Source organism: Sphingopyxis sp. USTB-05, assembly GCF_023822045.1.
Taxonomy (GTDB): Bacteria; Pseudomonadota; Alphaproteobacteria; order Sphingomonadales; family Sphingomonadaceae; genus Sphingopyxis.
Window position 1 is genome coordinate 2,497,598 of the sequence record NZ_CP084712.1, and the last position, 228,687, is coordinate 2,726,284.

207 protein-coding genes, 5 tRNA genes, 1 pseudogene and 1 riboswitch (2 of these 214 only partly in view) are annotated in these 228,687 nt (G+C 64.1%); of the genes and pseudogenes, 105 read left to right on the plus strand and 108 right to left on the minus strand.

What is annotated here, in order from left to right:
* The 9 genes from KEC45_RS11560 to KEC45_RS11600 all read right to left on the minus strand — a co-directional run.
* Positions 1-651, minus strand: the 5' portion of a protein-coding gene (locus KEC45_RS11560; protein WP_252171064.1) for a DUF2493 domain-containing protein. It extends 282 nt beyond the left edge of the window; only the first 651 of its 933 coding nucleotides appear in the window; the start codon lies at positions 649-651; its stop codon lies off the left edge, out of view.
* Between the two features lie 308 nt (positions 652-959).
* Positions 960-1,994 (minus strand): toprim domain-containing protein, encoded by a 1,035-nt coding sequence (locus tag KEC45_RS11565; protein ID WP_252171065.1) that lies wholly within the window; start codon positions 1,992-1,994, stop codon positions 960-962.
* An 11-nt stretch (positions 1,995-2,005) separates the two neighbouring features.
* Positions 2,006-6,358, minus strand: a complete 4,353-nt coding sequence (locus KEC45_RS11570; protein ID WP_252171066.1) for a strawberry notch-like NTP hydrolase domain-containing protein — start codon at positions 6,356-6,358, stop codon at positions 2,006-2,008.
* A 92-nt stretch (positions 6,359-6,450) separates the two neighbouring features.
* Positions 6,451-7,095 carry an antitoxin of toxin-antitoxin stability system gene (locus KEC45_RS11575; RefSeq protein WP_252171067.1) on the minus strand — a complete coding sequence of 215 codons (645 nt, stop codon included), beginning with the start codon at positions 7,093-7,095 and terminating at the stop codon, positions 6,451-6,453.
* Between the two features lie 64 nt (positions 7,096-7,159).
* Positions 7,160-7,669: a hypothetical protein gene (locus tag KEC45_RS11580; RefSeq protein WP_252171068.1), complete on the minus strand. Its 510-nt coding sequence runs from the start codon at positions 7,667-7,669 to the stop codon at positions 7,160-7,162.
* A complete protein-coding gene (locus tag KEC45_RS11585; RefSeq protein WP_054729079.1) occupies positions 7,662-8,153 on the minus strand; it encodes a hypothetical protein in 492 nt (163 codons plus the stop codon). The genes KEC45_RS11580 and KEC45_RS11585 overlap by 8 nt, the downstream gene beginning before the upstream one ends.
* Before the next feature lie 150 nt (positions 8,154-8,303).
* A complete protein-coding gene (locus KEC45_RS11590) occupies positions 8,304-10,430 on the minus strand; it encodes a ParB/RepB/Spo0J family partition protein (protein ID WP_252171069.1) in 2,127 nt (708 codons plus the stop codon).
* A gap of 198 nt (positions 10,431-10,628) precedes the next feature.
* The gene (locus KEC45_RS11595; RefSeq protein ID WP_252171070.1) at positions 10,629-11,855 is read right to left on the minus strand and encodes a site-specific integrase; all 1,227 of its coding nucleotides are present in this window, start codon (positions 11,853-11,855) and stop codon (positions 10,629-10,631) included.
* Positions 11,856-12,053: 198 nt separating this feature from the next.
* Positions 12,054-12,139 (minus strand) — tRNA-Tyr (locus KEC45_RS11600).
* 81 nt (positions 12,140-12,220) lie between these two features.
* On the opposite strand from KEC45_RS11600, the gene rlmB reads away from it, so the two are divergent.
* Positions 12,221-12,988: a 23S rRNA (guanosine(2251)-2'-O)-methyltransferase RlmB gene (rlmB, locus tag KEC45_RS11605; RefSeq protein ID WP_062179230.1), complete on the plus strand. Its 768-nt coding sequence runs from the start codon at positions 12,221-12,223 to the stop codon at positions 12,986-12,988.
* Positions 12,989-12,991: 3 nt separating this feature from the next.
* On the opposite strand, the gene KEC45_RS11610 is transcribed toward rlmB, so the two are convergent.
* The gene (locus KEC45_RS11610) at positions 12,992-13,309 is read right to left on the minus strand and encodes a 2Fe-2S iron-sulfur cluster-binding protein (protein ID WP_062179227.1); all 318 of its coding nucleotides are present in this window, start codon (positions 13,307-13,309) and stop codon (positions 12,992-12,994) included.
* Between the two features lie 101 nt (positions 13,310-13,410).
* On the opposite strand from KEC45_RS11610, the gene KEC45_RS11615 reads away from it, so the two are divergent.
* The 4 genes from KEC45_RS11615 to KEC45_RS11630 all read left to right on the plus strand — a co-directional run bounded on the left by KEC45_RS11615 (position 13,411) and on the right by KEC45_RS11630 (position 16,004).
* The gene (locus KEC45_RS11615) at positions 13,411-14,028 is read left to right on the plus strand and encodes a DNA-3-methyladenine glycosylase (RefSeq protein WP_062179223.1); all 618 of its coding nucleotides are present in this window, start codon (positions 13,411-13,413) and stop codon (positions 14,026-14,028) included.
* Positions 14,029-14,140: 112 nt separating this feature from the next.
* Positions 14,141-14,539: a ketosteroid isomerase-related protein gene (locus KEC45_RS11620; protein WP_062183719.1), complete on the plus strand. Its 399-nt coding sequence runs from the start codon at positions 14,141-14,143 to the stop codon at positions 14,537-14,539.
* Positions 14,536-15,123, plus strand: coding sequence for a GNAT family N-acetyltransferase (locus KEC45_RS11625; protein WP_062179220.1), 588 nt, complete (start codon positions 14,536-14,538; stop codon positions 15,121-15,123). The genes KEC45_RS11620 and KEC45_RS11625 overlap by 4 nt, the downstream gene beginning before the upstream one ends.
* On the plus strand, positions 15,120-16,004 hold the full coding sequence (locus KEC45_RS11630; RefSeq protein WP_202966787.1) for a carbon-nitrogen hydrolase family protein: 885 nt from the start codon (positions 15,120-15,122) through the stop codon (positions 16,002-16,004). The genes KEC45_RS11625 and KEC45_RS11630 overlap by 4 nt, the downstream gene beginning before the upstream one ends.
* Before the next feature lie 87 nt (positions 16,005-16,091).
* On the opposite strand, the gene tig is transcribed toward KEC45_RS11630, so the two are convergent.
* Together tig and KEC45_RS11640 are read right to left on the minus strand one after the other, a co-directional pair.
* Entirely contained in the window at positions 16,092-17,699 is a 1,608-nt protein-coding gene (gene tig, locus KEC45_RS11635) for a trigger factor (RefSeq protein WP_062179217.1), read from the minus strand.
* 87 nt (positions 17,700-17,786) lie between these two features.
* Positions 17,787-17,871, minus strand: a tRNA-Leu gene (locus KEC45_RS11640).
* 191 nt (positions 17,872-18,062) lie between these two features.
* Between KEC45_RS11640 and KEC45_RS11645 the strand changes: the two genes are divergently transcribed.
* From KEC45_RS11645 to KEC45_RS11655, 3 genes are all read left to right on the plus strand, one after another.
* Complete coding sequence (locus tag KEC45_RS11645) at positions 18,063-18,260, plus strand: hypothetical protein (RefSeq protein WP_062179215.1); 198 nt, start codon at positions 18,063-18,065, stop codon at positions 18,258-18,260.
* A gap of 153 nt (positions 18,261-18,413) precedes the next feature.
* A complete protein-coding gene (locus tag KEC45_RS11650) occupies positions 18,414-20,096 on the plus strand; it encodes an amidohydrolase (RefSeq protein ID WP_062179212.1) in 1,683 nt (560 codons plus the stop codon).
* 53 nt (positions 20,097-20,149) lie between these two features.
* Positions 20,150-20,917, plus strand: coding sequence for a hypothetical protein (locus KEC45_RS11655; protein ID WP_062179209.1), 768 nt, complete (start codon positions 20,150-20,152; stop codon positions 20,915-20,917).
* Here KEC45_RS11655 and KEC45_RS11660 read toward each other — a convergent pair.
* The 5 genes from KEC45_RS11660 to KEC45_RS11680 form a co-directional block, all read right to left on the minus strand.
* A complete protein-coding gene (locus tag KEC45_RS11660; RefSeq protein ID WP_062179206.1) occupies positions 20,914-22,254 on the minus strand; it encodes an amidohydrolase family protein in 1,341 nt (446 codons plus the stop codon). The genes KEC45_RS11655 and KEC45_RS11660 overlap by 4 nt on opposite strands.
* A 2-nt stretch (positions 22,255-22,256) precedes the next feature.
* The gene (gatB, locus tag KEC45_RS11665) at positions 22,257-23,723 is read right to left on the minus strand and encodes an Asp-tRNA(Asn)/Glu-tRNA(Gln) amidotransferase subunit GatB (protein WP_062179202.1); all 1,467 of its coding nucleotides are present in this window, start codon (positions 23,721-23,723) and stop codon (positions 22,257-22,259) included.
* Position 23,724: 1 nt separating this feature from the next.
* Positions 23,725-25,206, minus strand: coding sequence for an Asp-tRNA(Asn)/Glu-tRNA(Gln) amidotransferase subunit GatA (gatA, locus tag KEC45_RS11670; protein ID WP_062179199.1), 1,482 nt, complete (start codon positions 25,204-25,206; stop codon positions 23,725-23,727).
* Positions 25,206-25,508 carry an Asp-tRNA(Asn)/Glu-tRNA(Gln) amidotransferase subunit GatC gene (gene gatC / locus KEC45_RS11675; protein ID WP_062179196.1) on the minus strand — a complete coding sequence of 101 codons (303 nt, stop codon included), beginning with the start codon at positions 25,506-25,508 and terminating at the stop codon, positions 25,206-25,208. Before gatC ends, gatA begins: the two co-directional genes overlap by 1 nt.
* A gap of 182 nt (positions 25,509-25,690) precedes the next feature.
* Positions 25,691-27,463, minus strand: coding sequence for a DUF4153 domain-containing protein (locus tag KEC45_RS11680; protein WP_062183713.1), 1,773 nt, complete (start codon positions 27,461-27,463; stop codon positions 25,691-25,693).
* A gap of 200 nt (positions 27,464-27,663) precedes the next feature.
* On the opposite strand from KEC45_RS11680, the gene KEC45_RS11685 reads away from it, so the two are divergent.
* The 7 genes from KEC45_RS11685 (at position 27,664) to KEC45_RS11715 (ending at position 33,995) form a co-directional block, all read left to right on the plus strand.
* A complete protein-coding gene (locus tag KEC45_RS11685; RefSeq protein WP_062179194.1) occupies positions 27,664-28,941 on the plus strand; it encodes a DUF3089 domain-containing protein in 1,278 nt (425 codons plus the stop codon).
* A 16-nt stretch (positions 28,942-28,957) separates the two neighbouring features.
* Entirely contained in the window at positions 28,958-29,419 is a 462-nt protein-coding gene (gene ruvX / locus KEC45_RS11690; RefSeq protein WP_062179191.1) for a Holliday junction resolvase RuvX, read from the plus strand.
* Positions 29,416-29,733 carry a DUF1294 domain-containing protein gene (locus tag KEC45_RS11695; RefSeq protein WP_238586597.1) on the plus strand — a complete coding sequence of 106 codons (318 nt, stop codon included), beginning with the start codon at positions 29,416-29,418 and terminating at the stop codon, positions 29,731-29,733. The genes ruvX and KEC45_RS11695 overlap by 4 nt, the downstream gene beginning before the upstream one ends.
* Positions 29,734-29,746: 13 nt before the next feature.
* Positions 29,747-30,742, plus strand: a complete 996-nt coding sequence (locus KEC45_RS11700; RefSeq protein WP_062179188.1) for an aspartate carbamoyltransferase catalytic subunit — start codon at positions 29,747-29,749, stop codon at positions 30,740-30,742.
* Complete coding sequence (locus tag KEC45_RS11705; RefSeq protein ID WP_062179185.1) at positions 30,733-31,956, plus strand: dihydroorotase family protein; 1,224 nt, start codon at positions 30,733-30,735, stop codon at positions 31,954-31,956. Before KEC45_RS11700 ends, KEC45_RS11705 begins: the two co-directional genes overlap by 10 nt.
* 71 nt (positions 31,957-32,027) lie before the next feature.
* Complete coding sequence (locus KEC45_RS11710) at positions 32,028-32,585, plus strand: DUF4189 domain-containing protein (RefSeq protein ID WP_252171071.1); 558 nt, start codon at positions 32,028-32,030, stop codon at positions 32,583-32,585.
* A 243-nt stretch (positions 32,586-32,828) separates the two neighbouring features.
* Complete coding sequence (locus tag KEC45_RS11715) at positions 32,829-33,995, plus strand: helix-turn-helix transcriptional regulator (protein ID WP_062179179.1); 1,167 nt, start codon at positions 32,829-32,831, stop codon at positions 33,993-33,995.
* On the opposite strand, the gene KEC45_RS11720 is transcribed toward KEC45_RS11715, so the two are convergent.
* The 5 genes from KEC45_RS11720 to KEC45_RS11740 form a co-directional block, all read right to left on the minus strand.
* Positions 33,992-35,191, minus strand: a complete 1,200-nt coding sequence (locus tag KEC45_RS11720; protein ID WP_193749119.1) for a cation:proton antiporter — start codon at positions 35,189-35,191, stop codon at positions 33,992-33,994. The two genes, KEC45_RS11715 and KEC45_RS11720, sit on opposite strands and share 4 nt — an antisense overlap.
* Before the next feature lie 537 nt (positions 35,192-35,728).
* Positions 35,729-37,042, minus strand: coding sequence for an amidohydrolase (locus KEC45_RS11725; RefSeq protein ID WP_062179173.1), 1,314 nt, complete (start codon positions 37,040-37,042; stop codon positions 35,729-35,731).
* Positions 37,043-37,065: 23 nt separating this feature from the next.
* Positions 37,066-37,710 (minus strand): DUF4893 domain-containing protein, encoded by a 645-nt coding sequence (locus KEC45_RS11730; protein ID WP_252171072.1) that lies wholly within the window; start codon positions 37,708-37,710, stop codon positions 37,066-37,068.
* A gap of 78 nt (positions 37,711-37,788) precedes the next feature.
* Positions 37,789-38,574, minus strand: a complete 786-nt coding sequence (locus KEC45_RS11735) for a 3-hydroxybutyrate dehydrogenase (RefSeq protein WP_062179166.1) — start codon at positions 38,572-38,574, stop codon at positions 37,789-37,791.
* A gap of 54 nt (positions 38,575-38,628) precedes the next feature.
* Positions 38,629-39,774: a patatin-like phospholipase family protein gene (locus tag KEC45_RS11740; RefSeq protein WP_252171073.1), complete on the minus strand. Its 1,146-nt coding sequence runs from the start codon at positions 39,772-39,774 to the stop codon at positions 38,629-38,631.
* A 150-nt stretch (positions 39,775-39,924) separates the two neighbouring features.
* Here KEC45_RS11740 and KEC45_RS11745 point away from each other — a divergent pair, with 150 nt between their 5' ends.
* Positions 39,925-40,833: a neutral zinc metallopeptidase gene (locus KEC45_RS11745; protein WP_062179160.1), complete on the plus strand. Its 909-nt coding sequence runs from the start codon at positions 39,925-39,927 to the stop codon at positions 40,831-40,833.
* Positions 40,806-42,092 (plus strand): amidohydrolase family protein, encoded by a 1,287-nt coding sequence (locus tag KEC45_RS11750; RefSeq protein ID WP_238586596.1) that lies wholly within the window; start codon positions 40,806-40,808, stop codon positions 42,090-42,092. The genes KEC45_RS11745 and KEC45_RS11750 overlap by 28 nt, the downstream gene beginning before the upstream one ends.
* A gap of 113 nt (positions 42,093-42,205) precedes the next feature.
* Here the strand turns inward: KEC45_RS11750 and KEC45_RS11755 are convergent, their stop codons facing one another.
* A complete protein-coding gene (locus KEC45_RS11755; protein WP_062183706.1) occupies positions 42,206-42,889 on the minus strand; it encodes an HPP family protein in 684 nt (227 codons plus the stop codon).
* A gap of 170 nt (positions 42,890-43,059) precedes the next feature.
* On the opposite strand from KEC45_RS11755, the gene KEC45_RS11760 reads away from it, so the two are divergent.
* On the plus strand, positions 43,060-45,126 hold the full coding sequence (locus KEC45_RS11760) for a S9 family peptidase (protein ID WP_062179157.1): 2,067 nt from the start codon (positions 43,060-43,062) through the stop codon (positions 45,124-45,126).
* Positions 45,127-45,248: 122 nt separating this feature from the next.
* Here KEC45_RS11760 and KEC45_RS11765 read toward each other — a convergent pair whose 3' ends face one another.
* Positions 45,249-45,599: a cupin domain-containing protein gene (locus KEC45_RS11765; RefSeq protein ID WP_202966786.1), complete on the minus strand. Its 351-nt coding sequence runs from the start codon at positions 45,597-45,599 to the stop codon at positions 45,249-45,251.
* 86 nt (positions 45,600-45,685) lie between these two features.
* Here KEC45_RS11765 and KEC45_RS11770 point away from each other — a divergent pair, with 86 nt between their 5' ends.
* From KEC45_RS11770 to KEC45_RS11790, 5 genes are all read left to right on the plus strand, one after another.
* Positions 45,686-48,439, plus strand: a complete 2,754-nt coding sequence (locus KEC45_RS11770; RefSeq protein ID WP_062179154.1) for a valine--tRNA ligase — start codon at positions 45,686-45,688, stop codon at positions 48,437-48,439.
* Positions 48,436-48,924: a hypothetical protein gene (locus tag KEC45_RS11775; RefSeq protein WP_152682314.1), complete on the plus strand. Its 489-nt coding sequence runs from the start codon at positions 48,436-48,438 to the stop codon at positions 48,922-48,924. Before KEC45_RS11770 ends, KEC45_RS11775 begins: the two co-directional genes overlap by 4 nt.
* Positions 48,921-50,381, plus strand: a complete 1,461-nt coding sequence (locus tag KEC45_RS11780) for an MATE family efflux transporter (RefSeq protein WP_238586595.1) — start codon at positions 48,921-48,923, stop codon at positions 50,379-50,381. The genes KEC45_RS11775 and KEC45_RS11780 overlap by 4 nt, the downstream gene beginning before the upstream one ends.
* A 95-nt stretch (positions 50,382-50,476) precedes the next feature.
* The gene (locus KEC45_RS11785) at positions 50,477-51,649 is read left to right on the plus strand and encodes a sensor histidine kinase (protein WP_062179148.1); all 1,173 of its coding nucleotides are present in this window, start codon (positions 50,477-50,479) and stop codon (positions 51,647-51,649) included.
* Between the two features lie 3 nt (positions 51,650-51,652).
* Positions 51,653-52,384, plus strand: a complete 732-nt coding sequence (locus KEC45_RS11790; protein WP_062179146.1) for a LytTR family DNA-binding domain-containing protein — start codon at positions 51,653-51,655, stop codon at positions 52,382-52,384.
* Positions 52,385-52,446: 62 nt separating this feature from the next.
* On the opposite strand, the gene KEC45_RS11795 is transcribed toward KEC45_RS11790, so the two are convergent.
* Positions 52,447-52,794 carry a UrcA family protein gene (locus KEC45_RS11795; RefSeq protein ID WP_062179143.1) on the minus strand — a complete coding sequence of 116 codons (348 nt, stop codon included), beginning with the start codon at positions 52,792-52,794 and terminating at the stop codon, positions 52,447-52,449.
* Between the two features lie 279 nt (positions 52,795-53,073).
* Between KEC45_RS11795 and KEC45_RS11800 the strand changes: the two genes are divergently transcribed.
* Positions 53,074-53,517: a hypothetical protein gene (locus KEC45_RS11800; protein ID WP_062179140.1), complete on the plus strand. Its 444-nt coding sequence runs from the start codon at positions 53,074-53,076 to the stop codon at positions 53,515-53,517.
* 4 nt (positions 53,518-53,521) lie between these two features.
* Here KEC45_RS11800 and KEC45_RS11805 read toward each other — a convergent pair whose 3' ends face one another.
* A complete protein-coding gene (locus KEC45_RS11805) occupies positions 53,522-53,920 on the minus strand; it encodes a hypothetical protein (RefSeq protein WP_062179137.1) in 399 nt (132 codons plus the stop codon).
* Between the two features lie 190 nt (positions 53,921-54,110).
* On the opposite strand from KEC45_RS11805, the gene KEC45_RS11810 reads away from it, so the two are divergent.
* Positions 54,111-55,586 (plus strand): BCCT family transporter, encoded by a 1,476-nt coding sequence (locus tag KEC45_RS11810; RefSeq protein WP_252171074.1) that lies wholly within the window; start codon positions 54,111-54,113, stop codon positions 55,584-55,586.
* Between the two features lie 16 nt (positions 55,587-55,602).
* On the opposite strand, the gene KEC45_RS11815 is transcribed toward KEC45_RS11810, so the two are convergent.
* Positions 55,603-57,675, minus strand: a complete 2,073-nt coding sequence (locus KEC45_RS11815) for a M13 family metallopeptidase (RefSeq protein WP_062179131.1) — start codon at positions 57,673-57,675, stop codon at positions 55,603-55,605.
* Positions 57,676-57,893: 218 nt separating this feature from the next.
* On the opposite strand from KEC45_RS11815, the gene uvrA reads away from it, so the two are divergent.
* The 6 genes from uvrA to KEC45_RS11845 all read left to right on the plus strand — a co-directional run bounded on the left by uvrA (position 57,894) and on the right by KEC45_RS11845 (position 65,822).
* Positions 57,894-60,788, plus strand: coding sequence for an excinuclease ABC subunit UvrA (gene uvrA, locus KEC45_RS11820; RefSeq protein WP_062179128.1), 2,895 nt, complete (start codon positions 57,894-57,896; stop codon positions 60,786-60,788).
* A gap of 49 nt (positions 60,789-60,837) precedes the next feature.
* Positions 60,838-61,260 carry a nuclear transport factor 2 family protein gene (locus KEC45_RS11825; RefSeq protein WP_152682313.1) on the plus strand — a complete coding sequence of 141 codons (423 nt, stop codon included), beginning with the start codon at positions 60,838-60,840 and terminating at the stop codon, positions 61,258-61,260.
* A 205-nt stretch (positions 61,261-61,465) separates the two neighbouring features.
* On the plus strand, positions 61,466-63,187 hold the full coding sequence (locus KEC45_RS11830; protein WP_062179123.1) for a cellulase family glycosylhydrolase: 1,722 nt from the start codon (positions 61,466-61,468) through the stop codon (positions 63,185-63,187).
* A gap of 75 nt (positions 63,188-63,262) precedes the next feature.
* Positions 63,263-63,775 carry a DoxX family protein gene (locus tag KEC45_RS11835; RefSeq protein WP_083435709.1) on the plus strand — a complete coding sequence of 171 codons (513 nt, stop codon included), beginning with the start codon at positions 63,263-63,265 and terminating at the stop codon, positions 63,773-63,775.
* Between the two features lie 72 nt (positions 63,776-63,847).
* Positions 63,848-65,014, plus strand: coding sequence for a trans-acting enoyl reductase family protein (locus tag KEC45_RS11840; RefSeq protein ID WP_062179116.1), 1,167 nt, complete (start codon positions 63,848-63,850; stop codon positions 65,012-65,014).
* Between the two features lie 7 nt (positions 65,015-65,021).
* Complete coding sequence (locus tag KEC45_RS11845; RefSeq protein ID WP_062179112.1) at positions 65,022-65,822, plus strand: acyl-CoA thioesterase II; 801 nt, start codon at positions 65,022-65,024, stop codon at positions 65,820-65,822.
* A 167-nt stretch (positions 65,823-65,989) separates the two neighbouring features.
* Here the strand turns inward: KEC45_RS11845 and KEC45_RS11850 are convergent, their stop codons facing one another.
* From KEC45_RS11850 to KEC45_RS11870, 5 genes are all read right to left on the minus strand, one after another.
* Positions 65,990-67,336, minus strand: coding sequence for a HAMP domain-containing sensor histidine kinase (locus tag KEC45_RS11850; RefSeq protein WP_062179109.1), 1,347 nt, complete (start codon positions 67,334-67,336; stop codon positions 65,990-65,992).
* Positions 67,333-68,067: a response regulator gene (locus tag KEC45_RS11855; RefSeq protein ID WP_062179106.1), complete on the minus strand. Its 735-nt coding sequence runs from the start codon at positions 68,065-68,067 to the stop codon at positions 67,333-67,335. The genes KEC45_RS11850 and KEC45_RS11855 overlap by 4 nt, the downstream gene beginning before the upstream one ends.
* A gap of 154 nt (positions 68,068-68,221) precedes the next feature.
* Entirely contained in the window at positions 68,222-68,809 is a 588-nt protein-coding gene (locus KEC45_RS11860) for an EF-hand domain-containing protein (protein WP_062179102.1), read from the minus strand.
* A 133-nt stretch (positions 68,810-68,942) separates the two neighbouring features.
* Complete coding sequence (locus tag KEC45_RS11865) at positions 68,943-69,890, minus strand: alpha/beta hydrolase (protein WP_083435708.1); 948 nt, start codon at positions 69,888-69,890, stop codon at positions 68,943-68,945.
* A 329-nt stretch (positions 69,891-70,219) separates the two neighbouring features.
* The gene (locus KEC45_RS11870) at positions 70,220-70,393 is read right to left on the minus strand and encodes a DUF1328 domain-containing protein (protein WP_083435707.1); all 174 of its coding nucleotides are present in this window, start codon (positions 70,391-70,393) and stop codon (positions 70,220-70,222) included.
* A gap of 210 nt (positions 70,394-70,603) precedes the next feature.
* Between KEC45_RS11870 and KEC45_RS11875 the strand changes: the two genes are divergently transcribed.
* Positions 70,604-71,107: an FKBP-type peptidyl-prolyl cis-trans isomerase gene (locus KEC45_RS11875; RefSeq protein ID WP_062183702.1), complete on the plus strand. Its 504-nt coding sequence runs from the start codon at positions 70,604-70,606 to the stop codon at positions 71,105-71,107.
* Between the two features lie 60 nt (positions 71,108-71,167).
* On the opposite strand, the gene KEC45_RS11880 is transcribed toward KEC45_RS11875, so the two are convergent.
* The 3 genes from KEC45_RS11880 to KEC45_RS11890 all read right to left on the minus strand — a co-directional run bounded on the left by KEC45_RS11880 (position 71,168) and on the right by KEC45_RS11890 (position 73,969).
* Positions 71,168-71,584: a Rap1a/Tai family immunity protein gene (locus KEC45_RS11880; RefSeq protein ID WP_062179098.1), complete on the minus strand. Its 417-nt coding sequence runs from the start codon at positions 71,582-71,584 to the stop codon at positions 71,168-71,170.
* A 409-nt stretch (positions 71,585-71,993) separates the two neighbouring features.
* Positions 71,994-73,715 carry an integrase arm-type DNA-binding domain-containing protein gene (locus KEC45_RS11885; protein ID WP_252171075.1) on the minus strand — a complete coding sequence of 574 codons (1,722 nt, stop codon included), beginning with the start codon at positions 73,713-73,715 and terminating at the stop codon, positions 71,994-71,996.
* A 180-nt stretch (positions 73,716-73,895) separates the two neighbouring features.
* Positions 73,896-73,969 (minus strand) — tRNA-Gly (locus KEC45_RS11890).
* Between the two features lie 161 nt (positions 73,970-74,130).
* Between KEC45_RS11890 and dinB the strand changes: the two genes are divergently transcribed.
* Complete coding sequence (gene dinB, locus KEC45_RS11895; RefSeq protein ID WP_238586719.1) at positions 74,131-75,186, plus strand: DNA polymerase IV; 1,056 nt, start codon at positions 74,131-74,133, stop codon at positions 75,184-75,186.
* Here the strand turns inward: dinB and KEC45_RS11900 are convergent.
* Both KEC45_RS11900 and KEC45_RS11905 read right to left on the minus strand, forming a co-directional pair.
* On the minus strand, positions 75,179-75,637 hold the full coding sequence (locus KEC45_RS11900; protein WP_152682312.1) for a hypothetical protein: 459 nt from the start codon (positions 75,635-75,637) through the stop codon (positions 75,179-75,181). The two genes, dinB and KEC45_RS11900, sit on opposite strands and share 8 nt — an antisense overlap.
* Positions 75,638-75,692: 55 nt before the next feature.
* Positions 75,693-77,288 carry a peptide chain release factor 3 gene (locus tag KEC45_RS11905; protein WP_062179088.1) on the minus strand — a complete coding sequence of 532 codons (1,596 nt, stop codon included), beginning with the start codon at positions 77,286-77,288 and terminating at the stop codon, positions 75,693-75,695.
* A 66-nt stretch (positions 77,289-77,354) separates the two neighbouring features.
* On the opposite strand from KEC45_RS11905, the gene KEC45_RS11910 reads away from it, so the two are divergent.
* Positions 77,355-78,005, plus strand: a complete 651-nt coding sequence (locus KEC45_RS11910) for a hypothetical protein (RefSeq protein WP_062179085.1) — start codon at positions 77,355-77,357, stop codon at positions 78,003-78,005.
* A 114-nt stretch (positions 78,006-78,119) separates the two neighbouring features.
* Positions 78,120-78,323, plus strand: a complete 204-nt coding sequence (locus tag KEC45_RS11915; RefSeq protein WP_152682311.1) for a hypothetical protein — start codon at positions 78,120-78,122, stop codon at positions 78,321-78,323.
* Positions 78,324-78,770: 447 nt separating this feature from the next.
* On the opposite strand, the gene KEC45_RS11920 is transcribed toward KEC45_RS11915, so the two are convergent.
* The 3 genes from KEC45_RS11920 to KEC45_RS11930 are packed head-to-tail and all read right to left on the minus strand — an operon-like array spanning position 78,771 to position 81,615.
* Complete coding sequence (locus tag KEC45_RS11920; RefSeq protein ID WP_062179081.1) at positions 78,771-80,162, minus strand: SPOR domain-containing protein; 1,392 nt, start codon at positions 80,160-80,162, stop codon at positions 78,771-78,773.
* Between the two features lie 20 nt (positions 80,163-80,182).
* Complete coding sequence (locus KEC45_RS11925; protein WP_062179078.1) at positions 80,183-80,875, minus strand: hypothetical protein; 693 nt, start codon at positions 80,873-80,875, stop codon at positions 80,183-80,185.
* A 17-nt stretch (positions 80,876-80,892) separates the two neighbouring features.
* Positions 80,893-81,615: a ParA family protein gene (locus KEC45_RS11930; RefSeq protein WP_062179075.1), complete on the minus strand. Its 723-nt coding sequence runs from the start codon at positions 81,613-81,615 to the stop codon at positions 80,893-80,895.
* 259 nt (positions 81,616-81,874) lie between these two features.
* Between KEC45_RS11930 and KEC45_RS11935 the strand changes: the two genes are divergently transcribed.
* Positions 81,875-83,143 carry an SPOR domain-containing protein gene (locus tag KEC45_RS11935; RefSeq protein ID WP_062179072.1) on the plus strand — a complete coding sequence of 423 codons (1,269 nt, stop codon included), beginning with the start codon at positions 81,875-81,877 and terminating at the stop codon, positions 83,141-83,143.
* Positions 83,144-83,210: 67 nt separating this feature from the next.
* Here the strand turns inward: KEC45_RS11935 and bla are convergent, their stop codons facing one another.
* The gene (gene bla / locus KEC45_RS11940; RefSeq protein ID WP_062179070.1) at positions 83,211-84,128 is read right to left on the minus strand and encodes a subclass B3 metallo-beta-lactamase; all 918 of its coding nucleotides are present in this window, start codon (positions 84,126-84,128) and stop codon (positions 83,211-83,213) included.
* A 150-nt stretch (positions 84,129-84,278) separates the two neighbouring features.
* On the opposite strand from bla, the gene KEC45_RS11945 reads away from it, so the two are divergent.
* Positions 84,279-85,151: a LysR family transcriptional regulator gene (locus tag KEC45_RS11945; protein WP_062179068.1), complete on the plus strand. Its 873-nt coding sequence runs from the start codon at positions 84,279-84,281 to the stop codon at positions 85,149-85,151.
* 149 nt (positions 85,152-85,300) lie between these two features.
* Positions 85,301-85,756, plus strand: coding sequence for a nuclear transport factor 2 family protein (locus KEC45_RS11950; protein WP_062179065.1), 456 nt, complete (start codon positions 85,301-85,303; stop codon positions 85,754-85,756).
* Between the two features lie 172 nt (positions 85,757-85,928).
* Here KEC45_RS11950 and KEC45_RS11955 read toward each other — a convergent pair whose 3' ends face one another.
* From KEC45_RS11955 to serB, 3 genes are read right to left on the minus strand one after another with little or no spacing between them, the layout of a single operon-like run.
* On the minus strand, positions 85,929-86,279 hold the full coding sequence (locus tag KEC45_RS11955) for a DUF2200 domain-containing protein (RefSeq protein WP_062179062.1): 351 nt from the start codon (positions 86,277-86,279) through the stop codon (positions 85,929-85,931).
* A 43-nt stretch (positions 86,280-86,322) separates the two neighbouring features.
* Positions 86,323-86,658 (minus strand): low molecular weight protein tyrosine phosphatase family protein, encoded by a 336-nt coding sequence (locus KEC45_RS11960; RefSeq protein ID WP_062183701.1) that lies wholly within the window; start codon positions 86,656-86,658, stop codon positions 86,323-86,325.
* An 11-nt stretch (positions 86,659-86,669) separates the two neighbouring features.
* A complete protein-coding gene (gene serB, locus KEC45_RS11965; protein ID WP_062179060.1) occupies positions 86,670-87,554 on the minus strand; it encodes a phosphoserine phosphatase SerB in 885 nt (294 codons plus the stop codon).
* On the opposite strand from serB, the gene miaA reads away from it, so the two are divergent.
* The 8 genes from miaA to KEC45_RS12005 all read left to right on the plus strand — a co-directional run bounded on the left by miaA (position 87,553) and on the right by KEC45_RS12005 (position 95,906).
* Positions 87,553-88,527 (plus strand): tRNA (adenosine(37)-N6)-dimethylallyltransferase MiaA, encoded by a 975-nt coding sequence (gene miaA / locus KEC45_RS11970; RefSeq protein ID WP_062179057.1) that lies wholly within the window; start codon positions 87,553-87,555, stop codon positions 88,525-88,527. The two genes, serB and miaA, sit on opposite strands and share 2 nt — an antisense overlap.
* A 74-nt stretch (positions 88,528-88,601) precedes the next feature.
* Positions 88,602-90,356 (plus strand): biosynthetic-type acetolactate synthase large subunit, encoded by a 1,755-nt coding sequence (gene ilvB / locus KEC45_RS11975; protein ID WP_062179054.1) that lies wholly within the window; start codon positions 88,602-88,604, stop codon positions 90,354-90,356.
* Positions 90,357-90,360: 4 nt separating this feature from the next.
* Positions 90,361-90,879 carry an acetolactate synthase small subunit gene (ilvN, locus tag KEC45_RS11980; RefSeq protein WP_062179052.1) on the plus strand — a complete coding sequence of 173 codons (519 nt, stop codon included), beginning with the start codon at positions 90,361-90,363 and terminating at the stop codon, positions 90,877-90,879.
* Positions 90,880-91,005: 126 nt separating this feature from the next.
* On the plus strand, positions 91,006-92,040 hold the full coding sequence (gene ilvC, locus KEC45_RS11985) for a ketol-acid reductoisomerase (RefSeq protein ID WP_062179049.1): 1,035 nt from the start codon (positions 91,006-91,008) through the stop codon (positions 92,038-92,040).
* Positions 92,041-92,080: 40 nt separating this feature from the next.
* The gene (locus KEC45_RS11990; protein WP_062179046.1) at positions 92,081-92,692 is read left to right on the plus strand and encodes a DUF6151 family protein; all 612 of its coding nucleotides are present in this window, start codon (positions 92,081-92,083) and stop codon (positions 92,690-92,692) included.
* A 114-nt stretch (positions 92,693-92,806) separates the two neighbouring features.
* On the plus strand, positions 92,807-93,943 hold the full coding sequence (locus KEC45_RS11995) for an 8-amino-7-oxononanoate synthase (protein ID WP_152682310.1): 1,137 nt from the start codon (positions 92,807-92,809) through the stop codon (positions 93,941-93,943).
* The gene (gene bioD, locus KEC45_RS12000; protein WP_062179040.1) at positions 93,940-94,548 is read left to right on the plus strand and encodes a dethiobiotin synthase; all 609 of its coding nucleotides are present in this window, start codon (positions 93,940-93,942) and stop codon (positions 94,546-94,548) included. Before KEC45_RS11995 ends, bioD begins: the two co-directional genes overlap by 4 nt.
* 104 nt (positions 94,549-94,652) lie before the next feature.
* Entirely contained in the window at positions 94,653-95,906 is a 1,254-nt protein-coding gene (locus KEC45_RS12005; RefSeq protein WP_062179037.1) for an adenosylmethionine--8-amino-7-oxononanoate transaminase, read from the plus strand.
* Between the two features lie 164 nt (positions 95,907-96,070).
* Here KEC45_RS12005 and KEC45_RS12010 read toward each other — a convergent pair whose 3' ends face one another.
* The gene (locus KEC45_RS12010; protein ID WP_062179034.1) at positions 96,071-96,871 is read right to left on the minus strand and encodes a transporter; all 801 of its coding nucleotides are present in this window, start codon (positions 96,869-96,871) and stop codon (positions 96,071-96,073) included.
* A 116-nt stretch (positions 96,872-96,987) separates the two neighbouring features.
* On the opposite strand from KEC45_RS12010, the gene mtgA reads away from it, so the two are divergent.
* Positions 96,988-97,668, plus strand: a complete 681-nt coding sequence (gene mtgA / locus KEC45_RS12015; protein ID WP_062179031.1) for a monofunctional biosynthetic peptidoglycan transglycosylase — start codon at positions 96,988-96,990, stop codon at positions 97,666-97,668.
* Between the two features lie 572 nt (positions 97,669-98,240).
* Here the strand turns inward: mtgA and KEC45_RS12020 are convergent.
* From KEC45_RS12020 to KEC45_RS12050, 7 genes are all read right to left on the minus strand, one after another.
* Positions 98,241-98,777 carry a J domain-containing protein gene (locus tag KEC45_RS12020; RefSeq protein WP_062183700.1) on the minus strand — a complete coding sequence of 179 codons (537 nt, stop codon included), beginning with the start codon at positions 98,775-98,777 and terminating at the stop codon, positions 98,241-98,243.
* Between the two features lie 225 nt (positions 98,778-99,002).
* Positions 99,003-99,788, minus strand: a complete 786-nt coding sequence (locus KEC45_RS12025) for a polyphosphate kinase 2 family protein (protein WP_062183698.1) — start codon at positions 99,786-99,788, stop codon at positions 99,003-99,005.
* Positions 99,789-99,871: 83 nt separating this feature from the next.
* A complete protein-coding gene (locus tag KEC45_RS12030) occupies positions 99,872-100,810 on the minus strand; it encodes a hypothetical protein (protein ID WP_062179028.1) in 939 nt (312 codons plus the stop codon).
* Positions 100,811-100,876: 66 nt separating this feature from the next.
* Positions 100,877-101,749, minus strand: coding sequence for an alpha/beta fold hydrolase (locus KEC45_RS12035; RefSeq protein WP_062179026.1), 873 nt, complete (start codon positions 101,747-101,749; stop codon positions 100,877-100,879).
* A 3-nt stretch (positions 101,750-101,752) separates the two neighbouring features.
* Complete coding sequence (gene aspS, locus KEC45_RS12040) at positions 101,753-103,543, minus strand: aspartate--tRNA ligase (protein WP_062179023.1); 1,791 nt, start codon at positions 103,541-103,543, stop codon at positions 101,753-101,755.
* Between the two features lie 105 nt (positions 103,544-103,648).
* Positions 103,649-105,160 carry an FAD-binding protein gene (locus tag KEC45_RS12045; protein ID WP_252171076.1) on the minus strand — a complete coding sequence of 504 codons (1,512 nt, stop codon included), beginning with the start codon at positions 105,158-105,160 and terminating at the stop codon, positions 103,649-103,651.
* Complete coding sequence (locus tag KEC45_RS12050; RefSeq protein WP_062179017.1) at positions 105,160-105,489, minus strand: hypothetical protein; 330 nt, start codon at positions 105,487-105,489, stop codon at positions 105,160-105,162. Before KEC45_RS12050 ends, KEC45_RS12045 begins: the two co-directional genes overlap by 1 nt.
* A 109-nt stretch (positions 105,490-105,598) precedes the next feature.
* Here KEC45_RS12050 and rnd point away from each other — a divergent pair, with 109 nt between their 5' ends.
* A complete protein-coding gene (gene rnd / locus KEC45_RS12055) occupies positions 105,599-106,786 on the plus strand; it encodes a ribonuclease D (RefSeq protein WP_062179014.1) in 1,188 nt (395 codons plus the stop codon).
* Here the strand turns inward: rnd and KEC45_RS12060 are convergent.
* From KEC45_RS12060 to KEC45_RS12075, 4 genes are read right to left on the minus strand one after another with little or no spacing between them, the layout of a single operon-like run.
* Positions 106,783-108,261 (minus strand): Ppx/GppA family phosphatase, encoded by a 1,479-nt coding sequence (locus tag KEC45_RS12060; protein ID WP_368389944.1) that lies wholly within the window; start codon positions 108,259-108,261, stop codon positions 106,783-106,785. The genes rnd and KEC45_RS12060 overlap by 4 nt on opposite strands.
* Before the next feature lie 16 nt (positions 108,262-108,277).
* Positions 108,278-110,452: an RNA degradosome polyphosphate kinase gene (locus KEC45_RS12065; protein ID WP_062179008.1), complete on the minus strand. Its 2,175-nt coding sequence runs from the start codon at positions 110,450-110,452 to the stop codon at positions 108,278-108,280.
* Positions 110,443-111,096 (minus strand): chromosomal replication initiator DnaA, encoded by a 654-nt coding sequence (locus KEC45_RS12070; RefSeq protein ID WP_062179005.1) that lies wholly within the window; start codon positions 111,094-111,096, stop codon positions 110,443-110,445. The genes KEC45_RS12065 and KEC45_RS12070 overlap by 10 nt, the downstream gene beginning before the upstream one ends.
* On the minus strand, positions 111,096-112,367 hold the full coding sequence (locus tag KEC45_RS12075) for a hypothetical protein (protein WP_062179002.1): 1,272 nt from the start codon (positions 112,365-112,367) through the stop codon (positions 111,096-111,098). Before KEC45_RS12075 ends, KEC45_RS12070 begins: the two co-directional genes overlap by 1 nt.
* A gap of 85 nt (positions 112,368-112,452) precedes the next feature.
* On the opposite strand from KEC45_RS12075, the gene purM reads away from it, so the two are divergent.
* From purM to KEC45_RS12090, 3 genes are all read left to right on the plus strand, one after another.
* Complete coding sequence (gene purM / locus KEC45_RS12080; protein ID WP_062178999.1) at positions 112,453-113,559, plus strand: phosphoribosylformylglycinamidine cyclo-ligase; 1,107 nt, start codon at positions 112,453-112,455, stop codon at positions 113,557-113,559.
* Between the two features lie 112 nt (positions 113,560-113,671).
* Positions 113,672-114,622: a phosphoribosylglycinamide formyltransferase gene (gene purN, locus KEC45_RS12085; protein ID WP_062178997.1), complete on the plus strand. Its 951-nt coding sequence runs from the start codon at positions 113,672-113,674 to the stop codon at positions 114,620-114,622.
* A gap of 18 nt (positions 114,623-114,640) precedes the next feature.
* Positions 114,641-115,453, plus strand: a complete 813-nt coding sequence (locus KEC45_RS12090) for a hypothetical protein (RefSeq protein WP_062178994.1) — start codon at positions 114,641-114,643, stop codon at positions 115,451-115,453.
* A gap of 70 nt (positions 115,454-115,523) precedes the next feature.
* On the opposite strand, the gene ndk is transcribed toward KEC45_RS12090, so the two are convergent.
* From ndk to KEC45_RS12105, 3 genes are all read right to left on the minus strand, one after another.
* Positions 115,524-115,946: a nucleoside-diphosphate kinase gene (gene ndk / locus KEC45_RS12095; RefSeq protein ID WP_062178991.1), complete on the minus strand. Its 423-nt coding sequence runs from the start codon at positions 115,944-115,946 to the stop codon at positions 115,524-115,526.
* Positions 115,947-116,033: 87 nt separating this feature from the next.
* Positions 116,034-116,483, minus strand: a complete 450-nt coding sequence (locus KEC45_RS12100; protein ID WP_062178988.1) for a DNA polymerase III subunit chi — start codon at positions 116,481-116,483, stop codon at positions 116,034-116,036.
* Between the two features lie 34 nt (positions 116,484-116,517).
* A complete protein-coding gene (locus tag KEC45_RS12105; protein ID WP_062178984.1) occupies positions 116,518-117,963 on the minus strand; it encodes a leucyl aminopeptidase in 1,446 nt (481 codons plus the stop codon).
* Positions 117,964-118,095: 132 nt separating this feature from the next.
* On the opposite strand from KEC45_RS12105, the gene lptD reads away from it, so the two are divergent.
* Positions 118,096-120,399, plus strand: coding sequence for an LPS-assembly protein LptD (gene lptD / locus KEC45_RS12110; protein ID WP_252171077.1), 2,304 nt, complete (start codon positions 118,096-118,098; stop codon positions 120,397-120,399).
* 356 nt (positions 120,400-120,755) lie between these two features.
* Here lptD and KEC45_RS12115 read toward each other — a convergent pair whose 3' ends face one another.
* Complete coding sequence (locus KEC45_RS12115) at positions 120,756-122,867, minus strand: TonB-dependent siderophore receptor (RefSeq protein WP_062178979.1); 2,112 nt, start codon at positions 122,865-122,867, stop codon at positions 120,756-120,758.
* A gap of 305 nt (positions 122,868-123,172) precedes the next feature.
* Here KEC45_RS12115 and leuA point away from each other — a divergent pair, with 305 nt between their 5' ends.
* From leuA to KEC45_RS12130, 3 genes are all read left to right on the plus strand, one after another.
* Positions 123,173-124,837, plus strand: a complete 1,665-nt coding sequence (gene leuA / locus KEC45_RS12120; protein ID WP_062178973.1) for a 2-isopropylmalate synthase — start codon at positions 123,173-123,175, stop codon at positions 124,835-124,837.
* A 469-nt stretch (positions 124,838-125,306) separates the two neighbouring features.
* Positions 125,307-125,606, plus strand: coding sequence for a helix-turn-helix domain-containing protein (locus KEC45_RS12125; protein WP_238586593.1), 300 nt, complete (start codon positions 125,307-125,309; stop codon positions 125,604-125,606).
* Positions 125,587-126,627 (plus strand): reverse transcriptase family protein, encoded by a 1,041-nt coding sequence (locus KEC45_RS12130; protein WP_252171078.1) that lies wholly within the window; start codon positions 125,587-125,589, stop codon positions 126,625-126,627. Before KEC45_RS12125 ends, KEC45_RS12130 begins: the two co-directional genes overlap by 20 nt.
* Here the strand turns inward: KEC45_RS12130 and KEC45_RS12135 are convergent.
* Positions 126,558-127,115, minus strand: coding sequence for an N-carbamoyl-L-amino acid amidohydrolase (locus KEC45_RS12135; protein WP_152682309.1), 558 nt, complete (start codon positions 127,113-127,115; stop codon positions 126,558-126,560). The genes KEC45_RS12130 and KEC45_RS12135 overlap by 70 nt on opposite strands.
* A gap of 118 nt (positions 127,116-127,233) precedes the next feature.
* Between KEC45_RS12135 and KEC45_RS12140 the strand changes: the two genes are divergently transcribed.
* The 8 genes from KEC45_RS12140 (at position 127,234) to KEC45_RS12175 (ending at position 130,544) form a co-directional block, all read left to right on the plus strand.
* Positions 127,234-128,220 (plus strand): hypothetical protein, encoded by a 987-nt coding sequence (locus KEC45_RS12140; RefSeq protein ID WP_062178965.1) that lies wholly within the window; start codon positions 127,234-127,236, stop codon positions 128,218-128,220.
* Between the two features lie 317 nt (positions 128,221-128,537).
* Positions 128,538-128,843 carry a hypothetical protein gene (locus KEC45_RS12145; protein WP_062178963.1) on the plus strand — a complete coding sequence of 102 codons (306 nt, stop codon included), beginning with the start codon at positions 128,538-128,540 and terminating at the stop codon, positions 128,841-128,843.
* Positions 128,840-129,058 carry a hypothetical protein gene (locus KEC45_RS12150; protein WP_062178960.1) on the plus strand — a complete coding sequence of 73 codons (219 nt, stop codon included), beginning with the start codon at positions 128,840-128,842 and terminating at the stop codon, positions 129,056-129,058. The genes KEC45_RS12145 and KEC45_RS12150 overlap by 4 nt, the downstream gene beginning before the upstream one ends.
* A gap of 303 nt (positions 129,059-129,361) precedes the next feature.
* A complete protein-coding gene (locus tag KEC45_RS12155) occupies positions 129,362-129,568 on the plus strand; it encodes a cold-shock protein (RefSeq protein WP_062178958.1) in 207 nt (68 codons plus the stop codon).
* Between the two features lie 3 nt (positions 129,569-129,571).
* Positions 129,572-129,829, plus strand: coding sequence for a translation initiation factor IF-1 (gene infA / locus KEC45_RS12160; protein ID WP_062178955.1), 258 nt, complete (start codon positions 129,572-129,574; stop codon positions 129,827-129,829).
* Positions 129,830-129,900: 71 nt separating this feature from the next.
* On the plus strand, positions 129,901-130,053 hold the full coding sequence (locus KEC45_RS12165) for a hypothetical protein (RefSeq protein ID WP_193749116.1): 153 nt from the start codon (positions 129,901-129,903) through the stop codon (positions 130,051-130,053).
* 22 nt (positions 130,054-130,075) lie between these two features.
* Complete coding sequence (locus KEC45_RS12170; RefSeq protein WP_062183695.1) at positions 130,076-130,297, plus strand: hypothetical protein; 222 nt, start codon at positions 130,076-130,078, stop codon at positions 130,295-130,297.
* 58 nt (positions 130,298-130,355) lie between these two features.
* Positions 130,356-130,544 carry a hypothetical protein gene (locus tag KEC45_RS12175; RefSeq protein ID WP_062178953.1) on the plus strand — a complete coding sequence of 63 codons (189 nt, stop codon included), beginning with the start codon at positions 130,356-130,358 and terminating at the stop codon, positions 130,542-130,544.
* Between the two features lie 13 nt (positions 130,545-130,557).
* Here the strand turns inward: KEC45_RS12175 and KEC45_RS12180 are convergent, their stop codons facing one another.
* The gene (locus KEC45_RS12180) at positions 130,558-131,463 is read right to left on the minus strand and encodes an AraC family transcriptional regulator (RefSeq protein WP_062183692.1); all 906 of its coding nucleotides are present in this window, start codon (positions 131,461-131,463) and stop codon (positions 130,558-130,560) included.
* A 176-nt stretch (positions 131,464-131,639) separates the two neighbouring features.
* Between KEC45_RS12180 and KEC45_RS12185 the strand changes: the two genes are divergently transcribed.
* Positions 131,640-132,602 carry an SDR family NAD(P)-dependent oxidoreductase gene (locus KEC45_RS12185; RefSeq protein WP_062178950.1) on the plus strand — a complete coding sequence of 321 codons (963 nt, stop codon included), beginning with the start codon at positions 131,640-131,642 and terminating at the stop codon, positions 132,600-132,602.
* A 35-nt stretch (positions 132,603-132,637) separates the two neighbouring features.
* On the opposite strand, the gene KEC45_RS12190 is transcribed toward KEC45_RS12185, so the two are convergent.
* The 5 genes and pseudogenes from KEC45_RS12190 to KEC45_RS12210 form a co-directional block, all read right to left on the minus strand.
* Complete coding sequence (locus tag KEC45_RS12190) at positions 132,638-133,675, minus strand: choice-of-anchor A family protein (RefSeq protein WP_238586718.1); 1,038 nt, start codon at positions 133,673-133,675, stop codon at positions 132,638-132,640.
* 189 nt (positions 133,676-133,864) lie between these two features.
* Positions 133,865-134,536 carry a DUF6445 family protein gene (locus KEC45_RS12195; protein ID WP_062178935.1) on the minus strand — a complete coding sequence of 224 codons (672 nt, stop codon included), beginning with the start codon at positions 134,534-134,536 and terminating at the stop codon, positions 133,865-133,867.
* Positions 134,533-135,795: an RNA polymerase sigma factor gene (locus KEC45_RS12200; RefSeq protein WP_062183686.1), complete on the minus strand. Its 1,263-nt coding sequence runs from the start codon at positions 135,793-135,795 to the stop codon at positions 134,533-134,535. Before KEC45_RS12200 ends, KEC45_RS12195 begins: the two co-directional genes overlap by 4 nt.
* 135 nt (positions 135,796-135,930) lie before the next feature.
* Positions 135,931-136,281, minus strand: a pseudogene (locus KEC45_RS12205) (YciI family protein); the annotation flags it as partial.
* Positions 136,282-136,371: 90 nt separating this feature from the next.
* A complete protein-coding gene (locus KEC45_RS12210) occupies positions 136,372-137,385 on the minus strand; it encodes a GlxA family transcriptional regulator (protein ID WP_062183684.1) in 1,014 nt (337 codons plus the stop codon).
* Between the two features lie 126 nt (positions 137,386-137,511).
* Between KEC45_RS12210 and KEC45_RS12215 the strand changes: the two genes are divergently transcribed.
* On the plus strand, positions 137,512-138,339 hold the full coding sequence (locus KEC45_RS12215; protein ID WP_252171079.1) for an alpha/beta fold hydrolase: 828 nt from the start codon (positions 137,512-137,514) through the stop codon (positions 138,337-138,339).
* Positions 138,340-138,395: 56 nt separating this feature from the next.
* Positions 138,396-138,890, plus strand: coding sequence for a hypothetical protein (locus KEC45_RS12220; RefSeq protein WP_252171080.1), 495 nt, complete (start codon positions 138,396-138,398; stop codon positions 138,888-138,890).
* Positions 138,891-138,940: 50 nt separating this feature from the next.
* Here the strand turns inward: KEC45_RS12220 and KEC45_RS12225 are convergent, their stop codons facing one another.
* Both KEC45_RS12225 and KEC45_RS12230 read right to left on the minus strand, forming a co-directional pair.
* A complete protein-coding gene (locus tag KEC45_RS12225; protein ID WP_252171081.1) occupies positions 138,941-139,717 on the minus strand; it encodes a CPBP family intramembrane glutamic endopeptidase in 777 nt (258 codons plus the stop codon).
* Between the two features lie 530 nt (positions 139,718-140,247).
* Positions 140,248-140,946, minus strand: coding sequence for an AraC family transcriptional regulator (locus tag KEC45_RS12230; protein ID WP_252171082.1), 699 nt, complete (start codon positions 140,944-140,946; stop codon positions 140,248-140,250).
* Between the two features lie 155 nt (positions 140,947-141,101).
* Between KEC45_RS12230 and KEC45_RS12235 the strand changes: the two genes are divergently transcribed.
* Together KEC45_RS12235 and KEC45_RS12240 are read left to right on the plus strand one after the other, a co-directional pair.
* Positions 141,102-141,518 (plus strand): VOC family protein, encoded by a 417-nt coding sequence (locus KEC45_RS12235; protein WP_062178914.1) that lies wholly within the window; start codon positions 141,102-141,104, stop codon positions 141,516-141,518.
* A 65-nt stretch (positions 141,519-141,583) separates the two neighbouring features.
* Positions 141,584-142,555, plus strand: coding sequence for a nitronate monooxygenase family protein (locus tag KEC45_RS12240; RefSeq protein ID WP_062178911.1), 972 nt, complete (start codon positions 141,584-141,586; stop codon positions 142,553-142,555).
* A 215-nt stretch (positions 142,556-142,770) separates the two neighbouring features.
* On the opposite strand, the gene KEC45_RS12245 is transcribed toward KEC45_RS12240, so the two are convergent.
* From KEC45_RS12245 to KEC45_RS12295, 11 genes are all read right to left on the minus strand, one after another.
* A complete protein-coding gene (locus KEC45_RS12245) occupies positions 142,771-144,732 on the minus strand; it encodes a potassium transporter Kup (protein ID WP_062178909.1) in 1,962 nt (653 codons plus the stop codon).
* Between the two features lie 39 nt (positions 144,733-144,771).
* A complete protein-coding gene (locus KEC45_RS12250) occupies positions 144,772-145,440 on the minus strand; it encodes a cytochrome c biogenesis factor (RefSeq protein ID WP_252171083.1) in 669 nt (222 codons plus the stop codon).
* Positions 145,437-145,871 carry a cytochrome c-type biogenesis protein gene (locus tag KEC45_RS12255; RefSeq protein ID WP_062178904.1) on the minus strand — a complete coding sequence of 145 codons (435 nt, stop codon included), beginning with the start codon at positions 145,869-145,871 and terminating at the stop codon, positions 145,437-145,439. Before KEC45_RS12255 ends, KEC45_RS12250 begins: the two co-directional genes overlap by 4 nt.
* Positions 145,868-146,398 carry a DsbE family thiol:disulfide interchange protein gene (locus KEC45_RS12260; protein WP_083435703.1) on the minus strand — a complete coding sequence of 177 codons (531 nt, stop codon included), beginning with the start codon at positions 146,396-146,398 and terminating at the stop codon, positions 145,868-145,870. Before KEC45_RS12260 ends, KEC45_RS12255 begins: the two co-directional genes overlap by 4 nt.
* Complete coding sequence (locus KEC45_RS12265) at positions 146,395-148,362, minus strand: heme lyase CcmF/NrfE family subunit (RefSeq protein ID WP_062178901.1); 1,968 nt, start codon at positions 148,360-148,362, stop codon at positions 146,395-146,397. Before KEC45_RS12265 ends, KEC45_RS12260 begins: the two co-directional genes overlap by 4 nt.
* Positions 148,359-148,796 (minus strand): cytochrome c maturation protein CcmE, encoded by a 438-nt coding sequence (ccmE, locus tag KEC45_RS12270; RefSeq protein ID WP_062178898.1) that lies wholly within the window; start codon positions 148,794-148,796, stop codon positions 148,359-148,361. Before ccmE ends, KEC45_RS12265 begins: the two co-directional genes overlap by 4 nt.
* Positions 148,793-148,978, minus strand: coding sequence for a hypothetical protein (locus KEC45_RS12275; RefSeq protein ID WP_062178895.1), 186 nt, complete (start codon positions 148,976-148,978; stop codon positions 148,793-148,795). The genes ccmE and KEC45_RS12275 overlap by 4 nt, the downstream gene beginning before the upstream one ends.
* A gap of 3 nt (positions 148,979-148,981) precedes the next feature.
* Positions 148,982-149,716: a heme ABC transporter permease CcmC gene (ccmC, locus tag KEC45_RS12280; protein ID WP_062178892.1), complete on the minus strand. Its 735-nt coding sequence runs from the start codon at positions 149,714-149,716 to the stop codon at positions 148,982-148,984.
* A gap of 322 nt (positions 149,717-150,038) precedes the next feature.
* The gene (locus KEC45_RS12285) at positions 150,039-150,392 is read right to left on the minus strand and encodes a YbaN family protein (protein ID WP_062178889.1); all 354 of its coding nucleotides are present in this window, start codon (positions 150,390-150,392) and stop codon (positions 150,039-150,041) included.
* Positions 150,393-150,530: 138 nt separating this feature from the next.
* Positions 150,531-151,583, minus strand: a complete 1,053-nt coding sequence (locus tag KEC45_RS12290) for a Glu/Leu/Phe/Val dehydrogenase (RefSeq protein ID WP_062178886.1) — start codon at positions 151,581-151,583, stop codon at positions 150,531-150,533.
* Positions 151,584-151,695: 112 nt separating this feature from the next.
* Positions 151,696-151,772: transfer RNA gene (locus KEC45_RS12295), tRNA-His, on the minus strand.
* A gap of 114 nt (positions 151,773-151,886) precedes the next feature.
* Between KEC45_RS12295 and KEC45_RS12300 the strand changes: the two genes are divergently transcribed.
* Positions 151,887-152,567 (plus strand): 2OG-Fe(II) oxygenase, encoded by a 681-nt coding sequence (locus KEC45_RS12300; protein WP_238586592.1) that lies wholly within the window; start codon positions 151,887-151,889, stop codon positions 152,565-152,567.
* A 108-nt stretch (positions 152,568-152,675) separates the two neighbouring features.
* Here the strand turns inward: KEC45_RS12300 and KEC45_RS12305 are convergent, their stop codons facing one another.
* Positions 152,676-153,422 carry an SIMPL domain-containing protein gene (locus KEC45_RS12305; protein WP_252171084.1) on the minus strand — a complete coding sequence of 249 codons (747 nt, stop codon included), beginning with the start codon at positions 153,420-153,422 and terminating at the stop codon, positions 152,676-152,678.
* Between the two features lie 134 nt (positions 153,423-153,556).
* On the opposite strand from KEC45_RS12305, the gene KEC45_RS12310 reads away from it, so the two are divergent.
* Positions 153,557-155,332: an ABC-F family ATP-binding cassette domain-containing protein gene (locus tag KEC45_RS12310; protein ID WP_062183675.1), complete on the plus strand. Its 1,776-nt coding sequence runs from the start codon at positions 153,557-153,559 to the stop codon at positions 155,330-155,332.
* 220 nt (positions 155,333-155,552) lie between these two features.
* Here the strand turns inward: KEC45_RS12310 and KEC45_RS12315 are convergent, their stop codons facing one another.
* The gene (locus KEC45_RS12315; RefSeq protein WP_202966807.1) at positions 155,553-155,963 is read right to left on the minus strand and encodes a DUF6456 domain-containing protein; all 411 of its coding nucleotides are present in this window, start codon (positions 155,961-155,963) and stop codon (positions 155,553-155,555) included.
* 159 nt (positions 155,964-156,122) lie between these two features.
* Between KEC45_RS12315 and KEC45_RS12320 the strand changes: the two genes are divergently transcribed.
* Positions 156,123-156,683, plus strand: coding sequence for a helix-turn-helix domain-containing protein (locus tag KEC45_RS12320; RefSeq protein ID WP_062183669.1), 561 nt, complete (start codon positions 156,123-156,125; stop codon positions 156,681-156,683).
* A gap of 105 nt (positions 156,684-156,788) precedes the next feature.
* Positions 156,789-157,958: a glycosyltransferase gene (locus KEC45_RS12325; RefSeq protein WP_062178881.1), complete on the plus strand. Its 1,170-nt coding sequence runs from the start codon at positions 156,789-156,791 to the stop codon at positions 157,956-157,958.
* Between the two features lie 66 nt (positions 157,959-158,024).
* On the opposite strand, the gene secF is transcribed toward KEC45_RS12325, so the two are convergent.
* The 3 genes from secF to yajC are packed head-to-tail and all read right to left on the minus strand — an operon-like array spanning position 158,025 to position 161,016.
* Entirely contained in the window at positions 158,025-159,005 is a 981-nt protein-coding gene (gene secF / locus KEC45_RS12330) for a protein translocase subunit SecF (protein WP_062178878.1), read from the minus strand.
* Between the two features lie 12 nt (positions 159,006-159,017).
* Entirely contained in the window at positions 159,018-160,631 is a 1,614-nt protein-coding gene (secD, locus tag KEC45_RS12335) for a protein translocase subunit SecD (RefSeq protein ID WP_062178876.1), read from the minus strand.
* A gap of 55 nt (positions 160,632-160,686) precedes the next feature.
* A complete protein-coding gene (gene yajC, locus KEC45_RS12340; protein WP_052182143.1) occupies positions 160,687-161,016 on the minus strand; it encodes a preprotein translocase subunit YajC in 330 nt (109 codons plus the stop codon).
* Between the two features lie 259 nt (positions 161,017-161,275).
* Here yajC and KEC45_RS12345 point away from each other — a divergent pair.
* The 4 genes from KEC45_RS12345 to KEC45_RS12360 all read left to right on the plus strand — a co-directional run bounded on the left by KEC45_RS12345 (position 161,276) and on the right by KEC45_RS12360 (position 164,148).
* Positions 161,276-161,352 (plus strand) — tRNA-Pro (locus tag KEC45_RS12345).
* A 117-nt stretch (positions 161,353-161,469) separates the two neighbouring features.
* Positions 161,470-162,213 (plus strand): sulfite exporter TauE/SafE family protein, encoded by a 744-nt coding sequence (locus KEC45_RS12350; RefSeq protein ID WP_252171085.1) that lies wholly within the window; start codon positions 161,470-161,472, stop codon positions 162,211-162,213.
* Between the two features lie 27 nt (positions 162,214-162,240).
* A complete protein-coding gene (locus tag KEC45_RS12355) occupies positions 162,241-163,296 on the plus strand; it encodes a proline racemase family protein (RefSeq protein WP_062178870.1) in 1,056 nt (351 codons plus the stop codon).
* Between the two features lie 78 nt (positions 163,297-163,374).
* A complete protein-coding gene (locus tag KEC45_RS12360) occupies positions 163,375-164,148 on the plus strand; it encodes a TSUP family transporter (protein WP_252171086.1) in 774 nt (257 codons plus the stop codon).
* Here KEC45_RS12360 and KEC45_RS12365 read toward each other — a convergent pair.
* Together KEC45_RS12365 and KEC45_RS12370 are read right to left on the minus strand one after the other, a co-directional pair.
* Complete coding sequence (locus KEC45_RS12365; RefSeq protein ID WP_062178864.1) at positions 164,145-164,471, minus strand: EF-hand domain-containing protein; 327 nt, start codon at positions 164,469-164,471, stop codon at positions 164,145-164,147. The two genes, KEC45_RS12360 and KEC45_RS12365, sit on opposite strands and share 4 nt — an antisense overlap.
* Positions 164,472-164,568: 97 nt before the next feature.
* A complete protein-coding gene (locus tag KEC45_RS12370; protein ID WP_062178861.1) occupies positions 164,569-165,546 on the minus strand; it encodes an NADPH:quinone oxidoreductase family protein in 978 nt (325 codons plus the stop codon).
* Between the two features lie 73 nt (positions 165,547-165,619).
* On the opposite strand from KEC45_RS12370, the gene KEC45_RS12375 reads away from it, so the two are divergent.
* Together KEC45_RS12375 and KEC45_RS12380 are read left to right on the plus strand one after the other, a co-directional pair.
* Positions 165,620-166,189, plus strand: coding sequence for a glycoside hydrolase family 108 protein (locus KEC45_RS12375; protein ID WP_062183664.1), 570 nt, complete (start codon positions 165,620-165,622; stop codon positions 166,187-166,189).
* 61 nt (positions 166,190-166,250) lie between these two features.
* Positions 166,251-166,664 carry a holin family protein gene (locus KEC45_RS12380; RefSeq protein WP_062178858.1) on the plus strand — a complete coding sequence of 138 codons (414 nt, stop codon included), beginning with the start codon at positions 166,251-166,253 and terminating at the stop codon, positions 166,662-166,664.
* 277 nt (positions 166,665-166,941) lie between these two features.
* Here KEC45_RS12380 and KEC45_RS12385 read toward each other — a convergent pair whose 3' ends face one another.
* The 13 genes from KEC45_RS12385 to dapA all read right to left on the minus strand — a co-directional run bounded on the left by KEC45_RS12385 (position 166,942) and on the right by dapA (position 181,392).
* Positions 166,942-167,415, minus strand: a complete 474-nt coding sequence (locus tag KEC45_RS12385) for an SRPBCC family protein (protein ID WP_062178855.1) — start codon at positions 167,413-167,415, stop codon at positions 166,942-166,944.
* Positions 167,412-170,069 (minus strand): alanine--tRNA ligase, encoded by a 2,658-nt coding sequence (alaS, locus tag KEC45_RS12390; protein ID WP_062178852.1) that lies wholly within the window; start codon positions 170,067-170,069, stop codon positions 167,412-167,414. Before alaS ends, KEC45_RS12385 begins: the two co-directional genes overlap by 4 nt.
* 63 nt (positions 170,070-170,132) lie before the next feature.
* Positions 170,133-170,873, minus strand: coding sequence for a hypothetical protein (locus KEC45_RS12395; protein WP_062178849.1), 741 nt, complete (start codon positions 170,871-170,873; stop codon positions 170,133-170,135).
* A 128-nt stretch (positions 170,874-171,001) separates the two neighbouring features.
* Entirely contained in the window at positions 171,002-171,595 is a 594-nt protein-coding gene (locus KEC45_RS12400) for a hypothetical protein (protein ID WP_062178846.1), read from the minus strand.
* The gene (locus KEC45_RS12405; RefSeq protein ID WP_062178843.1) at positions 171,585-172,211 is read right to left on the minus strand and encodes a glutathione S-transferase family protein; all 627 of its coding nucleotides are present in this window, start codon (positions 172,209-172,211) and stop codon (positions 171,585-171,587) included. Before KEC45_RS12405 ends, KEC45_RS12400 begins: the two co-directional genes overlap by 11 nt.
* 18 nt (positions 172,212-172,229) lie before the next feature.
* Positions 172,230-173,075 carry an agmatinase gene (gene speB, locus KEC45_RS12410; protein ID WP_252171088.1) on the minus strand — a complete coding sequence of 282 codons (846 nt, stop codon included), beginning with the start codon at positions 173,073-173,075 and terminating at the stop codon, positions 172,230-172,232.
* 152 nt (positions 173,076-173,227) lie between these two features.
* Positions 173,228-174,307: a recombinase RecA gene (gene recA / locus KEC45_RS12415; RefSeq protein WP_062178841.1), complete on the minus strand. Its 1,080-nt coding sequence runs from the start codon at positions 174,305-174,307 to the stop codon at positions 173,228-173,230.
* 121 nt (positions 174,308-174,428) lie between these two features.
* Entirely contained in the window at positions 174,429-174,782 is a 354-nt protein-coding gene (locus KEC45_RS12420) for a response regulator (RefSeq protein ID WP_062178838.1), read from the minus strand.
* A complete protein-coding gene (locus KEC45_RS12425) occupies positions 174,772-177,117 on the minus strand; it encodes a response regulator (protein WP_238586717.1) in 2,346 nt (781 codons plus the stop codon). Before KEC45_RS12425 ends, KEC45_RS12420 begins: the two co-directional genes overlap by 11 nt.
* A 128-nt stretch (positions 177,118-177,245) precedes the next feature.
* Positions 177,246-179,300 (minus strand): M13 family metallopeptidase, encoded by a 2,055-nt coding sequence (locus tag KEC45_RS12430; protein WP_062178832.1) that lies wholly within the window; start codon positions 179,298-179,300, stop codon positions 177,246-177,248.
* Between the two features lie 96 nt (positions 179,301-179,396).
* Positions 179,397-179,975 carry a DUF2062 domain-containing protein gene (locus tag KEC45_RS12435; RefSeq protein WP_062183658.1) on the minus strand — a complete coding sequence of 193 codons (579 nt, stop codon included), beginning with the start codon at positions 179,973-179,975 and terminating at the stop codon, positions 179,397-179,399.
* 47 nt (positions 179,976-180,022) lie between these two features.
* The gene (smpB, locus tag KEC45_RS12440) at positions 180,023-180,508 is read right to left on the minus strand and encodes an SsrA-binding protein SmpB (RefSeq protein ID WP_062178829.1); all 486 of its coding nucleotides are present in this window, start codon (positions 180,506-180,508) and stop codon (positions 180,023-180,025) included.
* Positions 180,509-180,516: 8 nt separating this feature from the next.
* A complete protein-coding gene (gene dapA, locus KEC45_RS12445) occupies positions 180,517-181,392 on the minus strand; it encodes a 4-hydroxy-tetrahydrodipicolinate synthase (protein WP_062178826.1) in 876 nt (291 codons plus the stop codon).
* A gap of 100 nt (positions 181,393-181,492) precedes the next feature.
* Between dapA and KEC45_RS12450 the strand changes: the two genes are divergently transcribed.
* The 5 genes from KEC45_RS12450 (at position 181,493) to rsmA (ending at position 187,729) form a co-directional block, all read left to right on the plus strand.
* Complete coding sequence (locus tag KEC45_RS12450; protein ID WP_062178823.1) at positions 181,493-183,523, plus strand: lytic transglycosylase domain-containing protein; 2,031 nt, start codon at positions 181,493-181,495, stop codon at positions 183,521-183,523.
* 6 nt (positions 183,524-183,529) lie between these two features.
* Positions 183,530-184,018 carry a transcription elongation factor GreB gene (greB, locus tag KEC45_RS12455; protein WP_062178820.1) on the plus strand — a complete coding sequence of 163 codons (489 nt, stop codon included), beginning with the start codon at positions 183,530-183,532 and terminating at the stop codon, positions 184,016-184,018.
* A gap of 515 nt (positions 184,019-184,533) precedes the next feature.
* Positions 184,534-185,874: a peptidylprolyl isomerase gene (locus KEC45_RS12460; RefSeq protein WP_062178817.1), complete on the plus strand. Its 1,341-nt coding sequence runs from the start codon at positions 184,534-184,536 to the stop codon at positions 185,872-185,874.
* Positions 185,874-186,893, plus strand: a complete 1,020-nt coding sequence (gene pdxA, locus KEC45_RS12465; protein WP_062178814.1) for a 4-hydroxythreonine-4-phosphate dehydrogenase PdxA — start codon at positions 185,874-185,876, stop codon at positions 186,891-186,893. Before KEC45_RS12460 ends, pdxA begins: the two co-directional genes overlap by 1 nt.
* Positions 186,890-187,729, plus strand: a complete 840-nt coding sequence (gene rsmA / locus KEC45_RS12470) for a 16S rRNA (adenine(1518)-N(6)/adenine(1519)-N(6))-dimethyltransferase RsmA (protein WP_238586589.1) — start codon at positions 186,890-186,892, stop codon at positions 187,727-187,729. The genes pdxA and rsmA overlap by 4 nt, the downstream gene beginning before the upstream one ends.
* Positions 187,730-188,338: 609 nt before the next feature.
* Here the strand turns inward: rsmA and KEC45_RS12475 are convergent.
* The 3 genes from KEC45_RS12475 to guaB all read right to left on the minus strand — a co-directional run bounded on the left by KEC45_RS12475 (position 188,339) and on the right by guaB (position 191,661).
* Positions 188,339-188,890 (minus strand): tetratricopeptide repeat protein, encoded by a 552-nt coding sequence (locus KEC45_RS12475; protein ID WP_238586588.1) that lies wholly within the window; start codon positions 188,888-188,890, stop codon positions 188,339-188,341.
* Positions 188,891-188,901: 11 nt separating this feature from the next.
* Complete coding sequence (locus KEC45_RS12480) at positions 188,902-190,092, minus strand: RsmB/NOP family class I SAM-dependent RNA methyltransferase (protein WP_062178812.1); 1,191 nt, start codon at positions 190,090-190,092, stop codon at positions 188,902-188,904.
* Positions 190,093-190,203: 111 nt separating this feature from the next.
* The gene (gene guaB, locus KEC45_RS12485) at positions 190,204-191,661 is read right to left on the minus strand and encodes an IMP dehydrogenase (RefSeq protein WP_062178809.1); all 1,458 of its coding nucleotides are present in this window, start codon (positions 191,659-191,661) and stop codon (positions 190,204-190,206) included.
* 259 nt (positions 191,662-191,920) lie between these two features.
* On the opposite strand from guaB, the gene KEC45_RS12490 reads away from it, so the two are divergent.
* From KEC45_RS12490 to KEC45_RS12530, 9 genes are all read left to right on the plus strand, one after another.
* A complete protein-coding gene (locus KEC45_RS12490) occupies positions 191,921-193,285 on the plus strand; it encodes an MFS transporter (protein WP_238586587.1) in 1,365 nt (454 codons plus the stop codon).
* A gap of 22 nt (positions 193,286-193,307) precedes the next feature.
* Positions 193,308-194,390: an ABC transporter ATP-binding protein gene (locus KEC45_RS12495; RefSeq protein WP_062178806.1), complete on the plus strand. Its 1,083-nt coding sequence runs from the start codon at positions 193,308-193,310 to the stop codon at positions 194,388-194,390.
* A gap of 117 nt (positions 194,391-194,507) precedes the next feature.
* Positions 194,508-195,527 (plus strand): LacI family DNA-binding transcriptional regulator, encoded by a 1,020-nt coding sequence (locus KEC45_RS12500; RefSeq protein WP_062178803.1) that lies wholly within the window; start codon positions 194,508-194,510, stop codon positions 195,525-195,527.
* Between the two features lie 37 nt (positions 195,528-195,564).
* A complete protein-coding gene (locus KEC45_RS12505; protein ID WP_238586586.1) occupies positions 195,565-196,812 on the plus strand; it encodes an extracellular solute-binding protein in 1,248 nt (415 codons plus the stop codon).
* Positions 196,809-197,705 carry a carbohydrate ABC transporter permease gene (locus KEC45_RS12510; protein ID WP_062178797.1) on the plus strand — a complete coding sequence of 299 codons (897 nt, stop codon included), beginning with the start codon at positions 196,809-196,811 and terminating at the stop codon, positions 197,703-197,705. The genes KEC45_RS12505 and KEC45_RS12510 overlap by 4 nt, the downstream gene beginning before the upstream one ends.
* The gene (locus KEC45_RS12515) at positions 197,702-198,517 is read left to right on the plus strand and encodes a carbohydrate ABC transporter permease (RefSeq protein WP_062178794.1); all 816 of its coding nucleotides are present in this window, start codon (positions 197,702-197,704) and stop codon (positions 198,515-198,517) included. Before KEC45_RS12510 ends, KEC45_RS12515 begins: the two co-directional genes overlap by 4 nt.
* Before the next feature lie 23 nt (positions 198,518-198,540).
* On the plus strand, positions 198,541-199,296 hold the full coding sequence (locus KEC45_RS12520; RefSeq protein WP_062178791.1) for an alpha/beta hydrolase-fold protein: 756 nt from the start codon (positions 198,541-198,543) through the stop codon (positions 199,294-199,296).
* Positions 199,293-200,639, plus strand: a complete 1,347-nt coding sequence (locus tag KEC45_RS12525; RefSeq protein WP_062178789.1) for a GH1 family beta-glucosidase — start codon at positions 199,293-199,295, stop codon at positions 200,637-200,639. The genes KEC45_RS12520 and KEC45_RS12525 overlap by 4 nt, the downstream gene beginning before the upstream one ends.
* Positions 200,636-201,502 carry an endonuclease/exonuclease/phosphatase family protein gene (locus tag KEC45_RS12530; RefSeq protein ID WP_062178787.1) on the plus strand — a complete coding sequence of 289 codons (867 nt, stop codon included), beginning with the start codon at positions 200,636-200,638 and terminating at the stop codon, positions 201,500-201,502. Before KEC45_RS12525 ends, KEC45_RS12530 begins: the two co-directional genes overlap by 4 nt.
* Positions 201,503-201,546: 44 nt before the next feature.
* Here KEC45_RS12530 and KEC45_RS12535 read toward each other — a convergent pair whose 3' ends face one another.
* Together KEC45_RS12535 and KEC45_RS12540 are read right to left on the minus strand one after the other, a co-directional pair.
* Positions 201,547-203,040, minus strand: coding sequence for a glucoamylase family protein (locus KEC45_RS12535; protein ID WP_062178786.1), 1,494 nt, complete (start codon positions 203,038-203,040; stop codon positions 201,547-201,549).
* Between the two features lie 68 nt (positions 203,041-203,108).
* A complete protein-coding gene (locus tag KEC45_RS12540) occupies positions 203,109-206,174 on the minus strand; it encodes a TonB-dependent receptor (protein ID WP_252171090.1) in 3,066 nt (1,021 codons plus the stop codon).
* A gap of 250 nt (positions 206,175-206,424) precedes the next feature.
* On the opposite strand from KEC45_RS12540, the gene bglX reads away from it, so the two are divergent.
* Positions 206,425-208,743 (plus strand): beta-glucosidase BglX, encoded by a 2,319-nt coding sequence (gene bglX / locus KEC45_RS12545; RefSeq protein WP_062178782.1) that lies wholly within the window; start codon positions 206,425-206,427, stop codon positions 208,741-208,743.
* A 42-nt stretch (positions 208,744-208,785) separates the two neighbouring features.
* A complete protein-coding gene (locus tag KEC45_RS12550) occupies positions 208,786-210,024 on the plus strand; it encodes an MFS transporter (RefSeq protein WP_062178779.1) in 1,239 nt (412 codons plus the stop codon).
* Between the two features lie 3 nt (positions 210,025-210,027).
* Here the strand turns inward: KEC45_RS12550 and KEC45_RS12555 are convergent, their stop codons facing one another.
* Both KEC45_RS12555 and KEC45_RS12560 read right to left on the minus strand, forming a co-directional pair.
* A complete protein-coding gene (locus KEC45_RS12555; protein ID WP_062178776.1) occupies positions 210,028-210,960 on the minus strand; it encodes a helix-turn-helix domain-containing protein in 933 nt (310 codons plus the stop codon).
* 101 nt (positions 210,961-211,061) lie between these two features.
* Positions 211,062-213,350, minus strand: coding sequence for a TonB-dependent receptor (locus KEC45_RS12560; RefSeq protein ID WP_252171091.1), 2,289 nt, complete (start codon positions 213,348-213,350; stop codon positions 211,062-211,064).
* A gap of 120 nt (positions 213,351-213,470) precedes the next feature.
* On the opposite strand from KEC45_RS12560, the gene KEC45_RS12565 reads away from it, so the two are divergent.
* From KEC45_RS12565 to KEC45_RS12615, 11 genes are all read left to right on the plus strand, one after another.
* Complete coding sequence (locus tag KEC45_RS12565; RefSeq protein ID WP_083435699.1) at positions 213,471-214,439, plus strand: nitronate monooxygenase family protein; 969 nt, start codon at positions 213,471-213,473, stop codon at positions 214,437-214,439.
* Positions 214,436-215,932: a carotenoid oxygenase family protein gene (locus KEC45_RS12570; protein WP_062178768.1), complete on the plus strand. Its 1,497-nt coding sequence runs from the start codon at positions 214,436-214,438 to the stop codon at positions 215,930-215,932. The genes KEC45_RS12565 and KEC45_RS12570 overlap by 4 nt, the downstream gene beginning before the upstream one ends.
* A 1-nt stretch (position 215,933) precedes the next feature.
* Entirely contained in the window at positions 215,934-217,625 is a 1,692-nt protein-coding gene (locus tag KEC45_RS12575) for a class I adenylate-forming enzyme family protein (protein ID WP_062178765.1), read from the plus strand.
* 1 nt (position 217,626) lies between these two features.
* Complete coding sequence (locus KEC45_RS12580; protein WP_062178762.1) at positions 217,627-218,856, plus strand: acetyl-CoA acetyltransferase; 1,230 nt, start codon at positions 217,627-217,629, stop codon at positions 218,854-218,856.
* Between the two features lie 4 nt (positions 218,857-218,860).
* A complete protein-coding gene (locus KEC45_RS12585; RefSeq protein ID WP_062178759.1) occupies positions 218,861-220,015 on the plus strand; it encodes an acetyl-CoA C-acyltransferase in 1,155 nt (384 codons plus the stop codon).
* 50 nt (positions 220,016-220,065) lie between these two features.
* Positions 220,066-220,288, plus strand: a riboswitch (cobalamin riboswitch).
* A 176-nt stretch (positions 220,289-220,464) separates the two neighbouring features.
* The gene (locus tag KEC45_RS12590) at positions 220,465-222,327 is read left to right on the plus strand and encodes a TonB-dependent siderophore receptor (RefSeq protein ID WP_062178756.1); all 1,863 of its coding nucleotides are present in this window, start codon (positions 220,465-220,467) and stop codon (positions 222,325-222,327) included.
* Positions 222,327-222,935, plus strand: coding sequence for a cob(I)yrinic acid a,c-diamide adenosyltransferase (cobO, locus tag KEC45_RS12595; protein WP_062178753.1), 609 nt, complete (start codon positions 222,327-222,329; stop codon positions 222,933-222,935). Before KEC45_RS12590 ends, cobO begins: the two co-directional genes overlap by 1 nt.
* Before the next feature lie 81 nt (positions 222,936-223,016).
* Positions 223,017-223,871, plus strand: a complete 855-nt coding sequence (locus KEC45_RS12600) for an ABC transporter substrate-binding protein (RefSeq protein ID WP_062178750.1) — start codon at positions 223,017-223,019, stop codon at positions 223,869-223,871.
* Entirely contained in the window at positions 223,868-224,869 is a 1,002-nt protein-coding gene (locus tag KEC45_RS12605) for an iron ABC transporter permease (protein WP_062178747.1), read from the plus strand. The genes KEC45_RS12600 and KEC45_RS12605 overlap by 4 nt, the downstream gene beginning before the upstream one ends.
* A complete protein-coding gene (locus KEC45_RS12610) occupies positions 224,863-225,636 on the plus strand; it encodes an ABC transporter ATP-binding protein (protein WP_062178744.1) in 774 nt (257 codons plus the stop codon). The genes KEC45_RS12605 and KEC45_RS12610 overlap by 7 nt, the downstream gene beginning before the upstream one ends.
* On the plus strand, positions 225,600-226,325 hold the full coding sequence (locus tag KEC45_RS12615) for a hypothetical protein (RefSeq protein WP_062178741.1): 726 nt from the start codon (positions 225,600-225,602) through the stop codon (positions 226,323-226,325). Before KEC45_RS12610 ends, KEC45_RS12615 begins: the two co-directional genes overlap by 37 nt.
* On the opposite strand, the gene KEC45_RS12620 is transcribed toward KEC45_RS12615, so the two are convergent.
* On the minus strand, positions 226,322-228,687 hold the 3' portion of the coding sequence (locus tag KEC45_RS12620) for a family 20 glycosylhydrolase (RefSeq protein WP_238586585.1). It continues 187 nt past the right edge of the window; 2,366 of the gene's 2,553 nt are visible here — the last part of the coding sequence; its start codon lies off the right edge, out of view; the stop codon is at positions 226,322-226,324. The genes KEC45_RS12615 and KEC45_RS12620 overlap by 4 nt on opposite strands.

Here is a 228,687-nt window from a genome sequence, read left to right on the forward strand (position 1 = left end):
CCGGACCTTGTCGAGTGCGCTCCAGATGGCGTTGTGATCATCGCAGTCGCTCCCGCCGGTAAAGGCGATGCGGGTTCCTTCGGGCAGCAAGGCCGCAGCCTTCTCGCGAAGCCGCGCGTCGAGAAAGTCGCGGCTGTCGATCATCGATGCCGTCAGGTTGCGATGGTGCGCTCGCGATCCGGTACGAGGCGCCCAAGCCTTGCGGAGCAGAAGCCGGAATTGGTCGGCGGCGGCCTCGCGGAAAAATTCCATCGCGTCGCGCCGCTCGATCAGGGAGATGCCCTCGCGCGTTGCCCGCTCGAGTTCGACCGAGCGGATCTCGCTGCCATCCTGCTCGCGTTGGAGCCGTCGCTGGGTCTGCTCATTGTCGTCGAGCTGCCGCTCGACCCGCTCGCCGGCACGGTGGAAGATGTTGACGAGATTCCAGAGAAGGTCGTCGAGATCGGGCTCGATCCGGGTCTCCACGAGACACCCCGCTAGCGCATCGAACATGTCGGCGATGGCACCACCGGCAAGATGCGCATCGGGGAGCGGTCTCGGGTCGGGTTCACCCTCGAAGGGCCGATGACCGAAGAGCTGCATTTCCTGAAGCAGATAGGCCGTCGTTCCGGGTTCGGCTGGATGGTCGTGAGGGGTGGCGTCGCCGTGCATGATGGATCTCCGTCTGATTGTGCCGCGCCTCGCGCGGCCTTCGTGGCGACGGCCCGCGGCATGCGGGGTGGGTCCGCATCGCGGCGCGCCGCGACCGGAGCGCAGCGGAGGATGGGGGACGCGCGGCTATTTTGTTTCGCGATGCAAAGGGGCCGCGAGGCCCCGGCGGAAAATAGCCGCGCGTCCCCCATTGCGGCCCCCGCCCCGTCTGCCGCAGTCGCCCTCTCGCGAAGGCCGGGCGCGCACGTCGCAGCGGAAAGCCTACGCGCCCATCCGCTGCCCTGCCCCTTCCGGCGAACCCGATGCGTTCAAAGAAACTTCAAGCGATCGGCAGGCAAGAGCTGGCTGCGAAGCGAGGCCGCCATCGCAGCGCGGCCGACCGCCCTGAGGTCGCCGTTGAAATCGCCATGCCGGGGTTCGAGCGGGAGGACGTCGATGCCACATTGTGACGCGCGCTCGCTGAGCGTCGCCAGCGCAGCGTCCCCGGCGGGATCATCGTCGCGCGCGACGTAGAGCCTCTTCAACATGTCGGGAAACGCGATTGCGGCAAGATGTGCGCCCGAGAGCCCGGAGATCATCGGCAGGGTTGGCATGACCTGCCGCAAGGACAGGATGGTCTCGATCCCTTCGCCCGCCGCCATGACCCTTCCCGATGCTCCGAACCGCACGCCATTACCGAGCAGATGCCCCATGGCGCGGCGCGGATAGGCGATCGGCGCCTTGTCGTTCGTTTCGGGATCGAGCCAGGTCCGATGCACACCCGTGACGGTCCCGGCGAGGTCGGTCACCACCGCGATCATCGCCGGCCACGCCGGTCGACCTCCGCGCGCATCGTCGCTGGATGCCCTGTAGTAGCAGTGCGGATGAAAGCGTAGCGGGTAGTCCGGAAGAATGTCGGTGATCGATCGGCCAACCAGATAGGCCTCACCGAGACTCGCCTTCAAGGGCTTGGTCGCAGCCAGCAGCCGACGCGCCGACTCCGGGGACCCGGTGGGAGCCTTTGCGGGTGCAGGATTTCGCGGTGCCTCGGGCGGCGGCGGCATGCTTAGAAACCGCCGTGCTTCCTCGAGGGTTTCACGAAATGCCGTATGGCCGCAGCTCGCGGCGATGACGTCGAGGAGATCGCCATGATCGCCGCTCGCAGCGTCGGTCCATTTCCCGGGGGCGCCGCCGCCATTGGCACTGGAAGCAAGCCGCACATAGAGGCTTCGCCCCGGAGAATTGCTGATGTCGCCGACCATCCAGTAATGGCCTTCGCGGCGCCCGTTGGAGAGATAACGACGGCACACCGCCTCGGCATTCTCCCCGAGACGGCGCGCAACTTCGGATGCTGGACTGGACATGCGGGGCTCCTTCAGGCGGCCTTGCGATCGGCGACCCGCACAATCGGAAACCGATCGACGAGCGCAGCGAACACATCGGCGCCAGCAGCCCCTGCCGGCACGTAGAGCCTCAGTTTCCACGAGACGATCTCGGAGATCAAGCCCATAGCCTTCAGCCGCTCGACGCCGAGATCGTTGAAGCCCGTAAGCTCGACGCGCCAGTCGTTCATCGCCCGCACCCGACGGACTATTTGCCCCTCCGCGAGCGACAGCACGACGTCGCCCGACTGCACCATGCGCCAGGCGTCGGCGACCGGCAGCTTTGCCGGCGTCTCGCCTGTCACGGCTGCGGCCCATGCCGGAGAGACCTTGCGACCGATCAGCCGCTCGCCCGCATCGGTCTGCAGCCGGTAGACTCGCGTGGACTCCTTCGGCAGCCGCTTCCAGATCGGCAGCAACAGGCCCGCGACCATGTGCAGCGTCGAATGCTCAAACTCGGGAAGCTCGCCGAGTTCCTTCGTCCACGCCGCAGCGAAACTGTCCTCGGAACACTTCTCCCAATTCGTGCCCTCATAATCGTCGGCGAGCATATGCAGTCGCTCGAGCGGCCGCTGCAGACGGATGCGCCGATGCACCGCGCCATCGTCATCGATGATGCTGCGCGCTCGCGACTTCACTGCTGCCCGGCAAGATCGGCTGTTCAAGACGAGAACGCCCATGCCCGTGGCCGCGACCTCTAGGGCATCGGCAAGGCTGATCGGAGACACCCGGTCCTTGCGCTGGATCGTGAGGAGCTGGGTCACCGCGCCGGTTCCGGGATGGGTGTAAATCGTCTCGCGTGCGGCGACCGTGAAGCTTTCGGCACGCAGCGTTTCGAGACCCATCTCATATGTCCCAGACGCGATTGCCCCCTCGATCCGCTGCGACAACAGACCCTCGAACACCTCGAACAGGATGTTCTGCAGGTCGATCGTCAGCGCGAGCATGCGGTTAAGGAAGGTGGTGATCGGCGGAAGCTCATCTTTGAGACCGCCATCGTCGAGGAGCGAGAGTCCCGTCGCCGCTTCGAATGTGAGCAGCGAGCAGCCATCGACCTTGCCGTCGGCGAGCAGGCCGTAGAGCTGACGGAGCGCATCGCGGGCATAGGGCGATTCCAGATTGTCGAGCGGACGGAACATATTCTGCCCGCCGGTCTGCCGCTGCCCGCGCGTGATTGCACCCAGCGTGTCGAGCCGCCGCGCGATCGTCGAGATGAACCTCTTTTGCGCCTTCACATCGGTCGAGACGGGACGGAAGAGCGGGGGCTGCTTCTGGTTGGTGCGATTGGTGCGCCCGAAGCCCTGGATCGCGGTGTCGGCCTTCCAGCCCGCCTCGAGCAGATAATGGATGCGCCGCCGCTGGTTCTTCACGCCAAGATCGGCATGATAGGATCGCCCGGTCCCGCCGGCTTCAGAGAAGATGAGGATGCGCTTCTCGTCATCCATGAAAGCATGGGTCTCGCCGAGGTTCGCGCTGCCCGGACGGTTCTGCACCGCGAAGCGCACCGGCTCCCCTTCCCCGCCGACGGGCACGATCCGCCGCGATCGCCCCGTGACCTCAGCAACCTGTTCGGTCCCGAAATGCTGCACGATCTGGTCGAGCGCACCCGGAACTGGGGGCAGCGATGCGAGCTTTTCGATCATGGCGTCGCGGTGGCGAGCGGCCTCGCGGTTGACGACCGGGTTGCCATCGCCGTCGAACACCGGCCGCGACGACAGATTGCCGTCGCTGTCCTCGCAAGGCTCATAGAGCTGCACGGGAAAGCTGTGCGCCAGATAGTCGAGGACATATTCGCGCGGCGTGATGTCGACCGACACGTCGCCCCACTCCTCGGTCGGGATCTCGGCGAGCCGCCGCTCCTGCAAGGCCTCGCCGGTCGAGACGATCTGCACCACCGCCGCATTGCCGGCATCGAGGTCGGCAGTGATGCTCGCGATCGTCGCCGGCGTCTGCATCGCGGTGATGAGATGGTTGAAGAAGCGCTGCTTCGTGCTCTCGAACGCCGAACGCGCCGCCGATTTCGCCTGCGTGTTGAGCGTGCCGTGGAGACTGCTCGTCACCCCGGACGCCTCCATCGCGGCATCCAAATTGTTGTGGATGACCTGGAAAGCGCCGGCATAGCTGTCGTAGATCCGGCGCTGCTCATCGGTCAGCGCATGTTCGAGCAGCTCATATTCGACGCCGTCGAATGAGAGCGAGCGGGCCGCGTAGAGACCGAGCGCCTTCAAGTCGCGCGCGAGCACTTCCATCGCGGCGACCCCGCCGTCCTCGATCGCCGCGACGAACTCGCTCCGCGTCGCGAACGGGAAATCGCTGCCGCCCCAAAGACCGAGCCGCTGCGCATACGCGAGGTTCTGCACGGTGGTCGCGCCGGTTGCCGAGACATAAACGATGCGCGCATCGGGGAGTGCGTGCTGCAGCCTCAGTCCGGCACGCCCCTGCTGCGATGGCTTCTGGTCGCCCCGATCGCCCTTCCCGCCGGCGGCATTCGCCATCGCATGGGCTTCATCGAAGATAATCACCCCGTCGAAGTCGGGTCCCAGCCATTCGACGATCTGGTCGACGCGGCTGGCCTTGCCTTCACGCCCCTGGCTCCGCAGCGTTGCATAGGTGGTGAAGAGAATGCCCTCGGGGAGCTTGATAGGATTTCCCTGCCGATAGCGCGACAGCGGCGTCACGAGGAGTCGCTCTTGCCCCAGCGCCGACCAGTCGCGCTGTGCGTCTTCGAGCAGGCGGTCGGAAATCGACAGCCACACGGCGCGCTTCCGACCCTTGAGCATATTGTCGAGGATGATCCCAGCAACCTGCCGACCTTTGCCCGCACCGGTGCCGTCACCGAGGAACCAGCCGCGGCGGAAGCGGACGGCGGCCTCATTGTCCTCACTCGCGGCAGTGACCATGTCCCACGTCTCGTCGACCGTCCACGCGCCCGAGAGATGCCCGGCATGGGCTTCGCCCGCATAAATGATCGATTCCAGCTGCGCGTCTGACAGCACGCCGTCGGCGATCAGATGCTCGGGAAGATGCGGTCGATAGGATGGCTTCGGCGGCGCGACCGACGCCATCGCGGCCGATTGCACGAGCGCGGTCGGATGCGGTTTCGACGACGGAATTGCGAGCGACTGCAGCGCGTAGGGCTCGTAGATCGCCTCGGCGAGTTGGCCTTCGGGCGCCTGCCAGTCGCGAGATTCATAACCGAGTTCGGGCGCCGCGACCGGGGCCGCAGACGACGAAAGCGTCCGGGCCGCGCCGTTCCCGGCCTGCACCAGAGCTCCGGTAGTAGCCGCGACACCCTCACGGGCCGGCGCCTCCGGAGGTGCCGGAGGCGTCCGGGGCGGCACATCCGCACGGACCCATTGGAGCAAGGCCCCAAGGTCGCCCGCCTCACCGCGCGACGGCGCGATCGCCGAAGCATCTGCGGCAGGCATCTTATCGATCACGAGGAGGCGCGTGCTCGTCGTCGTGCCATGCTTCGCATAGACTTTGCCGGCGATCGCCGCCGAGAACAGGATCGTCCCCAGCGCCTGCAGCCGCACGAACGCATCGCGCCATGCGGGCGCGTCGGGCGAGCAGTTCGCGCTAACGATCGCGACCAGGCGGCCGCCGTCCTGCAGCCGCGACAGTGCCGAGCCAATATGCCGGAGAGCGGCATCGCGCATCGTCCGCTCGACCTTGGCAACCGCCGAAAAGGGCGGGTTCATGAGGATGACGCTCGGACGAACGGCAGGAGGCAGCCTGTCGTCGATCGACGCGGCGTCGTGACGTGTCACGGCCGAGGGCGCGAACAGCAGATCGAGAAGATCGGCGCGGCACTCGCCCAGCTCGTTGAGCGCGAGGCGCGCGCCAGCGAGCTCGGCGTGAATGGCGAGCATGCCGGTCCCGGCCGACGGCTCGAGGACGGTGTCGTCCGGCTGGATCGAGGCGGCGTGGGCGGCAACGAAGGCTAATGGCAGGGGCGTCGAGAATTGCTGCATCGCCTGACTCTCGGAGGAGCGGCGCGTGTGCGTCGGAATGCGGCCCGCGAGACGCTGCCACATCGCGAGCTGTGCGATCGCGGAGAGCTTGCGAACCGCGGGCGTGGCGCCGTAGCGCCGGAGCAGGAGGATCTGTGCGACCTCGCACGCGTCATAGGCGGCTTTCCAGTCCCACGCGCCCTCGGCGTCGCTTGCGCCGAAGGCACCGGCCATAGCCGCGCGCAGCGCGGCCGTGTCGAAGGGATGGCCCGCTTCGAGCAGAGGAAGGATGGCCTCACCCGCCGCAAGCAGCTGCGCTGCAAAGGGGCTGGAGGGAACGGGCGCGGAATGAAGCGCCGCGGCTGACGCCGCGCGCGAAGGGAGGCTTTGCATGTCGGGAATTCCTCGGGAGAGCGGGCAGGAACAAGCCGCCGGCCGCTCTCTCTCGGACCCGGTGGCTCATCCCTTCCCGGCCCGTCTCTCCTCTATCCGAACCGCTCCCCTTGTTCGGTGAAGCTGTAGCCGTTGGCGATAATCGCCTCGTCGACCACCGCGTCGGAGCTCAGATAGTCGCTCTCGTCCTCGAGCTTGCCGTAGAGCCAGCGGGCGAGGTCGCGCAGCGCCTCGCTGAGGTCGTCCTCCGCGGTCGCGGTCATATCCTGATACCCGAGGCTGTCCCGCTGGACGCCGATTTCCATACTATACTCATGATAGTAGCGGCCGCGGTGACTGATGCGTGCTCTGAGCTGGAAAAAGTTGGGCCACTGAATCGCCGCCAGTGCATCGGCAATCCGATGGAGTTCAGTATCCTTTGGCGCATACGCGCGGATCAATGAGTCGGAACGCTTCGCGTAGCTATAGTCGCCCTCGAAGCAGGCACCGTCCCCCTGGCTCGCGAAGCCCGAGAACCAGATGCAGGGCTTTCGCCGCGTACCGCCCCCGTGGAGGCGAACAGGCACGGTCGCGAGGTCGACGCCCAGAATCTCGCATATCCGTTCGAAATCCTCATAGACGGCCCAATACCAGTCGTGGTCAAACGCGCCCTGAAGATACCACGCCCGCGCATTCTCCTTTGCCTCCTCCGACAGTTCCTTGAGGCTGTAGACCGTCGTCTCGATAATCTCGGCCATGACAATCTCCTGAAAAAGAAAAGGCCCGGCGCTGCGTCCGGGCCAGGTCGGGACGATGGACGGGTCAGGCGTTGGCCAGCTCCTCGGGCCGCAGTCGGTTCCGAACCTCGTCGAGGAATGAAGCGGTCGACATCGTCTTGATCGCATCGGCGGTGATCAGCGTCGCCATCCCGCCGAAGCCGTCGGGCCGCATCTTGGTGCAGGTCCAGGCAGCAACGACCTCCACATCATCGAGCGCATCGCAGCGTTTGACGATGTCCTGGAAGATGCCCTCATAGCCGATCACCGACATGTCGAGGGCCAGCTCGCCCTCCGCCGGATCGAGCTTGCGCAGGTGATCCCGGATCGCCGTGACGGCATAGCTGTCTGGGAAGGGATCGACCTCGAGCAGCTGATGCACCTCGGCAAGGTCGAGATGGAGAAGGTCGTTCACATAGTCCTCCGCGAAGAAATAGACTTCGTCCTCGCCTCCCTCGTGGCTGAACATCCCGATCAGGAGACGATGCTCGAGCAAGGTCATCGCGGCGCGCGGGATATCCGGGCGCACGATCGTTGGCGAATGATAGTCAGCCATGCGCCGTCTCCTGCCCGTCCGCCTCGGCGGGTATGTCGGGATCGCCTTCGATGACGAGAGGCGGCACGGTGAACTCGGCCTCGTCGAAATAGCCGAGAATGCCCTCGACGCTGCCGCGCCGGACCACTTCGTGCCGATCGATCAGGACGCGATCGGATTCGTCGACGATGAAGCTGTCGGGCGTGCCTTCGCCGCGGAAGACGATCCGCTCTGCGCTCCATTCGGCGAAGAATCCGCCCGCCCAGAATCGGTAAGGCAGTCCATGATCCTGGCAGAAGGTTTCGAGCGGCTCGACCTTTCCCCAGGCGACTTCGTTCGCAAACAGTTCGAGCGGTTCGCCGACGGTACGGTGCGAAGACTCGAAGGCGGGGCCGTCCCATTCGATGGAAAGGCTCTCGCCCGCGATGACCGCCGCGAGTGCGAGCCAGGTCTCGGGCGTGAGATGGCCGCCGAGCTTGAACGATATAGAGACGCGGTCAGCCATGATGACCTCCCGCGACGAGGACCGGCATCGCCGGCGCGTTTGCTTGAATTTCATTTCGCATCTTCAATCTCCGTGAAAAAGCGAAAGCCCGGCGCGATGGCCGGGCTTTCGAGGTGGAAGTTCGCAGGTGCCGCTATGCGCGGCGGAGATTCATTCGGCGCCGATCGCTTCGGGATCGCCCGCATCCTCACCTCCTTCCTCCGCGAGAAAGGCGGGAAGCTCGCCATCCGCCTCGTCGTTGGCCGGCGCCGTTGCCTCCGGCGCCGGGATGGCAGCGCTCTCGAGTTCGGGCGTCCGCATCGGCTCGGGGAGCCAGCCAGCGTCTTCGAGCAGGCGCTCGGCCTCGCGTGCCATGTCGCCCTTCTTCAAATGGTCGATCATTCCGGCAAAATTCTCGCCGCGTGCCTCGGCAACGTCGGCAAGAATCCGCAGCTTCGGAACGCTGCTCAGATAGCCGTCGGCGGTCGGGCGCCAGCCGGCCTCCACGACATCCAGCCCCACGGCCCGCGCGAGCACATGGCTGTGCGCCAGCCGCCGGGCGATCCCGTGCGCCGAGACGCGGCCGTCATAGCCCCGGACGATCTCCGCCTGTGCATTGACGCCGAGCGAGGCGCAATGCGCAAGAAGGCTCGCGCGGTCCTCGTCGCCGAGTTCAAGCAGCCAGTCCCAGACCTCCTTGTCGCTTTTCGGCAGGCGACCACGCCATTCGTCGATGCGTTCCGCGATCGCCTGCCCCGGGGCGCAGTGACGCAGACCTGCCGGAGCGTTGGAAAAATGGACCGAGTTGATCGACGTCTGCAGACAGCTTTCGCGGCTGTAACCGTAAAAGCAGGACAGGACGAACGCATGGAGCACAGCGATATAGGCCGTCTCCGGGCACTTCGCGAAGGCGTCCTGTAGCGCGAGCGTTCTCCACGCCGTGAGGTCGGACACGAGGCGCTCTGACATCGGCTTCAAGGCACCTTCATCGTCCTCGGGCTCGGCCGCAGATTGGCCGGGAGCCGAAGGCGCGGACTTGGAACTGCCGTCGCCGCCGCCTGCGTCGTTCGCGCCCTCGCCCGTGCCCTGATCGCCCTCCTCCGGCTCGGCTTCGGGTTCATCCTCCGGCTTCACATAGCCGCGCTCGACGCTCAGCCTCCCGTCGATCCCGATCGAGACGAACGCGCCGGCGATGGCGATCTCGGCGGCATCGAAGACGATCGGGCGGTCGTTGATGCGGCTGATCTCGGCGTCGATCTCCTCGAGCCGGGTGTGGACCTCGTCGGGAACCTCGTCCGCATCGCTCCATTCGTTGCTCAGCGCTTCGCCCTCCGCTTCGAGGTCCGCGCCGAGCTTCTCCTCCTCTGCGCTCATCGGCACTTCGTCGCCGGCAAGGACGCGCATGCCGCGCCCCGGATTGAAGACATGCTCGATCGCGGCGTCGATCCATTTCCAGCCTTCCTCGCCGATCCGCGCCGCTTCGGCTTCGAACTTCTCGGCGACGAGCCGGTCGAGCAGGCCGACGTCGGTGAGCCAGCCGCCGTGATCGACTTCGAACAGGTCGCGAACGACACTGCCACCCGCCTCGACATAGGCGTCGAGCCCGGCGAAGCGGACACGCTTGTCGGATACGCGGACGCTGTTCTCGGTCAGCCTCTGGCGGATGAACGAAGCGGACGGCTGGAAGTCGTGCTCGACCATCTCCCAGACCTGAATCTGGCGCTCTTCATCGTCCGTCACCGTGAAGGCCATCAGGGTCTCGAGCGACATGCCGTCGTCACCATAGATGTCGAGCAGCTTTGGCGAGACGCTCGCCAGCTTGAGGCGCTGCCTGACCACCGCCGGTGTCACGAAAAAATGTGCCGCAATGTCCTCGACGGCATTCCCCTTGGCGGCGAGCGCCTGCATGCCGCGAAACTGGTCGAGCGGGTGCAGACTTACGCGCTCTGAATTCTCGGCGAGACTGTCCTCTTCGGCCAGGATATCGTCGTTCGCAGCCCGTATCCTGCACGGGATCGGCGCATTGTTGGCGAGCCGCTTCTGCTTCACCAGCAGTTGGAGAGCGCGGTAGCGTCGCCCGCCCGCCGGCACCTCAAAGTCACCGGTAGGGTTGCCTTCGCTATCGAGGATCGGGCGGACATTCAGGTTATGCAGCAACCCGCGCCGTGCGATGCTGTCGGCCAGTTCGGCAACTGACTGGCCGGGCTTGATCCGCCGAACATTTGCGTCCGAAAGCCTCAACCGGTCAAGCGGGATGGCCTGCGGTTGATCGAGCGTGATTTTTTGCTTGGAAGCCATGACTTATCTCCGCGACGGCCGACCAAGAGACTCTCTCTCGGCCTTCGAACCGTCGCGAAGCGCCCCTTCCCTCTTGCTCTCACCCGCGCGGTTGGGGGGAGGCAGGGAAGTGAGCTACCGTTCACAACAAGGATGCGAAGTGCTTTTTGGCCCGCGATGATAACCACGTTTCGATGCTTGATAGGGAAAACGGCTCGTCTACTCCGCGTCTCCGCCTCCTGTCTGTTCCCCGTCGTCCTCAACAACTTTGCGGCCGAGGCAATAACTGCCCCACGCACCCATGAGCCTGACACGCTCGCCAGGCTTTTCCGCGGTCCCGAGGTAGGTCGTCCGACGGTAAGCGGCCTGCACTGCATCCGGCGTCTTGTGCGCAAGCGCCGCTTCCACAACGGCATCGGGGAAACCCTCGTTCGCCGCCCAATCGGTGAATGTCGACCGGAAGCCGTGGACATGAAAAGGCTCAGCCATGTCACGAAGGACTTTGAGCAGCGTCATATCGGACATATTCTTCCCACTCGCACCGGGGAAAATCACGTCTGTGTCCGGGAGCCTGAAAGCATGCGCTTTTGCAATCACTTCCAGCGCGGCATCGGACAGCGGCACGATATGCGACTTGCCACGCTTCATATGATCGGCGGGCACAGTCCATAGCCGCGCTTCAATGTCGAGTTCGTCCCAGGTCGCCAGACGCACCTCCTGGCTGCGCGCACCGGTCAGGATGAGTAGTTCCAGGGCAAGCCTGCTGTAGGATGGCTTTCGCTGCAGTGCAGTGATGAAACCGGGCAAAGCCGCATATGGCATAGCCTTGCGATTCTCGGTCTTCTTGAGTTGCCGCGGCAAGCCACGCCCCGCTTTCAGGCTGCTATTACCTGAGGGAGCCTCGCGTGAACGCCAGCCCTTTGCATGCGCATAATCAAGCACGGTGCAGATCCGGTTGCGCACCTGACGGGCGGTCTCGGGTATGTCCTGCCAGATCGGCGTGAGCACGTTTATGATGTCAGCCGCGACAATCGCACCGGTCTGCTCGTCGCCCAGTTTAGGGAAGGCATAATTCTCAAGGCTGGAAAGCCATTGGCGGGCGTAGATCTCGCTCTTCCATCCCGCCTCGTTCTCGGCGTGATATTGCCTCGCCGCCTCGCGAAACGTCACCTTGGCAGATGTCTCGTCCTTCCGCTCAGCCAATATGTCGCGCCGGTCGACCTTGACCGCCTTGCGAAGCTCGCCGGCCTTCTCGCGGACCTGCGCCAAAGTGAACAACTTCGCACTGCCAAGCCCGATGTCCTGACGCTTGCCGTCGCGCTGCAGGCGAAGGGTCCAGGACGCCCCTCCCCGCTTGTCGACCTTCAAAAACAAGCCGTCACCATCCTGGTACGTGCCCGGATTCGCGAGAGCGGCCTTGACTGCAACCGCCGTGAGTTTGCCCATGGGAATCTTCCCCCACACTTTCTCCCCACATTCTGGGGAACACGAGTGTGGGGGAAAGACAATCTTCCCCCACACTTCCCCCACACTACGCTCCGGCTGCAGGCAAATTGCCCCGGACGCATGCGGACGATGCGTGGATGATACGCTAGGTTTTCTGGGATTTCTAGGGGGTTCGGCGGACACCCTCGGATGGGAGGGTGGTGGACAGGGCTGGATTCGAACCAGCGTACGGAAACCCGGGCAGATTTACAGTCTGCTGCCTTTAACCACTCGGCCACCTGTCCATTGGGGCCCGCTTTGGGAAGTGGCCCAATGGCGAAACGAGGCTTGCCTGTCAATGCCAGTCATGGGAAAGGCGCGCCATCATGCGTCAATTTTCTCGTCATCGTCGTCCGGCCGGTCAAAATCAGCGCGGACAAGCCATTCGTTTCTGGGGCCGCCACGCCGTATTGGCCGCGCTCGCCAACCCTGAACGCACCGTAAAACGCATCTGGGGCACCCGTGAGGCGCTGGGCCAGCTCGACCTGCCGCCGGTGATTCCGATCAGCTACGCCGACGTCACCGACCTGGCGCGACTCGTCGCGCGCGATGCGCCGCATCAGGGACTGGTGGTCGAGGTCGACCCGCTCGAGGACATCTATCTCAGCGACCTTCTGCAGGAAGAAAGCGATACGGACAGCAAGCGTCCGCTGATCATCCTCGATCAGGTCACCGATCCGCACAATATCGGGGCCGTGCTGCGCTCGGCGGCGGCGTTCGATGCTGCCGCGATCATCACGCAGGATCGCCACAGCCCGCCCGAAAGCGGCGTCATCGCGCGTTCGGCATCGGGCGCGCTCGAAACCGTGCCATGGGTGCGCGTCGTCAATCTGTCGCGCGCGCTCGAAGAAATCGCCGAGGCGCAATATTGGCGCATCGGGCTGATGGGCGACACCGAAACCACGCTGGGCGAGACGCTCGACGGCAGCAAGGTCGCGCTGGTGCTGGGGTCCGAAGGCGACGGCATGCGCCACAATGTCATGGAACATTGCGACGTGCTGGCCAAGCTCCCCATCTCGCCGCGGATGGAGAGCCTCAACATCTCGAACGCCGCGGCGATCGCGCTCTACGCGGTCGCGACGGCCGGCCAGTAAGGCTCAATCCTCGGCGGCGATCCGCACGCGGAGGCCGTCGAGCGCATCGCTGAACGGAATCTGGCACGACAGGCGCGAACTGTCGTCGCGGTCGGTCGTCGAATCGAGCAGATCGTTCTCGTCTTCGCTCATCGCGGGCATCGCGGCGCTGTCGCCCGCCTCGACATGGACATGGCACGTCGCGCACGAACAGCAACCGCCGCACAGCGCGAGCAGTTCGTCAAAGCCGGCGTCGCGGATATTTTCCATGACCGTCAGGCTGGTGTCGCCCTCGATCTCATGCTCGGTCCCGTCACGCGTCACGACAATCAGCTTGGCCATGCTAGTCCCCATAGGTTTCTTGTTGCTGGCGCTATGTCGCGCGTTGCGCGGCAAATCAAGCGTTGCTAGTGATAGCCTCCGGAACAAAAGGAGAATATGCGATGGGGCTCAGCCAGCAGCAGCTGAACGCGGGAATCGACGCGCTTGCCGCGCGCGATGCCAATTTCGCACGCGCGCTCGGCAATGCCGGCTATCCCGAGCCGCGCATCCGCGCCCCCGGCTACACCACATTGCTCCGCACCATCGTTGGCCAGCAGGTAAGCGTCGCCGCGGCGAACTCGATCTGGAACAAGCTGGAGGCGCAGTTTGGCGAGGGTTGCCCGGCGGAAACGGTTGCCGCCGCCGACTTCGACACACTGCGCGCGTGCGGGTTGTCGGGCCAGAAACAGGGTTATGCCAAAAGCCTTGCGCAGTTGATCCTCGACGGCGAACTGAAATTCGACGCCCTCCCTGCCGACGACGAGGAAGCGATCGCGCTGCTCACCAAAGTCAAGGGAATCGGCCGCTGGTCGGCCGAAATCTACCTCCTCTTTGCCGAAGGGCGCCCTGACATCTGGCCCGCGGGCGATCTCGCGGTGCAGGAAGCCGTCGGCCGCATCCTCCAACTTGGCGCGCGCCCCGGCGAGAAGCAGGCGCGCGAACTGGCGGAGGCGTGGCGCCCGCACCGCGGCGCGGCTGCGATCTTCAGTTGGCACTGTTACAATATGGATGTGATCTGAGGATCAGCCCTCCCTCCGCGTCATTGCGGGCGTAGCGAAGCAATCCAGAGTTAGGTAAACCGCGCTGGATTGCTTCGCTACGCTCGCAATGACGCACTTGAAGGACGCAGAAATGACCACCCGCGATATCGTCACCGCCTATTACGCCGCGTTCAACGCGGGCGACACCGACGCCATGCTTGCGCTCGTCGCCGACGATATGCGGCATGACGTCAACCAGGGCGAACCGCGGCACGGCAAGGCGCTGTTCGCCGAGTTCAACGCGCATATGACGCGCTGCTACCGCGAGCAGCTAACCGACATGGTGATCTTTGCCGAGGGCAATCGCGCCGCCGCCGAGTTTGTCGTCAACGGCACCTATCTCGCGACCGACGAGGGCCTTCCCGAAGCCAATGGCCAGACCTATCGCCTCCCCGGCGGCGCTTTCCTCTCGGTAAATAACGCCGGGCTGATCGACCGGGTGACGACCTATTACAATCTGCAGGACTGGCTGAAGCAGGTCGGCGCATGACCGTAACCGTCGCGCCGGTAACGGGCAGCGGGTTGGCGGAGGTCATCCCCGCCCTCGCCCGCCTGCGCACCACCGTTTTCCGCGACTTTCCCTATCTCTACGATGGCGATGCCGCCTATGAGTCCGGCTATCTCGCCACCTTCGCGGCGGCCGACGGCGCGGTGATCGTCGTCGCGCGCGATGGCGACGACATTGTCGGCGCCGCCACCGCTGCGCCGCTCGCCACGCAGGACGCGGCGTGGCAATCGCCGCTCGCCGCCGCCGGTTTCGACGTCGCGCGCACCTTCTATTTCGGCGAATCGGTGCTGCTCGCCAGCCATCGCGGTCGGGGCATCGGCCACGCCTTCTTCGACCATCGCGAAGCGCAGGCGCGCGCACGCGGCGCCTCGCACGCCGTCTTCTGCAGCGTGATCCGCGCCGACGATCACCCCGTCCGCCCCGCCGATTATCGCCCCCTCGACAGTTTCTGGCACGCGCGCGGCTATGCTCCGCTCGCCGGGGTCATCGCGTCCTTCGACTGGAAATGCGTCGGCGAGGATGCCGAACGCGCGCACAGTCTCCAATATTGGACCCGCACGCTATGATCCGCGTCGCAAGCGCCGCCTGGCCGATCGATCGGCACCCCGACTGGGCAAGCTATGCCGCCAAGCTCGAAGCCTGGGTGACCGAAGCGGCGGGCAATGGCGCGCGCCTGCTCGTCTTCCCCGAATATGGCAATATGGAGCTCGCGTCGCTGCTCGATCCCGCGGTCGCGCTCGATGCCGCAGCGCAGGTCGCGCCGCTTGCCGCCATGGCGGACGAGACCGCGCGTCTCCACGCCTTTCTCGCGCAGCGCCACGGCGTCCACATCCTCGCCGGGTCGATGGTCGAACGCGACGAGCGCGGCCTGATCGTCAATCGCGCGCGCCTCTTCGGGCCGGAGGGCGGCGCGGGCTTTCAGGACAAGCTGATCCTGACGATGTGGGAACGCACCCACTGGACAATCGCCCCCGGCGAGCCGCAAGTGACGCTGTTCGATCTCGGCATTGCAAAGGTCGGCGTGATCATCTGTTACGATTGTGAGTTTCCTGCGGCCGCGCAGGCGCTCTCGGCCGCAGGCGCCGACATTCTGCTGATCCCGAGCTGCACCGACAGCCTCGCTGGCTATTGGCGTGTCCGCGTCGGCGCGATGGCGCGCGCTCTCGAAACGCAATGCTTCACCATCCAGTCGCCGACGGTCGGCGCCGCCCCCTGGTCGGCGGTGGTCGACATCAACGTCGGGGCGGCGGGCGTCTTTGCGCCGCCCGACCTTGGCATGCCCGCCGACGGCATCATCGCGCTCGGCGAACTCGACGCGCCCGGCTGGACCTATGCCGACATCGACCTTGAGGCGCTGGCCGAGTTGCGGCGCAATGGCGCGGTGCGTGGGCCAGCACATTGGAGCGAGCAGCCGCAAGCTCCGCCCCTAATGCTTCAGATTCGCTAACGGCCCCACAGTCGCCCCCCGCGATGGAAAACAAAAAGGCCGGGTGGATCGCTCCGCCCGGCCTTTTGTTTCAGCCCTGAAGTGGGCTTATTTCTTGGCGGCTGCCTTCTTGGCCGGAGCCTTCTTTTCGGCGGGCTTGTCTTCGGCGGCCTTCGCCGGAGCAGCCTTCTTCGCCGCAGCCGGCTTTTCTTCCGCCTTGGCTTCAGCCTTCTTGGCCGGCGCCTTCTTGGCGGGAGCTTCCTCGGCCTTGGCCTCTTCCTTCACCGCGTCCTTCTTGGCAGCCGGCTTCTTTGCGGCGGCCTTTTTGGCGGGCTTGTGGTCGTGATCATGGTCGTGGCCGCAACCCGGGCCATGGACATGGCCGTCGTCATCGGCTTCGATCGCGGCTTCGATCTCTTCGCGCGTCACTTCGCGGTCGCTGATCTCGGCCTTTTCGAACAGGAAGTCGACGACCTTGTCTTCATACAGCGGGGCGCGGATCTGCGCTGCGGCGAGCGCGTCCTGCTGGACATATTCGACGAAGCGCTGACGATCTTCGGGGCGATATTGCTGCGCCGCCTGCATGACGAGGCGCTGCATTTCCTGCTGCGAGACCTGCACGCCGTGCGCCTGACCGATTTCCGACAGGAGCAGGCCAAGGCGGACGCGGCGGACCGCGATCGAGCGATAATCGTCGCGGTCGTTCTCGAGTTCGGCCTTCGCCGCTTCGGGATCTTCCTCGTGGCTCGCTTCATGCTCGAGCTGCTGCCAGATCTGGTTGAACTCGGCCTCGACCATCGTCGGCGGCACGTCGAAATCGTGGCTGGCTGCGAGCTGGTCGAGCAGCTTACGCTTCATATAGGTGCGCGTCAGGCCGTTCAGTTCCTGCTCGACCTGATCCTTCATCAGCTCTTTCAGCTTGTCGAGACTTTCAAGGCCGAGCGTCTTCGCGAATTCGTCGTCGATCTTCGACGCCGCCGGAACCTTCACTTCCTTGACCGTCACGGCGAATTCGGCGGGCTGGCCCTTGAGGTCCGCGACCGGATATTCGTCCGGGAACGTCACCTTCAGCACCTTTTCGTCGCCGACCTTGACGCCAACGAGCTGGTCTTCAAAGCCCGGGATGAGCTGGCCCGAACCGATTTCGACCGCCATGTCCTCACCCGTGCCGCCGTCGAAGGCGACGCCGTCGACGCTGCCGGCGAAGTCGATGATAACCTGGTCGCCCTGGGCGGCCTTCTTGGTCTTCGGCGCTTCTTCGAAGCGCTTCATCTGCGCGGCGAATTCCTCGATCTTGGCCATCACGGCCTTGTCGTCGGCGGGAACTGTCAGGCGTTCGAGCTTCAGGCCTTCGATCGACGGCGCCTTGATTTCCGGCAGCACTTCGAGGCTGACGGTCAGTTCGGCGTCCTTGCCGGCTTCATAGCCTTCGTCGAGCGACACGGCGGGCTGCAGCGCGGGGCGAAGCTTTTCCTTCGTCATCAGGTCGCGCACGCCGGCGTCGATCGCCTTGTTCAGCGCGTCGGCCGACAGCGCCGGGCCGTGCATCTTGCGGATCAGGTTCGGCGGAACCTTGCCGGGGCGAAAGCCGGGCATGCGGACGGTCGGGGCGATGCTCTTCACCTCGTCGTCGACGCGCGCGTCGATATCCTTGGCGGTGATGGTCACGCGATATTCGCGCTTCAGGCCTTCGTTCAGCGTTTCGACGGTCTTCATTGCCTTGGTCTTATCCTTGCTCAAAATCTCGTATCGAACCCCGCCAGCGCGGCGGAGTTCCCTGTAATCCCGGCCTGCATTGCAGATTGGTGCGGGCGAAGGGACTCGAACCCCCACATCTTGCGATACTGGTACCTAAAACCAGCGCGTCTACCAATTCCGCCACGCCCGCAGGTGCTTTTGGCCGGGTGCACGAAGTCGCGCGCTGCCGCGCACGCCCGTGCGGGCCGCGCGGGGCTATAGCAGACGCGTCGCCGAGGGCAAGGGCGGAAAGCCGCCCCGTTCCGCTGGCGGAACATGCTTGGTACCCGCTGGCGGAACATGCACCGCGCCCGTTCGTTGGTTAACTCAAGGAGAGTGACAATGACCAACGCAGCCGACCCGCTTCCCAAGCCGAAGCCCGACACGATCGAACCTCAAGCGCCGCCCGAACAGCCGGTGCAGCCGACCCCGGTCGAGGACCCGGCCGGCCAGCCGACCGAAATCCCCGGCCGCCCCGGCGGCGGCGACATCGACCAACCCGGCCGCGGGCCCGACGAAGTCCCACCGCAAGAGATTTGACCTTATCCGTCATTGCGAGCGTAGCGAAGCAATCCACAGCAGGCGCCAACCGCACTGGATTGCTTCGCTACGCTCGCAATGACGATGGGTTGCATATGCAGACTTGACCTCACCCCGCCGAAATCGCCACGATGTGCCGCAGGGGAGAGAAATATGAAAATCGCCGCCGCCATCGCGCTGCTCTTGGCAACCACCACAGCCGCCATGGCGCAAGAGACAACTCTTTACCGCGGCGGCCCCATTATCACGATGGATGGCGACGCGCCGCAGACAGTCGAGGCGGTCGTCACCACCGGCGACCGCATTACCTTCGCCGGCCCGGAGAAACAGGCGCGCAAAGCCGCGGGTAAAGACGCGGCGATCCGCGATCTCAAGGGCGCAACCCTGCTCCCCGGCTTCATCGATGCCCATTCGCACTTCACCGTCGCCACGATGAGCGCGGGCGGTCTGGACCTCCGCGACAAATCGCTGGGCCCGATTCCTGACATCGCTGGCGTTTCGGCAGCGATCCGCAATCATCTCGCCCGCACCCCAGCCGCCCCCGGCCGCTGGGCCACCGTGTGGCAGTTCGATCACGAGACGCTCGCCGAAAAACGCTACATCACGCGCGCCGAACTCGACGCGCTGGCGCCCGACCGCCCGCTCGTCGTGCTCCACGTCTCGCTTCACGGCGCCGTCGCGAACAGCGCGGCGCTGAAAGCCGCCGGGATCGACGAAAGCACGCCCGTCCCGCCCGGCGGCATGATCCTGCGCGACGACGCCGGCAAGCTCAACGGCGTCCTCCTCGAAAAGGCGATGTTCCTGATGCTCGCCAAGATGCCGCAGCCGACGGCGGAGCAAAAGCTTGCCGCCCTCGACGCGGCACAGAATGCCTATTTTGCCGAGGGCTATACGCATGCGCAGGACGGCGCGACCCTGCCCCCCGACGTCGCGTTCCTCACCTCTGCGGCCGCACGCGAAAGGCTCAAGATCGACCTTGCTTTGCTCCCCTTCTCGACCGGGCTCGACGGCCTGCTCGCCCAGCCCGAGCTTAAATTCGGCAGCTACCAGGGCCATGTCAAACTACAGGGGATCAAATTCGTCCTCGACGGGTCGGTGCAGTCGCGCACCGGATTTTTCACCCGCGACTACAAGCGCGGCAGCCCCGAAGGGCATCACCCCTGGCACGGCGAACCCGTCCTCTCCGAAGCCGAGTTCATCGCGCAGGCAAGGAAAGTCCATGACCGCGGTTGGCAACTGTTCGTCCACGCCAATGGCGACGCCGCGATCGACATGGCGATCAAGGGCTTCGACGCGCTCGGGATCAAGGCGGCGGACGACCGCCGCCCGATCGTCATCCATTCGCAATTCCAGCGCCGCGACCAACTCGCCGCCTATAAACGGATCGGCGTCGGCCCCGCCTATTTCTCGAACCACACATGGTATTGGGCCGATGTCCACCGCACCAACTTCCCCGCGGAAGTCGTCGATTTCATCAGCCCCTTTCGCTCGGCCCGCGCCGCGGGCCTGATACCTTCGAACCACAGTGACTACAGCGTCACCCCGCTCGACACGCGTTTCATGCTCTGGACCTCGATGGCACGCACCTCGCCCACCGGCGTCGTGAGCGGCCCCAGCGAACGCCTTACCGCCTATCAGGCACTACAGGCGCTCACCACCGGCCCCGCTTGGCAGGCGTTCGAGGAAGATCGCAAGGGCCGCATCAAGCCCGGCCTGCTCGCCGATTTCGTCATTCTCGACCGCAATCCGCTGACAACGCCGGTCGACGGGATCAAGGACATCCAGGTCCGCGAAACGATCAAGGAAGGCCGCAGCGTCTGGCGCGCAAACTTCTGACACGATATCATCACATTGGCGGGGTTATCTCGGCAGCAACAGGAGTCTTCGTCATGCGTCATGGTTTCGCTCTTCTCCTCTTCACCGCCGCGCTCCCCGCGCCGGCCTTCGCCCAACCGGCGGCCGATGTCGCAGACCTCGCCGGCGCTCGCGCGGCAGGCGACGAAACGCAACTGCTCGCGCGGGGTTATGTTTCGCGCCGCTCCACCACCGTCGGCGAACAAAGATATAGCTTCTGGTGGAACCAGCGCCTTGGCCGCTGCCTCTCGGTCTCCACGGTCGACGGCCGCTATGGCGCGCTGATCTCCGTGCCCACCGAAAATTGCGACAATGGCCCGGCACGTGACGCCTATCCGACGGAACAGCATTCCTATGACCGCCCGGCAGAATCCGGTTACGCCGATCCCGGCTCGCTTGTCCTTGTTTGCTATGGCGCGGGCACCCGCCCGACCGTCACCACCAAGCCGACCTATAAATGGAACCCGTGGAACCATAAGTGGGAATGGAGCAACGAGGTCGGCAACAGCGCGCAGGGCTTCAACAGCGACGTCCAGATCGAACTTTACGGCGATCAGGGCCGCATCCATCTGGGCCCAAAGCTCGTCGCGCCGATACATAGCGGCGACGATCATGGCTGGTGGGATCTCGACAATCTGGTCGTCACTGCCGACCGCATCACCGCCAGCTATCGGATCAACGGGCTGAACAAGCCGAAACTGACGGTCGATCGCCGTTCGGGCCGCATCACGATCGACGCGATCACCAATTTCTCGGGCCAGTGCGACGCTGGCGACTGGGCCGCCGGGCAGCGGCGCTTCTAGGGGGCGGCGCGCGCCGCCGCGACGCTGTCGAGCATCGCTTTCAGCGCCGGCGCATCATACCAACGCCCGCCCGCCATCACCCCCAGCGGCGCCCGTAAGGTCGCGGGCTTTTCGAGCGGGTTCTCCGCCACCAGCAACAGGGCGGCGCGATAGCCCGGCGCGATCACGCCGAACTTCGCGGCACCCGGCACCGTCTTCGCGATAAACTCGCCGGGCGTGCGCGTCGCCGCCGACAGCGCCTGCCACGGTGTCAGCCCCGCCGTCAGCATCGCGTCGATCTCGTCATGCAGCGCGAACCCCGGCACCAGTCCGGGAATCGACGGCGCATCGCCCCCGGCGATCAGCGGCACGCCCGCGTTGGCCATCGCCTTCACGAAACGCCCCTCGAACGCCACTCGTCTGGACAGGTCGACCGTCTTTTTCTGATAACCCGACCGGGCCCAATCGATACGGTCGCCCGGCGACAGATAGCGCGCCTCGGGCGCGGCGAGATACGCCTTCACCACCTCAGGCTTGCCGAATTGCGCCGCGATCGTGCGATAGGTGAAGAGGTCGGACGTCACGAACGTCCCGCGCGCCTTCACCAAGGCGATCGCATCGGCGATCCGCGCATCGGCGGGCGGTGCCTGCTGGTCGTCGGCGGGCGGCTGGGGAAAGAAGCCGTAAAAAAACTCCTCGACATGCGCGACCATCGCCTGCCCTGCCGAAAGCTGCTTCGCCAGACCGACCGCGGCGACATTATGCCCGACGATTCCGATGCCCTGCGCCTTGGCTTCCTTTGCCAGTGCTGCAAACGCCTCGGCCGACAAATTGGTATAGACTTTCAAGAAGCTATAGCCGTTCGACTTGGCAATCCCGACGATCGCGCGCGCATCGGTCGGCGTCTTGATCACCAGATGCCCATATTGCGGGTCGCCATCGACCGCGAGCGCGGTAAATATCTGCGGCCCCGGCACCTCGCCCTTGTTCACCGCGATCCGCGTCCGCCCGGCAAACGCGTTGGTCGCCTCGCCCATGTTTAGCATCGTCGTCACGCCATTGGCGAGCAGCAGCGACAGATCGTCGCGGCTCGTCACATGATTGTGCATGTCGGCAAGCCCGGGCACCAGCCAGGCGCCCTTGCCGTCCACCACCGGCGTTCCGGCGGGCAGCTTCGCCATGATCCCGATGCTCGCGATCACGCCGTCGGTGACGATCACCGTCGTCCGCGGGATCACGCGTTCGCGGTCCATCGGCACGACGTTGACGTCGGTAAAGACAATCGTCTCCGCCCGCGCGAGCCCCGCGCAGGCGATTAGCAGCCAGAAGGTCAGGAGCGCGCGAAGAGCCGCGCGCATCCTCAGCCCAGCGCCTTCTTCAGAAGCTCGTTCACGACCTGCGGGTTCGCCTTGCCCTGCATTGCCTTCATCGTCTGGCCGACGAAGAAGCCGAACAACGCCTCTTTGCCGCCCTTATACTGCTCGACCTTGTCGGCATTGGCGGCCAGGATTTTGGCGATTTCAGCCTCGATCGCGCCGGTGTCGCTCGTCTGCTTCAGGCCGTCGCGCTCGACGATCACGCCTGCGGCGTCACCGCTTTCCAGCATCTTCTCGAACACCTGCTTGGCGATCGTGCCCGAAATCGTACCATCAGCGACAAGGCCAAGCAGTTCGGCGGCATGCTCGGGCGAAACCGGCGAGTCCGAAATGTCGCGGCCCAAACGGTTGAGGGCGCCGAACAATTCGCTCGTCACCCAATTTGCCGCCGCCACGGGCTTCACGCCCGCTTCGAGCAGCGTGTCGAACCAGCGCGCCGCCTCGACCTCGGCGGTCAGCACGTCGGCGTTATAGGCCGAAATGCCTTCGCTCAGATAACGCGTACGCTTGGCGTCGGGCAGCTCGGGCAGGCTCGCTCGGCATTCGTCGAGGAATGCATCGTCCAGCTCAAGCGGCAGCAGGTCGGGATCGGGGAAATAGCGGTAATCATGCGCATCTTCCTTCGACCGCATCGAACGCGTCTCGTTGCGGTCGGGGTCGTAAAGCCGCGTTTCCTGCACCACCGTGCCGCCGCCTTCGATCAGTTCGACCTGACGCTTCGCCTCGCCCTCGATCACCGCCATGACGAAGCGCACCGAATTGACATTCTTCGTCTCGGTGCGCGTCCCGAACTCATCGCCCGGCTTGCGGACCGACACGTTCACGTCGGCGCGCATCGAGCCTTCTTCCATATTGCCGTCGCACGATCCGACATAGCGCAGGATCGAACGCAGCTTGCGCACATAGGCCCCCGCTTCGGCCGGCGAGCGCATGTCGGGGCGCGAGACGATCTCCATCAGCGCGACACCCGAACGGTTGAGGTCGACGTAGGACATCGTTGGATGCTGGTCGTGCATCAGCTTGCCCGCGTCCTGCTCGACATGGATTCGCTCGATCCCGATGCGCTTGGGCTCCGGAATGCCCGCCTTCTCATCTTCCTCGATCATCAGCGAGCCTTCGCCGACAAGCGGATGATAAAGCTGTGAAATCTGGTAACCCTGCGGCAGATCGGCATAGAAATAATTCTTGCGGTCGAACCGCGACCATTTGTTGATCTGTGCCTCGATCGCCATGCCCGTGCGCACCGCCTGGCGGATGCACTCACGGTTCGGCACCGGCAGCATGCCGGGCATCGCGGCGTCGACCAGCGACACCTGCGTATTGGGTTCCGCCCCGAACGCCGTAGCGGCGCCAGAGAACAGCTTGGCGTTGGAGGTGACCTGCGCATGGACCTCTAGGCCGATCACGACCTCCCACTCGCCGGTTTCGCCCTTGATGCGATAATCGCTCATCTTACCACCACTTCTCGGCGCGCGCCGTAAAGCCCGCGCGCTCTTCAATAGCCAGCCCGGCGTTCAGCACGCCCTGCTCGTCAAATGCCTTGCCGATGATCTGCAGTCCCAGCGGCAGCCCTTCGCGGTTCAGCGCGGCGGGGACCGACATGGCAGGTAGACCCGCGAGGCTCGCGGGCACGGCGAACACGTCGTTCAGATACATCGCCAGCGGATCGGCCATCTTTTCGCCCAACCCGAACGCCGCCGACGGCGCGGTCGGCGCCAGGATCACGTCGCACACGCCGAACGCCTGTTCGAAATCGCGTGCGATCAGCGTCCTAACCTTCTGTGCCTGCGTGTAATATGCATCGTAGAAGCCGGCCGACAGCACATAGGTGCCGATCATGATACGGCGCTTGACCTCGGGCCCGAAACCGTCGGCACGCGTCGCGGCGTACATATCCTGCAATCCCGCCCCTTCGGGCAAGTCACGCAGGCCATAACGCACGCCGTCATAGCGCGCGAGGTTCGACGACGCTTCGGCGGGCGCGATGATATAATAGGCCGGCAGCGCATATTTGGTGTGCGGCAGGCTGATCTCGACCACCTCGGCGCCCGCATCCTTCAGCATGGCGATGCCCGCGTCCCACATCGCGTCGATGTCGGGATCGATGCCTTCCAAACGATATTCCTTGGGAATACCGACCTTCTTGCCCTTGAGATCGCTCGACAAAGCCGCTTCCCAATTGGGCACAGCCAGGTTCAGGCTTGTCGCATCCTTGGGATCGAAGCCCGCCATATTCTCGAGCATGATCGCGCAATCCTTGACGTCGCGCGCCATCGGCCCTGCCTGATCGAGAGAGCTGGCGAACGCCACAATGCCCCAGCGCGAGCAGCGGCCATAGGTTGGCTTGATCCCCGAAATGCCGACAAAGGCCGCCGGCTGGCGGATCGAGCCGCCAGTGTCGGTGCCCGTCGCCGCGGGGCACAGCCGCGCCGCGATCGCGGTCGACGAACCGCCCGACGATCCGCCCGGTGCGAGCGCGGCATTGCCGCCGTCCTTGCGCCGCCACGGCGAAATCACATTGCCGAAATAGCTCGTCTCGTTCGACGACCCCATCGCGAACTGGTCGAGGTTCAGCTTGCCCAGCATCCCCGCGCCCGCGTCCCACAGCTTCGCCGACACCGTCGATTCATAACGCGGAACAAAGCCTTCGAGCATGTGGCTCGCCGCCGTCGTCTGGACGCCATTCGTCGCGAACAGGTCCTTCATCCCGATGGGAACGCCCGACAGGGGTTTCAGCGTGCCCGCGGCGCGATCGGCGTCGGCCTGTTTCGCCGCGCTCAGTGCATGTTCGGGCGTCTCGACGATGAAGGCGTTGAGCGCCTTTGCTCCAGCAACATTGGCGTTGAACGCCTCGGCAACCTCGACGGCGCTGAAATCGCCCGCGCGGTGACCGTCGCGGATCTCGGCGACGGTCAGATTGGTAAACTCGGTCATTATTCGATCACCTTGGGAACGCCGAAAAAGCCATGCTGCGGCGCAGGGGCGTTCGCGAGAATATCGTCGCGGCGGTTGCCGCCGGTCAGCGGGTCGGCGTCGATCACGTCGTCGCGCAGCCGCAGCACATTCGGGATCACCGCCGTCATCGGCTCGACCCCGGTCACATCGACCTCGCCGAGTTGCTCGACCCAGCCCAATATGCCGTTCAATTCGCCTTCCATCGCGGCGGCTTCGGCATCGCTGATGGCGATGCGCGCCAGCGACGCGATTTTCCTTACTGTTGCCTGATCGATTGCCATGATCGCCCTAACTTTAACGAAGCCGCGCCGCTAGCATCCCGCCCCGCGCGCTTCAAGGTGCGGCTAGTAGAACTGCCCCAAAAACCTTCGTCATTGCCGCGAAAGCGGGAACCCAGAGCGTGGCAAACTGGGTTCCCGCTTTCGCGGCAATGACGAGGTGAAGAATTGCTCGCGCGGGCTAACTATTCAAAAGCCCCCGATTCCGGCACCCCATCTACCAATATGCGACGTTGCGACACCGTTTCGACCTCGATGCGCGCCTTCGACAGGTCGACCGGCGACTTTTTAGCGGGCGCCGCCTTCGCCCAATCGCCCTGCACCCATTGGCCAGCGTCATTCTGCGTGACAAAATCGAAATTGAGCGACTCGCCCGGCTCATCCTGCCCCAGCACCCCGATGCGTTTGTCATCGAGCCAGATCGCGATGCAGGCCTTTGCGCGGCTGCACATATAACTTCCCGCGATCCGGTCGAGCGCCGCCGCAGGCAAGGCACGTCCCTCGGGAAGCACACGCAGCCGCTCGGCCAGCGGGCGCAACAGCAGCACGCCGCGCGGCCCGTTCAAATCCCAGCGATTCTTCGCCGCCAGCGCCGACTTGGCCGCATCGGCGCGCGCCTTTTGCGGCGAACGCTCCATTTCCTTGAGTGCCGCCCGCCCGCTCGGTCCGAAATCGAACGCCATCGCCGCCCAATCGAACTTCTCCACCGGCGTCGTCCCCGATTTCAGCCGCGCCACCTGGTCGCGCGTCGAAATCGCCCCGAAATCGAGGATCGGCAGCGCCAGCAACAGCGCGAGCAACGCCAGCCCGATCGCGAGCTTCTGTTGCAGCGGCCGCAGCCAATCGTCGAAATCGCGCCGCCCCTTCACGACGGCCCACACGCCCGCGATGCCATAGGCCAGCGCGATCATCGCCGCGATCACGCCCCAGATGCGCTCCGGCGTCCAACCGTACTGGATCACGCGCAAATGCATCGAGTAGAAAGCGATCCCCGCCAGCGGCAGCACCGCGACGACCAGCGCCGGCGCCGCCCAGCGCAGCATCGGACTCGTCGCGCGATCGTCGCTGCCGTTGCCGATCACCGCGTTGGCGAGCAGCACCGCGAACGCCGCAACCGCCATCATCACCGCCGCGGTGGAAAAGCCCGAATCCCAAAGCTTCTGCAGCCCCGTCCCCGCCAGCGACAGCAGGAACAGTATCAATGCGACCGCCAGCACGGGCGCCAGCACCGCGAGCACCATCATCACCAGCCGCTGCAGGGTCGCGACCAGCTTGTCGCGCTCACGCAGCAGGCCCACCGCGCCGCCAAATGCCGCGCCCGCGAGCATCCAGCCGAACCATTCGTCGTTCAGCAGGTCGAAGATCAGGTTGATCCCGATCAGCTTGAACATCTGCCCGATCAGCACGGTGAGCAGGAAGGTGATCCCGACAAAGGCCAGCGCCGCCGCCCCGATCACCGCATCGGTCCACGCGTGGCTGTGAAGCCGCGCGTACGGCATCTGCCACAGTTTCCAGAACCGCCAGTCGGGCGCGACATCGCGCCGCGTCTGGAACAGCGGCGTCGCGACCAGCACCGCCAGTATCCCCGACCAGAACGGCCATTCGACCGGATTGCCCTGAATATTATACGCCGCGGTTTGCCACGCGATCAGCCCGAGGATCACGCCCCAGCCGAGCGCGAACCCCAGCGCCCAATACCAGCGCCGCAATTCGACCCCCAGCACGAACACCACCGCCGACGCCGCGACGCCGGTCGCCAGCGCGCTGCGCCAATCGGCCAGGGCATCGTCATAATGATGGTCGATCAACAGGTGAAAGACGAGCCCGGCGACGGCGCAGATCGCCGCCATGATCCACGGCCGCAGCGGCCAGGGCGGATCATTGTCGTCGAGGCGCGCCGAAACATGGAGCGGACGAAGGGGCGAATCGGGGGCGGCGGGTGCGCTCGTGTCGGTCATGATCGCAATCTGGGCTTGTTTCGCGGGCGCGGGCAAGCCAAAGCTGCGCGCGATTTACTGGAACCAACCCCCGGTGCCGTTCGTGGCGAGCGAAGTCGAGACACCCATCGGGACAACCAAGGCCGGCGGGCATCTCGACTTCGCTCGATGCGAACGGGTAAAGATGCCCAAACGACCTCCCCCTCCCATGGAGCCCCCATTTGGCCCGCAAATTTCTCTACATCATCGCTGCCATCATCCTGCTGATCGTCGCCGCCGGGGTCGTGTACCAACTATTCCCGGGCTGGATCGCACGCACCGCCTTCGTCCCGAGCACCGAATTCAAGCCGCAGGCCGCCGTCGCGCCGAACGCCTATGACGATCCGAAAATGTGGTTTGCGCGCCCCGGAATGGCAAAGGACCCATCCGCCTGGCGCCCGGCCGCCGATGGCAGCGAAACGCCGGGGACGGAGAATGCCCCGACCGGCGACCAGCTCATTCCGCCCGCCAATGCCGCAACGCCCGCGACGCCAAAGGGCGACGCCGCGGTCTTCTTCGTCCACCCGACCAGCTATTACAGCCGGTCGAGCTGGAACGCCCCGCTAGAGGATCGCGATTCCGACCACCGCGCCAACCTGTTCGTTCAGGGCATGGCCAGCGCCTTTGCCGATGCGGGCGAAATCTGGGCGCCGCGCTACCGCCAGGCGACGCTCGGCGCTTTCCTGGCCGAAGATCGCGTCACCGCGGGCAAGGCGATCGATTCCGCCTATCGCGACGTCGAGGAAGCCTTTGACGCCTTCCTTGCCGCGCAGCCCAAGAACAAGCCGATCATCCTCGCGGGCCACAGCCAGGGCGCGCTCCACCTCACCACCCTGCTCAAGACCCGGATCGCGGGCACCCCGCTCGCGAAGCGCATTGTCGCGGCCTATGTGATCGGCTGGCCGATCAGCCTCGACACCGACATCGCCGGGCTCGGCCTGCCCGCGTGCCAGACGCCCGAGCAAAAGGGCTGCATCCTCGGCTGGGCGAGTTTCGCCGATCCCGCCGATCCGATCATGGTCACCGACGCCTATGACGGCACGATCGGTTTCGACGGCCGCCCGCGCGCGGGCACGCGGATGCTCTGCACGAACCCGCTGACCGGCATTCCCGACACCGAAGCCGCGCCCGCCGCCAATATCGGCACGCTGAAGCCGACCGAAGGGTTCAAATCGGGCTCGCTGATCGCCGGGAAGATCGGCGCCAAATGCGACGATACGCGCGGTTTCCTGATGATCGGCGATGCCGAGATCGCGAAAAATTACGTCGTCGCGGGCTATGTCCTGCCGGGCAACAATTATCACGTTTACGACATCACCCTCTTCTGGGCCAACGTCCGCGCCGATGCGCTCCGCCGCCTCGCGACGTACGAAGGCAAGCCCTCGCCGGTGCCGCCGCCCACGGCGCCGACGCCTCCTCCGGCCGCCCCCGCCGCCCCGCCTTCGTCACCCCGGACTTGATCCGGGGTCCCGCTCGATGATCACCACCGCCGTCCCCGACTTCGCCGCCAATTTCCCCAACGGCGGCCGCCTCGTTGGCCTCGACGTCGGGACCAAGACGATCGGCGTCGCCTTCTGCGACGTGAACTGGAGCTTCGCGACCCCCGACAAGACGATCATCCGCAAGAAATTCTCGGTCGATCTCGAAACGCTGAAGGCCCTGATCGCGCAGCATGATGTCGTCGGTCTCGTCGTCGGCTTGCCCCTCAACATGGACGGTACCGACAGCCCGCGCACGCAAAGCACCCGCGCCTTCGCGCGCAACCTCGCGCCGCTGGGACTTCCCCTGTTGCTTTGGGACGAACGCTGGTCGACAGCAGCGGTCGAACGCGCGATGATCGCCGCCGACGTCAGCCGCGCCAAACGTGCCGAGCGCGTCGACAGCGCCGCCGCGGCGTTCATCCTGCAGGGCGCGATCGACGCGATGACGCGCGGTTGAACGAATATATCCTGATCTGGCTGGGCGTTGCGAACGGCATCGCTTTCGGCCTGATGGTCGCCGACAAGCGCCGCGCCGAGGCGGGCACGCGCCGCATATCCGAAGGCACTTTGCTCGGCTGGGCGTGGCTCGGCGGCGCCATCGGCACCTATGCGGCCTCGCGCCTCGTCAGGCACAAAACGCGCAAACAGCCCTTTGCAGCAAAAATGGTCATGCTCTGCGCCGCCGAAATCGTCCTGCTCGGGCTTTGGGCGCTCGATTTGCTCGATCCGATCGTCGCCGCGGCACTTGCTTATTTACCCCCGTCTGCGTAGACGCTCGGCTTTAATGACAAGCTCCACACTCCGACCCGCCAGCGACTATCCGCCCGGCGGCGATGCCTTTCGCCATCGCCACCTGATCGGCATCGCCCAGCTCACTCCATGGGAGATCAGCTACGTTCTCGACGCGGCCGAAGAGTGGGTTGACCTCAACCGCTCGGGCGCTGCCAAGCATGACGACCGGCTCGCGGGCCTCACGATCATCAACGCCTTTTTCGAAAATTCGACGCGCACCCTGCTGTCTTTCGAAATCGCCGGAAAACGCCTTGGCGCCGATGTCGTCAACATGCACGCGGCGCAATCGAGCGTGAAGAAGGGCGAGACGCTGATCGACACCGCGATGACGCTGAACGCGATGCGCGCCGACGCGATGGTGATACGTCACGGCAGCTCGGGCGCGGTCCAACTCATCGCCGACAAGGTCGACTGCCCCGTTCTCAACGCCGGCGACGGCCGCCACGAACATCCGACGCAGGCCTTGCTCGACGCACTCACCATCCGCCGCCGCCTCGGCCGCGTCGAGGGTCTGACCATTGCGATCTGTGGCGACGTCCTCCACAGCCGCGTGGCGCGCTCGAACATTCTCGCGCTCACCCTGCTCGGCAACGAGGTCCGCATCGTCGCCCCGCCGACGCTCACCCCGCCCGCGATGGAGCGGATGCATGTGACGACCTTCACCGACATGGACGAAGGCATCAAGGACGCCGACGTCGTGATGATGCTGCGCCTCCAGAACGAGCGTATGGACGGCGCCTATCTGCCGTCGGCACGCGAATATCACGCCCTCTACGGCCTCACCCCCAAGCGCCTTGAAAAGGCGAAGCCCGACGCGATCGTCATGCACCCCGGTCCGATGAACCGCGGGGTCGAGATCGACAGCAGCGTCGCCGACGATCCGCTGCGCTCGACGATCACCGAACAGGTCGAAATGGGGGTCGCCGTGCGCATGGCGTGCCTCGACATCCTGACGCGCCGCAAGCGGGGAGTCGCCGGATGGAACTGAAGCCGCTCCATATCACGAACGCGCAGTTGATCGACGGCGACGCGCCGCGCGGGGGCAGCCTGCTCGTGGTCGATGGCCGCATCGCCGCAATCGACCCGACCGAAATCCCGGGCGGCACCGAAACGATCGACGCCAAAGGCCAGTGGCTCGCCCCCGGCATCATCGACCTCGGCGTCTTCGCGACCGACAAGCCCGCCTTTCACTTCGGCGGAATCACGCGCGCCGCACTGATGCCCGACAACGGCCCGCTCGACGGCGCCGGGCTGGTCGAACGCGCGGCGAAGGGCGGCAAACCCGACCTCTGGGTCCATCCGCTTGCCGCCGCGACAAAAGGCCTGGCGGGCGCAGAACTCGCCGAAATCGGCCTGATGAAACAGGCGGGCGCGCGCGCCATCGCGACCGGCCGCAGCCGCATCACCGACAGCGGCGTCATGCGCCGCGTTCTCGCCTACGCCGCTTCGCTCGGGCTCGTCACGATCATCCATGCCGAGGACGAGGGGCTCACCGCCGGCGCGGTCGCGACCGACGGCGAGATGGCAACGCGCCTCGGCCTCGCCTCCGCACCCGCGATTGCCGAGGCGATGGCGATCGCGCGCGACCTCGCGCTTGTCGAGGAAACCGGCGCACCCGTCCATTTCCGGCAAGTCACGACCGCGCGCGGGTTCGATCTGATCCGCGCCGCAAAGGCGAAGGGGCTGCCCGTCCTCTGCGGCATCACCCCCGCGCATCTTTTGCTCTCCGACACCGCGATCGGCGATTTCCGCACTTTCGCCCGCCTGTCGCCGCCGCTGCGCTCGGAGGATGACCGGCACGCGTGCCTGGCCGCGATCGCCGACGGCACGATCGACATCCTCGCCTCAGGCCACGACCCGCGCGGTCCCGAGGACAAACGCCTGCCCTTTGCCGAAGCGTTGCCCGGCATGGCGGGCGCCGAAACGCTGCTCGCGCTCGGGCTTAATCTCGTGCGCGACGGCCACATCTCCCCCGGCCGCCTGTTCGAACTGCTCGCAGGCACCCCCGCCTGCCTGCTCGGCGTCGACGCCGGAAAACTCGCGGTGGGCAAGGAAGCCGACCTCATCCTCGTCGATGCGGATACGCCTTGGCAGGTCGATGCAAAGAAAATGGCGGCTTGGGCGGGCAACACTCCCTTCGACGGCATGCCCGTACAGGGCCGCGCCACGGCCATGTGGAAGGGCGGCCAGCGGATTCGCTGAAACGGGCTTTATCTCGCTGATTTAATTCGATAGCCTTCATGCGGGGGTCGATAAACAGCGAGGTTGACCCGATGCGCCGTCTTGCCCTTCCCGCTTTCGTTACTGCCGCCCTGCTTGCTCCCGCGACCGCGGCGCAGATGGCGCCGGTGCAGGGCATCCCCTGCGCGCAGGGCCTCCCCTGTAACGCTCCGCCGCCGCAGGTCCTGCAACAGATGTACGGCGGCGGCGACGTCGCCCCGCCGGGACAGGTCATCCCGTTCGCCCAGGAAAAACAGGATTATGTCGGCGGCTATATGGTCAATAGCTTCGCCGCGATCGCCTTCTGGCGCTCGGCGTCGGGCCAGCCCGGCTACTCCTATGGCGCGCTGCGCGGTGATAACCGCGAACAGGCCGAAAACCATGCAATGACGGCGTGCCGCGAAGCAGGCGGGCGCGATTGCGTCGTCGGCCTGTGGGGCGCGAACGGCCATTTCGCGATCGCGCGCGACACGGAGGGGCAATATTATGCCGGCTTCGCGGGCACGCCCGGCGGAGCGAAACGATCGGTGATGGGCAGTTGCAAGAGCGCGGGCGCCAAATGCAAGATCGTCGAGACGCTCGAAAGCATGCCCTACTTCTTCCGCTTTTGATCGTCGCGCGCGCACCCCGCACAAACAAATGAAGTCCGCCGGCAAGCCGACGGACTTCAAGAGAGCAAGATGGCCTTGGTTCCACCTTCCTCGGGTCGCATCCAATTAGTGGCCGATTCGGATGATTCGTTCGCTACCCACATGGGTAGGAGACAGAATATTTTCGTTTTATCGCATTGCGCTTGCCTTCGCGCCTTTGCTCCTATCAAATGACGTTGCTGCGGGTCTTCTGGGGGGAAGTGCATGCAGAACGATCAGGGACCGACCTTTCCGTCCGACCATAATGCGCCGGCCGAATGGGAAGTGCTGAACGCGCTGATTGGCGAAATCTACGATTCGGTGCTGCATCCCGAAAGCTGGAACGAAACCCTCGCACGCATCACCGGCACGCTCTGCCCGCTCAGCTGGGAAGCCGCCTTCATCCTCTGGGAATCGACTAGCCCGCCGAGCGCTCGCTTCGTCGCCGCGACCGGCCTCGCTGCGGGGGTTCAGGAAATCTACACCGCCGTATATGCCGGCAACCATCCCTGGTCGCGCAAGCTGATGCGTTACGGCAACGGCAGCGTTGTCGACAGCAACGACATCATGACGCGCGAGGAATTTCTCGAAACCGAATTCTTCCGCAACTTCCTCGCGCCCTGGGGGATCGATCGGATGATCGCCGTCCTCCTCGACCAGCGTGGCAGCGAACGGCTCGGGCTGATGCTCCCCGGCCCCGGCGACCGCGATGTCGAGCGGTTGAAGCGCGGCCTGCGGGTTCTCGCCCCGCATATGCAGCGCGCGATGCGGATCAGCGACCGCATCGCGACGCTAGACCTCGCCGCGGGCGCCGCGCGCGCCGCGACCGACGCCGCGCCCTTCGCGATCTTCAGCCTCGACGACCAGCTCAATATCCTCGCCGCGAACAGCCGGGCCGCGCGCTACGAAAGGGCGGGTTTCATCCGCACTGCGCAGGATCGCTTTGCCTTCACGCATCCGCCCAGCCAGAAAATATTGCTCGATCTGGTCAAGAGCGAGGCGCCGACGGGCGTCGCTTTCCAGGCACTCAACCCATCGGGCACCGAATGCCCCGTGCTCGTCGCGCGCGTCACGCGTCAGTCGGCGCAGCAGCTTGGCGGGGTCCGGCTCGGCGCCTCGCTGATCGTCACTCTCGGCAGTTCGCCGGGCGAAACCCCTGTGGTCGAAATCGATCGCGTTGCGCAATGGTTCGGGCTGACCCCGGCCGAAGCCCGCCTCGCGGTCGCGCTTGCCGCAGGCGACACGCTTCAGGATTATGCCGCGCTGCGCGCCGTCAGCGTGAACGCGGTACGCTTTCTCCTGAAGGGCATCTTCCGCAAGACCGGCGCCGCCACGCAGGCGCAGCTCGTCGCGCAGCTTGCCCGGCTGCCAGCTCCCGCAAGCGAAGGCTAGGCCGCGGCGCGGATCATATTTGTCCGCGATGCCAGGCGGAACAGCGGCACCGTCAACGTCGTCGAAACCAGCGCCAGCGTCACCAGGACGGCGAATACGGTCGGCGTGATCAGTCCCGCCTGCACCAGGATCGTTGCCGCGACGATTTCCATCAACCCCTTGCACTGGAGCAGCAGCCCCAGACGCGTGCGTTCCGCGGCCGGCATGTCGGGATCGGGTGGCGCCAGATGCACGGCCGCCAGCTTCGACACGCTCGCCAGCAGCAACAGCGCCAGCGCCGCGCCCACCGCCCCCGCGGTCACCACAGCCCCGTCGATACTCAACCCGCGATGCGCAAAGAACAGCGGTGACAGGCCGAATAGCGCCACTTTTCCCAGCGTCTCGGGCCGCAGACGCTCGGCGAGCGGTTGCGGCGCCAGCACTCCGGCGAAATAGGCGCCGAGCAATTCGTGGAGGCCCAGCATGCTCGTCGCCCACGCCCCTGCCGCCAGATAGGCGATGCCAAGCAACACGCTGACGGCGATATGATCGGGAAGGCGCCGAACCAGCCCGCCCCGCGCGGCGATCATCGTCGCAAGCACGGCAATTGCACCAATTTGCGCCAGCCCACCCGCCAACAGCGCCCCGGTCTCGCCCTTGTGGAGGAACAACAGCAGCGCGAGCCCGATCCACAGGATCGCGTCGTCCAGCGCGGCGATGCGCAGCGACAAATTGCCCAGCGGCCGGTCGCTCATCGGCAACTCGCGCACGATACCGACGAGCACCGGCAATGCGCTCACCGCCAGACACAGCCCGATCGCGCCCGCCGACAGCAGCGGCGACACCCCGGCTGGCCGTGCCAGAACTACATCCAGCGCGCCCGACAGTGCGACGGCGAAACCCACTGCGAACGGCACTGCCAGTGCGATCAGCGCAGTCCGGACCACGCGTCCGCCGATCCTTGGCGCCTGCTTGGTGGTGACCCGCGTCTCAAGCCCCGCGCTGAACGCCAGCACGAGCACGCCCAGCCACCCGATCGTCTCGCCCCATTCGGAGGGACCGAGGACCGATTTGTCGAAGCCGAAGCGATCGGCTGCAATCGCAAAGGCCATCCCCGCCAATATCGGCAACACCGCCATCGGCACCGCTCCGCGCACCAGCCGCCAGCATAGGACGGGCACGATAAGGAAGCAGACAAGATCGATCAGGAACGCCACGGGACCGAAGCTATCCCGCCGGAAGGGTACGGGCAAGCGCTATTGTGAACGTTCCCTCATCCCGAAGCGGATGGGATATTGGGCGAGTTTGGGGCGGGGACCAGTCGTTGCCCTCTTTGGGCATCGCCCGCTGAATCCGGGATCGGGTCAGCGCAAGGGCCGCGCAATATTCCAAAGTTCAGTAAAGTTCAGCCCTATGAGCGCGCCGATTTGCAAGTCGCGGCGTGCTGGATGTGCGCGGCACGTCCGATCATGGTCGCACCCGCAAGCCAGGCAGCCACCGCCTTTTTGTTCACCGAGTGAAAGAGCCGGATGAAGGCTGGCATAGCCGGATAATGTAGGAAAGACCTATTTGAAGGCGATGTTTGTTTTGGGGTGGGGAGCGGACATCCCGTCCCCCACGTCCGTCATCCCGGGCTTGACCCGGGATCCCGCTTTTTGACGCACTCACTGGCTTCGACCTCAAGCGGGACCCCGGGTCAAGCCCGGGGTGACGAGGAGAGAATCTGTCTGCAATTGGTCGTCAGCGCCCCCAGCCTATTTCTTCGCCATCAGCTTCATCGTCATCGCCGTCAGCGCCTCGGTCGCCGTCGAAATCACCGCGGGCGCGTCGGGCGCCCAGAAGGGCGAATGGAGACTGGGCAGCGTTCGCCCGTCCTTTTTCGCCGCATCATATTCGGCCTGCGGCACCCCGCCGACCCAGACGATCAGGCTCTTGATGCTCTTGTCCTCGCGCCAGAAGCGGCTGAAGTCCTCGCCGCCCATGACCGGCGGCATCTGCACGACGCGGTCGTCGCCAAAGCTCGTTTTCAGATATGCCGCCATTTCCTCGGTGAATTCCGGGGTATTGAAGGTCGCGGGGGTATATTCGTCCTTTTGCACCGTCACGACGGGCATCTTGTCGTCAGGCATTCCTGCGGCGATCGCCTCGCCCTTCGCGATGCGCGCGATGCCGTCGAGCAGATGATCGCGCACTTCGTCGCTATAGCTGCGCACGGTAAGCTGCAGCTTCGCTTCATCCGAAATGATATTGTGCTTCGCCCCGGCATGGAAGCTGCCGACGGTCACCACCGCGCTGTCGAGCGGGCTGATCTCGCGCGAGACAAGCGTCTGGAGCGCCCCGACGATCCGGCTCGCGAGCACGATCGGATCCTTGGTCGTCTGCGGATAGGCGCCGTGGCCGCCGACACCCTTCACACTGATGTCGACGCTGTCGACATTGGCGAGCGCATAGCCCGGCGTATAGCCGATCTTCCCTGCCGGAAACTGCGCCGCATCATGAAAGGCGAGCGCATATTGCGGCTTGGGAAAGCGCGTGTAGAGGCCGTCGGCGAGCATCATCCGTGCGCCAGCCCCGCGTTCCTCGGCCGGCTGGCCGATCATCACCAACGTGCCCGACCACTTCGCCTTGTTGGCGGCCATCAGCCGTGCGACGCCGATCCATGCCGTCATATGCGTGTCATGGCCGCATGCATGCATCACGCCGGTTTCGACGCCTTCCTTGGTGGTCACGCGTATTTTCGATGCTCCGGGAAGCCCTGTCTGTTCGGTTACCGGCAGCCCGTCCATGTCGGCACGCACCATGACGACCGGTCCGGGCCCGTTCTCCATCACCGCAACGACGCCGGTGCCCCCGACCTTTTCGGTCACTTTGAACCCCAGCTTGCGCGCCTCCGCCGCAAGAATGCCGGCCGAGCGAACTTCCATGAAACTGAGTTCGGGATTGGCGTGCAGATCCTTGTAGATCGCCATCAGCGACGGCATCTGCTTTTCAACCTCGCCGCCCAGCGTTTGCGCTGCTGCGGGCGCAGCCAGAGCCAGCGCCGCAGCGCTCATCCACAAAATTCGCATGCTGTTATCCCCTGTTGTTCTCTTCAGCTCGCCGGGACCAGTTCGATCACGTCGAGCAAGGATTCATAAGCCGGTGCGGGCAGCACCAACCGCCAGCGATTGTCGCCGATGCGTTCGACCAGCCCCGCCATGTCACGCATCCGATCGCTGCCGTAATTGACCGCCATCTTTTCATCGCCGAGTTCTAGCGTGCCGAGGAAAATCTGGCGCTTCAGATTATCGGGAAAGATCAGGCCGACGGGGCGCTGCGACCCCGAAATCTTGGTCAGGCTCGACAGTCCCTGTTCAGGCGCGACGCGGCACCGGAACCAGCCATAAGCGACATAGGACAGGCTGCTGCGCCCCTGCGCGCCGATCTTGATCGTCCGGCACCGGTAATCGCCAGCGGGCAAATGCGGATTGGGAAGCGCCGCCGCCGGTTGCAGGAGCAAGCCCTCGCGATCGATATCGGCGCCAAAGCCCTTCGCCCGGGCGTCGGCCAGCGCCGCCTGCCAACTGCTGTACCAGCCGCGCACTCGCTCTTTGTCGGCGTCGGTCGCCGTCGCGCGCCAGGTGCCCGTCGCATCGGTCGGAACGTCGGCCGACGAAGGCGGCACCGGCGGCACGGTACGACAAGCACTCAAGGTGACGCCGAGCGCCACCGCCAAAACCCATATGGTGCGACCCATGATTCTCCGTCTCTTCCCCGGCCCTATTCTTGGTTAACCTTAGGAGGGCAAAGGGGATTGCTCAAGAGCGCAGCGGTATCAGGCGGCCGTCCAGCCACCATCGACACTGAGATTGGCACCGGTGATGTTCGCAGCTTCGTCGCGCGTCAGGAAAGATGCGATTGCCGCAACCTGCTCGACGGTAACGAACTGCTTGGTCGGCTGGCCCGCGAGCAGGACGTCATTGATCACCTGCTCGCGCGTCATGTTCCGCGCCTTCATCGTGTCGGGGATCTGATTTTCGACGAGCGGCGTCCAGACATAGCCGGGGCTGATGCAGTTCACCGTGATCCCGGCGTCCGCGACTTCGAGCGCGACGGTCTTGGTCAGGCCGGCAAGCCCGTGTTTGGCGGTAACATAGGCCGATTTGAACGGCGAGGCGACGAGCGAGTGCGCCGATGCGGTCGCGATGATGCGTCCCCATTTCTTCTTGCGCATCACCGGTACCGCGTGGCGGATCGTGTGGAAAGCGGCGGTCAGGTTGAGCGCGATGATCATGTCCCATTTCTCGACCGGGAAATCCTCGACCGGCGAAACGAACTGCATGCCGGCGTTGTTGACGAGAATATCGACCCCGCCGAAATCCGTTTCGGCGCGCTTGAACATGTCCTCGATCTGTTCGGGCTTCGTCAGGTCCGCGCCGTCATAGGCGGCCTTCCCGCCGCTGATCGCTTCCAGTCCCTTGCGTTCGGTTTCGATCGCGTCGGCGTCGCCGAACCCGTTGATGATGATCGACGCGCCTTCGGCGGCAAACGCCTTGGCGATGCCAAGTCCGATGCCCGAGGTCGATCCGGTGACGAGGGCGGTCTTTCCTTTGAGGCGCATGGGTAATCCTTTCCGTGGGGGAGAATGTAAAGATGAAGGGCGGGGCCGGCCGCTTCAACCATCCTTTGGTCTGAGGCCGCCCGATTGCACCGCAAAACTGTCCGAGCGTCCTTCAGCGATACTCTCGGCGAGCAGATGGCCGTCCTTCATCGCCGCTTCGACCGCATCGCGGCCGAGCGCCCAGTTGACTTCCATCGTCGAGCGCGAAAATTCGAAGTCGCGCGCGCCCGTCTGCCAGGCTGGCGGCTGGTGGATCAACTGCACGACGTTCAGCGCCCTGCAATCGACCATCCGGCGAACCGCTTTCACTTCGGCGAGGTCGGCAAAATCCTCGGGCAGCTTCGCCAGCATCCGGTCGATGAGCCGATGTTCCTTGCGCCGCCGAACCAGCCCGTCCGAGATCCGGCGCGTGCGGCTCGAATAGCGAATATCCTTCTCGCGCGACCAAGCTTCTTCCAGATCGTGCGGCCGTTCGCCCCGCGCGGGAAAAAGATCGACCTGAAACACCAGCATATCATCGTGCGCCGCCGCAACGACATGCTCGAGCGGCGTGTTGGAGACGAGCCCGCCGTCCCAATACCATGTGCCGTCGATCTCGACGGGCGGCAGGCCCGGCGGCAATGCTCCCGATGCGAGGATGTGGCGTGCGTCGATCGTGTCGCATTCAGTGTCGAAATAGCGGAAATTGCCGGTCTCGACGGCGACCGCGCCGACTGACAGCCGCACCTTGCCGTGGTTGACCCGGTCCCAATCGACAAGCCGGTCGAGTGTCGCAAGGAGCGGGCTCGTATCGTAAAAGCTGATCGCCTCGGGCGTTTGCCGCGCCGCGAACGCGGGCGGCGGAAAGCGCGGAATGAAAAAGCCCGGAACACCGAAAGCCATCACCTGCCCCGCCGCCGCCATATGCGTCCATTCGCGCGCCCAGTCATTGTCGACCACGGGCAGCGAAGGGAGCGCCGACGACACGCCTTCCCAGAATTCGCGCATCTTGCCGACCGCCTGATCGCGCTCGTTCCCGGCGATGATCGCCGCATTGACCGCACCGATCGAAATCCCGGCCACCCAGTCGAGCTCGATGCCGAGTTCGATCAGCGCCTCATAAACCCCCGCCTGAAACGCGCCCAGCGCGCCACCGCCCTGCAGGACGAGTACGACGAGATCGGGGAGCGGTAGGGCGGCGCGGACGGCTCTGCGGGGCATGGACTCAAAAATCCCTGATGGATTACGCGCGTTTTGTGCACCGCAACACAGCCTATTGCAATGGCTCGATTATATGCGAACCCCCTTCCAATTGCCCGAGGCTGCTGTAACTATCGGGCGAAAGAAACGCTTTACCGCTGGAGAACTCCCATGCGCCTCGACGACGATTCCGGCCTCGGAGACGATATTCGCGACCTCGGACGCGGCGGCGGCGGGTTTGGCGGCGGCGGTGGCGGCGGCCTCGGCGGTCTACTCTTTGCGTTCCTTCCGATGCTACTCGGCCGCAAGATGGGCTGCGGGACGATCCTAATTCTCGGCGCGGCCGCCTTTTTCCTTCTCGGCCCCGGCGCCAACATGCTGAGTAGCGGCGGCGGAACCGCCGATCCGGCGGTCGATAGCCGCGGCGGCCCTGCGGTCGCCTGCGACACGGATGCCGAACGCTTTGCGTGCAACGCTTTCCGTTCGACGCACAAAGTATGGGGCGAGTTAATCAGCGGCTATCAAAAACCGACACTCAATTTCTTCGAAGGCAGGAATGAATCAAAGTGCGGCCCTGCCCAGTCGGCGATGGGTCCCTTCTATTGCCCCGCTGACCAAGGCGTTTACCTCGACACCGATTTTTTCCGGGAGCTTGATCAGAAGTTCGGTGCCGCAGGCGATGCCGCGCAGGCCTATGTGATCGCTCACGAGGTCGGCCACCATATCCAGACGGTCAGCGGCATTTCGGATCAAGTCCGCCGTGCGCAGCAGCGCGCCTCGCAGGCCGAGGGCAATGCGCTGCAGGTCCGCATGGAGTTGCAGGCCGATTGCTATGCGGGCGTATGGGCCGCTCGCGCCAGGAACAGCGCGGGCCAGCCCGTGATGGAAACCGGCGACATGGAAGAGGCGATGCGCGCCGCCAACGCAATCGGCGACGACACGCTGATGCGCTCGGCCGGGCAGCGCCCCGTTCCCGAAAGCTTCACGCACGGGACGAGTGAACAACGCATGACATGGCTGCGCCGCGGCCTGCAAACGGGGGACCCGCGCCAGTGCGATACATTCGATACCGCCATCTGATCGCGACACTCGCGGCAAGTCTATTGGCGGCATCGCCGGCGTCTGCCGAAACGCTTTATATCAAGGCGGGACGGCTGATCGACGGCGTGTCGAACGAGGTCCGGACCGGCCAGTGCATTACGGTCGAGGCCGAACACATCAAGTCGGTCGGACCATGCGGCAAGGCGCCCGATGGTGCCACCCTGGTCGACTGGTCGGCGTTCAACGTGCTCCCGGGTCTGATCGACCTCCACACCCATCTCGCCGATCTCGGTCAAAGCGCCGACCTCGCCGCGCCGATAAAGGCTTCGCCCGCCGAAACGGCGCTCGTTGGCGCGCGCAACGCGCGCGTCACGCTCGACGCCGGTTTTACGAGCGTGCGCGATGTCGGCACCTATCGCGGGCTCACCGATGTGACGCTGCGCAACGCGATCGATCGCGGCGACGTGCCGGGCCCGCGCATGTGGGTCGCGGGCGCCTATCTCACGATTCCGAAAGGCGGCGGCGAACTCAACGGCGTCGTCCCGAACGAAGAGCTGCCGCCCGACATGCGCCTCGGCGTCGCCGCGACGCCCGAGGAGGCGGCCGCGAAGACGACGTACCTGCTCGATCATGGCGCTGATTTCATCAAGACGATCGCCACCGGCGCGGTCCTCGCAATGGGCACCGAACCCGGCGCTCCGGAACTGACGGTCGAACAGCTCCGTGCGATCGTGAAGGTCGCGCATGCCCGCGGCAAGAAGGTTACGGCGCACGCGCATGGCGCAATCGGCATCCAGAACGCGATCAACGCGGGTGTCGACAGCATCGAACATGCAAGCCTTGCCGACGAAGCCACGTTGCAGCTCGCAAAAAAGCACGGCACCTGGCTGGCGATGGATATCTATAACGGGACCTATATCGACGAGGTCGGCACGAAAGAGGGCTGGCCCGAGGAATATCTTCGCAAGAACCGCGAGACGACCGACGCACAGCGCGCCGCTTTCAAGCGCGCGGTCGAACTGGGGGTCAATATCGGCTATGCGACCGACGCTGGCGTCTATCCGCACGGGCTTAATGCGCGCCAGTTCCGCAACATGGTCAAATATGGAATGACGCCGATGCAGGCTATCCAGTCGGCGACCGGCCGCGCTTCGCAGGAAATGGGACGCGGTGACGTGGGTGCGATCGTTCCTGGACGCTACGCCGATTTTGTCGCGGTAAAGGCCGACCCGCTTGCCGACATCACCGTCCTCGAAAAAATCGACCATGTGATGAAGGGCGGTACGCTCATCCGCTGACCGCTTTAGCGTCAGCCCACACCCCCGCCCGTCATTGCGGGCGTAGCGAAGCAATCCAGTGCGGCTTGTCACGCTCTGGATTGCTTCGCTGCGCTCGCAATGACGAAGGTATTTTAGCGTCCGCCGCGCTCCGCCGCATGTACCTCGGCGCGTTCGAGCAACAGTGCCAGATCCTCTCGGCTGATGTCGAACGTCTCGCCAAGATCGTCGAGTGCCATGTCGATATCCCCCATCAGCAGCCCCGAAGCCGACGCAGGCGGCAGCGCCCTGCCTTCGACCGGCTTGGCCCGATGCGGATAGCTGTGCCCCGAAAAACGGTGGAACAGCCATCCGATGCCCACCATCAACGCCGAATTGACCAACACAACGACCAGGAAGTCGGCGACATGCGCCGAAAACAGTGCATATCCGCCGAGCACCGCGCTCAGCGCCGCCGCGCCGCCCGGCGGATGAAGGCAGCGGAGCAACGACATCGTCAGGATCGCGAGCGAAACCGCGAGCGCAGCAGCCATTGCCGGATCGGGAACTATCCAAGCGACGATCGCACCGACAATCGCCGAAACGACATTGCCACCGCCGATCGACCAGGGCTGTGCGAGCGGGCTCGCGGGCACGGCGAACAGCAGCACCGCCGACGCCCCCATCGGCGCGACGATCCACGGCATCGATGACGGGAACAGCACAGTGCAGGTCAGTCCGACGAAACCGATCCCGATCAGCGCGCCGATGCTGGCGATTACGCGGTCGCGCAGACTCGCGCCCGCCAGCAGCGGCACGAACAAACGGCCTGTATTCATTATGGCGCGGACCATCATCATCCTTCCGGCTTCGCGAGCGGCGCGATGCAATCTTTCGAACCGGGCGGCCAGAGAGGTTTATTTGCGCGTCCGCAAGCCAGAATATTGCCGGGCGTCCGTGCGGCGCGGTTCGTCCTTGAACGCCAGCGTCGTATCGCTAAACCGCGTCCATGCGTAACATGCTCCTCACCAGCGCGATCGCGCTCTCCGCCGCCCTTTCCTCTCCCGCCATGGCCCGTCCGATGACCGAGGTTGACCTTGCGACGCTGAAACGTGTCGCTGCACCAACCGCATCCCCCGACGGCCGCTGGGTCGTTTTCCAGATGACCGAGACCGAGAGCGAGACCTACAAGCGCTCGACAGGCCTCTGGCTGGTGGACCGCAATGCAAAGGGCGCAAAGCCGACGCCGATCGCCGATACGGCGGGCAAGAACGAAACCTCGCCGACTTTCGACAAGGACGGCATCCTCTATTTCCTCTCGAATGCGTCGGGCAAGGATCAGGTGTGGCGCATCGATCCAAAGGCTGGCGGCGCCGCGACGCAGGTCACCGATACGAAGGCCGATGTTTCGGGCTTCAAGATTTCGCCCGACGCGACGAAGCTGCTCGCCTGGGGCGACATCCCCAGGGAATGCACCGATTTCGGCTGCGATGCGAAGGACAAGGGCGCGCTGACCGGTCCCGGCAGCGGCCGGCTCTATAAGGACGGCGCGGGCTTCGTTCGCCATTGGGACCAGTGGGAGACGCCCGGCACCTATAGCCGCCCCTTCATCTTCAACCTTGCGGACGGCAAGGCGAGCGCCGCGCGCCCGGTCGACGCAGGCCTGACCGGCGACAGCCCGTCGAAACCCTTCGGCGGCGGCGAGGAACTGGCGTGGGGCGCCGACAGCCGCACCATTTTCTTCACGCTGCGCAAGGCCGACCGTAACGAGCCCACCTCGACCAACCTCGATATTTATAGCTGGCTCGTCGACAGCCGGATGATGCCGGCCAACCTGACTGAAGACAATCAGGCGACCGACACCCTTCCCACCCCCTCGCCCGACGGCAAATGGCTTGCCTATGCCGCGATGGCGCGCCCCGGCTATGAGGCCGACCGGCAGGTGCTGATGCTCCGCAACCTCGAAAGCGGCGAAACGAAGAAGCTCACCGACGCGTGGGACCGCTCGGTCGCCTCGATCGCCTGGGCTCCCGACGGCAAATCGCTTTATGTCACCGCGCAGGACACGCTCGAACATCCGGTGTTCCGCGTCGATGTGGCAACGGGCAAGGTGGAGAAGCTGAAGGCGACGACCGAAGCCTTTGAGGGCAACATCGGCGACGTCGCGCCGCTTCCCGGCGGCGCACTGCTCTATTCGCGCAACAGCGCGCTGCTACCGACCGACCTGTTCGTTCGCGATGCGAAAGGCAAGGTCAGCCAGCTCACCAATGTCAACGCGGCGACGCTCGCCCAATTCGATCCGGTCGAACTCGACCGTGTCCAATTTGCGGGCGCAAACGGCGACAAGGTGTGGGGCATGATCGTGAAGCCCGTCAGCCCCGTGCAAAAGCTGCCCGTCGCCTTCATCGTCCATGGCGGGCCGCAGGGCAGCTTTGGCAACAGCTGGTCGACGCGCTGGAACCCGCGCGTCTTCGCGCAGCAGGGTTACGGCGTCGTCACCGTCGATTTCCACGGATCGACGGGTTACGGACAGGCCTTCACGGACAGCATCAACAAGGATTGGGGCGGCAAGCCGCTCGCGGATCTGAAGCTCGGCCTCGCCGCGGCGGGCAAGCAGGATGCGCAGCTCGACCTCAGCAACGCCTGCGCGCTCGGTGCTTCCTATGGCGGCTACATGATGAACTGGATCGCGGGCCAGTGGACCGACGGCTTCAAATGCCTTGTCCAGCACGACGGCGTCTTCGACCTGCGCGCCATGGCGTTCGAGACCGAGGAATTGTGGTTCGACGAATGGGATCATGGCGGACCCTGGTGGGAGCGCACCGACCCCGAAAAGTGGAATCCGGTGAATCATGTCACCAAGTGGAAGACCCCGATGCTGGTGATCACCAGCGAAAAAGATTTCCGGATTCCCTACAGCCAGGGCCTCGCCGCCTTTACCGCGCTCCAGCGCCGCAACATCCCGTCGGAACTGCTCGTCTTTCCCGATGAGAACCATTGGGTGCTGAAGGGTGCGAACAGCGTCCAGTGGCACCAGACGGTGTTCAATTGGCTCGGTAGTCACCTCAAGAAATAACGGTGACTTCTCTCTTCTCGTCACCCCGGACTTGATCCGGGGTCCCACTTCTTTATTTCGATGTTGAACGCGGGGTGCCGGATCAAGTCCGGCATGACGAAGAGATAGCGTTGTTCGAACGATCAGCCCGTTGCCGCTTCGCCGCCCACCTTGCCATAGAATATGCGCCACAGCGCCAGATCGTCGCTGAAATCGGCGTAATGATGCTCGACCCCGGCCGCGACGAACAGCAGGTCGCCCGCAGCGAACGGCGTGCGCTCGCTGCCATGGATCAGCACGCCATCACCGCGAATTACCACGTAAAGCTCGTCCTGTTCATGCGGCGTCTGGCGGTTCGGCGGAACGGGAACCGACAGGCGGACGTCCAGCGTCCCGCGTTTGAGCGCAAGCACCGATCGTTCGCCCTCAGGCGTCGGTACTTTTGCCGCATAGTCGGCCAAGCGGATGACACCGCTGCGCATCGCATAGTCCATGGCCCTGCTCCTGCAAGTCGGCGCCATCCTAAACTCTGCCGATCCGGCTTGCCAGCCCGCACCCCGGCTGGCAAAGGCGCCCGGCTATGCCGATGGAAAAAACGTTCGATCCCGCCGCTATCGAAGCGAAATGGGCCCATGAATGGGAAAGCCGCGGGCTGTTTCGCCCCGCGCGTCCCGACGCGACACCCTTCACGATCGTCAATCCGCCGCCGAATGTCACCGGCGCGCTGCACATCGGCCATGCGCTCGACAATACGTTGCAGGACGTCCTCGTCCGCTACGAACGTCTGCGCGGCAAGGATGCCTTGTGGGTCGTCGGCATGGACCATGCCGGCATCGCGACGCAGATGGTCGTCGAGCGCCAGCTCAACGAACGTCAGCAGAAACGCACCGATTTCACGCGCGAGGAATTCGTCGACAAGGTTTGGGAATGGAAGGGCGAAAGCGGCGGTCAGATCACGCGCCAGCTCCGCCGTCTCGGCTGTTCGATGGACTGGAGCCGCGAGCAGTTCACCATGGACCCGCATTTCACCAAGGCAGTGGTCAAGGTGTTCGTCGACCTGCACAAAAAGGGCCTGATCTACCGCGACAAAAGGCTCGTGAACTGGGATCCCGCGCTCAAGACCGCGATCTCTGACCTCGAAGTCGAATCGCACGAAGTACCGGGCCATATGTGGCACTTCAAATATCCGCTCGCGGGCGGCGAGACCTACACCTATGTCGAGCGCGACGCCGACGGCAATGTCGTGCTTCAGGAAGAGCGCGACTATATTTCGATCGCGACGACGCGCCCCGAAACGATGCTGGGCGACGGAGCGGTCGCGGTGCATCCCGATGACGAGCGCTATCGGCCCATCGTCGGCAAATATTGCGAGATCCCCGTCGGCCCGAAGGAACATCGGCGCCTGATCCCGATCATCACCGACGAATATCCCGATCCCCATTTCGGATCGGGCGCGGTCAAGATCACCGGCGCGCATGACGAAAACGACTATGGCGTCGCGCAGCGCAATGGCATTCCGATGTACCGGCTGATGGACGAGGTCGCGGCGATGCGCGTCGATGGTGTGCCCTATGCCGAAGCTGCCGCGCGCGCGGTCGAGATCGCCAAGGGCGCGAGCGCGACCCCGGCCGAAATCGATGCACTCAACCTTGTGCCCGAGGAATATCGCGGTCTCGATCGCTATGAAGCGCGTAAGCGCGTCGTGGCGGACATCGATGCCGAGGGCTTGATGGTCAAGGTCGAGGACAAGCTGATCATGCAGCCGTTCGGCGACCGCGGCGGCGTGGTCATCGAACCGATGCTCACCGACCAATGGTATGTCGACGCCGCCACGCTGGCGCAGCCGCCGATGGCCGCGGTGCGCGACGGGCGCATCAACATCGTGCCCAAGACGTGGGAAAAGACCTTCTTCAACTGGATGGAGAATATCCAGCCCTGGTGCGTCTCGCGCCAGCTCTGGTGGGGCCACCGGATTCCGGCCTGGTATGCCGAAGATGGCCGCATCTTCGTCGCCGAAACCGAAGAGGAAGCACAAGCCGAAGCGGGTGCAGGCGTTGCGCTTACGCGCGACGAGGACGTGCTCGACACCTGGTTCTCTTCCGCGCTATGGCCTTTCGCTACGCTCGGCTGGCCCGAAAACACCGACCTTTTGAAGCGCCACTACCCCAATGACGTGCTCATCTCCGGCTTCGACATCCTCTTCTTCTGGGATGCGCGCATGGCGATGCAGGGCATGGAATTCATGGGCGACGTGCCGTGGAAGACGCTTTACCTGCACGGCCTCGTCCGCGCGCCAGATGGCGCGAAAATGTCGAAGTCGAAGGGCAATGTCGTAGATCCGCTCGGGTTGATCGACCAATATGGCGCGGACGCGCTGCGCTTCTTCATGTCGGCGATGGAAAGCCAGGGGCGCGACATCAAGATGGATGACGCACGCCTCGCGGGCTATCGCAATTTCGCGACCAAGCTCTGGAATGCGGCGCGCTTCTGCGAAGCCAATGGCATTTCGGCGTCGACCAGCTTCGACGCGCCCTCCGCGACCTCGCCGGTCAACCGCTGGATCATCGGCGAAGTCGCCGCGACCGTCGCCGCGATGGAAACGGCGTTCGCTGCCTATCGCTTCGACGAGGCCGCAAATGCGATCTACAGCTTTGCGTGGGATCGCTTCTGCGACTGGTATCTCGAACTGATCAAGGGCGCGATCGACGACGAGACAAAGGCCGTTGCCGGTTGGGTGCTCGACCAGATCCTTGTCATGCTCCACCCCTTCATGCCCTTCATCACCGAAGAGCTGTGGACGGGGCTCGGCGACCGCGCAGATTATCCGCTGATCACGGCAAAATGGCCTGCGCCTGCCGCAGCGCGCGACGCCGATGCCAGCGCCGATATCGACTGGCTGATCAAGCTCGTCAGCGAACTTCGCACCGCCAAAGCCGAACTCGGCCTGCCCCCAGGTGCCCGCCTGACCGCGCATTTCCCGGCGTCGCTCAAGAGCCGCTCAGAAAAGCTGGCCGCACAACTCGACCGCCTTGCGCGTCTTGAGAGCGTAAGTTTCGACCCCGCACCCGGCGGCGCGTCAGCCCAGCTCGTCGTCGAGGGCGAGACGATTACCGTTCCCCTTGAAGGCGTGATCGACATCGCCGCCGAACGCGACCGCCTGACCAAGGCGCTCGCCGCCGCCGCCAAAGAACGCGACGGCCTTGCCGGACGCCTGAACAACCCGTCGTTCGTCGAACGCGCCAAACCGGAAGCGGTCGAGAAGGCCCGCGCCGATCACGCCGCCAAGGAGGCCGAGGCCGATCGCCTGACCGCCGCACTGGCGCGACTGGGGTGATGCGCGGGTTGCAGCTTCTGGCAGTGACAGTGGGGTTGTTTCTGACCGCCCCGCTTGCTGCCGGACAGGTGACCCCGCACACACCGTCGGTCGGTAGCGCCGAACGCACCGCGATCCTGACGGCGCTGCGCACGCATCCCGACATGCGCTTCACCTTTCGCCATCTGCGCGTCTGGAACGATGGCAGCCGCGCGATCGCTTACGCCGAAGGCGACAATGGCATCATCGGCGGCTTCAAGATCATCCTGACCCGCGACGGCGCCGCAGCATGGACCGTCATCTGGGGCGAAGGCGACGGCGGCAGCAACAGCTGCATCGCCGGCGCGCGCCACTATCGCTGGGCACTCGATCTGATCGCATCCCATCACGCGCAGCCCGATGCGCTTTTCCCCGGCATCAGCGCACAGACGCGCGAACTCGAACAGATGGCAAAGGACGATCCCGACTCCGATTGTGTCGGCGATCTCGAAGGCGGCCCTGCGTGACCGAAGAAATCCCCATCACTCCCACCCCTGTCGCAGCCGCCGCGGACCCCGCTGCCAGCCCGGTCCCGCCGCGCCAGACCGCGCGCGGCGGCGGACGGATGGACCTGACCAGCGGGCCGATCACCAAGACGCTGATCCTCTTCGCACTGCCCACGCTCGCCTCCAACATTCTCCAGACGCTGTCGGGATCGGTGAACTCGATCTGGGTCGGACAATTTCTAGGCAATAGCGCGCTCGCGGCGACCGCGAACGCGAACATCATCATGTTCCTGATGTTCGGCGCCTTTTTCGGTTTCGGCATGGCGGCGACGGTGCTGATCGGCCAATCGATGGGCCGCGGCGATATCGATGCCGCGCGCCGTGCAACCGGCGGCGTGATCGGTCTTGCCCTGATCTTTTCGGTCGTCATCGCGATCCTTGGCTGGTTCGCATCCGACCGCATCCTGCGCTGGCTCGAAACCCCGCCCGAGGCCTTTGCGATGGCGCACGACTATCTGCGCGTCACCTTCCTCGCAGTACCCGCGTCGATGCTCTCGGTCACGCTGATGATGGCATCGCGCGGCGCGGGCGATGCCGTGACGCCGCTGCGGTTCATGATCCTCGCGGTGGTGCTCGACATTCTGTTCAACCCCGTGTTGATCCTCGGCCTCGGCCCCTTCCCGCGGCTCGGGATTGCGGGCAGCGCGCTCGCGACCGCCGTCGCGGGGACGATCAGCCTAGCGGGTATGATCGGCTGGTTCTACGCGAAGAACCATGTCCTCCGCCTGCGCGGGCACGAACTCTCCTATCTCATTCCCAAATGGTCGGAGCTTCGCTTCATCATCGGTCGCGGCCTGCCGATGGGCGCGCAGATGCTCGTCATTTCGGGCGCCGGGCTCGTCATGGTCGGTCTCGTCAATCGCGAGGGACTCGTTACCGCCGCCGCCTATGGCGCGACATTGCAACTCTGGAACTATATCCAGATGCCGGCGCTCGCGGTCGGCGCGGCGGTCAGTTCGATGGCGGCGCAAAATATCGGCGCCGGGCGCTGGGACCGCGTATCGTCGGTGACGAACAGCGGCATCGCGATCAACCTGGCGATGACCGGGGTATTGATCATCCTCCTCCTGATCTTCGACCGCACCGCGCTCGCGCTCTTCCTCGGCAGCGAAAGCCCGGCGATCGACGTCGCACGCAATATTCAGCTTATCGCGACCTGGACTTTCCTGCCCTTTGGCACGACCATCGTCCTTATCAGCACGCTGCGCGCCAACGGCTCGGTCGTGCCGCCGCTCGTCATCCTGTTTCTGTCGATGTTCCCGATCCGCCTCGGCATATATTATTTCGGCTACGCGCCCGTCGGCAGCGACATTCTCTGGTGGAGCTTCCCGCTCTCGTCGCTCGCGTCGCTGGCGATGGCATGGGCGATCTATCGGCGCGGAAACTGGCGCCGGACGTTGCCCCAACCAAGCTCCTGAGGCGCGTTCCGCTTTCGACCAAGACGCGCGCAGCTTCGACTGGCGTCCCGGCGCCCGCTAGCCATCGACCGGTATTTGCCGCTAAAGCATCGTCAATGAACATGACAAACCGCAAGGACGCGCTGCGTGACCAGCGCGCGAAAATGCTGGCGACGGACCCCGACTGGCGCGCCTCGGACGCTCGCGTCAACCCGCGCGTCGCGATCGGTTCGATCATTGCGATGTGGGTGATCTATTTCCTGATCACCACTGTCCTCGCGATGCTGACAGGCGCGCCCGAGCAGTGGACGTCGGCAGGGCGGCGCGCCGTCGTGGTGATCGCGGGCATTCTGTGTACCTTCGTCCTTTACCAGCTACTCCAGCGGGCCCAGCCGCAAAGCTTCGGTGCCCGCCTTGCCGCGGCCATGGGGGCGGCCGTTCCGCTCGTCATCATCTATGCGACGATCAATCTGCTCGTCTTCTATTACTGGTTTCCCGTGGCTGACAGCGCCAAGCTGATCGAGGAGATGCAGGGCAAGTACCCGGGCGCATGGGAAATGATGCTGATCCTCGACAGCTCGATCCGCTGGTATTTCTTCTTTGCCGTTTGGGCGGCGCTCTATGTCGCGTTCGGCTATGCCAACGAAATGCGCGCGGTCGAACGGCGCGCAAACCATTTCCGGATCGAGGCGCAAACTGCGCAGCTGCGCGCGCTCCATTATCAGGTCAATCCGCATTTCCTGTTCAACACGCTCAATTCGCTGTCGACGCTCGTTCTCAAAGGATCGAAAAGCGAGGCGGAGACGATGATCATGAATCTGGCTTCCTTCCTGCGATCAAGCCTTGCCGTGGATCCCGAACAACTGGTCAGCCTCGACGAGGAAATCGCGCTCCAGCGGCTCTATCTCGATATCGAGCAGACGCGCTTCCCTGACCGCCTGCAGGTCGAGGTCGCAATGCCGAAGGAACTGGAAAACGCCTGCGTTCCCGTCCTGATCCTGCAACCGATCATCGAAAATGCGATCAAATATGGCGTGGCACCCAGCAAGGGGAAGATCGCGATCCGCCTGCAAGCCAGCGCCGAATATGGCCTGCTGATTGTGCGCGTCGAAAATGACATCGACCCAAAGGCGCCAACCCCCGCTTCAGGTACCGGCCTTGGCCTCGGCAATGTTCGCGAACGCCTGCTTACGCGCTATGGTCCCACCGCCGGATGCGAATGGGGGCCTTCGGATAACGGCGGATTTGTCGTATCGCTCTGGCTGCCATTGGCACGGGAGGCCTGCTGACTCATGATCCAAACGCTCCGGACCCTGATCGTCGATGACGAGCCGCTTGCTATCGAACGGCTGCAAATCCTTACCGGCCAACAGGACGGCATTTCGCTCGTCGGGACCGCCAGTGACGGTGCCTCGGCGCTTCGCATGGTCGACGCACTCGCGCCCGATCTGGTGCTCTGCGATATCGCGATGCCCGATCTCAACGGGCTGGAGGTTGCCGCCGCAATCGAAGGATTGAACAATCCGCCCGCTGTCGTCTTCGTCACCGCCTTTGATCGTTATGCCGTTGCCGCCTTCGATGTCGCGGCGGTCGACTATCTGCTCAAGCCGGTGTCCCCCGATCGCCTGGCGCGCGCGCTGTCGCGCGTGCGCGAATGGCGCGCGACCGAACGGTCACCAGCGCAAAAAAGCAAATGGATCAACGAGTTCTGGGTTCAGAACCGGGGCGAGATGCTGCGCATCGACGCGGGCCAGGTCGACCTGATCGAGGCGGAGCGCGATTATATGCGCCTCCACGTCGGCGGGCGAAGCTGGCTGATCCACCAGACGATCAAATCATTGGAAGCCCGCATGAACCCCGACCAATTCATGCGCATTCATCGATCAAAAATGATCCGCCGAGAAGGAATCATCGGATTGAAGCATCATGGCGATGGCGCATGGAGCGTCGATCTCGGCGAAGGCGGCGTGCATCGCATCGGCCGCACCTATCTCCACGATGTAAAGGCGATCATGCACGCCTGAAAAAAGGGCGGCCATGCCACCGGGGCATGACCGCCTTTCAGGGTCGCAAACTGGCGGGCCCTTCAGGGCGCGGCGACGACAAGAGCGCCGCGATCAGCCAAAAGTGCTTTTTGCCCGCTGAACAGCTCAGCAAGCTGGGTGTCGGCTCCGCGGCTGGCGGCGACTTCGCAACTGCGTACATCGGCGCGCTCGGCCAGCGTTCTGCGGCTGTTCGAACTGCAGACCTGACGGATCGCCATTTTGACGCGACCCGTCAGCCGGTCGCGGCCCTTTTCGCTGGACAGGTTGAGATCATCGTAACGAACGGTGACACTCTGCTGATCCTTGTCCGAAGGCGATGCCGCGGAAGGTGCGATGAGCCCGGCCGCGACCAACGGCGTCGCGAGCAGGATGAAAGAAAATTTCGCCATGGGGGAGTCCTCTCGTCAAAAGGATGCGGAATACCGGTTGGCGGACCGGGGAGACCGTTGCCCGATATCCCGCAAAGGGGTGATACTCCCTAGACGTCACGAGAATCGCGTTTGGATCGATCGGGGCGAACCACCGCTCGATTTGCAGACGAAGGACGTTAATCCGTCGACGAACGGCCGACCGGGGGACAACATCATAACGATGGGTTTGCGCCGGATGTACGATCAGGGTGATATTTCCGGATAACAACGAAACTATATTGCGCTATAAGCAGCCTTATGCAGGTTCGATTGTTCCGCTGGTCGATACTGGTGCTTGCCGGCCTCGCCGGCGGCATGGCGCTGGGCGAGATGGCAGCGGGATCGCGGGCGGGCATCGACAGCCACGAGCCAGCATCTTATTCGCACCTCAGCGCCAATCCGGATGCATTGATGCCTCAGGCTGATGGCGCTGCGCCGTGCCTTGACTGCGCGGACAGCTATGGTGTCGCAGTAAAGCTGCGCGCAAATCGCGATCGCAGGATGAGCGACGAGTTTCGTGAACTAGGAGCTGTGGACGTCGATCCGCCGGCAAGTGCGTATCCGGACGACGGCTATCGCTTTGGCGGACGCTTTCCCGACGCACCGCATGAGGTGGTCGTGGACCAGCATCCCGCTCCGGGCACCCTGGCTCCTCCCCCCTCGCCCGCCGACAGCTTGGTCCAGACGGCGGCGAAGGATTGAGGCGTCAGCGCGGCGGCGTTGCCGGCGCGGCGCAACGGGTGGTGTCGCCGGCCTTGCACGCCGCGACGTCGGCTTCCCACTTCATCCGTTCTTCGGCCGACATGGCGGCGACACGCGCCTTCTCGGCCTCATAGACCGCCGTTTCCTCGCTGAAGACCTGCTGGTCGTGCGCGACCTGCTGCTGCGCCGCCGACACTTCCTGTTGATAGGTCGTATTGTCCGACTTGGCACGCGACGCCTGTTCGGCATTGAGCCGGGCAGTGTTCGCGCGTTCTTCCGGGGTGGTGCCATCCTTGGCGGGTTTTTCCGGTGCCGCCGCGTCGGGCGTCGCCTGGAAAGCTGCGGCCTGACCGGAGGCGAGCAACGCGAACGCGGCGGTGGCCGCCCAAATCTTCATGGTCATTGACGCATCTCCTTCAATCGATAGGTCTGCCGCTCAAACGCTTTGGCCTGTGGCGCGTTCCCGCTGGCGAATTGACCTCGTCACGGGCAATCGCCATGCTGGACATTCCCTTCATGTCCGATCGGCCGATCATTTGCCAGCGTCACCGAAGCATCCCCTCAATCGCCCGGTATTTTTCACGCCGCTCGCGGTGCTTCTCGCCGCCGTCATCCTCAGCCTGTGGCAAGGTGCAGCCGTGGTTTCGGCCGAAACGGCGATCAACGATTGGATATTGCTGAATTTTTCGCCGCTTTTCGCCTGGGCGGGGATCTGCTTTCTGGCGCTCCTCGCCGGCATCGCGCTGTCCCCGCTGGGCGGACGGGTCATCGGCGGGCCGGGCGCGAAACCCATATTGACGCGCTGGCGCTGGTTCGCCGTCACGCTTTGCACGACGATCGCTACCGGCATCCTCTTCTGGGGCGCGGCCGAGCCGCTGTTCCATCTCAACGATCCGCCTGCGATGCTCGGGCTACAGCCCGGCAGCGACGCCGCCGCGACCTTCGCCATGTCGACGATGTTCCTCCATTGGACGCTGACGCCCTACGCAATCTACACGGTCGCTGGGCTTGCCTTCGCGCTCGTCTATTACAACCGCCGCGAGCCGTTCAGCCTGTCATCGCTTTTCGTTCCCCTGCTCGGCCAACGCGCCCACGGCCCGGTCGGAACGGGGATCGACATCATCTGCCTCTATGCGCTGGTCGCCGGGATGGCGGCATCACTGGGCGCCGGACTGCTCGCGATTGCGGGCGGGATCGAGGGGATCGGCGGCTTTGACGGCGGAACGGCCCTCCGCTGGGGTATCGCAGCGGCGATCGTCGGCAGCTTCCTGCTCTCCGCCGCGACCGGACTGCAAAAGGGCATCGCCGGCCTTTCGGTGCTAAATACTTGGATTTTCTTCCTAATTATTGCCTTCGTCCTGCTCGCAGGTCCCACGGCCGATATGTTCGACCTCTCGCTACGCGGCACTTTCGACTACTTCCAGACCTTCGTCCCGCGTAACCTCGGCCTCGATGTCGATACCGGCTGGCACCGGCAATGGACGATCTTCAACTGGGCGAACTGGTTTGCTTGGGCGCCAGTGACCGCACTGTTCCTCGGCCGCCTTGCGGTCGGATACAGCGTGCGCGCCTTCATCCTCTATAATCTGATCCTGCCGTCGCTGTTCGGCGCAGTGTGGATGACCGCCATCGCCGGAGCGACGATCGCGTTCGACCAACAAAGCGGCGCCAGCCTATACGCCATCCTGACCGCGCAAGGCCCCGACCCGGTGCTGTTCCGGCTGTTCAGCGCGCTCGGCGGCGGTCCGGTGGTTGCCGGGATCGTGCTGTTCGCGATCTTTCTGTCCTATGTCGCCGGCGCCGACGCCAATGTGTCGGCGATGAGCGCGCTGTCGACACGCGGCATTACGCCCGACGCGCCCGAAGCGCCGCTTTGGGTTCAGGCAGTGTGGGGCATCACGGTCGGGCTCGTCGCAATCGTGCTGGTTGCCGGCGGAGGCATCGACGGCATCCGCATGATGTCGGTTCTCGGCGGCTTTCCCGCGCTGTTCGTCATTATCGGTGCCGCGATGTCGCTGGCGGTGATGGCGGTACGGGGACGGCGCGAAGCCGCCCCCGCCCAGTCCTGAGAAAGGGGTCTCAGGACTACCAGATCCGTGTGCGTTCCTCGGGCTTCAGATAATATTTGGCGCCCGCGGCGACGCTGAATGCCTTGTACCACGCATCGACGTTGCGCAACGGCCCGATAATGCGCCAGCGTGCGGGGCTGTGCGGATCGCTCGCGACCTGTTGCTTGATCGCATCCTCCCGCTGCTTCGTCCGCCATGCCTGCGCAAAGGCTAGGAAAAAGCGCTGGTCGCCGGTCAGGCCGTCAATCACGGGCGCGGGCTTGCCCCCGAGCGAACGACGATAGGCGTCATAGGAGACCTCCAGCCCCGCCAGGTCGGCGATATTCTCGCCCATCGTCAGGTCCGGATTGATGAACGAGCCCGGGGCGGCTTCATAGGTCGCATATTGCGCGCCGAACGCCTTGGCCTGCGCATCAAATCGCGCTGCGTCCTCCGGCGTCCACCAATCGCGCACCGCGCCCTCGGCGTCGATCTTGCGCCCCTGATCGTCAAAGCCGTGGGTGATCTCATGACCGATCACTGCGCCGATCGCGCCATAATTGACCGCATCGTCGACGCTTTCGCTGAAATAGGGCGCCTGCAGGATGCCGGCCGGGAACACGATCTTATTCTCGAGGCCGCCGTTATAGGCGTTCACTTCCTGGGGGTTCATCGACCATTTCTTGCGGTCCACGGGTTTGTTCAGGTCCGACAGTGCATAGGCATATTCGAATGCCGCGCTGCGCTTCACATTGCCGTAAAGATCGGCGGGATCGATCTTCAGCTCTGAATAGTCGCGCCATTTGTCGGGATAACCGACCATCACGTCCATCTTCGCGAGCTTCGCCAGCGCCGCTTCCTTCGTCGCAGGTGCCATCCAGCTATTGTTCCGGATGCGGTCGCCCATCGCGAGCTTCAGGTTGGTGACCAGCACCTCCATCTTCGCCTTGGCGCTCGCGGGGAAATATTGCTTGGAATAGGTTTCGCCGACCAGTTCTCCAAGGCTGCCGTCGACAAGCGTCAGGCCGCGCTTCCAGCGCGGACGCAGTTCGCCGACCCCGCTCAGTGCCTTGGTATATTCAAACCGGCTGTCGACGAAGGCCTTCGACAGATAAGGCGCGGCATTGTCGGCGACGTGGAATTGCTGCCACAGCTTGATCGTGTCGAGCGGCGTCTTGGCATAGAGCGCGGCAATGTCCCGGATCGCGGTGTTTTCGTTGACGATGATGCGCTTTTGCGGCGCGATGCCGGATCCTTCGAACCAGGCCTTCCAGTCGAGCCCTGGCGCATATGCGGCAAGCTCGTCCGACGACATGGGGTTGTTGATCTTGCCGATGTCGCGGCGATCGGCGATTGCCCAGCTCACCTTGGCAATCTCGGTCTCGAACGCCATGATGTTGTCGGCGGCCTTTTCGGCGTCAGCATTGCCCGCCATCTTCATCGTCCGCGCGATATAGGCGCGGTACGCATCACGCTGCGCCTTGAAGCTATCGTTCAGATAATAGTCCCGCTCGGGAAGTCCCAGGCCACCCTGCCCCAGCCAGAGCACGTTGACGGTAGGATCAGCGGTGTCGGCATAGGGACCGCCGCCGACGATCGTCGCGCCGAATGTCCCCTGAGTGCCGCCCATGAAGCGCGCCATTTCGCTCTTGTCCTTGATCGCGGCAACTGCAGCGATATCGGCCAACAATGGCTTGGCGCCGAGCGCATCAACTCGCGCCTCGTCGAGGAAGCTCTGGTACAGCCCGCCGACCTGGCTTGTCGCGGGCGCGCCCGACACGACGGCGCGCAGTTGGCGCTGGGTCAGGTTGTACACGTCATAATCGACACCGGCGGAAGCCTGGTCGGACGGGATTTCGGTACGCGCGAACCAGCCGCCGTTGGCGTAGCGATCAAAATCGTCGCCGGGCTTCACCGACGGATCGCGCGCGTCCAGGTCGACGCCCCATTTGCCAAAGGTCAGCGCCTTGAGCGAGCCTTCGCCGGCGCCTGCCCCTTCGTCGGCCATAGCGACCAGCGATACGGGACGCTTCGCATCATGCGCGACCGTTGGGGTTGCCAGGCCGGCCGCAATCGCCAGCGTGGCGCCCCCCAATAACATCTTCTTCATTCTACGTCTCCTTGCTCCCCATCTCTGAACGTCAGAGACGCCCGCAGAGCAAATGGGTCAAGCGAGTGCATGACGTTTGGTCGAACTCTTTGGCATGTTGGTGGAAAGAGTACTGGCCGCGTCCCGCATTGCAGCGCGGCGCGGCGCACCCTATTTATGGATCAACCGTGCAAAACCGCACTTGCGCCCCTAGAACAAATCTGGAACATACCTCTCCCATGAGTCTCACCCACATTAAAGTGCGCGGCGCGCGCGAGCATAATCTCAAGGGCGTCGACGTCGACCTGCCGCGCGATGCGCTGGTCGTCATCACCGGCCTGTCGGGCAGCGGAAAATCGTCGCTCGCGTTCGACACCATCTATGCCGAGGGTCAACGGCGCTACGTCGAGAGCCTGTCGGCTTACGCCCGCCAGTTTCTTGAAATGATGCAAAAGCCCGACGTCGAACATATCGACGGCTTGTCGCCGGCCATCAGCATCGAGCAGAAGACGACGAGCCGGAACCCGCGTTCGACCGTCGCGACGGTCACCGAGATATACGACTATATGCGCCTCTTGTGGGCGCGCGTCGGCATTCCCTATTCGCCCGCGACGGGCGAGCCGATTTCGGCACAAACGGTCAGCCAGATGGTCGATCGCGTGATGGAATTGCCCGAGGGGACGCGCGCCTATTTGCTCGCGCCCGTCGTGCGCGGCCGCAAGGGCGAGTATAAGAAGGAACTCGCGCAGTGGCAGAAGGACGGCTTCACGCGCGTTCGGATCGATGGCGAGTTTTACGAGATCGGCGAGGCGCCGGCGCTCGACAAGAAGTACAAGCATGACATTGAAGTCGTCGTCGACCGGGTCGCCGTGCGCGAGGGTCTTGGCACGCGGCTCGCCGACAGCTTCGAGACTGCACTGAAGCTCGCGGAAGGGCTCGCCTATGTCGACCTTGCCGACGGCCCGGTCCCGGGGCGCGAGGAAGAGGATACCGGCGGCGCTATGAAGGGCGCAGGCATCCCGGCGAACCGGCTGATCTTCTCCGAGAAATTTGCCTGCCCAGTCTCGGGCTTTACGATCGCAGAGATCGAGCCACGGCTGTTCAGCTTCAACGCGCCGCAAGGCGCCTGCCCCGCATGCGACGGCCTTGGCGAGCGTCAGGAATTCGATCCCGACCTCGTCGTCCCGAACCATGCGCTGTCGCTGAAAAAGGGCGCAATCGTACCGTGGGCGAAATCGAACCCGCCCTCGCCCTATTATATGCAGGTGCTCGAAAGCCTGGGCAAAGCTTATGGTTTCGACCTCACGACGCCGTGGCAGGATCTGCCGGGCGAAGTGCAGCTCATCATCCTCTATGGCAGCGGGGGCAAACCCGTCGAGCTGACCTTTAAGGACGGCAAGCGCACTTATACGACGCACAAGGCGTTCGAGGGCGTTATCGGAAACCTGAACCGCCGCCTGCTCCAGACCGAAAGCGCGTGGATGCGCGAGGAGCTGAGCAAATATCAGGCGCCGCATCCGTGCGAGACATGCAATGGCGCGCGCCTCCGCCCCGAACCGCTCGCCGTGAAGATCGCGGGCGAGAATATCAGTATGTCGGCGCAACGCTCGGTCGCCGACGCGCTCGGCTGGTTCAGCACGCTCGACGAAAAGCTGAACGACACGCAGCGGCAGATCGCCAAGGCGATCCTTAAAGAGATCAACGAGCGGCTTGGTTTCCTCAACAATGTCGGGCTCGACTATCTCAATCTCAACCGCACATCGGGCACGCTGTCAGGCGGCGAAAGTCAGCGCATCCGCCTCGCCTCACAAATCGGCAGCGGACTGTCGGGCGTGCTCTACGTGCTCGACGAACCAAGCATCGGCCTCCATCAGCGCGACAACGACCGGCTGCTCGCGACGCTGAAGCGCCTCCGCGACCTCGGCAACACCGTCATCGTGGTCGAGCATGATGAGGACGCGATCCGCCATGCCGATTATGTCGTCGACATGGGCCCAGGCGCGGGACTTCACGGCGGCGAAATTGTCGCCGAGGGGACGCTCGAAGAGGTGCTCGCGAACACGAAGAGCCTGACCGCGGCTTACCTCACGGGCGCGAAGAAAATCGAAGTGCCGAAGCATCGCCGCAAGGGCAACGGCTTCGACCTCGTGCTCAAGGGGGCGCGCGCGAACAATCTTCAGAATGTCACCGCCAAGATCCCGCTCGGCACCTTCACCTGCGTCACCGGCCTGTCGGGCAGCGGCAAGTCGAGCCTGATCATCGACACGCTTTACGCCAGCGCGGCGCGCGTCCTCAACGGTGCGCGCATGGTCGCGGGGCCGCATGACAGCCTGAAGGGGCTGGAACATTGCGACAAGGTGATCGACATCGACCAGTCGCCGATCGGCCGCACTCCCCGCTCGAACCCCGCGACATACACGGGCGCCTTCACGATCATCCGCGACTGGTTCGCGGGACTGCCCGAAAGCCAGGCGCGCGGTTACAAGCCCGGGCGCTTCAGCTTCAACGTCAAGGGCGGGCGCTGCGAGACCTGCACCGGCGACGGGCTGATCAAGATCGAGATGCACTTCCTGCCCGATGTTTATGTGACGTGCGAGACGTGCCACGGCAAACGCTACAACCGCGAAACGCTGGAAGTGAAGTTCAAGGGTCACAGCATCGCCGACGTGCTAGACATGACGGTCGAAGATGCCGCCGAATTCTTCAAGGCGGTGCCCTCGATCCGCGAAAAGATGGCGATGCTCGTCCGCGTGGGCCTCGGCTATATCAAGGTCGGGCAACAGGCGACGACGCTGTCGGGCGGCGAAGCGCAGCGGGTGAAGCTGGCGAAGGAATTGTCGCGCCGCTCAACCGGACAGACGCTCTACATCCTCGACGAACCGACCACGGGCCTGCATTTCGAGGATGTCCGCAAGCTGCTCGAGGTGCTGCAGGCGCTCGTCGATCAGGGCAATAGCGTCGTGGTGATCGAGCATAATCTCGATGTCATCAAGACTGCCGACTATATCCTCGACCTCGGCCCCGAAGGCGGGGTCAAGGGTGGCGAAATCGTCGCTGCTGGAACGCCCGAGCAGGTGGTGAAGGAAAAGCGCAGCTTTACCGGGCAGTATCTGGCGCCGCTGCTGGAGAAATAGGTGGGGAAGAGCTAAAAGCGCGCATGGTTTGCAGCGGGAGTTTCATGCGATGCCCCTCGATCTTGTACGCTATGCCCTTCCCTGCATCGCCGCGCTGTTGGCGACTCCCGCAACCGCTGCAGTTCCGCCCTCGCCCGAAAGGGCGCTCGAAGCTTATGTAGATGGATTGCGAACCGGTCGGGTCGAGCGATTGCAGGAGCTGTTCCTGCCCGACGGGCAATTCTGCACGCTGGCCGAAGGCAACGCATCGCCGGTCGATTGCAAGCGCTTCGCCGAGGTACTCGCGAGCTGGGCGGCGCGGCCCGATCCGTCCGCAACCGGGCGCGTTCTCGGTCGCTACGATGCGACGCCCTCGATGAGCGCGATCACCTATGAACTGCATTTCGGCGGTGACCGTTACCTTGACCAGCTCCTGCTCTATCGCACCGAAGCCGGGTGGCGCGTCGTCGCCAAGACCACTGCGGTCCGGTGACTCAGCCAGATCCGGCAGGCGCATATGATGCGTCGGTCTTGGCCAGAGCGAGTAGAGCCTTGGAATAGAAACCCCAGGTGATCACGGCGTTGCGCGGGTCAACGTGGGATTTCGCGAGGCGCGGGAGAGATGATGATAGAGAAGAATCGTTGCGCACGACGGAAGGAATGATAACGTTCCCATAGTTGAGATATGGGGTGAGGCCATGAAACTCCGTGCATTCGCATTGACCCTTGCAGCGTTGCTGTCGCCCACCGTTGCGCGTGCCGAGGGCTTTCTGAAGGTCGATGGCACAGAGATCGTCGACGGATCGGGCAAGCCCGTGATCCTGCGCGGCATGGGCCTCGGCGGCTGGATGCTGCAGGAAGGCTATATGTTGAAGCTCGGCGAGGTCGGGCAGCAGCACAAGATCCGCGCCAAGCTGGTCGAACTGGTTGGTGAGGCGCGCACTGCGGCCTTCTATCGGGCCTGGCTCGACAATCACACGACCGAGGCCGACATCGCCGCGATGGCGAAATGGGGATATAATTCGGTGCGCCTGCCGATCCATTTCGACCAGCTGACCCTCCCCGCCGACAAGGAACCGAAGGCCGGTCGGGACACGTGGCATGAAGAAGGTTTCCAGCGCATCGACCGCCTGCTCGCATGGAGCAAGGCGAACCGCATCTATCTGATCCTCGACCTTCACGCCGCGCCCGGCGGTCAGGGCAATGATCTTGCGATCTCCGACCGCGATCCGGAGAAGCCGTCGCTTTGGCAAAGCGCGGAGAACCAGCGCAAGACGATAGCGCTCTGGACCAAGCTTGCGGCGCGCTACAAGGACGAGCCCTGGATCGGCGCCTACGACCTCATCAACGAGCCCAACTGGAGCTTCGCGACCCCCGGCAAGGGCAATGGCTGCGATGATACCGAAAACAAGGCGGTCTGGGACTTGCAGAAGCGCATCACTGCGGCGATCCGCACCGTCGACAAGCGGCATATCGTGATCATCGAGGGCAATTGCTGGGGCAATAATTACAAGGGGCTGCCAGTCGCGTGGGATACGAACCTGGTTCTGAGCTTCCACAAATATTGGAACCGCAATGACGAGGCGAGCATCGCCGAAATCACGGCGCTGCGCACCAGCTATGACCGTCCGATCTGGCTCGGCGAGTCGGGCGAGAACAGCAACGGCTGGTATCGCGACGCGATTGCGCTGGTCGAGGGCGGCGGGATCGGTTGGAATTTCTGGCCGCTCAAGAAAATCGGCTTCAACCAACCGCTAGAGATCGTCGCCGGCGACGGCTGGATGAAGATTGTGGCTTGGATGACGGGCAAGGGTGCAAAGCCCGCGCCCGACGAGGCATATGCCGCGATGATGCAGCTCGCCGAAAACACGCGCTTCGATCGGAACATCCCGAAACCCGACGTCATCGACGCAATGTTTCGCCAGCCGCGTGACGCGAGCTACCGCCCCTTCGTCGCCCGCACGTTGGATAGCAAACCGCTGACCATTGCCGCCGCCGACTATGATCTCGGCCCCCCAGGGGTCGCCTATCACGACATCGTCGACGCCAATTATCATGTCGCGACCGGCGGCGAGCGGACACCGTGGAATAATGGCACGACCTATCGCAATGATGGCGTCGACATAGCGCGCGAGGCGAACGGAACGCCCTATGTCAGCGATTTCGTCACCGGCGAGTTTATGCGTTACAGCGCCAATGTCGCAAAGGCTGGCCGCTGGACCGTCACCGCGCGCATTCGCTCGGCGAAGGGCGGGCGCATCGGCATCGACGAGAGCGGCGTCGCCGTCCCCGCGGGAACCGTGTGGCAGATCGTGAAGCTTGCCGACGTCGACCTGCCCGCTGGCCCAGGCGCAGCGACGCTCCGCGCGATCGATTGCAGCGACTGCGAGGTCGCCGAGCTGATCTTCACGCCGCGCTGACCGGCGGAACCCGATCCCCTCTCCGCGCGTCCTGTCTGCACAAGCGGACGGGGCCCGTTTTGGAGGATGCGATCCATGTCCATGCTTGCCGTTTTTATCGGACGACTCTTCATCGCTCTGATTTTCATCGTGTCGGGGATCAACAAGCTGATCCATGTGTCGGATACCAGCGCGATGATTTCCGCCGCCGGCCTGCCTGGCGGGCTCGCTGTCCCGACGGGCCTGTTCGAACTCGTCGCGGGCATTTGCATCGCGCTTGGAATTGCAGTTCGGCTCTGGTCGACCCTGCTCGCCGGCTTTGTGCTGGCCACGATCATCTTTTTCCACCGCGAATTCACCGATCCTGTGCAGGCGATGGCCGCGATGAAGAATCTGGCGATCGCCGGCGGTTTGCTTTGCCTCTTCGGCTATGGCCACACGCGCTGGAGCTATGATGCGCTGCGGGCGAAGCGGCGCGCGGAAGTTGCCGAAAGTGCCGCGCAGCGTCATGCGGCCGAGGCGGAACTTCGAGCGGCGCGCGCCGAAGGGCGCGCCGAAGCGGTGGGAGCGCCGGTAGTCGTCGAAAAGCGGCCCTTCTGGCGCCGCTAGACGTTCGCACTTGGCATCGTGCCCGCGCTGCGCTAGCCTTCACTTAACGTTTACGTAAAGGGAGGGTTTGCCATGGCGTCCCGTGATCTCGACATTGTCGTCTACGGCGCAACCGGCTTCACCGGCCGCCTCGTCGCCGAATATCTCGCGCACCATTATAAGGACCGCAAGGATGCGCCGAAATGGGCGATGGCGGGGCGCAGCCTCGACAAGCTTGCCGAAGTGCGCGACCTGATCGGCGCCAGCGAAGAAACGCCGCTGATCGTCGCCGACGCGAGCGATCCGGCGAGCCTCGACAAGATGGCCGAAAGCACGAAGGTCGTGCTGACGACCGTGGGCCCGTACCAGCTTTACGGCAATGAACTTGTCGCCGCCTGCGTCCGCGCCGGCACCGCCTATGCCGATCTTTGCGGCGAACCCGGCTGGATGCGCGACATGATCGACGCGCACGAAGGAGCGGCCAAGGCATCGGGCGCGCGCATTACGTTTAGCTGCGGTTTCGACTCGATCCCCTTCGACCTCGGCGTCGCCTTCCTGCAGGCAGAGGCGGTGAAGCGCCACGGCAAGCCCGCGCCGCGCGTCAAGGGTCGCGTGCGCAAGATGGCGGGCGGCGCGTCGGGCGGCACGATCGCGAGCCTGACCGAAACGCTGAAGGCTATCGCGAAGAAACCTTCGCTTGCGCTGCTGCTCAAGTCCTCCTTTGCGCTGACGCCGGGCTTTGAGGGGCCTTCGCAGCCCACGGGTCTGATCCCCGAATATGACGGCGCAACGGGCACCTGGACCGCGCCGTTCGTGATGGCACCCATCAATACCAAGAATGTCCACCGCACCAACTTCCTGCTCGGCCATCCGTGGGGCGAGGATTTGGTGTATGACGAGATGGTGATGACGACGATCGGCGACGCGGGGAAAGCGATGGCCGAAGCGATGGCGAAGGCAAACCCGTTCGACCCGAGCATCAAGCCCGGCGAAGGGCCAAGCAAGGAAGAGCGCGAGAACGGCTTTTACGACATCCTCTTCATCGGCGAATATCCCGACGGCACCACAGTCCGCGCGTCGGTTCAGGGCGACCGCGACCCCGGCTATGGTTCGACGTCGAAGATGCTGGCCGAAACGGGCATCGCCCTGCTCGCGAACAAGGGCAAAGGCGGCGTCTGGACGCCCGGCGCGCTGCTGGGCGACGCGCTGATCGAGCGGCTGACCGCGAACGCCGGATTGACGTTCCAGATCGAGGACTAAAAATAAGATGACGACCTCTCCCAGCGCGCTCGACGCGCTGCTCTCCACGCTGCGCACCGAAGAGGGCGTGGCCAAGGCACATATCGACGAAGGCTGGATGCAGGGCCGCACCGCCTATGGCGGCATCAGTTCGGCGGTGGCGCTTGCGGGGACGATGGCGCTTCACCCGACCGAGACCCCGCTGCGCTATGCGCAGATCAGCTTCGTGGGTCCCGTCGGCGGCGATTGCACCATCGAAACGCGCGTGCTGCGCCAGTCGAAATCGAGCCTGTTCATCGACGCCGGCGTGTCGAGCGATCAGGGTTTCGGTACCGCCGCGGTCTTCGCCTTTTCGGGCGACCGTAACAGCCATCTCGACCACGACCGGTTGGCGATTCCAGATGCCCCCGATCCCGAAACACTGGCACCGGTGCCCGAGCATCATGCGCGACCGCCCTTCACGCGCCATTTCGACATGCGGCCGACCACTGGCCCGCGTTTCGGTTGGAAAAGTGACGTTGGCGAATATCTGACGTGGGTCCGCTTCGTCGAGGAACCGGCGTGCCACCCCGCGGTCGCGCTGCTGGCGATGGGTGACGCGCTGCCCCCCGCCGCAATGGCTCTATTCAGCCAGTTCGGGCCGATCAGCTCGATGAACTGGACGGTCAATATGCTCACCGGCACGCCGGCAACCGACGACGGCTGGTGGCTGCTTTCGGCGAAGACCGGCTATGCGCGCCACGGCCTGTCGGTACAGGACATGATGCTGTGGAACCGCGCCGGCGAGCCAGTGCTGAGCGGTAGCCAGGCGATCGCGATTTACGCCTGATATTGGGCGAAAGCTTGCCTTTATACTTCTTCGTCACCCCGGACTTGATCCGGGGTCCCGCTTGATGTCCAAGTCAGCCGATGTCTTCAAAAAGCGGGATTCCGGATCAAGTCCGGGATGACGGAAGTGGAGTGACGGAACATCCGCTTCCCCAACCCGCAGCGGATCTACGCTTGAACCGGCAGGTCGATGATCGCGTCGAGACCGCGGCCCACCCGGTTGCGGAGCGTCAGTCCGCCGCCCTCGCCTTCCGCGATATCGCGCGCGATCGAAAGGCCGAGCCCGGCGCCGCCGGTCGCGCGGTTGCGTGACTGTTCGCCGCGCGCGAAAGGTTCGACCAATGTCCGGATCTGTTCCTCGGTGAGGCCGGGGCCGTCGTCGGAGATGACGATCTGCGCGCGGCCGGTCTGGTTGCGCACCGAAAGCCGCGCGCGGATGCCATAGGCAACGGCATTGTCGGTCAGGTTGCGCAGCGCGCGCTTGAGCAGCATCGGCCGCGCCAGAACATTGGCGTCGGCGATGTCGTCCATCGCGACATCCTTGCCGCGTTCCTGGTAATCGGCCACCAGTTCGCCGACGAGTTCACGCAAGGGTATGCGTTCCTGCGCTTCGGTGCCCGCACCCGATCGCGCGAGCGCCAATATGTCGCTCAGCATAGCGGTCATTTCCTCGATGCTCGCGATCATCTTGTCGCGCAGCGCATCGTCGTCGACCTGTTCAACACGCACGCGCAAACTGGCAAGCGGCGTGCGCAAATCGTGGCCGACGGCACCGAGCATCCTGTCCTTGTCCGACAGCATCGTCGTGATCCGGCCGCGATAGGCGTTAAACGCGCCGATCAGGTCGCGGACGTCCGATGGCCCCTCTTCTTCGAGGGGCTCGGCATCGCGCAGCGCCGGGTTGGCCCGCGCCGCGCGCGTCAGGTCGCGCAGCGGGCGGGCGGCCCGCCAGGCGATAAACATGATCGGGACGAGCAGCAGCAGATAAAGCGATAACGTCTGCCAGACGAGGAAGCCCTGCAACCGGTTCCCGCCCGCAGCAATACGCGAGCGGACGGCGAAATAGCGGCCATCGACCTTTGCGACGACAATGACGGCACGATCGGGAAATTCGGGTCGCCGAAGCCGCTGGCGTTCGCGCGGCGGAAGCGCCCAAGCGTCCACCGATTCAACCTGAATATTCGTCTCGTCCAAAAGCCCGCTGACATATTTTGCAAGGTCGGGCAGCCGGACCGCACCGACAGGCACCGGCGGAGCTGTATCCGAAATTACGAGTTTTTGTGCGCGCTCGCGCGCTTCCGCATCATTCTGCGGGCGCCTGAAATCGCCGCGTCTGTCACGCTCGATCGCGTCGATCACGCGCGCGACCGCCATGCCACCGCCATGCGCCAGCGCCTGTTGCTTCATCCCGCGCGACAACAGGACGAAATTGATCGCCTGCGCGACGAACAGCATCACCGCGACGGCAAAGACAAGCTGGCCGATCAGGCTTTTGGGCCACAGGCGCAATTTCATGTCGTGGGCCCCATGCGCTTCACTTCGCACGCGAGCGTATAGCCCCCGCCCCACACTGTCTTGACGAGCTGGGGATGCGCAGGGTCGACCTCGATCTTTTTGCGCAGGCGGCTGACGAGATTGTCGATCGCGCGGTCGAAGATATCGGCCTCGCGCCCGCGCACCATGTCGAGCAGCCGGTCGCGGCTCATCACCTGTCGCGGATGGCGCACCAGCGCGTGAAGCAGATGATATTCGCCCGACGACAGCGCAACCTCATTGCCTTCGCCGTCGACCAGCACGCGCTCGACTTCGCGCAGCACCCAGTCGCCAAAGGCATAATAGGTACCGCCAGGATCGAGCGCACGGCCACCCTGCTGCGTGCGGCGCAGCACGGTGCGGATGCGGGCGACAAGTTCGCGCGGGTTGAAGGGTTTGACGACATAGTCGTCGGCGCCGATCTCCAGCCCGATAATACGCTCGGTATCCTCGGCGCGCGCCGTGAGCAGGATGACGGGAATGCTGCTCGTCTCGCGCAAATGGCGCGTCAGCGACAGGCCGTCTTCGCCCGGCATCATGATATCGCTGACGACCAGATCGATGCCTTGCGCACGCAGTACCGAGCGCGCCTCGGCGGCGCTCGCCGCGTCGGTCACGGCAAAGCCCTGCGCGGTCAGATATTCGCCCAGCGGTTCGCGGATCGAAGGCTCGTCGTCGATCAGCAGGATGCGGGGCGTGTCGCTGTCGGTCATCGGGTTTCCGTTAAAAAGATGCCAGTTCGAGAGATGCTAGTTCGCCCACCGGCCGCGGGGACCGATGGGCGATAGCTGGCAGGGACCGGCAACAAAGGCAATGCCGGGAGGGGAGGAAGGCCTGCGTCTTGCCGCGCAGCCCCTGCCAAATGGCTTATGGGTTGACGGGAGCAGCCGGAGCCGCGCCGCCGCGCTTGGCACGCCATGCACCGCGCTGGGCCTTGCGTTCCTCGGGCGTGACCTGACCGTCCTTGTTCGCATCGGCCGCGTCGAAGCGCGCGAGCGCCGCGGTCTGGAACTCGGCCTGGCTGATCGCCTTGTCGCCGTCGCTATCCGCCTTGCCCATCATCATGCCGTGGTGGCCGCCGCGTTTGCCATGATGGCCGCGCATACCACCGCGCTTGCCCTCGCCGCCCTCGGCGCGCTTGTCGCCGCGCTCGGCGCGTTTTGCCGCACGGTCGGCGCCATGCTGGTCCCACTCGGCCTTGCTGATGCTGCCGTTGCCGTCGGCATCGAGGCTGGCGAAACGCTTCGCCTGCATTTCGGCATGCCGTGCGGCGCGGTCGGCGGCGTCAAGCTTGCCGTCTTTGTTGACGTCCATCTTGGCGAACATCTCCGCTGCCCGGGTTTGCACATCGGCCCGGGTTTGGACGGCATCGCGGTCACCGTCGCCGGGCGCCGCAAGAACGGGCACGGCGACCAGCGCGGCACCCAGCGTCAAAAGAGAGAATTTCTTGATCACGTAACGAACTCCTTCGAGGGAGCGCCAAGGAGAGGTCGGCGTCCCGATGAAAGCGTTCTAGGCACGATTTGTCCCAGCCTGTTGCCGGATAGGCGAAAAATTGTCGCAAATTGTCGCAGAAACGATGCTCGGTTCATTTCGCAGCAAGCGGCGCAGGCAACAAATAGGTCAGGCCCTTGGTAAAACCCCGCGGCGCCACCGATACATGGTCCTCATCATTCAGTACGTCAGCCCGGATCTGCAGTCCCGGATAGCCGCGCCGTTTCAGCGTTGCGACCAGCGCCTCGCTATCGCCGACCATATCCATCGTCTTGTTGAAGCGGGGATCGCCTTCTCGAACCGCCTCATATTCGCCGGTATAGATATAGACCTTCGCCGCAAGGTCGCGATGCGCCACCGCATAGGCCGTCTCGGCCGCAAACATGTGCCGTTTGTCGTACCATAGCGAGGGGCTTCCGAGGATGTAGCCGTCGAACATCGCGGGATCGGTGAACAATATCTGCGTCCCGAGCAAGGCGCCGTAGGAATGGCCGAGGAACAGCTTTTGCCGGGGATCCGTCCGATAGCGACCGGCGATGAAGGGAAGGACATGATCGCGCAAATAGCGCTGATAGGCGCCGCCTCCGCCATGCACCGTATCGGCGGGAGCGTCGCTCGGCCCGCGGGCAGTCGGTGTATAGTCGCGCCGCCGACTTTGAACCGGATCGTCGCCCTTGGCATAGGACAGGCCGACGAGGATGAAATCCTGCACTTTCGGCCCTTCGACGTTCAACCGCCGCGCAATCTGCCGCACCACCGGAAAGGCATAGTCGGCGTCGGTGACATAGAGCACCGGATAGATGCGCTGAGGTTCCTTGGCGTAAGAAGGCGGCACGCTGACAAAGACCTGATAGTCGCGGCCCGATGCCGGATCGGGCACGTCCCAAACCTCGCTGCCCAGCAGGGCGTAGGGCTTTCCATGCCCTTCCTGAGCGGCCTGCGCCGCGATTGCCGAACCATTGTCATGTCCCGGCGCCGCGCCGCTACATCCCAAAAGCAGCGCCACGCCAAAGGCGCCCGCTGCTCGATATCCCTTTGCCATTGTTTCCGAATCCCCCCCGTCTGTCCCTTGGCCGTGCCAATCCGCAATCGCATAACGGCTGGCAATGGAGCGGTGCGGACGACCGGCCCAGCCGTTCATACGCCGGGGCGGAGCGATGGAGAGCAGCGAGAAGAGAACCCGGCGCATTTTAGAAGCGCGGCGTCCGCGCCGCCTGTCCGGCCCGGAAACAGGTAAGCCCCGTCGCATTTCTGCGGCGGGGCTCCCTAGACTTCGTCCGAAGACAGAAGTCAAATTCTACTCTTTCTTTCGATCAAGCAGATAGATGAAACGCGGCAGGTCCCGGAAGGTTCCCGCCGCGCCGATATTTTTTAGGTTATCTTACGCGCGGCAGCCGACCCAAGGATCAGGAACAGCACGACGAGAGCCAGGCCGACGAAAAACAGGATTTTCGCAATGCCGGCGGCCGCGCCAGCAACGCCGCCAAAGCCGAGCACCGCGGCAAGCAGCGCGATCACGGCGAAAATCAAAGCCCATTTGAACATCTGACGTCTCCTTGCATTTGCGCACGACACCAGCTTCGAAAGCGCGTCACTTTCGAGGGGGAAACGGCCGGTCGCCGCGCCGCAAATCTCCGATTGTTGATACGAAGGCATAACGACGCCAGCGCATGAAAGTTCCTGTGTCCCGGCAGATAGCCCCTTGCCTATCCTGCCGACCACGCGTTTATGCGCGCATCGATCTGGGGAGGTTTCATGCGCATTTCATCGCTCAACCGGGTGCTCGCCGCTGCAGCACTGACGCTTTGCATTCCGGCTTTGGCCGGTGCCCAGCAAGGCGACGCGGCGCCGACGCAAGGTGTGGCATATCTGAACAAACAAATGACCGCGCTCGCCGAGCGGAACGGCGCCGATGGCTGGCGCGTCACACCAAGCGGGCTGCGCTGGCGCCGCATCGCGGGCGACGGCAGCGGCGCGCGCCCCGGCCCGACCGATCAAGTCACCGTCCATTATGTCGGCACATTCGCCGATGGCCGCGAATTCGACAGTTCGGTGCGCCGCGGCGAGCCGACGACCTTTCCGCTGAACCGCGTAATCGACGGCTGGCAGGAAGGCGTCGCGCTGATGGGAGTCGGCGACAAGGTGGAACTCGCGATCCCGTGGCAGCTCGCTTATGGCCCCGTCGGCAAGGGGCCGATCCCGGGCGGCGCCACCCTGCTGTTCACGGTCGAATTGCTCGGCATCGAGCCTGCCCGCTGACATCGGCGGGAGACCGGCGGAGCGCGACGGGACCTGACCGGAATTTTCCGGTCGCGCCCGTCATTGTGACTTGGATGTCGACATGAACACTTCGCCGGTGGCCGGGTCCACCGAAAGTTTCGGCGAGCTTTTGCAGGGGTAGGACGCGTTCATCGCGATCAGAAACAGCATGTGCGTGGACACTTGCCGGATTTGCGGATGCTCGCGAAGATATTTGTGGAACACGTCCCTGTTCTGTTCATAGGTCGCGCCCGGCGGCAGGCAATAGACCGCCTGTTCGGCGGACTTGTCTGCGTTCATCACAGGCGCATCGGCCATGCCCATGAAATATCCGATGCAGGCGCTATAGTCCTTCGCGCTTGCTACACACTGATTATAATAGGAATTCCCGCCCGCGAGGCTTTCGCGCGGTTGAAAGGCCGCGCCGTCGGCCGGAGTCAGCGCCGCCAGCAGCGCCAGAGCAACCAATTGCTTCATTCGCCCTCCCCGGGTCTGTCCTGTGGCATATTCTATACCCTAAGTACCCGACGGCCTAATGATATGCGACAGGCTGCATCGAGCGGGATATCGCCTGAACGCGAACGCCGGACGAAGGCGCAGGGCCGACTATATGAGATTTCGGAAGTTGGAGCGGGTAGCGGGAAACCCAAGTCTAAGGCCATGATTTGAAATGGAAAAAAATTATCCATTCCTGATCAAATTCAGGCCCCCGTTGCAGCCCCTCTCCCAATTTTTGACTTGGGTTCGACCCTGAAACAGGGAATCTGATATCTCTTAAACACCACCGAGTTCTTCTGGGCAAGGCCTCAAGCGACATGCCGCAACGATACGTTGTTCGCTTGTCAGCGTTCCAGCTAAGCGATGGCACCAAGCGTTCAAGTTTACGTCAGCCTAACTCATGGCTCCAAATGGGCGGAGTCGGAAGCTCGGGAATGCCATCCAGCGCCACTATCATATTCTCGCCGATCTCTACGATCGTAGCGAGATCGCAAACTAACTGGCCATGCAAGAGCATCGGCCGAGCTTGCTCACCAAATGAATGCATGAAGTAAGGGGTAAACGTCCCGACGCGATCGAGGGCGTCCATTAATTTGTCTGCCAGATTCCAGTCGCGCGCAATTACCGCATCGGTCCATGCGCTCGATATCCGATTGAACTCGACTTGATCGTCCGGCGCGAGGCTCTGGGGAGGTATGTAGAGCGGTATGCGATGAGCTAGCGCGTCTCGGTAATTCTCTATGTAGGCGAACCAATCGGAACATTGGTCAAGATAATCGCGCATGGGGATGGGAAGAGTTCGGCGCACACGTTTGTGTCGTGATCGAAGGCCAATCTCATTTCGATTTATAGGCTCTCCGCTAGGCGCTGTAACGGGCAACTCCGCGCACCAGATATGTGCCAAATTATCGATCGCTCCGCATACGTTCAACATGAACGCCTGCAGAAAAGCTGCCGCGTCGAGCAGGTCGTCCCTTTCCGGCCGCACCGTCTCAGGTGCAAGGCCATCGAAAATCCGATCCGCCGAATGCTTTATCATGTTGAGGCGCCGGCACAGACCATGAATGGCGAACTCTCGTCCCTTACTCGCCATCGCGCGAAAGCCGTGGGCGGTCATTTCGTTGCTGGCGTAGCCCATACGTCGGAGAGCAGAATTAAGGGTGTTATCCGACATCGGCCGCTTCCTCGATCGCAAGGAAGGAAAGAGATAGCTCCACGGCTCGGTAAGCGAACGGATTTGCCTTATCAGCGCGACCGACTGTCGTGACAGCGGCACATGATGCGGCTTGCGCATCTTGGTCTTTTCGGCGGGAATGGTCCAGACGCAGGCTTCAAGGTCGAATTCCTCCCACTGAGCACTCCGCAACTCCCCAGGACGGACGAAAACGTAGGGAGCTAGCTTCAGTGCCCAATCGGTCATTCCTTGACTGTAATAGGTGTCAATAGCGCGAAGCAGTGCTCCGACCTGAGTTGAATCCGTGATGGCGCCATAGTGCGTGACCGTGGGGTTTATGAGGGCTCCACGCAGATCGCGCGTTGGGTCCGATTGCAGGCGAGCGGTCGAGACGGCGTAGCGGAAAACGGCGCCTGCAAGTTGCAATGTACGGCGCGCGCTTTCCAGTTTCCCTTTCGCCTCGATTTTTCTGACCGCGGCCAACACATCGATCGGCGCGATCTCGTGGATGGGCATCTTTCCGATAGAGTTATCGAGCAGGGATAGCAGATACTCGCACCGCTTAGCTGTTGCCGGCGCCCAAGCCTTGTCACCATCGCGGCGGCGCTTGTGGCAGTACTCGTTTGAAATGGCGGTAAACGTATTTTCGCCCAGAACCTTTGCACGAAGCCTATCCCGTCGCTTCTCATAAGCTGGGTCGATGCCCTTTGAGAGAAGGTCCCGAGCTTCGTCCCGCTGCTGACGTGCGTCGCGGAGCGATACCCGTGGGTATTCTCCAAAGCTCAGTTTCTTCTCACGCCCATCGAATCGGTATTTCATCTTCCAGTGTTTGCCGCCGGACGGCAGAACCTGAATGTACAGCCCTTGCATGTCCGCCATTTTGTATGATTTGTCGCGAGGCTTCGCATGGCGAACGGCGGTGTCTGTCAGCGGCATGTCCAATCCTTCCATTCAAGGCCCCAAAAGAGCATGGCCAAGAGGTCGAATCGGCTCAGCGAGGCCCCCAATTTTGAGAACTGCCCTGAGACGGGATGAAACGCCGCGAGCCGATAAATGGCAGAATACGGCCATTTTTTCGACTTTGTAAAGCTGTTGGGACGTCCTGAAACAGGTCTCTGGAGCGGGTAGCGGGAATCGAACCCGCCTAGCTAGCTTGGAAGGCTAGAGCATTACCACTATGCTATACCCGCATCTCCAAGGTCGGCGGCGATTGCCATTTTGACCGCCCGCAGTCAAGCGCATCATTGAGAACATCTTGGCAACATGCTAAAGATGCGCCGTGCAGGACGGCGAAGACCATGACACCGACGATGCCGCGGAGGCCCCGGTCCGCAAGATCATCCATGTCGACATGGATGCTTTCTACGCATCGGTCGAACAGCGTGACGATCCCGCGTTGCGTGGCAAACCGGTTGCAGTAGGCGGATCGTCGCGACGCGGCGTCGTCGCGGCCGCAAGTTACGAAGCGCGCAAGTTCGGCGTTCGCTCGGCGATGCCGAGCATCACCGCCAAGCGTCAATGCCCTGACCTGATTTTCGTCCCGCCGCGTTTCGAAGTGTATCGCGACATTTCGCATCAGATCCGCGCCATTTTCCGCGACTATGCCGACGAGGTCGAACCGCTGTCGCTTGACGAGGCCTATCTGGACGTCAGCGCCGACAAGGCTGACCTCGGTAGCGCGACCGCGGCGGCGAAGCTGATCCGCCAACGCATCCGCGCCGAAACCGGCCTCACCGCCTCCGCCGGCGTCTCGTACAATAAATTCATCGCCAAACTCGCGTCGGACCAGAACAAGCCCGATGGCCTGACCGTCATTCCGCCGGGCCGCGGCGCGGCCTTTGTCCAGACATTGTCGATCCGCCGTTTTCACGGCATCGGGCCGGTCACCGCGGCCAAAATGGAAGGGCTTGGCATCTTCTCGGGCGCAGACCTTGCGGCGAAAGACCCGATGTGGCTCGCCGAGAATTTCGGCAACAGCGCCGAATGGCTCTGGAATCTCGCGCGCGGGATCGACCATCGCCGCGTCAAGTCGAACCGGCCGCTGAAGTCGTTGGGCGGCGAGCGCACCTTTTTCAACGACCTGATTACCGACACCGAAATCCGCGAGGCGCTCGCGCATGTCTGTACCGTCGTGTGGGACCGCGTGGCGAAGAAGGGCGCGCGCGGTCGCACCGTGACGCTCAAGCTGCGCTACGCCGATTTCAGGACGATCACGCGCGCCAAATCGGTCGCCATGCCCATCCTCGACGGCAGTTCGCTGCTTGCTGCGGGTGAAGCCATCCTCGCGCCATTACTCCCGACCGAACAGGGCATCCGCCTGCTGGGCGTGACCCTGAGCAAATTCGAGGGCGAAGAGGATGATGGGGAAGTCGTGGCCGCCCCCGCCGACCTGCTCAGCCTTATCTAGCTACCAGGGCAGGCGTGAAACGCCGCATTGCTGCCTGCATCTTGGGCGACAGCGAAGCGAAGTTGCAGCGTATCAGCGTCTCGTCCATCACCTGGATACCCTCGGGCCCCGGAGCGCCGGTGCGCAGCATCATGCGGTCGGGCGACAACGACTTCACATGGAAATAGCCCACGCTCTCGGTCGGTCCCAATTGCATATGGGTAAAGCCGTTTTTCAGAGCGGTGGTGCGCCCGATCGCCTCCAACTCGGCGACCGGCCCCATGCTGGCTTTCGGTCCATAATAATAGACCGCGCCCCAGCGCTTGCCGTCATAGGCATAGCCGTTGGTCACCGACGCGCATTTGTCGGTCGCGCTGATCCAGAAGCCCCTGTCGATCGGCATCGCAATCGTCTGCGCCGCCGCCGGCACGCTGCACGCCATTGCGGCGAGCGCCAAAAACCATCTACGCATCGATACCCCACCTCCGCTGACAGTGACGTCATGGTGGCGGAATTAGGCGATCCGATCAACCCGCGTCGGCGAACACGCGTTCCTTGGTCGCCGTGAAGCGGATCGACGGATTGCGTTGGGTCACATAGCCGACTTCCCACGCGTCCTTCGCCATGAACACCGGCGCGCCGTCGCGGTCGGTCGCCGCGGCACCGCGATTGTCGGCCTGGAACGCCTTCAGCGCCGTCGCATCCTCGCTCGCAATCCAGCGCGCGGTATCCCACGGCGACTGCTCAAGCTTCGCCTCGACCTTATATTCGGCCTCTAGCCGGCTGATCAGTACGTCCAATTGAAGCTGCCCGACGACGCCGACGATCATGTTCGATCCGATCTCGGGATAGAAGACCTGGATGATCCCCTCCTCGGCCATGTCGTCGAGCGCTTTGCGAAGCTGCTTTGTCTTCGTGGGGTCGACCAGCGCGACGCGGCGCAGGATTTCGGGCGCGAAATTCGGCAGACCGGTGATCGTGATGTCGCTGCGTTCGGAAAGCGTGTCGCCGACGCGCAGCGTGCCATGGTTCGGAATGCCGATGATGTCGCCCGGGAACGCCTCTTCGGCCATTTCGCGGTCCTGCGCGAGAAAGAGCATCGGGCGGCTGATCGCGATCGCCTTGCCCGTCCCGCCCTGCATCAGCCGCATACCGCGTTCGAACTTGCCCGAGCAGAGGCGCATGAAGGCAATGCGGTCGCGGTGCGCCGGGTTCATATTCGCCTGTACCTTGAATACAAAGCCGGTGACGGCATCGTCGTCGGGCTGTACCGGCGCGGGCTCGGCGGGCTGCGGCTGCGGCCCCGGCGCATGGTTCGCCAGCCCCGCGAGCAGGTCGACGACGCCGAATTCCTTGAGCGCCGAGCCGAAGAACACCGGCGTCAGATCGCCGTTACGATAGGCGGCCGCATCGAACGGCGCGTAGCAGGCCGACGCCAGCTCGGTCTCTTCCCTGAGCAATGCCATCGCATCGGCGCTGAGCTTCGCCGCAAGGCGCGGATCGTCGAGGCCCTCGACCGCGATCCGATCGCCCTCATACATACGCGAAGCTTCGCCGCCCGGCACCATCAGCGCAGGATCGACGAGGTCGTAAATCCCCTCAAACTGTCCGCCCATGCCTACGGGCCAGTTCATCGGGCAGACGTCGAGCGCCAGCCGGTCGGCAACCTCGTCGAGCAGTTCGAACGGCGTCTGGCCTTCGCGGTCGACCTTGTTGATGAAGGTAATGATCGGGACGGAGCGCAGGCGGCACACCTCGAACAGCTTGAGCGTTTGCGGTTCGATACCCTTGGCGGCGTCGATCACCATCACCGCGCTATCGACGGCGGTCAGCGTGCGGTAGGTATCCTCACTGAAATCCTCGTGCCCCGGCGTGTCGAGCAGGTTGAAGATCAGCCCGGCATGTTCGAAGGTCATCACCGACGAGGTCACCGAAATCCCGCGCTGCTGTTCGATCTTCATCCAGTCGGAACGTGCGCGCCGCGCAGCACCGCGCGCCTTGACCTCGCCCGCGATATGGATCGCGCCGCCCGCGACGAGCAATTTCTCGGTCAGCGTCGTCTTGCCCGCGTCGGGGTGCGAGATGATGGCGAAGGTACGGCGGTCTGGGTGCGGAGCTATCATGGCGCGGGCGCCTAGCAGGTGGGGCGAGATGTGGAAAGGGGCTGGCGTCGTCGCCCCAGCGGCCGCATGATCGACCTCATGCGCAACCTGCTCCTCGCCGCCGCCCTGATCGCTGCTCCTGCTGCGGCGCAGGATTCTCCCTTTGTCGGCGAATATCGCCTTGCGGAAGGGCCCGACGTCGGCGGCGGGCTGCTGATCCGCAACGACGGCCGCTTCCAATATATGCTCGCTGCGGGCGCCCTCGACGAGCAGGCCGAGGGCCGCTGGGAAATGCGCGGCGACACGATCTGCCTCACCACCGATCCGAAGCCGGTGCCTCCCGCGATGGAGAAAGGCGCGTTGATCGAGGTCGAGGGCGCTGTCCCCACGCTGCTCGTCACCTGGCCCAACGGCAAGGGGGTCGCAGGGGTCGATTTCATCATCGGCTTCGACAGCGGCGATCCTATGGAAGACTATACCCAGACCTATGGCTGGACGATGCCCGAGGACGACAAGCGGGTGCCGCGCTGGATCAAAGTTCGCGAGCCCATCTATGGCGTCACCGCGCCACGCTATGAATTGACCGAGACCGACGGCGGCAAGCTGCGCGTTACCATCGTCCCCAACGATATGGGCGTCGTGAATTTCGAGGGTGCGTGCGCGGAGAAGAGCGAAGGCGGACTGACGCTGCACCGCGCCGAGGGCGATATGCGGTTTCGGCGGCTGGGCGCCCCTTAAAGCCGCAAAAGCCCCGCATGCGCGCCCCGAATTTATGTCCTTTGTGGCTTTAAGCCGACAAAAGATACGCATGCACACGCCAAAACTGTCTCCTTTGTCGCGTTAGGCGAACGAATGGATATCGACGAGATCAAAAATCCAGGCCCGAGGCTGGCACAGAGGAATAATGTAGGAAAACCGCATTTTGCGGGTGAAGGGAGGCCGTTTTGGGGTGGTGAGCTGACGTTGCCCTCTTTGGACATCGCCCGGCTGGATCCAGATCGGGTCGGCGCAAGGGCCGCGCAATATTCCAAAGTTCAGGAAAGTTCAGCCCTATGAGCGCCCCGATTTGCCCGTCGCGGCGTGTTGGATGTGCGCCGCACGTCCGATCATGGTCGTACCCGCAAGCCGGGCAGCGACCACCTTTTTGTTCACCGAGTGAAAGAGCCGGATGAAGGCTGGCACGGCCGAATAATGTAGGAAAGACCTAATTGAAGGCGGTGTTTGTTTTATATTGGGGAGCGGACACCCCGTCCCCCACTTCCGTCATCCCGGGCTTGACCCGCGATCCCGCTTTTTGGTGCATTCACTGGCTTCGGCCTCAAGCGGGACCCCGGATCAAGTCCGGGGTGACGAGGATGGCAGGGTCCGCAATCGGTCGAAACCAGCCAGGACCCAGCCGCGGGCCGGATGACGCGCCCCCCCACCAATCGAAACCCGCCGCCCAAAAACAGAGAGGCGCAGCCTTTCGGCCACGCCCCTCCCCCCGTTTTCTTGAAACTTATATCAGCGCGAGGCGAGCCTCATCGCGCCGGCTTTTGCCGCCCACTGGATCGCCTCGCCGCCGCCCATGGCGCGGACGAAGCAGGTCTGACCCTGCGCCTTCAACTGGTTGCAAAGGCTCGTCGCATCGGCGCGCGTCGCAAGCCCGTTCACCGTCAGGCGATAGAAATTGCGGCCGTTCACCGTCGCGGCGTGGCTCGATGCCGGGAAATTCGCGAGAACGCCGTTGCGCTTTTTCAGCGTGCCCCATTTTTCCCGCGCGATGCCGAGGCTGTCATAGGCGCCAAGTTGTACTGCCCAGCCGGTCGGCTTCTTCGCATCGAAGCCCATCGCCTTCGGGATCAGCACCGTCGCCAGTTCGATCGCCTGTTTCTGTGCCGGGCGAATCCGTCCTTCGTCCTGGGCGTGCGGCGCGGCGCGGTACGGCGCGGCGTCCGCCATGATCACTTCGCCCGCCGGCTTCGGCTGCGGCAATTCGGTCACCGGCACGACGCCATCGGCATTGCGCTCGGGCATCGGCAGTTCGACGCTGCGGATCGCGCTGCTCGCATCGGCCAGAACCGGCGGCGGCGGCGCATAGTCCGCGACCGGCGCCGGATCGGCGCTGGCGAGTTGCACCGCGGGCCCCGCCGCGGCCATCTGCGTGTCGCCGAAATTGCTCAGCGCGAGGCGGACCGGCATGCCCGCATCCTCCCGCGCAGTGGTGCCCATCAGGCTAGCGATGCGAACCTGCGCATTCGGCTGTTCGGCCAGCTTCGACCATTCCGCCATCCGCCCTTCGAGCTTTGCGAGCGACAGATCCTGCGACGCGATCATGCGCGCTTGCGCCCAGCGGCCCGACAATGCGAGCGCCAGCGCAAAATTCTGCCGCGTCCGCGCATCGGCATCCTTTTCGCGCGACGCTTCGTTCAGCACGTAAAGCGAGCCTTCGGCATCGCCGGCAAGCGCGAGCGCGAGCCCGAGATCCGACGCCGGCACGGTGTCGCGATGCTGGGTCAGCAGAGCGACCGCCTGTTGATTCTTGTTCTGTGCGATCTGCGCCAGCGCGAGCGAGAGGACCGTATTGCTGTCGGTCGCGCCGAGTTCCATCGCCTCGGTCAGCGCCGCGGTCGCCGATGCGAACCGGCCATTACCCAGATAGGCCTGACCCAGCAGCGCGCGATAGCCCGCGTCACGCGGGCTGCCCGCCACCGCCGCTTCGGCGAGGCTGACGGCCTTGCTCGGCTTGCCGGCTTCAAGCGCGACGCGCGCCTGATCGGCCGACTTCGCGGCCACGATGGGCGTCCCGGCGGCGCGCGAAGGCGCGTCGGCCATCTTGCCCATGCCGCTGCACCCCGTGGCCACGCCAAGGACGAAACCGGAAACGGCCAGATTCTTCAGCATCTTGCGGTTCATGACAGATCCCCCAAAAGTCTTCAGCGTTGTCCGCGCACCGGACGCGCGGCGGGCAAACGGCTCGCCATCGCGTCGATTTCGGGCAGCGACGACAGATATTCGTCCAGCAGGTCGGTCAGGATCACCTGCGACGACCGGTTCGTCACCGCGCTTGCCAGGCGCAGGCGCAGGTGTCGCTCGGCGTCGAGGCGCAGCGTGAACGCCGCCTTTTCCCGGGCCCGCAATGCGCGCGGTGCCTTTTCCTTCTTCGGAGCCGGCGCGGGACGCGCTTCGACCTTGCGCGCCACCGCGGCGACGCGCTCGATCAGCGATTCCTGCTGGCGGACGACTTCCGGAACTTCGGGTGCTTCGGCCTCGAACGGCTCGGCGTCGAAGCTGCCCGCCATCCCGGCAAGCTGGCCGGTCAAATCGCCGGTAAACTCGGGCGCCAGAACATGGCCAGCGCTGTCGTCGACCGCATGTTCGGCTTCGACATTATGCGCAAGCACCGATCCGGTGAGCAGCGGCTTCAGGTCGACAAGGCGCGCGGGTTCGGCCGACTGGTCGGGGTCGACATCATATCCCATGTCGTTCCAGCCAAGGTCGTCATAGCCCATGCTGTTCAGCGGTGCGGGGCCGCTGCCGAGCGGCTGGCGGCGCATGGCGGGACGCGCTCCGCCCTTGCGGGCCAGAAGTCCGGCGCTCAGCGATGCGAGGGGTTTGGGTTCGCCCATGGTTTCCGTGCTCCCCGTCACTGACCGGCGACGCGGCGGCCGAAGCCACCACCCATCGGGCGAACCGCGCCATAATTGCCCTGTGTCGGGGCGGGCGCGGCAAATACGGTACGACGGAAATTCTTTTCGAGGCGGTCGTTCATATAAGTCCAGAGCTGGCGGATTTCCTCGGCCGAGCGGCCATTCGGATCGACTTCCATCACCGTGCGGCCGTCGATCATCGACGCGGCATAATCGGTACGGTGGTGCAGCGTGACCGGTGCGACCGTGCCATGCTGCGACAGCGCGACCGCGGCCTCGCTGGTGATTTTCGCTTTCGGGGTCGCCGCGTTGACGACGAAGACCAGCGGCTTGCCGGCGCGTTCGCAAAGGTCGACGGTGGCGCCGACGGCGCGAAGGTCGTGCGGGCTCGGCCGCGTTGGAACGACGATCAGTTCGGCGACCGAAATCACGCTCTGGATCGCCATGGTGATCGCCGGCGGGGTGTCGATAACCGCGAGCTTGAAGCCCTGCTGGCGCAGGATTTCAAGGTCGGATGCCAGCCGTGCGACGGTGGTCTGGGCGAACGCCGGAAGGTCGGTTTCGCGCTCGTTCCACCAGTCGGCGAGCGAGCCCTGCGGATCGATGTCGATCAGAACGACGGGGCCAGCGCCCGCAAGCTGCGCCTGCACCGCGAGGTGCCCCGACAGCGTGGTCTTGCCCGACCCGCCCTTCTGTGAAGCCAATGCCAATACGCGCACTGCGTTACCCCCTCGGAAAATCCAATATTCGGCGGAAGGGATGCCATGCGGGGCGCTAAAATTGGGTTAACGATGACAAAAAGAGGGTGAACGACTTGCTCGCGGATATGGTAAACCCGACCCTAATGCCGACCTGTCCCGGAACGGGTCAGATTCGGCCGGCCCGCTTTTGTCGCTAACACCGTGTTAGCCAATTGACGTTATAAGGTATTCGGGGACTGCAGCCGGGGTCATACGGCGCAAGTCATTGGAGAATAAGATGCGTTCATTCCGCACCGCCATTTCACTGGCCCTGCCGCTGATCGCGGCATCGATGCTGGCGACAACGGCCCGTGCCGACGTCAAGGATGGCGTCGATGCCTGGCAGGCGGGTAATTACCAGGCGGCAGTCGCCGAATGGCGGCCGCTTGCGATTTCGGGCGACGCCGATGCGCAGTTCAACCTTGGCCAGGCCTATAAGCTTGGCCGCGGCGTCCCTGCCGATCTCGTACAGGCAGAGGCATGGTATCGCCGCGCCGCAAAGCAGGGGCATTTGCAGGCGGAGGATAATCTCGGCCTCGTCCTCTTCACCGCGAACCGCAGGACAGAGGCGATGCCCTTTATCATCGCCTCGGCCGCGCGCGGCGAACCGCGCGCGCAATATGTCCTCGGCACCGCCCACTTCAACGGCGACCTCGCAAAGCAGGACTGGCCGCGCGCCTACGCACTCACCAAGCGCGCAAGCGACGCCGGCCTCGACATTGCCTCGGCGCGGCTTGCCCAACTCGACAATCTGATCCCGCTCGATCAGCGTCAGCGCGGCCTCGCGATGCTGCCCGAAATCGAGCGCGGCGAACAGCAAGCCCGCCTCGCCGCGGTGGGTGCAGCCGCGCCGCCGGCTCCGAAACCCGTACCCGCCGCCTCGCCGGTGAAGGTCGCCAGCCTGCCCGCATCGACTCCCGGCACCAGCTACACGCCGCCGCCGGTGATCGACACGTCGCGGGCCGCCCCCGCCGCCAAGCCTGCACCCGAACCGATCCGCAGCGTTGCGGTGCCGGCATCGCCCGCCGCAAGTGCCGCCGCAGCGGCCGCCGCCGAAGCGACAGCCAGCGCCGTCGCCGCGACGGGCCGCCCGGGTACGACCTATGCCGCACCACCCGAAAGCGGCAAGCTCCCGCCCAAAGCCGAACCGGTCAAGGCCCCGTCAAAACCCGCCGCGCCGAAACCCACCGAGCCCAAAGCCGTGCCAGTCAAGCCGGCACCCGTCGCGACCGCAGCCGCTCCGGCGCCCGCCCGCGTCCACAGCGGCGCGGCCGCCAGCCCCTGGCGCGCGCAGCTCGGCGCCTTCGGCGTCGAAGCGAACGCCCGCAACCTCTGGGCTTCGCTCGAAAAGAAAAACCCCGCCTTCGCCGACCGCACGCCCTTCCTCGTCAAGAACGGCAAGCTGACGCGCCTCCTCGCCGGCGGCTTTGCGAACAAGGGCGAAGCCGAAAGCTTCTGCGCCTCGGTGCGCAAGGGCGATCAGGCCTGCCTGGTGGTCGATAAATAGAAAGGCTCCTGATCGGGCAGCGGCCCGACGCGAGAGCTCGCAAGATCGATAAGAACGGGTTTGAACGCTATTTCACACCCGCCTTTTCATCGGCGAGCCGCTTTGCCAGCAACTTGCGTGAGCGGTCGGCGTAGGTGCGACATGCGCCCGGCTGGTCATTGTACCGCCCCGGCCCTGCATTGTCGGGGTGCGCCGAAATCAATATGTCGCACGCCGTCGCATCCATCTTGCGATAGCTTTCCTCGAACCCCGCGACGATCGGCGCGCTCGCGGCCGCCGTATAGCGATAGCCATCGGCCGACACCGGATTGAGGCTCGATGCGAAGACAATTGTCTTGCAAGACCTACCCTCGCATGCCTGCCAGCGCCAGCTCATGCTGCCCATCGTGTGCCCCGGCGTCGCGACCGCGGCAATCGCGGTCTTGCCAAGCTTCAACACCTCGCCATCACCGATCACGCGCAGCCGCGTCACCGCGGGCCAACTCCCGCCATAGGCCAGCTGCGGGTCGTCCTTCGCATGTCTCCCGGAGCGCAGCCCTTGGGCGCCGCGCGCGCTCGCGACCACCGTCGCGCCGGTATCGCGCGCAAGCGCGGCGAGCCCGCCAGCATGGTCGAAATGCGGCTCGGTGCTCAGAATAAATTTGATGTCTTTAGGGTCGAAACCGAGCTTGCGGACATTGGCGAGTATCCCAGGCGCGCCCTGTGGCAGCGCCCCGTCGATCAGCACCAATCCGTCGCCCGTATCGATCAGCGCAACGCTCATCCCCCCGAATCCGACAAGGTAGCTCGTCCCGAAAATCTTCTCCGGATCGGCCGGCGCCAGCCATTCCTTGGCCCGCTCGACCGCCATCGGCCGCGTCAGCGGGTCATCCGTCTCCGGCGCCACTCCGCCCGCGGCCATTTGCGCATTCGCCTCGTCAACCAGCGGCAGCGGCACATGATTCACCCCGGCCAGCCAGACGGCGATTGTCATCATTGCGATCATTTTCGTCTCCCTTCCCCACCGGGATGCCGCGACACGGCGGCGCTCACAAAGCATCATTTCTCGACAAAGCCATGAGAATTTCTCATATATTTCGTCGTCCCGAATTTGATCCGGGGTGACCGGGCCAGAGAGGTAATAGAAGCAAGACCCATGGACCGCGCCCAGCTCCCCTTGAACGCCCTTCGCGCCTTCGAGGCCGCGGCCCGCCACCTCAATTTCACCCGCGCCGCGATCGAACTCTGCGTCAGCCAAGGCGCGGTCAGTCATCAAGTGGCTCAGCTCGAGCGCCGCCTCGGCACCCGCCTTTTCCACCGCCTGCCGCGCGGGCTCGCGCTCACTGACGAGGGGCATGCGCTTGTCCCTGTCGTCGCCGAGGCATTCGACCGCGTCGCCGCGACGCTCGATCAATATGCCGACGGCCGCTTCCGCGAGGCGCTCAAGGTCGGCGTCGTCGGTACGTTCGCCACCGGCTGGCTGCTCCCGCGCCTCGGCGCCTTCGCACGCGCGCATCCGACGATCGACCTGCGCATCTCGACCAACAACAACCGCGTCGACCTCGCAGGCGAAGCGCTCGACTATGCGATCCGCTTCGGCGACGGAGCCTGGCACGGCACCCACGCCGAGCCCTTGCTCGCCGCGCCCATGGCGCCGATCTGCGCCCCCACGATCGCCGCGCGCCTCAAAAGCCCTGCCGACCTGGTTCACGAACATCTGCTCCGCTCGTATCGCGCCGACGAATGGGCGCTATGGTTCGCCGCCGCAGGCGTCCCCGTCCCTGTGCTCCGCGGCCCCGTCTTCGACAGTTCGGCGCTGATGGCCACCGCCGCCGCCGCAGGCCAAGGCGTCGCGCTCGCACCCCCCGCGATGTTCACGCGCGAGCTCGCCGCAGAGTTGCTCGTCCAGCCTTTCGCGGTCACGATCGACGCCGGCCGCTATTGGCTCACCCGCCTGATGTCACGCCCCGAAAGCGACGCGATGCTGCGCTTTCGGCGCTGGCTGAGCGAAGAGATAGAGACTCCATAAACCACTGATAATAAATCAGAAGAACCCTAAGCTTCGTCATCCCGGACTTGATCCAGGATCCATTCTTCACGGACAGTGTTGACATTGTAAACATAAATCCCATCTGAGCGCTCCCAATGTTAACGATGTAAACACGGAAGGAGTTCAGCATGTATCACGCCATCGTCCGCCATCAGGTGCGCAAGATTTTCGACGGCCTCAGCCGCGGCGACTGGGAGTCCGCGCTCGCCGGCATGGCCGACCGCTTCGAGCATATCTTCCCTGGCGACCATGCCCTCGGCGGCACGCGCCACACCAAGGTGGGCCTGCGCGCATGGTTCCAGCGCCTCTTCGCCGTCCATCCCGTCCTGAAATTCGAGATCAAGCATATCGCATCGAGCGGCATGCCGTGGGACACGACCGCGGTGATCGAATGGCGCGACCGCGCGGTGATGGCCGACGGCGATACCAGCTACGTCAACGACGGCGTCCACATCATCCGCCTGCGCTGGGGCAAGATCGTCAGTCTCCACCCCTATCTCGACACAGCCAAATATGCCGCCGCGCTGAAGCGGCTTGCGGATACGGGTTACGCCGAGGCCGGTGCCGCGCCGATCGAGGATTGAGGGCAGCATTGGAGTGGGGAGCGGGCGTCGCTTCCTTGGTTCTTCGTCATCCCGGACTTGATCCGTGATCCCGCTTTTTGAAGGCACCGGCCCGCTTCACGAAATAGCGGGACCCCGGATCAAGTCCGGGGTGACGATAATGGAGAGGGTAGGTTCCGGTCGCCGCCCGCCGTCACCCACGCAAGATCTTCTCCATTTTCTTGCCCTTCGCGAGTTCGTCGATCAGCTTGTCCATATAGCGCAGCTCGCGCATCAGCGGCTCTTCGATATTTTCGACCCTGATGCCGCAAATCACGCCGGTAATCAGCTCTCGCGCCGGGTTCAGCTTCGGCGCCCGCGCAAAGAAATCCTCGAAAGTCGCACCCTTCGCCAACTCAGCCTCGAGCGCCGCCTGACTATAGCCCGTCAGCCAGCGAATAATCTCGTCCACCTCGGCCTTCGTCCGCCCCTTTTTCTCGGCCTTGGTGATATAGTGCGGATAAACGCTCGCGACGCTGATCGAATAGATGCGGTGCTTCGTCATGAGGACCTCCACATTTCGCCTCGGTCGAGGCGCGTCGCGAAACCTAAATCGGCAGATAGCGGGGCACCTTGGCCTCCAAAAGCTGGACAAGCGCTTCATCCATGAATTCATAATCGTCCGGGATGTCGAGACAGATGACGCGCGCATCTTTCAGCGCCGCCCGGTATCGCTTCTGCAGCTTGTTCCGATGCGTCTTTTCCATCACGAAGATCATATCCGCCCAACGCACAAGCTCTGACGTCAGCGGGTTCTCTGCATCATTATTGGTTCCCGCCGAGTCCGTTTCGATTCCCGGATGGCCTGCGAATATCTGCTCGGCGGTTGGGCTACGCAGCTTGTTCTGGCTGCACACAAACAGGATGTTGGTTACCTTCGCCAAATGGCCCAGCCCTACCCCATCACCCACTGCCGCCGCGAATAGCCCTGCGCCCACAACAGCGCCGTCAGATCATGATGCCGGATCACCGCCGCCGCCGCTTCGCCCGCCGCAGGGTGCGGGTAATAGCCAACCCCCAGACCCGCGCTCGTGATCATCGGTATATCGTTCGCGCCGTCGCCGACCGCCAGCGTCTCGGCGAGCGGAAGCCCATGCTTCGCCGCCTCGGCCTTCAGCGTCTCGAGCTTCGTCGCGCTGTCGACGATCGGCTCGCGCACCTTGCCCGTAAGCTTGCCGCCCGCAATCTCCAGCTCGTTCGCGATCACCTTGTCAAACCCGATCGCCTCGCCCACCGGCCCGGCAAAGGCGGTGAACCCGCCCGAAATCAAGATCGAGTGCGCCCCATGCGCCTTCATCGTCTGCACCAGCGTCCGCGCGCCGCGCGTCAGCTTCACCCGCTCCATCCGGCAATCGACGAGTGTTGTCTCGGGCATCCCCGCGAGCAATCCGACGCGCTCCTCCAGCGCCGCACGGAAATCGAGTTCCCCGCGCATCGCGCGCTCGGTAATCGCCGAGATCTGCGGTTTCAGGCCCGCATAATCGGCGAGTTCGTCAATGCATTCGACGGTGATCATCGTCGAATCCATGTCGGCGATGATCAGCTTCTTCGTCCGATCGCCCAGCGGCTGCACGACGATGTCGAGCGCGCCATGGTCCATCAGCGCCAGTTCCTTGCGCGCGCTGACCAGGCTGCCGTGAAAAACGATATCCGCCGCGTCATGCTCGTCCAGCCAGTGCGGGGCGCCAACATCGTGCCCCGTCGCCGCGAGCCGGTCGATCCCTTCGCGAACCACCTCGTCGGTCAGCTTTCCTGCTGCTATCAGCGTCGCGACGAACATGGCATCTCCTCTTATCTCGACCGCCAGTGCACGGCTGCCCGTAGCACTTATCGCCGGACCCACCGCCAGCGGCAAGAGCGCTTTGGCGGTCGCGCTCGCAAAATCTCTTTCCGAGACAGGCCGCGACGCAATCGTCGTCAATGCCGACGCGAGTCAGGTCTATGCCGACCTTAAGATCCTCTCGGCGAGGCCGACCGACGCGGAGATGGATGGCATCGCCCACCGCCTCTTCGGCCACATCGACGCGGCGGAGGCGCACAACGCCGTGCGCTGGGCGGAAGAGGCGCGCGCGGTGATCGCGGAGGCGCACGCCGCAAAGCGAATTCCGATCCTCGTCGGCGGCACCGGCCTCCACATGCGCACTTTGCTCTCTGGCATCGCGCCCGTGCCCGAGATTGATCCCGATATCCGCGAGGCCGTCCGCGCACTCCCCGTCGCCGACGCCCACGCCGCGCTCACCGCCGCCGATCCCGACGCCGCTGCGCGCCTGAACGCCGCCGACACCACCCGCGTCGCGCGCGCGCTTGAAGTCGTGCGCTCGACCGGCCGCACCCTCGCCGACTGGCAACGGGCGATCGCGGGCGGCATCGCCGACCACATCGCCCTCGCCCCGCTGATCCTGCTGCCCCCGCGCGATTGGCTGCGCGATCGCTGCGACGCGCGCCTCGTTCAGATGTTCGAAAGCGGCGCGGTCGAAGAGGCGGAAGCTCTGCTCGCGCGCAATCTCGACCCCGATCTGCCTGCGATGCGCGCGATCGGCGTCCCCCAGATCGCAAGCCACATCCGCGGCGAAATCAGCCGCGCCGAAGCGCTCGAACAGACGCAGGCCGCCACCCGCCAATATGCGAAGCGCCAATATACGTGGTTCCGCAACCAGCCCCCCGCCGACTGGCCGCGCCACACAGAGTCATTAAACATCGATTATACCAGTGAATTAGCAATAATATTACGTGATAAGCTGTTGACAGGATAGAATCATACACCTATTGCCCGCTCCCTGTTGCAGCGCACAAGCGCTGCCTTTTTATATTCGGAAGGAGTTTCGTCGTGACGGAAATGAGTGGTGCCGACATGGTGGTTCAGGCGCTGGTCGACCTCGGCGTCGATACAGTGTTCGGCTATCCGGGCGGCGCGGTCCTTCCCATTTATGACGCGCTCTACAAGCATCCGACGATCAAGCATATTCTCGTCCGCCACGAACAGGCGGCGACGCACGCGGCAGAGGGCTATGCGCGCTCGACCGGCAAGCCCGGCGTCGTGCTCGTCACCTCGGGCCCCGGCGCAACCAACGCCGTCACCGGCATCACCGACGCGCTGCTCGACAGCATTCCGATGGTCGTGCTGACGGGACAGGTGTCGACCGCGCTGATCGGCACCGATGCATTTCAGGAATGCGACACCGTCGGCATCACGCGCCACTGCACCAAGCATAATTATCTCGTGATGGATCCCGACCGTCTTGGCCCCATCCTCCACGAAGCTTTCCATATCGCAACGCATGGCCGCCCCGGCCCGGTGGTGATCGACATTCCAAAGAATGTGCAGGTCGCAACGGGCGATTATGTCGTGCCCGAAAAGATTCTGCACAACAGCTACCGCCCGCAGGTCGAACCCGACGCCAGCGCGATCGCGGCGGCAGTCGAGATGATCGCCGCGGCCGAACGCCCGGTCTTCTACACCGGCGGCGGCGTGATCAACGCTGGCCCCAACGCGAGCGCAGCTCTGCGCCAGCTCGTCGCGCTCACCGGCGCGCCGGTCACCTCGACGTTGATGGGCCTTGGCGCCTTCCCTTCGGACGACGACAAGTGGCTCGGCATGCTCGGCATGCACGGCACCTATGAATCGAACATGGCGATGAACCGCGCCGATCTGGTCATCGCGGTCGGTGCGCGCTTCGACGACCGGGTCACCGGCCGCCTCGACGCCTTCTCGCCGGACTCGAAGAAGATCCACATCGATATCGACCGCAGTTCGATCAACAAGATCGTCCCCGTCGATCTCGCGATCGTCGGCGACGCCGGCCGCGCGCTCGATGCGCTCGTCGCCACTTGGCAGGACAAGGGCCATAAGGCGCGCGACCTTGGCGAATGGTGGCGCCGCGTCGACGGCTGGCGTGCGACGCGCTGCCTCGACTTCCCCGAAAAGAAGGACGCCGACGCCGAAATCATGCCGCAGCGCGCGGTGAAGGCGCTGTTCGACGCGACCCGCGGCATGGACCCGATCATCACGACCGAGGTCGGCCAGCATCAGATGTGGGCGGCGCAGCATTTCGGTTTCGCCGCGCCCAATCGCTGGCTCACCTCGGGCGGGCTCGGCACGATGGGCTATGGTTTCCCCGCCGCGGTCGGTGCGCAGATCGCTAACCCGGACCGTCTCGTCATCTGCATCGCGGGCGAAGCCAGCCTGCAGATGAATATCCAGGAAATGGGCACGGTCGCGCAGTACCGCCTGCCGGTGAAAATCTTCATCCTCAACAATGAATGGATGGGGATGGTCCGCCAGTGGCAGGAACTCACCTATGAAAGCCGCTATTCGAACAGCTATTCGGACAGCCTGCCCGATTTCGTGAAGCTCGCCGACGCTTACGGGTGGACGGGCCTGCGCATCGACACGCTCGGCGAGCTCGAGGACGGCATCAGGACGATGATCGAGACGCCGGGTCCGGTGATCGTCGACTGCCGCGTCGCCAAACTCGCCAACTGCTTCCCGATGATCCCATCGGGCGCAGCGCACACCGACATGATCCTCCAGCCGAGCGACGTCACCGGCACGATGGACGACGAAGCCAAGGCACTGGTGTAATCCCATGAAAATCAAGACCGAAGCCGGCGAGCGCCATGTGCTCGCCATCACCGTCGACAACGAAGCCGGGGTGCTCGCAAAGATCACCGGGCTGTTCACCGCGCGCGGCTATAATATCGAAAGCCTGACGGTGGCCGATATCACCGCCGACCACGCGCTGTCGCGCATCACCATCGTCACCTCGGGCCCGCCGCCGATCATCGACCAGATTATCGCGCAGCTCGACCGCCTCGTCCCCGTGCACAAGGTCGTCGACCTCAACGATGCGGGCGAAGCGCATGTCGAACGCGAGATCGCGCTGGTGAAGGTCGCGGGCACCGGCGACAAGCGCATCGAGGCGCTGCGCATGGCCGACGTCTTCCGCGCCAAGGTCGTCGACACGACGCTGACCAGCTTCATCTTCGAGATTACCGGGACGAGCGACAAGGTCGACCGCTTCATCGCGCTGATGCGCGAATGCGGGCTGGTCGAGGTCGGCCGCACCGGCGTTGTCGCCATCGCCCGCGGGTCGGAGGCGCTTTAGAGTTTAGAGGAATAAAGGTCCAACGATCGTCACCCCGGACTTGATCCGGGGTCCCGCTTTCCACCGTCGTTTAGCGGGACCCCGGGTCAAGCCCGGGGTGACGGAAGAGAAATAGGGAAGAAGACTATGCAGGTTTATTACGATCGCGACGCCGACCAGGATCTGATCAAGGGCAAAAAGGTCGCCATCGTCGGCTATGGCAGCCAGGGCCATGCGCACGCACAGAACCTCCGCGACAGCGGCGTGCGCGACGTCGCGATCGCGCTGCGCCCCGGCTCGGCGACGGCGAAAAAGGCCGAAGGCGCGGGCTTCAAGGTGCTTTCGAACAAGGAAGCCGCCGAGTGGGCCGACGTCATCATGGTCGCCGCGCCCGACGAGCATCAGGCGAAAATCTATGCCGATGACCTTGGCCCGAACATGAAGCCCGGCGCCGCACTCGCCTTTGCGCACGGCCTCAACATCCACTTCGGCCTGATCGAGGCGCGCGCCGACATCGACGTCTTCATGGTCGCGCCCAAGGGCCCCGGCCACACGGTGCGCAGCGAATATCAGCGCGGCGGCGGCGTCCCGTGCCTGATCGCGGTCGCACAGGAAGCCAGCGGCAATGCCGGCAACGGCCACGCCAAGGCGCTCGCCCTCTCCTACGCTTCGGCCGTCGGCGGCGGCCGCAGCGGCATCATCGAGACGACCTTCAAGGAAGAGTGCGAAACCGACCTCTTCGGCGAACAGGCCGTGCTCTGCGGCGGCGTCACCCACCTTATCCAGGCGGGTTTCGAAACGCTGGTCGAGGCGGGCTACGCTCCCGAAATGGCCTATTTCGAGTGCCTCCACGAAACCAAGTTGATCGTCGACCTTCTCTATGAAGGCGGCATCGCGAACATGCGCTATTCGATCTCGAACACCGCCGAATATGGCGACATCAAGACGGGCCCGCGCATCATCACCGACGAGACGAAGGCCGAGATGAAGCGCGTTCTCGCCGACATCACCTCGGGCCGCTTCGTGAAGGACTTCGTACTCGACAATCAGGCCGGCCAGCCCGAACTGAAGGCAAGCCGCAAGGCGGCTGCCGCGCATCCGATCGAAAAGACCGGAGCCGAACTCCGCGCGATGATGCCGTGGATCGCGAAGAACAAGCTGGTCGACAAGAACGTCAACTGACGGACTTTCGCAATCGCGGGCGAGGAGCTAGGGCCGGGCCATGGCAACCGACCTCTCCTTCGCCTGCGATTGCGCCACCGTTACCGGAGCGATGCGCGTCGCTTCGGGCGAAGGCGACTATGTCGTCTGCCACTGCACCGACTGCCAGAACCTCACACGCCATCTGGACCACGAGCAGTTGCTCGACGCGCACGGCGGCACCGCACTTTATCAGACGCGATGCGCGCGCATGCGGATCGATACCGGCCGCGATCAGCTAGCCTGTCTCCACCTCACCGACGCGCCGACGCTGCGCTGGTATGCCGCCTGCTGCCGCACACCGCTGTTCAACACGTTCAAGAACGGCAAGCTCCCCTTCATCACGATCCTGACCGCCGCCTGCGATCCGGCACGGCGCGCGGAGGCGTTCGGCCCGCCGCGCGGCCATCTTTTCACGCAGGACGCGATCGGCGACGCCAGCGGCCTGCCCAAATTGGGCACGCCGACCCTGATGCGCCGCTTTTTCATCCGCGCGATCAAGGATCTCGTTTCGGGCGATCGGCGCCGATCGCCGCTTTTCGACGCAAAGACGCTGGAGCCAATCGCCACGCCGCACCGCCTGACCGCCGAAGAACGGCAGGCGTTGACGGGGGGTCGAACCCAACCCCAATGACCGTCCCAGGCATAACAAACTCCGTCATTGCGAGCGGAGCGAAGCAATCCAGTGTGGCCTTGCGCTGCTCTGGATTGCTTCGCTTCGCTCGCAATGACGAATAAGGAAACAAAGATGGCGACCTCTCCCTTCTCCGCCCACCGCGCCGATCTCGCGGCGCTCGCGCATGACAGCCGTCGCCGCACCCTTGCGCCGCGCGCGGGCCGCGACTTTGCCTCGAACGACTATCTCGGCCTCGCCGATAGCGAAGCGCTGCGCGACGCGCTCGCCGCGGGCATCGAACGCGGCCTTCCTGCGGGCTCGGGCGGCTCGCGCCTGCTGCGCGGCAATCACGCCGAGCATGAAGCGCTCGAAACACACGCCGCGCGCCATTATGGCAGCGAGGCCGCGCTCTTCTTCGCGACAGGCTTCGCCGCCAACGCCGCGCTCTTCGCCACGCTTCCGCAGCGCGGCGACCTCGTCGTCCACGACGAACTCATCCACGCGAGCGCCCATGACGGGATGAAGCTCGGCCGCGCCGGCCATGTCGCAGCCACGCACAATGACGCGCAGGCCTTCGCCGACATCATCGCCCGTTGGCGCGCGGGGGGCGGCGCGGGCACGCCGTGGATCGCGGTCGAAAGCCTCTACAGCATGGATGGCGACCGCGCCCCGCTCGTCGATCTCGCCGCGGTCGCCGACCGCTACGACGCGGTGCTCGTCGTCGACGAAGCGCACGCAACCGGCGTGTTCGGCCCCGGCGGCGCTGGCCTCGCGCACAGCCTCGCACGCCGCGACAATCTGATCACGCTCCACACCTGCGGCAAGGCGCTCGGCGCCGAGGGCGCGTTGCTCTGTGCCCCCGCAATCGCGTGCGACTTCCTCGTCAACCGCGGTCGCCCGTTCATCTTCTCGACCGCGCCGTCGCCGCTGATGGCCTGGCTCGTCCGTCAGGCGATAGAGATTGTCGCGAACGAGCCCGAGCGCCAGGCGCGCCTCCACGCTCTCGTCCGCCACGCCGCAGAGCGCTTGGTCCCGCTCGGCATCCCCGCCAGCGGCACGCAGATCCTGCCCGTCATCATCGGCGACAACGACCGCACGATGCGCATCGCAGGCAGCCTGCGGGACGCGGGCTTCGATGTCCGCGGCATCCGTCCGCCCACCGTGGCGCAGGGAACCGCGCGCTTGCGCATCGCAATCACGCTCAATGTTGACGAAGCTAACATTGACGCGATGACCGACGCACTTGCCTCGGCGATGGCAGCGGCATGACGCGCTTCGTCGTTACCGGCACAGATACCGGCATCGGAAAAACCATCTTTTCCGCCGCTTTGGCGCAGGCCACCGCTACGCCATACTGGAAACCGATCCAGTCGGGCCTTGAAGAGGAGACGGACAGCGAAGTCGTCGCGCGCCTCGCCGGCGTGCGGGTTCATCCGGAAGCCTACCCCCTCAACACCCCCGCCTCGCCGCATCTGGCCGCCGAAATTGACAATGTTAACATAGTCGTCGAAACGCTCGCGCCGCCGCCCGGCGACCTCATTGTTGAAGGCGCCGGCGGCGCGCTCGTCCCCGTGACGCGCTCGATCCTCTACGCCGACCTCTTCGCGAAATGGCAGGTCCCGGTCATCGTCTGCGCGCGTACCAGCCTCGGCACGATCAACCACAGCCTGCTCACGATCGAGGCCCTGCGCGCGCGCGGCGTCCCTATCCACGGCCTCGCCTTCCTCGGCGACGCGGTGGAGGACAGCGAAGCGATCATCGCGCAGATCAGCGGCGTCCGCCGCCTGGGCCGCTTGCCGATCATCGATCCGCTGACGCCGGAAACGCTGGCCGAAGCGTTCGTCGCGAACTTCGACCTCACCGACTTCGCCTAACCCGATACCGTTCGCCCTGAGCTTGTCGAAGGGCCGTCCTTCTCTTATCCGCCGCCAAGAAAGAGCGGTGCTTCGACAAGCTCAGCACGAACGGATATCTGGATATGACCCATAGCTCCCCCGTCTGGCACCCCTTCACCCAGCACGGCCTCGGCGACCACATCCCGCTGATCGACCATGCCAAAGGCGCCAAACTCTATGCCGCCGACGGTCAAAGCTGGATCGACGCCATCTCGAGCTGGTGGGTCACCACCCACGGCCACGCGCACCCGCACATCATGGCCGCGATCCGCGCCCAGTCCGAAAAGCTCGACCAACTCATCTTCGCCGGCTGGACGCACGAGCCTGCCGAAAACCTCGCCGCCGAACTGATCCGCATCACCCCCGATCCGCTCACCCGCGTCTTCTTCTCGGACTCGGGCTCGACCAGCGTCGAGGTGGCGCTCAAGATGGCGCTCGGCTACTGGTACAACATCGGCGAGCCGCGCAGCCGCATCCTCGTCCTCGAACACAGCTATCACGGCGACACGATCGGCACGATGTCGGTCGGCGAGCGCGGCGTCTACAACCGCGCCTGGCAGCCCTTGCTCTTCGACGTCGACACCATCCCCTTCCCGCACGAAGGCATGGAACAGGCCACGCTCGACGCGCTCGAAGCCGCCTGCGCTCAAAAGCCCGCCGCCTTCATCGTCGAACCGCTGATCCTCGGCGCGGGCGGCATGCTCATCTATCCCGCGTGGGTGCTCGCCGAGATGCGCGCCATCTGTGCGCGTCACAACGTCCTTTTCATCGCCGATGAGGTGATGACCGGCTGGGGCCGCACCGGCACGCGCTTCGCCTGCGATCAGGCGGGGGTGATCCCCGACATCGTTTGCCTGTCGAAGGGTCTGACCGGCGGCTCCCTCCCGCTAGCGGTCACGCTCTGCATCGAGCCGATTTTCGAAGCGCATTATTCGGCCGACCGCGCCAAGACCTTCTATCATTCGAGTAGCTACACCGCGAACCCGATCGCCTGCGCCGCTGCAAATGCGAACCTTGAAATCTGGCGCGACGAGCCGGTTCAGCAGCGCATCGACACCCTGGCCGACGCACAGGCCGCGCATCTGTCGCTGCTCAGCCACGACCCGCGCGTCGCCAATCCCCGCCGCCTCGGCACCATCGCCGCGCTCGACATCGCTGTGACGGACGCAGGCTATCTCTCGAACCTCGCCCCCCGCCTGATCGCCTTTTACCGCGACCACGGCGTCCTCCTCCGCCCTCTCGGCAACACGCTCTACGTCATGCCGCCCTATTGCATCACCGCCGACGAGCTGGCGCAGGTTTGGAACGCAATCGGCGCATCGCTCGAGGCCGTGTAAGCAACGGCGGGAAACGTCCGGAGCTGCGGCCTACGCCGGGATGGCGGAAGAGAATGCATCCGGTATCGGAACCTTCATATCATCGTCACCCCGGACTTGATCCGGGGTCCCGCTCCTTCGTGAAGCGTGCCCGCGCGCTCCGCGCCGAAACCAAGACCCGGCATTCAGAAACGGCGCGCGTAACCGAAATAAAGTTCAACATCCGGGCTGTCCCGATTGAGGCCGATGTTCGCCCCCAAATCCCACTGGCTGTCCGCATCGGGTTGCCATCCGGCCGAGAGCCCCGCCAGCGCCTCGGTCGTGTGATCGTCGGGGTCGCGGTCGCGGGTCAGCGACACTTCGGCCGCCATCGAGACTTCGTCGGACAGGTCGAACCCCACCCCGGCAACCGAGCCATAGGCCGTATGCCGACCATTGCCGTCGCTATCGACCGCGGCATCGACATGCGGCGTGAAACCGAGCGACAGATCGCCGAGTTCGAAGCTGACCGGCACGATCATCCCCGCACCCCAATCGCCCGCACCGACGCCCTCGCCGCCCAGCGGCAGCGTGGCATAGGGCATCAGCGCGATCGAAAAGCCCGACCCGTCGGGATTACGCAAATTCTGCCGCAGCGCGATCGTCACGTCGCCGGTCCGTGTCCGGCGGGTCACCTCGCCCGTCGCCCGGTCGCGTTCGCGCGCATGGCCGAGCATCGTCCAGCCAAGCTGCACCTCCAGCGACGGGGTCAGTCCCGCGCGCAGCAGGGCGTCGCCAAAAGTCCAGCTATCGCTCCGGCTGTCGGCGGTGCGATCGAGTGTCCAGTCGGCCAGTCCGATCTCGAACAGCAGCGCTCCCGGCTCGACCGTGCAGGCAGGCGTTCCGAGCCCCGGTCGGTCAGGGCAAAGCTCGCGGCGATCCTCGTCCGCAAAGGCCGGCGTAGCGGCGGTCGCGGCGACCAGCAGCAATAGAGATCGAAGCGACATTCAAATCTTCCTCCGCCGGAGTGCATTGTTTTTCGTCCCGCCAGATCAAGCCCGCTTGCCTCGAAATCGCAAGCGGCTAATTTGCCCGCATGGCAACTCCTCCCCGCGCGAAAAAGATGCGCAAACTCCCATGGTATCTTCGGCCTTTCAAATGGCTGCTCTGGTTCATCCTCGCCTCGGTGCTTTGGGTGCTCATCTATGCGGTCGTCCCGCCGCCGGTGACCTTCACCATGCTGGCCGACAGCAACGGGATCACCAAGGATTGGACCAGCCTGTCGGATATCGACCGCAATATGGTGCGCGCGGTCATCGCTGCGGAGGACGGCAAATTCTGTAGCCACGACGGCTTCGACCGCGACGCGATCGAACAGGCGATCGAACGCAATGCCAAGGGCAAACGCATGCGCGGCGGATCGACGGTCAGCCAGCAGACCGCGAAGAATGTCTTTCTGTGGCAAGGCAGCGGCTGGACGCGTTACGTCCGCAAGGTACCCGAAGTCTGGTTCACATTCCTGATCGAAAAGATCTGGGGCAAGCGGCGGATCATGGAAGTTTATCTCAACGTCGCCGAGACCGGTATCGGCACCTATGGCGTGGAGGCGGGCGCACAGCGCTATTTCAACCATGGCGCGGGCAAATTGACGCCAAAGGAAGCCGCCCGCATCGCCGCAATCCTGCCGCTCCCGAAAAAGCGCGAGGCGGTGAGCCCGTCCGGCTTCACCCGCCGCTATGGCAACACGATCTCAGCGCGCATCGGGCAAGTACGCCGCGACGGACTGGACGGCTGCGTCTACTGAGCGGGGCGGTTATGGGGTGGGGAGCGGGCGTTTGCGGTTCCTACGTGCACCCCGGCGAAAGCCGGGGCCCAGTGCGGAAAAGCGCAAAGTTAGCGTTGGAATTCTGGGCCCCGGCTTTCGCCGGGTGCACATCTCTATCGGCATTTTCCTACCTTCGTCATCCCGGGCTTGACCCGGGATCCCGCTTTTCCTGCGCATCGACCAGCTTGGACCTCAAGCGGGACCCCGGATCAAGTCCGGGGTGACGAGGATGTGGAGGTCTGCAACCGGTCGGTTCCGGTCATTACGCCCGGATCAGTGCCCAAAGGCTGGAATGAGGTGGAGAGCGGGCGTTTCATTGCCAAGGCCCCTCCTCTTCAGGTGAGGGGCTATGTTCGAGCTAGGGCAGCAAGCGTCGTTCCCCGCCTTATCGTCATCCCGGGCTTGACCCGGGATCCCGCTTCTTGAGGCGCCCACTGGCTTCGACCTCAAGCGGGACCCCGGATCAAGTCCGGGGTGACGATGATGGAAAGGTCCGCAACCGGTCGAAACCAGCCAAAACCATACCCAGGCCCTGACGCCACGGCGCTACCCTACGCCGGCTTCCAGCTCTTCCGTTCTTCGGCCTGCTTCAGAACTTCGAACGCGGCCTGCCCTGCCGCAAAGCGCTTCGCCGCTTCGGCATCGCCGGGCTTCACATCGGGGTGGCATTCCTTGGCGAGGTTGCGCCAGGCCTTTTTCGTCGCCTCAAAGTCGGCGTCGGGTTCCAGGTCGAGTACCTCCAGCGCGCGCATTTCGTCGGCGCTGCGGCTGCCATCGCCCGATCCGCCCCAGGCATAATGCTGCGCGCGGGCATAGCTGCGTGCGCCCTGTTCCTCTTCGGCGGCACGCGCCGCGGCATCTTCGGCGGAAAGGCCGGCGAAATAGTCCCAGCCGCGATTATATTCGGCGGCATGCGTTTCGCAGAAATACCAGCGTTCGGGGCTGTTCGGCGACTTGGGCGCAGGACAATTGCCCGGGTTCGTGCAGCCGTGGCGATCGCAAAGACGAACCTTCTGCGTCTCGCGCGACGAGCCATAGGGGCGCCAGCGGGGAAAACCCCAGTCATCGGATCTCTTGGCGCGGCTCATCGATCCCATGTAGCGACTGACGGACGAATTGGCTAGGCGGCCGGCCGAAAAAGCCGCGCAAAAATAGCCTTTCCTACATTATCGCGCCGTGCCAGCTATGTGCTTCGGCTCTTTGCAATCGTAATTTCTTCCCGCAACTTTCCGCACGATGAGGCCCTTCGCATAAAGCGACAAAGGACACAGCTTCGAGCTGAACGTCCGTATATTTTGTCGCTTTAAGCTCGATCAGTCCTTCGGCTTGTAACCGAACGCCTTGCTCGCAAGCTTGACCACCGCGGGGTCGCGCTCGGACGGGGTCATCGGCACCGCGGCTTCCAGCGTCTCGATGATATGCGTCAGCGCGGCGATACGCGCGGCCTTCTTGTTATTGCCGTCGATCACTTTCCACGGCGCCCAGCGGGTGTTCGTCTGTGCGAACATCTCTTCCATCGCGGCGAGATATTCCTTGCGCTTCGACCGGTTGCGATAATCCTCGGTGCCGGTCTTCCAGCGTTTCCAAGGATCGTCGAGGCGCGCGGCGAAGCGCTCGTCCTGCTCTTGCTGCGTGATATGGATGAAGAGTTTGACGAGGTTCGTGCGGCTGCCGGTCAGCTGCGCTTCGAACTCGTTGATCTCATCATATCCCTTGCGCCACTCGGCCTCGGTCGCAAAGCCCTCGACGCGCTCGACAAGGACGCGGCCGTACCAGCTACGGTCAAAGATCGAGATTTCGCGATTGCCCGGCAGCCGTTTCCAGAAGCGCCAGAGGAAGTGGCGCGATCTTTCCTCTTCATTGGGCGCACTGATCGGCCATACCTCGAAATAGCGGGGATCGAGCGACGCGGTCAGCCGCTGGATGATGCCGCCCTTCCCCGCCGCATCCCAGCCCTCGAACATGACGATGCTGCGCTGCCCGTGGATGATATGCGCGGCCTGCAGCCGTTCGAGACGATCTTCCAGCGCGGCGAGGTCGTCGGAATAGTCGCCGTCATATTTGGCGCCGGTTTCATAGTCGGACAGGGAAATGCTCATATGCTCTCCGTAGCGCATGCGGCGCGATCCTACCAAGCATCATCCATCGATGTCATGTTCCGGGACAGGCGCGGCGCGCTTCCTTACTCGCGCCCGATCAGGCGCTTGCGCGCTTCCCAATCGGCCAGCGCGCGGCGGTTGCCTTCGACGCGCTCCAGCGCTTCGGGGATCGCGCTGCCACGCAATCCCTGTCGCTGCGCCTCGCCATACCAGTCGACCGCCGCATCGAAATCGCGCTGCATCTCGGCGCAAAGGCCAAGGTTGAAAGCAAGCGCAGCGGTCGGCTCGGCGTCGCGGGTCAGCGCGGTCCATGCCGCGCAGGCGGCCGGCTGGTCACTCTTGGTCAGGCGGACGGCATTTTTGAATGCTGCCTGCGCGGGTTTCGCCAGTCCCTTGGTGCCCTCCTCGACACGGACGTCGAGGACATAGTCCCGGGGCGCAAGGTCGCGGCGGATCGCCTTGACGTGATCGCGCTGAACGTCCTCGATATAATCGTCGACCGATCGCGATGCCGCGCGGTCGGGGCAATAGGTGATCTGGTCGCGGGCATTCAGCGGGCGCGTATAACGGATCGAGCCGTCGGCGATCGCGACAAGCCGCGCGGTGGTTGCGACGGTGACTGTCCGGCGGCGGCAGCGGATATCGACCTCGGCCTCCTTCAGGCATTTCTTCTTGTCGGCGGGATCGGGTTCGACGCAGCGCTTGCGCTTTTCGGTAACGGGCGTCTCATCGACGCTGGCGCGCGTCGTGCCGGTGACGAGACCATCGGTCGGTGCCCCCGATTCGGGAGCGATCATGCGATACCAGGGGCGGCCGCCGAACTGAGCGCCGCCAAGTTCAGCCTCAAGCTGCTGCGCAAGCGCCGCACCATCCTCGCCCTCGAAGCGCTCGACCGACAGGCGAAGCAGGTCATTGACGTTCGCGCCGGCCGGTTCGCTGCCAGCGATGGTCAACGTCTCGGCCGCAGCGGGCGTCGCAAAGCAAAGAAGAGCGGCGGCCAGCGCCAATCGCGTGTCGAACATCTCACCCCCGACAACTATCCCTGACCGGGGCTATCGCAGCCACCGGTGCCTGTCAAAGCGGGAAGGTCAGAGCAGGTCGGCGAGCAATCCGGCGACGCGGGCGGGCGCTTCCATCGGGATGAAATGGCTATGCTCGGCCCATAATTCGTCGCGTTCGGCGCCGATCGCGGCGCCAAGGCCGGTCCAAGTCGGGCTCAGCGAGAAATCCAGCGGACCGCCGCGCTCGCCGGTGGGCGCGCGGATCACTGTCGAGGGCAGCGCAAGATAATGGAGCCACTCGTGCGGACTGGTGCGCAGCGCATTCTGGTACACCGAGGCTTCCAGCGCCGGCGGACAGGCAAGCTCCAGCCCCTCGCCATTCGAGGCAGGCAGCAGGCCATATGTGCAATAGTCGGCCAACACCTGCGGATCCCAGTTCGCATAGGGTGGTCGATCGGCGAAGCGCGCGCGCATCTCTTCGGCGCTCGTCCATGCGTTGCGGCGGCGTGCGACGGGATGCTCGGCGGGGTCGGGAATCGGCTCAGCGGCCTCGCCTTCGTAAAATGCAGGCTCCATGATGACCGGGTCGATCAGCACGAGATGGCGGAACGCCGCCGGCCGCTGCGACGCGAGCCGGGTCAGGATATAGGCGCCCATGCTGTGGCCGCAGCCGACGATCGGGTGTCCGCCCAGCCCGTCGAGCAATGGCAGCAGCACATCGGCGGTCGCCGCCCAATTGGCGAGCGTCGTGGGACGGAAACTGCGCCCATGGCCGCGATGGTCGGGGGCGATGACATGCGCCCCGGCCGGCAGCGCCGCGACCACCTGGTCCCAAAGCCGGGCATGAAAGCCCGTGGCATGGAGCAGCAGCAGCGAAGCGCCCGCACCGCGCTCTCCCCATTCGAACCAGCAGATGTCGCCTTCCGGCGTTTCCAGCCGGTGCTCCCGGGGTTCGTTCACGCCTTAGCTCTTCGGGCCGTCGACGAGCCGGATGCTCAGCTCCTTGAGCTGCTTTTCGCTGACCGGCGCCGGGGCGCCCATCATCAGGTCCTCGGCCTTCTGCGTCATCGGGAAAACGATCACTTCACGGATGTTCGGCTCGTCGGCGAGCAGCATCACGATGCGGTCCACGCCCGGTGCCGAACCGCCGTGCGGCGGCGCGCCGAACTTGAACGCGTTGATCATGCCCGCGAAGTTCGTGTCGACATCCTGCTGGCTGTAACCGGCGATCTCGAACGCCTTGTACATGATGTCGGGGCGGTGATTCCGGATCGCGCCCGACGACAATTCGACGCCGTTGCACACGATGTCGTACTGATAGGCCAGGATATCCAGCGGATCCTTGCTCGTCAGCGCGTCCATCTCGCCCTGCGGCATCGAGAAGGGGTTGTGGCTGAAATCGATCTTGCCGGTGTCCTCGTCGGCCTCGAACATCGGGAAATCGACGATCCAGCAGAATTCGAAGCGGCTCTTGTCGATGAGGTCGAGCTGATCGGCAACGCGAGTGCGAGCAAGGCCCGCGAGCTTTGCCGCCTTCGCCTCGACGCCCGCGGCAAAGAAGATGCCGTCGTTCGGGCCGAGGCCCATCGCGTCGGCGATCGCCTTCATGCCTTCCTGGCCATGATTATTGGCGATCGGGCCGCCAAACACCCCGTCCTTCTGGGTTGCGTAGCCGAGGCCCGGGAAACCTTCCGACTGTGCCCAATTGTTCATCTCGTCGAAGAATTTGCGGCTCTTCTCGTGCGTTTCCGGCGCGGCGACGGCGCGGACGACCTGGCCTTCCTCGACCATCGTCGCAAAGCGGCCAAAGCCCGATCCCTTGAAGAAATCGCCGACGTCATGGACCAGCAGCGGATTGCGCAGGTCGGGCTTGTCGCTGCCATATTTCAGCATCGATTCGCGGTACGGAATGCGCTTGAACGGCAGCGGCGAGACGGTCCGGCCCTTGCCGTCAAAGTCCGCGAACTCCTCGAACACGCCGTGCAGCACGGGTTCGATCGCGTTGAAGACATCATCCTGCGTGACGAAGCTCATCTCGAAATCGAGCTGATAGAATTCGCCCGGCGACCGGTCGGCGCGCGCGTCTTCGTCGCGGAAGCAGGGTGCGATCTGGAAATAGCGGTCGAAGCCCGCGACCATCAGCAATTGCTTGAACATCTGCGGAGCCTGCGGCAGCGCATAGAATTTGCCGGGATGGACACGGCTGGGCACCAGATAGTCGCGCGCGCCTTCGGGGCTGCTCGCGGTCAGGATCGGCGTCTGGAATTCGGTGAACCCCTGGTCGATCATCCGGCGGCGCAGCGACGAAATCACGTTCGAACGCAGCACGATATTCTTGTGCAGGCGCTCGCGGCGCAGATCGAGGAAGCGGTTCGTGAGGCGGATTTCCTCGGGATATTCGGTTTCGCCGAAAACGGGCAGCGGCAGGCGGTCCGCGGCCGACTGTACGGTCACCGCGCTCGGATAGATTTCGATCTCGCCGGTCGCCAGCTTGGGGTTGAGCGTCTCGGGCGAGCGCGCGGCAACCTTGCCGGTGAAGGTCAGAACGGATTCGGGGCCCAAGGCGTTGACCGTGGGATAAAGGTCCGACCCGGTCTCCACGACGATCTGGGTAATCCCATAATGGTCGCGAAGATCGACGAACAGAACATTCGCATGCTCGCGCGTGCGATGCACCCAGCCCGAAAGACGGACTTCCTCACCGACGTTGGCGGCGCGAAGGTCTGCGCATGTGTGGGTGCGATAGGCGTGCATTATGTTCGTCTTTCAAATGTCCGGGAAGGCGCGCGGGAAAACGCGCCGATATGGCCGCGCCTAAGGCAATGCGCAGCGCCATTTGTCAAGGGTTGAGGGCGCGAATCAACGGGTCAGGCCAAGGTTATCGAGCACCTCGCTGCCGAACAGCGCGCGGTGCGCCGGATCGGGAAGCAGCCGGTCGCGCGCGGCACGCCAACGCCGGAAATCCTCGCCATAGTCGGCGGCGACGCGCGCGGCGTCGAGGTGACAGCTTTTTGCCCAATGGCGGGTAAAGCCGATCCCCTCGGCATCAAGACATTCGACAACGCGGGCGTAAGCGTCGGCGGTGCGCTGGCTGCGCGGGCCGTCGAAATCGATCACCGCATTATGCGCAAAACGGGCCGGGGCGAGCAGGCCCTGTGCGCGCTCCATGAAACGTACCGTGATGACCGTAGAGCCGCCATATTTGGCATAGACTGCGCAGATGCGTTCAAAAGCGCGTGCAAGATCGGCGCGATCGATGGTGACCGACGCGTTGAAAAGGTCGGCGAGCGGCCGATGCGTGTCGAGCCCCTCCCCCCAACTGCCATATACCGGCGGGTCATCGACGTCGGGCCCGCTGGCATAGCCTTGCTTCATTGCGAATTGCAGCAAGGGTCCGCGCGCCCACGGATAATCGTTGAGCAATCGGCCGAGCAGACTGAGTGCATCGTAACCTGCGCCGAGTTGCCCGGGCGTGGCGCGTGGATAATCGTCGCGCCATGGCTCGCGGTAAAGGAAGCGCAGCATCGCCGGCCGCTTGAACGGCTTATAGGGATTGACGATCATCTGGACGAAATCAGGATCCTGATCGAGCGCGTAGGTCTTGGAAAATCGGCGGAAATCGCCAGCGGTCAGCCAATCGAGCGCGGCGCAATCGACCTTGCGCAGATTCTGGATCGGACGGACGAGGAATTTCGGGACGCTATCGACGACGAGCGCGGTAACGATCCCGAGCGATCCCACGGGAAGCTGCACCGCGGCGAAAAGCTCATCGTCGCGCACCGCCGTCGAACCCGTCGCGGCGATGAAGGCGTCGTTCATCACTCCGGCGGCGGGCTCGATCCAGTGGATGCCGCCGGGTGTGACAATCTGTACCGCACGGATATGGTCCTGAATGCCGCCGCGCGCGATCATCGAACCGTGCGTGCCCGTGGCGGCCGCGCCGGCAAACGTCTGCCCATTGCCTGCGCCGCTGGTCCACAGCGAACGGCCCTGATCCTCGAACTTGTCCGAAACCTCGTCGACGAGCGCGCCCGCTTCGATGAGCATCAGCGAACCCGCGTCGATACCGGAACGGACATCGCTGGCGCCGATCCGGAAGCAGCGGTTGAAACGGCGCGTGTGGAGCAACCAGCTTTGCGAGCTGATATTGACGTTCGACGGCGACCAGCCCGCACCGAGCGGGCGGACGCGGCGCTTGGCCATTTCAGCCTGAGCGAGCCAGTCCTGCACCGACTTCGCGGCAATCGCGATCTCGTCGCGCCCGCGCTCCGCATCGCCGCTGCGCAGCGCAAAGCGCGTCGCCGCCTCAGAGGTCCCCGTGCCGTGATAATTTGTCCAGCGGCCCTCGTCGCCCAGTCTGACGATCGGCATCAGGCCTCTCCCAGCGGCAGAATGCCGGCATGCGCGCGCCAGGCGACGGTCACCGGGCGCAGGAAGCCGAAGGTTGCGATCGCGACGAGCATCTGGCGTCGCGTGGCGAACACCCGCACATCGCAGAGCCCGTGATCGGATTCGGGGGTTACAAAGGGCTGCGCCGCCTGACTGGCGAACCCCCAACCCTTCAGCGTCACCACCATCGATTCCTCGTCGAGCGGTCGCGGATTGGAGATCGACAGAAAAATATCCGCCTGCCCCGCGGCATATTGACCGAAAAGCAACGCAAAACCGAGCGCCGCGAGCACCCAACCGAGCCACATCATGCCCAAAATCCCTTCGTCTTTTTCCCCGGCCGGTGTTCCGGCTCCGCAACCCGAAGAGCGCGGGCAATTTTTCCTGCCCGTTCCTCTCAACTAGCTGTATAGGCGCGCTATGCAAGTCCATCCGTTGATCGAAACCAACGCCGCGCTCGTCGAATTCTGCGACCTCATTCGGAACAGCGATTTCATCGCGGTCGATACCGAATTCATGCGGGAAAATACTTTCTGGCCAGAGCTTTGCCTGATCCAGGTGGCGGACCGCGACCATGCCGCGGCAATCGATCCGATGGCGCCCGGCATCGATCTGGGGCCCCTGCTCAACCTGCTCGTCGACAATGAGGATATGCTCAAGGTCTTTCATGCGGGCGGACAGGATGTCGAAATCATCTTCAATCTGACCGGCAAGACGCCGCATCCGATCTTTGACACACAGATCGGCCAGATGGCGCTCGGTCAGGCCGAACAGGTCGGATATTCGAACCTGGTCGAAGCATGGATCGGGCTTCAGCTCGACAAGGGTGCACGCTTTACCGACTGGAGCCGCCGTCCGCTCGACAAGCGCCAGATCGACTATGCCGTCGGCGATGTGACACATCTCGCCAAGATTTTCCCGATGATGCTCGACAAGCTGATCAAGACCGGCCGCGGCCATTGGCTTGACGAGGAGATGGAAAAGCTCGCCGATCCCGCCAATTACAGCGTCGATCCCGAAAAGGCGTGGCAGCGAATCAAGGTGCCGACACGCAAGCCCGACGTTCTCGGCCGGCTTCAGGCGCTCGCCGCATGGCGCGAACGCGAAGCGCGGACAAAGAATTTGCCGCGGGGGCGGATCGTCAAGGATGAGACGCTGGCCGATCTCGCCGCGCATCCGCCGAAAGATCAGGACGGGCTGGGCCGTGTGCGCGGGCTGTCGGCAACCTGGCGGACCAACGACATCGGCGGGCGGCTGATGGACGCGATCGCAGGCGCCAAACCGATGTCGAAGGACGACATGCCCGATCGCGCACCGCGCGGCCCCGGCCTCGGCAAGGAAGGCACTTTGGTCGCCGACCTCCTGAAACTGTTGCTGAAAATCCGGGCGCGTGAACTCAATGTCGCGGCACGGTTGATCGCGCGCAGCGACGATCTAGAGGCGCTTGCTGCGGGCGCGCGTGAGGGCATCCAGATGATGCAGGGCTGGCGCTACGACGTGTTCGGCCACGCCGCGCTCGACCTTGTCGAAGGACGGATGGGCTTTGCCGTGAAGAACGGCAAGCTGGTGATGAGCGAGATCGACGCCGCGACCGCGGCCGAGGTTTAAAGCAGCACGAGTTCGGGTTTGGCGTCGAGCGCCTGCGCGAGGACGCGCAAGCGGCGTTCGACCGATTCGCCGGCCAGATGATGCCAGCCGGCATCGAGGCAAAGCTTCAGCTTGCCGTCGACCAACGCAATTCCGCTCGCCTTGAGCGGCGCCTCGACCCCGCCCGTCAGGCGCTGTGCGAGGCGGATCGCGAGCCCCCATTGCCGCGCGCGCGCCAAGCGTTCCGCCGAAACAAGGCTGCCCATGGCAGGGAATTCGGCGTCGGCGCCGCCGAAGCCTGCATAAAGCGCCCGCGCGAGCAGGATACGGCCCGGAATGTCGATGCTGCGCCAATTGCCGTGCAGGCCGATTTCGGTGCCGCGCTCGGCCCGGAAATCGGGATTCGCCGACCAGGCGACGTCGCTGAGCAGGCTTGCGGCGAGACGAACGCGGCTATCGGCCGGGACCTCGTCAGCAAACAACGGCGCGATCCATTCGGCGATCGCGCGGCCGTGCGGTGCGAATCGCGCGAGGCGGCGTCCTTCGAATTCGGCGGCGACGATCAACGGGTCCTGCGCGCGCGTGTCGGCATCAAGCGCCTGATAGAGCAGCCCTTCGCGAAGGCCTGACGACGACACCGTCATTTCTGGAACGTCGAGAATATTGACGAGCGCAGCGAGGAGCGCCGCCGCATCGGGCAGTGCCGCGGCGCGGTTCGATGCCATTCCGGGGATCTCGCGCAACTCTTCAAAGGTCAGGCGCTTCGACGCCCGAATCAGGCGGCGGAGCGCGCTTCGCGGGAGTGTATGCTGGTCGAGCACCGCCAGCGGATCGCGCGTGAGTTCGAGATCGAGGCGCGACAGCGCGCGCCACGAACCACCGACGAGATAAAGCGGCTGCCCGGTCAGGCCGTCGGGCCAGCCGGCGGCGCGAAGCATCTTGCGAACGGCGCGCTCGAATGCCTGCTCGCCATCCTTGCGCAGCGCGGGCAAGCGCAGCACGCCGAGTGGGAAGGACGCGCGGCGGCCGACCTGACCGTTCGACACCTCGGCAAGTTCAAGGCTGCCGCCGCCAAGATCGACGGCGATGCCATGTGCGTCGGGGATCGCCGCCAGCACGCCGTGCCCCGCCGCCTCGGCCTCTTCCTCGCCGGAAAGCAGCCGGATCGCGAGCCCCGCCTCGGCAGCAGCCTTGATAAACTCCGGACCATTGACCGCGTCGCGTACCGCGGCCGTGGCGACGCATTGGACGTCCTTCACATCCATATGCTTTGCGAGCAGCGCATAGCGACGGAGCGCGACGAGGCCGCGTTCGGCGTCTTCGGGCGCGATGCGCCCATCGACGGCGAGGCCGCGGCCAAGACCCGCTGCGACCTTTTCGTTGAAGATCACCGCGGGCGCGCGCGCCGGTCCCTCATAGACGACGATGCGTACCGAGTTGGAACCGATATCGATGACCGCAGAGCGGTGGACCGCCTGTTTGGATGTACGCAGCAAGCCCAAGTCTATTTTCTCAATCTTCGCGCACATTGAAAGCAAGTGTCGGGACGTCCTGGCGCTTGTGAAGCGCCGTTCCGCGGCCCGACAACGACGGGTTGTTCATGAAATAATGATGAAGGTTGAAGGGCTTGTCGCCCGGCGTCACGCGCACCGAGGTGCCGTCGGGCTGCAGGATCCAGCTCTGTTCATTGTCGATGAGGTTCGCCACCAGAACCTGGTCCAATATCTGGTCGTGCACGGTCGGATTTTCGATCGGGATCATATATTCGACGCGGCGGTCGAAGTTGCGCGGCATCCAGTCGGCGCTGCTGATGTAGAGCCTTGCCCCGCGATGCGGCAGCGGCGCGCCGTTCGCGAAGGCCCATACGCGGCTGTGCTCGAGAAAACGGCCCACCACCGATTTGACCCGGATCGTTTCGGAAAGTCCCGGTACGCCGGGGCGCAGGCAACAGATGCCGCGCACGATCAGTTCGATCGGGACGCCGGCCGCGCTCGCCTGATACAGTTTGTCGATGATGTCGGGGTCGACGAGGCTGTTCATCTTGGCCCACACGCCCGACGGCAGGCCCGCCTTCGCCGCCGCCGTCTCGGCGTCGATCAGCTCGGACAGGTGCGCGCGCATGTTGAGCGGCGACATGGTGATCAGGTCGAGCCGTTCGGGTTCGACATAGCCGGTGATGTAATTGAACAACTGCGCCGCATCGCGCCCCGCGCGCGGATCGGCAGTGAAGAAGCTGAGGTCGGTATAGATACGCGCGGTCACCGGGTGATAATTGCCCGTGCCGAAGTGGCAGTAGGTCCGATACCCCTGCCCCTCACGGCGCACGACCATCGAAATCTTGGCGTGCGTCTTCCACTCGATGAAGCCGTAGACGACCTGCACACCGGCGCGTTCCAACTGGTTCGCCCAGAGAAGATTCTGTTCCTCGTCAAAGCGCGCCTTGAGCTCGACGACCGCGGTCACCGATTTCCCCGCTTCCGCCGCCTCGATCAGCGCACGGATGACCGGCGACTGGTTACCCGCGCGATAAAGCGTCTGCTTGATCGCGACGACGTCGGGATCGGCCGCCGCCTGTCGCAGGAAAGACAGGACGACGTCAAAGCTTTCATAAGGGTGATGGACGACGATGTCCTTCGAGCGGATCGCCGCGAAACAATCGCCGCCATGTTCGCGAATCCGTTCGGGGAAACGCGCCGAGTAAGCGGGGAATTTGAGGTCGGGGCGGTCGACGTCGACCAGTGCGGAAAGCGCCGCGAGCCCAATGAAGCCGCCGATCTTGGCGACGATCGCCTCGTGCCCCTGGATATCGGCGTTGAGCACCTCGGCGATTTCGCCGGGCATATCGGCTTCGAGTTCGAGCAGGATCACACGGCCGCGGCGGCGGCGGCGGATCGCGGTACGGAACAGGCGGACAAGATCCTCGGCCTCTTCCTCAAGCTCGATATCGCTGTCGCGGATGATGCGGAACACGCCCAATGAGCGGATGGTGAAACCCGGGAACAGCAAATCGCCGAAAATCTCGATCAGATACTCGATCGGTACGAAGGCGCCCGGCTGCCCCGGAACCGGCACGAAGCGCGCCAGCGACGCGGGGATCATCACCAGTTCGCGGATCGTCTCGCCCGTCGCCTTGCGCTGCAAATCGAAAATGACGCCAAGCCCGCGGTTCGGGATGAAGGGAAACGGATGCGCCGGGTCGAGCACCTGCGGCGTCAGGATCGGGAAAATCTGGTCGATGAAATATTGGCGGAGCGCGCTACGCAGCGCTTCCTTGTCCGACCCCGTGCCGTGGACGACGATGCCCTGTTCGCCCAGCAGCTTGTGAAGCAATTGCCATTCGCTCTGCTGTTGGTCGACGAGGCGGTTCACCTCGGCCTCGATCTCGGCGAGTTGCTGCCCCGGTGAGCGGCCGTCGGCCGACGGATCGTCGATTCCCTGAAGCTGCTGGCCTTTGAGCCCCGCAACGCGAACCATGAAGAATTCGTCGAGGTTGCTGCCCGAAATCGACAGAAACCGAAGACGTTCGAGCAAAGGATGCGCGGGATTGCGTGCCTCCTCCATCACCCGCCGGTTGAAGGCGAGCCAGGAGAGTTCGCGGTTGAAGAAGCGTTCTGGACCAAAGCTGGGCGGCGTCGCCGCCGTGTCGGCATCATTGTCTGCGCGTAGGGGGCCGCCGGCTATCGACATGTCGCGTCATCCTGTCTTTCGAGCAAATCGGGATCGATGAGCCCCTGTGACAGTAATGTTTCACGAGTAAGACGAATGCTAATGCCGCCCCCTTTTTCCAGCGAAGCAGCATCGAGCGCCGCGACGACACGGTGGATCGCTGCGTAACTGCGCTCCATCCGCGGGACGATATAGGAAGCAACTCCGGGCGCGAGCACGATGCCACGCTGCGCGAACAGCGCCTCGATCAGGTCGCGCGCGAGGCAGTCGTCGGGATCGCCGATCGTCAGCACCGGCACGGCGGCAAGACGCGACCGAAGGTCGGGCAATGCCACGTTCCAAGCGGGCGGCGGCGCATCGGCGATGATCAGCAACGGCGCGCCGCTGTTCTGGGCCGCATTCCACGCGTGGAAAATCTCTTCCTCGGGCACGCTGTCATGCCCGTCGATAACGCGACCGCCGGTTTCACCGGCGAAGAGGCGCCCCATCAGGCTGCGTCCCGACCCGCGCGGTCCGGCCAGCACCGCGGTGCGCACGGGCCAGGTCGCCGGGTGGCGCAGATAGCGCACGGCATCCGCGTTACTGGTGCCGACGATCAGCGGACCGTCATTGCTGCCCCCCGCGCTCCAGTCGAGCGGGAGTGCGATCTGGGATCCGCGCGCCATCAGCGGCTGATCCTGAGCTGGCCGCCGCCTTCCTGCACCTTGAACCCGCGCGCAGCGAGCGCGGCCTTCAGCGCGGCAATATCGCCCCGGAAGCTGACGCGCATCACCGACGTGCCACCAAGCGCAAGGCTGGTCGTCGACGCCGACTGGACCCCTGCGGCGCCCGCCACCGCGCGTTCGGTCGCGGTGACCGAATCGACGTCCGGCGAGCTGTACTGGACGGTGAAGCTCTGCACACCCACGGCCGCCGTCGTTGGCACGCTCGCGTCGGTTTCGCTCGGCAGCACATCTTCGTCGGTCGCGGCCTCTTCGGGCAGATCTTCCTTCTCGACCGGCTTTTCGAGGACGAGATAGGTGTCGGTGCGCAGCACGCCCGATGCCAGCGCATCGATATAGATGCGGTCCATGCGCGCCACGGCCTTCTCCATCATGTCGGGCAGTGCGGCGGGGCTCGGACCGGTCATCGTAAAGCTGGAGATCAGCTTGCTGTCGGGGCCGAAGCGTGCGGTGAAATAGCCTTTGATCGGGCCGCCGGGATAGGAATATTCGACGCGCGCGATCGGCGTCAGCACGTCGGCAGCGCCGTATTGATCGAGGATCACGCGCCACCATACGCGGCCGCGGCGGCCGGTCTGTCCCGCGTTGATCAACAGCGTGTCGGCGCCCGTACCCGCCGTGCGGACATAGTCGATCGCGCTCTGCCCCGTATTATATTCGGCCCATGCACGCTGCCAGGCGCTGCGCTGTTCGAACACCTGCGGAATGCCGTCGATCGAATAGACCGGGATGACAAGCAGCGGCGGCGAACGCAGCGTCCGCCCGCTGACCCCCAGGATCTGACCGGCACGGACGCGGTCGAACTGGACGCCGAGCTTGGCGACATAGCGGCGCGGACCGATCTGCTCTTCCTCGACGACGATCGCGGTGACGATGCCGTCGAGTACCGAATCGGTAAGCGCCGGGCCGTCGCTGCCGTTCAATTTACGATAAAGCTGGGTCCAGCCCTTGCGCTGCGCCTCGCGCCAGCCCTTGGTTCGCGCATCGTCGGCGTTGTCGCCGGTCACGTCCACCATGATGCCGCTCGCCAGGAAATCACCGCTGCTGTTGATCGGCGTGATGCCGCGATCGCCGCGGCTGATCTGTCCTTCGACAACGCCGACGAGCAGAATCGCGAAGAAAATGCCGAAAAGCGCGGCCCAGCGCCAGTCGCGCGGGCGAATGGCATCAAGGATCAGGTGGGGCGCGAGGCGGGGGAAAGCAGCCGAAATCATATCTTCTCTATGCTTTGCCCAAAAGCGTGTCGCCGGACAAGGAAATCATGGCATTTCGTGGCCAGACTCGTTAGTCGCGCTGGCCATGGATTCCAAGCACAACCAACCCGCCTCCTACACTTATGCAGAGGCCGGCGTATCGATCGAGACCGGCAACGCGCTGGTCCGTGCCATTGCCCCGCTCGCCCGTGCGACGCGTCGCCCCGGCGCCGACGCCGACCTGGGCGGCTTTGGCGGCTTCTTCGACCTGAAGGCGGCGGGGTTCAACGATCCCTTGCTCGTCGCGGCGAACGACGGCGTCGGCACCAAGCTGAAACTCGCCATCGAATCGGGCAAACATGACGGGGTCGGCATCGATCTGGTCGCAATGTGCGCGAACGACTTGATCGTTCAGGGTGCCGAGCCGCTGTTTTTCCTCGACTATTATGCCACTGGCAAGCTCGACAATGATGTCGCGACCGAAGTCGTCGCGAGCATTGCCGAGGGGTGCAAGCAGGCCGGATGCGCGCTGATCGGCGGGGAGACCGCCGAAATGCCGGGCATGTACTCGGACGGCGACTATGACCTCGCGGGCTTTTGCGTCGGCGCGGTCGAGCGCGACCAGGTGCTGACAGCCGACAAGGTCGCGGCGGGAGACGTCATTCTGGGCCTCGCCTCGTCGGGAGTACATTCGAACGGCTTTTCGCTCGTGCGCCGTCTTGCCGCGGACAAGGGGTGGAAGCTCGATCGCCCTGCCCTGTTCGACCAGACGATTCTGCTGATCGATGCGCTGATGGCGCCGACGCGCATCTATGTGAAGAGCCTGCTGCCGCTGGTGAAGACCGGCAAGATCCATGCCCTCGCGCATATCACGGGCGGCGGATTGCTCGAAAATATCCCGCGCATCCTGCCCAAGACGCTGCACGCGCATGTCGATGCCGACGCATGGGAACAGCCGCGGCTGATGGCGTTCCTGCAGGCGCAAGGGAATATCGAGCCCGAGGAAATGGCGCGCACCTTCAACTGCGGGATCGGCATGGCGGTCGTTGTCGCCGAGGGCGAGGTCGCCGACGTGACCGCGGCACTCGAAGCGGCGGGCGAGACTGTGTTCCGCATCGGCCATGTCGCCGAGGGAGAAAAGGGCTGCACCGTGACGGGCAGCGCCGAAACATGGAGCGCGATGGGCGCGTGGAGCGCCACGCACAACGGGTAAGCCCGAAACCGTTCGCCCTGAGCTTGTCGAAGGGTCGTCCTTCCTTTTGAGGTTGAAAGGCAAGAACAGTGCTTCGACAAGCTCAGCACGAACGGATTGAAAGGGTGGCGCCGTGACGAAAGCCAAAGTCGCGGTCCTTATCTCAGGCGCCGGCACCAATATGGCAGCGCTGCTCTATGCGGCGAAAGCCGCCGACTGCCCCTATGAGTTGGTCTTCGTTGGCAGCAACGATCCCGATGCGCTGGGTCTTAAGATCGCGGAGGCAGAAGGCATCGCGACGTGGAGCCTGTCGCACAAAGGCATGAACCGCGATGCGTTCGACGCGCTGGTCGACGAGCAATTGCGCAGCGCCGATACCGAATTCGTCGCGCTCGCGGGCTATATGCGCATCCTGTCGGACGAGTTCGTCGGACGCTGGGCGGGCAAGATGGTCAACATCCACCCCAGCCTGCTGCCGCTCTACAAGGGTCTGAATACCCACCAGCAAGCGATCGAGGCCGGCGACAAATTCGGCGGGTGCAGCGTCCATATCGTGACGTCCGGCGTCGACGACGGCCCGGTGCTTGCGCAGACGCCGGTCGCGATCCTGCCGGACGACACCGTTGAAACGCTGGCGCGGCGGGTCCAGTTCGCCGAACACCAACTCTATCCCGCGACGCTCGCCGCCTTTGTGACACGCGAACGGTCGCCCGACTATCTGCGCGGCCGCGTCCGCGAACTGGCGATGGAGCTGCCCGAGGCCGACGAAGTGATGTCGCACGGCATGCCTTGCTTCGGGATCGTGAAGGGCAAGAAATTCGCCTATTTCACCGAGGATCATCATGGCGACGGCAAGATCGCGCTGCTCGTCAAGATCAGCGGCGGCGACGAACAGGCGGCGCTGATCGAACTCGACGAAGATCGCTATTATCGCCCTGCCTATTTCGGCGACGGCTGGGTCGGCATCCGCCTGGATCTCGGCGACACCGACTGGGACGCAATCGGCGAATGGCTGCGCAAAAGCTGGCTGGCGGTCGCTCCGAAGAAGCTGGCGGGATTGATGGGCGTCGCGGAGGATTTCTAGCTATCGGGGGGAACATCGATGGATGCGGATTATCGGGAAGCAACGGATCGACTGATCGCCATCGCGCGCGATTCGGTCAGCGATGCCAACGCGATCGAGTTCGACATGGAATCTCTCGACGATGAGGCGCTCGACAACAGCCGAACAAAATTGCTGCTAGAACGGCTTTGCGACCAACTCGACAAAATTCATCGCATTCTTGTGGACGATCCGGAGAGCGACACGCGCGGCCTGATCGGACGCTTCTCTCGTTGGTCGGGGTTGGTCAGAACCGATTTCCGCAATCTCGACGAAAGCGAACGGCAACGGATCGCGGACGAGATTCTCAGCATAGAACGCGACAGCCTGTCCAAGCTGGGAATACGCTTCAAATGGGTCGAGAAGCTTGTCGCCGAGATGCGTGACCAGCTCGCCGCTCACAAAACTCTGTCCATGACCGACGAACTGCTGACGACAGTTTCCCGGGACATCGAAGCGCTGCGCCGCCACGTTTGTAACGCCGAACACAAACCTCGACGCAGCCGATTGACGCTGATCCTCGAAGGCGTCCACGGGACGGTGAAGATCGTCGCCGACATAGGAAAGTTTGCGGTCGACCCCACCCTCGTGCTGGCATTGAGCGGGGTTTATTCGGTATATGCGGGCGGAAAGATGCTCAGCGGTGCCGTCAAGGAATTGAACGCCGAGGAAGAGCGCGAGAAAGCATCGCAGGCGCCGCAGACTTCCCGTCTACCCCTCCCTCCGGTGCCGTCCCAATTCAAGCTCGGCCGGCGCGCAATTGACCTCGGCGACGATGAGACGAACGACTCCTCCGATGACGGAAAAGGGTGACAGGCTTCATTCACGAAAAAGGCCGCCGGATCGCTCCGGCGGCCCTTCGCTGCCCTAGGGCAAATGTCGTTTAGCCGACGATTTCTTCGGGCTTGAAGAAATAAGCGATTTCGATCGCCGCATTTTCGTCGCTGTCCGAACCGTGCACGGTGTTCGCTTCGATGCTCTCGGCCAGTTCCTTGCGGATCGTGCCGGGCTCGGCGTTCGCCGGGTTGGTCGCGCCCATGATGTCGCGGTTCGCCTGCATGGCATTTTCGCCTTCGAGGACCTGCACGACGACGGGGCCGCTGATCATGAAATCGACGAGTTCGCCAAAGAAGGGGCGTTCCTTATGGACCGCGTAGAAGCCTTCGGCCTGTTCGCGGGTCATGTGGATGCGCTTCGACGCGACGACGCGGAGGCCGGCTTCTTCGAGCATCTTGGTGACGGCGCCGGTGATGTTGCGACGCGTGGCGTCGGGCTTGATGATCGAAAAGGTGCGAGTGACCGCCATGGGGGAAGCTCCTATGTTGTTATTGTCTGCGATGCGCGCGCCTCTAGCCGCGCTTTTGCTGCACTGCAAGGATTGAGCGCCGCGGCGCTAGGGCCCTTCGGACCAGCGGCCGTTTTCGTCTTGCTTCCAAAAGCGGTTGTCGACGTCCTCGCGCGCGGCAAGCGTACGCCAGAGCGCGCGGGCGTCGTCGATGCGGCTGTTGTCGAAAAGCAGGAAAGTGCGTTCGAACCCCAGTGCCTCCTCGCGCCATTCGCCGTCGGCGAGCGCCAGATGGCTGGCGCGGTTGGGCGGCGATGGATCGAGCGCGCCCGAAATCAGGATCGGCTCGATTTCCTCGTCGGCTGACCCCGCGTGGCCATGCGGCAGGAAGCTCGCCGGGGTCAGCGTCCACAGCGCCTCGTCGATCGCCTGCCGCTGCATCGCGGGCGCGGCGACCACCAGCAGGCGGTCGCCGTTCGCCAATATACGCGTCGCGAGCGCGGGGAGCACCCGTTCGACCGGATCGCGGGTCAGCCGGTAAAAGTCGACGCGCGCCATGCTCCCCTGCCCCCTATCCTGCTTTCTGGCTCGCTCAACCTTCGTGGTTGGCGGCGATGTAGCGGTCGAGCAGGCGCACGCCGTAACCCGTCGCGCCCTTCGCCCACACCGGACCGTCCTTGTCGGCCCACGCCATGCCCGCGATGTCGAGGTGCGCCCAGGCGACGCCGTCGCCGACGAAGCGCTTCAGGAATTGCGCCGCGGTGATCGAGCCGCCTTCGCGCGGACCGATATTCTTCATGTCGGCGATCGGGCTGTCGATCAGCTTGTCGTAGGCGGGCGACAGCGGGAAACGCCACAGCTTGTTGTTGCTGACCTCGCCCGCGGCGATCAGGTCGGCGGCCAGCGTCTCGTCATTGGCGAAGATGCCAGCATATTCGTGGCCGAGCGAGATAACCATCGCGCCGGTCAAGGTCGCGAGGTCGACGATCACCTTGGGATCATAGGCGCTCTGCGCCCAACTGATCGCGTCGCAAAGGACAAGGCGGCCCTCGGCGTCGGTGTTGAGCACTTCGACCGTCTGGCCCGACATGGTGCTGACGACGTCGCCGGGGCGCATCGCATTGCCGTCGGGCATATTTTCGACGAGGCCGACTACGCCGACGACATTCGCCTTCGCCTTGCGACCCGCGATCGCCTTGATCGCGCCCGCGACGGCGCCCGCGCCGCCCATGTCCCACTTCATCATGTCCATGCCCGCGGCGGGTTTGATGCTGATGCCGCCGGTGTCGAAGGTCACGCCCTTGCCGATGAACACGACGGGCGCCTCGCCCGGATTGCCGCCATTCCAGCGCATGGCCAGCAGGCGCGGCGGGCGGGTCGAGCCCTGCGCGACGCCGAGCAGCGCGCCCATGCCGAGCGCCTTCATCTGGCGTTCGTCCAGCACCTCGATTTCGACGCCAAGGTCGGCGAGATGTTGGCAGCGTTCGACAAAGGTCTCGGGATAAAGAATGTTCGGCGGCTCGGCGACCAGCGTCTGGGTCAGCGCGACGCCAGCGGCAATCGCTTCATTCTCGGCCCAGCGGCTGGACAGGTCGCCGTGCGGAGAAGCGATGGTCACGGTCCGAAGGCTCGGCTTCGCCTTGTCGGCAAGGCGCGTGCGATAGGTGTCGAGCCGCCAGTTGCGCAGGCGCGCGCCCATCGCAAAGGCGAGCACGTCATCGGCGTCGCTCTGCCCCGTGCTTGCGAAATCGACATATACGTGCGTCTCGCCGCTGGTCTGCAACTTGGCCGTCAGCGCCGCGCCGCCGCGTTCGAGATCCTGCTCGCTTCCCTCGCCGATGCCGACGAGCAGCAGGCGCTTCGCCTGTTCGCCGTCGATTGCCGCGGTTTCGGCGATCGTCCCCGCCGCGCCGTCGAAGCGCGCCTGCGCCGCGGCGGCACCAAGCAGCGCGCCGAGCGCGCCGGCCTCGCCCTTGCGGACCGGAAACGCGACAACGTCGGCAGACGCATCGATTTGCGCGACAAACTGAATGTCCATGCCTTAACTTTCTTATGCGATGATTGATTGGAACGTGCCGGACCGATAGGGGTTTCGCCTGCGAGTTGCAAAAACAAAGCAGCCGGTCCAATCCGGGTGGACGCTAGATAAGGTGTGGGACAAAGATATCAAATGAGCTGGGCTTTGTTCCAACAAACGGCGCGCGCGCGGCCGTTCTGGCTGGCGACCGCGAGCGGTGTCGCGCTCGCCGCCTGCCCGGTAATGGCCCAGACCAGCGAGGAATCGACCCGGACCGAAGACGTCGCGCCGGCACCCGACCTCCAGACGCCCGACGTCGCCCCGACGACATCCGACGCCCCCGCCGTAAAGGGTGAGGAACAGATCGGCTTTGCCGCCGACAACCTCAATTACGACGGCGACAGCGAAGTCGTCGTGGCCGAGGGCAATGTCCAGATGAACCGCGAAGCGATCGAAATGCGCGCGGACAAGGTCACTTGGAACCGGCAGACGGGCAAGGTTTTCGCCGAGGGTAATGTCACGATCAAAAATCCCGAGGGCGACACCGCCTATGGCGACAAGATCGAACTGACCGACACGCTGCGCGACGGCGTCGTCGAGAATCTGCTTGTCGTACTCGACAATGGATCGCGCCTTGCGGCGGTGAAGGGCACGCGGTTCGACAACGGCAATATCGAGCTGGAGAATGCCGCCTACACACCCTGTCCGGTCGAGGATGATGCGGGCTGCCCCAAGAATCCGAGCTGGCAGATTCGCGCGGTCAAGGTGATGTACGACCGGACGAAGAACAAGATCCGGTACAAGGGCGCGCGCGTCGAGATTTTCGGCCTGCCGCTAATTCCGCTGCCGGGGCTCAGTCATCCGGCCAACAGCGAGGCGGGAAGCGGCATCCTGGTTCCCGAAATCCGCCTCGACCGCAGCAACGGGTTCGAGATCGCGGTGCCCTATTATCTGCGGCTGGCGCCCGATCGCGACATCACCATCACCCCGCATCTCTATACCAGCGCGGCGCCGATGATGGAGGGCGAGTTCCGCGCGCTCACCGATATCGGCTCGTTCCGCATCAACGGCTATGCGACCTATGGCTCCCTCGTCCCCCTGCTCGGCGACGCCCCCGAATCGCGCAAGAGATTCCGCGGCTATCTGGAAAGCGCGGGCAAGTTCCAGTTCGATCCGCGCTGGAGCCTGACCTATTCCGGCCGCATCGCGACCGACCGCACGTTCATGCGCAGATACGACATCAGCCGTGACGACCGACTGCGCTCGACCTTCGAACTCGAGCGGATCGGTGGTAACAGCTACCTTTCGATCGCGGGCTGGGCGACGCAGACGCTGCGCCGCAACGACGAGCAGGGGCAGCAGCCGATCGCCCTGCCGATCATCGATTATCGCCAGCGCTTCGCCGACCCCGTGCTCGGCGGCCAGTTCGAGCTACAGCTCAACACGCTGGCGATCGGTCGTACCGCGGGACAGGATACGCAGCGGGCCTTCGCCGGCGCGCGCTGGGATCTGCGTGGCCTGACCGGGCTGGGTCAGGAAGTCACGCTGACCGCGATGGTGCGCGGCGACGTTTATCACAGCGACGAAAATCTGCTGACCGCCATCCCGGGCTATCGCGGCAAATCGGGCTGGCAGGCACGCGGGATCGCCGCGATCGCCGCCGATATGCGCTGGCCCTTCATCGGCGAATTCGCGGGCGGTACGCAGACGCTGACCCCGCGAATCCAGCTTGTCGCGACGCCGCCGATCAAGAACATCGACATCCCGAACGAGGATTCGCGCGCTTTCGACCTCGAAGACAGCAATTTGTTCGCGATCAACCGTTTCAACGGCCACGACCGGTTCGAGGACGGTGCGCGCGTCACCTATGGCGTCGAATGGAATTACAGCCGGCCCGGTTTCAACATCAACAGCGTCGTCGGCCAAAGCTATCGCCTGTCGGACAAGCCCGCGCTGTTCCCCGATGGCACGGGGCTGACCGACCGAACGTCGGACATCGTCGGACGCACGACGATAGCCTATCGCGACTTCCTGCGCCTGACCCACCGCTACCGGCTCGACAAGGATAATCTGGCGATCCGCCGCAACGAATTCGACGCGACGATCGGCAGCCGCTCGACCTATGCCGTGCTCGGCTATTCGCGCCTGAACCGCGACATCCTCCTGCTCGGCGAAGATCTGCAGGACCGCGAAGAAGCGCGCGTCGGCGGGCGCGTCGCGGTCGCCAAAAACTGGTCGGTGTTCGGCTCGGCAATCGTCGACCTGACCAAGCAGAGCGACGATCCGCTGAGCGGCGCCGACGGGTTCGAGCCGATTCGTCACCGGCTGGGCGTCGCCTATGACGATGAATGCCTGTCGATCGCGCTGACCTGGCGGCGCGACTATGCCGACACGGGCGACGCGCGACGCGGCAACAGCTTCTCCTTCCGCATCGCCTTCCGCAATCTGGGATTCTAACCGCAGTTTTCGGCCGGAAGTTGCCATCCCCACATTTTGTTATTCCGGCGAAAGCGGGAACCCAGTGACAGCGCCGGCTCGCTGGGTTCCCGCTTTCGCGGGAATGACGAATCTGGAGTAGGAACTGTCGGCTAAGGACCGGAAGCGGGCCTCCCGATATCGTCACCCCGGACTTGATCCGGGGTCCCGCTTGATTTCGAAGGCCGGTCGATGCGCGTAAAAGCGGGATCCCGGGTCAAGCCCGGGATGAAGGAAGTGGGCGATGGACCGTGCGCCCCCCCCCCCAAAAAAAACTGCCGATCCAAAGCGCCGCTTCATCGCAGGGGAGCATATGCCCTCGCGATCGAGCCTCTCGCCTACCAGCCTATCTTGACGCCGAACGCGCCGTTGATCGCCTCGCCCATCGCACCGTGGGTCCAGTATTTCTTGTTCAAGACGTTATTGACGTTGCCCGTGAAGGTCACTGCGCGTCCACCAATCGTCGTTGCATACTGAATCCCGGCGTTTGCGAGCGTCCGCGCCGGAATGAAGAGCAGGTTGCTGTCGTCGGTCGGCGCCTTGCCGAAGTAACGAACATTGCCATGCACGCTGAGCCCCTCGACCGCAGGCACCGCATATTCTGCGTTGACGAGTAATTGCCATCGCGCGGCCTGCGCTGGGATATTGCCGCGTAGCGCTTCATTGCCCACCGATACATCGCGCAAACTCGGGTCGAGATGCACCACGCCGGCCCCTAATTTGAGCCGTGGCGCCGCTCGATACGCGAGGATCGCTTCGACGCCCTTGTACAGCGTCATTCCGTCCTGGGTCAGCGTGGGTTTGTCGGCTCCGTCCGGCAACTGGTCGATCGCCGCGGCGCGTTCGACCCGAAAGGCCGCCAGCGTGAAGTCTAGCCCGTCCTTGGCATATTTCGCGCCGACCTCATATTGGCGGCTGAGGGTCGGCTTCAATATGTCGCCCGCATTCGCATAATCGTCGCTGACGCGCCCGCCACCCTCCATCGATTCGACATAGCTGCCGTAAAGCGAAACATAAGGCGCTGGCTTATAGATCAGCGCGAGGGTGGGCGTCGCAGCGGTGTTGAGATAGCCCGAAGCGACCTGCGGATCGCCGTCGACGTCGAGCAATTTGTAGCGCGTATAGCGCACCCCCGCGATCGCCTGGACATACTCGCCCAAATGCAGCGTATCGCTGATGAACGCAGCATATTGGCGGTCCTTATACGGGCCGCCCTTGGTCGAGAAATCGATGTCGCGCGTCACCAGAAAGGATTGTCGGCGATAGATATTTCCGTTGAAATCATTATTGTAATGGCTGTTCGCGCCATAATCATTCGCGGTGTCCATAAAGGAAAGCCCCGCGACGATCTCATGCTCGATTGGGCCGGTCGCGAACCGGCCCTGCAACATCAGCTGCGCGAAATGATATTGGTCGAGCTCGGCAAAATTGAAGGCATAGCCCCGGTAATCGCCGGCCTCGTTCAGGATTTCGGTGAACATCTTGTTCGACCGGTGGAGCTTGCGTGTATAGCCATAATCGAGGTCGAGCTTCCAGTTCGGCGCGACCTGCCAGCCGAGCCCCGTCGATGTGGCAAGCATGTCGGTCTTATAGAAACTGTTATCGACATGAAGATTGTCATAGTCATAGGTCGGGCGCGGCAGTTTCTTACCCGTATAGCGGCGCCAATAAATCTGGAATGGCTCATGCTCCAGATTGCTCTGCTCAAAGGTCGCGCGCGCGTACCATTGCACATCGGGGCTGATATCATATTCCAGCGCGAGCGCGCTTAGCCAGCGATTGACCCCGGCCTTGTTATACGCAGTGCCCTTTTCCCCAGCGATATTGGCGCGATAGCGGAGCCGTCCGTCGCCCGTCAGCGGCCCGCCGGCGTCGAGATGGCCATAAAGGACGCTTTCGGAGCGATAACCCAAGCTGGTGGTCAGCATTGGCTCGGCGGTCGGCCGTTTCGACCGATAGCTGATCACCCCGCCCGGCTCTCCAAAACCATACATGAAGCCCGACAACCCCTTGAGCGCCTCGACGCTCTCGACCGCCTCCAGCGGATAGTCGCCACCCCAATAAAGCAGCAACGGCACCTTATCGACGTAGTAATTGCGCACGCCGATCCCACGGATCTGCGTGCCCCACCAGTTGGTCGTGCCCGCGGTGGCAAAGGAAGACACCGACGGGTCGTTGATGAATATCTGCCCGATCGTCGTCGCCTGCCGCTTCGCGATATCCTCGGCGTCTATCACCGTCACCGAATAGGGGGTGTCGATGACCGCCTTGCTGCCTAAAGCGCCGCTGCTGCTTTCGCTCTGCATCAGCGTGCCGGTGACGACGATGGTGCTCGAATCCGAATTCCCTGCATCGCCCTCTATTTCGGCGGCCATCGCTGACGCCGGCAGTGCCGGGACCAGCGCTACCAGCGTCGAAACGACGATAAGCGGCGAAATTCTTCTTTGCATTTCATTATCCTGCCAGCGACCCGTTATCGCCAGCTAGGTTTGATGCTATTGCATGTCAATCGCAATTAATTGCTCTCCAAAAAGCGGGAACATTCGCGTCGACAGCTTCCGCGACGCAATTTTCGCATTCCCCCCTTGCATCGCGCGACATTTTGCATCACTAGGGCGCCCATGCGCGGCAACGCCCTTCTTCTTCTGCGACTTACACGCCCTTGGGCGTGACACTGGCTGCGCGCTAGTCGCGGCCACCCGCTCAAGGGTCCGATCGACAAGCACCGCAACCACCCAGAAGAAGCTATCCAACCATGACCATGCTCCGCGATCCGTCCGCGAAATATTCCGCTTTCCCGCAGGTTCCCTTGGCGAACCGCGAATGGCCCACCCGCGTCACGACCAAGGCGCCGATCTGGCTCTCGACCGATCTTCGCGACGGCAACCAGTCGCTGATCGACCCGATGGATGCAGAGAAAAAGACGCGCTTCTTCGACCTGCTCGTCAAATGCGGGTTCAAGGAGATCGAGGTCGGCTTCCCCGCCAGCGGCGCGACCGACTTCGACTATATCCAGGGCCTCGTCCGCAACGGCCGCATCCCTGCCGACGTCACGCCGCAGGTGCTGACGCAGAGCCGCGCCGACCTGATCCGCACCAGCTTCGACAGCCTGGAGGGCGCGAAAACCGCGATCGTCCACGTCTATAACGCGGTCAGCCCCGCGTGGCGCAAGATCGTCTTCGGCATGGAGATGGACGAGATCAAGGGCATCGCGATCGAGGGCGCAAAGCAGCTCCGCGACAATGCCGCGCGCCTGCCCGGCACCGACTGGCGTTTCGAATATAGCCCCGAAACCTTCTCGACCGCCGAACTCGATTTCAGCATCGCCTGCTGCGAGGCGGTGATGGACATATTGCAGCCGACGACCGACAAGCCGATCATCCTCAACCTCCCCGCGACGGTCGAGGCATCGACGGCGAACATCTACGCCGACCAGATCGAATATTTCTGCAAGAATCTGCCCAATCGCGACCGCGCGATCATCAGCCTGCACACCCACAACGACCGCGGCACCGGCGTCGCGGCGGCTGAACTTGGCCTGCTCGCGGGCGCCGACCGCGTCGAGGGCTGCCTGTTCGGCAATGGCGAGCGCACCGGCAACACCTGCCTCGTCACCATCGCGCTCAACATGTACACGCAGGGCGTCGATCCAGAGCTCGACTTCTCGAACATCGACGAGGTCATCCAGACGGTCGAATATTGCAACCGCCTGCCCGTCCACCCGCGCCACCCCTATGGCGGCGAGCTCGTCTACACGGCGTTTTCGGGCAGCCATCAGGATGCAATCAAGAAAGGCTTCGCCGCGCGCGAACGCCAGAATGACCAGAAGTGGGAAGTCCCCTACCTCCCCATCGACCCCGCCGACTTGGGCCGCAGCTATGAAGCGGTGATCCGCGTCAACAGCCAGTCGGGCAAGGGCGGCGTCGCCTGGGTGCTCGAACAGGACAAGGGCCTGAAGCTGCCCAAGAAGATGCAGGCAAGCTTCAGCCACGTCGTCCAGGCGCTCGCCGACGAAACCAGCCGCGAACTCGGCGCCGAGGATATCTGGGGCGCGTTCGACCACGCCTATCTGGTCACGACAGGCAAGCGCTTCCAGCTCGTCGACTGGTCGGAGAGCCATGCGGGCACCGACCGCATCTTCGCCGGCAAGCTCACCATCGACGGCACCCCGCGCAGCGTCAGCGGCCGCGGCAACGGCCTGATGAGCAGCGTCATCGCCGCGCTCGCGGAGTCCGGCGGCCCGATCATGGACATCGTCGACTATAGCGAGCACGCCATCGGCCAGGGCAGCAATGTGCAGGCCGCGGCGTACGTCGAATGCCGCACGGCGGACGGGAGGAGCCTGTTTGGGTGCGGGCTGGATACCGACGTTGCGACGGCGAGTGTGCGGGCGATTTTGTCGGCGGCGAATGGGGCTTAAACGCTAATCGCGATGAAATATCGCCGGTTGCGATATTTCATCTTGCATTGTTGCCTCGCCCGTGCTTGAACGGTCCGGCGATGGTAGCTCATGATGAACCCGTCAGAAGCAGGGGCCTTTGGCCCTGTGGGAGGATTATCCTCCCGACTACCACCTGCGTCTCGGCCGGGGGTGGCTGCGCGCCGCGCCCGCCCGGGACCGGGCGCGGCACACCCGAGGTACAAACGTTCCGGAACATCGCTTTCAAACTGGCCTACGGGCGCCGACAAATTCGTGTCGGTGTGGCCGAAAGGAAAGCAACCAATGAGCTCCGACCCTCGCACGCAGCGGCATCGGCCGCCCGAACCCTCGCGATGGCTCCTTCTTATGAAGGTAATTATTGCGGTGGGTCAGGTGGTTTCGTTCGTGAAACATCTCTTCCACGAATGATGGATGACCTCGGGACAGCCGTACAATGACGAAGCGGCCTATGATAAATGAAGCACTCAGGCTTCTCCGCCTCTATTGTGGATTCTCACAAGCCGAGATGGCGAAGCGTCTTTCAGTGACCCAGTCCCTGATTTCAGACATCGAGGGCGGACGTAAGAACGTTACTATGGATTTGCTGCAATCATATAGCGACACAGTTGATGTTCGTATGTCGCAGCTGCTCTTTTTTGCCGAAGAGATCGAAGGCCAGCCAATCGCGCGACGTGGGCAACTGATTGTGGCTGATAAAGTCCTCAAGCTCCTTGAAAAGCTCAAGCCGAATGACCGTGAAGCGGCATAAGCAAAATAAGTATGAGCGCTATCCGTTCGAGAATTCACCTTGGACGCAGGATCTAGCGCAACGCGATCTCGCAGAACTTCTAGGTTGGAAAAAGCAGCAATTAGAGGCGCTAGTTCGAGACAAGGATCGCTATATTAAACGAGGCCCAAAGCTCATCGGAACGAAGACGAGGGAACTTGCCGTTCCTACGGGTAAGTTACGCACGATCCACGAACGCATAAAAATTCATCTAAACAAGATCAAGCAACCCGAGTACTTGTTCAGCCCCCGCAAAGGTCGCGCACAACGAGATAATGCTGAACATCACGTTGGCCAAAATCAGATTCTTAGCCTAGATATCAAACAGTTTTACCCCTCGACGACCGACGAGCATATCTTTCGCTGGGCGTATCACGTGGCAGGTCTACGGGCAGATGTAGCGGGCCTTTTTACCAAGCTAGTCGCCGTTGACGGCAAGATGCCTTTCGGATCGCCTGTCAGCCCCGTCCTGACCACTCTCGTTCATCGGCAGATGTTCGATGCAATCTCGGATATCTGTAAAGAGCAAGATCTCAAGATGTCACTATGGGTCGATGATCTTGTGATTTCTGGATCGTTCGTCCGAGGCAAAGTCATGGAAGACGTTCGCGCCGCAATTCGCCGCTTCGGATTTCAGACTCATAAGATACAGTTTCGCTCAACTGCCCGCCCGGTCCCGATTACAGGCGTACCCGTGACAAAAACAAGCATTGGCGCACCGCTCTCGCTGCACCGCCGCATCCAGTCGGGATATGCCGAATTGCGACAACGTTTGACCGACGCTCAGCGCACACAGGCGACTGACAAGCTGCTGGCCGCTTTAGGCACCTATCGATATCATTTGGGCGCATCGTCCGAACAAGGCAGACTTGCCGCAAATCGAATGAACGCCCTTCGAATGAGACGAGCGCGTCTCAAACCAAGGTACGTCACTTATCCTGTCGGCTCTACTCCGGACGAAACCTCTACAGAGATCGATGACGGCACTCCCCCTTGGGAATGACTATCGTTGCGTAGGTAATGCTGAAGCACCGCACCTAAGGCAACGCCAAGCAAAGTCATCCCAGCAACGACAAGCTGCGTCCACCACTTGCCAGCCTTTTGCTGTTCCAAGGCTCGATCATGCAACCTAATCGCCACGCTGACCAATTCTGTAACCTCCGAGGGCGTCAAAGGCCGACGACTAATTCGACTTTCCTTTGTTTCATCAATACCGTCGTCGGGCAGATACTCCGGTTCTGCATCAACGTCGAAATTGCGAGGGAACTGTCTCCGCCAGACCAATGAAATCTTATCAGCCTCAGAGGCCGCCCGAAAAAATTCCGGATGCTCCCGAAATACTATGCGCCATTTCTCGACCTCGTTTGTTGATCCTGAGATTCTTGCGGCCCATTTTTCGGTCGATAGTTTGTAGAACTTATATGTTCCTAGGACAGTAATAGCCGCGATAACGTCATTCAAGCGCCCATCAGACAGATACGGATTTGCCATTTCGCTCCCCCCTCCTGGACGAATTGCAAGAGAATCAACCTATAGGCAATAAGCTCTTTCCTACATTTCACCCATATGGTTCATTCTATCGGTTTCACCTAACCGAAAGGAAGAATCAATGGACGACACTACATATAATCCCGCCCATATCCCCGCCCCCACCAGCTATCATTGGACGCCCAAACTCCAGCGCGACTTTCTCGAGGCTTTCGCCACCAACGGTTCGGTGAAGATTTCCTCGGCAAAGGTCGGCATGTCGCCGTCCGCCGTCTATCAGCTCAAGCAACGTCCCGAGGGTGCGGCGTTCAAGCTCGGCTGCGCCGCGGCGCTGCTGATCGCGCGCGGGCGGCTGGTCGATGAGCTGCTCGACCGCGCGATCTGGGGGCATGACGAGACCGTCGAGCTGCAGCGCGAAGACGGCCGCAGCTTTGCCAAGCGCCGCCGTATCGACTCCCGCCTGGGCCTCGCGATGCTCGCACGGCTCGACAAGATGGTCGAAACGCGCGCCCGCGCCGGCGAGGAGATGCTGACACAGGTCATCGCCGCCGACTGGCCGGGCTTCCTGTCGCTCTTCGACGCCGCCGAAGCCGCGGCGCCCGCGAACGCCGAGGCTGAGACCGCAAAGGACGCCGGGGATGAAATCGCGCCGCCGTCCGAAGGCCTCGCCGCCGCGCTCGCGCTCTGGCTCGCCGCGCGCGACAACCGCGCCAACCCGCTCGGTGCGCTCTGGAAAAATACCCCGATCGCGAATGAAGTTGCGCAGATTTCCGCCAATCCCGCTCCCCCGCGCTTCGTCGCCCCGACCCCCGACGAACACGCCGCCCGCATGACCGTCTGGACCGATCACGAAACCGGCCGCCGGCGCACCGATTTCCCGCCGCCCGAAAATTTCATCGGCATCGAAGTCGGGAAATTCGGCGATTACAACTATGAACGCACGATGGACCCCGATGAGGAAGACGCGCTCGAAGCCGTTCGCGAAGCCGAACTTGCGCCGCTCCGCGTCGCGGCAGAGATCGCCCGCCGCGCCTTTTTGGGCCTGCTCGCCCCCGCAAATGACCCCGAGCCGCAGGGCAAAAATGCACGCAAAAGCGCGAGCGGCTGAGCCTCCCCGCCCCTGCGACCAAGCCATGGCGCGTTGACGGCCCGAAGGATTGGCGGAGGCCCCGACCGCATTAGCGGCGCGGCCCCTCCACCGTCGCCTGCTGCGCCCAACGGAAAGCAACGCGCCCCGCGCGCGCTGCCTCCCCATGTCCTGCGGGCAATGGGAAGACGTCCTGCGGACGGCAGGAGGCTCGATTTTCCATGCCTTACAATCCCCCGCGCGCGTCCCCATATAGGGGTTATCGCGGCACATACTTTCTGTAGGCCGCCGCGGCTGAGAGACCGCGCGCTCCCGCTTACGCAAGAGGAGGCGCCCGCATGAGTTCCGACACCCCGACCACCGGCCCCGAAACCCCCGCCGCCGCGCCCGCCCCGGGCCGGGCGCGTGCAGGCTTTGCGTTTCGCAGGCAGCGCAGCCCGCTATCGCGCGAAGAGGCGCGGCGTCAGGGCGATATCAGCCAGCTCGCCTTTCTCAACATGGGCGGGCGCGATCCGGCGATCGCCTTCCTCAACGCCGACGACGCCGAACTCGGCGGCCGCCCGCTCGCGCTTGCGACCGCCAGCGATGCGGGGTTCGTCCGTGTCGCCGACGCGATCCGGGCGCGCGCCGCGAACGACGCATGAGCCGCGCGATCAACCTCAGCCTGACCGAAAGCGAGGTGAACGCGATCTGCCACGCCGCGGGGATCGCGATCAGCGCGATCGAACCGCTGCGCTCGGGCGGAACGCGCCTCGTCTGCACGACGGGCGCCGGGGCGGATGAGATCCGGCTGCGGCTGGGTGGGCATATCATTGCGGGCGCGGTCGATCGCTATCGCTTCTATCGCCCGCCGCAGTAACAAGGGCCGACACGCCATAATAATCGCACCCAATTGGCTCATTTGGGGGAAATAAATGCGGGCTTTTCGATAGCAATTTCGGGTGTTCCGCCACGGAAAAATCCGCCGCATCGGCCGCGTGCAATTTTGCGATAATTTGGCTTGACCTTGACTTTTCACGGACAATCGCCCATATGGGCCGGGCTAACGTCGCATGCGACGGAAATTGACGGCCTTCCGGGGCACTATCTTCCCTTCACACGCTACCAGCTCCGCCGGTGCTTTTGCCGGTGGATTCCCGTTTCTCGTGAAAGGAAACACCTCATGGCCATCGGCACCGTAAAATTCTTCAATACCGACAAGGGCTACGGCTTCATCGAGAATGAAGACGGCTCGGGCGACAGCTTCGTCCACATCACCGCAGTCCAGGCCGCCGGCATGGACACGCTGAACAAGGACCAGCGCGTTTCGTACGAACTCGAACGCGGCCAGAACGGCAAGGTCTCGGCGATCAACCTCCAGTCGGCCTGATTATTGGCCAAAGAGGAGCTCATGACCTTCGAGGGGCAGATCGATGAGATTCTGCCCGATGGACGCTTCGGCGTCGTACTCGAAAATGGTCATCGGGTAATCGTCTACACGGCCGGCCGGATGCGGCGTTTCCGCATCCGGTCGGTCGTCGGCGACGCCGTGCGCGTCGAGATGACACCCTATGACCTGACCAAGGGCCGCCTCGTCTACCGCGAACGCGGGGGCGGGCCGGTGGTACCGGGGCAGCGCAAACGGCGCTGATCCCCACCATCGGGACCACATGAATTGATGGGTCCCCAACAACCAGAACACTCAAATCAAAGATAAAGATGATGACTATGTTTCAGAACAATAATTCGATTTTCCCCGCCCTGCCTGCGCTGTCGCTGGCCGGAAAGGCGCTGACGGCGAACTTGCCGCGCCGCCGCCGCCCGACGCTCTCGCGCCGCGAACTCCGGCGCCTCATCGCCGATATGGTCGATTGACCGAAAACGAGGAAATATGCGCATGTCGGCCAATCTGGATTTCTATCTTTCGCAGGCCGAAAAATGCAGGGTGGAGGCCGAGGCTTCGGCCCTGACACAGGTCCGCGACCGCAATATGCGCGCCGCGGCCGCCTGGCAGGCGATGGCCGACAAGCTCGCCCGCGCCGAAACTGCGCGTGCCGAACGAACCGCAACCGCGACCGCGCCTGCCAACGACGTCGCCGAAAAACTGCCGGAGAATTGACGCGGCCGCCAGCCGCGACCGCAAGCCGAACGAAATCACGCCATCCCGGAGAAAGCCCATGGATATGAACCAGCTCTTCTACCATCACCAGATGGCGTTGATCGAAAAGGCGGCGGTGCGGCGCAATGGTCTCCGCGCCCTCAATTTCGACCTGCCCGCCCATTATGCAAAGCGGATCGAGGCTTATCGGGCTCGCCGCGGCATGACGGCCTATTTTCCCGACGTCCCGGCCCTCTGCCAGAAATAAGGTTGGCGGCCCTTTAAACCGCAGCGCCCACCTGCACCATGCCGCGCAGCCGTTCGGCATCGCGCGAGGGCGGCAGGCCAAAGGCGCGGGCATATTCGCGGCTGAACTGCGACGCGCTTTCATAACCGACCGAATAGGCCGCGCGGCTCGCCTCGCTGCCACCCGCAAGCAAGCGCCGGGCCGCATGCAGCCGCAGCGTCTTCTGGAACTGCAGCGGGCTCATTGCGGTCGCCGCCTTGAAATGCCGGTGAAAGGATGCGGTGCTCATCCCCGCAATTTCCGCCAGCTTGGCGGTGGGAAGCAGCGTGTCGAAATGCTCATGCATCCAAAGGATCGCGCGCCGCACCCGCGACAAGCGGCTGTCCTCCTGGGCAATGGCACAAAGCTGCCCGCCGAGCGGCCCCTGCAACAGGCGATAGAGGATCTCTCGCTCGCGCATCGGCGCCAGCATCGCGACATCGTCCGGCCGGTCGAGCAGACCCAGCAGCCCCGCCCAGGCTTCGACCAGTTCCTCGGTCACCGACGCGACGGCGAAACCCGCAAGGTCGCCCGGCGGCGCATGGCCGATCGTCGCCGGATCCATGCTGGCGATCAGGTCGGCCAGCACCGCGCGGTCGATGCGCAGCGCCGCAGCGACATAGGGTTTGTCGGGAGTAGCCTCGACCACCCGGCCGACCGCGGGCAGGTCGAGCGAGGCGACAAAATAGCTCGACGCGTCGTATCGCAGCACCTGATCGCCGATCACGACCTGCTTCGTTCCTTGCAGGATCAGGCAGGTCACGGGTTCATAGACGGTCGCGACCCCGCTCGTCGGCGCGCATTGCGTTGCGACGACAAGCCGCGGCACTGGCGCCTCATAATAGGGAGAAACCGCGTGCCGCAGCACCTGTTCGCATATCGAGTCGAGCCGGTCTTGCATGCTCCCAACATCGGACGCCCCGCGCCCGCGCGCAAGGAGCGTCCCGCACACCATCTCCGCTTTGAGAGGATCAGGCAAGCAGATGCCATGATCGGGCAGCGAGGCCGTGAACACTGCGCCTATCTTGCCGGGGTCAGGGCACTCCCCTCCGCCCTGCCCTATCCAAGGAGTTCATCATGACACGGTTCAATGCCAAATCGACCACCGACGACGTGCTTTCGGGCGTCGACCTTTCGGGCAAGCGCTTCCTCGTCACCGGCGTCTCCGCCGGGCTCGGCGTCGAGACCGCCCGCGCCCTTGTCGCCCATGGCGCCGATGTGGTCGGCGCAGCGCGCGACCTCGCCAAGGCGGAAAGCGCGACCGGAGCCGTCCGCGATGCGGCAAAGGCCGGCGGCGGCAGCTTCGAGCTGATCCAGCTCGACCTCGCCTCGCTCGCCAGTGTCCGCGCCGCCGCCGATGCGCTCGTCGCCGACGGCCGTCCGTTCGACGTCGTCATCGCCAATGCCGGCGTGATGGCTGCCCCCTTCGGCAAGACCGCCGACGGCTTCGAAACGCAGTTCGGCACCAACCATTTGGGTCACTTCACCTTCGTCAATCGCATCGCGTCGTTGATCAAGGATGGCGGCCGCTTCGTCAGCCTGGCTTCGTCGGGGCACCGCTTCTCCGACGTCAACCTGGAGGACCCGAACTTCGACCGCGGCGACTATGAGCCTTGGGCCGCCTACGGCCGTTCCAAGACCGCAAACATCCTCTTCGCGTTAGAATTCGACCGCCGTCACAAGGATCGCGGCGTGCGCGGCATCGCGCTTCACCCAGGCGGCATCCACACCGAACTGGGCCGCCACCTCGACGAAGGCGCTCTCGAGGCGCTTGTCGAACAGATCAACGCCTCTGCCCGCGAAGCGGGCGGCGAAGCGTTCGAGTTCAAATCGATCCCGCAAGGTGCAGCTACCTCGGTCTGGGCCGCTGCGGTCGCCGATCCGGCGGAGGTCGGCGGTCGCTATCTCGAGGATTGCCACGTCGCCGAGCTTGCCGACGACGACGGACTGCGCGCTGGCGTTCGCGCTTATGCGATCGATCCCGACAACGCCAAGGCGCTGTGGGTGAAGAGCGAAGAGCTGGTCGGCGAGCGCTTCTGAGCCCGCCCCGGGGGGCGGCCCGTTCGCGGGTCGCCCTATTCGGCGGTCCGCTTCGCCCGTCGGCGGCGCCACAGGATCAGACCGCCGACACCAAGCCCGAACAGTCCGGCCATTCCGGGCTCGGGCACGGGCGTCGCACCGCCGCCGGTCGAGCTGTCGCCGCCGCTCGATCCGCCCGGGGGCGACGTCGTATAGCCGCCCTTGAAGGTGCCGATGTGCATCTCGCCATTCTGCTTGAGATTGCCGAATACCGCCGATCCCTGGATATAATTGCGCGTCTCGGCATCGGCCAGCGGCGCGAGCACCGACCCGCCCCATGCGGTGGTCAGCTTCAAATCCTCCGCCTCGGGGAAGTTCCAGATCACCCGCTCGCCCAGATTGTTCGTACCGCCCAGGAAATTGTCGTTGAGGTTGATCGACCGGCCGCTGACGTTGACGATCGCGGTGTCGGCGCCGTTCAGGTTGAACTGGATCTCACCGATCTTGTCGAGGTCGGCAGCGGTGATGTTGAACACGGCAAGCCCCTGTGCATTGGGCTGCGCGGTAAAGGTGCCGCGATTGCCCTGCACCGTAAGCTGACTGTTCGATTTAAGCGTGCCCATCTCGAACGACAGGCTGCTCATGCTGCCTTTGAGTTCGGTTTTCTGCTGTTGCAGCCCCAACCCAAATCCCGGATTGCTCGCGTCGAGGTTCGAAATCACGCTATTCTGGTTGACGTTGGTGTTGCTGATCGTCCCGCCGACCTTCACCGTCTGGTTCGGGCCGTTAAGGTTGAAGCCGCTCGACACATTGCCGCCGACCACCGCACCCGATCCGTTGTTGAGGTTCTTGTGGCTACCCGTGACATTGCCGACGACGGTCAGTCCCGGCTGGCCATTCGGCGAGGTCGTGGCGCGGATGCCGTAATTCGACGAATTGCCGCTGAGGTTGCCGCCGACGAAAGTGCGCCCCTCGACTTCGGACGAGGATTCAAGGTTCCCGAGTACCACCAGGTTCCATTCGCGCAGCGCGTCAACGCCGGTGATCGCCTTGCTTTGAGCAAGACCGGGCAGCGTCAAAGCGGTCGCTATGATCGCGGCGGGAAACAGGGAGCGGGTCGAGAAGGCCACGGGTTTATCGTCCAGTTTTCAATGAGAAGGCGCGGGCGCCCATAGGGCGTTCGTCGCTGCGTTTACACCGAAGTGCGACGGACCGTTGTCCCGTTCCGAAACAGCAGCTCAAAACCGTCGCGCAGCCGTGCCAAAATCGCGGCGGACGCGACGTCAGCCGATGGAAAAGAACCCGGTGACCGTCAAACGCCCGCGCCCGGGGTCGGCGGCCAGTCCGTTTTCCGGCGAAATCGCCCCGCTATGGAGGTTCCAGCTACGATAGAGCAGCGCGCGATTATAGCGCGCCGGTTCGGTGCGAATGCATTCGAACAGCGGCGTATCGCCCAATATATATTCGGGCGGTGGGACGCCTCCATGGCGCAATTCGATGTCGAGGTGCCGAAAGAACAGGTCCCGCTTCGCTTCATCCACCGTTTCGAAACCCGTCGAGCGGTGGCGGAAGAAAGCGGTCCCATCGCCGCCCGCCGGCGACAGATAATGGACCAGCGCAATACGATCCTCGGTGAAGGCATCGATATGCGGCAGGCGCTGCGGGACAGAGAGCGCGCTCGGCGGCGTCGAGACGATCGAGAAGCTCGCGTCGACGACCTGCACCGGCCCCGCCCGCCCGAAAGCTTTGGCAGCCGCGTCCGCGATGATGGGAAGCTGTGTCGCAAGATAATCGGCGGGAAGCGCCGCACGCACCCCCGGGAAATGGTTGAGCGCCGGGGTAAAATCGGCCGTCTGCGCAAAGCTCCGCAAGACATCGGCATCGGGCGCGAAATCGTCGAGGACGACAAGCGGCTGCGCCTCCGCCCCGATCGTCTCGATACGCACCGTCGTCATTCGGCGCACGCCCCGGCGCGCGCCAACAGGAAATCGCGTTCGCGCTCGTTGCTCGACAGCGCCGCTGCCGCCTCGAATTCTCTCTTCGCTTCACCCAGTCGCCCGGCGCGAAACAGGAAGTCGCCGCGCGCGGCGGGTAGTGGCGCATAATATCGGAGCGCAGCCGCCTGGGCAATCTCATCGACCAGCCGTAATCCAGCCTCCGGCCCGAACGCCATGCTATGCGCGACCGCGCGGTTGAGTTCGACCACCGGCGACGGCATCACCTGTCCCAGCCGGTCGTAGAGCGCAGCAATGCGAACCCAGTCAGTGTCCCCGGCCGAGCGCGCCCGGGCATGGCAGGCCGCAAGCGCCGCCTGCAAAGCATAGGGCCCGTCGGCACCGCCCAGCGCCTCGGCGCGCGCCAGCGCATTCAGTCCGCGACGGATCAGCAACTGGTCCCACCGCGCCCGGTTCTGCTCGGTCAGCGGTACGAACCGCCCGTCGGGTCCAGCCCTCGCCGCGAGCCGCGACGCCTGAATTTCCATCAGCGCGAGCAGGCCCGACACCTCGGGCTGTTCGGGCATCAGCCCGGCAAGGATGCGCCCCAGCCGCTGCGCCTCGGCACAGAGCGGCGGACGAACCAGCGACGGCCCCGTAGTCGCGGCATAGCCTTCGTTGAAGATGAGATAGACGACCTCCAGCACCGATCCGAGCCGCGCTTGAAGCTCCGCGCCGCGCGGCACTTCGAACGCCACCCCCGCCTTCGCTATCGCCTTTTTCGCCCGCGTAATCCGCGCCGCAATCGCGGCTTCGTTCGACAGGAACGCGCGCGCGATTTCTTCGACCGTCAGCCCACCGACCAGCCGCAGCGTCAGCGCCGCGCGCCCCTCGGGCGAAATGACGGGATGACAGGCGGCGAAGATCAGCCCGAGCAATTCGTCGCCCAGCGGGTCGTCGAGCGCCGCCTCGACCGCCTCCGCGCTCATGTCGCGCTCCTCGTCCAGTTCGCGGGCGATTTCGGCATGTTTTCGCTCCCGCATCGCATGGTGCCGCACCCCGTCGATCAGGCGCCGTTTCGCCGCAGCGGTCAGCCAGGCGCCCGGATTGCCCGGCACCCCCGACTTCGGCCATTCGGTCAGCGCGATCAGCAGCGCCTCCTGCGCCAGTTCCTCGGCCCGGTCGACGTCGCGCGTCGTCCGGGCGAGCGCGGCGATCAGCCGCGCTCGCTCGATCCGGAACACCGCCTCGATCGCTCGGTGGGTTTCATCGGCCGCCATGCCTGCCTTCTCGGGCACCGAAGCGTCAGAGGCAAGCATGGCAGCGGGCGCGACCTATTCGCCGCTCAGCTTCTCGCGCAGCTTCTGTTCCTGCTCGGCGAGTTCGGGCGTCAACGCCTCGCCGAAATCCTCCATCTCGTAAAAGGGACGGATTTCGAGATCGCTCGGCCCAGGCATCGGGTTCGGACAACGCTTCGCCCAGGCGACCGCCTCGTCCATGTCCTTGACCTCCCAGACCCAATAGCCCGCGACGAGTTCGCGCGTTTCGGCAAAGGGCCCGTCGATCACCGTCCGGCTCGCGCCGTCGAACGCGATCCGCTTGCCGAACGACGAGGGCTTCAGCCCGTCGCCGTCGACCATCACGCCGGCATTGACCAGTTCCTCGTTATACTTGCCCATCGCCTCGAACATTGCGGTCATGTCCTCGGTCGGCGGCAGGCCCTTTTCGCTGTCTTCGGTCGCTTTCACGAAAACCATCACACGCATTTTCCATCTCCTTTTAGACGGGCCAACAGCGGCTCCTGCCAACACGACGAACGAGCCGCCGCCAAATCGACACGAGCTGAGAAAAAAATTTCAGGCTACCTCGGCCAGCGACTGCGGGGTCGAGAAACGCTGGCGATATTCATTCGGCGACAGCCCGATCAGACGGTGGAACAATTTGCGGAACGCCGCCGCATCCTCATACCCCACGCCCCAAGCGATCTGGTCGACGGTGCGCTTCGTGAACTCCAGCAGTTCGCGCGCCTTGCCGACGCGGATATGCTGGACATATTCGACCGGGGTCATCCCCGTCGCCGCCTTGAAGCGCCGTTGGAAGGTCCGCTCCTCCATTCCCGCCTCGCCGGCCATATCCGCGACCGCGACCGGTCCCGCCCCCCGCGCCTGCAGCCAATGCTGCACCTTCAATACCGCCTCGTCCCCATGCGTCAGCTTCGGCGCAAAGCTCGCATAATGTTTCTGCTCGCGTCCCGACGGGTCGATCAGCAGGAAGCGGGCCGTCTCCATCATCACCGTCGGCCCCAGCAGCCGCTCGACGATCCGCAGCCCCAGGTCGGTCCACGCCATCAGCCCGCCCGCGGTGACGATATCGCCATCGTCGACCACCATCCGGTCGGCCTCCATCCGCACGTCGGGAAAGCGGCTCCGGAACTCCTCGGCAAAGAACCAATGCGTCGTCGCGGGCCGTCCCGCGAGCAATCCCGTCGCCGCCAGCGCAAACGCCCCGCCGCAATTCGAGGCAAGCACCGTGCCCTGCGCATGTCGATCGAGCAGCCAGCGCGCATAAGGCTCGACCTCGCCCGGTTCGAGCAATTTGTGCAAGCTGCCCGGCGCGATCAGCACCGCGGGCGAATTGACCGCCGCTTCGCCCGGATGGCTGTCGTACCAGCGCGCAAAGCCGCCTTCATCCTGCAACCGCCAGTGACTGACGCGAAGCGGCCGCCGATCATGGTCCACCGCAAAGCGCCCGGCAACGTCGAACAGGTCGGTGATCCCGTGGACCATACCCATCTGGCAGTCGGGGTAGGTCATCATCCCGACCTCGACCAGCGGCACAGGGGCGGCGTCCGGCACCTTCAACTTGGGCATGTCGGCTCCTTTGTCGGAATCGGCCCGGATAATGTCGCGTCCGCCAATCCCGATCAAGCGCGCATCGCCGTATCTGTTGTTTCACCGGACGGACACCCCGCCCTTCAAGTCGAAAGGAACCATATCATGACCACCATCACCACCAAGGACGGCACCAACATCTTCTTCAAGGATTGGGGCCCGAAGGACGCCCAGCCCATCGTCTTCTCGCACGGCTGGCCGCTCAGCGCCGACGCCTGGGACGCGCAGATGGTCTTCTTCGCCAATCAGGGCTTCCGCACCATCGCCCATGACCGCCGCAGCCACGGCCGTTCGGATCAGGTCTGGGACAACAACAATATGGACCAATACGCCGACGACCTCGCCGAACTGATCGAACAGCTCGACCTGAAAGACGTCATCCTCGTCGGCCACTCGACCGGCGGCGGCGAAGTCACCCGCTATATCGGCCGTCACGGAACGAGCCGCGTCGCCAAGGTCGCGCTGATCGGCGCCGTCCCCCCGCTGATGCTCAAGACCGAAGCCAACCCCGGCGGCCTGCCGCTGGACGTCTTCGACGGTATCCGCAAGGGCACGTTCGACAACCGTCCCCATTTCTTCAAGGATCTGACCCTGCCCTTCTACGGCTATAACCGCGACGGCGCGGTGGTCAGCGAAGCGGTGCGCGACGACTTCGTGCGGCAGGGCATGAACGGCGGCCTCAAGGGCCTGCTCGACAGCATCCGCGCCTTTTCGGAAAGCGACTTCAACGAGGACCTCAAGAAATTCGACAAGCCGACGCTCGTCCTCCACGGCGATGACGACCAGATCGTGCCGATCGGCGCCGCGGCGCTCTCGACTGTCAAGATCGTTAAGCAGGCGGTGCTCAAGGTCTACAAGGGCGGCAGCCACGGCCTGACGATCACCGAACAGGATCGCTTCAACGCCGATCTTCTCGAATTCATCAACAGCTGATAAGGAAGAGGCGCGGGCCCCCGACCGCGCCTCCTCACTTATAAAGGAGACGTGTCATGATCCTCGGTTTGACCATCCCGCAATTCACCGCGCTGCATGTCTTGATCAGTTTCGTCGGCATCGGCGCGGGCCTCATCGCCCTTCCCGCTTTCGCCCGCGGCCGTATCCTGCCCCGCACCAACGCAATCTTCCTGTGGTTCACCCTGCTCACCAGCCTCACCGGCTTCCTCTTCCCGATCATCGCCTTCACCCCGGCGCTCGGCACGGGAATCCTCTCGACGCTGATCCTCGTCGCAGCCTTCTGGGCCTGGTACGGCCGCAAGCTCGCCGGCCGCGCCGCCACCGTCTATGCGGTCAGTGCCACCGCCGCGCTCTACCTCAACCTTTTCGTGCTGGTCGTGCAGTCTTTCCTCAAGGTTCCGGCGCTCAACGCGCTGGCGCCGAACGGCACCGAACCGCCGTTTGCCGCAGCGCAGGGCGCGCTGCTCCTCGCCGCAATCCTCTTCGGATATTTCGCAGTCAAAGCGAGCCGGCGTCCGACTGCGGCCTGATTGCAACGCCAATCCTACCCAAGGGCGGCCCCACGGCCGCCCTTTTTGCATCACGCCCACAGCGCGTTGAGCGCAATCACGATCGCGACTTCGGTGAAATTGCCGAGCCCGTGCGCGACGATCGGAGCGAGCAGGCTGCGCGACCGCTCCATCAGCCAGACATAGGTAAGCCCCCATGCAAAGGCATAGATCTGCTGCGCCATTGCCTGGTGAAAGGGATTGACGGTGAACGACTCCCAGTGCGCCAGCCCGAACATCAACGCGACCAGATAGGCGGCGACGGGCAGATCGAGCGATCCGATCCGCAGCCGTCCGGGCACGAGCACGACGAGCATCCCGACCAGCAGCCCGCGAAAGATCGTCTCCTCCGCCAGTCCCGTCGTAATCATCCCGAGCAGATAACCCGCGGAATCGAGCGGTGCTTTCGAATAGCTCATGTCGGGCGCCGTCTGCGCTGCGAGTGCGGGCCAGTAATCGGCGACCAGCATCACAAGGCCCATCCCGACCCCGATCAGCGCCGCGACACCCGCATAACTCGCGCCCGGCGGCCAGCGCAGATGCGGATCGGTAGCGGGCAGCAATCGGCGCATGACGAGGACTGCGGCTAGACCGAGCAGCGCCTGAAAGGCGATCGCAAGAAGCAGAAAGACCGACACATAACCATCCCACAGCGGCGTCCCCGCACGATAGATTTCTCGCGCGGGAATACGGCCGAGTTCGAGAATGACCTGCATCAGCACCGCCGCCAGCACGATCGGCCAGAAGCGGAAACGAAAACCGGAAAGCGCCACCAAGGGGCGCGGCGAAGCGGGGGATGGATTTGTCATGCACCGAGTCTAGGCTGGAAGGGCCCGGCGCTTCTTGAACTAATGTGATGCTTAGTAGCGGGTTTCGACCGATCGCTGCCCTCCACATCCTCGTCACCCCGGACTTGATCCGGGGTCCCGCCTGATACCGAAGCCAATGGGTGAGTCGAAAAAGCGGGATCCCGGGTCAAGCCCGGGATGACGAATGGTGGGTATCGACCAGAAGCCCCCTATCTTTCTTCGTCATCCCGGACTTGATCCGGGATCCATAGCCGCACCATCGTCATGGACCCCGGATCAAGTTCGGCGTGACGAGGGTGACGATTGAATGGCAGCGTCCCACCCCAACACCGACATCAACCACGCGCAAAAAAACGCTGTCCTACATTCCCCCGCCGTGCCAGCCTCCGCTCAGCTCTTTGAAATCGTCGACTTCCGCAGCCGCTCCTGAACGACAAGAGAATTTTTTCGGCGCGCACCGGCTTATCGTTTCTCGCCCTAAGTTCACTAAGGACACAATTTCGATGCACGCATGCGGGGCTTTTGTGGCTTTAGGCCTCTGCTGCAGCCGCTGTTCGTTCACCGAACGCACACCGCCATCGCCGCGGCGACATCCCGGTCAGCTTCGTCACCGCTCGCGTCATATGCGCCTGATCGGCATAGCCCGCCTCCACCGCGACCCCGGCGAGGCAATCATCGCCCGCAACGATCATCCGCCAGGCCCGCTTCGCCCGGCAATCGGCGCGATAGGCGGCGGGCGACACGCCGTAGAGCTTCTCAATGCTGCGCGAAACATGTTCGCGCGATTGTCCATGCGCCGCGGCCCATTCGCCGATCCGCGGCGATACCGACGTGCGCAGCGCCTTCGACAAACGGTCGGGCAGATCGCCGTCGTTGGCAGCTGTCGCCGGAGCAAGTCCATCAAGCAATGCGACAACCGCCTCGACGGGGTCGCGTTCGGCCAGCCGTATGATGTGGTCGGGATCGGCAATATATGCGCGGGCCGGCCAGTCGCGTCCGTCGAATGGCAGCGGGAGGTCGAGCACGACCGTCCGCTGGGCCGAGATACGGTCGCGGTGCGCCGAAAAAGGGCCATGAAGCAATATTTCGCCTTCGCATGCCGCGATACGCCCGGCATCGCCCGCTTCTTCATAAGCGCCCGCCAGCACCAGTGTCGCATAGGGTTCGCGATGGTGGTGGCGCGCAATATCCGCCGCGGCGGGCAACAGACTGGGCTGGAGCAACTGCATCGCGACACCCTGTCGCGCCCGGCGGCGGACCGCAATCGCCACCGGACGAACATCGTCTGCGCGTCGATGGACAACAGCGGCACACGCCGATTAGACATTGCCAAACCGCCGGGCTTCCCCGTCCGGCTCCGCGTTTTCTTTCAGGAGCGACAGCCATGCATCCCCCCTTTGCCCTTCGCGCGATCGACCATGTCGTGCTTCGGGTCGTCGATATCGACCGCATGGCCGGATTTTACCGCGAGGTTCTCGGCTGCACTGACGAGCGCACCCAATCGGAAATCGGCCTTTATCAGCTCCGCGCGGGCAGTTCGCTGATCGATCTCGTCACCATCGACGGCAAGCTTGGCGCGATGGGCGGGGCAGCGCCGGGGGCGGAAGGCCGCAACGTCGATCATTTCGCCATCGCGGTCGCCCCGTTCGATGAGGTCGCCATCCGTGCGCATCTCGACCGGCACGGCATCCGCGTCGAACAGTCCGGCCCGCGCTACGGCGCCGAAGGCGAAGGACCTTCAATCTATATCAGCGACCCGGAGGGCAATATCGTGGAACTGAAGGGCCCCGCCTTCGACTGAGCATCTTGCACTGCCTTCCGTTTACGTTAAGGTCAGTTGCAAACAGCAACCGGAGAGACTGATTCATGGCCCTTCCCCCGATTTTCGACCGCCTGCGCCTGCCGGTTATCGGTTCGCCCCTGTTTATCGTATCGGGCCCCGAACTCGTCATCGCGCAGTGCAAGGCCGGCGTCGTCGGCAGCTTCCCCGCACTTAACGCCCGCCCGCAATCCTTGCTCGATGAATGGCTGCACCAGATCACCGAAGAGCTTGCGGCCTGGGACCGCGACAATCCCGACCGGCTCTCGGCGCCTTATGCCGTCAACCAGATCGTCCACAAATCGAACGATCGGCTCGAACAGGACATCGCGACCTGCGCCAAGTGGAAGGTGCCGATCACGATCACCTCGCTCGGCGCGCGCGAGGAGCTTAATCAAGCGGTGCACGGCTGGGGCGGCATCACCCTCCACGACGTCATCGACGACCGCTTCGCACGCAAGGCGGTCGAGAAGGGCGCCGACGGCCTGATCCCCGTCGCCGCGGGCGCGGGCGGCCATGCCGGCCGGCAATCGCCCTTCGCGCTCGTGCAGGAAATCCGCGAATGGTTCGACGGCCCCGTCGCGCTGTCGGGCGCGATCGGCCACGGCCGCTCGATCCTCGCCGCGCAGGCATGCGGCGCCGACCTTGCCTATATCGGCAGCGCCTTCATCGCGACCGCCGAAGCCAATGCCGATCAGGGCTATAAGGACGGCATCGTCGAAGGACGCGCGGCCGACATCGTCTATTCGAACCTGTTCACCGGGGTCCACGGCAACTATCTTCGCCAGTCGATCGTCTCGGCCGGAATGGATCCCGACAATCTGCCCGAAGGCGACCTCAAGACGATGAACTTCGGCTCGGGGGGCAATACCAAGGCCAAGGCGTGGAAGGATATCTGGGGCTCGGGCCAGGGCATCGGCCCCGTGACCGCGGTGCGCCCGGTCGCCGAATTCGTCGCCGAACTCGAAACCCAATATCTCGCCGCGCGCCGCGAACTAGAAGCGAAGGTGCGGCTTTAAGCCGCGCCTTCCAACGCTGGCCGGGCCAATCGGCAATGCCTGCTTTGGGCGGGAAGCTGACGTTCGGTCACCCACTTCCGTCATCCCGGCGCAGGCCGGGATCCCATCTTCTCGGAATGACGCGCGGCCTTTGTTGGGTCGCCCCTGCATCGCAAGACCGTCCCCGATATTCAAACCCTCATTGCCACATGTCGCAAAGCTAAGCTTCGGCCGCCTCAGATCGCGACCTGACTCCCCAGTTCGACCACGCGATTGGTGGGCAGGCGAAAATATTCCATCGCACTTTCCGAATTGCGCAGCATCCACGCGAACAGCTTTTCACGCCAGATCGGCATACCCGGCTTGCTCGCCGCAATCAGCGTCTGGCGCGACAGGAAAAAGCTCGTTTCCAGCATTTTGAACTCGCCGCCGCAGCTCGTGACGCGGGTTAGCGCCTCGGGCACGTCGATCGGCTGCATGAAGCCATAATTGAGGACGAGCCGGTGGAACCCCTGCCCCAGATCCTCGAGCAGGCAGAATTTTTCCTCGGGGACGAAGGGCACGTCGGCGATCTTGATCGTCAGCAGGATGATCCGGGCGTGCAGCACCTTATTGTGTTTAAGGTTATGAAGCAGCGCGTGCGGCACGCCGTCGCTGCTCGACGTCATGAACACCGCAGTCCCCGGCACGCGCGTTGCACTGTTCGCCGCGGACTTCACAAACACCGGGATCGGCATCGCGCCCTCGGCCATCTCCTGCTGCATCAGCTTGCGTCCGCGCGACCAGGTCGTCAGCATCGTGAAGATGGTGAGACCGATCGCCAGCGGCACCCAGCCGCCGTCGGGCACCTTGATCAGGTTCGCGCCGAAATAGGCGATATCGACGATGAAGAAGACGGCGAGCACAGGCAGCGCTTTCCACGCCGGCCACTTCCACAGCGTGAACAGCACGACGCTCATCAAACAGGTGTCGATGAACATCGCCCCCGTCACCGCGATGCCATAGGCCGCGGCAAGGTTGCTCGACGATCCGAAGAAGAGGACGAGGATGATCACCATCACCATCAGGCCCCAGTTGACCATCGGAATATAGATCTGCCCCGCAGCGGAAGCACTCGTATGCTCGACGCGCAGGCGCGGCATGAAGCCCAGTTGGATCGCCTGCTGCGTCAGCGAAAAAGCGCCCGAGATCACGGCCTGGCTTGCGATAATCGTCGCAAGGATCGCAAGGATGACGACCGGCACCTGCCAGGCCTCGGGCATCATCTGGAAAAAGGGGTCGGCGATCAGGTCGGCGCGCGGACCCATCTCGGCCTCGAGCACCATCGCACCCTGGCCCATATAGTTCAGCATCAGCGCGGGCAGGACAAAGGTCAGCCAGCTAAGCCCGATCGGCCCGCGCCCGAAATGCCCCATGTCGGCATAGAGCGCCTCCGCCCCCGTCACCGCCAGCACGACCGCGCCAAGCGCGATAAACGCGGTGAAACCGTCGACGTAAAAGAAACGGAGCGCGTTCAGCGGGTTCAGCGTTTCGAGGATGATCCCCGGATGATCGACGATGTGGATCATACCAAGGATCGCGAGCATCGTGAAATAAGCGAGCATGATCGGCCCGAACAGCATCCCGACCTTTGCGGTCCCGCGCGACTGGATCGCGAACAGGCCGATCAGGATGGCGAGCGCGATCGGCACGATATACGGCTCGAAGCCCTTGTTGACATAGCTCAGGCCCTCGGTCGCCGACAGCACCGACATCGCCGGGGTGATCATGCTGTCGCCATAGAAAAGCGCCGTCGCGAACACGCCGAGCAGGATGATCGGCCACGTCCAGCGCTTCTCGCCCGACGAACGGCTGATCAACGCGAGCAGCGCAAGACTACCCCCTTCGCCCTTGTTGTCGGCCTTCATGATCGTCAGCACATATTTGAAGGTGACGACGAGCATCATCGACCAGAAGACGAGGCTCAGCACGCCATAGATGTGTAGCCGGTCGGGCTCGATCGGATGGTGGCCGGCAAAAGTCTCGCGGAACGCATAAAGCGGACTGGTACCGATATCGCCAAACACGACACCGATTGCGCCGACGGCAAGCTTCAGCTTGCCATCGCCATGATGTCCGTGGCCGTAATGGGCCGTTTCGGCGGCAGCAGTTGCAGCGCGTGGAGCGCCGCCCGCCGCCTGTTGCGACTCAGCAGTCATCGCGCGCCTTTAGACGAGCCCGAGCCTTTGTAATAGGTTTCAATTTGGGACGTCCGCGGGCGGAGGCCCCGCCGGAGCCTCGGCGGGCAGCTCAGGGCCCAGCGCCTGCCGCAACTGCGCCAGCCGCATTTCGAGGTCGGGGCGCCAGGGCGCATCGGCGGGGCTGCGCGCAAGGAGCTGGGTCCACACCGCATCGGCGCCTTTCAGGTCGCCGCCCTGCGCCAGCGCCAGTCCCGCAAAGAAGGGGGGCGCCGGATGCGATGGATCGCGTTTCGCCGCCTCGTCGAACGCCAGCGCCGCCGCCGGCGACATCATGCCCCCGCCGTGCGCTGCAAGCGCGTTGCCGAGCCCGACCCACAGGTCGACATTGTCGGGATATTTCTCCAGCCCTTTTTCGAGCGTCTTCGCGGCAAGTTCGGTCTTGCCGGTGCGCGCAAAACCGTCGGACATGCCGAGCCACTGCGCCGCAGGGCCGAAACGTTCGGACATCCCCTGCCGCTGGTCGGTCAGCGCCTCGCCGAAACCCTCGGGCTCCTCGGGTGCTGCAACGGGCTTGCCGGGCAGCGATGGATGGCCTTGCAATGCATAACCCGCGAGGCCCAGCATCACCGCCGCCCCGGCCGGCCGCGCCGCGGCGGGCAGCTTGCCAAGCCAGAAGATGCCCACGATCGTCAGCAGAGCGACGAGCATGACCCAGAGCCAGATCATGCCGCCTCGTCCTCTTCATCGTTCGCACCGCGGCGGAAACGGCCAAAGGCCAGCCATCCGCCCAGCGCGAGGAAGAGCAGCGGCCCCAGCCAGAGCAGCGCCGTGGCGCCGTCGAACGGCGGATCATAGCTGACCCAATTGCCATAACGCGCGACGAGCCATGCCTTGATCTCGGCCGGGCTCTCGCCCGCCGCGATCTTGCTGCGCACTTCGTGGCGCATATCGCCCGCCAGCGGCGCGTCGCTGTCGGCGATCGACTGCCCTTGGCAGACCAGACAGCGCAGCTCCTCCATCAGCGCCTTGGCGCGTGCTTCCTCAGCGGGATCCTTGAGTTGCTGATAGGCATAGGGCGCGGGCGGCAGCCGGTCCTGCGCGGCAAGCGGCAGCGCAAGCGCGCCTAACAGGAACAAGAGGACGAACCGGAGGCTCATTTCATCGCCTCGAGCTTGGCGACGATTTCGGGCACCTGATCGGCAAGGATCACGCCCTGGATTTGCTCGCGAATAATACCCTTGCCGTCGATCAGGAAGGTTTCGGGGACGCCCGACGACCCGAGCGCGATCTGGACGCTGCTCTGCATGTCCGAACCGATGCGGTCGAAGGGGTTGCCAAATTCGCGCAGGAACATCGCGACATCCTCGGGCCGGTCGCGGATCGCGATGCCATCGATCGGTACGCCAGCGGCCTTCAATGCCTCAAGCTGCGGCGCCTCCGCGCGGCACGGGATGCACCAGCTCGCGAAAACATTCACCAACCGCGGCCGTCCGTCGGCGAGTTGGCTGCTCTTCAATCCTTCGACGCCAGCAGTGGCGGGGGGCAGGTCGAACAACGGCATCGGTTTGTCGATCCACTGCGACTGGATCAGCGTCTCGGCGGGCGTCACCAACCGATAGACGAAGGCGCCGAACAACAATCCCATGATCGCGAGCGGCACAAACAGGACCCAGCGGTTCTTCACGCGAAACGTTCCTCAGCCTTGCGGGCGCGGCGGGCGCGCCAGATGTTCAGCAATTGCGCACGCCCGAGCAGCGACAGCGCTGCGCCGATCGCGATCAGCGCACCGCCGAGCCAGATCCACCACACCAGCGGCTTCCACCACAGGCGGATCTGGTAACGGTCGGCGCTGCCGTCGTCGCTCGTCACCGGATGGCCGAGCACGGCATAGAGCTGGCCGCCTGGCCGCGTCAGCAACGCGGCTTCGTTCGTTTCGGTCGGCGCCGTGCCCATGAGCCCCGGGAATGTCCTCGCCTCGGGCTTCATCGTAAAGCTGCCGCCCGACGATGTCGTCGCGACCAGCGTGCCTTCGATCGCGGTATAATTCGGCCCTGCGATCGGCTTCACGCCGACGAACTTCACCTTGAAATCGCCGACCTTCACTACTTCGCCCGGCGCCGCGGCAACCAACCGCTCCTTGATAAAGGCGCTTTCGGCGCCCATCCCGGCAAGGCACACCGCGACACCGAAATGCGCGATCACCATGCCCCATGTCGGCAGCGGCGTACGGCGCAGGTTGCGGCCCCACAGCGGCGCCAGGCTCGCGACCGCTACAATCCCCGCGACGGTCATGCCGAGCAGCGGCAAAATACCGACCTTGCCGCCGAACAGGATCAGCGCAAAAAGCACCGCTGCCCCGGCCAGGATCGCGGCGGGAAGCCGCGACCACAGCCGGGTGCCGTCATCCTTGCGCCAGCTAAGCAGCGGCCCTGCCACCATCACGAGACAGAGGATCAGCGCAAGCGGCCCGGCGACCTTGTTATAATAGGGCGGCCCGACCGAGATCTTCTCGCCCATCGCCTCGGCGACGATTGGATAAAGCGTGCCAAGAAGGACCAGCGCGAGGATCGTCGTCAGCAGCAGATTGTTGATTACCAGCGAGCCTTCGCGGCTGAGCAGCGCGAATTTCTTGCCCTCCGCGACGCTTCCCGCGCGCAGAGCGAAAAGGGTCAGCGCCCCGCCGATATAGATCGCCATCAGCGCAAGCAGGAAAGTCCCGCGCTCGGGGTCGACCGCAAAGCTGTGAACGCTGGTCAACAGACCCGACCGGACGATGAACGTCCCCACCATCGACATCGAAAAGCCGACGACCGCGAGCATCACCGTCCAGGCGCGCAGCGCGTTACGCGTCGCGGTGACAGCAACCGAATGAAGCAGCGCCGCCCCGGCGAGCCAGGGTACGAGCGAGACATTCTCGACCGGATCCCAGAACCACCAGCCGCCCCAGCCGAGCTCATAATAGGCCCAATAGCTGCCCGCGGTGATACCGAGCGTCAGGAAAATCCAGCTTCCGAGCACCCACGGCCGCATCGCGCGGGCAAAAGCCGGACCGATTTCGCGCGTGATCAGCGCGCCGACGGCAAAGCTGAACGCGACCGACAGGCCGACATAGCCGACGTAAAGCGTCGGGGGATGGAAGGCGAGCCCGATGTCCTGAAGCAGCGGGTTCAGCCCTTGACCGTCAGGAGGCGCGATCGGAAGCCGCTTGAACGGGTTCGACGAGAACAGCAGAAAGGCAAAGAAACCGAGGCTCAACGCCGCTTGCGCCGCGAGCGTCGCGACCAGCGTATCCTCGCGCAGCCGCTTTTCGAATATCGCGATCAACCCGCCCGACAGCGACAGGATCATCAGCCATAGCAGCATCGATCCTTCGTGATTTCCCCACGTTCCCGCGACCTTGAAGATCATCGGTTTCAAACTGTTGCTGTTGCGCGCGACCAACTCGACCGACATGTCGGAGCGCACGAACAGCGCAATGAGCAGCCCGAATGCGACCGCGGTCAGAACGCCCTGCGCAACGCTCGCCGGCCGCACAAGCGCCGCCAGATCCTTTGAACCGCCGCGCAGGAACAAAGTCCCCGCGACGAGCGACAGACATGCGAGCGCGGCCGCGATCCACAGCAGGGCCAGACCGAGTTCAGCGATCATGTCGTTGCCGGCGCCTTCATATTCTTCGGCATATCGCCCATCTGCGGCGGCATATAGCGCTCGTCATGCTTGGCCAGGATACGGTCGGCGACGAAAATCCCGTCGGCGCGCATCCGGCCGTCGGCGACCATTCCGCTCTCTTCGCCGAACAGGTCGGGGACGATGCCCTTATATTCGACCGGCACGGACGCCTTACCGTCGGTCGCGACGAAACGGATCGTCAGGCCATCGGCTTGCCGCTCGATGCTGCCCTTGGCGACCATCCCGCCCAGCCGCATGGGCTCGCCGACCGAGGCCTTGCCACCCTGAATTTCGACCGGCGTACGGAAATAGGCCGCCTCGTCGCGAAGCGCGCTCGCTGCAAGCACCCCCGCACCGCCGACGCCGCACAGCGCGACCAGCGCCAGAATCAGCCGTTGATGCTTGGCCTTCATTTACGATCTCCGCGCGGCGCCCCGCCGCGCCTGCTATCGGCGCGCAGCGCATCGCTGCGCTTCTCGGCCTTTTTCATCGCACGCCAGCTCGTCCAGAGCACCGCGCCGGTCAGTATGACCGTAAGGCCATAGGCCGCGGCGACAAACGCCCATTGCCCGCCCCCGCTGATTACCCCCGTCACGCGTCAGGTCCCTTCGTCGTCGGCCAGTCGCCGCAGCCGCGCCGCGACGCGATTGTCGGCGATGATCCGCCGCATTCGCATCAGCACGATGGCGCCGAATAGCAGCGAAAAGCCGAGCACGGTCAAGCCCAGCGGCCACAGCAGGGCGCCGTCGATGCTCGATCCGCCAAGCGTGATGCTCGGCCCCTGATGCAGGCTGTTCCACCAGACGACGCTGCGGTTGATGATCGGGATGTTGATCGCGCCGACCAGCGCATAGATCGCCGCGCCGCGTGATAGCGAACCGCCCTGCCTTTGCCCGTCGTCACCGCTCGTCAGCGCGATAAAGCCCGCGTAGAGAAACAGCAGGACGAGCATCGAAGTCATCCGGCCGTCCCATTCCCACCAGGTTCCCCAGGTCGGGCGCCCCCAGATCGATCCGGTCGCGAGGCACAGCGCGGTAAACAGCATTCCCGGTACCGCGATCGCGCGCGCCGCGATGCCCGATATCGGATGGCGCCACACAAGTTGGATCAACCCCGCAATCGCCAGTGACGTCCAGCCACCCATGCCAAGCCAGGCCGACGGAACATGGACGTAGAGGATGCGTGCGGTTTCGCCCTGCTTATAGTCACCTGGAACCAGCGCGAGCCCAGCCCAGGCACCACCGAGCACGAGCAACAGCCCAACGCCCAACAGCCACGGCGTCAGCGGCTTGGCAATCGCAAGAAAGCGCGTGGGATTAGCATAGGCGTGCATCGGGTCGCGTCGTCCTTAGGCGAGCCGGGGAAAGTGGTCCAGCAATTTGCCCGGCGCGACCCCGGTCATGGTTGTGTCGCCCGTGCCCGGTGGCAGGTCAACCCCTCGGCGATCTCCTCTCCGCAAGTCCCATCCCGATCGACGAATGGCAAGTAACCACCAAAAGCGGCCCTCTCCATCATCGTCACCCCCGACTTGATCCGGGGTCTCGCTTGGGGTTTAGCCAAGTATAATGCATCAAAAAGGGGGATTCCGCGTCAAGCGCGGGATGACGGAAGTGGAACAGGGCAACGCCCGCTCCCCACACCAAACCAAACAGAACTCACGCCTCCGGGCGCGTCCATATCCAGCTTCCGGTCACCGCCGCTGCGATCACGGGCACCATCACCCACGGCCAAGGCGAAAATATCGCAGCCAGCACGATACTGAACGCAAAAGCCGCGGTTGCGGCAATCTTGCCTTTCCGGCTGATCGCGCCCTTCTCGCGCCACGCGGTTATATGGTGCCCGAAATGCGGGTGCATCAGCAGCCAGTTTTCGAGCCGCGGCGATGAGCGGGCAAAGCAAAATGCGGCAAGAATGACGAACGGTACGGTCGGCAACAGCGGCAGGAATGCGCCAATCGCGCCAAGCCCCAACGACGCCCAGCCCGCGACCAGATAAAAATGCCGTTTCATCAAGGGCAGGCTTAGCGGAATCCAAGCTCGGCGCCACCCCCTACCCTGTTTCCCGGCGAAGGCCGGGGTCCAGAGCGTTCGAAGCAAGAGTCTGTTGGACAAACGCTACGCCCCGGATTTCGCCGGGGAGTAGTAAAATCAACCGCGCCCGATCAGCTTCTGCGCCATCCGGTCGGCGACGACCGACGCCGGCGTACCGCTCGCCTTGCTCTCGGCCCAGATCTCCGCGAGGCGGCCGGGTATCTGGTGAATGCGGCTCTCGACCTCTTCGCGGCTGCCCTGCCCCAGATATTCCAGCGCGACGTTGATGATGCCGCCCGCGTTGATCACATAATCGGGGGCGTAGACGATGCCGCGATCGTGGACGCGCTTACCGTCAGCCGCCGTCGCAAGCTGGTTGTTCGCACCACCGGCGATGATCGGCACGCGCAGCTTTTCGATGCTCGCCTCGGTCAGGATTGCACCAAGCGCGTTGGGGCTCAGCACGTCGGCCTCGATCTCCATGATCGCAGCCGAATCGGCCAGCTCGGCGCCGAGCTCTTCCGCCAGCGCCTTCGCGCGCGCCAGATTGACGTCGGCGAGAGTCAGCTTCGCACCCTCGGCCGCCAGCCGCCGCGCGACGCCGCCGCCGACGCTGCCGACCCCCTGGATCGCGATCCGCACATCTTTCGCGCTGTCGGTATTAAGCCCTTCGCGAATCGCAGCCTTGATGCCCAGATAGACGCCGAGCGCGGTGAACGGGCCCGGATCGCCACCCGCATCGGCACCGCTCGCAACGGGAAGCCCGCTGACATGCTTCGTCTGCTTGGAAATTTCGACCATGTCGGAATCGGTGATCCCGACATCCTCGGCGGTTACATAGGCGCCGCCGAGCGAATCGACCGCGCGGCCGAACGCCGCGAGCAGTTCGGGCGTCTTCGTGCCATTCTCGTCGGCGAGGATCACGCCCTTGCCGCCGCCCATGGGCAGGCCCGCCATCGCATTTTTATAGCTCATGCCGCGCGAAAGGCGCAGCGCGTCGGTGATCGCCGCCGCGCGCTGCGGATAATGCCAATATCGCACGCCGCCGGCGCCGGGGCCGAGGTGGGTCGAGTGGACAGCGATGACCGCCGTCAGCCCGCTGGCACGATCGCGGAACATATGGACATGTTCATGATCGTCAAAATCAGCAAAATCCCAGACAGCGGACATGGCAGCTTCCCTCTTCACGAAATTGACGCACAAGAAAATTACGTGATGGCGCAATAATGCAACGGGCGCAGCGAGTCACCCCAAAAGCGTCTATTCGCGATAATAGAAGAAATGGGGCGACCAACGGGGCTCGAACCCGCGACCTCCGGTACCACAAACCGGCGCTCTAACCAACTGAGCTATGGTCGCCACATAAGCGACGAGCGGCGCGCAAAGCGCCCTCGACAGCGCGCGGCGAATAGGCGCGCATCCCCCCGCTCGTCAAGCATTGTTCGCACGCGCTTCCCTGCTAAATAGCGCGCCATGGCTGTGAACGAACATGTCGACATGGCGACCTCGGGCGCCGACCGCACTGCCGAGCGGCTCGCCGCCGTTCCCGGCATCCGCCGCGCGCCGACGCCAAAGCTGCAACAGTTCATGCTGTCCGGCTTTCTCGACGCCGACACCTGCGCCGCGCTGATCGCACAGATCGACCGCGACGTACGACCCTCGACGATCGCCGATCCGAACGGAGACGACGCGTTTCGTACCAGCACGACCTGCGACCTCGACCATCGCGACCCGATCGTCATCGCGGTCAACGACCGCCTCCACGACCTCACCGGCATCCCGCGCGAATATGGTGAACCGATGCAGGGCCAGCGCTACGACGTCGGGCAGGAGTTCAAGGCGCACACCGATTATTTTGATCCGCACGGCGCCGACTGGGAAACCTATTGCACGGTGCCCGGCCAGCGCAGTTGGACGTTGATGATCTACCTCAACGAACCCGGTGCGGGGGGCGCGACGCGCTTTCTTGCCACGGCCAAGATGCACCAGCCTGAAACGGGCAAATTGCTCGCGTGGAACAATGTGCGGCCCGACGGCACCGTCAATCCCGAAACGCTCCACCACGGGATGAAGGTTCGTAAGGGCCGTAAATATATCATCACCAAATGGTTTCGCGAGCGCCCCTGGCCTTGGGCCGAGGGGGAGCTGGCGTAACGCGGCAACAAAAAACCGTTCGCATCGAGCGAAGTCGAGATGCCCATCGGCATCTTACACCTTCACGGTGTCTCGACTTCGCTCGACACGAACGGGATAGGTCAGTTCTTACTTAACCAACCGGTACTGGAAATTCAGCGTCAGCGTGTTGGCGACCCGGCCGGGTTCGACGGGGGTTGCCTTCGCCGAACCGGCGTCCATCGCCATGCGCACCATCGGCATCTGCGGCTGCGGCCCGAAGCTGCCGCCTTCGCTGATCGACACCAACTCGACGCCGCGGAAACCGGCGAGACGCGCATAATCCTGCGCTTTTGCTTCGGCCGACTTGATCGCGGTGCCGCGTGCGCCGACCAACTGCGCATCGGGATCCTTCATGCCAAACCACGGACCGTCGACATTGGTGCCGCCGGCGGCGACCAGCGCGTCGAGCAACGGCCCGATATCTTCGATCTTCGACGTCGTCGCGCGCACGCTGTTCGACACCTGATAGCCCAGGAAACGCGGCGGCTGACCGTCGCTGCGATTGTTATAATCATATTGCGGCGACAGGTTGATGCCGCTGGTCTGGATATCCTCGGCCTTGATCCCACGCGCTTTCGCCGCGGCAATCAGCTTGTCCATCGCGGCCGCATTCTGACGCATCGCCTCTACCGCGGTCGGTGCGGTGGTCGTCACGCCGGCGCCAACGGTCGCCTGATCGGGGCGCGAACGCACTTCCTCGCTGATGGCGAAGGTCAGGATCGGCCCCTGGGTCGTTGCTGCTGTCACCGTCGAACCTCCCTGCTGCGCAAGCGCGGGCGTTGCCGCCATCAGCGCCAGTCCGGTTGCCATAACGGCGAACATTTGCTTCGTCATTTCATTCTCCTGTGAACCGGGCTTTCGGTCATCTGTGATGTCCGCCCCGTAACGCAGACGGAGCAGACCCGTTCCGGCCTTTGTGCTGAGCGCGCTTGCATGATGCTGAACGTATCGGTAGCGCGCCGTTCATCATGGCAGCACCGATCTTATCTTATGAAGGCCTCGGCCTTGTGCAGGGCAGCGGCTGGCTGTTCCAGGACCTCGACATTTACGTCGGCGAACGCGACCGCCTTGCGCTGATCGGCCGCAACGGCGCGGGCAAGACGACGTTGCTCAAGCTGCTCGCCGGACAGATCGACGCCGACAAGGGCAAGCGCGTGATCGTGCCGGGCACGCATGTCGTCATGCTTGAACAGGAACCCGATTTTTCGGGCTTTTCGACGCTGATGGATTTCGCCGTGGCCGCGCCCAACGCGCCCGAGGAGCATGAGGTCGCCGCGATCGCCGACCAGCTTGGCATCGACATGTCGCGTACCGCAGCCAGCGCCTCGGGCGGCGAGCGCCGCCGTGCCGCGCTAGCTCGCGCCCTCGCACAAAATCCCGACGTGCTATTGCTCGACGAGCCGACCAACCATCTCGACCTCGCCGCGATCGACTGGCTCGAAAGCTGGCTTGCTCGCTACACCGGCGCTTTCGTCGCGATCAGCCATGACCGTACGTTCCTCACGCGCCTGACGCGTCAGACCCTCTGGCTCGACCGCGGCAGCATCCGCCGCAAGGAAATCGGCTTCGGCGGCTTTGAGGAATGGAGCGATGCCGTCGCGGCCGAAGAAGCACGCGCCGCCCAGCGCCTTGATTCGAAACTCCGGCTCGAGGCGCATTGGCTCGAACGCGGCGTCACCGCGCGCCGCAAGCGCAATCAGGGCCGCCTAGAAAAGCTCAAGGAAATGCGCGCCACCCGCGCCGCGATGATCGGCGGGCCCGGCGTCGCCAAGCTCGGCCTCGCCAATGACGACGTCCGTTCGAAATCGGTAATCGTCGCCGAGGGTGTCTCGAAAAGCTTCGGCGACCGCACGATCATCAAGAATTTCGATTTCCGCGTCCAGCGCGGCGACCGCATCGGCATCGTCGGCGCGAACGGCGCGGGCAAGTCGACTTTGCTCAAGCTTCTCACGGGCGAAATTCAGCCCGACGAGGGCAGCATCACCCTCGCCCCGACGCTCGACGGCATCATTATCGACCAGCAGCGCAGCCTGCTTTCGCCGGAAAAGACCGTCCGCGACATCCTCTCGGACGGCGGTGACTGGATCGAGGTGCGCGGCGTCAAAAAGCATATCCAGGGCTATTTGAAAGAATTCCTCTTCGATCCCGGCGTGATCGAGGCCAGCGTTGGCGCGCTGTCGGGCGGCGAACGTTCGCGCCTCCTTCTCGCGCGCGAATTCGCGCGCGAATCGAACCTGCTGGTACTCGACGAGCCCACGAACGACCTCGACCTCGAAACGCTCGACCTGTTGCAGGAAGTCATCGCCGATTATGCCGGCACCGTGCTGCTCGTCAGCCACGACCGCGACTTCCTCGACCGTACGGTCACCGTGACGCTCGGCCTCGATGGATCGGGCAAAGTCGACATCGTTGCGGGCGGCTATGCCGACTGGGAAGCGAAGCGGGTCAAGCCGAACGCCGCCAAAGCCAGGGCGGCCGCCGCGGCGCCGCCGCCGCCACCCACCGCGCGCAAGAAATTGAGCTACAAGGACCAGCGCGACTATGATCTCCTCCCTGCCCGGATCGAGGAAATCGAAAAGGAAATGGCGGCGATCGAGACCGAACTCTCCGACGGCAATCTTTTCGTGCGCGACAATGCGCGGTTCAATGCCCTGACGGGCAAGCTCGACAAGCTGCGCGATGAAAAAGCGGCGGCGGAGGACCGCTGGCTCGCGTTGGCCGAAGAGGTTGAAGGCCTCCAATAGCCGACCTCTAGAGAGCGATCCGCTGCCCCGTCGTGCAACGTCGATATAGGTCAGCTACTCTCCCTCTCGTCACCCCCGGACTTGACCCGGGGTCCCGCTTAATCTTGAAACCAATCGAGGCGCAAAAGCGGGATCCCGGGTCAAGCTCGGGATGACGGACGTGGGAGTCGGGACGCCCGCTCACCACCCAAAACCAACCTCTCCGCTTACGCCCTCATCCTCACCCCGTCCCGTAAAAGCGCGCCAGCCGGTCGAGCGCCAGTCCCAGCACCAGCTTGCCCGACCGCGCCGGCCACCCGAGCGCCTTTTCCGCATCCCCAATTCCCTCGCCCGCGCAGATCACGCGCCAGCAGATGTCGGCGAGACCCGGCCCTGCGGCATCGATCGCCGCGTGAAAACGCCGATGTGCATCGATCCGCGCAAGCGAGGCGTCCGAAGCGCGTGCGCCGCCGCGGTTCTTTCCCGGCGGCGCGGCATCCCAGCGCATCGTCACGTGGGCCGACAGCCCCGCGCGCTCATAGTCGCCCCGCAATCGCTCGCCCGCGCCGAGCTGCTCCGCCGTGAGCAACCCGCGCGATGCGAGCCAGGCGACCGGGCTTTCGGCGACATTGACCGTTACATGCCGCATCATCTGCCGCCCTCTCTTCACCGGATCGATGCGGTCGTCGGGGTGGACGCGGGTCTCGAGGCGCTGTGCGGTCATGCGATTCTCCTGTGCTGCACAGCGGGCTTGACACTGGAATATTTTGTAGGAAAGAAGAAACCGATTTGGTTATTTGAGGGTTTTGCGATGATCAACAGCATCCGCTCGGTCCGCCGCGCCAAGGGTCTGACGCTCGAAGAGGTCGGCCAGCGCTGCGTTCCGCCGACCACCGCCCAGACTATCGGCCGCCTCGAAACGGGCACCCGCACGCTGTCGCTCGGCTGGATGAACCGTATCGCCGCAGCGCTTGGCGTCGATGCTGCAGAGCTCGTCCAGTTGCCGCAGGATGCGCAGCTTACGATCACGGCGCTTCTCGGCGCAGAGGGCGCGCTGGCGCCCACCCGCGTCGAACAGGCGCTGACCGCGCGCCCGGGTGAGGATATGGTCGCAGTCCGCGTCACCTCGTCGATAGGCGACTATCGCGCGGGAGACGAAATCTGGTGTCGCCGGATCGAGGGGGACTGGGGCAGCATGCTCAACCGCGACCTTCTCGTCCCCCGCCCCGCCGGCCGCTTCTTCTTCGCGCGCCTGCTCAACGTCGACGGCGAAAAACTCCACCTGCTTCCGCTCGGCACCGGCCAGCGGCAGCAGGTCGTCAACAACCCACCTTGGGCCGCGGTCGCCGTCCGGTTGCTGCGCACACTCTAACTCAATTCCGTTCGCCCTGAGCTTGTCGAAGGGCCGTCCTTTTCTTTTCCCAAGAGGAAGAACAGTGCTTCGACAAGCTCAGCACGAACGGAAAGGAGGTTGCGCATGACGGCCCCCCTGCGCGTCCTGTCGATCGCCACGCTCTTTCCCGACGCGGCACGGCCGAACTTCGGCCTGTTCGTCGAGAAGAGCCTCCGCGCGCTCGCGGCGCAGCCGGGGATCGACCTCACCATCGTCGCCCCCGTCGGCCTGCCGCCCTTCCCGCTTTCGCTCCACAAGCGCTATCGCGCGCTGCGCAGCCTTCCGCGCTCCGAACAGTGGAACGGTCTCTCCGTCGTGCGTCCACGCTTCACCCTGATTCCGCGCTACGGCGCGCGCCGTAATCCGGCGAAGGTCGCCCGCGCGGTCCTTTCTGCCGTGCGAGGGCAACAGTTCGACGTTGCCGATGCCCAATTCTTCTACCCCGACGGTCCCGCCGCGATGCAGGTCGCCGAAGCGCTGGGCATTCCCTTTTCGGCGAAGGCCCGCGGCGCCGATATCAGCCACTTCGGCCATGATCCTGCCACCCGGTCGCAGGTGATCGAAGCGGGCACGAAGGCGGCCGGACTACTCGCGGTATCCGAAGCGATGCGCGACGACATGGCCGCGATCGGCATCGATACGGCAAGAACCACGGTCCACTACACCGGCATCGACACCGCGCGCTTTCACCCCGGCGACCGCGCCACCGCGCGCGCCGCGATCAGCATGGGCGACGCCCCCGCCATTCTTACCGTTGGCGCGCTGATCCCGCGTAAGGGCCAATCGCTCGTGATCGAGGCCCTACCCGCGCTGCCCGGCGTCCACTATTGGCTCGCCGGCGCCGGCGAAGAGGAAAGCCGTTACCGCGCGCTCGCGCAGAAGCTGGGCGTCGAAGGGCGCGTATATTTCATGGGCCCCGTAGCGAACGCCGACCTCCCCCGGCTCTATCGCGCCGCCGATGCCGTCGTCATGCCGTCGGCGAGCGAAGGCCTCGCAAATGCCTGGGTGGAAGCTCTCGCGTGTGGAACCCCCATCGTGATCAGCAACGCGGGCGGCGCCGCCGAACTGGTCACATCGCCCGTCGCGGGCCGCATTGTCGACCGCACCCCCGAAGCGATTGCCGAAGCGGTGCGCGCGATCCTCGCAAACCCGCCCCAGCCGTCCGAGGTCGCAGCCACCCTCGATGGCCGCTTCGACTGGGATCGCAACGGTTGCGAACTCGCTGCGCATCTCCGCCGCTGCGCGCGTCTCTAGATACGGCAACGCCGGCCCGCTCTTTGGAGCGGACCGGCGCCGTTTCATCTACAAAATCGCAAGAATTCAGACGACCGCGCCGTCGTCCTTGCGTTCGACGCGTTCGCCGCCTTCGATGCCAGCGGTCGTGCGCGGCACGAAGCTGTGCGGGCCGACCTTCAGCCACACCAGCACCGGCGTCGACATCAGCACCGAGGAATAGCCGCCGATGAACACCCCGAACAGCATCGCAGCGGTAAAGCCGAAAATCACGTCGGGGCCGAAAAGCAACAACATCCCAAGCGCCAACACCATCGCAACCGTCGTCATCACCGTGCGCGACAGCGTTTCGTTGATGCTGAGATTGAGAAGCGGAACAATCTCCATCTTGCGGTATTTTTTCAGATTCTCGCGAATACGGTCGTACACGACGATCGTGTCGTTGAGCGAATAGCCGACGATGGTCAGCAACGCCGCGACGCTGTTCAGGTCGAACTGCATCTGCGTCACGGCGAACAGGCCGAATGTCAGCGATACCTCATGGAACAGGCGGCCAAGCGCGCCGACGCCGAACTGCCATTCAAAGCGGATCCAGATATAAATGGAGATACCGAGAATCGCGAGACCAAGGCTGATCGCACCGGTGCGGATCAACTCCCCCGAAACCTTGCCCGACACGGTTTCGACCGAACCGGTCTTCGCGGTCGGGAAGGCCTTATGAATGCCCGAGACCAATTGCTGCCCCGCGCGTTCGGCCGCGTCCTTGTCGCCTTCCGGCAGCGCGGTACGGATCGACACGGCTTTGTCCGATCCGAACTGCTGGATCGTCGCTTCGCCAAGGCCAATATCGCCCACCTTTTCGCGGATTTCGTCGATCGGCGGCATGGCCTGCGTGAATTCCACGCGGACCGATTGGCCGCCGACGAAGTCGACGCCAAGGTTCAGACCCTTCACGGCGACCAGCGCGATCGACACGGCCACGAGGAAAAAGCTCATGAACGAGGCGAGCTTTCGCCAGCGCAGGAAATCGATGTTGGTGTCGTCAGGAACGAGTTTTAGCAAGCGCATCGTTTCGCTCCCTTAAATATTGATCGACGTCGGGCGCTTGGTCCGCAGCCAATGGGCTACGAACATGCGCGTGACGGTAACGGCAGTGAAAACGCTGGTTACGATACCGATGGTCAAGACCACCGCAAAGCCCTTGATCGGGCCCGACCCGAACCAGAACATCAACGCGGCGGCGATGACGTTGGTGACGTTCGCATCGAAAATCGCGCGGCTGGCTTCCGAATAGCCGAGTTCGATGGCCTGGAACACCTTTCGCCCGCGTTTCAGTTCCTCGCGTATGCGTTCGTTGATCAGCACGTTCGCATCGACCGCGGCGCCGATCGTCAGCACGAAGCCCGCAATACCGGGCAACGTCAGCGTCGCATTGAACGCCGCCATGACCGCGATGATCAGGAACACGTTAAAGACCAGCGCGACGCAGGCATAGACGCCGAAACGCCCATAGACGACGAGCATCAGTACCAGCACCGACACCGTGGCAATGATTCCGGCGATCGCGCCCTTGCGGATCGAGTCGGCGCCGAGTTCGGGCGTCACCGTCCGCTCCTCAACGACGGTCATCTTCACCGGCAGCGCACCCGAACGCAGCGAAATCGCCAGCGCATTGGCGCTCGCAACGCTGAAGCTGCCCGAAATCTGCGCGCTGCCGCCAAGGATCGGCTCGTTGATCGACGGCGCCGACAGCACCTTGCCGTCAAGCACCATCGCGAACCGCTTGCCGACGCTCTGCGCGGTAACCTTGGCAAAGGTGTTCGAACCGCCCGAATCGAACCGGATCGAAACGACCGGCTGGTTGTTCTGCGGATCATAGCTCTGCTTGGCGTCGATCAGCTGCTCGCCGCTGATCATCACCTGACGGCGCAGCACTTCGAACGCCGCGCCGTTGCCCTCGCCCACGGCATAGGGAACGATTTCGCTGCCCACGGGCACGCGGCCCGCGGCCGCCTCGGCGGGGTCCGCATTGGCGTCGACCATGCGGAATTCAAGCCGCGCGGTCTTGCCGATCAATTCCTTCAGCGCCGCCGGATCCTGCAGACCGGGGACCTGCACCACGACGCGGTCGGTGCCTTCGCGGATGATCGTCGGTTCGCGCGTACCGAGCGCGTTGACGCGCTTGTCGATGATGTCGCGCGCGGTATCCATCGCGTTCGCGACCGCCTGCGCCTGTCCGGCGCCGGTCGGAGTCATCTCGATCCGCGTTGAATTGACGACCGTGACCGTCCAATCGCGCTGACCCGTCAGCTGCGCACCGCGCGTCTCGTTGAACAAGCGTTCGCGCGCTTCGTCGAGCTTCGAAAGGTCGCGGACAAGGAAGCTGATCTTGCCGCCCGCGGTCGACAGTTCGCCGATCGCGATGTCATCGTCCGGGCCGGTTTCGCCACGCATCGCTGCGCGCACGGTCTTTTCCATGTTCGCGAGCTGCGTCTTGCGGAGGTCGTTGATGTCGGCCTCGAGCAGCAAATGGCTGCCGCCGGCAAGGTCGAGGCCCAGGTTGACCTTCGCCTGCAGGAAGGACGGCAGGCTATTGACCGTCTTTTCGGGAAGAAAACTGGGGATGGAAAAGAGGATACCAAGCAGCAGGATGATGCTGATGCCGATGGTCTTCCAGCGCGGGAAATCGAGCATGGTCTATTGATCCGATAGCTGGAGCGGGCCCGCGAAGGACGCGGGCGCCGCCGCGTCAGTCGTTGGCGGGCTTGCCACCGGGCTGCAGAACGTCGGCCAGGGTCGACTTCACGACCTTGATCTTCACGCCCTGTGCGATTTCGACATCGACGAAATCATCGTCGACGCGCGTGATCTTGCCGACGATGCCGCCGCCCGTCACGACCTGATCGCGCGGCTTTACCGCTGCAACCTTGGCGCGATGTTCCTTGGCGCGAACCTGCTGCGGGCGGATCAGGAAGAACCAGAAAACCGCGAAGATCAGCAGATAGGGAACCAGCATCAGGAAACCGGCAGCCCCGCCGCCCGATCCGGCCGCCTGGGTCAGAAGCAATTGCGTCGACATGAGTGAAAAACTTTCCGTTCGTAAGCAGCGCCCATTCCCCTCCGGAACCGGCACGCAAATATGGCGCGGCGCCTATCACGCAGGGGCCTTGCGCGCAACCGGTCGTGCGCGCCCCTCCCCCTTGGCAAGCGCGGCCGAAATGGGAATGATGCCCGCCATATCAAGCCCGCCAGGCCGATCGTCGCAATAACCGCCCATCGCCGCTTGCATCGCCCGCCAACCCGCGCTAGGGGCCTCGCCTGCCCTTACGGGGGCCGGTCGGGACGTAGCGCAGCCTGGTAGCGCATCACACTGGGGGTGTGGGGGTCGGAGGTTCGAATCCTCTCGTCCCGACCAATTTAACTGACAATTTGACAGCGTCCTGCCAGGATAGCACGCCTATCGGGGCGGGCGCGATGCATCGGCGTCGCCCCTATCCACGTGCGATATCGCGCCGACCGGAAAGCGAAGGATATGCAGGCAGGCCTTTTGATCGTCGCCGCCGCATTTCTGACTTCCATTCTTTCGGGCATTTTCGGCATGGCGGGCGGGCTCGTCTTCATGGGCGTGCTCGCGTGGATACTGCCCGTCACGACGGCCCTCGCCCTTCACGGCGTCATCCAATTCGCATCGAACGCCTGGCGCGTCGTGCTGCACCGCGCGCATGTTGCATGGCCGGTGCTGATCTGGTTTGGCATCGGGGCGGCGGCCTCGATCGGCTTTTTCTCGCTGGTGATCTTCACGCCGACCAAATTTTACGTTTTCCTCGGGCTCGGCCTGATGCCGATCCTCGTCTGGCTGCCCGAACGCTGGCTGGCGCTCGACGCGACCAATCGCTGGCACGCACTCGGCGGCGGCTTCGTCTCGACCGGGCTCGCGCTCGTCTCGGGCGTGTCGGGCCCGGTTACCGACCTTCTGTTCATCCATACCAGGCTGGGCCGGCATCAGGTCGTCGCGACAAAGGCGGTCATGCAGGCGATCGGGCACGCATCGAAAATCCTTGTCTATGGCGCGCTGTTGCTCAGCGCTTCGGCGCGCGAAATCATGCCGCTGTCCGTAACCGCCGTCGCCGTTCTTGCGTCGATGGCGGGAATCATGGTCGGCGGCGCCATCCTCGACCGCATCAGCGACGCGCATTTTCGTGCCAGCCGCCGCTGGATCGTCACGATCATCGGCGCCACCTTTTTGTATCAGGCGATCCAGATCGCGCTTGCCTGAAACCCCATGCACGCCCGAGATACGGATATGACATCGAATCGCGAAGCCACCACCATCCGCATCGTCGACATGCACACTGCCGGCGAACCCGTCCGCATCGTCGAGGCCGGCTATCCCCCGCTCGCCGGCAACACGATTCTTGAAAAGCGCCGCGATGCGCTGGAACGGTTCGACCATCTGCGGACGATGCTGATGCTCGAACCGCGCGGGCATGACGGGATGTACGGCGTGATTCCGACCGATCCCTCAGCGCCGGGCGCCGACCTTGCTGTGCTGTTCACGCATCAGGAGGGATACAGCACGATGTGCGGCCATGCGACGATCGCGATCGGCCGCTGGGCGGTCGACACGGGACGCGTCGCGCTCATCGACGGCAAGGCCAGCTTCGGGCTCGAAGCCCCGTGCGGCGTCATCCAGGTCGAGGTCGAGACGGACGAAGACGGCGCCGCCCGCGTCGCGTTCGAAAGCGTCCAGTCTTTCGCGAATGCCCTCGATCGAACCGTCGAAGTCCCCGGTCTCGGCGCCGTGCGCGTCGACATCGCATTCGGCGGCGCTTTCTACGCGATCCTGCCCGCAAGCCGCATCGGCCTGTCGCTGCTGGAAACGCCGCTGACCGAGTTGGTGCGGGCGGCGACCGCGATCACCGAAACGATCCGCGCCGGTGCCCCGATCGTCCATCCGACCGAGTCGGACCTGGGCTTCCTCTACGGCACGATCCTGACCGACGACGTCGCACTCGGCGCGCGTGGCGGCCGGCCGAGCTATAATCTCTGCATCTTCGCCGACGGACAGATCGACCGTTCGCCGACCGGCAGCGGGGTGACCGCACGGATCGCGCTTGCGGCGGCAAAGGGAGAGATGACGGTCGGCGATAGCTGCGAAATCCGCGGTGTATCGGGCGAAGGCTTCACGGGAACGCTCGCCGTCACGACCGGAAGCGGGCTCGACGCCGTTTCGCGTGTCCGGGTCAGCGGCCAAGCATGGTATTCGGGGCGCAGCGAGATGATCGCCGAACCCGGCGATCGTTTCAGCGCCGGCTTCACGCTCCCGCGCCGCCTGTCCGACCTCGACACGCCGGTGTGACGCCGCCCGCCGGCCGCACTGCTATGCGGCGCGGCACCACGCTGGCGAAGACGGCCGATCGCGACTAGGAGCGCCGGCATGGAATTCGCGCCCGAAATCTTCGCCTTCCTGATCGGCGTCGCCTTTCTCGCCGGAACGATTGACGCGATGGCGGGCGGCGGCGGCCTGCTCAGCATCCCCGCGTTGATGGCAGCAGGAGTTCCGCCGGTTTCCGCGCTTGCAACGAACAAGCTGCAAAGCACCCTCGGCACGGCATCGGCCTTCCTGACCTTCTGGCGCGAGGGGCATGTCGACCTCCGCCGTTTTGCCTGGCCCGCGGCGGGCGCCTTCGCCGGATCGGTGCTCGGCGCGACCGTAGTCCAATATGTCCGCGCCGACTTCCTCGCCGCGCTCGTCCCGCTGCTCCTGATCGCAATGGGCCTTTATTTCCTGCTCGCGCCGCCGATGAGCAGCATCGATCGCCACGCACGCGTTGGCCCACTCGGGCTGACGCTCATCGTGACGGCGCTCGGCTTCTATGACGGCTTCTTCGGCCCCGGCACCGGATCGTTCCTGACGCTGACGCTCGTCGCGCTCGGCGGCCTCGGCCTGGTGCGCGCGATCGGAAATACGAAGTTCCTCAACCTCGCGACGAACATTGCGGGCCTGCTCGCGATGATCGTCGGCGGCCATGTCCTCTGGCTGCTCGGTCTGTCGATGGCCGCCGCCAATGTCGCGGGCAACCAGCTCGGCGCGCGGCTCGCGATCCGTTTCGGCGGACGCGGGGTGCGGCCCTTGCTCGTCGTCATGTCCTTTGCGCTCACCGCAAAGCTGCTCGCCGACCCCGCGAATCCGCTCTGGACGCTTTTTTAGGGCTGTCCTTCCTCTGCGGGCGGCGGCGGTTCCGCCCGCGCCTTTTGCTTCGCGGCGAGTTCCGCCTTGTCGACCACGCCGTCGCCATTGGCATCGAGGAACTTGATAAAGGCATCGACCCTTTCCGGCGACGCCTTGGCCGGATCGCCCTGCTGCTGGGCGCGCATTTCAGCCATCTTGGTGATTTCGGCCTTGTCGAGCTTGCCGTCGCCGTTGGCGTCGATCATCGCGAACATGCGGCCGCCATCCTGCGGCGGCTGGGCGGCGCACACGGCCGGAACCGCGAGCCCGAAGCTTGCGGCAATCATCGTCAATTTCTTCATTCCATGTCCTTCGGTCATATCGGCAATTGTGCCGGGACGCCCCGAAGCGGACATGGCAGTTCGCGTGTCGCAAAACTATGGCAGCGGCTTCGGCTCGTCACGGTTTCAGCACGACCTTGCCCACTACCTCCCGTCGTTCGAGCATCGCAAAGCCCTCGCGCCAGTCGGCAAGGTCGAGCGACGCGTGGACATGCGGCCGGATTTTCCCTGCCGCCGCCAGCGCATCGATCGCCGCCACATTTTCCGCGCCGCGATCGGGAAAGCGGCGGCCATATTCCCCCGCGCGCACGCCGACGACCGAAAAACCCTTGATCAGCGGCATGTTCACCGACACCTCCGGAATCCGGCCCGAGGTAAAGCCGATAACGAGCAGACGTCCGCCAAATGCGATGCAGCGCGTCGATTCGTCGAATATGTCTCCGCCGACCGGATCGAAAATCACATCGGCCCCCTTGCCTCCGGTCAACGCCTTCACCTCGTCGCGAAACCCCGGCTCGGCCGATATCACAGCGTCGGGCGCGTAAAGCCGCGCGATCGCATCGCGCTTTTCTGCGCTGCTCGCCGCCGCGATCACGCGCGCGCCCAGCGCTTTCGCCAGATCGACCGTCGCCAGCCCGACCCCGCCCGCTGCGCCATGCACCAGCACCCACTCGCCCGGTTCGACCCGCGCGCAGCGGACGAGCGCGACATAGGCGGTCAGATAGGCGACCGGATAAGCCGCCGCCTCGTCCCAGCTTAACGCATCGGGCTTACGGCGCAGCGCACCCGGCGGAACGACGGCATATTCGGCCATCGCGCCGAAGCGGTTGCCGCCGACGACAGCATCGCCGGCTGCCCATTCGGAAACACCCTCGCCCACCGCGTCCACTTCACCCGAAAACTCCAGCCCCGACACGAAAGGCAGATCGGGCTTCAACTGATAGCCGCCACCCGTCATCAACAGATCGGGGAAATTGATCGCCGCCGAGCGCACCCGCACCCGCACTTCGCCGGGTCCGGGCTCCGGCATCGGCAGATCCGTCAGCGAAGCGCCGGCATGGGCGGGAAGTAGTTCGCGAACCTCGATTGCCCGCATCGGCAAAAACCCTTTCCTACATTATTCCAATATGGTTCGTTTCATCGGTTCAACCAACCAGAAGGAACGAATCATGCCACGACCAGACCCATCGACATGCGCCGTTGACGCATTGATCGATGCCGTCATCGACCGCGAGGGTCGATATGTAAACCACCCCGCCGATCGCGGCGGCCCGACCTGCTGGGGAATTACCGAAGCTGTCGCGCGGGCGCAGGGCTATGCCGGCGCGATGCGTGACTTGCCGCGCGGCGAGGCCGCAAGCATCTATCGCCGCCTCTACTGGCTCCGCCCCGGATTCGACAAGGTCGCGCTGCGGGCAGCAAAAATCGCTGCCGAACTGTTCGATACAGGCGTCAACATGGGCACCGGAACGGCCGCCGCCTTCCTCCAACGCTCGCTCAATGCCCTGAACCGCGCTGCGCGCGACTACCCCGACATCCCGGTCGACCGCGAAATCGGCCCGCGCACGCTGTCGGCGCTCGACGGCTTTCTCAAAGCGCGCGGCAAAAGCGGAGAGACCGTCCTTCTGCGTGCAATGGAGGCGTTGCAGGGCGAACGCTACATCGCGCTCGCCGAACGCCGTCCGAGTCAGGAGGCCTTTATTTATGGCTGGCTCGCCAATCGCATCGGCCCGGGCTGACCCGGCGGACGTCACTGCAAGGCTGAACTTCACTGAACTTTGACGACAAAGGAGTATCGGAATGAGCATCATCGAAGGCCTGATCGGCCCCATTGCCAAGCTGATCGACAAGATCATCCCCGACCCCGAAGCACGCGACCGCGCCAAGCTGGAACTGCTGAAGATGGAGGGCAGTCAGGAAATGGAAGCGATCCGCACGCGGATGACCGCGATCGTCGCCGAAGCGAACAGCGCCGATCCCTGGACCAGCCGTGCACGACCAAGCTTCCTCTATGTCATGTATGCGCTGCTGCTCTGGGCGATCCCCATGGGCCTGATCGCCGCCGCGCGGCCCGAAATGGCCAAAGGCATCGCCGACGGCATGAACGCCTATCTCACGGGAATCCCGGAATCGCTCTACGCGCTCTTTGGGACCGGCTACCTAGGCTACACTGCCGCAAGGGCGTGGGGCAAAGCGAAGGGGGTGGAGGGCTAGGGCGCGATAACATCGAATGCACTCGTCATTGCGAGCGGCGAAGCCGCGCGGCAATCCAGAGCGTGCGCAAACCGCTCTGGATTGGTTGACCTTCGGTCGCCTGCGGCCCGCTCCGCTCGCAATGACGAAGTGGGGCAGTTGAAAGTCATCAGGCTCGAAATCGCTTTGAAAGGCTCACGCGGAGACGCGGAGGAAAGAAAATAGGGTGGCAAAGCCGCCAATCGAATTTCTCAGCGTCTCCGCGCGAACAAAAAACTCCGCATTCTCTGCGCGATTCCTATTCGATCACTCTCGCCAAATTCGCCAGCGATGAATTCAACCCCGCCTCATGATCCTTTGCCGAAATCCCCGGCGGCACATGATGCGCATCGATCGTGACCAGCGTGCCGCCGCTCTGCCGCGACAAATACCAATGCATGTCCATCGTTCCCGAAAAGCGCGGATCGTCGGACTCGAATTCGACCTGCCACACCACCAGCCGCCCGTCGTCGAGTGTCGGAATATAGACTTCCACGACGTCGCTATCGTCGTCGCTCTTCGTCTCGACGTCGGCGTCGTCAAAGGTCAGCCGCATCAAAAAGCCGCCGCCTGCGCGCAGGTCGACATGCTCGAACGTTCCCGTCGCCCCCTCGGGCGGCAACCATTGCGCAAGCTTCGTCGCGCTCGTGAAGGCCGAAAAGACATCGACCAGCGGCGCAGCGATCAGCCGCTCGGCATGATCGGTGCGCCGCGTCTTCTTGGTCGGTTTCAAACGAGCGCCGCTTTGACCGCGGCCACCGCGTCGTTCGCCGCGCCGCCGTCGGGGCCGCCACCCTGCGCCATGTCGGGACGGCCGCCGCCGCCCTGCCCGCCAAGCGCCGCGACCGCCGCCTTGACGAGATCGACCGCGCTATGTTTCGGCGCGACGTCATCGGTCACCCCGACCGCGACCGAAGCGCGACCGTCGTTCACCGCGACGAGCATCGCAACGCCGCTGCCGACCTGCTTCTTAAGGCCGTCGACGGTGCCGCGCAGTTCCTTGGGATCAAGTCCGTCGACCACCTGCGCGAGGAAGGAGGTGTCGCCCACCTGCTCGACCGCCGGTCCGGCGGCCGAACCGCCACCGCCGCTCCCGGAACCGCCAAGCGCCAGCGCCTTCTTGGCGTCGGCGAGTTCGCGCTCGGCTTTTTTCAGCTGCTCGGCAAGCGCGGCGACGCGCGCCGGCACGTCGTCGGGCGACGTCTTGAGCGCCGCCGCCGCCGCTTTCAGCGCATCGTCGCGGCCATTGAGCCAAATACGCGCCGCCTCGCCGGTCAAAGCCTCGATGCGCCGCACACCCGAAGAAACCGCACTTTCGCCGACGATCTTGAACAGTGCGATGTCGCCCAGCGCGCGGACGTGCGTGCCGCCACAAAGTTCGACCGAATAATGATGGTCGTCGGCCGCCCCCATGCTGAGGACGCGGACCTCGTCGCCATATTTCTCGCCGAACAGCGCCAGCGCGCCCGCCGCCACGGCATCGTCGGGCGTCATCAGCCGCGTCGAAACCGTCTCATTGCCGCGAATCTGCGCATTCACATCGGCCTCGATCTGCGCAATTTCTTCCGCAGTCAGTGCCTTGGGATGCGAGAAGTCGAACCGGAAGCGGTCCTCGGCGACCAGGCTGCCCTTCTGCGTCACATGCCCGCCAAGTCGATTGCGGAGCGCCGCGTGCAGCAGGTGCGTCGCGCTGTGGTTGGCGCGGATGCGGTCGCGGCGTTCGGCGTCGACGACGAGTTGCACCGTATCGCCGACCTTCAGCGTCCCCGCCTCCAGCTTCGCCTGATGCGTGTGCAGACGGCCGAGCGGCTTGCCCGTGTCGCTGACGAACGCCTTCGCACCTTCCAGCGTCGCGATCGTCCCTGCGTCGCCCATCTGGCCGCCGCTTTCGCCATAAAAGGGCGTCTGATTGGTCAGCACGGTGACTTCGTCGCCCGCCTTCGCTTCGTCGACCGGCTTGCCGTCCTTGACGAGGCCGATGATGGTCGCCTCGCCCGCGGTCGAGCTATAGCCGGTGAATTCGGTGCTGCCGTTGGTTTCGGCCAGGTCGAACCAGATTTCGTCCGATGCCTTCTCGCCGCTGCCCTTCCACGCCGCGCGCGCTGCCGCCTTCTGCTGTGCCATCGCCGCATCGAACCCGGCGCGGTCGACACTGATGTCATTCGCGCGCAGAGCGTCTTCGGTCAGGTCATAGGGGAAGCCAAAGGTATCGTAGAGCTTGAACGCAACCTCACCCGACAGCGTATCGCCTTTGCCCATGCCGACCGTCGCCTCGTCGAGCAGACGAAGGCCCTTGTCGAGCGTCTGGCGGAATTTGGTTTCCTCGCGCTCCAGCGTTTCGGCGATGAGCGGCTGCGCGCGGATCAGTTCGGGATAGGCGGCGCCCATCTCGGCGGTCAGCGACGGCAGCAGCCGGTGCATCAGCGGATCCTTGGCGCCCAGCAGATGCGCGTGACGCATCGCACGGCGCATGATCCGGCGCAGCACATAGCCGCGGCCTTCGTTCGACGGCAGCACGCCGTCGGCAACAAGGAAGCTCGATGCACGAAGATGGTCGGCGATCACGCGGTGGCTGGCCTGCGTCGCGCCTTCGGCGGGAACCCCGGTCAGGTCGACCGATGCGGCGATCAGCGCCTTGAACGTGTCGGTATCATAATTGTCGTGGACGCCCTGCAGCACGGCCGCAACGCGCTCCAGCCCCATACCCGTGTCGATGCTCGGCCGTGGCAGGTCGACGCGCTCGCCGCCCGGCATCTGCTCATATTGCATGAACACCAGGTTCCAGATCTCGACGAAGCGGTCGCCGTCCTCCTCGGGCGATCCCGGCGGGCCGCCCCAGATATGGTCGCCATGGTCATAGAAGATTTCGCTACACGGCCCGCACGGCCCAGTGTCGCCCATCGACCAGAAATTGTCGCTCGTCGCGATGCGGATGATGCGCTCGTCGGGCAGACCAGCGATCTTTTTCCACAGGTCGAACGCTTCGTCGTCGGTGTGATAGACGGTCGCGGTCAGCTTTTCGGGCGCCAGGCCCCACGTCTTGGTAATCAGCGTCCACGCATGCTCGATCGCCTGTTCCTTGAAATAGTCGCCAAAGGAAAAATTCCCCAGCATTTCGAAGAAAGTGTGGTGGCGCGCCGTATAGCCGACATTGTCGAGGTCATTGTGCTTGCCGCCCGCGCGGACGCACTTCTGCGAAGAGGCGGCGCGGCTGTACGGCCGCTTCTCCAGCCCCGTGAAGACATTCTTGAACGGCACCATGCCCGCATTGACGAACATCAGCGTCGGGTCGTTGTACGGCACCAGCGGCGCCGACGGCTCGATATGATGCTGTGCCTCCCCGAAATAGTCGAGGAAAGAGCGGCGAATGTCGTTGGTCGATGTCATGCGCGCGATCTAGTGCGGAACGGCGCGTTTCTCAAGCGTGATGCACGCCGCCCCGCCCATCGCCTAGCGGCGGCACAGGCGATCGAGTTCCTCGTCGCTCATCCCTTCTTCGTCGATCAGCCGCTGCGAGATATATCGCACGTCATATTGCGCGATCTGATATTTGCTCTCGTTGACGCGATAGAGCAGCACGCCGCCGCATGTACCGGCAATTCCTGGGTGCGAGCTGAGAACCGCGAAATAGGCATAGGCGCCGGGATAGCTTGCATCGGGGGGATTGTTGAGCCAGCCGTCCAGCCGCGGCGTGAATTTGCCTGTGCCCGTCTGGTGCATCTTTGCCTCGCCGCTGAACCGGTTCATTTCTGCGGTCGTCGCTTCGAGTTGCGGGTCCATCATCGCCGCCAGCGCGCGCCCGTTGCCGGCGTCGAGATTGTCGAGGAAGCGCGTCACATATTGCGTTGCAGCCGTAGTGTCGGCGGCGCTCGCCTTCCAGTCGGCGGGCACCGGCTTATAAGGATCGGTCGCGGGGTCGATGCAGGAAAAGGCCTGACGAAAATCCTTGATCACCGTCACGCCGCGTTCGACGTCGATCTGGTTGTCGAAGAAATAACGCCCGAACCGGACCTTCAGCCGTCCGCACCGTTCCGTCGCCATCACCTTTATCCGCTCGATGACCGGATTATACTGATTCTCGTCGATGAGCGGGGTCGTCGCCGCATAGCCGCGGCCCGGCACCGCCTCGATCTTGATTTCAGGTGTCGTCGATGCCGCTGCCAGCAAGGCAGCCACGAATATCGTCGCCATAGTCTGTTCCCCACCACTTGCGCAGTGCCCCCCGGCCCTGCGTTTTCGCGCCGCGATTCGGTCCCGGCGCCCCACATATGATCGTGCTCAGACGGGTGGTAACTGACAAGCCAAAATTTCGCGTTGGATCAAATGTCTGTCGCGATCCCCTTGCCCAGATAACAGGGCAATTGCCGAAGCACGTCCACTTTGGGCACGCCATCCTCGATCAGGTCCGCCGGCACCTCGGACGTATCGGTACGTACCACGGTCCAACCGTCAGCAGGGGTCGCGCGGTGAACGACGACATAGCCGCAGTCCATCGTCCCGTCCTTGCGATCCCCGCGGAAATCGAACGCAGCATAAAGGCCCGCCGGCTGTCCGGCGGGATCAAGATACCAGCTGAGGCGAAGCGGTCGTATTTGCCCGTCAGCCCACAGCGTCGGCCGCTTCCGCAGGTTCATTTCCCATTCCAGCCGCGGGTTCGACGCCTGGAACGACAGCCTCAGCATCGCATAGGCGGCGGCGAAATCGCGCCGTTCGAGCGCGAGCGTATATTCGGCGAACCGGTCTATCGCGCCTTCCTCATCGGACGGCGACGGCTTGAACGTGCGGCCTTCGGGCGCGACAATCTCGCGTTCGACTTCGGGTGCGAGCGTCGGGGGCGCTGCGATCGCCCCCGACGTGCCGGCAATCAGGGCCACGCCGAAAAGGAAGGCACGGCCCCGAAAATCAATAGCCATAATAAGCGCCGCCCTTTTCTCGCGCTCGGCGCCATGCCGCCCGATCGTGGCACGCGTTCACAAAGGCCGCGAGCTTGGGATAGCGCGGCGCCATCCCTTGCATGATCGCTATCTCCGCTGGGAAGCTCAGCATGATGTCGGCCGCCGAAAGGCTGTCGCCGATGAAGTGGCCATTCTCCCCGACGCGGCTTTCCATATAGGCGAAGTGCGAATCGAGCTGCTGCCCAATGCGCGGCTCGATCGGCGCCGCGGCTTCGCCAAGGCGCGCGGTATAGATGCGCAGCAGGATCGGCGTCATCGCGGACCCTTCGGCGAAATGCAGCCATTCGAGGTGGCTGATATGATCGTCGGTCCCGCGTTCGGGAACCAGATGGCCGCCGCCGTGCCGCTCGCACAGATATTCGGTGATCGCGCCCGATTCGGTGACGACCCTGCCATTGTCTTCGATCACCGGCGACTTGCCGAGCGGATGGACCGCGAGCAGTTCGGGCGGCGCGAGGTTGGTCACCGGGTCGCGATCATAATATTTGATCTCGTACGGCGCGCCGATTTCCTCGAGCAACCAAAGAATGCGCTGCGAACGGCTGTTGTTCAGATGATGGACGATCAGGCTCATGGCATGTTCCTTTGGACGTCAGGGTTGATACGGCCCGTTGCGGTCGATCAGCGCCGCAAGTTCGCGCACCAGCTTGGCACCGAGAATTGCGGTGACGTCGCCGATATCGCGGCCGGGATGGAGTTCGACTATGTCTGCACCGACGATCGGCGCGGTCTGTTTGTGCAGCACGGCGAGCATTTCGCGCACCGTCAGGCCACCAGGCTCGGGATGCGCGACGCCCGGCGCGGCGGACGGATCGAGACCGTCGAGATCGATCGAAATATAGAGCGGCCCTTCGAGCACTGGCACCATGTCGGGCGTAAAGTCCGCCATCGGCACGATCTCCACCCCGAACCGGACGGCCTGTTCGCGGCAATGCGCGTTGAGCGTGCGAATCCCGACCTGCACCAGCCTCTTGGCATGACCCGCCTCACAGATGCGGGCGAAGGGCGAAGCATGGCTGCGCGGATTTCCGGAGAAGTCATCGTAGAGATCGGGATGCGCGTCGAAATGAAGGATCGTCACCGGCCCGTGGCAGGTCGCCGCAGCTTCGACGAGGGGAAAGGTCACGGCATGGTCGCCGCCGAGCGCGAGCGGAATTTCGCCATCTTCGCGAACATAGGCAATGTGCCGCCGGATCGCGGCGTCGTCCTGCACGGTGTCTTCGGTCAGCGCTAGGTCACCATCGTCGGTGAGCGCGATGTCGGTGCCGATTTCAGGGCCGAGCTCGCTCGCCATATTGCCGCGGTCGCTCCACAGCGCGGCGCGGATCGCGCCGGGACCGGCGGCGGCACCGCGTTCGAAGCTGCTGTTGATGTCGGTGGGCAAGCCGAAAAGGCGGATCGCGGGCATGCGCCGCTTGTAGCCGCTGCCAAGGTCCACGCAAGCCGCAACGGCGGCGAGAAGATCAACGGCGGGCGGGCCTACCTGCAGGGGAGAGGGAATGCAGGCGCCCCAAAGGGGCAAAGAGGGGGCTGGAAGCCCGCCGCCGTTAGCCGGCCGATCCACGCAAGGGCGAACCGGCCGGATGGCTATTACAGGTCGTCGTCACCCTCGTCGTCGGGGCCGGCCATCATTTCTTCGGCCACCGCGTCGGTCCGGCCGCGGATCGCGGCTTCGAGCCGTTCGCGCAATTCGGGGTTCTCGTTCAGGAAATTCTTCGCATTTTCGCGGCCCTGCCCGATGCGGATCGAGTCATAGCTGAACCATGCACCCGATTTCTCGACAAGCCCGGCCTTGACGCCGATGTCGAGGATTTCGCCGATTTTCGAAATGCCCTGCCCGTACATGATGTCGAATTCGACCTGCTTGAACGGCGGCGCGACCTTGTTCTTCACCACCTTCACGCGCGTGGTGTTGCCGACGATTTCGTCGCCATTCTTGATCTGGCCGGTGCGTCGGATGTCGAGGCGGACCGAGGCATAGAATTTGAGCGCATTGCCGCCGGTCGTGGTTTCGGGGTTGCCGTACATCACACCGATCTTCATGCGCAGCTGGTTGATGAAGATCACCATGCAACGCGAGCGGCTGATCGAGCCAGTAAGCTTGCGCAGCGACTGCGACATCAGGCGCGCCTGCAGGCCGACGTGACTGTCGCCCATCTCACCTTCGATTTCGGCGCGCGGAACCAGCGCTGCGACCGAGTCGACGACGAGCACGTCGATCGCGTTCGAACGCACGAGCGTATCGACGATTTCAAGCGCCTGCTCGCCCGTGTCGGGCTGCGACACGATGAGTTCGTCGATGTTCACGCCAAGCTTGCGGGCATAGACGGGGTCGAGTGCATGTTCGGCGTCGACGAAAGCGACGGTGCCGCCGGTCTTCTGTGCTTCGGCGAGCGTGTGCAGCGCTAGCGTCGTCTTGCCCGAGCTTTCGGGGCCATAGATTTCAATGACGCGGCCGCGCGGCAAGCCGCCGACGCCGAGCGCGATATCGAGGCCGAGCGAGCCGGTCGAGATCGCCTCGACCTGCATGGCTTCCTTCGAACCCAATTTCATTACCGAGCCCTTGCCGAACGCGCGATCGATCTGCGCGAGCGCGGCGTCGAGCGCCTTCTGCCTGTCCGTGTTGTTCACTGATTTCCCCGATTCGACGAGTGACAATTGTCCGGCCATGGCCGTCCCTTTCCAGCTCTAGAGCGACAGCAGAAGCATCGCAACGCCGGAACTATGTGCCACATTTGTTCTCACGGAACAAGTGAAGAACAAAATTAAATCCACCTGGACGAAAGGCTCGCTATTCTGCCGAAAACTCCTCGAGCGCCGCTTCAATGTCGCTGATCCGGAACGGCTTGGTGATCAGCCTGCGATGCGCGTGAGCTGGCGGAATGACGTCGCCCCCGCCCGAGGTGAAGGCAAAGGGGATGCCGCGTTCGGCAAGCGCGTCCGCAACCGGCCAGCCCTTTTCGTCGCCAAGGTTGATATCGACCAGTGCGCCGCTGAGTGGCTGGGCTGCGATAAGCGCGAGCGCCTCCTCGTTGGTGGTCGCCTGCGCGGGTTCGGGAAGGTCGAGTGCGTCGAACATGTCAGCAAGCATCATGCCGATCAGCACATCGTCTTCGACGAGCAGGATGGGATGATTACTGGCCATTCGACACCCGGTGCGCGGCATCGTCGAGTGCCGCCGAAGTCGCCTCGGCAAGCTGTGCGACCGAGAAGGGCTTCGGCAGGAAGGCGACATTGTCGATGTCAATCGACTGGCGCAACTGCTCCTCGGCATAGCCCGACATGAACAGAACGGGCAGGTCCGGCCGCTTCGCGCGCATCGCACGCACCATCGCCGGCCCATCCATCGTCGGCATCACAACATCGCTGATGATCAAATCGATCTTCTCCATTTGCGTGAAGCGTTCGAGCCCCTCTTCACCCTGCGCGGCGGTAACGACGCTATAACCCGCACGAGTCAGCGCGCGTTCCGCAACGGCGCGGACCATATCCTCATCCTCGACGAGCAGGATCGTGCCGGTGCCCCACTGACTCTTCTTCGGCTTGACCGGCGGCGGCACGACCACGGGCGCCTCGCCTTCGGCACGGTGAACGGGCAGATAGATCGAAAAGCTTGTCCCCTGCCCCGGCTTGCTGTCGGCAAAGATGAAACCCGCCGACTGTTTGATGATCCCGTAAACGGTCGAGAGCCCGAGTCCCGTACCTTTGCCGACATCCTTGGTCGTGAAGAAGGGTTCGAAAATCTTGGGCAACACATCGGCGGGAATACCGATGCCGGTATCGCTGACCTTCAGGGCGCAATAATCAGCGGGCGGCATGAATTCATTGCCCATCTGGCGCACATCGGCCGCCGATACGGGGAAGGTCTCCATTGTCAACGTCCCGCCGCCCGGCATCGCATCGCGCGCATTAACGGCGAGGTTGATGATTACCTGTTCGAGTTGGCCCGGGTCGGCGCGGACCGCACCAAGGCCGCGACCGTGATGCACCGACAACTGAACCGTCTCGCCGATCAGGCGCTTCAGGAGGTGCGACACCTCCGAAATCACGTCGGGTAGCTGGAGTATCTGCGGACGCAGCGTCTGTTGCCGCGAAAAGGCGAGCAATTGCCGCGTCAGGCTGGCGGCGCGGTTGGCGTTGCTGCGAATCTGCTGGATATCGTCATAGTCGCTGTCGCCCGGCGTATGACGCATCAGCATCAGGTCGCACGCCCCCAGAACGGCGGTCAGGATATTGTTGAAGTCGTGTGCGACGCCGCCCGCAAGCTGCCCGACCGCCTGCATTTTCGACGCCTGCGCGACCTGCCGCTTGAGCCGCGATTCCTCGCTCGAATCCTTGAGGCTGAGCAGCACCGCGGCCTCACCCAGCCCGCGCACGCCGACCACGCGCATCGACACCGGTTCGTTGCTTTGCCCCGCGAGGCGGATCGAGAGATCGCCCCCGACCTGCTGCCCGCTGCTGTGACGGCGGATCATGTCGGACAGCGGGCCTTTATCCTCGCCGACGACGATGTCGCCGGGGTAGCGCGGCATCTTGCCCTCGGGCAGGCTCGCGGCGCGGACGAAGGCGCGGTTCATATAAAGGAAGCGCCCGTCGCGATCGACCATCGCGAGCCCGAAGGGCAGCAGCGACAGCAGCGTTTCGACATAGGTTTGCGCGGTACCGCGATCGGTCGGCCCCATTTCCTCGTCGAGCATCGCGAGCAACATCGGCGTGTTGGTGTCGGCGGGCGCGAGCGGTATCTGGATCAGTCGCACCGGGGTCGCACGATCGCCCTCGCGCGCGAAATATAGCGCCCCGGCATCGTCGAGCCGGATCATCGGCGCCACGTCGCGGCCAGCATAATGGAGTGCGTCATCCTCGCCCAGCGCGCGGAGCAGAAAGGCCTGATTGGCGACTCGCAGCCGTCCTTCGGCGCTGACGAGGGCGGCCATCACCCCGGCGTGACCGAGCGTGCGTCCTGCGGGACCGTCCAGATTACGGACGATCTCGGCCACCAGGTCGAGCCGTTCGACAGCCGAGAAGCGCCAGACGAGATAATCGTCCGACTGCCCCGTGCGTGTCACCTGCGCACGCAACTGCAGCGGTCCGACACCAAGATCGTCGGCATAGCCCTCGCCGTCGCGCCACGCGATGCGGCCGGCATTTTTCAGCACTTCGGCACCGCGGCCCTCGAGCGGAAGGCCGGGCGGCGTCACGAAGCCGTTGAACCAGGTTCCAAACAGATCGTTGGCGCAGACCATCCGCCCGCCGCGATCGGTAACGGCAATCGCAACATCGTCGTGATTGACTGCCTGCCGCAGCATCGTCCAGTCGGGCGCGACCGCTTCGCCCGTCACCGCCGCCGGAAACAACCGGCGCGCGAGGAGCACCCCACCAGCAGCGACGGCGAGCCCGGCGAGGAAACCGCTCGCCAGCACCATATCGCGCGTCGCCCAGAACAGCAGGGCGCCGGACAGCAAAGCCAACCCGCCGAGCACCGCCTTGTCGACCTGCGACAGACCCGCCGGGGCCGACAAAGGCCCGGCGGGCCCCGCCCCCCTGATGAAATCACCATCAGCGGAGGGCAGGCTTTGCACGGTCAATGATCGGCTTTCCAGTTGGTGCATCACCAGATGCGAACGCGGTCCTTCGGTGCCAGATAGAGCTTCTGACCCTGCTTGATCTGATAGGCCTTATACCAAGGGTCAAGATTGCGCGAGACCCAAGTCCGCTGGATCGAGGGCGAATGCGGATCGGTCGTGATGCGCTGCGACAGATTCTGCTCGCGATAGTTGCGCCGCCACACCTGTGCCCAGCCGAGGAAGAAGCGCTGGTCGCCGGTAAGACCGTCGATCACCGGAGCTTCCTTGCCGCCGAGCGACGCCTTGTAGGCGTCATAAGCGACGGTCAGGCCGGCAAGGTCGCCGATATTCTCGCCCAGCGTGAATTTGCCGTCGATATGTTCGCCGGGCAGAATCTCGTAAGCGTTATACTGCGCGATAAGGGCCTGACCCGCGGCCTCGAATGCCTTCACATCTTCCGGCGTCCACCAGTCGGCAAGCTTGCCCGTCTCGTCATATTTCGCGCCTTGATCGTCGAAATGATGGCTGACTTCGTGACCGATGACGGCGCCGATGCCCCCATAGTTCACCGCCGCGTCGGCGTGCGGATCGAAGAAGGGCGGCTGCAGGATCGCGGCGGGGAAAACGATCTCGTTCATGCCGAAATTGGCATAGGCGTTGATCGTCATCGGCGTCATGAACCATTCCCAGCGGCGGATCGGCCCGCCGAGATGGCCGATATTGTCGTCATGGGCGAACTGGTTCGACCGCAGCGCGTTGCCGAACAGGTCGTCGGCGCGGATTTCCAGCTTGCTATAATCCTTCCACTGATCGGGATAGCCGATCTTGGTAGTGAAATTGGCAAGCTTCTTTCGTGCCTTGACCTTCGTCGCCGGCTGCATCCACGTCAGCCCGTCGATGCGGCGGCCCATCGCGCCAAGGACATTCTTCACCAGCGTGTCCATCGCCGCCTTGGTTTCAGGCGGGAAATATTTCGCGACATAATCCTTGCCGACAGCGTCGCCGAGATTGCCCGTCGTAAAATCGACTGCGCGCTTCCAGCGTTCTTCCATCTGCGGCGTACCTGAAAGCGCCGTGCTGTAGAAGGAGAAGGCTTCCTTCGCGACGGCGTCCGGCAGAGCGCCCGAGAAGCTGTCGAGGCTGCGCACGATCAGCAAATCCCGGATCACCGCGATCGGCGCGTCGGCGAGCAGCTTGGCCTCACCCGTGAACGCGCTCGGCTGCGACACGATCAGCGTGTCTTCCTTGACCCCGATACCGCGAATGAAGGTCGACCAGTCGAAACCGGGCGCGGCCTTGGCAAGTTCTGCGATCGTCATCTTGTTATAGGCTTTGGTCGCATCGCTGCTGTCGTTCTTGTCCCAATGGATCGTCGCGACCTGCTTTTCGAAATCATAGACCGCCTTGGCGCGTGCCGCGGCATTGGTTTCGCCCGCAAGCGTCAGGACATTTTCGAGATGCTTGAGGTAGGCCGCTTGCAGCGACGTGTTGCGCTCGTTTTCCTTCAGATAGAAGTCGCGGTCGGGCATGCCGATGCCGCCCTGAAAGATGATATAGGCATAGACGTCCGGATTCTTGTCGTCCTGCCCGACATAACCGCCGAAGAAATGCTGGACCCCGCTGCGGTCGGCTTCGGCGAGCAGCGCCGCGAGACCCGGCTTTTCGACGGCGCGAATCTTGTTCAGCCACGGCTGGATCGGCGCGAGGCCCTTGGCTTCGACCGTCGCCGAATCGAGGTAGGACGCATAGGCGCGGCCGATCATGCTGCTAGGGTCGCCCTTGGCGGCATCGAGGATCTCGCGCGTGCGCGTCTGCGACAGGTCGTTGAGGGCTGTGAACATCCCATAGTTCGACTTGTCGTCGGGAATATTCGTATTCTTTGCCCAGGTGCCGTTGGCGTAGGTGTAGAAATCGTCGCCCGGCTGGACGCTCTTGTCCATGCCCGAAAGGTCGAAGCCGAAATCGCCGATTTCAGGCTTGGCGGCGGTGGTCGCGGGCGTGGTGACGGGCTTTTCCTGAGCGACAGCCGGAACAGCGGCGAGCATCAGCGCGCCAAGCGCAGCGGTCGCCATCAGGCGCGAAGAAATATGCAGAGTCATGATATTCCCCAGTTTTCAATATGAAGCGAAAATCCACACCGCGCAGGGGCGGCAAAGATTAGCGATGGAACAGCTATACGCCTGCTGTTTGGGGGTTCAACCGGCGGCCGTGTCGCTGGTCGATGCCTCATGTCGTTGGTCGCGTGCGCGCGCGAGTTTCCGACGCCAGCGCAACCGGATCCAATTGTCCCAGAAAATCGAGGCAAGGATGTAACCAACGACCGCGGAAACGAGCGAAATAACGAACAGCCCCGCCAGCATTGCGGGCGCCGCGTCGGAAAAGACCCAGCGAACCCATTCCCCCGCCGAAGCGCCATGTTCGATCATCGCCGAGAAGGTCGCGCTATTGGCGTGAAGGCCGAACAGCCAGTCGCCGAGCCACACCGACGCGAGGATGATGAAGGGCGTCGTCACCGGGTTCGACAGGAAAGTCATCGCGGCGCCGATCGGAATATTCGCCCGGACCGGCAGCGCGAGCAGCGCCACGCCAAGGATCTGCACCCCGGGGATCAGGAAAAATATGCCAACGAACAGCCCAAGTGCGGTGCCGCGCGGTACCGAAGTACGGGTGAAACGCCACAAATGGCTGTGCGCGACCCGGTGTGCGAACGGCTTGACGAAACGGCTCGCGAGCAATTCCTCGCGCGTCGGCGAGTTACGGCGGATCCAGTTCATCACTGCCGCCTTGTCCTTGGTTCCCGGGTCGCGAGGCTTGCCCGCGCTCATCCGCGTTCCTTCATCAATCTTTGCTTGTCGCGCTTCCAATCGCGTTCCTTGATCGACTCCCGCTTGTCGTGCGCCTTCTTGCCCTTGGCGATCGCCAGTTCGACCTTGGCGCGGCCGCGGCTGTTGAAATAGATCGACAGCGGAACGAGCGTCATCCCCTGCCGCGCGACCGCAGCGTGCATCTTGTTGATCTCGCGGCCGCTGAGCAATAGTTTGCGCGGCCGCTTGGGTTCATGATTGTGCCGGTTGCCATGGCTGAACTCGGGAATATTGCTGTTCACCAGCCACACCTCGTGCCCCTTTACCTCGGCGTAACTCTCCGCAATCGTCCCTTCACCAAAGCGCAGCGACTTGACCTCGGTTCCTTGCAACGCAATCCCAGCCTCGAACACCTCGTCGATGGCAAAGTCGAACCGCGCGCGCCGGTTCTCGGCAACGATCTTCTTCTTGTCGAATTCGGCGGCGGACTGCGGACGGGCCATTACGAAACCTAGATTACTCCAGCCGCGGACAGTGCGGCATCGACGGCGGCGCGCGACGCATCGTTCGCCGGGATAATAGGTAGGCGCACTTCGGGCGAAAACCAGTCATGGACACGCGACAATGCATATTTGACCGGTCCCGGCGAGGTGTCGGAGAACATCGCATTATGCAAATCGAACAAGCGCTCGTGCAGCGTCCGCGCGCGCGCCCAGTCGTCCGCGGCACAGGCCGCGGCGAAATCGGCGCAGAGGCGCGGCGCGACATTGGCGGTGACCGAGATACAGCCTGCGCCGCCCATGACGGCATGAGCCAGCCAAAGGTCATCATTGCCCGAAAGCTGGCAGAAGTCCTTACCGGCGCCCGCGCGGTGCGCGGTCACGCGGGCCAGGTCGCCGCTCGCATCCTTGATCGCGACAATGCTCGGCATTTCGGCAAGCTTGCACAGGGTCTCGGCGCTGATGTCCGCGACGGTGCGGCCGGGAACATTATAGACGACGATCGGCAGGTCGCTGGCATCTGCCAACGCCTGAAAATGCGCGATCATTCCGGCCTGGCTCGGCCGGTTGTAATAGGGGGCGACGATCAGCGCCGCGGTCGCGCCGGCCGCCTGTGCGTGACGCATGTGGCGGATCGCCGTCGCGGTGTCGTTCGACCCACAGCCCGCGATCACGGGTACGCGACCGGCCGCGGCCTCGATGCAGGTATCGATCACCTGATAATGTTCGTCGAAGCCAAGCGTCGGGCTTTCGCCGGTCGTTCCGCACGGAACCAGCGCGCTGGTGCCTTCTTTGATCTGCCAATCGACAAGGCGCGCGAAGGTCGGGGCATCGAACGCCCCGTCGCGAAATGGCGTCACCAAAGCGGGAATCGAACCCGAAAACATGCTCCGCTCCTTTACAATTACCCGCTGTGACCGATAGAATCCGGCCAGCGCGCCGCTATTGGACGTCTATTCAGCGCCCCGCAAGGAGTTTGGCACTACTATGGCCGGTATGATTTCGCTGACCCGTATCTCCCGCCTCGCGCTCGCCGCGGCCCTCCTTCTCCCCACGGCTGTTCACGCCAGCGAACTCACCCCCGAACAAATGGCATGGTATCGCGCCCAGATGGGCCTCGCCGCCCAGTCGGGATCGCCGCCGTCGACCAATTCGGTGGGCGACGCGGTGCTCGAGTGGCGGCGGTTGACCGCAAATAGCGGCGCCTCTTTCGACCAGCTTTCGCGTTTCCTGATGGCGAACAAGGGCTGGCCCGACGGCGACACCATGCGCAAGCGCGCCGAAAAGGCGATCTCGCTCGACAGCTATGACCCCCAACGCACCCTCGCCTATTTCCAGGCCTACCCGCCACAGACCGCAAGCGGGCAGCTCCGCTATGCGCTCGCGCTCAATGCCACGGGCCGCCGCGAGGATGCCGCCGCCGCCGTGCGCCGCGCGTGGACGAGCGGCCCGCTCGACGATTATGAAACAAGCCGTGCGCTCAGCATGTTTCCTGGCGCTATCACGCCGGCCGACCATGATGCGCGGATGGACCGCCTGCTCTGGTCGGGCGCAACCGCGGCGGCGAGCCGCCAGCTCGCCTTCACCTCGCCCGACAAGCGCGCGGTGTTCGCGGCGCGCCTCGCGATGCGCAATGCGTCGGTCGACGCGGCTTTCCAGGCCTCGGCCGCCGAAAGCGCCAATCCGTCGCTGACCCGTACCGACGCCGGCTATATCACCGACAAGGCGACCTGGCTGCGCAAGGCCGGGCGCGTCGGCGAGGCTCGCGCGCTGCTTGCGGCGCCGCGATCGCTGGCAAAGGCGCCGACCGATCCCGAAGAATGGCTCGAAACCCTGCTCACCAACGCGCGGCAGGCTAGCGATGGCGGCGACAAGTCGACCGCCTATAATATCGCGCGCCAGCTCGACGACGCCTTCCCGGCCGGGACGGTCATCCGCGAGACACCGCTTGGCGTGCGCGACGATTATACCTCGCTCGCCTGGCTCGCCGGGCAGCTCGCCTATCGCGACCTGCGCCGTCCCGCCGAAGCGGTGCGGCTGTACCGCGCCTATGGCGAAGCCGCCCGCTCGGCGCAGACGCGCACCAAAGGCTTTTATTGGGCCGGCCGCGCCGCGCTTGCCGCCGGAGATTCGGGTACCGCGAACGCGCATTTCGCCGACGCCGCTCAACATTACGACCAATTCTACGGCCAGTTGGCGCTCGAGCGGCTGAACCGTCCGCAGCCGAAGCCGACACCGGACCCGACCATCCAGGTCAGCAACGACGACCGCCGCGAGTTCGAGGACGACCGGCTGGTACGCGCCGCACGGGCGCTCGGCGAAATCGGTGCATGGCGCGAACAGTCGCTGTTCCTGCGCGCGCTCGCGCAAAAGGCCACCTCGCCGGCCGACCATGTCCTCGCAGGCAGGCTCGCGTCGCAAATCGGGCGCCCCGACCTTGGCGTGATGATCGGCCGCAGCGCGCAGGCGAACAGCCTCGACGCGGTCGAGGTATCGGGCTTCCCGACCGTGCGCGTCCCTGCGGGTCATGAAAGCAACTGGACCTTCATCCATGCGATCACGCGGCAGGAAAGCCAGTTCGATCGGCAGGCGGTGAGCCACGCCGGCGCGCGCGGGATGATGCAGTTGATGCCCGGCACCGCACGCGAAGTCGCGGGCAAGCTCGGCATGAGCTACGACGCTGGCTCGCTGACCACCGACACCAATTACAACATGATGCTGGGCTCGACCTACTTCCAGCAGATGCTCCGTTATTTCGGCGGCAGCTATCCGCTCGCGGTCGCGGCGTACAACGCCGGTCCCGGCAATGTTAACAAATGGCTGCGCGCCAACGGCGATCCGCGCGGTGGCGGGATCGAGATGGTCGACTGGATCGAGGCGATCCCGATTTTCGAAACGCGCAACTATGTCCAGCGCGTGCTCGAAAATGCCGTTGTCTACGACACGCTGCGCGACGGCAGCGGATCGCGGCAGCAGGCGCCGCTGAGCTTCTATCTCGGCAAACGGACGCCCGGATAACGCTTCATGGCGGGGGAAAAGACGAACATCATCAGCCCGGCAGGCTATGCCGCGCTGCGCGCCGAATATAACGCGCTGCTGGGCGACGAGCGCCCGAAACTGGTCGAGGTGATCAGTTGGGCCGCGGGCAACGGCGACCGTAGCGAGAATGGCGACTATATCTACGGCCGCAAAAGGCTGCGCGAGATCGACCGCCGGCTGGGCTTCCTCGCCCGGCGGATGAAGGTCGCCCGCGTCGTCGATCCTGCCGAACAGCCCGACAAGAGCCGCATCTGGTTCGGCGCCACGGTCGAACTCGCCGACGATGACGACGCACGGCGCATCGTCACTCTGGTCGGCGACGACGAGGCCGAGGCAGGCGAAGGCCGGATCGGCTGGAACAGCCCCCTCGCCCGCGCGTTGCGCGGCGCCGCGGTCGGCGATTTGCGCACCGTGCAACTCCCTGCCGGGCCCAAGGAATGGGAAGTAATGGCGGTCAGCTATCCCGCGACCTGATATCGCCCGCCTCTCGCGCGTTCGCCGAAACATCACTCAACGGCGAATAACGAAAAGAAACCGATAGTTGCCCTCCCCATATCGTCACCCCGGGCTTGGCCCGGGATCCCGCTTAATGCCGAAGCCAATGAGCGCGTCAAAAAGCGGGATCCTGGATCAAGTCCGGGATGACGAAGGAATAAGGAAGCAACGACAGCTCCCACCCCCGAACCAGCCTGCAACCCATCTGCAAAAATCACTGTCCTACTTTATCGCGCCATGCCGGCTTCCGATCCGCTCTTTGAAATAGCTGGTTTCCGCAAACATCTCCAAAAGCCACAAAGGACGCAAAATCGATGCGCGTATGCGGGGCTTTTGCGGCTTTAAGCCCGATGTCCGCGCTCCCTTCGCTCAGCCTAGGTTCAGCGTTGTTGGCGTATCCGCAGGGCATCAAATGGCTCCAATGGCCGATTGCGCTGGACCATCGGGCATTTCCGCTGATACGGAGCGTCCGGACTTTCTCGAATAGGGTAAAGATGACCAAATTTTCGACCATGACCGGCCTGATCGCACTGGCCGCCGTCGGCGTGACGCCCGTGCTGGCGCAGACCGTCGCCGACAGCGAAGTGCCGACCACCAGCCTCAACATTCCCGGCAATGTACAGCTTTACGGGGATGCCAAGCCGAACGTCTATCGCCCGTCCGCTTCGGTGAACGGAGAGATTATTACCGCGACGGACATCGAACAGCGGATGGCGCTGATCCGTATCGCGAACAATAATGTCGAGCTGCCGCCCGAGGAAATCCAGCGGCTGCGTACGCAGGTGTTCAGCAACCTGATCGACGAGAAATTGCAGATCCAGGAAGCAAAGGCTGCCGAGATTTCGATCGACGAAAATGTCGTCGACGGCCAGTTCGCGCGCCTCGCGACGCGTTTCAAGCAGACGCCTGAACAATTTTCGAACTATCTCGTGTCGAAGGGGTCTTCGGCGGCGGCGGTGAAACAGCAGATTCGCGGCGAAATCGCGTGGGATCGCCTGCTCTCGCGCAATATTCAGTCGACGACGAATGTCTCGCCCGAAGAGGTCAAGATCGTCGCTGACCAGCTCATAAATTCCAAGGGCCAGGACGAGTTCCACCTTGGTGAAATCTATCTGTCGACGACACCCGAAACCGCCGCAGCGGTGTCCGAAAATGCCAAGAAGATCATTCAGGCGTTGCAGGCTGGCGGCAGCTTTGCCGCCTATGCGCGCCAGTTCTCCGAAGCATCGACTGCTGTCGTCGGCGGCGACCTCGGCTGGGTGAAGGCCGGGCAGTTGCCGGGTTCGATGGGCGAAGCCGCAACGCAAATGCAGCCGGGCCAGCTCGTCGGGCCGATCGAAGTGCCGGGCGGCATTTCGATCATGTTGATGATCGATCGCCGTCAGGTCCTGACCGCCGATCCACGCGACGCGATCCTCAGCCTCAAACAGATTTCACTCGATTTCCCGGCGGGTACGACGCAGGCGAAGGCGACGGAACTTGCAGGTCAGTTCGCCGAAAAGACCCGTAGCATTGCGGGTTGCGGTGCCGCCGATGCGGTGGCCCAGAGCCTCGGCGCCTCGGTGGTCTCGCGCGACAATATCGAAATGCGCGCGCTGCCCGGCCCGCTGCAGGCCACATTGGCGAGCCTGCAAATCGGTCAGACGACGCAGCCCTTCGGCGCAGCGAACGAAGGGGTCAGCGTCCTTGTACTGTGCGGTCGCGACATGCCGCAGACCGCGACCGCGCCGAATCTCGAGCAGATCGAGCAGAAATTGCTCGACGACAAGGTCAACAAGCGGGCCCAGCGCTATCTGCGCGACCTGCGCCGGGATGCCGTGATCGAATATAGCTGATGACGGTTCAAAATAATCGGCAGCCGATCGCGGTCACCATGGGTGACCCGGCCGGCGTCGGCCCCGAAGTCGCCGCCCGTGCGTGGGCCGCGCGCCGCGAACATGATCTGCCGCCTTTCGTTGCGATCGGCGATATCGCTGCGATCGAGGCCGTCTGGGACGGGCCGGTCGCACGCGTTGGCGACATGGACGAGGTCGTTCGCGCCTTTGGCGACGCGTTGCCCGTTTGGCACCTGGAGGAAAGCGGCCCACTGACCCCCGGCCAGCCCACTCCGGCGGGCGCGACCTGTGCGCTTCACGCGCTCGAAACTGGTATCGGACTCACCCGCAATCAGGCGAGTTCGGCGCTCGTTACCGGGTCGGTGTCGAAATATGCGCTGCACGGCATCGGTTATACCCATCCTGGGCAAACCGAGTTCATCGCCGAACGCTGCGGCGTCACCGCGACCAATGCGGTGATGATGCTCGCTGGCCCAAGCCTTCGCGTTGTGCCGTTGACCGTTCATATCCCGCTTGCCGACGTCCCCGATCGGCTGACGAGCGAATTGATCGTTGCCAAGGCGCGGATCGTCGCGCGGGGTCTGCGTCGCGATTTCGGGATCGAGACACCGCGCCTCGCGCTCGCAGGGCTCAATCCTCACGCCGGCGAAAGCGGGCAATTGGGCAGCGAAGAAGAGCGCATCATGGCACCCGCGGTTGCCCAGTTGGCCGAGGAAGGCATTTTCGTCGACGGCCCGTTAGCGGCCGACGCGCTCTTCGCGCCCGGCATCCGCGACCAATATGATGCGCTGCTGTGCGGCTATCACGATCAGGCGCTGGCACCGTTCAAGGCGCTGCATTTCCACGACGGCGTCAATCTCACGCTCGGGCTGCCGATCATCCGCACCTCGCCCGACCATGGTACTGCGTTCGATATCGCGGGCACCGGCCAGGCCGATCCCGGTCCGACGATTGCCGCGATCGCGATGGCCGCGCGCATGGCTGCGGCGCGCGAACGTAGCTGCGCGCCAGCGAAGTGAGCATCCAGCCGCAGACGCCGCTGCCCCCGCTGCGCGAGACCGTACGCACGCACGGGCTGCAGGCGAGCAAGGCGCTGGGGCAGAATTTCCTGTTCGACGAACAATTGCTCGACCGGATCGCGGCTATCCCCGGCGACCTCGATGGCGCCACGGTGTTCGAGGTGGGTCCGGGGCCCGGCGGGCTGACGCGCGCGCTGCTGCGCGCGGGGGCGAAGGTGATCGCGGTCGAACGCGACGACCGCTGCCTGCCGTTGCTTGCCGAACTCGGTGAAGCCTTTCCGGGCCAGCTTACGGTTATCGCCGACGATGCGATGGCGGTCGATGTCGACGCGCTGACCGGCGGCGCGCCTTATCATATCGTCGCCAACCTGCCCTATAATGTCGGCACCGCGCTGTTCACGCGCTGGCTGGAGCCTGCCGAGTGGCCGCCGCGCTGGCTGTCGCTGACGCTGATGTTCCAGCTCGAAGTCGCCGAGCGCATCGTCGCACCGGTCGGGACCGACGCCTATGGTCGGCTTGCAGTGCTCGCGCAGTGGCGTTCGACCGCGAAGATCGCAATGAAGGTGCATCGATCGGCCTTCACCCCGCCGCCCAAGGTCATGTCGGCGATCGTGTACGTAACGCCGGCCGTGCAACCGGAGGGCATCGTCCCCAAGCTGCTGTCGCGGCTGACCGAAAAGGGATTTGGCCAGCGCCGCAAGATGCTCCGACAGAGCCTGAAAGGTGTAGAGGGCGCAGTGTCGGCCGCCGAAGCGCTGGGGATCGAACCGACGCGGCGCGCTGAGACGGTCAGCGTCGCCGAATGGGTGGCACTGGCGCGCGCACTGGGTAGCTGACGCGCATCGTCTCGAATGTCAGACTAGGGGTGGTGAGCTGTCGTTGCTCTCTTTGGACATCGCCCGGGTGGATCCGGGAACGGCGCAAGGGCGGCGCAATATTCCAAAGTTCAGGAAAGTTCAGCCCTATGAGCGCCCCGATTTGCAAGTCGCAGAGTGCTGGATGTGCGCGGCACGTCCGATCATAGTCGCACCCGCAAGCAGGCAGCGACCGCTTTTGTTCACCGAATGAAAGAGCCGGATGAAGGCTGGCACGGCCGGATAATGTAGGAAAGACCTTTTTTAAGGCGATGTCGGTTTTGGCACGGTGAGTTGTCGTTCGTCCCGCATCTTCGTCACCCCGGACTTGATCCGGGGTCCATGACGATGGTGCGGCTATGGATCCCGGATCAAGTCCGGGATGACGAAGAAAGATAGGATAAGCCCCTGGTCGTTACCCGTCTTTCGTCATCCTGGGTTTGACCCGGGATCCCGCTTTTTTGGACGCGCTTACTGGCTTTGACCTCAAGCGGGACCCCGGATCAAGTCCGGGGTGACGAGGATGTGGAGGGCAGCAATCGGTCGTTGGCCGCCATTCTCGATTGCAACCCGGATAAGCGGGAGCGACGATCAATTTTTGTTGCTGGTCGTCCCGACCGTGGCGACCACCGGCTTCGGCACCAGCACTTCGGCGGCGACGACGCGCTTCGATGCACTCGATGCGATCGCCTTTTCGAGCGCCGCGACCTGCGGGCATTTGTCGCCGCACACGCGCTGCGCCTCGGCCAGCTTTTCGCGCGCGAGTTCGAGCGCACCCTTGTCGGCAAGCGCTTCGCCCTGCCCCGTCAGCGCGACGATGTCGTTGGGCTCAAGCACGAGCGCTTCGCGATAGAGGCCGATCGCCTTGCCCGGCAGGCCCTGAGCGCGGGCGACCTGCGCCAGCGCAATGATCGCCGAGCGGTTGCGCGGGTCGGCCGCGAGCGCCGATTCATAAAGGTCGATCGCCTGATCGAGTTCGCCGGCTTCCTGCGCCTTTTGCCCTTCGTGCTGAAGTGCGATCGAGCGCGGCAAAATGTCGTTATCGGCGCGTTGCGCATCGGATACCGTGGGCAGGCTGGCGAGGATCACACCCGCAGTTAGAGCCAAAAAGCCGACGCGCATCGCATTCTCCCATCGCTTCATTACAGGCGATGCTAACATGGCGCGGTCAGCCGTGCGAGAAAAAATCCGTCGCATCCGTCGCGCGCCGGAGTCAGCAGAAATCCGCTACCCGCAGCGCGGCCGATGCCGTCCGGAAGGATATCGGTATCGGCCGTCCAGCCGGGATGCCGGTTCAGAAAATCGTCCACCTGTGCCCGCCCCTCGCGCGTGATGATCGAGCAGACAGCATAAAGAAGTTTGCCGCCCGGCGCCACAAGATCGGCGCCGATGTCCATCAACTTGGCCTGTTCGGCGACGTGACGGTCAAGCCGAGCGGGGGTCGAGCGCCAGCGCAGTTCGGGGCTGCGCCGCCAGGTGCCGCTGCCCGAGCAAGGAGCGTCGACGATGACGCGATCGGCTTTGCCCATCCGGTCGGCGAGCATCGCGCGTTCCTGCGCTGGATTGAGCAGCAGCGTTTCGATCGTCGTTGCCCCGGCGCGGTCGGCGCGCGGCGGCAATTGCTGAAGCCGCGCGCGGTTGGTATCGCAGGCCAGGATCGCGGCTTCGTCAGCCGTCGCCGAAGCGATCGCGAGCGTCTTGCCGCCGGCACCGGCACAAAGATCGATGATCACCTGCCCGGCTTCGGCCTCGAGCGCGGCGGCGGCATATTGGCTCGCGGCGTCCTGCACCTCGAACTGACCCTCGGCATAGGACGCATGTTGGACCGCCGCAGTTTCGCCGGGCAGACGCCAGCCGTCCGCAAGGCCGGCGATCGCTTCGCCGTCCGGAAAGATCAGTGCGAGTTCATCGCGGCTGGAGCGCAATCGATTGGCGCGCAAGTCGAGCGGCGCGCGCGCCAGCATCGCCTCGCGCTCCGCCTTGCCGATCAGCGGGTCAAAGAGTTTCATCAGTGCGGTGGTGGCGATCCCGGTTTCGGCGCGCGGTTCATCGGCCGAAATGACTGCCGGGCCATAGGATGCGCCATTGAACAATGCGGCGAGTTCGGGGTCGGCATCGGCAAGCGCAAGCATCGCGGCGCGGCCTGAAGCCGGCACCGAACGCACGCCGCGGATCGCATCATAAACATGGTTGCGGATCGCGCGGCGATCCTTCGATCCAGCATAACGGCGCGCGCGCATCGCCTCGGCAAAGATCGCGTCGGCAGGTGCTCCACCGTCGCGCGCGGAGGTGGCGATGGCATCGAGGATTTCGATCGCAGTCTGGACGCGCGCAGCCGGGGTCATAAGTTCAACCTTTCTTCCCCGTCAATGCGAGGAGCGAAGCAACGACGCCGTCCAGTGCGGACTATCCGTTCTGGATTGTTTTCGATGCGCTCGCAATGACGACAGGGCGGATTACCCCGCCGGATAGTTCGGCGCCTCGCGCGTGATCGCGACGTCGTGAACATGGCTTTCACGCAGGCCCGCATTGGTGATGCGCACAAACTTCGCACGTTCGCGGAAATCGTTGAGCGTGCGGCTGCCGGTATAGCCCATCGCCGCCTTCACACCGCCGACCATCTGGTGGATCACGTCCTTGGCGGGACCCTTGAACGGGACCTGGCCCTCGATGCCTTCGGGAACCAGCTTCATCTGGTCCTTGATGTCCTGCTGGAAATAGCGGTCGGCCGAGCCGCGCGCCATCGCGCCGACGCTGCCCATGCCGCGATAGCTTTTATAGGTGCGGCCCTGATAGAGGAAGGTTTCGCCCGGCGCCTCGGCGGTGCCCGCGAGCATCGATCCGACCATCACGCTCGACGCGCCAGCCGCCAGCGCCTTGGCCACGTCGCCTGACGTACGGAGGCCGCCGTCGGCGATCACCGGAACGCCAAGCTTCGACGCCGCTTCGACGCTGTCGAGGATCGCGGTAAGCTGCGGCACGCCGACACCCGCGACGATGCGCGTCGTGCAGATCGAACCGGGGCCGATGCCGACCTTGACGCCGTCGGCGCCCGCATCGATCAGCGCACGCGTCGCGTCGCCCGTGGCGACATTGCCAGCGAGCACCTGGACGCGGTTCGACAATTTCTTGATCCGCTCGACGGTCGCGCCGACGCCCTTGCTGTGGCCATGCGCGGTGTCGACGACGATCAGGTCGCATTCGGCCTCGAGCAACGCCTCAGCGCGCTCGACGCCTGAATCGCCGGTGTTCGTGGCCGCGGCAACGCGCAGGCGGCCGCTGCCATCCTTGGTCGCGTCGGGGAAATTGACAGCCTTTTCCATATCCTTGACGGTGATCAGGCCGATGCAGCGATAATCGTTGTCGACGACGAGCAGCTTTTCGATGCGGCGCTGGTGGAGCAGCTTGCGCGCCTCGTCCTGCTGGACGCCGGGGCGAACCGTCGCGAGATTTTCGGCGGTCATCAGTTCGCGCACCGGCTGGCCGGGATTGTCGGCGAAGCGCACGTCGCGGTTGGTGAGGATGCCGACGAGCTTGCCGCCGGTTTCGACCACCGGAATGCCCGAAATCTTGTGCTGCGCCATCAGCGCCGTCGCATAGGAGAGCGGCGCGTCGGGCGTGATCGTGATCGGGTTGACGATCATGCCGCTTTCGAAGCGCTTCACCTGCCGCACCGCGGCCGCCTGTTCCTCGACGGTCAGGTTGCGATGAAGGACGCCGATGCCGCCGATCTGCGCCATCAGGATCGCCATGTCGGCCTCGGTCACCGTGTCCATCGCCGACGACAGGATCGGAATGTTGAGGCTGATCTCGCTCGTCAGCTGGGTCGACAGATTGGCATCCGACGGCAGGATATCCGACGCGCCGGGGACCAGCAGCACATCGTCGAATGTCAGGCCGGTGATGATTTCCATGGGTCGCCACTTTCTGGTGCGGGCGGCGCCTGCCCCGGATTGCGGGGCGACACGCGCGATTCGTTTGGTGGCGGCCCATGTAACCAGTCGCGCCCGCGCGCGCCAGTGGGTGACGAACGATTATTTCGTATAGCTTGGGGCACCGCTTCGGCGCGCCGGAAACCAACGCCGCACCCGGTGCAATGTAACCGGTTGCATTGCCTCCGGCCGCTCGTTAGACCGCTGCGCATAACATAGTTTCGGCGAAGAGGATATTCCGATGAACGAGCCCAGCCAGGCGACCACCCTTAGCGGAGGCCGGTCGAATGCCATGGCGGCCTTCGCGGCAGTGACCGTACTTTTCTTTGCCTGGGGCTTCATCACCTCGCTGATCGATCCGCTCGTCGCCGCGGTAAAAGGCATCTTCACGCTGAGCGACGCCGAAGCACAACTGTCGGCGTCGGCCTTCTTCATCGCCTATGGCCTGATGTCATTCCCCGCCGCAGCCCTGATCGCGCGTTTCCATTCGGTGCCGTCGATCCTGACGGCGCTATCGACGATGGTCGTCGGCTGCCTCGTCATGCTCGCGGCCGCGAACCTTGCGGTTTATCCGCTCGTGCTGGCGGGTCTCTTCATCCTCGCAAGCGGCATCACCATCCTGCAGGTCGCGGCCAACCCGCTCGCAGCGGCGCTTGGCGATCCTAAGCGCAGCCATTTTCGCCTGACCTTCAGCCAGACCTTCAACAGCTTCGGCACCTTCCTCGGCCCGCTCATCGGCGCGCACCTGTTCCTGGAGGGTGTCGAGGTCAAGGAAGGCACGGTGGTCACCGAAGCCGTGCGGGCCCAGGCGCTGGGCGGGATCGATTCGGCGTATTTCTGGATCTGCGGCCTGATCGTCGCCCTGCTGCTGTTCTTCTGGGTCAGCCGGCGGATCGTCAACGACGCGGTGCCCCCCGCGCCGATCGGCGAACGCGCCGGCATGGGCGAACTGATCCGCGAGGCTTTTTCGTCGCGCTGGGCGCTTCTCGGCGGGCTCGCGATCTTCCTTTACGTCGGCGCCGAAGTCGCAATCGGAACGCAGATGGCGCTGTTCCTCAACAGCGATGCGATCTGGGGCCAGTCGGACGCCGCCTTCGGCGTCTTTGGCTGGATCATGGGCAGCGACGGCGTTCCAGGGGTTTCGTTGCAGGAGGCCGGCAAGGCGGTGGCGCTCTATTGGGGCGGCGCGATGATCGGCCGCGCGATCGGTTCGGTGCTGCTCGCACGCTTCTCCGCATCGAAGATGCTGGCGACCTTTACCGCCATCGCCGCTCTGCTCTGTCTTTATGTCGCGGTCGTCGGCGGGGTGAATGCGGGCTTCGTCGCGCTGTCGATCGGCCTGTTCAACTCGATCATGTTCCCGGTGATCTTCACCCTGACGCTCGAACGCTCGACCGCGCGCGCCGAGGCGACGTCGGGGCTGCTCTGCACCGCGATCGTCGGCGGCGCGGTGATCCCCTATTTCATCGGCCTGCTGTCGGGTGCGGTCGGCTATGCTGCGGCGCTGGTTCTGCCCGCCGCCTGCTACGTCGCGCTATGCGTTTTTGCCATCGCGGCCGGGCGCGCCCCTGCGCGGCAGGCCGGCGCGGGCGTGACAGTCCACTGAGGGCGCCGGGACCGAGGGGACAATGGCCGGACTGTCGATCCGTGATGCACGCAAAAGCTTCGGCGCCACCGAAGTTCTGAAGGGCGTTTCGATCGACGTCGCCGATGGTGAATTCACCGTCATCGTCGGGCCGTCGGGGTGCGGCAAATCGACTCTGCTACGCTCGGTCGCAGGGCTTGAGGAGCTGACAGGCGGTAGCATCGTCATTGGCGACCGCGATGTGACGGCTCTTGCGCCGTCCGAACGCGGGATCGCGATGGTGTTCCAGTCCTATGCGCTTTATCCGCACCTGACGGTCTATGAGAATATGGCGTTCGGGCTGCGCATCGCAAAGGCGGACAAGAGCGCGATCGACGTCGCAGTACGCCGCGCCGCGGCCATATTGAACATCGAAGCGCTTCTCGAGCGCAAGCCCGCAGCGCTGTCGGGCGGGCAGCGGCAGCGCGTCGCGATCGGGCGCGCGATCGTGCGCCAGCCGCAGATATTCCTGTTCGACGAACCGCTATCGAATCTCGACGCCGATCTGCGGGTACGGATGCGCTACGAATTTGCGAGTCTGCACCGCCAACTCGGCACGACAACGCTGTACGTCACGCACGATCAGGTCGAGGCAATGACGCTCGCCGACCGGATCATCGTGCTGCGCGACGGCCGCATCGAACAGGTCGGCACGCCGCGCGAGCTTTACGCGCGGCCCGCGAATATATTCGTCGCGCAATTTCTGGGTACCCCGCGGATGAACATCTTGGCCGCAACGGTGTTGGAGAATGGCCGGGCGACGCTCGCTGACGGCCGCACCATCGCCCTACCCGTCCTTGCAAAGCCGCTCGCGGCCGGAACGCCGCTGTCGATCGGCATCCGGCCCGAGGATATTGCGATCGGCGATGCCCCCGATGGGCTGCCCTTCACGATCCGCTTTATCGAGCGGCTCGGAGGCCTTGCAACACTGCATCTGGGCGGACGCGATGGCGACGAAGCGATCGCTTGCCAGTTGCGCGACGACGGCAGCCTCGAAGAGGGCGACCTGATAGCCGCATCATTTGCGCCACAGCATCTACATCTATTCGACACCGAGGGCCAAGCGTTGGGAAAAGCGGGGGAATGACCTTGCATTTCGCCCGTGTAACCGGTTACCCTACCGGAGTTTCCGCACCCGGCAAGATGACGAGCACGGAGTCGCAACGGCGACCCGACGCGGTATGAGGGAAAGGGGCCCGACAATATGGCTACATTGAGGGACGTCGCCCGCGAAGCGGGGGTTTCGGTGGCGACGGCATCGCGGGCAATCAACGGGCTCGGCAATGTCACCGCACCGACGAAAGCCGCGGTAATGGCCGCAGTCAAAAAGCTGAATTTCGTCCCACACAGCGGCGCGCGCAGCCTGACGCGGCGCAAGACCGATACGGTGGGGGTGATCCTGCCCGACCTGTTCGGCGAATTCTTCTCCGAAATCATCCGCGGCATCGATCTGGTCGCGCATGAATCGGGTATGCACCTGCTCCTCGGCAACATGCACGGCAGCACGCACGAAACCGCCGCCGCGATCGCGGCGATGCGCGGGCGCGTCGACGGATTGCTCGTGATGCCGCCCGACTTGAAGCCCGAACTGCTGTCCGATTATCTCGACCCTGCGCTGCCGACGGTGCTGCTCAACTATGATGCGGGCTCGCTCGACCTGCCTTTCGTCGCGGTCGACAATTATCGCGGCGCCTATGCGATGACCGAGGCACTGCTCGCGCGCGGGGCGCGGCAGGTCGTTCATATCGCGGGGCCGAAGCATAATCGCGACGCGCGCGACCGGCAGCGCGGCTTCGTCGACGCGATGGCGAAAATCGGCGGCGTGCGAAATCCGGCGATCCTGCCCGGCGATTTTTCGGAAGAGAGCGGGCTGAAGGCCGCCGGGCTGCTTGTACAGGGGCAATTGCCCGCGGATGCGGTGTTCGCCGCAAACGACCAGATGGCTGTCGGTCTGATCGCAGGACTCGCCGAAGCGGGCAAGTCGGTGCCGGGCGACATCATGGTCGCGGGCTTCGACGATATCCCGCTCGCGCGACACCTCAATCCGTCGCTGTCGACGATGCAGGTCCATATCGACCGGTTGGGATCGACCGCGATGATGATGTTGCTGCGCATATTGCGCGGCGAGACGCTCGGCGCGGCAAGCGCAACGATCCTGACCCCTGCGCTGATCGCGCGCGGCACGACCGGCACCGTGGTTACGGCGCGCGGCGCACACGCATGACCCCTATGGGCGCCCGATGCAGTTAACGCGGCGCCAGATGACGGGCGCCCTGGCGGCGCTGCCCCTGCTCCCGATGCTCGGCGCATGCGAAGCACGGCACGGCGACGCATTGACGATCTGGGCAATGGGCAATGAAGGCGCGAACTTGCCTGCATTGCTGAAAGACCTTGCGCTGCCCGCGAGCATGCCGCCGATCAAGGTACAGCCGCTGCCATGGACCGCGGCGCACGAGAAATTGCTTACCGGCTTTGCCGGCGGCTCGCTGCCCGCAATCGGACAGGTCGGCAATAGCTGGATCGCCGAAATGGCCGCGATCGGCGCGATTGCGCCGGTGCCTGCGTCGGCCGAAGCGCTACTCGGCGACCAGTTCGCCGCGGTGGTCGACACCAATCGGATCGCGGGCAAAACCTGGGCGGTGCCCTGGTACGTCGACACGCGGCTGCAATTCTACCGCAAGGATCTGTTCGAGCGCGCGGGCTATGCCGCGCCACCGACGGGCTGGGACGCGTGGAAAGCGGCGCTACACAAGGTCAAGCAGCAAGCGGCCGACGGTAATTATGCCCTGCTTTATCCGCTCAACGAATATGAGCAGTTGACGACGCTCGCTCTGTCGGCGGGCGCGCGGATGCTGCGTGACGAGGGGTCGCGCGGCGCATTTTCTGACCCCGAATTCAAGGCAGCGCTGACTTTCTATAAGTCGCTGTTCGACGAAGGCCTCGCCCCTCGGGCATCGTCGGCGCAGATCGCGAACATCTGGAACGAGTTTGCACGCGGCTATTTCAGCGTCTTCCTGTCAGGCCCCTGGACGATCGGCGACCTCAACAATCGCCTGCCACCAGCGATGCGCGCGCGATGGGCCACAGCGCCCAACCCGGGGCCCGACGGTATTGGATCGGCCGCGCCGGGCGGATCGAGCCTTGTGGTCTTTGCCGGGACAGCGGACAGCGATGCGGCGTGGGGCGTGCTGACGCGCCTCCTCGCTCCCGCTGCGCAATTGCGGTTCCACGAACTGACCGGCAGCCTGCCCGCACGGCGGTCGGTATGGCGCGAAGCGGGTCTGGCCACAAATCCGCTCGTTGCGCCCTTCGCGACGCAGCTCGATCGCGCGACGGCGTTGCCGAAGGTGCCTGAGTGGGAACGCATCGTTACCGAGATGCAGGTCGTCGCCGAACGCATGGTGCGCGGGCAATATAGCATCGACGCCGCAGCAGCCGAGATCGACCGGCGTGCCGACCGATTGCTCGAAAAGCGGCGCTGGATGCTCGGCAAGGGGAAGGCGCTATGAGCGCGGCGTGGCGCCCCGGCGAAGCGCGTGCCGGCTGGGCGATGAGCGCGCCCGCGCTAGTCGCCATAACGGTATTTTTCGCCCTCCCGGCCGCCGCATCCCTGTTTCTGAGCTTCACCGATTTCGATATCTATGCGCTCGCCGATATCGGTAATCTGCGCTTCGTCGGATTCGAAAATTACGAAAGACTGGTCGACAACCCTCTGTTCTGGAAAGCGATGACGAATACGTTGCTGTTCGTCGCGGTCGGCACGCCCTTCATCGTCATGCTGTCGCTGTTCGCGGCCATGCTGGTCAACTCGCGCTGGCTGGCGTGGCGCCCCGTCTGGCGCGTCGCGCTGTTCGCGCCCTATGTGACGACGCTTGTCGCGACCGCCGTGGTATGGCGCTATCTGCTCGATACGCGTTACGGGCTCGTCAATTATCTCCTCTCGCTCTTTGGGATGGCGCCGATCGACTGGCTCGGCAGCCCGCACGCGTCGCTGCCCGCGATCCTGATATTCGTCGGCTGGAAGACCTTCGGCTATAATATGATCATCTTCCTCGCGGCTTTGCAGACGGTGCCGCGCGAACTCGATGAGGCCGCACGGATCGACGGCGCGAGCTGGCTCACGCGGCTGCGCCATGTAACCTTGCCCGCCATCGCGCCGACGGTGCTGCTCGTCTCGGTCCTGACCGTGGCGGCGATGTTCCAGCTGTTCGCCGAACCCTATGTGATGACGCAGGGCGGCCCCGCGCAGTCGACCGTCACCATCCTCTATTTCATGTATGAGGAGGGTTTCAAATGGTGGAACCTCGGGTCGGGCGCGGCTGTCGCCTTTCTGCTGTTCCTCTGCATCCTTGCCGTCACGCTGGTGCAGCTGCGACTGGCGCGGCGGAGCGGCGCGATATGAGCCTGCGCCGCTGGCCCGTCACCCTGCTGGCCGCGCTCGTCGCGCTGCTGACGATCATGCCGCTGTTGTGGATGGTCTCGGTCAGTTTCATGGCGCGGGGCGAGGCGTCGCAATTTCCGCCGCCGTTGCTACCCAGCGATCCCAGCCTCGACAATTACCGCATGTTGTTCGGCACCTTCGGCATCGGAAAGTTCCTCGCCAACAGCCTGCTCGTCTCGACACTCGCAACCGCGCTCGCGCTCCTTTTTACGATTCCAGCGGGCTATGCCTTTGCCAAGCTGCGCTTCCGGGGACGCGACGCGACCTTCGGCCTGCTCGTCGCGGCGCTGGTCGTTCCGGGGCAGATCGGAATGCTGCCGCTGTTCCTCGAACTGAAGGCGCTGGGACTGGTCAACAGCTATGCGGGCGCTCTCGTGCCCTGGCTCGCAGGCATTTTCGGCATCTTCCTCGTCCGACAATATTGCCTGTCGATCCCCGACGAGATGCTTGAGGCGGCGCGCATCGACGGCGCGAGCGAGGGGCAGATATTGCGCCACGTCGTTCTGCCGATCCTGACCCCCATCATCGTCACGCTTGCGCTGTTCGTCTTCCTCGGCAGCTGGAACGATTTCATGTGGCCGCTGATCATTTTCGCCGATCAGGACCTCTACACGCTGCCCGTCGCGCTCGCCGCGATGAGCCGCGAACATGTGCAGGACAATGAGTTGATGATGGCCGGCGCCGTCGTCACCACCCTCCCCGTTCTCATCCTTTTCCTCGCGCTCCAACGCTTTTACCTGAGCGGGCTTCTGGCGGGGAGCGTCAAGGGATGAACCCATCCAGCAAGGACAGACGAATGACATATTGGACCGCGGCGCTGCTCGGGCTTGCACTCGCCGCATCGCCCGTCGCCGCAAAGACGAAAACCCTCGCTCCCGTCGAAGGACAGACACCGCAGCAGCCGATCGAGGCGGGCAATTATCCTTATCAGCTATTCGTGCCCAAAGGCTATTTGGCCGACACCACGAAACAATATCCGCTGCTCATCTTTCTCCACGGGTCGGGCGAGCGCGGCGACGATCTCGCGAAAGTGAAGGTCCATGGTCCGCCGAAGATCGCCGATCGCGACCCTTCTTTTCCTTTCCTGACTGTCTCGCCCCTGCTCGGCGCCGATCAGGACTGGGATATCGACAGGCTCGACCGGCTGGTCGACCATGTTGCGAAGACCTACCGCGTCGATCCTGCGCGCATCTACCTCACCGGCCTTAGCCGCGGCGGCCATGCGAGCTGGCGCTGGGCGATCGCCGAGCCGAAACGCTTCGCCGCGGTCGCGGCAGTCGCGGGGCGCGGCAATCCCGGCGAGGCGTGCCGCCTGATGGACCTGCCCGTCTGGGCCTTTCACGGTGACCGCGACGATGTGGTCGTGCCCGAAGGCAGCTTTAACATGGCGCGTTCGATCCGCGCCTGCGGCGGGCGCAAAGTGCGCCTGACCATCTATCCCGATCTTGGCCATAATGCCTGGGATCCCGCCTATGACGATCCGGCGCTTTACGCCTGGTTGCTCGAACAGAAACTTTCCTCCCCAACGATTGCCGACAAGGACAAAAAATGACGCAGACTGTTTTCCCCGACGATTTCCTGTGGGGCGCCGCGACGGCCGCCTATCAGGTCGAAGGGTCGCCACTCGCCGACGGCGCGGGCGCGAGCATCTGGCAGCGGTTCAGCCACGATCCGCGGCTGATGGCGGTAAAGGGCGACACGGGCGACGTCGCGTGCGACCATTATAACCGCATGCCGGCCGACGTCGCGCTCATGAAGGAGCTGGGGCTCAAGGCTTATCGCTTCAGCGTCAACTGGGGCCGTGTGTTGCCCGAGGGGATCGGGCGCGTGAACGAGCCGGGGCTCGATTTCTACGAGCGGCTGGTCGACGAACTGCTGAAGAATGATATCGAACCCTTGCTCACATTGCATCACTGGGACCTGCCCGCGGCGCTCGACGACAAGGGCGGCTGGCTCAACCGGGACATCGCCGACTGGTTCGCCGACTATGGTTCGGTGATGTACCGCCGCCTCGACGGGCGCGTGAAGAAGTGGGTAACGCTAAACGAGCCGTGGGTAATCACCGACGGCGGCTATCTCCATGGCGCGCTGGCCCCCGGACATCGCAACCTGTTCGAGACGCCGATCGCGAGCCACAATCTGATGCGCGCGCACGGTGCGGCCGTGCAGGCCTATCGCGGCGAGGGCGCGCACGAAATCGGCCTCGTCGTCAACATCGAGCCCAAATATCCTGCGAGCGACAGCCCCGAAGACGTCGCCGCGACCGCGCGCGCGCACGCTTACATGAATCGCCAGTATCTCGATCCGGCGCTGAAGGGCAGCTATCCCGCCGAACTCGCCGAAGTGTTCGGCGAGGCTTGGCCCGAATGGTCAGCCCAGGATTTACGGGACATCTGCCAGCCCGTCGACTTCATCGGGATCAACTATTACACGCGCAACGTCGTAAAGAACGACCCGAACCAGTGGCCCGTCGGCGCGTCACCGGTGCGGCAGAACGCAACGCATACGACGACCGACTGGGAGGTCTATCCGCCCGCGCTCACCGACATGCTCGTCTGGTTCCGCGACACTTATGGCAATATCCCCGTCTATATCACCGAGAATGGCGCCGCCTTCTACGACCCGCCGACGGCCGGCCCCGACGGAATCGACGATCCCCTGCGCTGCGATTATCTGCGCACGCACATCTCCGCGATCGGCGACGCGATCAAGCAGGGCGTCGACGTGCGCGGCTATATGGCCTGGTCGCTGCTCGACAATCTCGAATGGTCGCTGGGCTTCTCGAAGCGTTTCGGGATCGTCCATGTCGACTATGAGACGCAGGTCCGCACGCCGAAACGAAGCGCACGCTTCTACAGCAGCGTGATCGCGTCGAACGGAGGCAACCTCGGATGAAAAGGATCCTGATCCTCGCCGCCGCAGCGCTGCTTGCTCTTCCCGCGGCAGCGAAAGAACGCGCCGACCACTATCAGGCGATGACCTACAATATCCGGCTCGACCTCGCGTCGGACGGCGACAATGCCTGGCCGCACCGGCGGCAGGCGCTGACCGCGCTGGTCGCTTATCAGGCACCCGATTTCGTCGGGATGCAGGAGGTGTTGCAGCATCAGAAGCAGGCGGTCGAAGCCGACTTGCCCGGTTATCAATTCGTCGGCGTCGCACGCGACGATGGCAAGGAAAAGGGCGAATATTCGACGCTCGGCTTCCGCCGCGACCGCTTCACGCTGGTCGAATCGGGCACGTTCTGGCTGTCGCCGACCCCGGCACTTCCAAGCAAGGGCTGGGATGCCGCGCTGCCGCGGATTGCGACTTGGGCGCGGCTGCGCGATCGCGCGGCGAAGCGCATCCTGCTCGTCGTGAACACCCATTTCGACCATATCGGAGAGGTTGCGCGGCAGGAAAGCGCCCGCCTGATCCGCCACTGGATCGACGGCCAGCGTAAAGCCGGCGAGACCGCCGTGCTGATGGGCGATTTCAACAGTCCTGCGACCAGCAATGCCTATGCGGCGATCGTCGAGCCCGGCAAGGGCGCGCTCAAGGACAGTCGCATCATCAGCCACACGCCGCATTACGGCCCGCTCGGTACATTTACCGGCTTCAAGATCGCGCAGATGGAGCCGAGCCCGATCGACCATATCTTCGTCAGCGACGATGTGATCATTCTGCGCCACGCGACGCTGACCGACCAAAATGGCGGCAAGCTGCCATCCGATCATTATCCCGTGCTCGCCGATCTGTGCATCGGCAAGGGTTGCTAAAAGCGCTAACGGCCATCCCGGCAAGGGCCGGGGTGGCCCGAGGCTTATTCCGATTTTGCCTTGTCCAGCCAGCCGCCGGTGAAGCCGATGCGTTTAAGCCCGCGCGCGATATGCGGGTTCTTCCGCATCACCTTCCACACGAAGCCGCTGCGGTGATTTTCCATCATCGCAAGGATGGGGCCCTGATCGATGCCAAGATAGTCGTTCGCGACCCAGCCGTGAACGGGATCGACCTCGCCCGAGTGCGAACCCACATCAGTGAAGGTGAAGCTGGGGTTGAAGGCGTCCTTGAAGCCGTAGCGGGCATAAAGCCGCGTTCCATATTGCTTGCGCATCGCCATCAGCGCGGGAATGGCGACTTCGGGTGCGAAGGCGACCGAACCGCCCGCCGCGGTCGGCACGACGGTGCCGTCGTCGACGACGCGGATCGCGCTGACGCCGCGCGCCATGTACGTATTGAAGTTCCGCGGCGTGCCGTTCACGACGAGCTTACCCTCGGAATAGGTTGGCCCGTCCGATGCGGTCCAGCCCCAGATATCGGCGCTGTAGCCCGTCCATTTGTTCGGATTGTCGGCGCCATAGGCGCGCTGCGCCAGCGTCGCGCGGCGGCTGTTCTCGAAATAGTCGATGCCCTTGCCGCGCATGAAATCATCCCGGATACCGCGGAAATCGACCCAGACATGGCTATATTGGTGCCCGAACATCGGTTCGAACTGCAGGTGCTGCTGTCCGTAGAAGCTGCCCCAATCCTTTTCGAGATCGGCGGCCCAGCCCTTGTCCCAAGCGTCCTTCCCGACAGGATGCGTCGGCGAACCCAGCGCGAGGATATAGACGAGCATGCCTTCGTTATAGCCCACCCAGTCGTGCGTCTCGAAGCCCTTCTCCGGCTTCCATCCCATCGTGATGCCGTGCGAGCCCGGCAGGTTCTGCGCCTCGGTCCCGGTGTTGGTGCGCTGAACGAAGGTCCAGTCGACGCGTGTGTAGATCTTCTCGGCAAGCTCGCGAATCTCGGCCTCGATCGGATCGTTCCGGTCATAATAGCTTTGCGCGAACAGCGCGCCGCCAAGGAACAGGCTGGTGTCGACGGTCGAAAGCTCGTTCGTCCTGTACCGCGTGCCGTCGTCATTCTTCAGAAAGTGATAGAAAAAGCCCTTGTAGCCGGTGGTGCCCGCCGCTGCGGGCCCCTGCGGCGCGTTCCAGTAGAAACGCAGGCAATCGCGCGTGCGCATCGCCGCCTCGGCGCGCGTCACATAGCCGCGCTCTGCACCGATGCCATAGGCGGTGAGCGCAAAACCCGTCGCCGCGATCGACGAGAAGGGCTTGCTCGGCCAGCGATCGGGCGCAAGGCAGCGCTCGGTGTCCGTCGTATCCCAAAAATAGCGGAAGGTGCGTTCGGTCAGCTCTTCCGAAAAGGCCGCCTCGGTGATCGGCGGCAGGCTGGTCGTCGCGGGAGTAGCGGTGGACGGCGCCGGGTTGGCGGCACAAGCGGCGGTCAGCGCGACCAGGGGCAGAATAAAAGCCCCGCTGCGGAACGACATTTTATACTCCAAAAGTGAGGCGCCCGGCCCGCGGGAGGGGGGTGCAGGCCGGGCGCCTTGTCAGCCGGTCAGAATTGGAAACCGGCCGATAGCTTAATCGTCCGCGGAGGACCATCCAAACCCAGATCATTCTGGTTACGCAGCCCGGTGATGGCGCTGAAGCCGCTGTAGTTGCGATCGTTGAACAGGTTGATGATGTCGACGCGGAAGCGCAGCCGCGATTCCTCGGTCAGGAAACGCAACGGGACATATTTGGTGATCGACAGGTCCATCTGGCGATAGCCCCAGCGATCTCCGTTGCCCTCGGTCTCGATCGAGGTCACCGTCCGGCTGGGCGGGACGCCGCCGACACCCGGCGTGCCGACGAGCTGCGCGAGATATTTCGGCGACGCGATCTGGAACTTGCCCGACAGCGTGATGCCGAACGGAACGTCGACCGAACCCGCCATCACGAAGCGGTGCTTGCGCGTACCGGTCGCGGCGATGAATGGATAGTCTTCGATGCCAGGGAAATCGAGCGCGAACACTTCGCCGAGCTGCCGGTTCTCCTCGGCATCGGTGAAGGTGTATGTTGCGTCGAGGCTCCACGGCGAGAATTGGGTATAGCGCTTCGTCAGCTTGAAATAGGCCGTGTTCGCGCGCGTTTCGATCCCGTTGGTGCCGAGAATGATGCTGCCGAACGGCGCCGGTGCGAAACCGAAGGGCGAATCCGGATTTCCACTCGGCGGGAAGAAGCTGCCGTCGGGACGGCGGTTGCCGAGCACATAGGCGAAACCGTCGTGGCTTTCGACATAGCTGTAGCCCGCTTCAAGATCGAGCAGATTGAAGCGGCCACGAACCCCCAGGCTGAACTGGTCCGAATAGGGGGTCTTGAGATCATTCTTGATGAACCGCAATTCGCGCCCGGCCCCAGCCGGCAGACCCGCAATCAGCGCGTCGCGGCCCGCCTGCGTCAGATAGACCGGATTCCACGCGATACAGGTTGCGCTGGGCGCGCAAACATTGGTCGTGTCGCCGGGATTATTGAAATTGAAGGTGCGGCCCGCGAACAGGCCCTGCGCCAGTTCCTGCTGGATGAAATCGAACTGGGTGCGGTCATAGGAGCGGCCGTAACCGCCGAAGATCGAGAAGCGCTTCTCGTCATCGAGCGCATATGTGAAGCCGAGCCGCGGCTGCCATGCGCCCTTGAATGCCTTCCGTTCGTTGCCCGTCGAGATGAAGTCGTCGATGTCGAAATTTGCGTTGCGCAGGTTCGCATAGGGCGGCGTGACCGTCCCGTTGGCAGCAGTGTAGGATGCACGACCCGCGACGAATTCCGCAATCGCCGGGTCATGCTTATAATTGAGGAACGCAGGCGTCCGTTCATAATCCCAACGGAGGCCGATATTGAGCGTCAAACGATCGTCGATTTCCCAATCGTCCTGCGCATAGAGGCCGAGCTGAAAGTTTTTCGACCTGATGTCGGGATCACCCCCGTCCACCGGCGCACTGAACGTCATGCGGTAGGGAATCGTATCATTGAACGCGCCACCAGGTGCATATAGCGCGTTATAGGTGAAGACCGGATTCACGCCATTTTGCGTGTTGGTGTTAAGTTCGATCCACTTCGCCTTCACGCCAACCTTGAACGTATGGCTGTCGAGCCCGGTCCAGGTGAAATCGTTCGAGACCTGCCAACCCTTCTGACCCTTGTCCTGGAAATTGGTGCCCGCACCGACGCGGAGAATATCGCCGCGACGGGTTCCCGTAACCGGCGGTGTGTTCGGCACCGTCACGTTGAACAGCGACACATTGCCGAAGTTGAGCGGACGAGGATTCCAGGTCACATCCTCATAGGCAACTTTGAAGTCGTTCACCCACGTGTCCGCTGTATGCTCCCAGCGAGCAAGGCCGCGCCATTCCTTGACCTTCGTTATCGTCGCCGTCTCTTCGGCGGCGAAACCATTGTTGAGTTCCTCGCCGCTCTCGTCGCGATATTTGAGCGAGAATTCGAACAGGTCGTTCGAGGTCGGGGTGAAATTGATCTTCCCGAAATAGAGGTCTTCGTTAAACGCCGAGGTCCGGGCGCCAAAAGCGCTCTGATATCGATCGGGGAAAAAGCTCGTCGGCAGGTCGAGACCTGGCTTGATCTCGCGCGGCTCAACCCGGCGCTTGCCCTCATAGGTCACGAAGAAGTGCAGCACGTCCTTGATGATCGGGCCGCCCAGCGCGCCACCGAATTGCGTGTCCTTGGTCCGCACCTTGGGAATATAGGTCGGGAAATTCTCGCGCGGCAGCCGGTCGCGAAGGCTCTGGTTGGTGAAGTCGTAGAAACCTTCGCCGTGGAATTCGTTGGTGCCCGATTTGGTCACCGCGGTGATGGCAACAGAGCTGACCTGGTCGAACTCCGCCTTATAGTTCGACGAGATGACGCGATATTCGCCGATCGCAAGCTGCGGGAACGGGTTGCCCTGCGTCGAATCCTGTCCGCTGATACCGCCCTTCAGCACATAGTCCTTCTGCCCGATGCCATCGATGAAGATGTTGATCGCATTGGCGCCCTGCGCACCGCCGCGCAGGCTTGTCTGGCCTGCACTGTTGGTGAGGAACTGAACGCCCGGGGCAAGGTCGGCAAAGGCAAGGAAGTTGCGATTGTTCTGCGGCAAAACTTCGATCAAGCGCCGCGAAATATTGCTGCCGACTTCGCCGCCTTCCATCGAACGGAGACGGCTGCCCGTGACGATGATCGCATCGTCGCCGCCTTCGGCGATGTCGGGCTGCGAGAAGTCGAAGTCGAGCACCGCATTCTGCGCGACATTCAGCGCGAACTCGTCGGTCTGACGCTTGCCCTGTGGGGTCGTCAGTTCGAGGCGATACGTGCCGACGGGCAGCGAGGAAAAGCTGTAGCCGCCGCTTGCCGTAACGGTCGAGGTGCGCGTCAGCCCGGTGTTGACGTTGACGGCGGTGACTTCCGACACGCCGCCCTCGGCCTTGACCGTGCCGCGAAGCGATGCGCCGGCGACCTGTGCATGCGCGGGGGCAGCGACGGCAACCGCCAGCGCCGCAGCGGCACTGCTCCATGCGAGCGCAGCCGCAAGCGAACGGGCGCGCGACTGGCGCGCGGAAACGGTCTGAAAATCACGCGAAAACTTCACAGCATCCTCCCTAATTGCGAACCCCGACATTTTCCGCGCTCGCCTCATCCGCTGACCGGCCTTGCCTCCGGTGCAGCGACGAGTCGCGGGAAACCGCGCCGTTGTTTTTTTGATTTGTAACCGGTTTCACGATCACTGTATAGGGGGAAGCGACACAGACGGATGCGATCGGGGACCAGCCCGTTTTTGGCCGAAATTCGGCCAATCCGCGTGACAATGTATAAGCAGACCCGACCGGGAAGGACGAATCATGCCGCCGATGACGCGCAACCTCACACGCCTGACGCTGGCCACCTTGATGGTGGCTGGAACACTCACCTCCGCCCCGCTCTTCGCGAAGCCCACAGCGAGCACGAGCGAGAAAGTCGCCGCGGATTCAGCAGGCTGGATGCGCCCCGATCCGAAGATGGATCGCTTCATCGCCGACCTGATGGCGAAGATGACCCTCGACGAGAAAGTCGGGCAGTTGTCGCTGCTGACGAGTGACTGGGATTCGACCGGCCCGACGATCCGCCAAGGCTATCAGGACGATATTCGCAAGGGGCGGATCGGTTCGATCTTCAACGCCTTCACCGCCAAATATACGCGCGAACTGCAGCGGCTGGCGGTCGAAGAGACGCGACTGAAAATCCCACTGCTTTTCGGTTATGACGTCGTCCACGGCCACCGCACCATCTTTCCGATCTCGCTCGGCGAATCGGCTAGTTGGGACTTGAAAGCCATTGAAAAAGCAGCACGAATCTCTGCCACCGAGGCGTCTGCAGAGGGCATTCACTGGACCTTCGCACCTATGGTCGACGTTGCTCGCGATCCGCGATGGGGCCGCATGTCGGAAGGCGCTGGCGAGGATGTCTACCTCGGCAGCAAGATCGCGGTTGCGCGCGTGCGCGGATTTCAGGGCGACGATCTGAAGCGCGTCGATACGGTGCTCGCGACCGCCAAGCATTTCGCCGCCTATGGTGCAGCACAGGCAGGCCGCGATTATCATACGGTCGACATCTCCGAACGCACGCTTCGCGATATCTATTTGCCGCCATTCAAGGCGGCGGCCGACGCCGGCGCGGCGACTTTCATGACCTCGTTCAACGAATATGATGGCGTACCTGCTTCGGGCAGCCATTATCTGCTGACCGACGTGCTGCGGAAGAAATGGGGATTCAAGGGCTTTGTCGTAACCGATTACACGTCGATCAACGAAATGGTCCCTCACGGCTATTCGCGCGACCTGAAACAGGCGGGCGAACAGGCGATCAACGCCGGGGTCGACATGGATTTGCAAGGCGCGGTGTTCATGGATCACCTCGCGAAATCGGTCGCCGAGGGCAAGGTCGACGTCAAACGCGTCGACGAGGCCGTGAAAGCGATCCTCGAAATGAAATATCGCCTCGGGCTGTTCGACGACCCCTATCGCTATTCTGACGAAGCGCGAGAAAAAGCGACCATCTATCGTCCCGACTTCCTCGAAGCGGCACGCGACGTCGCGCGCAAGTCGATCGTATTGCTGAAGAACAAGAGCAATGCCCTGCCCCTTGCCGCGACGGCGAAATCGATCGCGGTGATCGGCCCGCTCGGCAACAGCAAGGAAGATATGATCGGCAGTTGGTCCGCCGCAGGCGACCGCAAGGAACGGCCGGTAACCCTGCTCGAAGGCATGCAGAAGCGCGCGCCCAAGGGCACGACCGTCGCTTATGCAAAGGGCGCCGGCTATGAGTTCGCAGATGCGGGTAAAAGCGACGGTTTCGCCGAGGCGATTGCGCTCGCGCAGAAATCGGACGTCATCGTCGCCGCTATGGGCGAGCATTGGAATATGACCGGCGAAGCAGCGAGCCGCACCTCGCTCGACCTGCCGGGGAACCAGCAGGCCCTACTCGAAGAGCTGAAGAAGACCGGAAAGCCGATCATCCTCGTGCTGATGAGCGGCCGTCCGAACAGCATCGAGTGGGCCGACGCCAATGTCGATGCGATCCTTGAGGCTTGGTATCCGGGCACGATGGGCGGGCATGCGATCGCCGATGTCCTCTATGGCGACTATAACCCGTCGGGCAAATTGCCCGTCACCTTCCCGCGCAACGTCGGGCAGGTACCGATCTATTACGACATGAAAAACACCGGGCGGCCGATCAAGCCCGAGGACCCGAACGCGAAATATGTCTCACGCTATCTCGATACGCCGAACACGCCGCTCTATCCCTTCGGCTACGGGCTCAGCTACACAAGCTTCGCCTATTCGCCGGTGACGCTGGACAAGGCGAAAATCCGGCCAGGCGAGACGCTGACCGCAACGGTGACGGTCACCAACAGCGGCGCGCGTGACGGCGAAGAGGTGGTGCAGCTTTATGTTCGCGATCTCGTCGGGTCGGTGACGCGGCCGGTCAAGGAGCTGAAAGGCTTCGAGAAGATCAGTCTCAAAAGGGGCGAGAAGCGGACGGTGCGCTTCACGCTGACCGACGCCGACCTCGCCTTTACGCGGCAGGACATGAGCTGGGGTAGCGAGCCCGGCCAGTTCACGCTGTGGGTCGGCCCCTCTTCGGCGGAGGGATCCGAGGCATCGTTCGAGCTGACCGACTAGCCGGCCTTGCCGAGGGTGGCGAGGCGGGTTACCCGCATCTGAGTGAGTCCCGACACACCGCCCCCACCCTCCGCGCTCGCGCCGTTCCGCTATCCGGCGTTTCGCGCGATCTGGATCGCGAACCTTGCGTCGAACATGGGGTCGATGATCCAGTCGGTCGCCGCCGCCTGGCTGATGACCGAGCTGACCCAATCGCACTTGCTGATCGCGCTGGTGCAGGCGGGCGCGACGATCCCGATCATGCTGCTCGGCATCTTTGCGGGAGCGATCGCCGACAATTTCGACCGGCGGCGCGTCATGTTGGCGGCGCAGACCGGGATGCTGGTGGTATCGGCATTGCTGACGCTGACCACATATCTCGATGCGATCTCGCCGTTGACCTTGCTCTTCTTCACCCTTGCGGTCGGATGCGGGACTGCGCTCAACGGTCCCGCCTGGCAGGCATCGGTACGGTTGCAGGTCGGGCCCAAGGATCTGCCGCAGGCCATCGCGCTCAACACCATCGCCTTCAACCTCGCGCGTAGCGCCGGCCCCGCGCTTGGCGGGATGCTCGTCGCGATTGTCGGCACCGCCGCGGCCTTTGGCCTCAACGCGCTGAGCTATCTCGCGCTGATCGTCGTGCTGCTGCGCTGGCATCCCGAAACCGTTCCGCCGCGCCGAACGCCGATGCTGACGGCGATTGCCGCAGGCCTCCGTTTCTGCGCACAATCGGACCCGGTACGACGTGTGCTGATCCGTGGTTTTGCTTTCGGGTTCGGCGCGGCGGGGTTTCAGGCGCTGTTACCATCGCTCGTCCGCGACCGGCTGCACGGAACCGAGATTATCTATGGCCTGTGCCTAGCCGCGTTCGGCGCGGGGTCGATCTTTGGCGCATTATGGGTGGGTGCAGCGCGCCGCCGCTGGGGCAGCGACCGCGTGGTCACCGCTGCATCGCTCGTCTTCGCTGCTGCCATGCTCCCCGTGGCCCTGACCACCAGCCTGACGCCTGTGATGATGGCGGCATTCGTCGCGGGCGCCGCATGGGTGTCGACGCTGACGACGCTCAACGTCGCGATGCAGCTCCGCTCGCCCGAGGAAATCCTGGGCCGCTGTCTATCGATCTATCAGGCGGTCACGTTCGGCGCGATGGCGCTCGGCGCCTATACGCTGGGCCTGGTCGCGGACCTCAGTTCGCTGCCTGCGGCGATCCTCGGGTCGGCGGGCTGGCTTTTGCTGTCGGCGATCGTCCTGCGCTTCATCGCGCCGATGCCGCACCGCGACGAAGGCCGGCTGCTGCCCTGATCGTCAACCGGCATCGTCGATCGTGAAGCGGCTGTTCGACAGTTGCAGTTCGTCGCCGCAATGGCTGCAAGCCGCAACCATTTCGAGGTCGTGACCGCAAGGGCGATGGGTGAGCAGCAACGGCGGTCCCCGCTCGTCCGAAAACCATTTGTCGCCCCACTGCAGCAACGCGAGCAGCACTGGATAGAGGTCGCGTCCCTTTGCGGTCAGGCGATATTCGACGCGGTCGGCGTGGGCGGAATAGGGAACCGTCTTCAATATCCCCTGCCGCACCAGCCGCTCAAGCCGCCCCGTCAGGATATTCGTCGCCATCAGCGTGTCGCGCTGGATATCGTCGAAGCGGTTGATGCTCGTGAACATCGCGCGGACGACGAGCGTCGCCCAGCGGTCGCCGAACAACTCGATCATCGTGTCGACAAGCGGACGGCCACCGGGCCGGCGCGCGCCGACCTCACCGTTGAAGCGGCGGCGTTCGTAATGCGGGACGACCTGCGCCAGTCCCGGCCCTTCGCGCCAGTCGACGTCGCGCGGATCGATTTCGGCGTGGCAATGCTGGCACGCGGGCACCGGCTCGGTCGCATGGCCGCAGGTCGCGTGATGGAGCTGCACACGAAAATCGCGGCTGTCGGCTTCCCAGCGATGCTGCCAGCGCAGCATCATCAGTGCGTTGGGAAATTGGTCGCGGCCCTTTTGGGTCAGCACATAATGAAAGCCGCGGCCGCTCTTCTTCGGGACTTTGGCGAGGCAATCTTCTTCGACGAGTTTCTTGAGGCGGCCGTTGACGACCGAGCGTGCGAGGCCGGTGCGCGCGACAAATTCATCGAAACTATGGGTGCCGAGGAACGCCTGTTCCATGAGCAGCAGCACCGGGACGTCGCCGACGACGTCGAGCGCGCGCCAGATCGAACAGGCCCTGATCGTGCGGTCATGTTTCAAATCAGCCGTCCTCACCTCTCCCCGCCCCTAAACGAAGCCCGGATGACCGGCAAGGCTGGCACCTGCGACGGGAGGGCGGCTCAGAACCGCCCTCCCCCGCATCAGAAGCGCCCGGTCAGTTGCACCGCAATCGTGCGCGGGCGATCGACGATGCCATTATAGGCATTGCCGGCGTTGCGCGTGATCGTGGTGGCCAGCGGCATAGAGCTCGCAGTCTGCAGGATCCGCTGATTGGTAAGATTGCGGCCAATCAGCGCCACTTCCCAGCGGTCGTCGACCTGCGCCAGCGCAAGCCGCGCGCCGAGCTTCACATATCCGTCCTGATGCGTGCGGGGGTCGAGGTTTGCCGCGGCGATATAGGATGAGGAGAAGTCGGCATTCACGTTGAACGCCACCTTCATGCTGCTCGTCACCGGGGTCGTATAATCCAGGTTCAAATTGCCCGACCATTTGGGGCTGAGCGCATTGCGCTTGCCCGAATAATCGCAAAAGCCGTTCGCACCCGGCGTCTGCAGATAATAGCATTGCCCGTCGGTGAAATTGGTGAATTTAAAGTCGAGATAGGCAACCGCACCGCTGACCGTCAGCCCTTCGGCGAGCGCCGCGCGGAAGTCGGCCTCGACGCCTTGCGTGCGCGCTTCGGCTGCGTTGCGAACGTTGAAGTTCAGCGTACCGTCGAAGATATTGACCTGAAGATCCTTATAATCTGTGCGATAAACCGACAGGTTAAAGGCGATATTGCGCCCCTTGTATTTCAGGCCGGCTTCGAAATTATCTGCGCTTTCATCCTCGAACTCGAACGCGCCGGGCTTCGCGACGGTGGTCGAGGTCGGGAGCGAGTTCGACCGGATGTCAAAGCCCCCGGCCTTCGTTCCCTTGGCATAGGAAGCGTAGAGCATCAGATCGTCGGTGGCGTCGAACTGTACGTTGACCATCGGATTGAAACTGTCTTCGCTGATCTTGCCCGAGATGCTGTGAGCCTCGATATTGAGGGCGCGGAACACCGCCGCGACGACGGCGGCCGGCGCGGTACTAAGCGGCCCCTGTACCACGGCGAGTGTACGGCTGCCGCTCTTCTTCTCGTGATTGAAGCGCGCGCCCGCGGTGATGCGAAGCTGATCGGTGACCGCCAATTCGCCCTGCGCAAAGCCCGAGATCAGGTCCGACTTCTGCGCATAATCGCGGTCGTTGCGCGTGTCGCCCAGCGCATTGAACGGTGCGCCCAGAGCGAGGAAGGTCGGGTTGAACAGCGTGAAATCCTGCACGTCGAGTTTTGCATGCTGGTAATAGATGCCCGCAATATAGTTGAACGCCTCGCCCCCTGGCGAAGTCAGGCGGAGTTCCTGGCTGAACTGCCGATAATCCTCACGCAGATTTGTGCCGTCGAGGAAGCTGATGCCGGAGAAGTCGACGTCGACAATCTCTCGCGTCTTGTAGTCGAGCAGTGAACTGACAGAGGTCAACGTGTGATCGCCTAGTTCAAGATCGGCGTTAAGTGTCGCGCCGAACACCTTGTTCTTGCTTTCATAGCCATTGTCTTCGCGGACATAGTCGGGGTCGGTGCTGACGAAAAACGGCCCCTGGAACACCGTGTTGTAATTGCCGACCGCGCCGAACACATCGCGCGGCTGGCCCTTCATTTCGAAATCGGCATATTCAAGCTTCAATTCGGCAGCAAGCGGCCCGCCCTTGTCGAACTCCAGCTTGCCGCGGAAATAATATTCGTCGACGTTCGGTTCATCGCGATCGAGCTTTTGGTTATAGAAATAACCGTCCATCGAACGGTGGTAGCCGACGACGCGGGCCTCGATGCCCTCGGAGAGCGGGCCCGACAGCACGCCGGTAAGCTGGAATTCCTTGTGGTTGAATTCGTAGAGCCCGCTGACCGAGCCTTCGAACTCGTCGGTCGGGCTACGCGTCGTGATGTTCACCGCACCGGCGATCGCATTTTTCCCGAACAAGGTCGGCTGCGGCCCACGCAGCACCTCGACGCGCTCCATGTCGACGAGCGGCAGGCGCGAAAGCTGGTCGCGGCCGTAATAGACGCCGTCGACGAACATCGCGACCGACTGTTCAAAACCCTTGTTGTCGCCCGACGCGATGCCGCGGATCGCGATGCGATTGGCGATCGCCGTCTGCGTGATCTTGAGGTTCGGGACCGATGAAGAGATTTGCTCTAGGTTCGTCTGGCCATAGCTTTCGACCTGCTTGCCGCTGACCGCCGAGATCGAGATCGGCACGTCGGAAAGCCCCTCGGCGCGCTTCTGCGCAGTGACGATGATTTCCTCGAGACCGCCCTGCTCCTCTGCCGGAGCGGCGTCCTGCGCGAATGCGGTAACCGGGCTGGCGAGCGCCGATGCAGCGAGCAGCGCAACAAAATTTCTGTTCATAGGGTCCTCCCACGCGTCATCGTCTTGGCGACCACCGCCCGCGATGTTTTTCTTGCCTTGCGACTCATAACGGCTTTAAGTATCGTTATGCAAGTCAGATAATTTGAGAGAGGATTAGCCTTGCCGGGACACGGCCTTCCACCTGCACTGACGCGCAATTTGCGCCTGCCCGCAATCGCGGCTCCGATGTTTCTGGTGTCGGGTCCCGAGATGGTGATCGCCGCATCGCGATCGGGCGTGATTGGTAGCTTCCCTGCCCCCAATGCGCGCACTTCGGCCGATCTGGAGGATTGGGTCGGCCGGATCGATGCCGCGCTGTCGAACGATCCTGAAGCCGCGCCATGGGCGGTCAATCTGGTCGTCCATCCGTCGAACAGCCGGCTTCCCGAAGATCTGGCGTGCGTCGTGCGCCACAAGGTGCCGCTCGTCATCACCGCGCTCGGCAGTCCGGCGCGCGTGGTCGAGGATATCCATAGCTATGGCGGGCTGGTATTCGCCGATGTCAATTCGGTCGGCTTCGCCCGCAAGGCTGCTGCCGCCGGGGTCGACGGGCTCGTCCTTGTCGCCGCGGGTGCGGGCGGCCACACCGGCGCGACGGCCGGTTTCGCCTTTGTCGAGGAGGTTCGGCAATTCTGGGATGGTCCGCTCGTGCTTGGCGGGGCGATCTCGACCGGCCAAGCCATTCGCGCGGCCGAGATTCTCGGCGCCGACTTCGCCTATCTCGGCACCTCGCTGATCGCCTGCACCGAAAGCATGGCGGTTCCGGATTACAAGGATATGATCGTCGCCGCGGGCGCCGAGGATATCGTGCCTTCGAAGGGCATCACCGGTGTGACCGCCAACTGGTTGAAATCGAGCCTGATCGCTGCGGGCTATGACCCCGCCAACATGCCCGAGGACAAGCGCCCGAACTTCTCGGACGCCCAGGATGACGCAAAGGCGTGGAAGAATGTCTGGTCCGCCGGACAAGGCGTCGGCGCGGTGCGCGGCGTCGAACCGGTCGCCGATATCGTCGACCGCCTTGTGAAAGAATATGACGCGGCCGTAGCGCGCCCGCGCTTTGCACCTGCCGAAGGAGCCATCGCATGACTGCCGAGTTAGTCGAAACGATCCAGTCGACGATCCAGCCAAACGACCACCCCTATATGAAGGGCGCTTGGCGGCCGACGTTCAACGAATGGAATGCGATTTTCGCCAATGGCGATGCCGAAGTGATCGGGACGATCCCGACCGACATCGACGGGGTCTATGTGCGCACGGGCGAAAACCAGGTCCACGAGCCGATCGGCCGCTATCACCCCTTCGACGGTGACGGGTTCATCCATTCGATCAGCTTCAAGGACGGCCGCGCAAGCTATCGCAGCCGCTTCGTACGCACCAAGGGGTTCGAAGCCGAAAAGGAAGCCGGCCGCTCGCTGTGGGCCGGGCTGATGGAGCCGCCGCATAAATCGACGCGCCACGGCTGGGGCGCGCAGGAATGGCTGAAGGATTCATCCTCGACCGACGTCGCGATCCACGCGGGCAAGATCATTTCGACCTTCTATCAGTGCGGCGAGGCCTATCGGCTCGACCCGTTCACGCTCGAACAGTTTGGCACCGAAAGCTGGGTGCCGCTCGACGGCATATCGGCGCATTGCAAGGTCGACCTCGCGACGGGCGAGCTGATGTTCTTCAACTATTCGAAGCACGCGCCATTCATGCATTATGGCGTCGTCGGGGCGGACAATAAGCTCAAACATTATATCCCCGTCCCGCTCGCGGGGCCGCGCCTGCCGCACGATATGGCGTTCACGCAAAATTACACGATCCTCAATGACATGCCGCTCTATTGGAACGAGGAGTTGCTCGAAAAGCGGCTGCATGTCGTGCAATTCCACCCCGATGAGAAGACGCGCTTCGCGATCATTCCGCGGCACGGCCAGCCCGAAGATATCCGCTGGTTCGAAGCCGAGCCGACCTACACGCTCCACTGGCTGAACGCGTGGGAGGAAGGCGACGAGATCATCCTCGACGGCTATTATCAGGAAGAGCCGATGCCCAAATCCTATCCGAACGCGCCTGATGGGCTCGAACGGATGATGGCCTATCTCGATCAGGGCCTGCTCAAGCCGCGTCTCCACCGCTGGCGTTTCAACCTCGTCACCGGCGAAACGGTCGAGGAACGGCTCGACGATCGCGATCTTGAGTTTGGCATGTTCAACCACCGCTATGCAGGCAAGCCGTACCGCTATGCCTATAGCGCGATCCCCGAGCCCGGCTGGTTCCTGTTCCGCGGGCTGGTGAAGCATGACCTCAACGCGCGGACGAGCGAATCCTATGAATTCGGACCCGGCCGCTTCGGCAGCGAAGCCCCCTTCGCGCCGCGGATCAATGCGAAGGACGAGGACGACGGCTATCTCGTCTCCTTCATCGCCGACCTCGAAACCGATCGCTCCGAATGCGTGCTGATCGACGCCAAGAATATCGCGGCGGGTCCGGTGTGCCGGATCATTCTGCCCGAGCGTATCTGTTCGGGAACGCACACGGTCTGGGCGAGCGGTGACGATATCGGCATCGGCGAAAACAGCGTGCTGGCCGCCTGAGATGATCGCAGCGGGAGAGGATAAAAGGCAGCAGCACCGCGCCAGCGGCTGGTGGGGCGACAAGAGTTTCGCCGATCTGTTTTTCGCCAACGCCGTCGCGCATCCCGACCGGCTGGCATTGGTCGATGCGCCCAATCGCGCCGATTTCGCATTCGGCGCGCCGCAGCGGCTGACCTATGCCGCGCTGGAAGCCGAGGTCGACCGGCTTGCCGGCGCGCTCGTCGCGGCGGGGATCGCGAAGGACGATGTCCTGCTCGTCCAGCTTCCGAACATCAGCGAGTTTGTCGCGCTCTATTTCGCCGCCGCACAAATTGGTGCGATCGTCAGCCCGGCGGCGGTGCAATATCGCAGCCACGAATTGAAGGCGATGATCGGAGTCGTCGAACCCAAAGCCTTTGTCTGCGCGACGACGGTCAAGGGATGCGACCATGTCGAGGTCGCGGCACCGTTACTCGGCGGCATCCGGTTGATGACTTTCGGTCCCAATCCGCCCGAGGACGCGTTCGACCTGTCGACGGCCGCAGGCGACGAAGCCGCGCTCGCGGCGCATGTCGCGGCGAACCCGGTCGATGCCGACGACATCTTCACGATCTGCTGGACGTCGGGCACTACGGGCGTGCCCAAGGGCGTCCCGCGCAGCCACAATCACTGGATCGCGGTCGCGGGCGCCGGTTATGAGGCGATGAAGGTCGGTCCGGGCGACATATTGCTCAACCCCTTCCCGCTCATCAACATGGCGAGCATCGGCGGCATTACCATGTGCTGGCTCACCAGCGCGGGCACGATGATACTCCACCACCCGTTCGACCCCGCCATCTATCTGAAACAGATCGCAACCGAGCGCCCCAGCCTGACGATCGCGCCGCCCGCGGTGCTCAACATGCTGTTGCAGAATGACGCTTTGCTCGCGTCGGTCGACCTCTCCAGCCTGCGCGTCATCGCGTCGGGATCGGCGCCGCTGGCCCCCGCAATGGTGCGCGGTTTTCAGGAAAAGCTCGGCATCATCATCGTCAATGTCTTCGGGTCGAACGAGGGGATGAGCTTCATCACCGGCGAGGGCGACATGCCCGACCCCGACAAGCGCGCGAGCCTGTTCCCGCGACGCGGCACCTATCAGCGCCCCTATGGCGAGGGCCGCGCGCCCAATATCGAAAGCCGCCTCGTCCCGCCCGGCGGCGGCGATCCGATCGAGCAGGACGGCCTCTCGGGCGAGTTGCAGATCCGCGGCCCGACCTTGTTCGAAGGCTATCACAACGCCCCCGAACGCACCGCCGAAGCCTTCACCGACGACGGCTGGTTTCGCACCGGCGACCTGTTCGAAATCGCCGAGGGCGGCGACTTCTATCGCTTCGTCGGGCGCTGCAAGGATCTGATCATCCGCGGCGGCGTGAATATTTCGCCCGAGGAAATCGACCAGCTGCTCGGCGGCCATCCGCTGCTCGCCGAAGCTTGCGTTTTCTCGCTCCCCGACGCGACGATGGGCGAGCGGATCGGCCTCGCCTATGTCCCGCGTGGCCCCGATGATGTCGGGATCGGCGAAGTCACCGACTATCTCCGCGAAAAGGATCTCGCGGTGTTCAAGCTGCCCGAGCGACTTTTCCGCTTCGACGCGCTGCCGCGCAACGTCACGAACAAAGTGATGCGCAGCGAGGTCCGCGAAATGGCGCTCGCGACTTTGGAAAAGGAAGCCTGACATGGCAAAGGACGTCTTCATTCTCGGCGGCGCGCAGAGCGATTTCGCGCGCAATATGGAACGCGAGGGCGGCGGGCTGTTCGAGTTGTTCCGCGACGTTGCCGAGGCCGCCTTCGCGGCAACGGGCATCGAACCCAAAGAGGTCGAAACCGCGCATGTCGGCAATTTCGTCGGCGAACTGTTCGCGGGTCAGGGCCAGCTCGGCGGATTCTTCGGCCATGTCCATCCCGACCTCGCGGGCGTCCCCGCGTCGCGCCACGAAGCCGCCTGCGCCTCGGGCAGCATCGCGATCCTTGCCGCGGCGGCGGAGATCGAGGCCGAGCGTTACGGCCTCGCGCTCGTGCTCGGCATCGAATTGATGCGCAACGTCCCCGGCCAGCGCGCCGCCGAATATCTGGGCGCCGCCGCATGGGCGGGCCGCGAGGCGCAGGAAGCGCGCTATCTGTGGCCGTATATGTTCGCGCGCGTCGCCGAAGAATATGACGAGCGCTTCGGGCTCGACCGCGCGCATCTGCGCGGCATTTCGGCGAATAATTTCGCCAATGCCAAGAAGAACCCGAATTCGCAGACGCGCGGCTGGGCGGTCACCGACGATCATCTCGGCGAAAATGACGAGGTCAATCCGCTGATCGAGGGCAGCTTGCGCAAGTCCGATTGCGGGCAGGTCACCGATGGCGCTGCGGCGATTTTCCTCGCATCGCGCGAGGTCGCGGAGGCTTATGCGAAACGGCGCGGTATCTCGGTCGACAGCCTGCCACGGATCAAGGGCTGGGGTCATTCAACTGCACCGCTGCTCTACTCGACCAAGGTCGCGGGTAGCCGCGGCGAGCCCTATGTCTTCCCGAGCGTTCGCAAGGCGATGATGGACGCGCTGCGTCGCGCCGAGATGCCCGACGTCTATGCGTGCGACGGGGTCGAGGTGCATGATTGCTTCTCGATCACCGAATATATGGCGATCGATCATTTCGGTATCACGCCGCCGGGTGAAAGCTGGCGCGCGATCGAGGATGGCACGATCGCGCTCGGCGGCAAGCTGCCGGTCAATCCGTCGGGCGGGCTGATCGGTCTGGGTCATCCCGTGGGCGCGACTGGGGTTCGCATGCTGCTCGATAGCTGGCGGCAAGTGACCGGCAATGCGGGCGATTATCAGGTCGAGGGCGCGCGCAACTTCGCGACCTTCAACGTCGGCGGGAGCGCGACCACCGCTGTCAGCTTCGTCGTCGGCGTCTGACGCGTTGAACGTCTATCTGTACGACGCGGTTCGCACCCCGCGCGGCAAGGCGCGACCCGACGGCGGGCTCGCGGGGCTGAGCCCGCAGGAACTGGTCCGCCAGCAGGCCGCGGCGTTGGCCGAACGCTGCGGCGACGTCGCAGCATCCCCCGATGCGTTGCTGCTCGGCTGCGTCACGCAGAGCGGCGCGCAGGGCGGGCATATCGCAATGCTGGCGAAACTGCATGCGGGACTGCCCGACACGGTCGCGGCGCACAGCATCAACAATTATTGCGCATCAGGCCTGTCGGCGATCGGCCAGGCGGTCGCCAAGGTCGCGAGCGGCGAAGCCTCGCACATCCTTGCGGGCGGGGTCGAGTCGATGAGCGGCGCGCCATTCCTCGGCGACCGCGCGGCTTTCTACACCAATGACGAGCTGCCGCCCCGCGCGCGCTTCGTGCCCCCGGTGCTCGCGGCCGACCGCCTCGCCAATGCCGAAGGCCTGACCCGCACCGATCTCGACGCCGTCGCCCTCGCCTCGCAGCAAAAGGCGGCCGCGACGGAACAGGACATAGCGCTGCAAAAATCGCGCATCGCGACCGGGCCGCTGACGGGCGAGGAATGTATCCGGCCGCAAACGACGGCCGAATCGCTTGCCGCCGCATCGCCGGCCTTTGGCGAACTGCAGCAACATTATGCAGGCGCGCTCAAAGGCGCGACCTTCGAACCGCTGCACGGCATGGCGCACGCGCCGCCGATCTGCGACGGCGCGGGGCTCGCGCTCGTCGGCGGCGAAGGGCTCGGCCCCGCGCCGCGTGCGCGCGTGATCGCCTTTGCCGAAAGCGGCGGCGATCCGGCCGCGTCGCTGACCGCGGGTTTTGCCGCGATGGACAGTGTGCTGACGCGTGCGGGGCTGGCGCTTTGCGACATCGACCGCATCGAATTCATGGAGGCCTTTGCCGTCACGATCGCCAAATTCCTGCGCGACCGCGACCCTGACCCGGCGCGCGTCAATGTCAGCGGCGGGCATCTGGCGAAGGGGCATCCGATGGGCGCGAGCGGTGCGATCCTCACCTCGACGCTGCTCGATGCGCTCGATGCATGCGGCGGCCGATACGGGCTGGTCGTGCTGACCGGCGCGATGGGCGTCGGCGCCGCGATGATCGTCGAGCGGCAATAGGCATTGCGAAAAAGCGCGGCTGCGCTATGGGCGGCGCGTGCAGGGCTTGCCCTGCGCATGATCGCGCCGGTGCCCGAAAGGGCTTAAAATGGGAACGCGGTAACGGGGTTCGTCCTGAACCCCCGAAGCCGAGGCTGTCCCTGCAACTGTAAGCGGCGAGCGCGATGCACCGTTCGGATTTCGATCCGGACAGCCACTGGGGTCAACCTGGGAAGGCGTGCATCAAGCCCTGACCCGCGAGCCAGGAGACCTGCCGGCGTGGGTCGCTCAATGCCAAGGCCCAGGGAAAGGCCGCGGCACGGAGGTTTCCGTCGAGCGACGACCAAGCGGCTGGAGCCGCTTCGGTGCCGGGGCCGCAGGCTTTACGCCACTTGCGACGCCAGCGCCGGTCGATCGCGCCCCGCGTATCGGCAGGCTCCGCCTTCGTTGTCGGCGTTCGGGGGCTTCCCATGTTGAAATTCACGACCATTTCCCTGTTGGCTTTGACGGCGGCAACGCCCGCGCTTGCCGAAACCGCCGAGAGCGAGCGCCCCGGCGACGAGATTGTCGTGACGGCGTCGGGTATCGAGCAACCGCGCGACGAAGTCGGTCAGGCGATCACGATCATCGATGCCGCCACGATCGAAAAGCGCCAGACGGTCGATGTCGTCGACCTGCTCGCCACAACACCCGGGGTTAGATTCAGCCGGACCGGCAGCACCGGCTCGGTCGCCGGCATATCGCTGCGCGGCGCCGAAACGACGCAGACTTTGGTCCTGATCGACGGCGTGAAAGTGAATGATCCCAGCGGCATCGGCGATGCCTATGATTTCGGCCACCTGCTCACCGGCAACATCAGCCGGATCGAGATACTGCGCGGTTCGAACTCGGTGGTCCATGGCAGCCAGGCAATCGGCGGCGTCGTCAGCCTGACGACCGCGACCCCGGCCGATGGCTTTGCCGCGGGCGCCTCGGCCGAATATGGATATAGCGACACGCTCAACGCCAAAGCCGACGTGTCGGGCACCGCGGGCGCAATTTCGGGCGGAATTGGCGGCGCCTATTTTCGCACCGACGGTATCTCGTCGGCCGGGGTCGGCACCGAAAAGGACGGATACAAGAATTTTGCAGGAAATGCGCGGCTGAAGATCGCGTTCAGCGATGCGCTGAGTCTCGACCTGCGCGGCTATTACATCAACTCGGACCTCGATTATGACAGCTTCTTCGGCGCCCCCGCCGACAGCCCCGACGTCGCGAAGCTCGACCAATATGTCGGCTATGCAGGGCTGAACCTCGGCCTGTTCGGCGGCCGCTTCACCAGCCGTGCGGCGGTGACCTGGCTGCGCAACGATCGCGACTATTATTTCGTCCGCGGGACAGCCCCCGATTATGGCTATTCGGGCACCAATCTCCGCTTCGAATATCAGGGTGTCGTGACGCCGGTGGATCAGGCCAAGCTGATCTTCGGATATGAGCATGAGCGCCCCGATTATGATTTCTTCGGCTTCGGATCGACCGACAGCCAGCGCGCCAACATCGACAGCGTCTATGCGCTGGGGATCGTCCAGCCCTTCACGGGCCTGTCGGTAACGGGCGGCATCCGCCACGACGACCATAGCCAGTTCGGGGGCGCGACGACGCTGGGCGCCAACGCGAATTATTCGCCCAACGACGGCGCGACGAGTTTCCGGCTGAGCTATGGCGAAGGCTTCAAGGCGCCGTCGCTCTATCAGCTTTACGACAGCTTCAGCGGCAACAGCGCGTTGCGCCCCGAACGGTCGAAAAGCTATGATTTCGGGATCGATCAGAGCCTTGCCGAGGGGCGCGCGCAGATTTCGCTGACCGCCTTTCTGCGCAACACGACCAACCAGATCAACTATGACAACGCCACCTTCACCTATGGCAATATCGATCGCACGCGCGCCAAGGGTGTCGAAGCGACGCTCGCGCTGCGGCCGGTCGACGCGCTGAACGTCACCGCGTCGTACAGCTATATCGATGCCCGCGACCGGTCGGGACGCCCGGCGTTCGACGGCAACCGCCTGCCACGTCGAGCCGCGCACGCGGTCAGCCTGTCGGCCGACTATGACTGGTCGTTCGGCCTGTCGACCGGCGCGACGCTGACCATGGTCGGCGACAGCTTCGACGATGCCGCGAACGCTGTGCGGCTCGATGGCTATGCGCTCGCGGGCATCCGCGCATCGCTGCCCGTCGGCCGGAATTTCGAGGTTTACGGCCGCGTCGATAATCTGTTCGACGCCGATTATGCGACCGCCTCGGGCTATGGCGTCTATGGGCGCGCCGCCTATGGCGGCGTACGGGCGCGCTTCTGATGAAAGCCCGCACCGACGCCGAACATGCGGCGAAGATGAAGAAGATCCAGGCGGCGCAGAACAAGAAGGTCGCGGCAAAGACGGTCGAAAAGGGGCTGGTGATCGTCCACACCGGCCCCGGCAAGGGCAAGACGTCAGCCGCGCTCGGCATGGCGATCCGCGCGATTGGGCACGACATGAAAGTCGGGGTCGTGCAATTTGTGAAGGGCGCGATGACGACGGGCGAGAAAGCGGTGTTCGATCGCTTTCCCGACCTGATCGAATTCAAGCCAATGGGCGAAGGCTTTACCTGGGACACGCAGGACCGAACGCGTGACATCGCGGTCGCGCGCGAAGCGTGGGAGGAGGTCAAGCGCATGATCGCCGACCCCTCCTATGCCATGGTGATCGCCGACGAACTCAACATCGTGCTGCGCTATGATTATCTGCCGGTGGATGAGGTGCTGGAGGCGCTGGGTGCGAAACCGCATATGACCCATGTGATCATCACCGGGCGCAATGCGCCGCAGGAACTGATCGACGCCGCCGACCTCGTCACTGAAATGGCGCAGGTAAAGCACCCGTTCCGCGAGCAGAATGTGAAGGCGCAGAAAGGGATCGAGTTCTGATGCGTCGGGAATTCGCACTTTTCCGGCGTTTTTCCGTCATTGCGAGCGGAGCGAAACAATGACGATAGGCTTTCCGATGTGATGCCCTCGCGCGCTCCCTTTGTCTTCGCTGCCCTTATCGGCGGCGCCGGGCTGCTTTGGGCCGCCTCCCCCGCCCCGCGCGCCAAGGCGCCCGCCATCCCGCAGCGCATCGTTTCGATCAATCTCTGCGCCGACCAGCTCGTGCTCGCGCTCGCGGACCGGGCACAGATCGCAGGGCTGACGAAAAACGCGACCGATATCGAAATGTCGGGCGAGGCGTCCAAGGCCAGGGGCATTCCGCTGCTCAGCAATTCGGCCGAGCAGATATTGGCGATCGAGCCCGACCTGATCGTCGGCATGCCCGCAAGCCGCAGCGCGGCGCTCCGCGCATTGCCGCGGCAGGATTATCCGTTGCTCGACCTCGCGACCGCCAACACGCTGGGTGAAATCTACACCTCGATCCGCGAGACGGCGGCGGCTGTCGGCCATCCCGAACGGGGCAGCGCGCTGATCGCGCGGATGCAGGCCGAGCTGGCCGGGCTGCCCAAGCCAGGCAAGGGCCGCGTTGCCGCCTATTATCAGCGGCGCGGCTATATGACCGGAACGGGGACGCTCATCGACGAACTGATGGGGCGTGTCGGTCTGGTCAACCTCGCCGGCAAGCTCGGGAAGCCGCCGCTGTCGCAATTGAGCCTTGAGGAAATGGTCGCGGCGAAACCCGATTTCCTGATCGTCGAAAGCGCGACCGACGTGGTGACCGACCAGGGAAGCGAAATGCTGCACCATCCGGCAATCAAGGATATTCCGCGCATCAGCATTCCGCAGGCGTGGACCGTGTGCGGCAGCCCTGCCTACACACAGGCGGCACGCAGCATGACCGCGCAGATCGCGCGCATCGACGGGGACCGATCATGAACCGCTTTGCCCTGCCCCGCTGGTCACTGATCGCGGTGCTGCTCTTGCTTACGCTCGTCGCCGGGACCGGATCGCTGCTTTTCGGCGCGGTCGATCTGTCGGTCGCGCGGCTGATCGCTGCTGCGACGGGCGACGGCGACCGGGTGGCATCGGTCATCCTCTTCGACCTTCGCCTGCCGCGCACGATCCTCGCGCTTGGCGTCGGCGCGATACTCGGGCTCGCGGGTGCGGCGTTGCAGGGTTATCTGCGCAATCCGCTCGCCGAACCATCGGTGCTCGGCACCTCCAACGCCGCTGCGCTCGGCGGCGTCGCGGCGCTCTATTTCGGGATAGCCGAGCTGCATCCGGTGATGTTGCCCTTGCTCGCGACCGGCGGCGCGCTCCTCTCGCTGGTCCTTCTCTTCGTCCTGTCGGGCAAAGCCGAAAGCCCGCTGACCCTGATCCTCGCGGGGATCGCCGTCGGCACGCTCGCGATCGCCGGGACCAGTCTCGCACTTAACCTGTCGCCCAATCCGTTCGCGGCGATGGAAATCATGACCTGGCTGCTCGGCAGCCTGGAAAACCGGTCGTTCGATCATGTGTGGATCGCGCTGCCGTGCATCGCGATCGGCGGCGCGATGCTGCTGTGGAACGGCCGCGCGCTGGATGCGCTGACACTGGGCGAGGATGCCGCCCAGGCGCTTGGCACCGACCTTCGCCGTACCCGGCTGCGGCTGCTGATCGGTACCGCGATCGGCGTTGGCGGCGCGGTCGCGGTGTCGGGGGCGATCGGTTTCGTCGGGCTGATCGTGCCGCATCTGATCCGTCCGCTGACCGACCGCAGCCCGTCGGCTATCCTGCTGCCCTCGGCGATCGGTGGCGCGGCGCTGCTGACGCTTGCCGACCTTGGCGTGCGGATCATTCCGACGACGAACGAGCTGAAGCTGGGGGTCGTCACCGCCTTTCTGGGCGTGCCGATCTTCCTGCTCCACCTGATGCGGGAGCGACGGATATGGTGAGCATCACGCTGAACGAGATCGGTGTCACGCTTGGGCGGCGGACCGTCGTGCACGGCGTCACTGCGGCCTTCAGCCTGGGCACGCTGACCGGCATCGTCGGCCCCAATGGCGCGGGCAAATCGACGCTGGCGCGCGCGATGCTGGCGCTGGTGCCGGCCAGCGGGCGCGCCGAGATCGACGGCGTCGATGTGGCGGCGATGCCGCGCGGCGACCTTGCGCGGCGCATCGCTTATGTGCCGCAGGGGCAAACCTTGCATTGGCCGCTGACCGTCGAGCGCCTTGTCGGGCTTGGGCGCCTGCCGCACCTGGCGCCGATGTCGCGGATTTCCGATGCCGATACAGCCGCGATCGAACGCGCGATGGCGCGCGCCGACGTACTGGAACTTCGCGATCGGATCGCGACCGAGCTGTCGGGCGGCGAACGCGCGCGCGTACTGTTCGCACGGGCGCTGGCGGTCGAGGCGCCGGCGCTGATCGCCGACGAACCGCTCGCCAGCCTCGACCCCGGGCATCAGATCGACGTGATGGATATGCTACGCGCCGAGGCGGTGGGCGGCGGGCTCGTCATAGCGGTGCTGCACGACCTGACGCTTGCGGCGCGATATTGCGACCGGCTGATGCTGATCGACGAAGGGCGGATCGTCGCCGATGGCACGCCTGCCGACGTCCTGACCGCCGAGCGGCTGCGCGCGGTCTACGGAATTGACGCGGCAGTCGAGACCGGCGGCGAATGGCCGACGATCACGCTGTTCGGGCGCGCACGGTGAACGCCGCGACGCAGTTCGCCGAAAAAGGCTATGCGGCATTGCCGCTGTTCGATGCCGAACAGATCCGCGCCGCGGCGGACGACATCGCCGACCATATCGACCGCGTATCGCGGGCGCTCTACCTGCCCTTCGAGCAGAGCTGTCCCGGGGCACCGCTGAGCGAGCGGATCGACCAAGTCTATGCAAAGGAACGCAGCGTCGCCAACTTGCTGCGGGTCGCCGTCTGCACCGATGCGCATCGCGGCGCGCGGCTGCAGGAACTGGCGAATGATCCGCGACTGATCGGCGCTGCCGAAGAATTGAGCGGCCGCGCGCTGGCCGGAAAGATCGTGCGCGTGCGCGCCAGCATCGCCTGCTTTCCCGAACACCGCCACGCCTGGCACAGCGACGTCGCGCGCGACGACGGCACCGGATGCGGCAAGGTCCTAGTTACCGCATGGATTCCGCTCAGCGATGCGGGGCCCGCAAGCGGAGGGCTGGAGGTCGTGTCGGGGCGTCAGCCGGCGCCGTTGGCCAGCGAGGGCAATGAAGGGTTCGAAATCCCCGAATGGCGGCTCGCCGGATTGCCGCGCGTGCGGCCCGAATGCCCGGCGGGAACAGCCCTGTTCCTTGACCGTTTTACGCCGCACCGCACGCTTTCAGCGCGCGCGACGCGCTTCGCGCTCGTCGTCTGGATGAAGGCCGCCTAGCGGGCGGGCTCGACGCGGACGATGCGGCTGGCGCGCTTGCCATCGGCGGATCGGCTGCGCAGATCGGCCGCACCGCTAACGGCCACCGGCCCCGAATAGCGCGTCCAAGCGCCGCCTTCGATGCGATATTCGATGGCTGTTCCGGGGAACATGCTGTTCGCCTCCAGCCTGCCATTCACGATGCGCGCGCCCGGCGGGGCGACGCGATAGGCCACCCCCATACGCTCCAGCATAGGCCATTGCCTCGCCACCCGCCCCCCAAAGTCCCCCCAGCCCGCCTTCAGCTTCGCGGCGTCAACGCGCTTGTCGCCCCATTCATAGCTGACGCCGGCCTGATACGCCGGAGTCCACGGCGCGGGGCTCCACGCGCGTTCGGCCAGCGCGAGCAAGCGCGGGAAGAGCATATAGTCGACCTGCGCGTCGGTACGGATCGTCTCGCTCCACAATTGCGCCTGCAGCCCCGCGACGCGGTGCCCGGGTTGCAGCACAGGCTTGTCCTCGATCGCCTTACCCTCTGCCTGGATGTTGCGGATCGTCGCCGCGTTGGCGGGAAGATTGTCGGGCATGAAGCCGAAGACCTGATACGGATCCACGCCGCGCGACGCCCAATTGTAACCACCCTCTTCGGGATGCGGCGCGTACGGCATGTCGAAATAGCCAAGGTCGGGGATCGACAGCACCGCGTCCCAGCCGCGGTTCATCTGGTCATGCGCCTCGCGGATCGCACCCGCGTGCAGCACGCCCCAGATATTCGTTTGCACCTTTTGGGGCATCGCGGCGGTCTCAGTGTGCCCCATGCCGTCACTCCAGCCACCGACTTTTAGTCCCCGTGCGGCAAGGCTTTTGCTCACTCGCTCGATGAAACGCGGGGTAAGCTTACCCGCATCGCCGCCATTTTCGGCGATCATCGCCTTGCATACCGGCGATTTCACCCAGGCTCCCGCGGTTTCGTCGGCACCGAGGTGGAAGGTCTTGAGCGGCACGCCGGCTTGCCTGTGCATATCTGCAAGCGCGTCGACCACGGTATCGACGAAGTGGTAGGTTGCAGGAAGGCAGACGTTCAGTGTGTTGTCGCTGTAATTCTGGATGCTGCGATATTCGGTCGTGTCGGCGGGGTCGACAAGCCGGTACTCCCCGGCCTCCACCTTCTTTCCTTCCGCAGCGAGACGCGCATGGCGCGCTTCCATCGCCCTGATCGCGGCGCGCGAATGGCCGGGCATATCGATCGATGGGATCACTTCGATCTGCCGCGCCGCGGCCGCCTTCACGATCGCCACATAATCGGGGACGCTCAGATAACCATTGACGCTGCCCGCCCCGTCGGGCCCAGCGCCGAGTTGCGGCAGCAGGCAGATTTTCTCGTCAAGGTCATGGCAACGCCTCGATCCGATCACCGCCAGTTCGGGCAGCGCGGGAATCTCGATCCGCCACCCCTCATCGTCGGCAAGATGAAGGTGGAGCTTGTTGAGCTTATATGCCGCCATCGCTTCGACAAGCTTCAATATCTCGTCACGGCTGTGGAAGTTACGGCCGAGGTCGATGTGCAGACCGCGAAAGCCATATTCGGGCGCATCCTCGACATGGAGCGGTCTCAATTTGCCTTTGTCGAACATCGCCTGCTGCGCCAGCGAACGCAGCGCGTGACTTGCGCCCGCGGTATCATGCGCCGTGATGGCGATGCCAGACGCCTTCGCATCGAGGACATAGGCTTCGGGCTTGCCGACCGCCGCGGGATCGACGTCGATCGTCAGTGGCAGCGTGCCGCCCGCGGCGACACCCAGCGCGGCGAGTGCCGGCGCAATATCGCCGCGCTCGACACCTTTCAACGTCACCGCCAAACCGCGGCCAAGATCGATTGAGGCCCCCTCACCCTGCACCGCTTTCACGGGCTTCGGCAGAATTGCGATTCCCGTTGCTGCGGGCGCCTGCCGTTCAGCCTGCAAGACAAAGGCGCGTTCGGGGGTCAGCCAGCGTGTGCGGTCGACCCCACCCTTGGTCGCGAGTCTTGCCTCATCAGTCATCGGGCTGACGAAAGGCAGGGTTTCGAGCCCCGTTTCGGCGTCGATCACCGGCCGCGTCGCTGCGATCGTGCGCGGTTTCAGCCCGTCGGCGACCAGATAGGCGTTGGGCATTCCAAACGCCTTCGAGAAATTGGACCCAACACCCCACAGCCTGACTTCATGCTTTGCGCCAGGGCGCAGCCTGGCACCGGGCTTCAAAGTCAATTGCTGCACATCGCCGTTGATCAGCCGATGCGAAAAAATGTCGCTTTCGACCAGCGGCAGGCGATTGACGAAGCTGAAATAGAGAGCAAACCCTTCGGTCGGGACGTCGGCGGGCACATCATCGGGGACCGTCAATA

Bases quoted from the DNA above. Each gene is read 5' to 3' on its own strand.
- KEC45_RS11565 (WP_252171065.1), bottom strand. From the start codon at position 1,994: ATGTCCAGTCCAGCATCCGAAGTTGCGCGCCGTCTCGGGGAGAATGCC.
- KEC45_RS11570 (WP_252171066.1), bottom strand. From the start codon at position 6,358: ATGCAAAGCCTCCCTTCGCGCGCGGCGTCAGCCGCGGCGCTTCATTCC.
- KEC45_RS11575 (WP_252171067.1), bottom strand. From the start codon at position 7,095: ATGGCCGAGATTATCGAGACGACGGTCTACAGCCTCAAGGAACTGTCG.
- KEC45_RS11580 (WP_252171068.1), bottom strand. From the start codon at position 7,669: ATGGCTGACTATCATTCGCCAACGATCGTGCGCCCGGATATCCCGCGC.
- KEC45_RS11585 (WP_054729079.1), bottom strand. From the start codon at position 8,153: ATGGCTGACCGCGTCTCTATATCGTTCAAGCTCGGCGGCCATCTCACG.
- KEC45_RS11590 (WP_252171069.1), bottom strand. From the start codon at position 10,430: ATGGCTTCCAAGCAAAAAATCACGCTCGATCAACCGCAGGCCATCCCG.
- KEC45_RS11595 (WP_252171070.1), bottom strand. From the start codon at position 11,855: ATGGGCAAACTCACGGCGGTTGCAGTCAAGGCCGCTCTCGCGAATCCG.
- rlmB (WP_062179230.1), top strand. From the start codon at position 12,221: ATGCGTCAATTTTCTCGTCATCGTCGTCCGGCCGGTCAAAATCAGCGC.
- KEC45_RS11610 (WP_062179227.1), bottom strand. From the start codon at position 13,309: ATGGCCAAGCTGATTGTCGTGACGCGTGACGGGACCGAGCATGAGATC.
- KEC45_RS11615 (WP_062179223.1), top strand. From the start codon at position 13,411: ATGGGGCTCAGCCAGCAGCAGCTGAACGCGGGAATCGACGCGCTTGCC.
- KEC45_RS11620 (WP_062183719.1), top strand. From the start codon at position 14,141: ATGACCACCCGCGATATCGTCACCGCCTATTACGCCGCGTTCAACGCG.
- KEC45_RS11625 (WP_062179220.1), top strand. From the start codon at position 14,536: ATGACCGTAACCGTCGCGCCGGTAACGGGCAGCGGGTTGGCGGAGGTC.
- KEC45_RS11630 (WP_202966787.1), top strand. From the start codon at position 15,120: ATGATCCGCGTCGCAAGCGCCGCCTGGCCGATCGATCGGCACCCCGAC.
- tig (WP_062179217.1), bottom strand. From the start codon at position 17,699: ATGAAGACCGTCGAAACGCTGAACGAAGGCCTGAAGCGCGAATATCGC.
- KEC45_RS11645 (WP_062179215.1), top strand. From the start codon at position 18,063: ATGACCAACGCAGCCGACCCGCTTCCCAAGCCGAAGCCCGACACGATC.
- KEC45_RS11650 (WP_062179212.1), top strand. From the start codon at position 18,414: ATGAAAATCGCCGCCGCCATCGCGCTGCTCTTGGCAACCACCACAGCC.
- KEC45_RS11655 (WP_062179209.1), top strand. From the start codon at position 20,150: ATGCGTCATGGTTTCGCTCTTCTCCTCTTCACCGCCGCGCTCCCCGCG.
- KEC45_RS11660 (WP_062179206.1), bottom strand. From the start codon at position 22,254: ATGCGCGCGGCTCTTCGCGCGCTCCTGACCTTCTGGCTGCTAATCGCC.
- gatB (WP_062179202.1), bottom strand. From the start codon at position 23,723: ATGAGCGATTATCGCATCAAGGGCGAAACCGGCGAGTGGGAGGTCGTG.
- gatA (WP_062179199.1), bottom strand. From the start codon at position 25,206: ATGACCGAGTTTACCAATCTGACCGTCGCCGAGATCCGCGACGGTCAC.
- gatC (WP_062179196.1), bottom strand. From the start codon at position 25,508: ATGGCAATCGATCAGGCAACAGTAAGGAAAATCGCGTCGCTGGCGCGC.
- KEC45_RS11680 (WP_062183713.1), bottom strand. From the start codon at position 27,463: ATGACCGACACGAGCGCACCCGCCGCCCCCGATTCGCCCCTTCGTCCG.
- ruvX (WP_062179191.1), top strand. From the start codon at position 28,958: ATGATCACCACCGCCGTCCCCGACTTCGCCGCCAATTTCCCCAACGGC.
- KEC45_RS11700 (WP_062179188.1), top strand. From the start codon at position 29,747: ATGACAAGCTCCACACTCCGACCCGCCAGCGACTATCCGCCCGGCGGC.
- KEC45_RS11705 (WP_062179185.1), top strand. From the start codon at position 30,733: ATGGAACTGAAGCCGCTCCATATCACGAACGCGCAGTTGATCGACGGC.
- KEC45_RS11710 (WP_252171071.1), top strand. From the start codon at position 32,028: ATGCGCCGTCTTGCCCTTCCCGCTTTCGTTACTGCCGCCCTGCTTGCT.
- KEC45_RS11715 (WP_062179179.1), top strand. From the start codon at position 32,829: ATGCAGAACGATCAGGGACCGACCTTTCCGTCCGACCATAATGCGCCG.
- KEC45_RS11725 (WP_062179173.1), bottom strand. From the start codon at position 37,042: ATGCGAATTTTGTGGATGAGCGCTGCGGCGCTGGCTCTGGCTGCGCCC.
- KEC45_RS11730 (WP_252171072.1), bottom strand. From the start codon at position 37,710: ATGGGTCGCACCATATGGGTTTTGGCGGTGGCGCTCGGCGTCACCTTG.
- KEC45_RS11735 (WP_062179166.1), bottom strand. From the start codon at position 38,574: ATGCGCCTCAAAGGAAAGACCGCCCTCGTCACCGGATCGACCTCGGGC.
- KEC45_RS11740 (WP_252171073.1), bottom strand. From the start codon at position 39,774: ATGCCCCGCAGAGCCGTCCGCGCCGCCCTACCGCTCCCCGATCTCGTC.
- KEC45_RS11745 (WP_062179160.1), top strand. From the start codon at position 39,925: ATGCGCCTCGACGACGATTCCGGCCTCGGAGACGATATTCGCGACCTC.
- KEC45_RS11755 (WP_062183706.1), bottom strand. From the start codon at position 42,889: ATGAATACAGGCCGTTTGTTCGTGCCGCTGCTGGCGGGCGCGAGTCTG.
- KEC45_RS11760 (WP_062179157.1), top strand. From the start codon at position 43,060: ATGCGTAACATGCTCCTCACCAGCGCGATCGCGCTCTCCGCCGCCCTT.
- KEC45_RS11765 (WP_202966786.1), bottom strand. From the start codon at position 45,599: ATGGACTATGCGATGCGCAGCGGTGTCATCCGCTTGGCCGACTATGCG.
- KEC45_RS11770 (WP_062179154.1), top strand. From the start codon at position 45,686: ATGCCGATGGAAAAAACGTTCGATCCCGCCGCTATCGAAGCGAAATGG.
- KEC45_RS11785 (WP_062179148.1), top strand. From the start codon at position 50,477: ATGAACATGACAAACCGCAAGGACGCGCTGCGTGACCAGCGCGCGAAA.
- KEC45_RS11790 (WP_062179146.1), top strand. From the start codon at position 51,653: ATGATCCAAACGCTCCGGACCCTGATCGTCGATGACGAGCCGCTTGCT.
- KEC45_RS11795 (WP_062179143.1), bottom strand. From the start codon at position 52,794: ATGGCGAAATTTTCTTTCATCCTGCTCGCGACGCCGTTGGTCGCGGCC.
- KEC45_RS11800 (WP_062179140.1), top strand. From the start codon at position 53,074: ATGCAGGTTCGATTGTTCCGCTGGTCGATACTGGTGCTTGCCGGCCTC.
- KEC45_RS11805 (WP_062179137.1), bottom strand. From the start codon at position 53,920: ATGACCATGAAGATTTGGGCGGCCACCGCCGCGTTCGCGTTGCTCGCC.
- KEC45_RS11815 (WP_062179131.1), bottom strand. From the start codon at position 57,675: ATGAAGAAGATGTTATTGGGGGGCGCCACGCTGGCGATTGCGGCCGGC.
- uvrA (WP_062179128.1), top strand. From the start codon at position 57,894: ATGAGTCTCACCCACATTAAAGTGCGCGGCGCGCGCGAGCATAATCTC.
- KEC45_RS11825 (WP_152682313.1), top strand. From the start codon at position 60,838: ATGCCCCTCGATCTTGTACGCTATGCCCTTCCCTGCATCGCCGCGCTG.
- KEC45_RS11830 (WP_062179123.1), top strand. From the start codon at position 61,466: ATGAAACTCCGTGCATTCGCATTGACCCTTGCAGCGTTGCTGTCGCCC.
- KEC45_RS11835 (WP_083435709.1), top strand. From the start codon at position 63,263: ATGTCCATGCTTGCCGTTTTTATCGGACGACTCTTCATCGCTCTGATT.
- KEC45_RS11840 (WP_062179116.1), top strand. From the start codon at position 63,848: ATGGCGTCCCGTGATCTCGACATTGTCGTCTACGGCGCAACCGGCTTC.
- KEC45_RS11845 (WP_062179112.1), top strand. From the start codon at position 65,022: ATGACGACCTCTCCCAGCGCGCTCGACGCGCTGCTCTCCACGCTGCGC.
- KEC45_RS11850 (WP_062179109.1), bottom strand. From the start codon at position 67,336: ATGAAATTGCGCCTGTGGCCCAAAAGCCTGATCGGCCAGCTTGTCTTT.
- KEC45_RS11855 (WP_062179106.1), bottom strand. From the start codon at position 68,067: ATGACCGACAGCGACACGCCCCGCATCCTGCTGATCGACGACGAGCCT.
- KEC45_RS11865 (WP_083435708.1), bottom strand. From the start codon at position 69,890: ATGGCAAAGGGATATCGAGCAGCGGGCGCCTTTGGCGTGGCGCTGCTT.
- KEC45_RS11870 (WP_083435707.1), bottom strand. From the start codon at position 70,393: ATGTTCAAATGGGCTTTGATTTTCGCCGTGATCGCGCTGCTTGCCGCG.
- KEC45_RS11875 (WP_062183702.1), top strand. From the start codon at position 70,604: ATGCGCATTTCATCGCTCAACCGGGTGCTCGCCGCTGCAGCACTGACG.
- KEC45_RS11880 (WP_062179098.1), bottom strand. From the start codon at position 71,584: ATGAAGCAATTGGTTGCTCTGGCGCTGCTGGCGGCGCTGACTCCGGCC.
- KEC45_RS11885 (WP_252171075.1), bottom strand. From the start codon at position 73,715: ATGCCGCTGACAGACACCGCCGTTCGCCATGCGAAGCCTCGCGACAAA.
- dinB (WP_238586719.1), top strand. From the start codon at position 74,131: ATGGATGCTTTCTACGCATCGGTCGAACAGCGTGACGATCCCGCGTTG.
- KEC45_RS11900 (WP_152682312.1), bottom strand. From the start codon at position 75,637: ATGCGTAGATGGTTTTTGGCGCTCGCCGCAATGGCGTGCAGCGTGCCG.
- KEC45_RS11905 (WP_062179088.1), bottom strand. From the start codon at position 77,288: ATGATAGCTCCGCACCCAGACCGCCGTACCTTCGCCATCATCTCGCAC.
- KEC45_RS11910 (WP_062179085.1), top strand. From the start codon at position 77,355: ATGATCGACCTCATGCGCAACCTGCTCCTCGCCGCCGCCCTGATCGCT.
- KEC45_RS11915 (WP_152682311.1), top strand. From the start codon at position 78,120: ATGGATATCGACGAGATCAAAAATCCAGGCCCGAGGCTGGCACAGAGG.
- KEC45_RS11920 (WP_062179081.1), bottom strand. From the start codon at position 80,162: ATGAACCGCAAGATGCTGAAGAATCTGGCCGTTTCCGGTTTCGTCCTT.
- KEC45_RS11925 (WP_062179078.1), bottom strand. From the start codon at position 80,875: ATGGGCGAACCCAAACCCCTCGCATCGCTGAGCGCCGGACTTCTGGCC.
- KEC45_RS11935 (WP_062179072.1), top strand. From the start codon at position 81,875: ATGCGTTCATTCCGCACCGCCATTTCACTGGCCCTGCCGCTGATCGCG.
- bla (WP_062179070.1), bottom strand. From the start codon at position 84,128: ATGATCGCAATGATGACAATCGCCGTCTGGCTGGCCGGGGTGAATCAT.
- KEC45_RS11945 (WP_062179068.1), top strand. From the start codon at position 84,279: ATGGACCGCGCCCAGCTCCCCTTGAACGCCCTTCGCGCCTTCGAGGCC.
- KEC45_RS11950 (WP_062179065.1), top strand. From the start codon at position 85,301: ATGTATCACGCCATCGTCCGCCATCAGGTGCGCAAGATTTTCGACGGC.
- KEC45_RS11955 (WP_062179062.1), bottom strand. From the start codon at position 86,279: ATGACGAAGCACCGCATCTATTCGATCAGCGTCGCGAGCGTTTATCCG.
- miaA (WP_062179057.1), top strand. From the start codon at position 87,553: ATGGCATCTCCTCTTATCTCGACCGCCAGTGCACGGCTGCCCGTAGCA.
- serB (WP_062179060.1), bottom strand. From the start codon at position 87,554: ATGTTCGTCGCGACGCTGATAGCAGCAGGAAAGCTGACCGACGAGGTG.
- ilvN (WP_062179052.1), top strand. From the start codon at position 90,361: ATGAAAATCAAGACCGAAGCCGGCGAGCGCCATGTGCTCGCCATCACC.
- ilvC (WP_062179049.1), top strand. From the start codon at position 91,006: ATGCAGGTTTATTACGATCGCGACGCCGACCAGGATCTGATCAAGGGC.
- KEC45_RS11990 (WP_062179046.1), top strand. From the start codon at position 92,081: ATGGCAACCGACCTCTCCTTCGCCTGCGATTGCGCCACCGTTACCGGA.
- KEC45_RS11995 (WP_152682310.1), top strand. From the start codon at position 92,807: ATGGCGACCTCTCCCTTCTCCGCCCACCGCGCCGATCTCGCGGCGCTC.
- bioD (WP_062179040.1), top strand. From the start codon at position 93,940: ATGACGCGCTTCGTCGTTACCGGCACAGATACCGGCATCGGAAAAACC.
- KEC45_RS12005 (WP_062179037.1), top strand. From the start codon at position 94,653: ATGACCCATAGCTCCCCCGTCTGGCACCCCTTCACCCAGCACGGCCTC.
- KEC45_RS12010 (WP_062179034.1), bottom strand. From the start codon at position 96,871: ATGTCGCTTCGATCTCTATTGCTGCTGGTCGCCGCGACCGCCGCTACG.
- mtgA (WP_062179031.1), top strand. From the start codon at position 96,988: ATGCGCAAACTCCCATGGTATCTTCGGCCTTTCAAATGGCTGCTCTGG.
- KEC45_RS12020 (WP_062183700.1), bottom strand. From the start codon at position 98,777: ATGAGCCGCGCCAAGAGATCCGATGACTGGGGTTTTCCCCGCTGGCGC.
- KEC45_RS12025 (WP_062183698.1), bottom strand. From the start codon at position 99,788: ATGAGCATTTCCCTGTCCGACTATGAAACCGGCGCCAAATATGACGGC.
- KEC45_RS12030 (WP_062179028.1), bottom strand. From the start codon at position 100,810: ATGTTCGACACGCGATTGGCGCTGGCCGCCGCTCTTCTTTGCTTTGCG.
- aspS (WP_062179023.1), bottom strand. From the start codon at position 103,543: ATGCACGCCTATCGCACCCACACATGCGCAGACCTTCGCGCCGCCAAC.
- KEC45_RS12045 (WP_252171076.1), bottom strand. From the start codon at position 105,160: ATGCCGATCGTCAGACTGGGCGACGAGGGCCGCTGGACAAATTATCAC.
- KEC45_RS12050 (WP_062179017.1), bottom strand. From the start codon at position 105,489: ATGATGTGGCTCGGTTGGGTGCTCGCGGCGCTCGGTTTTGCGTTGCTT.
- rnd (WP_062179014.1), top strand. From the start codon at position 105,599: ATGCAAGTCCATCCGTTGATCGAAACCAACGCCGCGCTCGTCGAATTC.
- KEC45_RS12065 (WP_062179008.1), bottom strand. From the start codon at position 110,452: ATGTCGATAGCCGGCGGCCCCCTACGCGCAGACAATGATGCCGACACG.
- KEC45_RS12070 (WP_062179005.1), bottom strand. From the start codon at position 111,096: ATGGCGCGCGGATCCCAGATCGCACTCCCGCTCGACTGGAGCGCGGGG.
- KEC45_RS12075 (WP_062179002.1), bottom strand. From the start codon at position 112,367: ATGATTTCGGCTGCTTTCCCCCGCCTCGCGCCCCACCTGATCCTTGAT.
- purM (WP_062178999.1), top strand. From the start codon at position 112,453: ATGGATTCCAAGCACAACCAACCCGCCTCCTACACTTATGCAGAGGCC.
- KEC45_RS12090 (WP_062178994.1), top strand. From the start codon at position 114,641: ATGGATGCGGATTATCGGGAAGCAACGGATCGACTGATCGCCATCGCG.
- ndk (WP_062178991.1), bottom strand. From the start codon at position 115,946: ATGGCGGTCACTCGCACCTTTTCGATCATCAAGCCCGACGCCACGCGT.
- KEC45_RS12100 (WP_062178988.1), bottom strand. From the start codon at position 116,483: ATGGCGCGCGTCGACTTTTACCGGCTGACCCGCGATCCGGTCGAACGG.
- KEC45_RS12105 (WP_062178984.1), bottom strand. From the start codon at position 117,963: ATGGACATTCAGTTTGTCGCGCAAATCGATGCGTCTGCCGACGTTGTC.
- lptD (WP_252171077.1), top strand. From the start codon at position 118,096: ATGAGCTGGGCTTTGTTCCAACAAACGGCGCGCGCGCGGCCGTTCTGG.
- KEC45_RS12115 (WP_062178979.1), bottom strand. From the start codon at position 122,867: ATGCAAAGAAGAATTTCGCCGCTTATCGTCGTTTCGACGCTGGTAGCG.
- leuA (WP_062178973.1), top strand. From the start codon at position 123,173: ATGACCATGCTCCGCGATCCGTCCGCGAAATATTCCGCTTTCCCGCAG.
- KEC45_RS12125 (WP_238586593.1), top strand. From the start codon at position 125,307: ATGATAAATGAAGCACTCAGGCTTCTCCGCCTCTATTGTGGATTCTCA.
- KEC45_RS12130 (WP_252171078.1), top strand. From the start codon at position 125,587: ATGACCGTGAAGCGGCATAAGCAAAATAAGTATGAGCGCTATCCGTTC.
- KEC45_RS12135 (WP_152682309.1), bottom strand. From the start codon at position 127,115: ATGGCAAATCCGTATCTGTCTGATGGGCGCTTGAATGACGTTATCGCG.
- KEC45_RS12140 (WP_062178965.1), top strand. From the start codon at position 127,234: ATGGACGACACTACATATAATCCCGCCCATATCCCCGCCCCCACCAGC.
- KEC45_RS12145 (WP_062178963.1), top strand. From the start codon at position 128,538: ATGAGTTCCGACACCCCGACCACCGGCCCCGAAACCCCCGCCGCCGCG.
- KEC45_RS12150 (WP_062178960.1), top strand. From the start codon at position 128,840: ATGAGCCGCGCGATCAACCTCAGCCTGACCGAAAGCGAGGTGAACGCG.
- KEC45_RS12155 (WP_062178958.1), top strand. From the start codon at position 129,362: ATGGCCATCGGCACCGTAAAATTCTTCAATACCGACAAGGGCTACGGC.
- KEC45_RS12165 (WP_193749116.1), top strand. From the start codon at position 129,901: ATGACTATGTTTCAGAACAATAATTCGATTTTCCCCGCCCTGCCTGCG.
- KEC45_RS12170 (WP_062183695.1), top strand. From the start codon at position 130,076: ATGTCGGCCAATCTGGATTTCTATCTTTCGCAGGCCGAAAAATGCAGG.
- KEC45_RS12175 (WP_062178953.1), top strand. From the start codon at position 130,356: ATGGATATGAACCAGCTCTTCTACCATCACCAGATGGCGTTGATCGAA.
- KEC45_RS12180 (WP_062183692.1), bottom strand. From the start codon at position 131,463: ATGCAAGACCGGCTCGACTCGATATGCGAACAGGTGCTGCGGCACGCG.
- KEC45_RS12185 (WP_062178950.1), top strand. From the start codon at position 131,640: ATGACACGGTTCAATGCCAAATCGACCACCGACGACGTGCTTTCGGGC.
- KEC45_RS12195 (WP_062178935.1), bottom strand. From the start codon at position 134,536: ATGACGACGGTGCGTATCGAGACGATCGGGGCGGAGGCGCAGCCGCTT.
- KEC45_RS12200 (WP_062183686.1), bottom strand. From the start codon at position 135,795: ATGGCGGCCGATGAAACCCACCGAGCGATCGAGGCGGTGTTCCGGATC.
- KEC45_RS12210 (WP_062183684.1), bottom strand. From the start codon at position 137,385: ATGCCCAAGTTGAAGGTGCCGGACGCCGCCCCTGTGCCGCTGGTCGAG.
- KEC45_RS12215 (WP_252171079.1), top strand. From the start codon at position 137,512: ATGACCACCATCACCACCAAGGACGGCACCAACATCTTCTTCAAGGAT.
- KEC45_RS12220 (WP_252171080.1), top strand. From the start codon at position 138,396: ATGATCCTCGGTTTGACCATCCCGCAATTCACCGCGCTGCATGTCTTG.
- KEC45_RS12225 (WP_252171081.1), bottom strand. From the start codon at position 139,717: ATGACAAATCCATCCCCCGCTTCGCCGCGCCCCTTGGTGGCGCTTTCC.
- KEC45_RS12230 (WP_252171082.1), bottom strand. From the start codon at position 140,946: ATGCAGTTGCTCCAGCCCAGTCTGTTGCCCGCCGCGGCGGATATTGCG.
- KEC45_RS12235 (WP_062178914.1), top strand. From the start codon at position 141,102: ATGCATCCCCCCTTTGCCCTTCGCGCGATCGACCATGTCGTGCTTCGG.
- KEC45_RS12240 (WP_062178911.1), top strand. From the start codon at position 141,584: ATGGCCCTTCCCCCGATTTTCGACCGCCTGCGCCTGCCGGTTATCGGT.
- KEC45_RS12245 (WP_062178909.1), bottom strand. From the start codon at position 144,732: ATGACTGCTGAGTCGCAACAGGCGGCGGGCGGCGCTCCACGCGCTGCA.
- KEC45_RS12250 (WP_252171083.1), bottom strand. From the start codon at position 145,440: ATGATCTGGCTCTGGGTCATGCTCGTCGCTCTGCTGACGATCGTGGGC.
- KEC45_RS12255 (WP_062178904.1), bottom strand. From the start codon at position 145,871: ATGAGCCTCCGGTTCGTCCTCTTGTTCCTGTTAGGCGCGCTTGCGCTG.
- KEC45_RS12265 (WP_062178901.1), bottom strand. From the start codon at position 148,362: ATGATCGCTGAACTCGGTCTGGCCCTGCTGTGGATCGCGGCCGCGCTC.
- ccmE (WP_062178898.1), bottom strand. From the start codon at position 148,796: ATGAAGGCCAAGCATCAACGGCTGATTCTGGCGCTGGTCGCGCTGTGC.
- ccmC (WP_062178892.1), bottom strand. From the start codon at position 149,716: ATGCACGCCTATGCTAATCCCACGCGCTTTCTTGCGATTGCCAAGCCG.
- KEC45_RS12285 (WP_062178889.1), bottom strand. From the start codon at position 150,392: ATGAAACGGCATTTTTATCTGGTCGCGGGCTGGGCGTCGTTGGGGCTT.
- KEC45_RS12290 (WP_062178886.1), bottom strand. From the start codon at position 151,583: ATGTCCGCTGTCTGGGATTTTGCTGATTTTGACGATCATGAACATGTC.
- KEC45_RS12300 (WP_238586592.1), top strand. From the start codon at position 151,887: ATGGCTGTGAACGAACATGTCGACATGGCGACCTCGGGCGCCGACCGC.
- KEC45_RS12305 (WP_252171084.1), bottom strand. From the start codon at position 153,422: ATGACGAAGCAAATGTTCGCCGTTATGGCAACCGGACTGGCGCTGATG.
- KEC45_RS12310 (WP_062183675.1), top strand. From the start codon at position 153,557: ATGGCAGCACCGATCTTATCTTATGAAGGCCTCGGCCTTGTGCAGGGC.
- KEC45_RS12315 (WP_202966807.1), bottom strand. From the start codon at position 155,963: ATGATGCGGCATGTAACGGTCAATGTCGCCGAAAGCCCGGTCGCCTGG.
- KEC45_RS12320 (WP_062183669.1), top strand. From the start codon at position 156,123: ATGATCAACAGCATCCGCTCGGTCCGCCGCGCCAAGGGTCTGACGCTC.
- KEC45_RS12325 (WP_062178881.1), top strand. From the start codon at position 156,789: ATGACGGCCCCCCTGCGCGTCCTGTCGATCGCCACGCTCTTTCCCGAC.
- secF (WP_062178878.1), bottom strand. From the start codon at position 159,005: ATGCGCTTGCTAAAACTCGTTCCTGACGACACCAACATCGATTTCCTG.
- secD (WP_062178876.1), bottom strand. From the start codon at position 160,631: ATGCTCGATTTCCCGCGCTGGAAGACCATCGGCATCAGCATCATCCTG.
- yajC (WP_052182143.1), bottom strand. From the start codon at position 161,016: ATGTCGACGCAATTGCTTCTGACCCAGGCGGCCGGATCGGGCGGCGGG.
- KEC45_RS12350 (WP_252171085.1), top strand. From the start codon at position 161,470: ATGCAGGCAGGCCTTTTGATCGTCGCCGCCGCATTTCTGACTTCCATT.
- KEC45_RS12355 (WP_062178870.1), top strand. From the start codon at position 162,241: ATGACATCGAATCGCGAAGCCACCACCATCCGCATCGTCGACATGCAC.
- KEC45_RS12360 (WP_252171086.1), top strand. From the start codon at position 163,375: ATGGAATTCGCGCCCGAAATCTTCGCCTTCCTGATCGGCGTCGCCTTT.
- KEC45_RS12365 (WP_062178864.1), bottom strand. From the start codon at position 164,471: ATGAAGAAATTGACGATGATTGCCGCAAGCTTCGGGCTCGCGGTTCCG.
- KEC45_RS12370 (WP_062178861.1), bottom strand. From the start codon at position 165,546: ATGCGGGCAATCGAGGTTCGCGAACTACTTCCCGCCCATGCCGGCGCT.
- KEC45_RS12375 (WP_062183664.1), top strand. From the start codon at position 165,620: ATGCCACGACCAGACCCATCGACATGCGCCGTTGACGCATTGATCGAT.
- KEC45_RS12380 (WP_062178858.1), top strand. From the start codon at position 166,251: ATGAGCATCATCGAAGGCCTGATCGGCCCCATTGCCAAGCTGATCGAC.
- alaS (WP_062178852.1), bottom strand. From the start codon at position 170,069: ATGACATCGACCAACGACATTCGCCGCTCTTTCCTCGACTATTTCGGG.
- KEC45_RS12395 (WP_062178849.1), bottom strand. From the start codon at position 170,873: ATGGCGACGATATTCGTGGCTGCCTTGCTGGCAGCGGCATCGACGACA.
- KEC45_RS12400 (WP_062178846.1), bottom strand. From the start codon at position 171,595: ATGGCTATTGATTTTCGGGGCCGTGCCTTCCTTTTCGGCGTGGCCCTG.
- KEC45_RS12405 (WP_062178843.1), bottom strand. From the start codon at position 172,211: ATGAGCCTGATCGTCCATCATCTGAACAACAGCCGTTCGCAGCGCATT.
- recA (WP_062178841.1), bottom strand. From the start codon at position 174,307: ATGGCCGGACAATTGTCACTCGTCGAATCGGGGAAATCAGTGAACAAC.
- KEC45_RS12420 (WP_062178838.1), bottom strand. From the start codon at position 174,782: ATGGCCAGTAATCATCCCATCCTGCTCGTCGAAGACGATGTGCTGATC.
- KEC45_RS12430 (WP_062178832.1), bottom strand. From the start codon at position 179,300: ATGACTCTGCATATTTCTTCGCGCCTGATGGCGACCGCTGCGCTTGGC.
- KEC45_RS12435 (WP_062183658.1), bottom strand. From the start codon at position 179,975: ATGAACTGGATCCGCCGTAACTCGCCGACGCGCGAGGAATTGCTCGCG.
- smpB (WP_062178829.1), bottom strand. From the start codon at position 180,508: ATGGCCCGTCCGCAGTCCGCCGCCGAATTCGACAAGAAGAAGATCGTT.
- dapA (WP_062178826.1), bottom strand. From the start codon at position 181,392: ATGTTTTCGGGTTCGATTCCCGCTTTGGTGACGCCATTTCGCGACGGG.
- KEC45_RS12450 (WP_062178823.1), top strand. From the start codon at position 181,493: ATGGCCGGTATGATTTCGCTGACCCGTATCTCCCGCCTCGCGCTCGCC.
- greB (WP_062178820.1), top strand. From the start codon at position 183,530: ATGGCGGGGGAAAAGACGAACATCATCAGCCCGGCAGGCTATGCCGCG.
- KEC45_RS12460 (WP_062178817.1), top strand. From the start codon at position 184,534: ATGACCAAATTTTCGACCATGACCGGCCTGATCGCACTGGCCGCCGTC.
- pdxA (WP_062178814.1), top strand. From the start codon at position 185,874: ATGACGGTTCAAAATAATCGGCAGCCGATCGCGGTCACCATGGGTGAC.
- KEC45_RS12475 (WP_238586588.1), bottom strand. From the start codon at position 188,890: ATGAAGCGATGGGAGAATGCGATGCGCGTCGGCTTTTTGGCTCTAACT.
- KEC45_RS12480 (WP_062178812.1), bottom strand. From the start codon at position 190,092: ATGACCCCGGCTGCGCGCGTCCAGACTGCGATCGAAATCCTCGATGCC.
- guaB (WP_062178809.1), bottom strand. From the start codon at position 191,661: ATGGAAATCATCACCGGCCTGACATTCGACGATGTGCTGCTGGTCCCC.
- KEC45_RS12490 (WP_238586587.1), top strand. From the start codon at position 191,921: ATGAACGAGCCCAGCCAGGCGACCACCCTTAGCGGAGGCCGGTCGAAT.
- KEC45_RS12495 (WP_062178806.1), top strand. From the start codon at position 193,308: ATGGCCGGACTGTCGATCCGTGATGCACGCAAAAGCTTCGGCGCCACC.
- KEC45_RS12500 (WP_062178803.1), top strand. From the start codon at position 194,508: ATGGCTACATTGAGGGACGTCGCCCGCGAAGCGGGGGTTTCGGTGGCG.
- KEC45_RS12505 (WP_238586586.1), top strand. From the start codon at position 195,565: ATGACGGGCGCCCTGGCGGCGCTGCCCCTGCTCCCGATGCTCGGCGCA.
- KEC45_RS12510 (WP_062178797.1), top strand. From the start codon at position 196,809: ATGAGCGCGGCGTGGCGCCCCGGCGAAGCGCGTGCCGGCTGGGCGATG.
- KEC45_RS12515 (WP_062178794.1), top strand. From the start codon at position 197,702: ATGAGCCTGCGCCGCTGGCCCGTCACCCTGCTGGCCGCGCTCGTCGCG.
- KEC45_RS12520 (WP_062178791.1), top strand. From the start codon at position 198,541: ATGACATATTGGACCGCGGCGCTGCTCGGGCTTGCACTCGCCGCATCG.
- KEC45_RS12525 (WP_062178789.1), top strand. From the start codon at position 199,293: ATGACGCAGACTGTTTTCCCCGACGATTTCCTGTGGGGCGCCGCGACG.
- KEC45_RS12530 (WP_062178787.1), top strand. From the start codon at position 200,636: ATGAAAAGGATCCTGATCCTCGCCGCCGCAGCGCTGCTTGCTCTTCCC.
- KEC45_RS12535 (WP_062178786.1), bottom strand. From the start codon at position 203,040: ATGTCGTTCCGCAGCGGGGCTTTTATTCTGCCCCTGGTCGCGCTGACC.
- bglX (WP_062178782.1), top strand. From the start codon at position 206,425: ATGCCGCCGATGACGCGCAACCTCACACGCCTGACGCTGGCCACCTTG.
- KEC45_RS12560 (WP_252171091.1), bottom strand. From the start codon at position 213,350: ATGAACAGAAATTTTGTTGCGCTGCTCGCTGCATCGGCGCTCGCCAGC.
- KEC45_RS12570 (WP_062178768.1), top strand. From the start codon at position 214,436: ATGACTGCCGAGTTAGTCGAAACGATCCAGTCGACGATCCAGCCAAAC.
- KEC45_RS12575 (WP_062178765.1), top strand. From the start codon at position 215,934: ATGATCGCAGCGGGAGAGGATAAAAGGCAGCAGCACCGCGCCAGCGGC.
- KEC45_RS12580 (WP_062178762.1), top strand. From the start codon at position 217,627: ATGGCAAAGGACGTCTTCATTCTCGGCGGCGCGCAGAGCGATTTCGCG.
- KEC45_RS12590 (WP_062178756.1), top strand. From the start codon at position 220,465: ATGTTGAAATTCACGACCATTTCCCTGTTGGCTTTGACGGCGGCAACG.
- cobO (WP_062178753.1), top strand. From the start codon at position 222,327: ATGAAAGCCCGCACCGACGCCGAACATGCGGCGAAGATGAAGAAGATC.
- KEC45_RS12600 (WP_062178750.1), top strand. From the start codon at position 223,017: ATGCCCTCGCGCGCTCCCTTTGTCTTCGCTGCCCTTATCGGCGGCGCC.
- KEC45_RS12605 (WP_062178747.1), top strand. From the start codon at position 223,868: ATGAACCGCTTTGCCCTGCCCCGCTGGTCACTGATCGCGGTGCTGCTC.
- KEC45_RS12610 (WP_062178744.1), top strand. From the start codon at position 224,863: ATGGTGAGCATCACGCTGAACGAGATCGGTGTCACGCTTGGGCGGCGG.
- KEC45_RS12615 (WP_062178741.1), top strand. From the start codon at position 225,600: ATGGCCGACGATCACGCTGTTCGGGCGCGCACGGTGAACGCCGCGACG.